The 230,686-nt window shown below is 59.6% G+C and carries 197 protein-coding genes, 11 pseudogenes and 1 riboswitch (1 of these 209 only partly in view); of the genes and pseudogenes, 102 read left to right on the forward strand and 106 right to left on the reverse strand.

Going from position 1 to position 230,686, the window contains the following annotated elements; all coding sequences use genetic code 11:
* The 7 genes from N018_RS01350 to glnA all read right to left on the reverse strand — a co-directional run.
* Positions 1-965: the 5' portion of an amidase gene (locus tag N018_RS01350; RefSeq protein ID WP_229631247.1), read on the reverse strand. The gene continues 334 nt to the left of window position 1, outside the view; the window shows 965 of its 1,299 coding nt (coding positions 1-965); the start codon lies at positions 963-965; the stop codon falls past the left edge of the window.
* A gap of 105 nt (positions 966-1,070) precedes the next feature.
* Entirely contained in the window at positions 1,071-2,507 is a 1,437-nt protein-coding gene (gene ntrC, locus N018_RS01355; protein WP_024643322.1) for a nitrogen regulation protein NR(I), read from the reverse strand.
* On the reverse strand, positions 2,504-3,589 hold the full coding sequence (gene glnL, locus N018_RS01360) for a nitrogen regulation protein NR(II) (RefSeq protein WP_024643323.1): 1,086 nt from the start codon (positions 3,587-3,589) through the stop codon (positions 2,504-2,506). Before glnL ends, ntrC begins: the two co-directional genes overlap by 4 nt.
* Positions 3,590-3,882: 293 nt before the next feature.
* Positions 3,883-4,500: a DUF4124 domain-containing protein gene (locus tag N018_RS01365; RefSeq protein WP_025388662.1), complete on the reverse strand. Its 618-nt coding sequence runs from the start codon at positions 4,498-4,500 to the stop codon at positions 3,883-3,885.
* Between the two features lie 2 nt (positions 4,501-4,502).
* Positions 4,503-5,045, reverse strand: a complete 543-nt coding sequence (locus N018_RS01370) for a DUF4124 domain-containing protein (protein ID WP_025388663.1) — start codon at positions 5,043-5,045, stop codon at positions 4,503-4,505.
* A 79-nt stretch (positions 5,046-5,124) separates the two neighbouring features.
* Positions 5,125-5,682 carry a chorismate mutase gene (locus N018_RS01375; RefSeq protein ID WP_024643326.1) on the reverse strand — a complete coding sequence of 186 codons (558 nt, stop codon included), beginning with the start codon at positions 5,680-5,682 and terminating at the stop codon, positions 5,125-5,127.
* Between the two features lie 180 nt (positions 5,683-5,862).
* A complete protein-coding gene (gene glnA, locus N018_RS01380; protein WP_024643327.1) occupies positions 5,863-7,269 on the reverse strand; it encodes a type I glutamate--ammonia ligase in 1,407 nt (468 codons plus the stop codon).
* Between the two features lie 336 nt (positions 7,270-7,605).
* On the opposite strand from glnA, the gene thiI reads away from it, so the two are divergent.
* Both thiI and typA read left to right on the forward strand, forming a co-directional pair.
* Complete coding sequence (gene thiI, locus N018_RS01385; RefSeq protein WP_024643328.1) at positions 7,606-9,060, forward strand: tRNA uracil 4-sulfurtransferase ThiI; 1,455 nt, start codon at positions 7,606-7,608, stop codon at positions 9,058-9,060.
* 142 nt (positions 9,061-9,202) lie between these two features.
* Positions 9,203-11,023 (forward strand): translational GTPase TypA, encoded by a 1,821-nt coding sequence (gene typA, locus N018_RS01390; protein ID WP_025388664.1) that lies wholly within the window; start codon positions 9,203-9,205, stop codon positions 11,021-11,023.
* A 101-nt stretch (positions 11,024-11,124) separates the two neighbouring features.
* Here the strand turns inward: typA and N018_RS01395 are convergent, their stop codons facing one another.
* From N018_RS01395 to N018_RS01405, 3 genes are all read right to left on the reverse strand, one after another.
* Complete coding sequence (locus N018_RS01395; protein ID WP_024646666.1) at positions 11,125-11,949, reverse strand: DeoR/GlpR family DNA-binding transcription regulator; 825 nt, start codon at positions 11,947-11,949, stop codon at positions 11,125-11,127.
* A 131-nt stretch (positions 11,950-12,080) separates the two neighbouring features.
* Positions 12,081-12,854 (reverse strand): L-iditol 2-dehydrogenase, encoded by a 774-nt coding sequence (locus tag N018_RS01400; protein WP_025388665.1) that lies wholly within the window; start codon positions 12,852-12,854, stop codon positions 12,081-12,083.
* Positions 12,855-12,893: 39 nt separating this feature from the next.
* The gene (locus tag N018_RS01405; protein ID WP_025388666.1) at positions 12,894-14,210 is read right to left on the reverse strand and encodes an ABC transporter substrate-binding protein; all 1,317 of its coding nucleotides are present in this window, start codon (positions 14,208-14,210) and stop codon (positions 12,894-12,896) included.
* A gap of 285 nt (positions 14,211-14,495) precedes the next feature.
* Between N018_RS01405 and N018_RS01410 the strand changes: the two genes are divergently transcribed.
* Positions 14,496-15,395 carry an AraC family transcriptional regulator gene (locus N018_RS01410; protein WP_025388667.1) on the forward strand — a complete coding sequence of 300 codons (900 nt, stop codon included), beginning with the start codon at positions 14,496-14,498 and terminating at the stop codon, positions 15,393-15,395.
* Position 15,396: 1 nt separating this feature from the next.
* Here the strand turns inward: N018_RS01410 and N018_RS01415 are convergent, their stop codons facing one another.
* Both N018_RS01415 and N018_RS01420 read right to left on the reverse strand, forming a co-directional pair.
* Entirely contained in the window at positions 15,397-16,653 is a 1,257-nt protein-coding gene (locus N018_RS01415; protein ID WP_024646670.1) for a cation:proton antiporter, read from the reverse strand.
* Positions 16,654-16,926: 273 nt separating this feature from the next.
* Positions 16,927-17,256 (reverse strand): DUF2790 domain-containing protein, encoded by a 330-nt coding sequence (locus tag N018_RS01420; RefSeq protein WP_024646671.1) that lies wholly within the window; start codon positions 17,254-17,256, stop codon positions 16,927-16,929.
* Positions 17,257-17,471: 215 nt separating this feature from the next.
* On the opposite strand from N018_RS01420, the gene N018_RS27710 reads away from it, so the two are divergent.
* Both N018_RS27710 and N018_RS01430 read left to right on the forward strand, forming a co-directional pair.
* Complete coding sequence (locus N018_RS27710; RefSeq protein ID WP_024646672.1) at positions 17,472-17,690, forward strand: hypothetical protein; 219 nt, start codon at positions 17,472-17,474, stop codon at positions 17,688-17,690.
* Between the two features lie 355 nt (positions 17,691-18,045).
* On the forward strand, positions 18,046-19,371 hold the full coding sequence (locus N018_RS01430) for an OprD family porin (protein ID WP_025388668.1): 1,326 nt from the start codon (positions 18,046-18,048) through the stop codon (positions 19,369-19,371).
* Between the two features lie 71 nt (positions 19,372-19,442).
* On the opposite strand, the gene N018_RS01435 is transcribed toward N018_RS01430, so the two are convergent.
* The 3 genes from N018_RS01435 to N018_RS01445 form a co-directional block, all read right to left on the reverse strand.
* Positions 19,443-22,580, reverse strand: coding sequence for a CusA/CzcA family heavy metal efflux RND transporter (locus N018_RS01435; protein ID WP_025388669.1), 3,138 nt, complete (start codon positions 22,578-22,580; stop codon positions 19,443-19,445).
* A 24-nt stretch (positions 22,581-22,604) separates the two neighbouring features.
* Positions 22,605-23,870: an efflux RND transporter periplasmic adaptor subunit gene (locus N018_RS01440; RefSeq protein ID WP_025388670.1), complete on the reverse strand. Its 1,266-nt coding sequence runs from the start codon at positions 23,868-23,870 to the stop codon at positions 22,605-22,607.
* 67 nt (positions 23,871-23,937) lie between these two features.
* Positions 23,938-25,164 (reverse strand): TolC family protein, encoded by a 1,227-nt coding sequence (locus tag N018_RS01445; protein ID WP_025388671.1) that lies wholly within the window; start codon positions 25,162-25,164, stop codon positions 23,938-23,940.
* Between the two features lie 252 nt (positions 25,165-25,416).
* Here N018_RS01445 and N018_RS01450 point away from each other — a divergent pair, with 252 nt between their 5' ends.
* The 3 genes from N018_RS01450 to N018_RS01460 all read left to right on the forward strand — a co-directional run bounded on the left by N018_RS01450 (position 25,417) and on the right by N018_RS01460 (position 27,995).
* Entirely contained in the window at positions 25,417-26,091 is a 675-nt protein-coding gene (locus N018_RS01450) for a heavy metal response regulator transcription factor (RefSeq protein ID WP_003382360.1), read from the forward strand.
* Positions 26,088-27,479: a heavy metal sensor histidine kinase gene (locus tag N018_RS01455; protein ID WP_025388672.1), complete on the forward strand. Its 1,392-nt coding sequence runs from the start codon at positions 26,088-26,090 to the stop codon at positions 27,477-27,479. Before N018_RS01450 ends, N018_RS01455 begins: the two co-directional genes overlap by 4 nt.
* Before the next feature lie 114 nt (positions 27,480-27,593).
* Positions 27,594-27,995, forward strand: a complete 402-nt coding sequence (locus tag N018_RS01460) for an MAPEG family protein (RefSeq protein ID WP_025388673.1) — start codon at positions 27,594-27,596, stop codon at positions 27,993-27,995.
* A 54-nt stretch (positions 27,996-28,049) separates the two neighbouring features.
* Here N018_RS01460 and N018_RS01465 read toward each other — a convergent pair whose 3' ends face one another.
* A complete protein-coding gene (locus N018_RS01465; RefSeq protein WP_024646681.1) occupies positions 28,050-28,460 on the reverse strand; it encodes a DUF1090 domain-containing protein in 411 nt (136 codons plus the stop codon).
* Positions 28,461-28,514: 54 nt separating this feature from the next.
* Positions 28,515-30,197, reverse strand: coding sequence for an NAD-dependent DNA ligase LigB (gene ligB / locus N018_RS01470; RefSeq protein WP_025388674.1), 1,683 nt, complete (start codon positions 30,195-30,197; stop codon positions 28,515-28,517).
* A 374-nt stretch (positions 30,198-30,571) separates the two neighbouring features.
* On the opposite strand from ligB, the gene N018_RS01475 reads away from it, so the two are divergent.
* Positions 30,572-31,183 carry a LysE family translocator gene (locus tag N018_RS01475; RefSeq protein ID WP_024646683.1) on the forward strand — a complete coding sequence of 204 codons (612 nt, stop codon included), beginning with the start codon at positions 30,572-30,574 and terminating at the stop codon, positions 31,181-31,183.
* An 83-nt stretch (positions 31,184-31,266) separates the two neighbouring features.
* Here N018_RS01475 and metK read toward each other — a convergent pair whose 3' ends face one another.
* Together metK and N018_RS01485 are read right to left on the reverse strand one after the other, a co-directional pair.
* Entirely contained in the window at positions 31,267-32,457 is a 1,191-nt protein-coding gene (metK, locus tag N018_RS01480) for a methionine adenosyltransferase (protein WP_002555698.1), read from the reverse strand.
* Positions 32,458-32,477: 20 nt separating this feature from the next.
* Positions 32,478-33,473 carry an ArsR/SmtB family transcription factor gene (locus N018_RS01485; RefSeq protein ID WP_024646684.1) on the reverse strand — a complete coding sequence of 332 codons (996 nt, stop codon included), beginning with the start codon at positions 33,471-33,473 and terminating at the stop codon, positions 32,478-32,480.
* A 259-nt stretch (positions 33,474-33,732) separates the two neighbouring features.
* Here N018_RS01485 and tkt point away from each other — a divergent pair, with 259 nt between their 5' ends.
* From tkt to fba, 7 genes and pseudogenes are all read left to right on the forward strand, one after another.
* Positions 33,733-35,730, forward strand: coding sequence for a transketolase (gene tkt, locus N018_RS01490; protein ID WP_024646685.1), 1,998 nt, complete (start codon positions 33,733-33,735; stop codon positions 35,728-35,730).
* Positions 35,731-35,879: 149 nt separating this feature from the next.
* Positions 35,880-36,922, forward strand: a pseudogene (gene epd / locus N018_RS01495) (erythrose-4-phosphate dehydrogenase).
* Positions 36,923-36,944: 22 nt separating this feature from the next.
* Complete coding sequence (locus N018_RS01500; RefSeq protein WP_024646687.1) at positions 36,945-38,108, forward strand: phosphoglycerate kinase; 1,164 nt, start codon at positions 36,945-36,947, stop codon at positions 38,106-38,108.
* A gap of 27 nt (positions 38,109-38,135) precedes the next feature.
* A complete protein-coding gene (locus N018_RS01505) occupies positions 38,136-38,369 on the forward strand; it encodes a hypothetical protein (protein WP_025388675.1) in 234 nt (77 codons plus the stop codon).
* 86 nt (positions 38,370-38,455) lie between these two features.
* Positions 38,456-38,653 carry a hypothetical protein gene (locus N018_RS01510; protein ID WP_024646689.1) on the forward strand — a complete coding sequence of 66 codons (198 nt, stop codon included), beginning with the start codon at positions 38,456-38,458 and terminating at the stop codon, positions 38,651-38,653.
* Between the two features lie 33 nt (positions 38,654-38,686).
* The gene (locus N018_RS01515) at positions 38,687-39,013 is read left to right on the forward strand and encodes an MliC family protein (protein ID WP_024646690.1); all 327 of its coding nucleotides are present in this window, start codon (positions 38,687-38,689) and stop codon (positions 39,011-39,013) included.
* 114 nt (positions 39,014-39,127) lie between these two features.
* Positions 39,128-40,192, forward strand: coding sequence for a class II fructose-bisphosphate aldolase (gene fba, locus N018_RS01520; RefSeq protein WP_025388676.1), 1,065 nt, complete (start codon positions 39,128-39,130; stop codon positions 40,190-40,192).
* Between the two features lie 165 nt (positions 40,193-40,357).
* On the opposite strand, the gene N018_RS01525 is transcribed toward fba, so the two are convergent.
* On the reverse strand, positions 40,358-40,777 hold the full coding sequence (locus N018_RS01525; protein WP_025388677.1) for a DUF3010 family protein: 420 nt from the start codon (positions 40,775-40,777) through the stop codon (positions 40,358-40,360).
* A gap of 55 nt (positions 40,778-40,832) precedes the next feature.
* Complete coding sequence (locus N018_RS01530) at positions 40,833-41,243, reverse strand: lysozyme inhibitor LprI family protein (protein WP_024646664.1); 411 nt, start codon at positions 41,241-41,243, stop codon at positions 40,833-40,835.
* 227 nt (positions 41,244-41,470) lie between these two features.
* Here N018_RS01530 and N018_RS01535 point away from each other — a divergent pair, with 227 nt between their 5' ends.
* The 6 genes from N018_RS01535 (at position 41,471) to etfB (ending at position 49,218) form a co-directional block, all read left to right on the forward strand.
* Positions 41,471-42,448, forward strand: coding sequence for a dipeptidase (locus N018_RS01535; RefSeq protein WP_025388678.1), 978 nt, complete (start codon positions 41,471-41,473; stop codon positions 42,446-42,448).
* 84 nt (positions 42,449-42,532) lie between these two features.
* Positions 42,533-43,063, forward strand: a complete 531-nt coding sequence (locus N018_RS01540; protein ID WP_025388679.1) for a DUF5943 domain-containing protein — start codon at positions 42,533-42,535, stop codon at positions 43,061-43,063.
* A gap of 15 nt (positions 43,064-43,078) precedes the next feature.
* Positions 43,079-45,139, forward strand: coding sequence for a dimethylglycine demethylation protein DgcA (dgcA, locus tag N018_RS01545; protein ID WP_024646661.1), 2,061 nt, complete (start codon positions 43,079-43,081; stop codon positions 45,137-45,139).
* Between the two features lie 110 nt (positions 45,140-45,249).
* Positions 45,250-47,211: a dimethylglycine demethylation protein DgcB gene (dgcB, locus tag N018_RS01550; RefSeq protein ID WP_025388680.1), complete on the forward strand. Its 1,962-nt coding sequence runs from the start codon at positions 45,250-45,252 to the stop codon at positions 47,209-47,211.
* Positions 47,211-48,431 (forward strand): electron transfer flavoprotein subunit alpha, encoded by a 1,221-nt coding sequence (etfA, locus tag N018_RS01555; protein WP_025388681.1) that lies wholly within the window; start codon positions 47,211-47,213, stop codon positions 48,429-48,431. The genes dgcB and etfA overlap by 1 nt, the downstream gene beginning before the upstream one ends.
* Positions 48,421-49,218, forward strand: a complete 798-nt coding sequence (gene etfB / locus N018_RS01560) for an electron transfer flavoprotein subunit beta (RefSeq protein WP_025388682.1) — start codon at positions 48,421-48,423, stop codon at positions 49,216-49,218. Before etfA ends, etfB begins: the two co-directional genes overlap by 11 nt.
* A gap of 681 nt (positions 49,219-49,899) precedes the next feature.
* Here etfB and gbcA read toward each other — a convergent pair.
* A complete protein-coding gene (gene gbcA / locus N018_RS01565) occupies positions 49,900-51,198 on the reverse strand; it encodes a glycine-betaine demethylase subunit GbcA (protein WP_024646657.1) in 1,299 nt (432 codons plus the stop codon).
* 309 nt (positions 51,199-51,507) lie between these two features.
* Between gbcA and gbcB the strand changes: the two are divergent.
* Positions 51,508-52,607: pseudogene (gene gbcB, locus N018_RS01570) on the forward strand (glycine-betaine demethylase subunit GbcB).
* A gap of 572 nt (positions 52,608-53,179) precedes the next feature.
* On the opposite strand, the gene N018_RS01580 reads toward gbcB, so the two are convergent.
* Positions 53,180-53,440, reverse strand: coding sequence for a hypothetical protein (locus N018_RS01580; protein ID WP_025388684.1), 261 nt, complete (start codon positions 53,438-53,440; stop codon positions 53,180-53,182).
* 122 nt (positions 53,441-53,562) lie between these two features.
* On the reverse strand, positions 53,563-53,748 hold the full coding sequence (locus tag N018_RS27890; protein ID WP_051476190.1) for a DUF6124 family protein: 186 nt from the start codon (positions 53,746-53,748) through the stop codon (positions 53,563-53,565).
* A gap of 170 nt (positions 53,749-53,918) precedes the next feature.
* Here N018_RS27890 and N018_RS01590 point away from each other — a divergent pair, with 170 nt between their 5' ends.
* Positions 53,919-54,755, forward strand: coding sequence for a 23S rRNA (adenine(2030)-N(6))-methyltransferase RlmJ (locus N018_RS01590; RefSeq protein ID WP_024646652.1), 837 nt, complete (start codon positions 53,919-53,921; stop codon positions 54,753-54,755).
* A gap of 203 nt (positions 54,756-54,958) precedes the next feature.
* On the opposite strand, the gene msrA is transcribed toward N018_RS01590, so the two are convergent.
* The 6 genes from msrA to N018_RS01620 all read right to left on the reverse strand — a co-directional run bounded on the left by msrA (position 54,959) and on the right by N018_RS01620 (position 64,040).
* The gene (gene msrA / locus N018_RS01595; protein WP_024646651.1) at positions 54,959-55,606 is read right to left on the reverse strand and encodes a peptide-methionine (S)-S-oxide reductase MsrA; all 648 of its coding nucleotides are present in this window, start codon (positions 55,604-55,606) and stop codon (positions 54,959-54,961) included.
* Between the two features lie 146 nt (positions 55,607-55,752).
* Positions 55,753-58,446, reverse strand: coding sequence for a sensor domain-containing phosphodiesterase (locus N018_RS01600; protein ID WP_025388686.1), 2,694 nt, complete (start codon positions 58,444-58,446; stop codon positions 55,753-55,755).
* Between the two features lie 250 nt (positions 58,447-58,696).
* Positions 58,697-60,109 carry a multidrug transporter subunit MdtD gene (mdtD, locus tag N018_RS01605; protein ID WP_024646649.1) on the reverse strand — a complete coding sequence of 471 codons (1,413 nt, stop codon included), beginning with the start codon at positions 60,107-60,109 and terminating at the stop codon, positions 58,697-58,699.
* 9 nt (positions 60,110-60,118) lie between these two features.
* Positions 60,119-61,444: a TldD/PmbA family protein gene (locus tag N018_RS01610; RefSeq protein ID WP_025388687.1), complete on the reverse strand. Its 1,326-nt coding sequence runs from the start codon at positions 61,442-61,444 to the stop codon at positions 60,119-60,121.
* Positions 61,444-62,886: a TldD/PmbA family protein gene (locus N018_RS01615; protein ID WP_025388688.1), complete on the reverse strand. Its 1,443-nt coding sequence runs from the start codon at positions 62,884-62,886 to the stop codon at positions 61,444-61,446. The genes N018_RS01610 and N018_RS01615 overlap by 1 nt, the downstream gene beginning before the upstream one ends.
* A 113-nt stretch (positions 62,887-62,999) precedes the next feature.
* Positions 63,000-64,040, reverse strand: a complete 1,041-nt coding sequence (locus tag N018_RS01620; RefSeq protein WP_024646646.1) for a threonine aldolase family protein — start codon at positions 64,038-64,040, stop codon at positions 63,000-63,002.
* A 99-nt stretch (positions 64,041-64,139) separates the two neighbouring features.
* On the opposite strand from N018_RS01620, the gene N018_RS01625 reads away from it, so the two are divergent.
* On the forward strand, positions 64,140-64,886 hold the full coding sequence (locus N018_RS01625) for a TraX family protein (RefSeq protein WP_025388689.1): 747 nt from the start codon (positions 64,140-64,142) through the stop codon (positions 64,884-64,886).
* Between the two features lie 133 nt (positions 64,887-65,019).
* Here the strand turns inward: N018_RS01625 and N018_RS01630 are convergent, their stop codons facing one another.
* Positions 65,020-66,216 (reverse strand): class I SAM-dependent rRNA methyltransferase, encoded by a 1,197-nt coding sequence (locus N018_RS01630; protein WP_024672712.1) that lies wholly within the window; start codon positions 66,214-66,216, stop codon positions 65,020-65,022.
* Between the two features lie 81 nt (positions 66,217-66,297).
* Complete coding sequence (locus tag N018_RS01635) at positions 66,298-66,837, reverse strand: type 1 glutamine amidotransferase domain-containing protein (RefSeq protein WP_025388690.1); 540 nt, start codon at positions 66,835-66,837, stop codon at positions 66,298-66,300.
* A gap of 239 nt (positions 66,838-67,076) precedes the next feature.
* Here N018_RS01635 and N018_RS01640 point away from each other — a divergent pair, with 239 nt between their 5' ends.
* The 3 genes from N018_RS01640 to N018_RS01650 all read left to right on the forward strand — a co-directional run bounded on the left by N018_RS01640 (position 67,077) and on the right by N018_RS01650 (position 69,180).
* Positions 67,077-67,889, forward strand: coding sequence for an HDOD domain-containing protein (locus N018_RS01640; RefSeq protein WP_195757179.1), 813 nt, complete (start codon positions 67,077-67,079; stop codon positions 67,887-67,889).
* A gap of 45 nt (positions 67,890-67,934) precedes the next feature.
* Complete coding sequence (gene mutM / locus N018_RS01645; RefSeq protein WP_024646641.1) at positions 67,935-68,747, forward strand: bifunctional DNA-formamidopyrimidine glycosylase/DNA-(apurinic or apyrimidinic site) lyase; 813 nt, start codon at positions 67,935-67,937, stop codon at positions 68,745-68,747.
* A gap of 94 nt (positions 68,748-68,841) precedes the next feature.
* Entirely contained in the window at positions 68,842-69,180 is a 339-nt protein-coding gene (locus N018_RS01650) for a hypothetical protein (protein ID WP_024646640.1), read from the forward strand.
* Positions 69,181-69,184: 4 nt separating this feature from the next.
* On the opposite strand, the gene N018_RS01655 is transcribed toward N018_RS01650, so the two are convergent.
* Together N018_RS01655 and coaD are read right to left on the reverse strand one after the other, a co-directional pair.
* Positions 69,185-69,436 carry a YfhL family 4Fe-4S dicluster ferredoxin gene (locus N018_RS01655; protein WP_002555640.1) on the reverse strand — a complete coding sequence of 84 codons (252 nt, stop codon included), beginning with the start codon at positions 69,434-69,436 and terminating at the stop codon, positions 69,185-69,187.
* 102 nt (positions 69,437-69,538) lie between these two features.
* Positions 69,539-70,018: a pantetheine-phosphate adenylyltransferase gene (gene coaD, locus N018_RS01660; protein WP_024646639.1), complete on the reverse strand. Its 480-nt coding sequence runs from the start codon at positions 70,016-70,018 to the stop codon at positions 69,539-69,541.
* Positions 70,019-70,308: 290 nt separating this feature from the next.
* Here coaD and N018_RS01665 point away from each other — a divergent pair, with 290 nt between their 5' ends.
* Complete coding sequence (locus tag N018_RS01665; RefSeq protein ID WP_025388691.1) at positions 70,309-70,971, forward strand: TetR/AcrR family transcriptional regulator; 663 nt, start codon at positions 70,309-70,311, stop codon at positions 70,969-70,971.
* Positions 70,972-71,026: 55 nt separating this feature from the next.
* The gene (locus N018_RS01670) at positions 71,027-71,884 is read left to right on the forward strand and encodes a sulfurtransferase (protein WP_025388692.1); all 858 of its coding nucleotides are present in this window, start codon (positions 71,027-71,029) and stop codon (positions 71,882-71,884) included.
* Between the two features lie 4 nt (positions 71,885-71,888).
* Here the strand turns inward: N018_RS01670 and N018_RS01675 are convergent, their stop codons facing one another.
* On the reverse strand, positions 71,889-72,935 hold the full coding sequence (locus N018_RS01675; protein ID WP_418903461.1) for a hydrolase: 1,047 nt from the start codon (positions 72,933-72,935) through the stop codon (positions 71,889-71,891).
* A gap of 144 nt (positions 72,936-73,079) precedes the next feature.
* Positions 73,080-73,325, reverse strand: a pseudogene (locus N018_RS25950) (HigA family addiction module antitoxin).
* 246 nt (positions 73,326-73,571) lie between these two features.
* Here N018_RS25950 and N018_RS01680 point away from each other — a divergent pair.
* Positions 73,572-74,624 carry an AAA family ATPase gene (locus N018_RS01680; RefSeq protein WP_025388694.1) on the forward strand — a complete coding sequence of 351 codons (1,053 nt, stop codon included), beginning with the start codon at positions 73,572-73,574 and terminating at the stop codon, positions 74,622-74,624.
* Positions 74,584-75,204, forward strand: a complete 621-nt coding sequence (locus N018_RS01685) for a hypothetical protein (protein ID WP_195757164.1) — start codon at positions 74,584-74,586, stop codon at positions 75,202-75,204. The genes N018_RS01680 and N018_RS01685 overlap by 41 nt, the downstream gene beginning before the upstream one ends.
* A 66-nt stretch (positions 75,205-75,270) precedes the next feature.
* On the opposite strand, the gene rsmD is transcribed toward N018_RS01685, so the two are convergent.
* From rsmD to N018_RS01700, 3 genes are read right to left on the reverse strand one after another with little or no spacing between them, the layout of a single operon-like run.
* Positions 75,271-75,855: a 16S rRNA (guanine(966)-N(2))-methyltransferase RsmD gene (gene rsmD, locus N018_RS01690; protein ID WP_024645170.1), complete on the reverse strand. Its 585-nt coding sequence runs from the start codon at positions 75,853-75,855 to the stop codon at positions 75,271-75,273.
* Positions 75,855-77,357 carry a M16 family metallopeptidase gene (locus N018_RS01695; RefSeq protein WP_025388696.1) on the reverse strand — a complete coding sequence of 501 codons (1,503 nt, stop codon included), beginning with the start codon at positions 77,355-77,357 and terminating at the stop codon, positions 75,855-75,857. Before N018_RS01695 ends, rsmD begins: the two co-directional genes overlap by 1 nt.
* Positions 77,354-78,706, reverse strand: a complete 1,353-nt coding sequence (locus N018_RS01700) for a M16 family metallopeptidase (protein WP_024645172.1) — start codon at positions 78,704-78,706, stop codon at positions 77,354-77,356. The genes N018_RS01695 and N018_RS01700 overlap by 4 nt, the downstream gene beginning before the upstream one ends.
* A gap of 256 nt (positions 78,707-78,962) precedes the next feature.
* On the opposite strand from N018_RS01700, the gene ftsY reads away from it, so the two are divergent.
* The 4 genes from ftsY to rpoH all read left to right on the forward strand — a co-directional run bounded on the left by ftsY (position 78,963) and on the right by rpoH (position 83,143).
* Positions 78,963-80,471 carry a signal recognition particle-docking protein FtsY gene (gene ftsY, locus N018_RS01705; protein WP_025388697.1) on the forward strand — a complete coding sequence of 503 codons (1,509 nt, stop codon included), beginning with the start codon at positions 78,963-78,965 and terminating at the stop codon, positions 80,469-80,471.
* Positions 80,468-81,139: a cell division ATP-binding protein FtsE gene (gene ftsE, locus N018_RS01710; protein ID WP_003379871.1), complete on the forward strand. Its 672-nt coding sequence runs from the start codon at positions 80,468-80,470 to the stop codon at positions 81,137-81,139. Before ftsY ends, ftsE begins: the two co-directional genes overlap by 4 nt.
* Entirely contained in the window at positions 81,136-82,170 is a 1,035-nt protein-coding gene (ftsX, locus tag N018_RS01715; RefSeq protein WP_024645174.1) for a permease-like cell division protein FtsX, read from the forward strand. The genes ftsE and ftsX overlap by 4 nt, the downstream gene beginning before the upstream one ends.
* A 118-nt stretch (positions 82,171-82,288) precedes the next feature.
* Entirely contained in the window at positions 82,289-83,143 is an 855-nt protein-coding gene (gene rpoH / locus N018_RS01720; protein WP_003402233.1) for an RNA polymerase sigma factor RpoH, read from the forward strand.
* A gap of 286 nt (positions 83,144-83,429) precedes the next feature.
* Here rpoH and mtgA read toward each other — a convergent pair whose 3' ends face one another.
* Positions 83,430-84,140, reverse strand: a complete 711-nt coding sequence (gene mtgA, locus N018_RS01725; RefSeq protein ID WP_024645175.1) for a monofunctional biosynthetic peptidoglycan transglycosylase — start codon at positions 84,138-84,140, stop codon at positions 83,430-83,432.
* A gap of 81 nt (positions 84,141-84,221) precedes the next feature.
* On the opposite strand from mtgA, the gene N018_RS01730 reads away from it, so the two are divergent.
* The 4 genes from N018_RS01730 to trmB all read left to right on the forward strand — a co-directional run bounded on the left by N018_RS01730 (position 84,222) and on the right by trmB (position 86,505).
* Positions 84,222-84,602: a DUF423 domain-containing protein gene (locus tag N018_RS01730; protein WP_024645176.1), complete on the forward strand. Its 381-nt coding sequence runs from the start codon at positions 84,222-84,224 to the stop codon at positions 84,600-84,602.
* 110 nt (positions 84,603-84,712) lie between these two features.
* Positions 84,713-84,913: a sulfur carrier protein ThiS gene (gene thiS, locus N018_RS01735; protein WP_024645177.1), complete on the forward strand. Its 201-nt coding sequence runs from the start codon at positions 84,713-84,715 to the stop codon at positions 84,911-84,913.
* Positions 84,914-84,965: 52 nt separating this feature from the next.
* Positions 84,966-85,760: a thiazole synthase gene (locus N018_RS01740; protein ID WP_024645178.1), complete on the forward strand. Its 795-nt coding sequence runs from the start codon at positions 84,966-84,968 to the stop codon at positions 85,758-85,760.
* 97 nt (positions 85,761-85,857) lie between these two features.
* The gene (gene trmB / locus N018_RS01745) at positions 85,858-86,505 is read left to right on the forward strand and encodes a tRNA (guanosine(46)-N7)-methyltransferase TrmB (RefSeq protein WP_229631596.1); all 648 of its coding nucleotides are present in this window, start codon (positions 85,858-85,860) and stop codon (positions 86,503-86,505) included.
* Positions 86,506-86,566: 61 nt separating this feature from the next.
* Here the strand turns inward: trmB and N018_RS01750 are convergent, their stop codons facing one another.
* Positions 86,567-87,625: a hypothetical protein gene (locus N018_RS01750; protein WP_024645180.1), complete on the reverse strand. Its 1,059-nt coding sequence runs from the start codon at positions 87,623-87,625 to the stop codon at positions 86,567-86,569.
* Between the two features lie 190 nt (positions 87,626-87,815).
* Entirely contained in the window at positions 87,816-88,328 is a 513-nt protein-coding gene (locus tag N018_RS01755) for a dihydrofolate reductase (RefSeq protein WP_024645181.1), read from the reverse strand.
* A 110-nt stretch (positions 88,329-88,438) separates the two neighbouring features.
* Between N018_RS01755 and N018_RS01760 the strand changes: the two genes are divergently transcribed.
* The 10 genes from N018_RS01760 to N018_RS01805 all read left to right on the forward strand — a co-directional run bounded on the left by N018_RS01760 (position 88,439) and on the right by N018_RS01805 (position 99,381).
* Positions 88,439-89,818, forward strand: a complete 1,380-nt coding sequence (locus N018_RS01760; protein WP_025388698.1) for a DUF2868 domain-containing protein — start codon at positions 88,439-88,441, stop codon at positions 89,816-89,818.
* Positions 89,811-91,199, forward strand: coding sequence for a GTPase/DUF3482 domain-containing protein (locus N018_RS01765; RefSeq protein ID WP_025388699.1), 1,389 nt, complete (start codon positions 89,811-89,813; stop codon positions 91,197-91,199). Before N018_RS01760 ends, N018_RS01765 begins: the two co-directional genes overlap by 8 nt.
* 310 nt (positions 91,200-91,509) lie before the next feature.
* The gene (gene betI / locus N018_RS01770; protein WP_024643500.1) at positions 91,510-92,103 is read left to right on the forward strand and encodes a transcriptional regulator BetI; all 594 of its coding nucleotides are present in this window, start codon (positions 91,510-91,512) and stop codon (positions 92,101-92,103) included.
* Positions 92,104-92,209: 106 nt separating this feature from the next.
* Positions 92,210-93,682 (forward strand): betaine-aldehyde dehydrogenase, encoded by a 1,473-nt coding sequence (gene betB / locus N018_RS01775; RefSeq protein WP_024643499.1) that lies wholly within the window; start codon positions 92,210-92,212, stop codon positions 93,680-93,682.
* 141 nt (positions 93,683-93,823) lie between these two features.
* Complete coding sequence (betA, locus tag N018_RS01780) at positions 93,824-95,530, forward strand: choline dehydrogenase (RefSeq protein ID WP_024643498.1); 1,707 nt, start codon at positions 93,824-93,826, stop codon at positions 95,528-95,530.
* 221 nt (positions 95,531-95,751) lie between these two features.
* On the forward strand, positions 95,752-96,270 hold the full coding sequence (locus tag N018_RS01785; RefSeq protein ID WP_024643497.1) for an RNA polymerase sigma factor: 519 nt from the start codon (positions 95,752-95,754) through the stop codon (positions 96,268-96,270).
* Positions 96,267-97,250: a FecR domain-containing protein gene (locus N018_RS01790; protein WP_024643496.1), complete on the forward strand. Its 984-nt coding sequence runs from the start codon at positions 96,267-96,269 to the stop codon at positions 97,248-97,250. Before N018_RS01785 ends, N018_RS01790 begins: the two co-directional genes overlap by 4 nt.
* Positions 97,251-97,369: 119 nt before the next feature.
* The gene (locus tag N018_RS01795) at positions 97,370-98,503 is read left to right on the forward strand and encodes a PepSY-associated TM helix domain-containing protein (RefSeq protein ID WP_025388700.1); all 1,134 of its coding nucleotides are present in this window, start codon (positions 97,370-97,372) and stop codon (positions 98,501-98,503) included.
* Positions 98,500-98,682: a hypothetical protein gene (locus tag N018_RS01800; protein ID WP_024643494.1), complete on the forward strand. Its 183-nt coding sequence runs from the start codon at positions 98,500-98,502 to the stop codon at positions 98,680-98,682. Before N018_RS01795 ends, N018_RS01800 begins: the two co-directional genes overlap by 4 nt.
* Positions 98,683-98,751: 69 nt before the next feature.
* A complete protein-coding gene (locus N018_RS01805) occupies positions 98,752-99,381 on the forward strand; it encodes a glutathione S-transferase family protein (RefSeq protein ID WP_025388701.1) in 630 nt (209 codons plus the stop codon).
* 188 nt (positions 99,382-99,569) lie between these two features.
* On the opposite strand, the gene N018_RS01810 is transcribed toward N018_RS01805, so the two are convergent.
* Positions 99,570-100,073: an ATP-dependent zinc protease family protein gene (locus N018_RS01810; RefSeq protein WP_025388702.1), complete on the reverse strand. Its 504-nt coding sequence runs from the start codon at positions 100,071-100,073 to the stop codon at positions 99,570-99,572.
* Positions 100,074-100,266: 193 nt separating this feature from the next.
* On the opposite strand from N018_RS01810, the gene N018_RS01815 reads away from it, so the two are divergent.
* Positions 100,267-101,160 carry an acyltransferase gene (locus tag N018_RS01815; RefSeq protein ID WP_025388703.1) on the forward strand — a complete coding sequence of 298 codons (894 nt, stop codon included), beginning with the start codon at positions 100,267-100,269 and terminating at the stop codon, positions 101,158-101,160.
* A 39-nt stretch (positions 101,161-101,199) separates the two neighbouring features.
* Here the strand turns inward: N018_RS01815 and N018_RS01820 are convergent, their stop codons facing one another.
* The 11 genes from N018_RS01820 to N018_RS01870 form a co-directional block, all read right to left on the reverse strand.
* Positions 101,200-101,760 (reverse strand): DUF2780 domain-containing protein, encoded by a 561-nt coding sequence (locus tag N018_RS01820; RefSeq protein ID WP_024644975.1) that lies wholly within the window; start codon positions 101,758-101,760, stop codon positions 101,200-101,202.
* A 284-nt stretch (positions 101,761-102,044) separates the two neighbouring features.
* Positions 102,045-103,244, reverse strand: coding sequence for a formaldehyde dehydrogenase, glutathione-independent (gene fdhA / locus N018_RS01825; RefSeq protein WP_024644976.1), 1,200 nt, complete (start codon positions 103,242-103,244; stop codon positions 102,045-102,047).
* Positions 103,245-103,327: 83 nt separating this feature from the next.
* The gene (gene purU, locus N018_RS01830) at positions 103,328-104,185 is read right to left on the reverse strand and encodes a formyltetrahydrofolate deformylase (RefSeq protein WP_024644977.1); all 858 of its coding nucleotides are present in this window, start codon (positions 104,183-104,185) and stop codon (positions 103,328-103,330) included.
* A 279-nt stretch (positions 104,186-104,464) separates the two neighbouring features.
* Positions 104,465-105,097 (reverse strand): sarcosine oxidase subunit gamma, encoded by a 633-nt coding sequence (locus N018_RS01835; RefSeq protein WP_025388704.1) that lies wholly within the window; start codon positions 105,095-105,097, stop codon positions 104,465-104,467.
* 36 nt (positions 105,098-105,133) lie between these two features.
* Positions 105,134-108,154, reverse strand: coding sequence for a sarcosine oxidase subunit alpha (locus N018_RS01840; protein ID WP_025388705.1), 3,021 nt, complete (start codon positions 108,152-108,154; stop codon positions 105,134-105,136).
* Positions 108,151-108,447: a sarcosine oxidase subunit delta gene (locus tag N018_RS01845; protein WP_024644980.1), complete on the reverse strand. Its 297-nt coding sequence runs from the start codon at positions 108,445-108,447 to the stop codon at positions 108,151-108,153. Before N018_RS01845 ends, N018_RS01840 begins: the two co-directional genes overlap by 4 nt.
* Before the next feature lie 15 nt (positions 108,448-108,462).
* The gene (locus N018_RS01850) at positions 108,463-109,713 is read right to left on the reverse strand and encodes a sarcosine oxidase subunit beta family protein (protein ID WP_025388706.1); all 1,251 of its coding nucleotides are present in this window, start codon (positions 109,711-109,713) and stop codon (positions 108,463-108,465) included.
* Between the two features lie 17 nt (positions 109,714-109,730).
* A complete protein-coding gene (gene glyA, locus N018_RS01855) occupies positions 109,731-110,984 on the reverse strand; it encodes a serine hydroxymethyltransferase (protein WP_024644982.1) in 1,254 nt (417 codons plus the stop codon).
* A 393-nt stretch (positions 110,985-111,377) separates the two neighbouring features.
* On the reverse strand, positions 111,378-112,073 hold the full coding sequence (locus N018_RS01860) for an SPOR domain-containing protein (RefSeq protein ID WP_024646254.1): 696 nt from the start codon (positions 112,071-112,073) through the stop codon (positions 111,378-111,380).
* A 1-nt stretch (position 112,074) separates the two neighbouring features.
* A complete protein-coding gene (gene argS, locus N018_RS01865; protein ID WP_025388707.1) occupies positions 112,075-113,811 on the reverse strand; it encodes an arginine--tRNA ligase in 1,737 nt (578 codons plus the stop codon).
* 97 nt (positions 113,812-113,908) lie between these two features.
* A complete protein-coding gene (locus N018_RS01870; protein WP_024646252.1) occupies positions 113,909-116,128 on the reverse strand; it encodes a primosomal protein N' in 2,220 nt (739 codons plus the stop codon).
* Between the two features lie 166 nt (positions 116,129-116,294).
* Here N018_RS01870 and rpmE point away from each other — a divergent pair, with 166 nt between their 5' ends.
* From rpmE to N018_RS01885, 3 genes are all read left to right on the forward strand, one after another.
* A complete protein-coding gene (gene rpmE, locus N018_RS01875) occupies positions 116,295-116,522 on the forward strand; it encodes a 50S ribosomal protein L31 (protein WP_007248065.1) in 228 nt (75 codons plus the stop codon).
* A gap of 18 nt (positions 116,523-116,540) precedes the next feature.
* Complete coding sequence (locus N018_RS01880; protein WP_025388708.1) at positions 116,541-117,344, forward strand: thermonuclease family protein; 804 nt, start codon at positions 116,541-116,543, stop codon at positions 117,342-117,344.
* A gap of 120 nt (positions 117,345-117,464) precedes the next feature.
* Positions 117,465-118,733, forward strand: coding sequence for a malic enzyme-like NAD(P)-binding protein (locus N018_RS01885; protein ID WP_025388709.1), 1,269 nt, complete (start codon positions 117,465-117,467; stop codon positions 118,731-118,733).
* A 219-nt stretch (positions 118,734-118,952) separates the two neighbouring features.
* On the opposite strand, the gene N018_RS01890 is transcribed toward N018_RS01885, so the two are convergent.
* Complete coding sequence (locus tag N018_RS01890; RefSeq protein ID WP_418903500.1) at positions 118,953-121,394, reverse strand: penicillin-binding protein 1A; 2,442 nt, start codon at positions 121,392-121,394, stop codon at positions 118,953-118,955.
* A 209-nt stretch (positions 121,395-121,603) separates the two neighbouring features.
* Here N018_RS01890 and N018_RS01895 point away from each other — a divergent pair, with 209 nt between their 5' ends.
* The 12 genes and pseudogenes from N018_RS01895 (at position 121,604) to hemE (ending at position 141,159) form a co-directional block, all read left to right on the forward strand.
* Positions 121,604-122,668: a pilus assembly protein PilM gene (locus N018_RS01895; protein WP_024646248.1), complete on the forward strand. Its 1,065-nt coding sequence runs from the start codon at positions 121,604-121,606 to the stop codon at positions 122,666-122,668.
* Complete coding sequence (locus N018_RS01900) at positions 122,668-123,243, forward strand: PilN domain-containing protein (protein ID WP_024646247.1); 576 nt, start codon at positions 122,668-122,670, stop codon at positions 123,241-123,243. Before N018_RS01895 ends, N018_RS01900 begins: the two co-directional genes overlap by 1 nt.
* Complete coding sequence (gene pilO, locus N018_RS01905; RefSeq protein WP_024646246.1) at positions 123,240-123,863, forward strand: type 4a pilus biogenesis protein PilO; 624 nt, start codon at positions 123,240-123,242, stop codon at positions 123,861-123,863. The genes N018_RS01900 and pilO overlap by 4 nt, the downstream gene beginning before the upstream one ends.
* Positions 123,860-124,387 (forward strand): type 4a pilus biogenesis lipoprotein PilP, encoded by a 528-nt coding sequence (pilP, locus tag N018_RS01910; RefSeq protein WP_024646245.1) that lies wholly within the window; start codon positions 123,860-123,862, stop codon positions 124,385-124,387. Before pilO ends, pilP begins: the two co-directional genes overlap by 4 nt.
* A 47-nt stretch (positions 124,388-124,434) precedes the next feature.
* Complete coding sequence (pilQ, locus tag N018_RS01915) at positions 124,435-126,492, forward strand: type IV pilus secretin PilQ (protein ID WP_024646244.1); 2,058 nt, start codon at positions 124,435-124,437, stop codon at positions 126,490-126,492.
* Between the two features lie 4 nt (positions 126,493-126,496).
* On the forward strand, positions 126,497-127,015 hold the full coding sequence (gene aroK / locus N018_RS01920) for a shikimate kinase AroK (RefSeq protein ID WP_007248056.1): 519 nt from the start codon (positions 126,497-126,499) through the stop codon (positions 127,013-127,015).
* Positions 127,016-127,131: 116 nt separating this feature from the next.
* A complete protein-coding gene (aroB, locus tag N018_RS01925) occupies positions 127,132-128,235 on the forward strand; it encodes a 3-dehydroquinate synthase (RefSeq protein ID WP_025388710.1) in 1,104 nt (367 codons plus the stop codon).
* A gap of 10 nt (positions 128,236-128,245) precedes the next feature.
* A pseudogene (locus N018_RS01930) lies at positions 128,246-129,870 on the forward strand (SPOR domain-containing protein).
* Positions 129,871-130,227: 357 nt separating this feature from the next.
* Positions 130,228-134,672: pseudogene (gltB, locus tag N018_RS01935) on the forward strand (glutamate synthase large subunit).
* 115 nt (positions 134,673-134,787) lie between these two features.
* Positions 134,788-136,206 carry an FAD-dependent oxidoreductase gene (locus tag N018_RS01940; RefSeq protein ID WP_024646239.1) on the forward strand — a complete coding sequence of 473 codons (1,419 nt, stop codon included), beginning with the start codon at positions 134,788-134,790 and terminating at the stop codon, positions 136,204-136,206.
* 507 nt (positions 136,207-136,713) lie between these two features.
* Positions 136,714-139,937, forward strand: a pseudogene (locus tag N018_RS01950) (dermonecrotic toxin domain-containing protein).
* Between the two features lie 157 nt (positions 139,938-140,094).
* Entirely contained in the window at positions 140,095-141,159 is a 1,065-nt protein-coding gene (hemE, locus tag N018_RS01955; protein WP_024646236.1) for a uroporphyrinogen decarboxylase, read from the forward strand.
* 60 nt (positions 141,160-141,219) lie between these two features.
* Here hemE and N018_RS01960 read toward each other — a convergent pair whose 3' ends face one another.
* From N018_RS01960 to N018_RS01980, 6 genes and pseudogenes are all read right to left on the reverse strand, one after another.
* The gene (locus N018_RS01960) at positions 141,220-142,695 is read right to left on the reverse strand and encodes an N-acyl-D-amino-acid deacylase family protein (protein ID WP_025388712.1); all 1,476 of its coding nucleotides are present in this window, start codon (positions 142,693-142,695) and stop codon (positions 141,220-141,222) included.
* A gap of 3 nt (positions 142,696-142,698) precedes the next feature.
* The gene (locus tag N018_RS01965) at positions 142,699-143,559 is read right to left on the reverse strand and encodes a MurR/RpiR family transcriptional regulator (protein WP_024646234.1); all 861 of its coding nucleotides are present in this window, start codon (positions 143,557-143,559) and stop codon (positions 142,699-142,701) included.
* Positions 143,560-144,909, reverse strand: coding sequence for a GntP family permease (locus N018_RS01970; protein WP_025388713.1), 1,350 nt, complete (start codon positions 144,907-144,909; stop codon positions 143,560-143,562).
* Positions 144,910-145,328: 419 nt separating this feature from the next.
* Positions 145,329-145,412: pseudogene (locus N018_RS27160) on the reverse strand (TIGR02646 family protein); the annotation flags it as partial.
* Positions 145,409-146,674, reverse strand: a complete 1,266-nt coding sequence (locus N018_RS01975; protein WP_038400894.1) for an AAA family ATPase — start codon at positions 146,672-146,674, stop codon at positions 145,409-145,411. The gene N018_RS01975 and the pseudogene N018_RS27160, both read right to left, overlap by 4 nt.
* Before the next feature lie 77 nt (positions 146,675-146,751).
* Positions 146,752-148,008 carry an MFS transporter gene (locus N018_RS01980; protein ID WP_025388715.1) on the reverse strand — a complete coding sequence of 419 codons (1,257 nt, stop codon included), beginning with the start codon at positions 148,006-148,008 and terminating at the stop codon, positions 146,752-146,754.
* Positions 148,009-148,124: 116 nt separating this feature from the next.
* On the opposite strand from N018_RS01980, the gene N018_RS01985 reads away from it, so the two are divergent.
* The gene (locus tag N018_RS01985; protein WP_024646229.1) at positions 148,125-149,015 is read left to right on the forward strand and encodes a LysR family transcriptional regulator; all 891 of its coding nucleotides are present in this window, start codon (positions 148,125-148,127) and stop codon (positions 149,013-149,015) included.
* Between the two features lie 240 nt (positions 149,016-149,255).
* Here the strand turns inward: N018_RS01985 and N018_RS01990 are convergent, their stop codons facing one another.
* The 19 genes and pseudogenes from N018_RS01990 to N018_RS02080 form a co-directional block, all read right to left on the reverse strand.
* Positions 149,256-150,482, reverse strand: coding sequence for a beta-ketoacyl-ACP synthase (locus N018_RS01990; RefSeq protein ID WP_025388716.1), 1,227 nt, complete (start codon positions 150,480-150,482; stop codon positions 149,256-149,258).
* A complete protein-coding gene (fabG, locus tag N018_RS01995) occupies positions 150,482-151,210 on the reverse strand; it encodes a 3-oxoacyl-ACP reductase FabG (protein WP_025388717.1) in 729 nt (242 codons plus the stop codon). Before fabG ends, N018_RS01990 begins: the two co-directional genes overlap by 1 nt.
* Positions 151,207-151,662 (reverse strand): ApeP family dehydratase, encoded by a 456-nt coding sequence (locus tag N018_RS02000; protein ID WP_025388718.1) that lies wholly within the window; start codon positions 151,660-151,662, stop codon positions 151,207-151,209. The genes fabG and N018_RS02000 overlap by 4 nt, the downstream gene beginning before the upstream one ends.
* Positions 151,659-152,854: pseudogene (locus tag N018_RS02005) on the reverse strand (beta-ketoacyl-[acyl-carrier-protein] synthase family protein). The gene N018_RS02000 and the pseudogene N018_RS02005 overlap by 4 nt, the downstream one beginning before the upstream one ends.
* Positions 152,851-153,333, reverse strand: coding sequence for a hypothetical protein (locus N018_RS02010; RefSeq protein WP_024646458.1), 483 nt, complete (start codon positions 153,331-153,333; stop codon positions 152,851-152,853). The pseudogene N018_RS02005 and the gene N018_RS02010 overlap by 4 nt, the downstream one beginning before the upstream one ends.
* Positions 153,330-154,064 carry a class I SAM-dependent methyltransferase gene (locus N018_RS02015; protein ID WP_025388719.1) on the reverse strand — a complete coding sequence of 245 codons (735 nt, stop codon included), beginning with the start codon at positions 154,062-154,064 and terminating at the stop codon, positions 153,330-153,332. The genes N018_RS02010 and N018_RS02015 overlap by 4 nt, the downstream gene beginning before the upstream one ends.
* Positions 154,061-155,308, reverse strand: coding sequence for an NAD(P)/FAD-dependent oxidoreductase (locus N018_RS02020; protein WP_025388720.1), 1,248 nt, complete (start codon positions 155,306-155,308; stop codon positions 154,061-154,063). The genes N018_RS02015 and N018_RS02020 overlap by 4 nt, the downstream gene beginning before the upstream one ends.
* A gap of 54 nt (positions 155,309-155,362) precedes the next feature.
* Positions 155,363-157,710: pseudogene (locus N018_RS02025) on the reverse strand (MMPL family transporter).
* On the reverse strand, positions 157,694-158,308 hold the full coding sequence (locus tag N018_RS02030; protein WP_025388721.1) for an outer membrane lipoprotein carrier protein LolA: 615 nt from the start codon (positions 158,306-158,308) through the stop codon (positions 157,694-157,696). Before N018_RS02030 ends, N018_RS02025 begins: the two are co-directional and overlap by 17 nt.
* Positions 158,305-158,742: an acyl-CoA thioesterase gene (locus tag N018_RS02035; RefSeq protein ID WP_024646463.1), complete on the reverse strand. Its 438-nt coding sequence runs from the start codon at positions 158,740-158,742 to the stop codon at positions 158,305-158,307. Before N018_RS02035 ends, N018_RS02030 begins: the two co-directional genes overlap by 4 nt.
* A complete protein-coding gene (locus N018_RS02040) occupies positions 158,732-160,279 on the reverse strand; it encodes an HAL/PAL/TAL family ammonia-lyase (protein WP_025388722.1) in 1,548 nt (515 codons plus the stop codon). Before N018_RS02040 ends, N018_RS02035 begins: the two co-directional genes overlap by 11 nt.
* Positions 160,260-161,207 carry an LpxL/LpxP family acyltransferase gene (locus tag N018_RS02045; protein ID WP_024646465.1) on the reverse strand — a complete coding sequence of 316 codons (948 nt, stop codon included), beginning with the start codon at positions 161,205-161,207 and terminating at the stop codon, positions 160,260-160,262. The genes N018_RS02040 and N018_RS02045 overlap by 20 nt, the downstream gene beginning before the upstream one ends.
* Positions 161,204-161,938, reverse strand: a complete 735-nt coding sequence (locus N018_RS02050) for a glycosyltransferase family 2 protein (protein ID WP_025388723.1) — start codon at positions 161,936-161,938, stop codon at positions 161,204-161,206. Before N018_RS02050 ends, N018_RS02045 begins: the two co-directional genes overlap by 4 nt.
* Positions 161,931-163,613 (reverse strand): acyl-CoA synthetase family protein, encoded by a 1,683-nt coding sequence (locus N018_RS02055; protein ID WP_025388724.1) that lies wholly within the window; start codon positions 163,611-163,613, stop codon positions 161,931-161,933. Before N018_RS02055 ends, N018_RS02050 begins: the two co-directional genes overlap by 8 nt.
* Before the next feature lie 10 nt (positions 163,614-163,623).
* The gene (locus N018_RS02060) at positions 163,624-164,169 is read right to left on the reverse strand and encodes a membrane protein (protein WP_024646468.1); all 546 of its coding nucleotides are present in this window, start codon (positions 164,167-164,169) and stop codon (positions 163,624-163,626) included.
* Entirely contained in the window at positions 164,166-164,420 is a 255-nt protein-coding gene (locus N018_RS02065) for an acyl carrier protein (RefSeq protein ID WP_024646469.1), read from the reverse strand. Before N018_RS02065 ends, N018_RS02060 begins: the two co-directional genes overlap by 4 nt.
* A gap of 9 nt (positions 164,421-164,429) precedes the next feature.
* Entirely contained in the window at positions 164,430-164,690 is a 261-nt protein-coding gene (locus N018_RS02070; RefSeq protein ID WP_025388725.1) for a phosphopantetheine-binding protein, read from the reverse strand.
* The gene (locus tag N018_RS02075) at positions 164,665-165,477 is read right to left on the reverse strand and encodes a lysophospholipid acyltransferase family protein (protein WP_024646471.1); all 813 of its coding nucleotides are present in this window, start codon (positions 165,475-165,477) and stop codon (positions 164,665-164,667) included. Before N018_RS02075 ends, N018_RS02070 begins: the two co-directional genes overlap by 26 nt.
* The gene (locus tag N018_RS02080; RefSeq protein ID WP_025388726.1) at positions 165,453-166,172 is read right to left on the reverse strand and encodes a beta-ketoacyl synthase chain length factor; all 720 of its coding nucleotides are present in this window, start codon (positions 166,170-166,172) and stop codon (positions 165,453-165,455) included. The genes N018_RS02075 and N018_RS02080 overlap by 25 nt, the downstream gene beginning before the upstream one ends.
* Positions 166,173-166,478: 306 nt before the next feature.
* Between N018_RS02080 and N018_RS02085 the strand changes: the two genes are divergently transcribed.
* Positions 166,479-167,258 carry a ParA family protein gene (locus N018_RS02085; RefSeq protein ID WP_024646473.1) on the forward strand — a complete coding sequence of 260 codons (780 nt, stop codon included), beginning with the start codon at positions 166,479-166,481 and terminating at the stop codon, positions 167,256-167,258.
* Between the two features lie 118 nt (positions 167,259-167,376).
* On the opposite strand, the gene N018_RS02090 is transcribed toward N018_RS02085, so the two are convergent.
* Positions 167,377-167,781: a PAAR domain-containing protein gene (locus N018_RS02090; protein WP_025388727.1), complete on the reverse strand. Its 405-nt coding sequence runs from the start codon at positions 167,779-167,781 to the stop codon at positions 167,377-167,379.
* A 264-nt stretch (positions 167,782-168,045) separates the two neighbouring features.
* Between N018_RS02090 and mdcA the strand changes: the two genes are divergently transcribed.
* The 9 genes from mdcA to madM all read left to right on the forward strand — a co-directional run bounded on the left by mdcA (position 168,046) and on the right by madM (position 175,355).
* Positions 168,046-169,722 (forward strand): malonate decarboxylase subunit alpha, encoded by a 1,677-nt coding sequence (mdcA, locus tag N018_RS02095; protein WP_024646475.1) that lies wholly within the window; start codon positions 168,046-168,048, stop codon positions 169,720-169,722.
* Positions 169,722-170,597 (forward strand): triphosphoribosyl-dephospho-CoA synthase, encoded by an 876-nt coding sequence (locus N018_RS02100; protein ID WP_024646476.1) that lies wholly within the window; start codon positions 169,722-169,724, stop codon positions 170,595-170,597. The genes mdcA and N018_RS02100 overlap by 1 nt, the downstream gene beginning before the upstream one ends.
* 1 nt (position 170,598) lies before the next feature.
* Positions 170,599-170,898, forward strand: coding sequence for a malonate decarboxylase subunit delta (locus tag N018_RS02105; RefSeq protein ID WP_025388728.1), 300 nt, complete (start codon positions 170,599-170,601; stop codon positions 170,896-170,898).
* Entirely contained in the window at positions 170,891-171,742 is an 852-nt protein-coding gene (locus N018_RS02110; RefSeq protein WP_025388729.1) for a biotin-independent malonate decarboxylase subunit beta, read from the forward strand. Before N018_RS02105 ends, N018_RS02110 begins: the two co-directional genes overlap by 8 nt.
* A complete protein-coding gene (gene mdcE, locus N018_RS02115; protein WP_025388730.1) occupies positions 171,739-172,539 on the forward strand; it encodes a biotin-independent malonate decarboxylase subunit gamma in 801 nt (266 codons plus the stop codon). Before N018_RS02110 ends, mdcE begins: the two co-directional genes overlap by 4 nt.
* Positions 172,533-173,171 (forward strand): malonate decarboxylase holo-ACP synthase, encoded by a 639-nt coding sequence (locus N018_RS02120; protein WP_025388731.1) that lies wholly within the window; start codon positions 172,533-172,535, stop codon positions 173,169-173,171. Before mdcE ends, N018_RS02120 begins: the two co-directional genes overlap by 7 nt.
* On the forward strand, positions 173,168-174,103 hold the full coding sequence (gene mdcH, locus N018_RS02125) for a malonate decarboxylase subunit epsilon (protein ID WP_025388732.1): 936 nt from the start codon (positions 173,168-173,170) through the stop codon (positions 174,101-174,103). Before N018_RS02120 ends, mdcH begins: the two co-directional genes overlap by 4 nt.
* 69 nt (positions 174,104-174,172) lie before the next feature.
* Complete coding sequence (gene madL, locus N018_RS02130; protein WP_025388733.1) at positions 174,173-174,589, forward strand: malonate transporter subunit MadL; 417 nt, start codon at positions 174,173-174,175, stop codon at positions 174,587-174,589.
* Between the two features lies 1 nt (position 174,590).
* Positions 174,591-175,355, forward strand: a complete 765-nt coding sequence (madM, locus tag N018_RS02135) for a malonate transporter subunit MadM (protein ID WP_024646483.1) — start codon at positions 174,591-174,593, stop codon at positions 175,353-175,355.
* 8 nt (positions 175,356-175,363) lie between these two features.
* Here madM and N018_RS02140 read toward each other — a convergent pair whose 3' ends face one another.
* Complete coding sequence (locus N018_RS02140; protein ID WP_024646484.1) at positions 175,364-176,290, reverse strand: LysR family transcriptional regulator; 927 nt, start codon at positions 176,288-176,290, stop codon at positions 175,364-175,366.
* Between the two features lie 122 nt (positions 176,291-176,412).
* Between N018_RS02140 and trhA the strand changes: the two genes are divergently transcribed.
* Positions 176,413-177,027 (forward strand): PAQR family membrane homeostasis protein TrhA, encoded by a 615-nt coding sequence (trhA, locus tag N018_RS02145; protein WP_025388734.1) that lies wholly within the window; start codon positions 176,413-176,415, stop codon positions 177,025-177,027.
* 223 nt (positions 177,028-177,250) lie between these two features.
* On the opposite strand, the gene N018_RS02150 is transcribed toward trhA, so the two are convergent.
* On the reverse strand, positions 177,251-177,970 hold the full coding sequence (locus N018_RS02150; protein WP_024646486.1) for a 16S rRNA (uracil(1498)-N(3))-methyltransferase: 720 nt from the start codon (positions 177,968-177,970) through the stop codon (positions 177,251-177,253).
* 167 nt (positions 177,971-178,137) lie between these two features.
* A complete protein-coding gene (locus tag N018_RS02155; RefSeq protein WP_025388735.1) occupies positions 178,138-179,544 on the reverse strand; it encodes an adenosylmethionine--8-amino-7-oxononanoate transaminase in 1,407 nt (468 codons plus the stop codon).
* A gap of 207 nt (positions 179,545-179,751) precedes the next feature.
* Between N018_RS02155 and N018_RS02160 the strand changes: the two genes are divergently transcribed.
* From N018_RS02160 to N018_RS02170, 3 genes are all read left to right on the forward strand, one after another.
* Positions 179,752-181,599 carry a flavin monoamine oxidase family protein gene (locus tag N018_RS02160; protein ID WP_025388736.1) on the forward strand — a complete coding sequence of 616 codons (1,848 nt, stop codon included), beginning with the start codon at positions 179,752-179,754 and terminating at the stop codon, positions 181,597-181,599.
* A 356-nt stretch (positions 181,600-181,955) separates the two neighbouring features.
* A complete protein-coding gene (locus N018_RS02165) occupies positions 181,956-182,504 on the forward strand; it encodes a cytochrome b (protein ID WP_024646489.1) in 549 nt (182 codons plus the stop codon).
* Positions 182,505-182,531: 27 nt separating this feature from the next.
* Positions 182,532-183,110: a YceI family protein gene (locus tag N018_RS02170; protein ID WP_002551707.1), complete on the forward strand. Its 579-nt coding sequence runs from the start codon at positions 182,532-182,534 to the stop codon at positions 183,108-183,110.
* Positions 183,111-183,451: 341 nt separating this feature from the next.
* Here the strand turns inward: N018_RS02170 and N018_RS02175 are convergent, their stop codons facing one another.
* The 3 genes from N018_RS02175 to ahcY all read right to left on the reverse strand — a co-directional run bounded on the left by N018_RS02175 (position 183,452) and on the right by ahcY (position 188,060).
* A complete protein-coding gene (locus tag N018_RS02175; RefSeq protein ID WP_025388737.1) occupies positions 183,452-185,344 on the reverse strand; it encodes a DEAD/DEAH box helicase in 1,893 nt (630 codons plus the stop codon).
* Between the two features lie 310 nt (positions 185,345-185,654).
* Positions 185,655-186,500, reverse strand: coding sequence for a methylenetetrahydrofolate reductase [NAD(P)H] (metF, locus tag N018_RS02180; RefSeq protein ID WP_024645809.1), 846 nt, complete (start codon positions 186,498-186,500; stop codon positions 185,655-185,657).
* 150 nt (positions 186,501-186,650) lie between these two features.
* A complete protein-coding gene (gene ahcY / locus N018_RS02185) occupies positions 186,651-188,060 on the reverse strand; it encodes an adenosylhomocysteinase (protein ID WP_024645808.1) in 1,410 nt (469 codons plus the stop codon).
* A gap of 23 nt (positions 188,061-188,083) precedes the next feature.
* A riboswitch (S-adenosyl-L-homocysteine riboswitch) is annotated at positions 188,084-188,193 on the reverse strand.
* A 348-nt stretch (positions 188,194-188,541) separates the two neighbouring features.
* Here ahcY and N018_RS02190 point away from each other — a divergent pair.
* Complete coding sequence (locus N018_RS02190; protein WP_002551711.1) at positions 188,542-188,937, forward strand: acyl-CoA thioesterase; 396 nt, start codon at positions 188,542-188,544, stop codon at positions 188,935-188,937.
* Between the two features lie 233 nt (positions 188,938-189,170).
* Here the strand turns inward: N018_RS02190 and otnI are convergent, their stop codons facing one another.
* From otnI to N018_RS02235, 9 genes are all read right to left on the reverse strand, one after another.
* Positions 189,171-189,956, reverse strand: a complete 786-nt coding sequence (gene otnI, locus N018_RS02195; protein WP_025388738.1) for a 2-oxo-tetronate isomerase — start codon at positions 189,954-189,956, stop codon at positions 189,171-189,173.
* A gap of 22 nt (positions 189,957-189,978) precedes the next feature.
* The gene (locus tag N018_RS02200) at positions 189,979-191,436 is read right to left on the reverse strand and encodes a GntT/GntP/DsdX family permease (protein ID WP_024645806.1); all 1,458 of its coding nucleotides are present in this window, start codon (positions 191,434-191,436) and stop codon (positions 189,979-189,981) included.
* A 135-nt stretch (positions 191,437-191,571) separates the two neighbouring features.
* Complete coding sequence (gene otnC / locus N018_RS02205; protein ID WP_024645805.1) at positions 191,572-192,210, reverse strand: 3-oxo-tetronate 4-phosphate decarboxylase; 639 nt, start codon at positions 192,208-192,210, stop codon at positions 191,572-191,574.
* Complete coding sequence (gene otnK, locus N018_RS02210) at positions 192,210-193,499, reverse strand: 3-oxo-tetronate kinase (RefSeq protein WP_025388739.1); 1,290 nt, start codon at positions 193,497-193,499, stop codon at positions 192,210-192,212. Before otnK ends, otnC begins: the two co-directional genes overlap by 1 nt.
* Before the next feature lie 10 nt (positions 193,500-193,509).
* Positions 193,510-194,415 carry an L-threonate dehydrogenase gene (gene ltnD / locus N018_RS02215; RefSeq protein ID WP_024645803.1) on the reverse strand — a complete coding sequence of 302 codons (906 nt, stop codon included), beginning with the start codon at positions 194,413-194,415 and terminating at the stop codon, positions 193,510-193,512.
* Positions 194,416-194,635: 220 nt separating this feature from the next.
* Positions 194,636-195,091, reverse strand: a complete 456-nt coding sequence (locus N018_RS02220; protein WP_024645802.1) for a YkgJ family cysteine cluster protein — start codon at positions 195,089-195,091, stop codon at positions 194,636-194,638.
* Between the two features lie 144 nt (positions 195,092-195,235).
* A complete protein-coding gene (choV, locus tag N018_RS02225; RefSeq protein ID WP_024675248.1) occupies positions 195,236-196,414 on the reverse strand; it encodes a choline ABC transporter ATP-binding protein in 1,179 nt (392 codons plus the stop codon).
* On the reverse strand, positions 196,411-197,256 hold the full coding sequence (gene choW, locus N018_RS02230) for a choline ABC transporter permease subunit (RefSeq protein ID WP_024645800.1): 846 nt from the start codon (positions 197,254-197,256) through the stop codon (positions 196,411-196,413). The genes choV and choW overlap by 4 nt, the downstream gene beginning before the upstream one ends.
* 67 nt (positions 197,257-197,323) lie before the next feature.
* Positions 197,324-198,271, reverse strand: coding sequence for a choline ABC transporter substrate-binding protein (locus N018_RS02235; protein ID WP_024645799.1), 948 nt, complete (start codon positions 198,269-198,271; stop codon positions 197,324-197,326).
* Positions 198,272-199,053: 782 nt separating this feature from the next.
* On the opposite strand from N018_RS02235, the gene N018_RS02240 reads away from it, so the two are divergent.
* Positions 199,054-200,157: a GlxA family transcriptional regulator gene (locus N018_RS02240; protein WP_024645798.1), complete on the forward strand. Its 1,104-nt coding sequence runs from the start codon at positions 199,054-199,056 to the stop codon at positions 200,155-200,157.
* 125 nt (positions 200,158-200,282) lie between these two features.
* A pseudogene (locus N018_RS25990) lies at positions 200,283-200,739 on the forward strand (REP-associated tyrosine transposase).
* Between the two features lie 85 nt (positions 200,740-200,824).
* Here the strand turns inward: N018_RS25990 and N018_RS28480 are convergent.
* Positions 200,825-201,697, reverse strand: coding sequence for a methyl-accepting chemotaxis protein (locus N018_RS28480; RefSeq protein WP_418903464.1), 873 nt, complete (start codon positions 201,695-201,697; stop codon positions 200,825-200,827).
* A pseudogene (locus N018_RS28485) lies at positions 201,680-202,450 on the reverse strand (MCP four helix bundle domain-containing protein); the annotation flags it as partial. The pseudogene N018_RS28485 and the gene N018_RS28480, both read right to left, overlap by 18 nt.
* Positions 202,451-202,877: 427 nt before the next feature.
* Between N018_RS28485 and N018_RS02260 the strand changes: the two are divergent.
* Both N018_RS02260 and N018_RS02265 read left to right on the forward strand, forming a co-directional pair.
* Complete coding sequence (locus N018_RS02260; protein WP_024645794.1) at positions 202,878-203,111, forward strand: hypothetical protein; 234 nt, start codon at positions 202,878-202,880, stop codon at positions 203,109-203,111.
* A complete protein-coding gene (locus N018_RS02265; RefSeq protein ID WP_024645793.1) occupies positions 203,108-203,410 on the forward strand; it encodes a cell division protein ZapA in 303 nt (100 codons plus the stop codon). Before N018_RS02260 ends, N018_RS02265 begins: the two co-directional genes overlap by 4 nt.
* A 14-nt stretch (positions 203,411-203,424) precedes the next feature.
* Here N018_RS02265 and N018_RS02270 read toward each other — a convergent pair whose 3' ends face one another.
* Both N018_RS02270 and N018_RS02275 read right to left on the reverse strand, forming a co-directional pair.
* Positions 203,425-204,138 carry a 3'-5' exonuclease gene (locus N018_RS02270; protein WP_025388742.1) on the reverse strand — a complete coding sequence of 238 codons (714 nt, stop codon included), beginning with the start codon at positions 204,136-204,138 and terminating at the stop codon, positions 203,425-203,427.
* Positions 204,135-206,069: a DUF294 nucleotidyltransferase-like domain-containing protein gene (locus N018_RS02275; protein WP_025388743.1), complete on the reverse strand. Its 1,935-nt coding sequence runs from the start codon at positions 206,067-206,069 to the stop codon at positions 204,135-204,137. The genes N018_RS02270 and N018_RS02275 overlap by 4 nt, the downstream gene beginning before the upstream one ends.
* Before the next feature lie 232 nt (positions 206,070-206,301).
* On the opposite strand from N018_RS02275, the gene N018_RS02280 reads away from it, so the two are divergent.
* The gene (locus N018_RS02280) at positions 206,302-206,748 is read left to right on the forward strand and encodes a response regulator (RefSeq protein WP_024645790.1); all 447 of its coding nucleotides are present in this window, start codon (positions 206,302-206,304) and stop codon (positions 206,746-206,748) included.
* A gap of 55 nt (positions 206,749-206,803) precedes the next feature.
* Here N018_RS02280 and N018_RS02285 read toward each other — a convergent pair whose 3' ends face one another.
* Positions 206,804-208,981 (reverse strand): malate synthase G, encoded by a 2,178-nt coding sequence (locus tag N018_RS02285; protein WP_025388744.1) that lies wholly within the window; start codon positions 208,979-208,981, stop codon positions 206,804-206,806.
* 320 nt (positions 208,982-209,301) lie between these two features.
* Here N018_RS02285 and N018_RS02290 point away from each other — a divergent pair, with 320 nt between their 5' ends.
* A complete protein-coding gene (locus tag N018_RS02290; RefSeq protein ID WP_025388745.1) occupies positions 209,302-209,820 on the forward strand; it encodes a glycine cleavage system protein R in 519 nt (172 codons plus the stop codon).
* 224 nt (positions 209,821-210,044) lie between these two features.
* Here N018_RS02290 and rarD read toward each other — a convergent pair whose 3' ends face one another.
* Together rarD and N018_RS02300 are read right to left on the reverse strand one after the other, a co-directional pair.
* Positions 210,045-210,932, reverse strand: a complete 888-nt coding sequence (rarD, locus tag N018_RS02295) for an EamA family transporter RarD (protein ID WP_025388746.1) — start codon at positions 210,930-210,932, stop codon at positions 210,045-210,047.
* A 215-nt stretch (positions 210,933-211,147) separates the two neighbouring features.
* The gene (locus tag N018_RS02300; protein ID WP_025388747.1) at positions 211,148-212,122 is read right to left on the reverse strand and encodes a serine/threonine protein kinase; all 975 of its coding nucleotides are present in this window, start codon (positions 212,120-212,122) and stop codon (positions 211,148-211,150) included.
* A 192-nt stretch (positions 212,123-212,314) separates the two neighbouring features.
* Here N018_RS02300 and N018_RS02305 point away from each other — a divergent pair, with 192 nt between their 5' ends.
* Genes N018_RS02305 through N018_RS02330 form a run of 6 tightly spaced genes read left to right on the forward strand, consistent with a single transcriptional unit; the run spans position 212,315 to position 217,866 of the window.
* Complete coding sequence (locus tag N018_RS02305; protein WP_025388748.1) at positions 212,315-213,334, forward strand: LacI family DNA-binding transcriptional regulator; 1,020 nt, start codon at positions 212,315-212,317, stop codon at positions 213,332-213,334.
* Positions 213,318-214,319: an ABC transporter substrate-binding protein gene (locus N018_RS02310; protein ID WP_025388749.1), complete on the forward strand. Its 1,002-nt coding sequence runs from the start codon at positions 213,318-213,320 to the stop codon at positions 214,317-214,319. The genes N018_RS02305 and N018_RS02310 overlap by 17 nt, the downstream gene beginning before the upstream one ends.
* Positions 214,319-215,188, forward strand: a complete 870-nt coding sequence (locus tag N018_RS02315; RefSeq protein ID WP_024645783.1) for an ABC transporter permease — start codon at positions 214,319-214,321, stop codon at positions 215,186-215,188. Before N018_RS02310 ends, N018_RS02315 begins: the two co-directional genes overlap by 1 nt.
* On the forward strand, positions 215,185-215,979 hold the full coding sequence (locus N018_RS02320; RefSeq protein WP_024645782.1) for an ABC transporter permease: 795 nt from the start codon (positions 215,185-215,187) through the stop codon (positions 215,977-215,979). Before N018_RS02315 ends, N018_RS02320 begins: the two co-directional genes overlap by 4 nt.
* Positions 215,976-217,007, forward strand: coding sequence for an ABC transporter ATP-binding protein (locus N018_RS02325; RefSeq protein WP_024645781.1), 1,032 nt, complete (start codon positions 215,976-215,978; stop codon positions 217,005-217,007). The genes N018_RS02320 and N018_RS02325 overlap by 4 nt, the downstream gene beginning before the upstream one ends.
* 25 nt (positions 217,008-217,032) lie before the next feature.
* Positions 217,033-217,866 (forward strand): phosphodiesterase, encoded by an 834-nt coding sequence (locus N018_RS02330; RefSeq protein ID WP_024645780.1) that lies wholly within the window; start codon positions 217,033-217,035, stop codon positions 217,864-217,866.
* 228 nt (positions 217,867-218,094) lie between these two features.
* Here N018_RS02330 and N018_RS02335 read toward each other — a convergent pair whose 3' ends face one another.
* From N018_RS02335 to N018_RS02345, 3 genes are all read right to left on the reverse strand, one after another.
* Positions 218,095-220,011: a PhoX family protein gene (locus N018_RS02335; protein ID WP_025388750.1), complete on the reverse strand. Its 1,917-nt coding sequence runs from the start codon at positions 220,009-220,011 to the stop codon at positions 218,095-218,097.
* A gap of 81 nt (positions 220,012-220,092) precedes the next feature.
* Positions 220,093-220,866: a TOBE domain-containing protein gene (locus N018_RS02340; protein ID WP_025388751.1), complete on the reverse strand. Its 774-nt coding sequence runs from the start codon at positions 220,864-220,866 to the stop codon at positions 220,093-220,095.
* A 111-nt stretch (positions 220,867-220,977) separates the two neighbouring features.
* The gene (locus tag N018_RS02345; protein ID WP_025388752.1) at positions 220,978-221,718 is read right to left on the reverse strand and encodes a ComF family protein; all 741 of its coding nucleotides are present in this window, start codon (positions 221,716-221,718) and stop codon (positions 220,978-220,980) included.
* Positions 221,719-221,808: 90 nt separating this feature from the next.
* On the opposite strand from N018_RS02345, the gene bioB reads away from it, so the two are divergent.
* The 8 genes from bioB (at position 221,809) to N018_RS02385 (ending at position 230,644) form a co-directional block, all read left to right on the forward strand.
* Positions 221,809-222,867, forward strand: a complete 1,059-nt coding sequence (gene bioB / locus N018_RS02350; RefSeq protein ID WP_024645776.1) for a biotin synthase BioB — start codon at positions 221,809-221,811, stop codon at positions 222,865-222,867.
* Between the two features lie 65 nt (positions 222,868-222,932).
* Positions 222,933-224,123 (forward strand): 8-amino-7-oxononanoate synthase, encoded by a 1,191-nt coding sequence (gene bioF, locus N018_RS02355; RefSeq protein WP_025388753.1) that lies wholly within the window; start codon positions 222,933-222,935, stop codon positions 224,121-224,123.
* Complete coding sequence (locus tag N018_RS02360) at positions 224,116-224,847, forward strand: alpha/beta fold hydrolase (RefSeq protein WP_025388754.1); 732 nt, start codon at positions 224,116-224,118, stop codon at positions 224,845-224,847. The genes bioF and N018_RS02360 overlap by 8 nt, the downstream gene beginning before the upstream one ends.
* Complete coding sequence (gene bioC, locus N018_RS02365; protein ID WP_025388755.1) at positions 224,840-225,649, forward strand: malonyl-ACP O-methyltransferase BioC; 810 nt, start codon at positions 224,840-224,842, stop codon at positions 225,647-225,649. The genes N018_RS02360 and bioC overlap by 8 nt, the downstream gene beginning before the upstream one ends.
* A 31-nt stretch (positions 225,650-225,680) precedes the next feature.
* Positions 225,681-226,361, forward strand: coding sequence for a dethiobiotin synthase (gene bioD, locus N018_RS02370; protein WP_025388756.1), 681 nt, complete (start codon positions 225,681-225,683; stop codon positions 226,359-226,361).
* 153 nt (positions 226,362-226,514) lie between these two features.
* Complete coding sequence (locus tag N018_RS02375; protein ID WP_024645771.1) at positions 226,515-226,811, forward strand: hypothetical protein; 297 nt, start codon at positions 226,515-226,517, stop codon at positions 226,809-226,811.
* A 326-nt stretch (positions 226,812-227,137) separates the two neighbouring features.
* Complete coding sequence (locus tag N018_RS02380) at positions 227,138-228,943, forward strand: phenylacyl-CoA dehydrogenase (protein ID WP_024645770.1); 1,806 nt, start codon at positions 227,138-227,140, stop codon at positions 228,941-228,943.
* 402 nt (positions 228,944-229,345) lie between these two features.
* Positions 229,346-230,644 carry a GGDEF domain-containing protein gene (locus tag N018_RS02385; RefSeq protein ID WP_025388757.1) on the forward strand — a complete coding sequence of 433 codons (1,299 nt, stop codon included), beginning with the start codon at positions 229,346-229,348 and terminating at the stop codon, positions 230,642-230,644.
* Positions 230,645-230,686: the final 42 nt, after the last annotated feature.

Genomic DNA, 230,686 nt, shown 5'->3' on the forward strand with positions numbered 1-230,686 from the left:
GAAGACATCCAGTCCGTCTGCGGAATGCCTATGGTCAGCCCTTCCAGAGGAAGAGAGCCGGGGGTCGGGGTAATGGATAGCTGCTCGCCTATCGACGGAGCCGACAGGCTTTGCGGATCGTTTTCTCCATCAGGGCCGGCAATTATCGACAGTATCAGCGATGCATCGCGAATCGAACGGGCCATGGGGCCGACCACGTCCCAGCCGGTTCGCAGTGGCATCACACCCGCGCCAGATACCAGCCCCAGCGACGGCTTTATTACGCTGGCGCCATTGGCTGCCGCCGGGATGATAATCGAGCCCGCAGTTTCTTCGCCCAGCGCTGCGGCGCACAGACGCGCAACTGGGGCGACCCCTGAGCCCTGACTAGACCCACCCGGCGTGCGCGTCGGGTCCCACGCATTCCCGGCAAACTGGCCGACGGTATGGGTCGAGAGTTCGGAGCAGATGGTATGGCCGATAATCAGTGCGCCCTGGGCCCTCAGCCGGGCGACGCATGTCGCATCACGTAATGCCAGGTTGCCGGAAAAGGCCTGAGTGCCGTTTTTGCTTTCAAGGCCCTGGATGGCGAAAGAGTCTTTTATGCCGAAGGGAATTCCGCACAACGGAGGGGCCGGGCCGCGTTCATCGTCCTGGCTGGTCAGCCATCTATCGGCAAGTCTTGCCTGCTCCAAGAGCGCCGAAAAATGTTCAAGACGCACGAAAGCATTGTACTTGCCGTTATCGCCATAGATTTCTTCCGGGCCGTTGAGCTGGGTGATGCGGCTCCAGTACTCGACGAACACCTGTTCGGCGGTCAGTCCTTGCGGATTGTCTTCGCGCAGCAGTGCGGCGAGTTCGACGATATCGTAGTCAACAATCCGCTCGCGTCTTTCAATGCTGGCACTACACGGTAGTGCTGCAAGCAAACGTAAATTATTGGCATGCTGTCGGGCTTCAGATTTATCGAGTAATGCACTTTCCACACTGATTAGCTCCTTATGCCCCTTGAGTGGGGTCAGAAGAAGCTAATCATTAATGGACGTGGCGAGTAACTGTCAGAAATGCCAGTGTTCGGTCTTGAGGACGACTCAGCCTTCGTCGGCCTCGTCGTCATCCCCGCCGTCGATCTTCATGCCCAGTTCCTTGATCTTGCGGGTCAGGGTATTGCGTCCCCAGCCCAGCAGTACCGCGGCGTCGCGGCGGCGGCCGGCGGTGTGCTTGAGGGCGGTTTCGATCATGATCCGCTCGAAGGTCGGCACCGCGCTGTCCAGCAAGCTGGACTGACCGCGAGACAACGCCTGGTCGGCCCACTGACGCAGCGCCTGTTCCCAGTTGGTGACCGGGGCGGCGTCCTGCGGCAGGCTGAGCAGTTCCGGCGGCAGATCGCTGATGTGCACTTCACGACCCGAGGCCATGACCGTGATCCAGCGGCAGGTGTTCTCAAGTTGACGAACGTTACCCGGCCACGGCAGGTGCTTGAGGTATTCCTCGGTCTCGGCCTTGAGCAGTTTGGGCTCGACAGACAGCTCCTGTGCCGCGCGGCTCAGGAAGTGCTTGGCCAGCGTCGGAATGTCTTCGCGACGGTCCGACATGCGCGGAATGTGGATACGGATCACGTTCAGGCGGTGGAACAAGTCCTCACGGAACTTGCCGGCCTGCACGAGGATTTCCAGGTTCTGGTGCGTTGCAGCAATGATCCGCACGTCGACCTTGACCGGCGTATGACCGCCAACCCGATAGAACTCGCCGTCCGCCAGAACCCTCAGCAGCCGGGTTTGCGTGTCGGCCGGCATGTCGCCGATTTCATCGAGGAACAGCGTGCCGCCGTCTGCCTGCTCGAAGCGGCCGCGACGCAGGTTGGCCGCGCCGGTGAAAGCGCCTTTCTCGTGGCCGAACAACTCCGATTCCATCAGGTCCTTGGGAATCGCCGCCATGTTCAGGGCGATGAACGGCGAAGCCGAACGCGGGCTGTGACGGTGCAGGGCGTGAGCAACCAGCTCTTTACCAGTCCCCGATTCGCCGTTGATCAGCACGGTGATGTTGGAATGACTCAGCCGCCCGATGGCCCGAAACACTTCCTGCATCGCTGGCGCTTCGCCGATGATTTCAGGGGTGCGGGTCAGGGTCGGCGGGACGTCCAGGCCTTGCTGTTCCTGAGCGTGCTGGTTGGCGCGCTTGACCAGCGAGACGGCTTCGTCGACGTCGAACGGCTTGGGCAGGTACTCGAAAGCGCCCCCCTGATACGAGGCAACCGCGCTGTCCAGGTCCGAATGCGCCGTCATGATGATCACTGGCAAGCGCGGGTGTTGCTCGCGAATCCGCGCCAGCAGGTCCAGGCCACTGGCACCGGGCATGCGAATGTCTGAGATGATCACGTCCGGTTGCTGACGGGCCAGACGGCTCATCACCCCGTCGGCGCTGTCGAAGCTTTGCGTGGTCATGCCTTCCTGTTGCAAGGCTTTTTCCAGTACCCAGCGGATAGAACGATCGTCGTCTACGATCCAGACAGTTTCACTACGGCTCATGTCGAAGCTGCTCCTTGTTCCAGCGGCAGGAAGATCGAGAACGTGGTGTGGCCGGGATGGCTGTCACACTCGATCAGGCCCTGGTGCTGGCTGATGATGTTCTGGGTAATGGCAAGACCGAGCCCTGTACCATCCGGGCGGCCACTGACCATCGGGTAGAAAATGGTTTCCTGAAGCTCGGCCGGGATACCCGGACCGTTGTCGATGATTTCGATCTTGCTGACCAGCCGATGGCGCACATGGCCAATGGTGAACTGGCGCATGGCGCGGGTTCGCAGGGTGATTCGGCCCAGGCGCAACTCGTTCTGGCCGCTGATGGCCTGCATTGCGTTGCGCACGATATTGAGGACGGCCTGAATCATCTGCTCGCGGTCGATCAATACATCGGGAATGCTTGGGTCATAGTCGCGCACCAGCGTGATGCAACCCTGGCTTTCGGCTTCGACCAGGCTGCACACCCGTTCGAGCACTTCATGCACATTGGTCATCGCCAGCGAAGGCAGCTTGTTGGAGCCCAGCATGCGGTCGACCAGATTACGCAGGCGGTCGGCCTCTTCGATGATGACGTTGGTGTAGTCCTTGAGGCTTTCTTCAGGCAGTTCGCGGGCGAGCAGTTGTGCTGCCCCGCGAATCCCGCCGAGCGGATTCTTTATTTCATGGGCCAGGCCGCGCACCAGCATTTTGGTGGTTTCCTGCTTGGACAGTTGCGCTTCTTCTTTGGTGATGCGCAGCAGACGGTCACGCGGGTGTACTTCGAGCAGCAGCAGGGTTTCGCCTTTGCTGAGGATCGGCGTTACGGCGTAGTCGACTGTCAGGGTCTGGCCGGCGAGCGCGGTAAGCATTGCTTCGCGCTTGGTAAACGGGTGTGCCTGTTCTACTGCTTGACGCAGTGAACTCAGTGCTTCAGCCGACTCGGTGAACAGCTCGCTGATGAACTGCCCATGGCTGCGCTGCCCGCTGATCGCCAGCAGCATTTCAGCCGCCGGGTTCATGTACTCAAGTCGCAGGTCGGAGTTGAGCAGAATGGTGGCAGTGGTCAGGTTATCCAGTAACAGTCTGTGCAGCGCGTCGCTGATAGTCATGAATCGTGTTGACCTCTTTTGGCACATTGCAGTCGCGCAATGCGGGTGCTGGGTGGTCTTCGCCAGCAGGAGCAAAATCACCGGTAAGGTGCTTGATAGGTGCTGTATCAGTGAAGTTGCAAAAACCAAACCAAGGCTCCGAAAAGAAGCGCTTTATCTGCGAATTCGGGGCATTTTTTGAAAGAGTGCCCGCATACGGCGCTATCCGGTCTGCATTTCTGAACCAGTTTGGGCTGTATTGTTGCGCAGTCAGGCTGATGGCGCACCAAAAAGGTGCTTGGTTAGGGCGGGAATCAGAAGAACGGCAGAATGCTGCTTTTGGGCTCTGGTTTGTCCTTGAGCGGACATTCCGGACGAACGCCGTATTGCTCGTCCTTGCAGGGATTGGTCATGCGCTTCTGCGCCAGGGAAACGCGCTGCACGTGAAGCGGCTGATTTGGGGTCTTTTCCAGCACCCGGCCGAGCTCATCGAAAATTTCCACCGACAGCTGATGGGTGCCGCGATCAATATTGCTCACCGGAAACACCGGGCTGCGTCCAGGCTGGCCGACAGCAACGCCGTCCAGTAGCAACCGGTAGCTGTGGCCCGGCTGCAGAACCGGCTCACTGGTCACGGTGACGATGAATTCGCCACTCGGGTTGTTCAGCGTCGCGTCGGGCTCGGGGACCAGAATTCTCAAAAGCTGGTAGTGAAACATCGGCGCCGGAGGTGCTGGCCTGGGGCTGGCTTTCAGGGTTCGGGTGGGCGGCGTGCCGGTCATGTTGTTGCTGGGCGGGATGTCAACGCGCTTGGCGTTCTTGTGCGGTTGATCGGTAAACACCCTATTGCCCTGCGCGTCGATGTAGGTATAGACGTCGGCCAGCGCAGGCAGCGCCGCCAGCAGCAACAAACAGATGAGCAGGCTGCGCATTTTCATGGCTTGCCGAGATGAACGCGTTGCACGTTCAGGGTAATCGTCTCGCTCTGCTGAATGATCCGCTCGCCATCCTTCACCACCACGGCGAAGCTGTGTTCGCCACGGTCGATATTGACCACCTGAAAACGCGGCAGGTTGGACGGCTGGCCGTACAGATTGCCGTCCAGCAGCAGTTGCAGGCGATGGTTCTCCTGCAGGCGCGGCTGGATCTTCACGCCAATGATGAATGTGCCGTTGTTTGCGCGTAAGGCCTCATCGGTCGGCAGGTCTTGCAGCGCCAGTACCTCGTAGGCGGTTTGTGGCTGAGTCTGGGCAGGCGCAGATGCGGGGGGCGATTGCGGGGCGCTGTTCGCTGCCGGTCTTGAGGGGCTCTGGGTTTCAATGCTGTTCAGCGGCGGCAACTCGACCACTTCGGTCCTGGTGCCATTGGGTGGCTGATTGCTGAACGCGGTATTGCCGTTCGCGTCGGTGTACTTATAGATCTGCGCCATGGCAGGCAGGCTGATCAACAGCAGCAGGCAAATCAGGCTTTGACGCATGAGGCTCTCGACAGCAAAGGGCATGAATGGCGCTCAGCATAGAACACATCGCCCTATGCTGCGCTATCAGCCTGCTGTGTCAGCGTTTTGCCGCACACAGATCAGCGGTGGCCAGCACCAGCGCCTGGTCATGAATCGGGTTGCTCTGATAACGCTTGAGCGCCGCGTCCAGCTGGATCTTGCAGTCTTCTGTCTCGCGCAGCGGCTGGAAGTCGGCGTAGGCCTGCAACAATTGGGTTTGCAGGCGGTCGAGTTTCGGGCGGATATCATCCGCCAGGCTCAGTCTGGCCGTATCAGGCGCCTTGCCTGCTGCGTGCCACTGGGCGAGCAGGGCATTCTGTACCTGCTTGTTGGCTTCGATCTGCGCGCGGAACAGCCGTTCAACGTCTTCGGGGTTCAGTTTGAACTCGGCAGCGCGGGCCTGGGCGGCGCTGATGACTTGCTGTTCACGGGGCGGGTCTTCAACGGCTTTGCCGCTGTCCCATTTGCTCAGTGCGACCTGATCGGCGATGGTCAGGCGCTCGCTGATCGCTTGCAGCAACGGCTCGATAACAGACGGCTTTTGCGCGGCGGCGAACGCGAAGCCTGAGGACATGAATGTCAGAGTTAGCAGGGAAGTGGCCAGAAGCAGGCGCATGGCGGTTCCATCTCGGATCAGTTGGGAGACGCAGATTTAACTCCAGGTAACTGATCAGAGCCAGACCTGTGGAGTGAAGAAAACTTTACGTGGTGTTATGCGAGAGGGTTTATTGCGCAGAAACGAAGAGACCTCCCGAAGGAGGTCTCTTGTTACGCCATCAATGCTGGCGCGGCTGGATCAGCAGCTGTAGTACAGCTCATATTCCAGTGGGTGTACGAAGGTGCGAACGCGGATTTCTTCTTCGCTTTTCAGCGCGATGTAGGCATCGATGAAGTCGTCGCTGAATACGCCGCCTTTGGTCAGGAACGCACGGCCCTTGTCCAGTTCTTCCAGGGCTTCTTTCAGGCTGCCGCAAACTTGTGGGATCTCTTTGGCCTCTTCAGGCGGCAGGTCGTACAGGTTTTTGTCAGCTGCGTCGCCAGGATGGATCTTGTTCTGGATACCGTCCAGGCCAGCCATCAACAGGGCTGCGAAGGCCAGGTACGGGTTGGCTGATGGATCCGGGAAGCGTGCTTCGATACGACGGCCGCGTGGGCTGTTGACGTAAGGAATACGGATCGATGCGGAGCGGTTACGTGCCGAGTAGGCCAGCATGACCGGTGCTTCGAAACCTGGAACCAGACGCTTGTACGAGTTGGTCGACGGGTTGGTGAAACCGTTCAGTGCCTTGCCGTGCTTGATGATGCCGCCGATGAAGTACAGCGCGAGGTCGGACAGACCGGCATAGCCTTCACCTGCGAAGGTGTTCTTGCCATCTTTGGCGATGGACATGTGCACGTGCATACCCGAACCGTTGTCACCGTACAGTGGCTTCGGCATGAAAGTAGCGGTACGGCCGTAAGCGTCGGCAACGTTGTGTACGCAGTACTTCAGGGTTTGAACTTCGTCAGCCTTTTTAACCAGCGTGTTGAATTTCACGCCGATTTCGTTCTGGCCAGCGGTCGCCACTTCGTGGTGGTGAACTTCAACGGTCTGGCCCATTTCTTCCAGAGCGTTGCACATGGCAGTACGGATTTCGTGGTCGTGGTCAAACGGCGGAACCGGGAAGTAACCGCCTTTGACACCTGGGCGGTGGCCTTTGTTGCCGCCTTCGACGTCCTGGTCAGACATCCACGAACCTTGTTCAGAGTAGATCTTGAACATGGAACCGGAGATATCGGATTTGAATTTCACTTCGTCGAAGATGAAGAATTCTGGCTCCGGGCCTGCGAATACAGTGTCACCAATACCGGTGGACTTCAGGTATTCCTCAGCGCGACGAGCGATGGCACGTGGGTCGCGATCATAACCTTGCATGGTCGAAGGTTCGATGATGTCGCACACCAGGATCAGGGTAGGCTCTTCGGTGAACGGATCCAGGACAGCGGTTTCATCGTCCGGCAGCAGGATCATGTCGGAGGCTTCGATGCCTTTCCAGCCTGAAATGGAGGAGCCGTCGAACATCTTGCCGACTTCGAAGAAGTCGTCTTCCAGCGCATCGCGAGCTGGCATGGTCACGTGGTGCTGCGTACCTTTTGTGTCCGTGAAGCGCAGATCAATCCACTTAACGTCATGATCTTTGATGAGTTGAACCGACTTCGACATGGTGTCCTCCGGGTGGCTAGAGACCTACTTGGTGGAGTGTGGGTCCCTTGAATTTTGGTGATGCCGGCTCGAATATTCTGCCAAGGCAACCTGCCTCACAAGGGAGCAATTTGCATGCCAGTGCCCTGTGTTGGGTTTTTTGCTTCAAATGAACGCTTTCAGGGATAGAAAACGCTTTAGTCGGGAAAAACACGCACCGTTATGGCGCTGCATTTTGGTGCGTCGACTCTTTTTGGTGCGCTGTTTATGGGCTGTACGATAACTGGTTAAACCTTGAGCAATTTCCGCTATAATCCGCGCCCCCCTTTTTTGGTCGGCACCTCACGCTCCGTTTCCATGAAACTAATCGTTAAAGTTTTCCCAGAAATCACCATTAAAAGCCCGCCGGTTCGCAAGAAATTCATCCGGCAGCTTGGCAAGAACATTCGTACCGTGCTCCGGGAACTGGACGCGGACATTGTCGTGGGTGGCGTATGGGACAACCTTGAGGTCGAAACCCGCCAGACCGACCCCAAAGTGCTGCAGAGCATCAGGGATCGGCTGAGCTGCATGCCGGGCATCGCCAACTTTCTGCAAGTGGCCGAGTACCCGCTGGGTGATCTGGACGACATCGTTGCCAAGTGCAAACTGCACTATGCCGACCTGCTGCCGGGCACGATGTTTTCGGTGCGCTGCAAGCGTGCCGGTCGTCACGATTTCAGCTCCATGGACGTCGAGAAATACGTCGGCAGCAAGCTGCGCATGCAATGTGGCGCCGCCGGAATCGAGCTGAAAAAGCCCGATTTGGTCGTGCGCATGGAAATTCGCGACCAACGGTTGTTTGTCGTGCATGACCAGCACAAAGGCATGGGCGGCTACCCGCTGGGCGCGCTGGAGCAGACCCTGGTATTGATGTCCGGCGGTTTCGATTCGACCGTTGCGGCCTACCAGATCATGCGCCGCGGCTTGATGGCGCACTTCTGCTTCTTCAATCTGGGCGGACGTGCCCATGAGCTGGGCGTGATGGAAGTCGCGCACTTCATCTGGAAGAAGTACGGCAGTTCGCAGCGCGTGCTGTTCGTCAGCGTGCCTTTCGAGGAAGTTCTCGGAGAAATTCTGCAGAAAGTCGATAACAGTCATATGGGTGTAGTTTTGAAGCGTATGATGTTACGCGCTGCATCCGCGGTGGCTGATCGTCTCGAAATCGATGTGCTGGTCACTGGCGAAGCGATTTCACAGGTTGCCAGCCAGACGCTGCCGAACCTGTCACTGATCGACGCGGCCACCGACAAGCTGGTCTTGCGCCCGCTTGTAGCAAGTCACAAGCAGGACATCGTGGACCTGGCGACTGAAATCGGCACCGCTGATTTTGCCCGGCACATGCCTGAGTATTGCGGGGTGATTTCGGTCAACCCCAAGACCAACGCCAAGCGTAACCGCGTTGAGTACGAAGAAAAGCAGTTCGACATGGCGATTCTCGAGCAAGCGCTCGAGCGCGCCAAGCTGGTTTCGATCGATCGGGTAATCGACGATCTGAGCCGCCATGTCGACATTGAAGAAGTCAGCCAGGCGCTGGCCGGCCAGGTCATCATCGACATCCGTCACCCGGATGCCCAGGAAGACCAGCCGTTGCAAGTGCCCGGCGTGGAGATACAGACGTTGCCGTTCTACGCATTGAATAGCCGCTTCAAGGCACTGGATGACACGCGCCAGTACCTGCTGTATTGCGACAAAGGCGTCATGAGTCGCCTGCATGCTCACCATTTGCTCAGTGAGGGGCATGCCAATGTGCGCGTTTATCGACCGAGCTAAGTGCCCGGGGCTGTTTGCCTGTGGCTTGCGTCACCGGCCCCCCGACACCAGTCGTCATGCCGTAACGGCTTTTGCCGACTCGAAATAGTAATCGCTGTCCTTAAACAGTCAGCAGACCGAATCCTCTGATCGAGATACACAAGTGATCGAAAATCTACGTAACATCGCCATCATTGCTCACGTTGACCATGGTAAGACCACCCTGGTAGACAAACTCCTGCGTCAATCCGGCACTCTGGAGCGCGGCGAGCTCAACGATGAGCGCGTGATGGACTCCAACGACCAGGAAAAAGAGCGCGGTATTACCATTCTCGCGAAGAACACCGCGATCAACTGGAATGGCTACCACATCAACATCGTGGACACCCCGGGCCACGCCGACTTCGGTGGTGAAGTAGAGCGCGTGATGTCGATGGTCGACTCCGTACTGCTGCTGGTCGATGCCCAGGACGGCCCTATGCCGCAAACCCGTTTTGTGACCAAGAAGGCTTTCGAAGCCGGCCTGCGTCCAATCGTGGTCATCAACAAGGTTGACCGTCCAGGCGCACGTCCGGACTGGGTTCTGGACCAGATCTTCGACCTGTTCGACAACCTCGGTGCTACCGAAGAACAGCTGGACTTCAAAGTCGTCTACGCCTCGGCCCTGAACGGCATTGCCGGTCTGGAACACACCGACATGGCTGAAGACATGACTCCGCTGTATCAGTCCATCGTCGATAACGTTCCGGCCCCTAAAGTAGACCGTGACGGTCCGTTCCAGATGCAAATCTCGGCACTGGACTACAACAGCTTCCTGGGCATCATCGGTGTTGGCCGTATCGCTCGCGGCAAGGTCAAGCCAAACACCCAGGTTGTGGCTATCGATGCCAACGGCAAGCGCCGTAACGGTCGTATCCTGAAACTGATGGGTCACCACGGTCTGCACCGTATCGACGTCGAAGAAGCAGCTGCCGGCGACATCGTCTGCATCAGCGGCTTCGAAGAGCTGTTCATCTCCGACACACTGTGCGATCCACAGAACGTTGAAGCGATGAAGCCGCTGACCGTTGACGAACCTACTGTTTCCATGACTTTCCAGGTAAACGATTCGCCTTTCTGCGGTAAAGAAGGCAAGTTCGTCACCAGCCGTAACATCAAGGAACGTCTGGACAAGGAACTGCTGTACAACGTTGCCCTGCGCGTTGAAGAAGGCGACACCGCCGACAAGTTCAAGGTCTCCGGCCGTGGTGAGCTGCACCTCTCGGTACTGATCGAAACCATGCGTCGCGAAGGCTTCGAAATGGGTGTCGGCCGTCCTGAAGTGATCATCCGCATGGTTGACGGCGTCAAGCACGAACCGTTCGAAAACGTCACCATCGACCTGCCGGAAGAATCCCAGGGTGCGATCATGGAGCAGATCGGTATCCGTAAGGGCGACCTGACCAACATGGTTCCGGATGGCAAGGGCCGTGTGCGCCTTGAGTACAACATCCCGGCACGTGGCCTGATCGGTTTCCGTAACGAGTTCCTGACCCTGACTTCCGGCGCAGGCATCCTGACCAGCATCTTCGACCGTTACGACGTGATGAAGTCTGGCGACATGTCCGGCCGTCAGAACGGCGTTCTGGTTTCGGTTGCTACCGGCAAGGCGCTGACCTACTCCCTGGAAACACTGCAAGCCCGTGGCAAGCTGTTCCTGGGTCATGGCGAAGACGTGTACGAAGGTCAGATCGTCGGTATCAACAGCCGCGACAACGACCTGGGTGTAAACCCTACCAAAGGCAAGAAGCTCGACAACATGCGTGCTTCCGGTAAAGACGAAACCATCGCTCTGGTTCCGCCTATCCGTTTCACTCTGGAACAAGCGCTGGAATTCGTACAAGAAGACGAACTCTGCGAAGTGACTCCAAAGTCGATCCGCCTGCGTAAGAAAATCCTTGGCGAAAGCGAGCGTACTCGCGCTGCCAAGAAGTCGGGCAACTGAGTAATCAGTTAGTCGGCTAGACATAAAAAACCCGGTCGCGAGACCGGGTTTTTTTATGCCTGCCATTTGTGGCCTCTGGGATCAGCCAGCTCGGCAGCGCGTTACTTCGAACGGCCGCCTACAGGTGCCAGCAGCAACTCGATACGCTGCTTGCGGATACCGTCCGCAGCGGCTTCAGCCAGCGCTGCGTCGGTGATGATGGTGTCGAACTGCTCAAGCCCGGCCACCTTGTACATGCCGAAGGTGCCGTATTTGGAGCTGGTGGCGATCAGTACGGTTTGCGAAGCGGACTGCATCGCCGCCTGCTTGACCTCGACCTTCAATGCCGAGGGCGTGGTGGTGCCGCGTTGCAGGTCCCATGAACTGGTCGACATGAACGCCACGTCGGTTGCCAGCTGACGCAACGTTGCGGCGGCGAGCCCACCGACACTGGAGCGGTTCGGGTGATCGAGCAGGCCACCGGTGTGAATCACATCCACGTGCGCAGCGTCGGCCAGCGCATTGACCACGCCGAAATCATTGGTCACGACGGTCATGCCTGACAACGCAACGATATGCGGCACGATCTCCAGCGTGCTGGTGCCCGCGTCCAGATAGATCGTCATGTCCGGATGCAGCAAACCCGCTGCCAGCCGCGCCATGCCCTGCTTGTGCGGCAGCTCGACGACGGCTTTCGATTGATGGCTGGGTTCGCTGTGTACCTGACTGGCAATACGCGCGCCGCCGGTCACCGAGTAGGCCCGGCCTTCCTGTTCCAGCACGGCGATGTCGCGGCGGATGGTCATGTGCGAGCAGTCGAACATCTCCATCAACTGATGAACGCTGAGTACCTGATGCTTGCGCAACTGGCGCAGCATCAGCTCCCGGCGTTGATCGGGAATCATAGGTGTACCGCCGGCGATGGCGATCTCCTCTTCAGTGGACATGCGTGCTCCTGTGCATCAATGAGCCGCCTCAGGAAGCAGACGGTCCGCGCATCTTAGCCAATCGCTTCGGCAATGGAAGCGTCGACCTGGCTTTTTTGCGCGGTGCGGCTCATCTGTGCAACGGTTGCCGGTCAGCTCATCCAGTTTCCGCCATCGACGTTATAGGTCTGCGCCACCACGTATTGGCTGTCGCTGGAGGCGAGAAAAATCGCCATACCAGTCAGGTCATCTGCCGTGCCCATACGCCCATAGGGCACCTGCTCGCCCACCAGCCTTTTCTTCTCGCCCAGCGGCCGGTTTTCATAACGGGCGAACATTGCATCGACGCCATCCCAGTGCTCGCCATCCACCACGCCCGGGGCGATGGCATTGACATTGATGCCGTGCCTGATGAGGTCCAGACCGGCCGATTGCGTCAGGCTGATCACCGCGGCCTTGGTCGCGCAGTACACCGCGACCAGCGCTTCGCCACGGCGTCCCGCCTGGCTGGCCATGTTGATAATCTTGCCGCCGTGGCCTTGGGCAATCATCTGCTTTGCAGCTGCCTGCAAGGTAAACAAAGTGCCCGCAACGTTGATTGAGAACAGCCGCTCGTAGCTGTCACGCGTGATATCGACAATCGGCGCCAGATCGAACAGCGCAGCGTTATTGATGAGGATATCCAGCTTGCCGCTGTGCGCGACGACGGCTGCGATGGCCTGATCGATGGAAGCCTGATCCGTTACGTCCATGCTGACCGCATAAGCGTTCGGCCCCAACTCAGCTGCTGTGGTCTGCGCGCGCTGCAGATTGATGTCGGCAATGGCCACACTGGCCCCTTCGCGAATGTAGGCCTGCGCGAAAGAGCGCCCAATGCCCCGCGCCGATCCGGTGATCAGCGCGCTTTTACCGTCGAGTCGTTTCATGGGTTTATCGTCCGTCCAATTCATTTGAGGGCTGCCGGTTTACTTCGGATAACCGGCGCGTTTCATCTCGCGTTCGGTGACGGCCTGTGCGGCGCTGAGTGCCTGCTCAGTGGTGGTCTGACCGGTCAAGGCAGCAGAGAACAACTTGCCGACCGAGGTGCCGATGGCCTGAAACTCGGGAATGGTCACGTACTGGATGCCGACGTAAGGCACCGGCTTGACCGAGGGTTGCGCAGGGTCGGCGTGTTGCATCATCTGCAACGTGACCCTGGCGAACGGCGCTGCCTTCAGGTAAGCCTCACTGTAGGTGGACGTACGCGTGCCGGGCGGTACGTTGGAGATGCCGTCGGTCTTGGCGACCAGTTCGATATATTCTTTGGACGTGGCCCAGGTGATGAAGGCCTTGGCTGCGTCTTTGTGCTTCGACGTGGCCGGTATTGCCAGCGACCAGGCATACAGCCATGACGAGCCCTTGTCGGTCACTTCAACCGGCGCAGGCGCAAAGCCGACGCTGTCGACCACCTTGCTCTGCTCTTTGTCGGTGGTGAAGGAGCCAGCCACACTGGCGTCTACCCAGAGCGCGCACTTGCCGCTGTTGAATAGCGCGAGGGTTTCGTTGAAACCGTTGCTCGACACACCCGGTGGGCCGTAGTTTTTGAGGGTGTTGACGTAGAAATTCGCGGCGTTGCTCCATTCCGGGCTGTTCAGCTCGGGTTTCCACTGCTCATCGAACCAGCGCGCGCCAAAGGCGTTGGCCATGGTGCTCAGCAGCGCAACGTTCTCACCCCAACCGGCCTTGCCACGCAGGCACATGCCGTAAATACCCTTGTCAGGCTGGTGCAGCTTTGCCGCAAACTCGCCCAACTGCGTCCAGGTGGGATGCTCGGGCATGCTTAACCCCGACTGTTTGAACAGATCGGTGCGGTAATACGTGATCGTGCTTTCGCCATAAAAGGGCAGGGCGTACAGCGTGTTGTTGACTGACAAACCCTGACGCACCGAAGGAAAGATGTCTTCCAGATCATATTCCGGCGCCAGGCCGGTGATCGGTTCCAGCCACTTTTTGGCCCCCCACAGCGGCGTTTCATAAGTGCCGATGGTCAATACGTCGAACTGGCCACCCTGCGTGGCGATGTCGGTGGTCAGGCGTTGGCGCAGGACGTTTTCTTCGAGCACCACCCAGTTGAGCTTGATCTCGGGATGCTGCTGCTCAAAGAGTTTCGACAGACGCTGCATGCGGATCATGTCGCCGTTGTTCACCGTGGCAATGGTCACGGTTTCGGCGGCCTGAGCGGCCAGACTGAGGAAGGCGAACGAAACACCTGCGGACAGGAAAAGCGCTTTTTGAATGTTCATCGTAGTGCTCTCCACTCCGCGCCTTGCGGGCGGGAGCTATTGTTTTTGTTGTTGACCACGGCCGCGCTGAACAGCCTGCTGGACGTCCCGATTACAGCAGCCTGTGCAGCGCTGAACAAACGCAGCAGAAACACCTGACTGATACTTTTTTAACCGAGGGCCGCCCGATGGTCTGAAAGCAAAAAAGTATCAGTGCCGATTTGAGCGTGAGCTAGCGTTGGCCGGTCGGGAGGGCGTATGTTCAAGCGTCCATAGCGTATTCATAACGATAAAAAGGGGCATCCAGTGCCTGACAGTCGAGCGGCCTTGTTCGAGCAGCGTCCCGCCGAGCTTGAAGTCATCCTCCCACAGCCAGACCATTGCTTTCGCTGGTATGAGCACGACTATCCTTACGCGTTGGCGCGCTGGAACCACCATCCGGAATTCGAAATCCATCTGATCCGCCAAGGCAGCGGCAAACTGGTTGCCGGCGATTACATCGGTGAGTTCGGCGCCGGTCATGTGGCGCTGATCGGTCCGGACCTGCCCCACGACTGGATCGGCGATCTCGCCCCCGGGGAACACTTGGCCGGGCGGGATGTGGTGTTGCAGTTCGATGGTGCAGCGCTGCTGGCGCTACGCGGTACGTTGCCGGAAATGGGTGACTTGCAGCGCCTGTTCGAGCAGGCGCGTCGCGGGCTGGAGTTCACCGGGGCGACGGCTGTACAAGCTGCGCGCCTGCTGGAGGAGATCGGCCTCGCACAAGGGCTGGAGCGGCTGATTCTGTTCCTGCAACTGGTCAACACGCTGATGAAAGCTCCTGCGCAGGAGGTTCGCCTGCTGGCCAGCGCCTGGTATGCACCGACCCTGGATGCGCGCAGCTCGGAACGGATCAATAAGGCGTTCGATTATCTGCTCAAGGAATTGACCAGCGATATCCGGTTGTCGGTGATTGCCCGGCAACTGGACATGAGTGATCCCGGTTTCTCGCGCTTCTTCAAACGCACCACCGGCCACTGTTTCATCGATCTGATGCGCAAATTGCGGGTCCAGCGGGCTTGCCGGTTACTGCTGCACAGCGAGATGTCGGTGTCGGACATCTGTTTCGAAGTCGGCTACGCCAACCTGTCCAATTTCAACCGGCACTTTCGCGTGGAAATGCAGCAGACGCCCAGTGAGTACCGGCGCGCCGCTGCAACAACGTGAATCAGTGCGCGTCGTCTTTTGCTTGCGGGGCGCGGGTGACTGCCTGTACCAGCTTACCGATGGTCAGGCCCTGCAAGAGGATCGACAACAACACCACGATATAAGTGATGCTCAGCAGCAGGTCGCGTTCCGGCCCGGTGGGCAGGGCCAGCGCCAGCGCTACCGAAACGCCGCCGCGCAAGCCGCCCCAGGTCAGGATGCGAATTGTACCGTGCGGCACTTTACGCCAGCGCCGCAGCAGCAGAATGGCCGGGGCCACGGTGACAAAGCGCGACAGCAGGATCGCCACAGCCAGCAGACTGGCGGCAATCAAGTGCTGCCACGAGAACGGTAGCAGCAACAGCTCCATGCCGATCAGCGCGAACAGCAGCGCGTTGAGCATGTCATCCAGCAACTCCCAGAAACCGTCCATGTAGCGACGGGTCATGTCGTTCATGGCCAGATTGCGCCCCAGATTGCCGATGATCAGTCCGGCCACGACCATCGCGATGGGGCCGGAGACGTGCAGCTCGGAGGCCATGGCCGAACCGCCGATCACCAGCGCCAGTGTCAGCATGACTTCGATCTGATACTGCTCGATGCTCTTGATCATCAGGTACACGGCGTAACCGATGAGGCCGCCGAACAGCACCCCGCCGAGCGCTTCGTGGGCAAACAGCAACGCTGTTTCGCCGACCGTGGGCGTCTCGCCCAGTTGCGCAATGCCCAGCAACACGGTGAACACCACCACCGCCGTGCCGTCATTGAACAGCGACTCGCCGACGATGGTGGTCTTGAGCGGTTTGGACGCATTGGCGGTCCGCAGGACACCGAGCACCGCAATCGGGTCAGTAGGTGAAATCAGCGCGCCGAACAGCAGGCAGTACAGCGGGCTGACATGCCAGCCGAACAGGGCAAAGATCCAGTAGGCCAGCGCACCGATAACGGTGGTGGCAATCAGCACACCGAAGGTCGCCAACAGGCCGATGGGCCAGCGATAGTTCTTCAGGTCACCGAGGTTGACGTGCAACGCCCCTGCGAACAGCAGAAAGGACAGCATCCAGTTCATCAACAGGTCGCCGAAGTCGATCTGGCCGATCAATTGCTGGACGCGATCTTCCAGACCGGGATAGCCCAGAAAGCTCAGGCCTTGCAGCAGCAACGAGAACATCAGCGCTGTCACCATCACACCGATGGTGGGAGGCAGACCGATAAAACGATAATTCACATAGGTCAGCAGCGCAGTGAGGCAGATAAAACCAGCAGCGAGTTCAAGCATCGGTCATTCCAAATCCGTAGTTGCAGTTCTCGATCACCGTAACCGAGCCTGTATTGGATGGACCGGACGGGCGTCCAGACACATGGCGACAAGACACAGTAGGGTCTGCGTTGACCACGCAAAGCCGGTGAGGTTGCAAGGAAGGCGGGAATAAGCGGTCAGGCGGGCTGTAAACAGGTATCAAGCGGGAGAGAGACGCAAAAAATCAGCCCGGAGGATGGTCCGGGCTGATGGGGGATGTAACGCTGGGTGGCCTCCCTGGCAGGTTCAGAATCATTGGCTGTTTCTGCATCCGCCCAAGACCTGATACTGCACGGTGTTCAGCTTGCCCTTGGAATCTTCGTAGGTCATCAGTTTCGGCATCACGCTACAGGTCTGCAGATCCGGGGATTTGCGAATGACCTTGGCAACGTCCAGCTTCATTCCGTACGTGTACTCCTTGATCTCCGGCATCGGCTTGTTATGGATGGCGGCATACTTCTGCACGCTGGTCTGGTGCTCTTTTATCACGGTGGTGGCTTTGACTTCATCTGTCGTGTAAGCGAAAGCACTCAGGGGTGAAAGAATGGCCAGGGCAAGTAACATCGATTTGGCAGTACGCATTTTCTGTTGTCTCCGTTTGAATGTGACTTAACCCTAACAAGCAGACGCTAACCAGAAAGTGGCTGAAACATTACAAATCGGTAATCTTCAAGATGTCAGCTTTCTAACAGTATTGTCATTGTCTGCTCACCTTCCTGTTAGTTGTCCGGGCGTAAGCTTGTTTCATCCCTGACAAGCACCGCGCTTTTCAGGAACCACTTTCAACCCAGGAGGTAATGATGATGAAGCTGATCAAGTCGATGGTTTTCGCAGTAGCTGCCCTGTCCGGTACTGCAGCCTTTGCCGATGACGGCAACGAGTATGCAAGCACGGCTGCTGACAAGATGCGCCTGGCACAAGAGATCCGCTTCAAGGAGCAGAACAGCAACCCGGCCGAGCGGTACGTCAACTCAGACGACAAGAAGGCTGAGCAGCCCACCAAGTCTGAAGGCTGATGCCCTTGATGCTCGACCCGCTGCCCCCCCATTCGCCCTTTGGCAGCTCCCAGCTCCTTTGGTCCGGGCGAATCTTTAAGCGTCCTTCGGGGCGCTTTTTTTATTCCCGCGTCCACACATATCGCTCCCACGCTCCAGCTCCGCTATTAAATGTCTGGTCGCACTTGGTCAAAGCGTGTTTTGTTTTATTGAACTAACACACGCTGCAGTGCGTTTCCTTTCCTATTTGTAATTTTGCCGTCACCTTGGCGTTATCTTCGCCGCTTCAAGATTGTGCCCCACTGGCAGCGCTCGGTTTAATAAAAACAGCCAGGTCGACACGCTTATAACAATCTGCCGATTAAACGGAGCGCACATGACTCAACTCAGAACCCTCTCACTTGCCCTGTGTTCGTCACTCGCAGGTGTAACGTCGATTGCGGCACTCGCCGAAGAACAGAAAGAAGGCTTCATTGAAGGCAGTACGCTGACCGTACTCAACCGCAACTTCTACATGAACCGTGATCATCGCAACGGCGAGTCCAGCCCTACCGGCAACGGCTACTCCGAAGCCTGGGCGCAGGGCATCATCGGGCGCTTCCAGTCAGGCTTCACCCAAGGCACATTCGGCGTAGGGGTCGATGCCTTTGCCATGATCGGCATCAAGCTCGACACGGGGGGTGGACGCAACGGCGGGCGCAGCGCATTCGATGTGCTGCCGGTCGATGGGCAAGGCAATGCTCGCGATGAGTACAGCAAAGTCGGCGGCTCGCTGAAGGCCAGGGCCTTCGACACCGTCGTCAACGTGGGCGATGTTTTCCCGTCGACGCCGGTGGTTGCATTCGGTGATTCGCGCCTGCTGCCGGAAAGCTTTCGTGGCGTCACGGCGATCAACAACAGCATCAGTGGTCTGACCCTGCAAGGCGGTCGCTTGCACTCCATGAGCCAGCCGGTCTCCAGCAACATGCGCGACGGTTTCGTGACCTTCTACGGCGGCGCGGTCGACTCTCCCTGGGTTGCCTACTTCGGCGGTGATTACCAGGCCACCGACGCACTGAGCCTTGGCCTCTACACCAGCCGCCTGAAAGACGTCTGGGATCAGAAATACGCCTCGGCCTCCTACGTGCTGCCGCTCTCCGATGACCTGTCGCTGACCAGCAGCCTGAACTACTACAACGCTACCGACGAAGGCAAAAAGCTGCTCGGCGAATTCGACAACGACATCTGGAGTGCGAAAGTCGCCCTGCAATACGGCGCACACACCCTGTCTCTGTCGCACCAGCGTAATGAAGGCGATGACGATTTCGACTACCTCAGGCAGTCGGATTCCATCTACCTCGCCAACTCCATCCAGTACAGCGACTTCAACTCACCCAAAGAGCGTTCGTGGATGCTCACTTACAACCTCGACATGTCCACCTTCGGCGTCCCTGGCCTGTCGTTCATGACCCGCTACGGCAAAGGCACCGACGCTGACTACTCCAACGCCAACAGCACCTACATGCGCCGCGACGCACAAGGCAACCCGCTGACCGATCAGAAACGCTGGGAGCGCGATATCGAAGCCAAATACATCGTGCAGACCGGCTCACTGAAAGACCTGTCGCTGCGCGTGCGTCAGGCGACGACCCGGGCGACGGCGTTTGAATCGGACCTGGATGAAGTGCGGGTGATTGTGGAGTATCCGTTGAGCGTGCTTTGACCTGACTTAGAGTGTTTTCGACATAAGCAGAAAGCGCCCCTCGGGGCGCTTTTTTTGTACGGGTAGCGTGTTTACTCCTCTTCCTCATCCCGCCGATGCGCCCACTGATACAGCGCTGGCAACACCAGCAATGTCAGTGCCGTCGAAGACAGAATGCCGCCGATCACTACCGTCGCCAGTGGCCGCTGCACTTCGGCACCAGTCCCGGTAGCGAGGGCCATGGGGATGAAGCCCAGCGATGCGACCAGTGCGGTCATCAGCACCGGGCGCAGGCGGGTGAGGGCGCCTTCGTTGATGGCGTCGTGCAACGAGCGGCCTTCTTCGCGCAGGCTGCGGATGAAGGCGATCATCACCAGGCCGTTCAGCACCGCCACACCCGACAGGGCGATGAAGCCTACGCCTGCGGAGATCGACAGGGGAATGTCGCGCAGCCACAGGGCCATGACGCCGCCGGTTAACGCGAACGGGATGCCGGTGAAGACCAGCAGGCCGTCTTTGAGGTTGTTGAACATCATGAACAGCAGCGCGAGGACCAGCAGCAAGGCCACCGGCACGACGATCTGCAAGCGTTTCGCAGCGGATTGCAATTGTTCGAACTGCCCGCCCCAACTGGTCCAATAGCCCGCCGGGATCTGCACGCCGCTTTCGATGGTGGTGCCTGCTTCTTCGACAAACGAGCCAAGGTCGCGACCGCGCACATTGGCGCTGACGATCACCACGCGCTTGCCGTTCTCGCGACTGATCTGGTTCGGGCCCAGCACCAGATCAAGGCTGGCAACCTGCGACAGCGAGATGAAGCTGATCTGCTGGTTGTTCGCGCTCGCAGGCACCGGAATGAGCAGGCTGGAAAGCCCGTTCACGTCAGTGCGCAGTTGCTCGGACAGGCGCACCACCATGTCGAAACGGCGGTCCCCTTCATACAGCGTGCCCGCCTGACGACCGCCCAGCGCAATGGCGATGGCGTCCTGCACATCGGCGACGTTGAGGCCGTAACGCGCTGCCTTGTCACGATCAATGTTGATGGTCAGCACCGGCAGGCCGGTGGTCTGTTCGACCTTCACTTCTGATGCGCCCGGCACCTTTTGAAGCGTGGCGGCGATCTTTGCTGCAGTCTGATTCAGGATGTTCATGTCGTCGCCGAAGACCTTCACCGCCACGTCGCTGCGCACCCCCGAAACCAGTTCGTTGAAGCGCAACTGGATCGGCTGGGACAGTTCGTAGTTGCTGCCCGGCACCGTAGCGGCGGCCTTTTGCAGGTCGGCGATCAGGGTTTCGCGGGACTTGTCCGGTTCAGGCCATTCGCTTTGCGGCTTGAGCATCACGTAGCTGTCGGAGATGTTGGGCGGCATCGGGTCAGCGGCGATTTCGGCGGTGCCGGTACGGGCGAACACACGCTGCACTTCCGGCACTTTTTCGATGATGGCTTTTTCCAGACGCTGTTGCATGTCCACCGACTGGGTCAGGCTGGTGCCCGGCACCCGCAGCGCCTGCAAGGCAAAGTCGCCTTCGCTCAGGCTCGGAATGAACTCGCTGCCCATGCGGCTGGCGGTGAACCCGGACAACACGATTACAGCGAACGCCATGCTGAAGGCGATGGCACGATGCCCCAGCACCCAACTCAGTATCGGTGCGTAGCGCTGGCGGGCGGTGCGCATCACCAAGCCTTCTTCTTCCTTGACCTTGCCGGTGACGAACATGGCGATGGCGGCGGGTACAAAGGTCACCGAAAGGATCATCGCGCCGAGCAGAGCGATCACCACGGTGAAAGCCATCGGGTGGAACATTTTGCCTTCCACGCCGGTGAGGGCGAAGATCGGCAGGTACACGACCATGATGATCAACTGACCGAAAATCAGCGGACGACGTGCTTCTCTGGCAGCGGCGAATACCTCGTGGAAACGCTCTGAGCGAGTCAGAATGCGGCCGTGTTTTTTCTGGGCATGCGCCAGCCTGCGAATGGCGTTTTCGACGATCACCACGGCACCGTCGACGATGATGCCGAAGTCCAGCGCGCCCAGGCTCATCAGGTTGGCGCTAACCTTGTTTGTGAACATGCCGGTGAAGGTGAACAGCATGGCCAGTGGAATCACCATGGCGGTGATCAGCGCCGCGCGGATATTGCCGAGGAACAGAAACAGAATCACGATGACCAGAATCGCGCCTTCGATCAGGTTCTTCTTGACCGTCGCGATGGCTTTTTCGACCAGCGTGGTGCGGTCGTAAACCGTTACCGCTTCGACACCTTCGGGTAGCGTGCGATTGATGTCGGCGAGTTTCGCTGCTACGGCTTGCGAGACGGTGCGGCTGTTCTCGCCGATCAGCATGAACACGGTGCCGAGCACCACTTCACGGCCATTTTCGGTGGCTGCGCCGGAACGCATTTCCTTGCCGATGCCGACCTCAGCCACGCTGCTGATCCTGATCGGTGTGCCCTGCACATTGGCGATGACGATGTTGGCGATGTCGTCCACCGTGCCGAGCTGGCCCGGTGCGCGGATCAGCAGTTGCTCGCCACCGCGTTCGATGTAACCCGCGCCGACGTTGGCGTTGTTGCGCTCCAGCGCTGCCACCAGATCGTTCAGCGTAAGCTTGTAGGCGGCCAGTTTTTTCGGATCGGGGGCGATCTGATATTGCTTGGCGAAACCACCGATGGTGTTGATCTCGGCCACGCCCGGCACGTTGCGCAACTGCGGCTTGATGATCCAGTCCTGAATCACCCGCAGGTCAGTCGGCGTGTACGGCGTGCCGTCCTCTTTCAGCGCGCCCTCGCGGGCTTCGACCGTCCACAGAAAAATCTCGCCGAGGCCGGTGGAAATCGGCCCCATCATCGCGTCGACGCCTTCGGGCAATTGGTCCTTGGCGATCTGCAGGCGCTCGTTTACCAGTTGGCGGGCGAAGAACAGGTCAGTGCCGTCTTCGAAAATTACCGTGACCTGGGACAGGCCCGAGCGTGACAGCGAGCGCGTTTGTTGCAGACCGGGCAGGCCCGCCATGTTGGTTTCGATGGCGAAGGTAATCCGCTGCTCGGTCTCCAGCGGCGAGAAGCCGGGCGCAGATGTATTGATCTGCACCTGTACGTTGGTAATGTCGGGTACCGCATCGATGGGCAGTTTCTGATAGCTGGCGATGCCCAGCCCTGCCATGAGCAGCACAGCAAGCATCACGACGATGCGCTGTTCAATCGCGAATTGAATCAACCGTTCAAACATGGAGGTGTACTCGTGTGACGCAGATCAATGGGCGTGCTCGGCGGAGCCTTTGCCCAGCTCCGACTTGAGGATGAAGCTGCCAGCGGTGGCCACTTGCGTACCGGCGGCCAGGCCTTTGACGATTTCCACATGACCGCCGTCGCGGCGGCCAAGCGTGACGGGCGTCAGCTGAAAACCTTCTTCGTTGCGCACGAAGACCGACGGCTTGTCTTCAATCGACTGGACTGCGGACTCGGGCAGGCTGACCGCTACACCGGTCTGTTCGGCGGCGACCTCCACCGATACGAACAGGCCTGGACGCCACGCGCCCTGAGGGTTGGCGAGCGTCACGCGCACAGCGGCGGCACGGGTCTGCTCGCCCAGCAGGCTGCCGACATAACCGATCCTGCCTTCGACGCTCGCGTTCAGATCAGGCGCACTGACCGTCACCGGACGCCCGACGACCACCTTGTCCAGGTCCCTTGGCGATACGCCAAACGTGGCCCAGACACGGGACAGATCCGACAGGGTGAACGCGTTGCTCGCTTCGTTGACCAGCTCGCCGATGCCCAGGTGTTTTTCCACAACCATGGCGTCGAAGGGTGCGATCAGTTCGTAGCGATTGCCTGCGGAATGGCTGAGACTGGCACCGATGGCGCTGATCTTCTGCCGGGCGTTGGCGAGGTTGATGTCGGCTTCCTGAAAATCCTGGCGCGCTTGCAGGTAGTCCTGCTCGGCAGAAATCTTGTCTTCCCACAGCTTCTTCTCGCGTTGCAGGGTCAGGCGTGCCAGTTCCTGACGGCGCTGGGCGGCGCTCAGTTCGCTGCGTTGATCAGAGATCTGCTGGCTGGCAATCACCGCCAGCACCTGGCCTTTTTTCACCGCCTGACCCAGATCGACCTTGACCGATTCGACCACGCCGCTGACCCGAGGCACGACATGCGCGGTGCGGTCCTCGTCGAAGCGTATTTCACCGGGGAAGGTCACGGTCGTGCTCATCTGCCGAGGCTCGGCGGTTGCCAGCTCGATGCCTGCCGCCTTGATCTGCTCGGCAGTCAGCTCGATGTGTCCCTCTTCTTCTTCATGGGCAGGCTCTGCGGCTGCGGCTCCGGGTTTTTTCGGCTCACCGTCATGGCTGTCTTCGCCATGAGCCTCTTTCGGCTCATGGGCGTGCTCTTGGTCGGAGTGCTCACCGTCCGATGAGCCGGTTTCAGCGGCGAAGGGCCGCATCTGCTGGTTCACTGTCAGACTGCCCAGACCAATGATGACCACCACCGCCAGCGCGATGGCAATGCTTCGTTTGTTATTCATGAAAGCTCCCGGCGATCAGGTACGTGCAGCACCTCTCGATACGCTCGATATAGGCGGAAAAAGACAGTCAGGGGTTGAAGCTGAACCGGTTGAGATCACCGTGGATTCGTTCGATGGCGACTCTCGCTTCGGTCGCTGTCGCCAGTGATTCCAGGTATTGGCTGCGGGCGGAAATCAGCGTTCGTTGTGCATCCAGAACTTCGAGGAAGCCGAACTTGCCCATTTCGAAACCACGGGTCGCCGTATCGACGGCACTTTGCGCGGCGGGCAGAATGACGTTATTGAACGACTCGACTTCCTGCGCAGCGGTGCTCCACTGATCAAGGGCGGACTGCGTCTGGGTGCGCAGTTTCAGCTCGACGGCATTGCGCAGGTCGCGGGACTGGTCTGCCCGCCGTGAGGCGGCGAGCACGTTGCCCTGATTTCGGTCAAACAACGGGAGCGGCATCGACAGGCCCACCACGTTGACGCGTTCGCGCTCTTCGCGGCTGTACTGGCTGCCGACGCTGACGGTCAGGTCCGGAATGCGCTTGGCGCGCTCCGAGCCCAATGCGGCTTCGCGCTGTTCGATCTGGGTCTGGGCGAGGCGCAGCTCGGCGGATTGGTTGAGGGCAGTCAGCATCTTCGCGGTCGACGGTGATTTGCCGGGAGACAGATCGGAGTAATCCAGGCGTTCGAAAGACGCTCTCGGCGAGCCGGTGGCGCGCGCCAGTTCACGGTTGCTGTTGATTTTCAGGGTTTCGGCGCGGCGCACCAGCAAGTCGGTTTCTGCCAGTTGCACCTGCGCGCGGGTGGCCTCGACTGGTGAGACCTTGCCTGCGCGCACACGCCCTTCGGCGACTTTCAGGCCGCGCTCGGCAAGCGCCCTGGATTGGCGGGCCAGCTCCAGACCGGCCTGCGCACGCGCTGCGGCATAAAATGCCTGAACCACGTCGGCGCGCAATTCATTGCCGCGCCGTTCAAGCTCCAGTCGAGCCGCGTCCTGCCCCTTGCCGGCCGCTTCGATACGCGCTCCGCGTTTGCCACCCAGCTCTAGCGCCTGGCTGAGCATTACCGTGGTGGTGCTGGTATTGCGTCGTGTGTCCTCGACTTCCCACGACACTACCGGGTTGGGGATCAGCCCCGCCTGCTGGCGATCCCCTTCGGCAACGCCGATCTCCCATTGCGCTGCGGCAAGCTCCGGATTGTGGGCAAAGGCGGCTTCCAGTGCCTGGGGCAGGCTGATGCCTTGGGCCGTTGCGACGCCCGGGACAACAAACGGCAGCAACAAAAAACACAGTGCGCCGACTCTCATGCCAGACACCCTGCAAATTCATCTGTACGCCGAATGCGTACGTTGTTCTCCAGTCCCATGAAATCACCCCATCAAAGCAAAAATACAAACAGGCACCGAGGCGCTGAAGTTGGCTGGGGTGACTTTATGCAATGGGAGTTATCACAGGGATTGCCGGGAAATTACGATTCTGTTATCCAGCGAGATAAGCGTTTCTTTTCAGTACACTGCACGGCATCGTCATCCTCCGCTCATCAAACAGGAAGCCAGGTTATGCGAATCCTTGTCGTAGAGGACGAGCCGAAAACGGCCGAGTACATGCATCAAGGTCTGACCGAAAGTGGCTATGTCGTCGATATCGCCGCCACCGGGCTTGATGGTCTTTACCTCGCGCAGCATCAGGCTTACGACGTGGTGATTCTGGATGTGAACCTGCCGGAGATGGATGGCTGGGAAGTGTTGAGCCGTCTCAGAAAAACCGTCAACACGCGCATCATGATGGTCACGGCGCGGGGGCGGCTTGAGGAAAAAGTCAAAGGTCTGGAAATGGGCGCTGATGACTATCTGGTCAAGCCGTTCGAGTTTCCGGAACTGCTGGCCAGGGTCCGCACCCTGATGCGTCGCAGTGAGCAGACCACCACTGCCAAGGTGTTGCAGGTCGGCGACCTGGAACTCGATCAAGGCCGACACCGGGCATTTCGCGGTAAGCAGCGCATCGACCTGACCACCAAGGAGTTCGCGCTTCTGCACCTGTTGATGCGCCACAGTGGTGAGGTCATGTCGCGTACCCAGATCATTTCGCTGGTCTGGGACATGAATTTCGACTGCGACACCAACGTGGTGGAAGTGTCGATCCGTCGCCTTCGAGCGAAGATCGATGACCCGTTCGAGACCAAGCTGATTCACACTCTGCGTGGCGTAGGTTATGTACTGGAAGTGCGTGAATGACGCCGACACGCCTTTCGACGCGTCTCGGGTTGACGGTCGTTGCTCTGATTGCGTGTCTGGTGCTGGTGATGGAAATGCTCGCCTACGCGGTCATTTCCCGGCAGCTTGATAGACGCGCCGAAGACAGCCTGAACGAGAAGTTTGCGCAGGTCGAACACAGCTTGAGTGAGGGTTTTCTCGCGGTAGAGGACATCGTTCAATACCCACACACTCTGCGTGACCAAATTGTCGGCCACGATAGCTACACGCTGACGGTGCTCGATTCGGGCAATCCACGGCAACAATTGATGATGGTCGGCAACGAGGAAGGGCGGAATCTGCCGATCCCTGAAGCAGATCGCATACCCCAGGGTTTTCAGGAGTTGCAGTCGATACACGGCCACAAGATTCTTATCGGATACCGGGAAATACGCCTCAAGACAGGACAGGACATTCTGGTCAGGCTGTCGATGGACCGCGAAAGCGACAGCACGCTGCTGCACGCTTATTTGAAATCGACCTTCCTGGTACTGCCGGTGATTCTGCTGCTGGTCGGCTTTGGCGTCTGGTGGGTGGTGCGTCGTGGCCTAAGGCCGTTGAGGGCATTCCGCAAAGTGACTGCGCTGATCTCGGCTCGAGATCTCTCTCACCGCATGAAAGTGAATGGCCTGCCTGACGAATTGCGCGATCTCGCGCATGCGGTGAATTTCATGCTGCACCGCCTGGATGGCGACGTTCAGCAACTGGCGCAATTTTCCGACGACCTGGCGCATGAGTTGCGCTCGCCCATGAACAACCTGATGGGCAAAGCACAGGTCACGCTCTCCAGGCCGCGTCCGCCGGAAGAGTACAAGCAGGCACTGGAGTCCTGCACCGAAGAGCTGGAGCGCATGTCGCGCATGATCAGCCAGATGCTGTTTCTGGCCAGCGTCAGCCAGCCCGCTGCGCCGTTGCCGGCTGACATTGTCGATCTGCGGGAAGAGGCAGAAAAAGTCGCCGAGCTGTTTTCAGCTTCGGCCGAGGATCGCGACATCACGCTACAGGTCAATGGCACTGCGAAAGTATCGGGCGACAAGCTGATGATCCAGCGAGCGATTTCAAATCTGCTGTCCAACGCTATTCGCCACGGCCTGTCCGGCAGTCTCATTACCATCACCCTTGCCACGCAGGGTGATGAAGTATCGCTGGCAGTGCGCAATGCGGGTGACGGTATCGACGCCGAGCACCTGCCGCGACTGTTCGACCGTTTCTACCGGGTCCACGTCAGCCGCGCTCGGCAGCAGGGTGGTACGGGGCTGGGGCTGGCGATTGTGCGTTCCATCATGAGCCTGCATGAAGGGCAGGTGACGGTTCAGAGTGCGCCCGGACATTTCACAACGTTTAGCCTGATCTTTCCTAAACTGGCGTAATGCGTCAGGTTGGTGATCGTTCTTCAAGAACCTTTCGCTGACCTCCGGCTCATAGCTTGTGAGCGGGTAATGCCCGGATGCTTCCGATGAAGCTGAACCTATAAGGATGGATGTATGACAGTTGCTTTCTGGTGCGTGCTGGTCGCGATATTGCTGCCGATTTTCTGTGCTGGCATCGCCAAGTTCGGCAGTGGCAAATTTGGCAGCGGACACAACCATGACCCGCGTGCCTTTCTCGACAAGCTTGAAGGTTTTCCACGACGTGCCCACGCGGCACAGCTCAACAGCTTTGAAGTGACGCCCGCGTTTGCGGCGGCGGTGATCATTGCGCACATTGCCGGCAATGCGCAGTTGGTGACCATCGATGTACTTGCAGTGCTGTTTATCACCAGCCGCCTGCTGTACATCATTTTCTATCTGGCCGACATGGCCGCACTGCGCTCAGTGGTTTGGCTGGTCGGCATGGGGCTGATCATTGCGCTGTTCGGCGTCTCGGCCTTTCCGGCTGCTGCCTGATAGCGACTTGTGACGCTGCCTTGTTATGGGCAGCGTCGCAACCTCCGATACCTATCAATCGTCCGGCTGGACTTTCTCGAGTTCAGTCTGCGCGTCCTGTAACTCCTTGCGCGACTCGGCAAGCTTGTCTTTGCGCTTGTTGATCCGCTCCGGATCACCCTTGTCCATGGCTTTGTTCAGATCGGTCTGACGACGACTGACCTCGCGCTTGGCGTCCAGCACCTTTTGCTCGCGCTGCTTAAGCAAGGAAGTCTCTGTGCAATTGGCGTTGACCTCGGCAAGGGCCTTTTCCAGGCCGGTCTGCTCGGCCTTGTTGCCTTCGGTCTTGGCGTCCTGAATCTTGCTGCTGATCTGCTGGCTTTTGATCAGGCACTCGGAAGGCGGTGGTGCCTGCTCGGAGGCCAGTAAGGTGGTCGCCAGCAGAGTGCAACCGGTGAAAAGGATCAATGGTGATAAAAACCGCATATGAACTCCGCTTGAAGATGACAATACCCGGACAGAAAAATGAACGTCCGCTACTTAGAAACCTGAAATACCGTGTGTCTGCAATTGCTGGCTTATCGCCTGCACTTGAGGGTCTCGAAAAAAAGCGCTGAGTTTCGCTGCCCGTCCCGGACCTATGCCCGGCTCCGCCTGCCATTGTTCGGCAGTTCGTGCCGCGAGTTCGTGCCAGCTATCAGGCAGTTTCGCGTCACCTGAGGGCGGCAGGCCGATGGCCTTGAGCCACGTCTGAAACGGCCGTTCGCGGGCGGTTTGCAGGCTCGTCAGCAGTTTAGCGCTGCTGCGTTCGGCGAAGCCGGGGATGTTAGCAAGCCCAGCGTGATTCAGGGTCATCCAATCGACTAAGCCTTCGATCTGGCCGTTTTCAATCAGCTTGTCCCAAGTGCCTGGACCGACTCCGGGCAACGCGAGACCTTTCTTGCCACTGAGCCAGACCAGCCGGGCACGAAACTGGCTTTCACAGCCTGGCGTGGCTTGCCAGCAACTCAATTCATGAAAATCACTGGCGTGCGGAACGCTCATTTCCGCTCGCTCGGTTGCGCGAGAAACCACGCTGTCGAGTCGTGGAATCGTCAGCCCGGCCAGGCTCACTGCCACTTGATCGCCGGGTCGGATGTCCAGCGCCTGCCAGCGTTGCAGCGAGCCTGTGCTGATACGGGTGACGGTCCGGTCGTCGAGGCGCACCGGTATCAGCTCCAGCACCGGGGTGATTCTGCCGCTGCGTCCTATATTGAAGTTGACCTTGCGCACCTCGGCCAGTGCTTGGGCGTAAGGGTGTTTCCACGCAGCGATCCAGTAAGGCGCACTGGCTTGCCAGCGCTGTGCGGGTGGCCGCTGACCCTGGCGCATGATCACGCCGTCTGTGGCGAACGGCAGGGGATTGCGATACCAGTGTTCACGCCATTTCGCGGCCTGAGCGTGGTTTTCCAGCCGGTGTGTGTAAGCCATGCTGTCTTCAAAACCCATGCTTTGCAGGCTTTCGAGCCGCTGAGTCATATCCGCTGGCCCGTTTGGCCAGTCCCAGACGAACAGGGCGATGGCGTCGGCCTGTTGCGAGCTGATCGTCTGTCGCGCCAACAGGCCTGCCACCTTGCTGCGAGCGTTGACGCTGCCGGCCGTCGCCTGAATATGATCGTCGAGCCGCCAATAAAGCTCGCCTTGCAGGACCACGGATTCGGCTCGGGGGATCTGCTGAGGGACCGCCTTGATCAGTCGGGCTTGGGAGGTCCAGTCCTGACCTTTTATCCCGTCGCCCCGACTGATTGCCTGCACCAGTTGGCCCTGTTCGTAAACCAGCGTCACCGCTACGCCATCGACCTTGGGTTGAACCCACAGGTCGGTCCTGCCCTTGAGCCAGGCCTTGACGCTGCCTTCGTCCGCCAGCTTGTTAACGCCGGTGTGCGGGACAGGATGTGCCATTGGGCCGGCTGAGGTTTTCAGCGGGTTGGCTTCAGGTGTAGGCACTGCAAAACATGCACGCCATACGGTCAGCTTGTGTCGCGCCTGATCGTAAAGCTCGTCAGGAATTTGCGAGATGCCGCGTCGGTGATAGCTGTCGTCCCACTCGGCAACCTGCTTTTGCAGTGCCGTTATTTCGTTGTTTGCCTTGGCGGCAGACCAGTCAGGGCACTGGCCGGCATGGACGAGGCCAGGGAGAAGAAAGACCAGAACGCACGTCATCAGGCGGAGGGTGGGCAACATCGAAGCATCCTTGCTTTAGGGATAGGCCCATGAGGGTAGTAGCCGATCCGCTTTGCAGACGAGAGGCTTGGTTACGGGGTTTTTCCATTGCACTGCGCCGCACGCTCAAGATCGGACGCGCAGCGTCCAGAACGGCATTCCCACCCTGGAGCGTGCGGAACGAGCCTGTGTCCTCTCGTGCCAATGCGCCGCGCTGGCATGCCTTTCTTGACGCCCCGCGTCACAAATCTGCGCCTCGCTGCGCGCTTATGCCAATGCCGGGCCTTAATCGTCCCTCAGCACAGTCAGGTCAAATATCATCATGCAACTGTGTCTTGATCCTTCACTGAATGAAGTCAGACTAAACAGCCGACCAAACCAAGGAATGGGTGCCCATGGACGTCTCTACTCTTGCTGTATTCATCCCCGCTTGTTTCGCGCTGAACATGGCGCCCGGGCCGAATAACCTGCTGTCGATCAGCAACGCCACGCGCTATGGTTTTGCCAGGTCCTGCCTGGGAGGCATGGGCCGCCTGCTGGCATTCGTCATCATGATTACGTTGGCGGCGGCAGGGCTCACGGCGGTGCTGCACACCTCTGAATGGCTCTTTCATGTGATCAAGCTCATCGGCGTGGCCTACCTGTTTTATCTCGCGGTGCAGCTGTGGCGTGCCAGCCCACATGCACCTGATAAAGCGGCAGTGAGCTCTGGCAGTCTGGCGCGTCAGGAGTTTCTGGTGGCTATTGGCAATCCGAAAGCGATCTTGCTGTTTACGGCTTTCCTGCCGCAATTTGTTGATCGCGAAGGTGATGTGTCGGGTCAGTTCGCGGTTTTGGGCGGTCTGTTTCTGGTACTGGAGTGCGTAGCGATTGCGTTGTACGCCGCGATGGGTATCCATGCTCGCCGTCTGCTGGCCAAGCCCAGTGGCAAGCGGTTGTTCAACAGGCTATGCGCAGGGCTGTTGGCGGGCGCTGCCTCTGTATTGCTGGTGTCGCGGCGGGCTTAGAGCGTAGCTGCTGAAGAGCTGTCCATGCAGACGAAAAAAAGCCCCGAACGACCAGGTCGTCCGGGGCTTTTTCGGGGCGGGTTTTACAGGCCGGCAGCTGCGCGCAGGGCGTCGGCGCGGTCGGTTTTTTCCCAGGTGAAGGCGGTGAAGGTGTCATCGCCAACGGTCATTTCGACCGGGGTACGACCGAAGTGACCATAGGCTGCAGTGGCCTGGTACATCGGGTGCAGCAGGTCGAGCATGGTGGTGATTGCGTAGGGACGCAGGTCGAAGTTGTCGCGGACCAGCTTGATGATCTTGTCATCTGACAGCTTGCCGGTGCCGAAAGTGTTCAACGAGATCGAGGTCGGCTGAGCGACGCCGATGGCGTAGGACACCTGGATTTCGCAACGTTCGGCCAGGCCAGCAGCCACGATGTTCTTGGCGACGTAACGGCCAGCGTAAGCTGCCGAACGGTCAACCTTCGATGGGTCCTTGCCGGAGAACGCGCCACCACCGTGACGGGCCATGCCGCCGTAGGTGTCGACGATGATCTTGCGGCCGGTCAGACCGCAGTCGCCTACCGGGCCACCGATGATGAAGTTGCCGGTCGGGTTGATGTGGAACTGGGTATCTTTGTGCAGCAAGTGCGCAGGGATGACGTGCTTGACGATCAGCTCCATCACGCCTTCGCGCAGGTCTTTGTAAGACACGTCCGGGTTGTGCTGGGTCGACAGCACGATGGCGTCGACGCCGACCACTTTGCCATTTTCGTAACGGCAGGTGACCTGGGATTTGGCGTCCGGGCGCAACCACGGCAGCAGGCCGGATTTGCGGGCTTCGGCCTGACGCTGTACCAGCTGGTGCGAGAAGGTGATCGGCGCAGGCATCAGCACGTCGGTTTCGTTGCTGGCATAGCCGAACATCAGGCCCTGGTCGCCAGCGCCCTGATCTTCGGGCTTGCTGCGGTCAACGCCTTGGGCGATGTCCACCGACTGCTTGCCGATGATGTTCATCACGCCGCAGGTCGCGCCGTCGAAGCCGACGTCGGAGCTGTTGTAGCCGATGTCGAGGATGACGTTACGCACGATGTCTTCCAGATCGACCCAGGCCGATGTCGACACTTCGCCAGCGATGATTGCCACGCCGGTCTTGACCAGTGTTTCGCACGCTACACGGGCGTATTTGTCTTCAGCGATGATAGCGTCCAGAACCGCGTCGGAAATCTGGTCGGCGATCTTGTCCGGATGCCCTTCGGACACGGACTCGGAGGTGAAAAGTGAGTATTCGCTCATCTCTACGGGTTTCCTTCATTTTACCGATGGTGAGTGTCGCCAGCCGGTCGCTGAAAATGGCGAACCTGGATCTGGAAACCATTACGTAAGCCTACATAGAGGCTTTCCCCGGGAACTAGCCCCGCAGCGATGGCCCAACGGGCCAGGTCTTCCTGCTCGAAACCTAACCAGAGATCGCCACAGGCCTCCCTGGCCCAACTCTGGTCATGACTACACAATTCTGTTACCAGCAAGCTACCGCCGGGTTTTACGTGCTCGGCCAGTTGCCTGAGCGCTTCGGCCGGTGCCGCAAAATGATGCAGCACCATGTTGAGGACGACGCAATCGGCGCTGACTTTACTGTCGTTCAGTGCATCGGCCAGCCTTAGCTCAACGTTAGCCAGTGCCTTGCGTTCGCAGACGCCGCGCGCCAGTTCCAGCATAGCCGGGCTGTTGTCCATGGCGACGACCTGCCGGAAACGCCTTGCCAGTTCTGGCAGGAAGCCGCCGTCGCCGGGGCCTACTTCCAGAGCCGTGGCCTGCGCGCCGAAGCTCAGTTTGTCGAGCAGGGTCAGCAGGCTCTCGCTGTATTGCGCCAGACCGGCGATCAGGTCCTGCTGAGCGCGAAACTTTTCTGCAGTACGGGCAAAGAAATCCTGGCTGGCCATTGCCCGCTGCCGATGCACCAGGCCGATGCGGCCCTGAACATCGTCCGGCAAGGCCAGCGTATCGACCTCATCCAGCAACGCCGCGTGTAGCCTGCCGCCCGGCAAGGCGGTGTGGGGCAGGGCGCGGCGGTAGAAAATCGCGTTGCCTTCACGGCGAGTCGCCACCAGGTCGGCCTGTGCCAGAACCTTCAGGTGATGGCTCATGCCCGACTGACCAATGGCGAAAATCTGCGCCAGTTCAAGCACGCCGAACGAATCGTTGGTCAGTGCGCGCAATACATTCAGCCGTAGAGGATCGCCGCCGGCCTTGCACAATGCAGAAAGGTCGTCGCATGCGTCATGGCGAATTGCAGGCACGCGCAGGTTCATAAGCTCCGCAGTCTAGAGAGCGATCCATGAGGCTGCAAGGGCAATATCAAAAAGTTTTGATATTGCCCTTGGGCAGCTGCCGATCAGGCGCTGTGAACTTGTCGCGCTGCCGTGTGTTCCAGTCTTCACAGGCTAAATAATGTCCGTAACGCAGGAAAAGAGCCTAAGGTCGACATCTGTCATTGCCCCCGGCCGGTCCGTGAGGGAAAATGACTGTCTTTTTTCCGCCCCTAATTTTTTCAACCCCAGGAGATCAGCGATGCCAAGCCGTCGTGAGCGTGCCAATGCTATTCGTGCCCTAAGCATGGATGCCGTGCAAAAAGCCAACAGCGGCCATCCGGGTGCCCCGATGGGCATGGCGGATATCGCCGAGGTTCTGTGGCGTGATTATCTGAAACACAGCCCGAAAAACCCTTCGTTTGCCGACCGTGACCGTTTCATCATGTCCAACGGCCATGGCTCGATGCTGGTTTATTCGCTGCTGCACCTGACCGGTTACGACCTGTCCATCGACGATCTGAAAAACTTCCGACAATTGCACAGCCGCACGCCAGGTCACCCTGAATTCGGTTACACCCCGGGCGTCGAGACCACAACCGGCCCGTTGGGTCAGGGTTTTGCCAACGCTGTCGGTTTTGCCGCTGCCGAGAAGACGCTCGCAGCACAGTTCAACCGTCCAGGCCATACCATCGTTGACCACAACACCTACGTGTTCATGGGCGATGGTTGCATGATGGAAGGTATTTCCCACGAAGTTGCCTCACTGGCCGGTACGCTGCAACTCGGCAAGCTGATCGCGTTCTACGACGACAACGGTATTTCCATCGATGGCGAAGTCGAAGGCTGGTTCACCGACGACACACCGAAGCGTTTCGAGGCCTACGGCTGGCTGGTCATCCGCAATGTCGACGGCCATGACGCCGAAGAGATCAAGATTGCCATCGACACTGCCCGCAAAAGCGCTCAGCCAACACTGATCTGCTGCAAGACCACCATCGGTTTCGGTTCGCCGAACAAGCAGGGCAAGGAAGAGTCCCACGGCGCGCCGCTGGGTGCTGACGAAATCGCCCTGACCCGTGCTGCGCTGAAGTGGAACTACGGCCCCTTCGAAATTCCGGCTGATATCTACGCCGAATGGGATGCCAAGGAAAAAGGCCTGGCGGTAGAAGCCGAGTGGGACCAGCGTTTTGCCGCCTACTCCGCCGCATTCCCAGAGCTGGCCAACGACTTCATCCGTCGCATGAGCGGAGAGTTGCCTGCCGACTTTGCCGAGAAATCCGCAGCGTACGTGGCTGAAGTCAACGCCAAGGGCGAAACCATTGCCAGCCGCAAGGCCAGCCAGAATGCGCTGAGCGCACTTGGCCCATTGTTGCCTGAAATCCTCGGCGGTTCGGCCGACCTGGCAGGTTCCAACCTGACCATCTGGAAAGGCTGCAAGAGCATCACTGGCGAAGATCCTAACGGCAACTACCTGCATTACGGCGTTCGCGAGTTCGGCATGGCCGCCATGATGAATGGTATTGCCTTGCACGGCGGCTTCGTGCCTTACGGCGCAACCTTCCTGATCTTCATGGAATACGCCCGCAACGCCGTGCGCATGGCGTCGCTGATGAAGAAGCGTGTGATCTACGTGTTCACTCACGACTCCATCGGTCTGGGCGAAGACGGCCCGACTCACCAGCCCATCGAGCAGTTGACCAGCCTGCGTACCACGCCGAATCTGGACACCTGGCGTCCGGCCGATGCCGTTGAATCGGCAGTGGCCTGGAAGCACGCCATCGAGCGTAACGACGGTCCGTCGGCATTGATCTTCTCGCGTCAGAACCTGACTCACCAGGCGCGTGACGAGGCCCAGTTGGCCAACATCGCGCGTGGTGGCTATGTGCTGCGCGACTGCGCTGGCGAACCTGAACTGATTCTGATCGCGACCGGCTCGGAAGTGGGTCTGGCCGTTGAGGCATACGACAAACTGACCGCCCAGGGCCGCAAGGCTCGCGTTGTTTCCATGCCGTGCACCAGCATCTTTGAAACTCAGGATGCGCTGTACAAGCAGGAAGTCCTGCCACTGCAGGTCAGTGCGCGTATCGCTATCGAAGCCGCGCACGCGGACTACTGGTACAAATACGTCGGTCTCGAAGGCCGCGTGATCGGCATGACCACCTTCGGCGAGTCGGCCCCTGCGCCAGCGCTGTTCGAAGAGTTCGGCTTCACGCTGGAAAACGTCCTGAGCATTGCTGAAGAGCTGCTGGAAGACTGATCTGTTGGAGCGGACTTGTCCGCGAATGACTCAACCCGGTGAATCATTACGCCGGGTTGAGGCCGTCGCGAGCAATGCGGATCGCCGCCCCGGTCGCTCCCACCTATTAGGGCTCTACGCAACCTGATCCATCCCCTGGCGAAAACTCCATGTCTCAGCCCCGCCCTTATAAAGTTGCTCTGAACGGCTACGGCCGTATCGGTCGTTGTGTCGTTCGCGCGCTGTGCGAGCGGGGGCGAAGGCCGGGTTTGAAGTGGTTGCCATCAACGATCTGGCCGATATGGCCAGCCTCGAATACCTCACGCGCTTTGATTCGACACATGGCCGGTTCCCCGGCGAAGTGCGGGTCGAAGGGCAATACCTGCATATCAATGATCACCGGATCAAGGTCCTGCGCAGCCCGACGCCGGAAGGCATTGACTGGGCCGGGCTGGAAGTCGATCTGGTGCTTGAGTGCTCGGGTGTCTACAACACCCGCGAAGACGGGCAGCGTTTTCTGGATGCCGGTGCGCCCCGTGTCTTGTTTTCCCAGCCTATGGCCAGCGAGCGGGATGTCGACGCCACTGTAGTGTTCGGCATCAATCAGCAAAGGCTGACCGGACGTGAATTGCTGGTGTCGGCCGCGTCCTGTACCACCAACTGCAGCGTTCCGCTCCTGCGTTTGCTGGATCAGGCCATTGGTCTGGAATACATCACCATCACCACCATTCACTCGGCGATGAATGATCAGCCGGTGATCGACGCCTATCACCACGAGGATTTGCGTCGTACCCGCTCGGCTTTCCAGTCGATCATTCCGGTGTCCACCGGTCTGGCGCGAGGAATCGAGCGGCTGCTTCCGGAACTTGCCGGTCGAATTCAGGCCAAAGCTGTTCGTGTACCAACTGTCAATGTGTCTTGTCTGGACATTACGCTACAGATGTCGCGAGACACCGATGCAGTGGAGATCAACCGCATCCTGCGTGAGGCCGCCACCCGTGGCCCGCTCAAGGGGCTGCTGGCCTACACTGAATTGCCGCATGCCAGTTGCGATTTCAACCATGACCCGCATTCGGCCATTGTCGATGCGAGTCAGACCCGCGTTTCCGGACCCCGGCTGGTCAATTTGCTGGCCTGGTTCGATAACGAGTGGGGTTTTGCAAACCGAATGCTCGACGTCGCTGATCACTTTCTGCGCGTCGCTGACCAATAACAGTAAAAAAACAGGAATGCTCATGACCGTGTTGAAGATGACCGACCTCGATCTGCAAGGCAAACGTGTACTGATCCGCGAAGACCTCAACGTCCCGGTCAAGGACGGTGTTGTCAGCAGTGACGCGCGTATCCTTGCTTCGCTGCCGACCATCAGACTGGCGCTGGAAAAAGGCGCGGCCGTCATGATCTGCTCGCACTTGGGTCGCCCGACCGAAGGTGAGTTTTCTGCCGAGAACAGCTTGAAGCCGGTTGCCGAGTACCTGAGCAAAGCGCTGGGCCGCGAGGTTCCGCTGGTCGCTGACTATCTGGACGGTGTCGACGTGAAGGCAGGCGATGTCGTCCTGTTCGAGAACGTTCGCTTCAACAAAGGCGAGAAAAAGAACGCCGACGAACTGGCGCAGAAGTATGCGGCACTGTGCGACGTATTCGTAATGGACGCTTTTGGAACCGCTCACCGCGCAGAGGGCTCGACCCACGGCGTGGCGAAGTTCGCCAAAGTCGCAGCTGCGGGCCCGTTGCTGGCTGCCGAGCTGGAGGCGCTGGGCAAGGCCCTGGGTGCTCCGGCCCAGCCAATGACCGCTATCGTTGCCGGTTCCAAGGTGTCCACCAAGCTGGACGTACTCAACAGCCTGAGCGGCATCTGCAATCAGTTGATCGTCGGCGGCGGCATCGCCAATACCTTTCTGGCCGCAGCCGGTCACAAGGTCGGCAAGTCCCTGTATGAACCTGATCTGCTCGACACCGCTCGCGCCATTGCTGCGAAAGTCAGCGTGCCGTTGCCGACCGACGTGGTAGTTGCCAAGGCGTTTTCCGAGAGCGCCACCGCCACTGTCAAATTGATCGCCGATGTAGCCGATGACGACATGATTCTGGACATCGGTCCGCAAACTGCTGCGCATTTCGCCGAATTGTTGAAATCTTCCGGGACTATCCTGTGGAACGGTCCGGTCGGCGTGTTTGAATTCGATCAGTTTGGCGAGGGCACCAAAACGCTGGCCAAGGCCATCGCCGAAAGCAGTGCATTCTCCATCGCTGGCGGCGGCGATACGCTGGCAGCGATCGACAAGTACGGCGTAGCAAAACAGATTTCCTACATCTCCACCGGCGGCGGTGCGTTCCTCGAATTCGTGGAAGGCAAGGTTCTGCCTGCGGTTGAAGTGCTCGAACAACGTGCCAAGGCCTGAATAAAGGCGTTGGACAAGGAGTAGGCAATGGTCAGGGCGTTACCGTGGGTGCTCATCGCAGGTTTACTGGCCGGTTGCGCGAGCAAGCCCGAGGCTGAAGAAGTGGAGGGCGACGCGCCGAACCAGCCGCTCCAGTTGAGCTGCTATCAGGCGGGCTGGCAGGCCGAGACGGTGCCGGTGATCTACAAGCGTGGTGGTCAGGAAGTGTGGGATCGGTACGAGTTCATGCCGAGCAAGGTAGGTGGTGTGGGTTGCCTGTAGTTCAGGTTTGAAACCAGTCTGGCAACATTGACGGGCTTCAGCGGTCTTTATTGAGTGGATATTTTTTCCGAGGAAGGAGTTTCGTCATGAAGATCGCTGCCCTGGCTCTGCTGAGCTGTATTGCACTGGCTGGCTGTACCGGTTCTGGCTCGCACGCCAGAACGTGTCAAGTATTCAGCCCGGCCCCGGTGAATGTGCCAACGACCGAAAATACTCAACGGGTCGAGGCGCACGTCACGGGTGAACCGGCCGACGACAGTAAACAGGAACAGAACTGCCCCTGATACACCGGTTTGGCAGGGCAGGCAGGAGAAATGATGAAAGGCTTGTTGGCCCTTGTGGCTTTGGCGGCGCTTGGCGGTTGTTCGAGCATGAGCAGTCCGCAGCAGAACGACCCTTGGAATCGCTGGGTCTGCGACAGCAACGCCGAGGTTCACTGGCGTTACATTGACTCGGCCCAAAAGGAAGTTGATGTGCGTCTGAATCAGAGCGATCAGGTGTTCAGGCTCAAGGCTGAACCCGGCGCTGCCAGTGGCACGCTGTACAGTAACAATGTGTTGGCGTTCGTCAACAAGGGTAGCGAAGGCCTGATCTACTGGGATGCTACCAACGATCTGATTGGTCGAGGCTGCAAGGCCCGATAAACCGGACCCATGGCACACACGCTTGGCCCTTGCGGCCAATGCTTATAACTTGAATAGCGGCCGCCACTACGGCAGGCTGCACGATCAACGACCCTACCGGGAGAGAGACAGACAATGGCACTTATCAGCATGCGCCAGATGTTGGACCACGCAGCCGAATTCGGCTATGGCGTTCCAGCTTTCAACGTAAACAACCTGGAACAGATGCGCGCCATTATGGAAGCGGCCGACAAGACCGACTCCCCGGTGATCGTTCAGGCTTCGGCTGGTGCCCGCAAATACGCCGGTGCTCCGTTCCTGCGTCACCTGATCCTCGCGGCCATCGAAGAGTTCCCGCACATCCCGGTGGTCATGCACCAGGATCACGGCACCAGCCCTGACATCTGCCAGCGCTCGATCCAGCTGGGCTTCAGCTCGGTCATGATGGACGGCTCGCTGCGTGAAGACGGCAAGTCCCCGGCCGATTATGACTACAACGTCGACGTCACCCGTCGTGTGGTGTCCTTCGCTCACGCCTGCGGCGTTTCTGTGGAAGGCGAGCTGGGCGTGCTGGGTTCGCTGGAAACCGGTATGGCCGGTGAAGAAGACGGCGTTGGCGCGGAAGGCGTTTTGGATCACAGCCAGATGCTGACCGACCCTGAAGAAGCCGCTGACTTCGTCAAGCGCACTCAGGTCGATGCCCTGGCCATCGCCATCGGCACCAGCCACGGCGCTTACAAGTTCACCAAGCCGCCTACCGGCGACATTCTGGCGATCGAGCGAATCAAAGAGATTCACAAGCGTATCCCGAACACTCACCTAGTGATGCACGGCTCTTCGTCGGTTCCTCAGGAATGGTTGAAGATCATTAACGAGTTCGGCGGCGACATCAAAGAAACCTACGGCGTGCCGGTCGAAGAAATCGTTGAAGGCATCAAGCACGGCGTGCGCAAGGTCAACATCGACACCGACCTGCGCCTGGCGTCTACCGGTGCCATCCGCGAGTTCATGGCCAAACACCCGAGCGAGTTTGACCCGCGCAAATACCTGGCCAAGACCGTCGTGGCCATGCGTGATGTGTGTATCGCCCGTTACGAAGCCTTCGGCACCGCTGGCAACGCCTCGAAGATCAAACCGATCTCCCTGGACGCCATGTTCGAACGCTACGCGCGTGGCGAGCTGGATGCCAAGGTCAACTGAGTTGACTGAGCACTGAGAAAACCCGCAGAAATGCGGGTTTTTTTATGTCGGTTTAAAAGTAGCTGTGCTGCGAATGGATGTGACGCGGAGCGTCACGAACTGCATTCCTACGCGGAGCGTAGGGACGATCATCGTAGCCGTGCGCTGGGTCCGGTTTTAATGCGCTCAAACGCTCTTCATCAACCCGGCACACGCTGCCTTGTAGGCTTCGTGTTGGTACTTGTTCAGCGTGCCTGGCAGGGCGAAGTTGTGTTTCTTGTTCTGCGCATTGACGGTCTGCGGCGAGATCAGGAGTACTTCGCAATCTGACATCAACTGGAAGATGGTTTCGATCTTGAACGTGGTGGGGCCGCCAGCGAATTCGCCTTTTTTGCTGCGTTTCTTGATGACCACATGGCTGATGCCGTTTTCACGCACGAAACCGGCAAGTTGCGTGGCGAAGGCTTTGACGTTGACGGCCTCGTCATCGTCCTCCAGCGCCAGTTTCTTCGTGGCGAGCGGCAGGTGCTCGATGTCGCCGTTACGTCGAGTGGCGAGAGCGAAGATGGCTTCACTGCCTTTGATTTCTACACCGCAAATAATCATGAGAAAACCTGATGAGCTCGTTCATATAAAGAAGCAGGTTATCCCATCGTAGACGTTATTCCTGTGCAATCGACTCCAGGTACTCGGATCGCTCGTCACTCATGCGCGCAATGCAGTCGTTTTCGCTGATGGTGAAGGCCTTGCTGCCTGCTGCAGAAGGGAACACTTCTACTGCGCAATCGGCGTCACGCAGCTTCTCCCACGCTTGCTGGGCGGTTTTGAGTTTGCTAGTAAAATCGTTGAACTGCGTCTTGTTGGCAACGAACTGGGATTGAACGCGCTTGAGCAGGTTGTCGAAATTTTCCTTGAGCAATTGTTCAGCGGTCGTCCGGCTGTAAACCGAGCACTCCAGCGTCTGCTTGTCGTCATCGACACCGTCGCACGGCGTGGCGTCCGGGTTCTGTGCAGCCTGTACGCTTGTCACAGCCGTTGCCATCAGGGCCAGGGTCAGCAAAAACGTTTTCATCGAGTCGCTCCGATCCATTGATACGGCTGATTCTGTCTCAAGCGCGAGACAATGAACAGGTTTACGACACCGCCCGGCGAAGTGCTGTCGCCCTTTGTCGCATCTTGACGCTTTCGGCAAACCCCCTGTCGTTTTTGCACCCGGCTCGCCGGACCCTCCGGCATATGCTGACCTCATTAGCGCCGACAGCCGATTCGGTGCGCCGCAATCAAAAAGGGGACAGCCTGATGAGCCCAGCCGAACTGCACGCCGACAGCATCGTTATTGACGGGCTGATCATCGCCAAGTGGAACCGCGAGCTGTTTGAAGACATGCGCAAGGGCGGCCTGACAATGGCCAATTGCACCGTGTCGGTGTGGGAAGGCTTCCAGGCCACTATCAACAGCATCTGCACCAGCCAGAAGCTGATGCGCGAAAACAGCGATCTGGTTATGCCTGTGCATACCACCGCCGACATCCGCAAGGCCAAGGAGCTGGGCAAGACCGGCATCCTGTTCGGCTTCCAGAATGCGCATGCCTACGAAGACCAGATTGGCTATGTCGAGATCTTCAAGAAGCTCGGCGTTGGCATCGTTCAACTGTGCTACAACACCCAAAATCTGGTCGGCACCGGCTGCTACGAGCGCGACGGCGGGCTGTCGGGTTTCGGTCGTGAAATCGTCACCGAAATGAACCGCGTCGGCGTCATGTGCGACCTGTCCCACGTCGGCTCGAAAACTTCTGAAGAAGTCATTCTCGAATCGAAGAAACCGGTCTGCTACTCCCATTGCCTGCCGTCCGGCCTCAAAGAGCATCCACGCAACAAGTCCGACGCTGAACTGAAGTTCATTGCCGACCACGGCGGCTTTGTCGGCGTGACCATGTTCGCGCCGTTTCTGGCCAAGGGCATCGAGTCGACCATCGACGATTACGCCGAAGCCATCGAATACGTAATGAACATCGTGGGCGAGGACGCCATCGGTATCGGCACCGATTTCACTCAGGGCCACGGTCAGGACTTTTTCGAATACCTGACCCACGATAAAGGCTATGCCCGCCGCCTGACCAGCTTCGGCAAGATCATCAACCCGCTGGGCATTCGTACCGTCGGCGAGTTTCCCAATCTGACTGAAACCCTGCTCAAGCGCGGCCATTCCGAGCGAGTAGTGCGCAAGATCATGGGCGAGAACTGGGTCAACGTGCTGACCGACGTCTGGGGCGAGTAACCCGCCAAGCCATACCTAATCGAATTGAACCCCCACGGCCCTGGTGGCGGTGGGTGTAACCCGAATTATCTGGAGTTTGATCCCATGGCTAAAATCGCCCCGCAACTGCCCATCGAAGTCGACAGCGAAACCGGCGTCTGGACCTCCGATGCGTTGCCGATGCTGTACGTGCCACGGCACTTTTTCGTCAACAACCACATGGGCATCGAAGAGGTACTGGGCGCCGATGCCTACGCCGACATTCTCTACAAGGCGGGTTACAAATCCGCCTGGCACTGGTGTGAAAAAGAAGCCGAGTGCCATGGTCTGGAAGGCGTTGCGGTATTCGAGCACTACATGAAGCGCCTGTCGCAACGCGGCTGGGGGCTGTTCAGCATTCAGGACATCGACATCGAGAAAGGCACCGCCAGCGTGAAGCTTGAGCACTCCTGCTTCGTGTACGTCTACGGCAAGGTCGGGCGCAAGGTCGATTACATGTTCACCGGCTGGTTCGCCGGAGCGATGGACCAGATTCTCGCTGCCAGCGGCAGCTCGATTCGTACCGTTGCCGAGCAGGTTTACGGGGGTTCTGAAGAAGGCCACGACGACGGACTGTTTATCGTCAAGCCGCTGTAAATCGAGGATCGGGTTATGGCTTTTGAAGCGATGTTCCAGCCGATCCAGATCGGCAAACTGACGATCCGCAATCGCGTGCTGAGTACCGCGCACGCCGAGGTCTACGCCACTGACGGCGGTATGACCACTGACCGTTATGTGAAGTACTACGAAGAGAAGGCCAAGGGCGGTATCGGTCTGGCCATCTGCGGCGGCTCTTCAAGCGTCGCCATTGACAGCCCGCAAGGCTGGTGGAAGTCGGTCAACCTGGCGACTGACAGGATCATCCCGCACTTCCAGAATCTCGCCGATGCCATGCACAAGCACGGCGCCAAGATCATGATCCAGATTACCCACATGGGCCGTCGTTCACGCTGGGATGGCGATCACTGGCCGACCCTGCTGTCGCCGTCGGGCATTCGTGAGCCGGTGCACCGCGCAACCTGCAAAACCATCGAGCCGGAAGAGATCTGGCGCGTGATCGGCAACTACGCCAGTGCAGCCGCTCGCGCCAAAGCCGGCGGGCTGGACGGCGTCGAGCTGTCGGCCGTGCATCAACACATGATCGACCAGTTCTGGAGCCCGCGGGTCAACAAACGCACCGATGAGTGGGGCGGCAGCTTCGAGAATCGCATGCGCTTCGGCCTCGAAGTCATCAAGGCGGTACGCAAGGAAGTTGGCCCTGATTTCTGCGTCGGTCTGCGTATCTGCGGCGACGAGTTTCACCCCGATGGCCTGAGCCACGAGGACATGAAGCAGATCGCCAAATATTACGACGACACCGGCATGATCGACTTCCTCGGCGTGGTGGGTTCGGGTTGCGACACCCACAACACCCTGGCCAACGTCATCCCGAACATGAGTTATCCACCGGAGCCGTTCCTGCACCTGGCGGCCGGCATCAAGGCAGTGGTCAAGGCGCCGGTGCTGCACGCGCAGAACATCAAGGACCCGAATCAGGCGACGCGGATTCTCGAAGGCGGCTACGTCGACATGGTCGGCATGACCCGCGCGCACATCGCTGATCCGCACCTGATCGCGAAGATCAAGATGGGGCAGATCGACCAGATCAAACAGTGCGTCGGCGCCAACTACTGCATCGACCGTCAATATCAGGGGCTGGATGTGCTGTGCATCCAGAACGCCGCCACGTCCCGCGAATACATGGGCGTGCCGCACATTATCGAAAAATCTGCCGGGCCGAAGCGCAAGGTCGTGGTGGTCGGTGCCGGGCCTGCCGGTATGGAAGCAGCGCGGGTCTCTGCCGAGCGCGGCCACGATGTGACGCTGTTCGAAAAGAAGGACTTTATTGGCGGGCAGATCACTACCGCTTCGAAGGCGCCACAGCGCGACCAGATTGCCGGCATCACGCGCTGGTTCCAGCTGGAACTGGCGCGTCTGAAGGTCGACCTGCGGCTCGGAACTGCTGCCGATGCCGCGACCATTCTCGACTTGCGCCCGGATATCGTGGTGCTGGCCGTGGGCGGTCATCCGTTTCTGGAGCAGAACGAGCACTGGGGCGCAGCAGAAGGGCTGGTGGTCAGCAGTTGGGACGTGCTGGACGGCAAGGTTGCGCCGGGCAAGAACGTGCTGGTCTACGACACCATCTGCGAGTTCACCGGCATGTCGGTGGCTGACTTTCTGGCCGATAAGGGCTGCCAGGTCGAAATCGTTACCGATGACATCAAACCGGGTGTCGCGATTGGCGGCACCTCGTTCCCGACCTACTACCGCAGCATGTACCCCAAGGAAGTGATCATGACCGGCGACATGATGCTGGAAAAGGTCTACCGCGAGGGCGACAAGCTGGTGGCTGTACTGGAGAACGAATACACCGGGGCCAAGGAAGAGCGAGTCGTCGATCAGGTGGTGGTGGAAAACGGTGTGCGTCCAGACGAAGCGATTTATTACGCGCTCAAGGAAGGCTCGCGCAACAAGGGCCAGATCGATATCGACGCGCTGTTCGCCATTCAGCCGCAGCCTTCATTGAGCCAGCCGGGTGATGGTTACCTGCTGTTTCGTATCGGCGACTGCGTGGCACAACGCAACACTCATGCAGCGATCTACGACGGCTTGCGGTTGTGCAAGGATTTCTGACGGCAGCTACAAGTTTTTAGCTTCAAGCGGCAAGTAAAAAGCGTTCGCTCAGAGCTTTTTCTTGCCGCTTGATGCTCGAAGCTTGCAGCTCGCGTCTTGAGGGCAACGTGATGCTAGACACTCTTCTTCCCATCCTGCTGTTCAGCGCGTTGGCCCTTGCGGCACTGGGTGCTTTGCGGCGGGTGAGCATGTGGCGCGCTGGTCGGCCTTCCAAGGTCGATTTGCTCGGTGGGCTGTTGGCCATGCCCAAGCGCTATATGGTCGATCTGCACCACGTAGTAGCCCGTGACAAATACATCGCCAACACCCACGTGGCGACGGCAGGCGGCGCGGTGGCGTCTATCGTGCTGGCGATTCTGGTACATGGGTTTGGCGTGCATAACCGCGTGCTGGGCTACGCGCTGCTGTTGATGACTGCTGTGATGTTCGTCGGCGCGGTGTTTGTCTATCGGCGTCGCCTCAATCCGCCTGCGCGCCTGTCAAAAGGCCCGTGGATGCGGCTGCCGAAAAGCCTGATGGCGTTTTCCGCGAGCTTCTTTCTGGTCACGCTGCCGGTGGCAGGGATTCTCCCCGAGCACTTTGGTGGCTGGGTGCTGGTCGTCATTCTCGGGTTGGGCGTGTTGTGGGGCGTGAGCGAGCTGTTTTTCGGCATGACGTGGGGCGGGCCGATGAAGCACGCTTTTGCCGGTGCCCTGCATCTGGCCTGGCACCGGCGTGCCGAGCGTTTTGGTGGCGGACGTTCCACCGGCCTGAAACCGCTTGATCTGAACGATCGGACTGCACCGCTGGGTGTCGAGAAACCTGAAGACTTCACCTGGAACCAGCTTCTGGGTTTCGACGCCTGCGTACAGTGCGGCAAATGTGAAGCCGCGTGCCCCGCCTTTGCTGCAGGCCAGCCACTGAATCCCAAGAAGCTGATTCAGGACATGGTCGTCGGTCTGGCGGGCGGCACCGATGCGAAGTTCGCCGGCAGTCCTTACCCGTCGCTGGATGGGAAAGGAAAGCCACTGGGCGAACATGGCGGCAATCCGCATCAGCCCATCGTCAACGGTCTGGTGGACGCCGAAACGCTGTGGTCTTGCACCACCTGCCGGGCCTGTGTCGAAGAGTGCCCGATGATGATCGAGCACGTTGACGCCATCGTCGACATGCGCCGTTACCTGACTCTGGAGAAAGGCGCAACGCCGAACAAAGGCGCGGAAGTGCTGGATAACCTGATCGCCACCGACAACCCCGGCGGTTTTGCACCGGGCGGGCGGATGAACTGGGCGGCCGATCTGAACCTGGATCTGCTCAGCGTCAGGAAAAGCGTTGATGTGCTGTTCTGGGTCGGCGATGGCGCATTCGACATGCGCAATCAACGCACCCTGCGCGCCTTCGTCAAAGTCCTCAAAGCGGCCAGGGTCGATTTCGCCGTGCTGGGGCTGGAAGAACGAGACAGTGGCGATGTAGCGCGGCGTCTGGGTGATGAGGCGACGTTTCAGATGCTTGCCCGACGCAATATCCAGACCCTGACCAACTACCGTTTCAACCGTATCGTCACCTGCGACCCGCACAGTTTCCATGTGCTGAAGAACGAATACGGTGCGTTTGGTGGCAACTATCAGGTGCAGCACCACAGCACATTCATGGCGGAACTGGTCAAGCGCGGCGCCTTGAACCTGGGGCAGCACAAAGGCGCCAGCGTGACCTATCACGACCCGTGTTACCTGGGCCGTTACAACGGCGAATACGAGGCACCGCGTGAAGTGCTGCGTGCGCTGGGGATCGAGGTCCGGGAAATGCAGCGCTCGGGCTTCCGTTCCCGCTGCTGCGGTGGCGGTGGTGGCGCACCGATCACCGACATTCCCGGCAAACAGCGGATTCCCGACATGCGCATGGACGACATCCGCGAAACCGCAGCCGAAGTGGTGGCAGTGGGTTGTCCACAATGCACAGCGATGCTCGAAGGTGTGGTCGAACCGCGGCCGCTGATCAAGGACATTGCCGAACTGGTGGCCGACGCGCTGGTGGAAGAAGTTATCCCCAGCCCATCCGCTTCCGCCAAACGCGAACCTGCGGAGGTGCACTGATGAGCGACGTTATCCGCCGCGATCCGCGTGCCGAATGGATCGCCCGTAATCGGTTACATCCGCTGCATGCGGCCATGCAGCCTGCGCAGAGCAGCTGGATGGGACCGAACGGTCTGATACGCAAGAACGTGCATGGCCTCGGTTTTATCGGCCCCAACGGCATCAAGCGTATTGATCGCAGTGGCGCGCAGCAGGGCGGTACGACCAGGCGCTCGGCGGCGTCCGAGGTTCAGCTGCCGCTGCATGTGGTTGCCGCGCCAGCGTTTTACATCAATGTCGTGCCCGACATGGTCGGCGGGCGACTTAGCAGCCATGACCGCGATCTGTTGGGCCTGGCGCGGCAATTGGCGGGTAGCGAAGGGGCAGTGCTTGCCGTGGTTTTCGGCGAGCATAAGGAGACTGCCTTCGCCACGGCGGGCGTGGACCGTATCTTGCTGCTCGACGGTACTGAATTCAGCGGTTACTCGCCTGAACAGCGCGTGCAGGGACTTCGTGCTGTGGATAACCAGCTCAGCCCTCGTCACTGGCTGCTACCGGACAGCCGTACGGGCGGTGGCGAGTTGGGAAGGCGCTTCGCGGCCAGCCTCGGCGAGCGTCCTGCGACGCGAGTCTGGCAGGTCAAGGATGAACAGTGCATAAGCCGAGCAGGTGCAGGCCTTGAGGATCTGGCTCGCCCATTGGCGCGTTTGATTCTGGCCGCTGTCGAGTGCGCTGAACCCGTCAGTGAAACCCGTCATGCAGTATTGCCTGTCGAGTTATCCACAGATGTGGCGCGCAGCCTGTCACGCATTGAGGACCTTGGCGCGGTTGCTGTCGATCCTGCCGTTATCCCTATGGCTGAAGCAGAATTCATTTTGTCGGGTGGCAATGGTGTCAAGGACTGGGACCTCTTCCACCGCGCCGCCTCAGCTCTCGGCGCAACCGAAGGCGCGTCTCGGGTGGCGGTGGACGATGGTTTCATGGGGCGTGAGCGGCAGGTGGGTGCCAGTGGCACCTGGGTCACTGCTCGGGTCTACATGGCAGTCGGTATCTCCGGGGCTATTCAGCACCTGCAAGGTATCGGTGCCTGCGACAAGGTCATTGCAATCAATCTGGATGCGGGCTGCGACATGATCAAACGCGCAGATTTATCCGTGATTGGCGAAAGCTCGGACATTCTCAGGGCGCTCATTACTGCGGTTGAAGCCCGGTTGGGTGGGGAGAGACGGGATGCAGCCTGACTCATCTGTTGATAAGTATGCGGTGCAGATCATCAGCCTGGTGTCCATTGGCGCGCACCCGACTTCAGGGCGTGCGCGCCGTGCCGAGCAGGATGCCCGTGCAGTGGAGTTGGGCTTGCAACTGGCTGGGGATAACTTGCAGGTGCTGCATGCTGGCGACGCTCGCGAGGCTGCGTTGCGCGCTTATCTGGGAATGGGCTTGAGCGAGCTGCACATTCTGGAGCAGCCACCAGGTGCCGATGTACTGGCGGCCTTGGGCGAGCACATTCGCGATTCGTCAGCGCAGATTGTACTGACCGGCAGCCAGGCTGAAACCGGCGAGGGCTCGGGCATGTTGCCGTTCCTGCTGGCCGAGACGCTTGGTTGGCCATTGGTGACCGGCCTGGCTGAAGTCGAGTCGCTGGAAAATGGCACTGCACTGGTGTTACAGGCGCTGCCTCGTGGCCAAAGGCGACGTCTCAAGGTTCGTCTGCCGTTTCTGGCCACTGTGGATAACGCTGCGCCGACAGCCCGACAGAGTGCATTCGGGCCTGCGCAACGCGGAGCGCTGACTGTCGATGAAGTTGAAGTGGTGGTCGATGATGTGTTGACAGTTTCTTCACTGCAACCCGCCAAACCTCGGCCCAAGCGCCTGAAAGTCATCAAGGCGAAGAGCGGCGCAGACCGCATGAAAGCAGCCACTGCCAAGGCCAGCGGCGGTGGCGGGCAGGTGCTCAAAGGGTTGAGTGCGGATGAGGCTGCTGCAGCGATATTGAAATTGCTGGTTGAGGAAGGCGTGGTCAGGTGATGTATTTTCTGGCTGACGCAGACTCATGAACGCGGTGCCATTGTTCGGCATGTAGTTACACACAATCCCTGTGCGTGTGCCTGTGGATAATGTGTTCGCGGATGGCTGAAGCGTACGTGAAACGTGGCTTGCAGAGGGTTGTTCGAAAATTGATCAACATAACCTTCGGTTTTCATTGAGAATTTTTCAGTGGATAACGGGCACGCTCACGGTTCTCGGTGACTGATTTGCTCACAATCTCTGTTGGCGCTTTTGTGGATAAGTTGTTCGTGATCGCCTAAAAGCCTTTGAAAACGGGGGCTTCAAGGTTTTGTATGAAAAGTGATCAATTGCGACACGCCGCGCACGAATGGTGTGCATATCCCATTTTGAAACCGTATTTTTGAAGTTTTCCACAGCAAGGTGCGCGACTTGGCAAAGTTGTACCCAAAGTCTGTTGGCGCTTCTGTGGATAAGATGTTTGCGATCTGCTGTAAGCGTTATGGTGTAAGGGTTCCAGGGTTTTGGTTAAAAAACATACAGTATTCAGGCAAGCGTATGAAAGGACTGTATTTTTTCAACAGAGGCACGGTAGTGCAGAGCGTATCGATTGCCAGATGACTGGCAGTCTCGCAAGCCAGCCCTCTCCCGAGAGGATTAAGCTGGCCGCGCGCTGAAGGGTTTGCCCGGAGAGGAACCCTCTTACTCGTGATTCACCGCCACGCCTTTCAGATACGGCGCAGGCTCTGCACCAAGGTTCTCCAGCATGCGCGCGCTGTACCAGTCGATGAAGTTGACCACGCCGAACTCATAGGTCTTCGAGTAAGGGCCTGGCTGGTAAGCGGTGGAGTTGATGCCGCGCTGGTTCTCTTCGGCCAGACGGCGGTCCTGGTCGTTGGTAGCGTCCCAGACCTGGCGCATACGTTCCACGTCATAGTCCACGCCCTCCACTGCGTCCTTGTGCACAATCCACTTGGTGCTGACCATGGTTTCCTGGGCGCTGATCGGCCACACGGTAAACACGATGATGTGATCGCCCATGCAGTGGTTCCAGGAGTGCGGCAGATGCAGGATGCGCATCGAGCCCAGTTCCGGGTTCTGGATGCGGCCCATCAGTTTCTTGCAGCCGACCTTGCCATCCATGGTCATCGAGACCGTACCTTTGAGCAGCGGCATGCGCACGATGCGGTTACGCAGGCCGAAGCTGGCATGGGCGTAAGGGATTTTCTCGGCGTCCCAGGCGGCGGCGGACGCAGCCACATGGTCCTTGAAGGCCTGATCGGCTCGCGGGTCGGTGACGTCGTCCCATTCGAGCAGGCTTTTGAGCAGCTCCGGGTGCGAGCCGCTGCAGTGGTAGCACTCGCGGTTGTTCTCCAACACCAGCTTCCAGTTGGCTTTTTCCATCAAGGTGGTCTGCACCGCCACCTTGGTGTTTTCCATATCGTAGGGCTCCATGTAGTGGCGGAGCGTCGACAGGAACTCGTCAATGGCCGGAGGGTTCTCCGCCAGACTGATGAAGATGTAGCCGCCCGCGGTCTTGACGTGTACCGGCTTGAGACCGAACTGCTTCATGTCGAAGTCTTCGCCCATTTCGGTACCGGCATACAGCAGGCGGCCGTCCAGTTCGTAGGTCCACTGGTGGTAGTGACAAACCAGCTTGGCGACCTTGCCTTTCTCTGCGGTGCACAGGCGTGAGCCGCGGTGGCGACACACGTTATGAAACGCATTGACCGCCCCGTCCGGGCCGCGCACTACGAGGATCGGGTTCTTGCCGATCTGCAGCGTCAGGTAGTTGCCCTTGGTCGGGATTTCGCAGGTCATCCCTGCAATCAGCCATTCTTTATGAAAGATTTCCTGCATGTCGATTTCAAACAGCCGTTCATCACTGTAGAAGGGCTGCGGCAGCGAATAAGTGCGCTCGCGGCTCTGCAGCATTTCTGCAGTGGCCTTGCGTGCAGGTTCCAGCGGATCGCCCAGGCTCAAGGTTGCGGTGACGTCCATCGTTAAAATCCCTCATGACCGCATCATGGGCGGCCTGCGAATGTGGCTGATACGGTTGTTGTCGCGTTGCACGCAAGACGATAGATCAGTCGTTCATGCTCGATTCCTTTGATGCCGAGTGTGGAGCCGAGCGCAGGGCGAACCTTGTCTATGGGCGACATGGCCGAATCCGTTCCCGACGCGAAAGGCCTTGTTCCCCGGGGCTGGTCGCGGTAAGTACGTGAATGTCGTTGATAGGTAAATGGTCGCCTCGCGTGTTACGCAGAATCCGCAACATGAGAGGCCGACAGTCGGCCGTGGAGATCGAGTATGTCCCAAAGTTTCCTGAGCCCGGTCACAACCCAGACATGGGCCAATGGGCGCCACCTGGTACGTGTCGTCAAAGTCATCCAGGAAACCTGGGATGTACGCACGTTCTGCTTCATGGCCGATCAGCCGATCATGTTCTTTTTCAAGCCAGGCCAGTTCGTCACCCTGGAGCTTGAGATCGACGGCCTGCCGATCATGCGTTCGTACACCATTTCCAGTTCGCCCTCGGTGCCTTACAGTTTTTCGATCACGGTCAAGCGCGTGCCGGGCGGCCGGGTTTCCAATTACCTGCATGACACCCTGACCGAAGGACAGGAGTTGGCGGTGCACGGGCCGGTCGGGCTGTTCAACGCGATTGATTTCCCGAACCCGAAAATTCTCTACCTCAGTGGCGGTGTGGGCATCACGCCGGTGATGTCGATGGCGCGCTGGTTCTACGACACCAACGCGAATGTCGACATGGTATTCGTGCACAGCGCCCGCTCGCCCAAGGACATCATCTACCACCGCGAGCTGGAGCACATGGCGTCGCGGATCGACAACTTCAACCTGCACCTGGTCTGTGAAAAACACGGGCTGGGTGAGCCGTGGGCGGGTTATCGCGGCTACCTGAACCAGAAGATGCTTGAACTGATGGCCCCGGACTTCATGGAGCGTGAGGTGTTCTGCTGCGGGCCGACGCCGTACATGACAGCGGTCAAGCGTCTGTTGCTGGAAAACGGCTTCAACATGGCGCAGTACCATGAAGAGTCATTCGGTGCGACACCTGCCGAAGCTCGCGCCGACGCCGTCGAACAGGCTGAAATCGCCGCCGATGCACCGGATGTCGATGCCGCCGACCTGCATCAGGTGGAGTTTACTGACACCGGCAAGAGCATCCGCGTGGCCCGAACGAAACCGTTCACGCCGCCGCCGCCAAACTCGGCCTGATGATCCCCAAAGCCTGCGGCATGGGCATCTGCGGAACGTGCAAGGTCATGAAGCTGAGTGGCGAAGTGGAAATGGAACACAACGGCGGAATCACCGACGAAGACGTGGCGGAGGGCTATATCCTGTCCTGCTGCAGCGTGCCGAGGGGCGATGTGCGGATTGAGTATTGAGGCGTAGGGCTCGTTCTTAACGAACTCGAAAGTTGTTGTCAGAAGACAGAAAGTTGAAACGAGAGGCTTTCTGGTACCCGTTTCTGGTTGGTGCGGGTCTTATAACGGCAGGTAGTGCCATCCTCAAGCTGTTGGCACCAAGCTGATCGCTCTGACCCTATATAGGTGAGCCCTTGAGTTTTACAGGGGAACGGTTCAAATTGTTTGCATGGTATTTGCAAAAGGTCTGCGCCCCATTTGCAGAGGACAAATTATGGATACCTTGACTCCGAAAGTAGATTCATCCGTCAGTGCTGAAATAGCTGATCTGGACGCACGCATGAGCGCTAAGGAATCGTTCGCTTCTCGCATAGGCCTTTTGCCGTTCGTGACTGTGGCTGCGGCGGCGCTTGTCGCATTGATCGCTATGCAGGTTGTCACTCGCCTGTCGTCCTGATTCAGTCATCCTGGCGTTTCGACAAGCAGGTCATGGTGCTCCGAGTGAAATTATCCGATCTTTCGATTCTGCTCTTCGCGGTCAGCGCAGAGCCTCCGAAGCTTCAGCCCCCCTTCAAGACGTAAGCGCGATGTGGTCAGGTCTGACTCTGCCGGTAAGCAGCCAGCGCTGGCAGCAGTTGCTGGTCGATGGCCTGGCGGACCGCCGGGAGGAGGGTGGCGCTGCCGGTGAGGAGCTTTTCCACCATGCGGCGCAAGGCTGTAGCGCGTTCTGCGTTAAGACCGCAAACAGCGTGTGCGCATGCCTGTTCGGCTGTTGAGCCTCCGGGGGGTTCGAATCCCAAGGCTCTGAGCTGGCCGAGCAGATCTTCCTGGTCAATCAAATCAGCGTGCATCATGACGTCTGTTCCTGTGATCGGTCTTTTTTCCGATTCTGGTGGGACAGCTGACTGCGGGCAACCCCGCATGTCGCGCATGGCTGGATTGGCTACGCGTACGTCGTTTTCAGTTCACTGCGCGCTCATTCGGTCCCGGATTTGTCTATCGCCCAGTCGAGTATCACTTTTGCCATCTCCATCAGGTGCATGATCGAGAGCGTCATGTCTCGTTGCGTGCCGGTCATGCTGTCGCTGAATTCAGCGGCGCTGGTCATGGCGCAACGCAGCAGTTCGCTGGCGTGCATGATTGCGTCTTCACTAATCCTCATCGCTGAATATGCGGCAACCGGCGCAGAGTAGAGATCGAAATCGGCAGACACAATAGGCCGGGGTTTCTCGGAAATTTCCTTCAAACGAAAGAGACGAGTCCTGCAAGTTCGTTACAAATTCTTGTTCACTGCTCAGGTTTGCTAAACTGCGCGGCTTGCCAGGAGCTGCCATGAATTACCGCCACGCCTACCATGCCGGCAACCACGCCGATGTGTTCAAACACCTGACGCTGACTCGCTTGATCGCCCTCATGGCGCGCAAGGAACAGCCGTTTGCCTATCTCGACACCCATGCCGGTCTCGGGCTGTATGATCTCAAAGGTGACCAGGCCACTCGCACGGGCGAATGGCTGGAAGGCATCGGCCGTCTGTGGAATACCGAAGACCTGCCTGCGCTGGCTGCCGATTACCTGCAAGTGCTGCACGACATGAACCCCGATGGCGAACTGCGCTATTACCCCGGTTCGCCTGAACTGGCCCGCCGCCTGACCCGCGAGCGCGAGCGTGTGTTGCTCAACGAGAAGCACCCGGAAGACGGGCGCCTGCTCAAGGAGAACATGAAGGGTGATCGTCGCGTGGCGGTCCATTTGGGGGAAGGCTGGCATGTGCCACGCGCCTTGCTGCCAGTCGCTGAAAAGCGCGCCGTCATGCTCATTGATCCGCCCTTCGAGCAGCTCGACGAAATGAAACGTTGTGCGGTTGCGTTGAAGGAAACCATCGGGCGCATGCGTCAGACAGTGGCTGCGATCTGGTACCCGATCAAGGACCCACGTCTGCTTAGACGTTTCTATCAGGACCTGGCAGAAACCGGAGCCCCCAAACTGTTACGCGTCGAACTGTACGTCCACCCGCTCGACACCCCAGCTAGCCTCAACGGCTCAGGCCTCGCCATCGCCAATCCGCCGTGGGGCCTGGAAGAAGAGCTGCGCGAGCTGATGCCGTATCTGGCCGAAAAACTGGGCCAGACTCAGGGCGGCTGGAAAATGGACTGGTTGATTGCCGAGTAAGCGTGCATGCCCCCTGGCCGTGTTGCGCGGCCCAGGGCGGACGCAGAGCGTCCAGACTGCATTCCCACACGGGAACTCAGCGTTATACATAAGCCCGCTTTTGATTCTGCCCGTAGGCCGTAGGAGCGCAACGGCGACGCTTCGCTCCTACGGCCTGCGGGCAGAAGCCTGAAAAACCCTGTTTTCGGGCCGCCAGGCGCGAATCAGGCTGGCAGACAAACCCCGGTGCCGCCCAAGCCACAATAGCCCTGCGGGTTCTTGGCCAGGTATTGCTGGTGATAGGCCTCAGCGAAGTAGACCGTCGGGGCTTCTTCTATTTCAGTCGTGATCGCATTCAAACCGGCCTTGCTCAATTCAGCCTGATACGCCTCGGCACTGGCCTTGGCGGCTGCGAGCTGTTCAGGTTGGGTGCAGTAGATTACCGAGCGGTATTGAGTGCCGATGTCATTGCCCTGACGCATGCCCTGAGTCGGGTTGTGCGCTTCCCAGAACACTTTGAGCAGTGCTTCGTAGCTGATCTTCTCAGGCTCGTAAACGACCAGCACCACTTCAGTGTGCCCGGTCAGGCCGGAGCAGACTTCCTCGTAGGTCGGGTTCGGGGTAAACCCGCCCGCGTAACCGGTGACGGTGCTCACGACACCTTCCTGTTGCCACAGGCGACGTTCTGCGCCCCAGAAGCAACCCATGCCGAAGATGGCGAATTCGACGTTATTCGAGAACGGGCCCAGCAGTGGGTTACCGTTGACGAAGTGAGTTTCCGGCAGCGCCATAGGTGTTTCACGACCCGGCAATGCTTGTTCGGCGGTAGGCAGTACATTTTTGTTCACTAGAATTTCCGAGCGCAGAGTCATGAACCGTATCCTCTCAATTAGAGACAGGCAGCAGGGCCAGGACGGATGAATAGAGTTACATAGGTCCCGTTACACGTGGAAACAAGTGCTGCCGTGTAAAAACAGACCAACAGTGTGCCCGAGTGAGCAGGGTGCAGGGAAGGTGGTCAGGCGGATGGCCGACGAGGGTACCGTTGCAGTTTTTCGATCAGCTCTTCACCGGGGATCGGCTTGTCGAACAGATACCCCTGACCCACATCGCACCGATGACGGCGCAGAAATGCCAGTTGGGCGGAGGTCTCGATACCTTCGGCAACCACTTTGAGCTTTAGATTGTGGGCCATGGCGATAACCGCAGAGGTGATTTCCATGTCGTCTTCATCATCCGGAATATCGCGGATGAAGCTGCGATCTATCTTGATCACATCGATGGGGAATTTCTTCAGATAACTGAACGACGAGTAACCGGTGCCGAAGTCATCCATGGCCAGCGATAGGCCAAGTTTTTTCAGCGAGTCGAGTTGCTGGCGAGTGTCTTCGGTAGCTTCCAGCAGCAAGCCTTCGGTCAGCTCCAGCTCCAGCAGCGAGGGGTCAAGCGCTTCCTCTTTGAGGATCGAGGCAATCGAAGACACCAGCTCCGGGTCGGAGAACTGCTTGGGCGACACGTTGATCGCCACCTGCAAATGGCCGAAGCCTGCAGCCGTCAGGTCCTTGCTCATGCGGCAGGACTGGCGGGCGACCCATTTGCCGATAGGGATGATCAACCCGGTTTCTTCCGCCACGCTGATGAACTGATCCGGTCGGATCATGCCTTTCTCGGGATGATTCCAGCGCAGCAGCGCTTCCATACCCAACAGACGCCCGGTCAGCAGGCACAGTTTTGGCTGATAGAACACTTCCAGCTCGTTCTGGGTCAGGGCGCGCCGCAGGTTGTTTTCGACGAACAGCTTGTAGCTGGCTTCGGCATTCAGCGCCTCAGTGAACACTTGCACCTGATGCTTGCCGTTGGCTTTGGCCTTGTGCAGCGCCAGTCCGGCGTTTTTCATCAGGGTTTGCGGATCGCGACCGTGCAGCGGAGCGCAGGCCAGCCCTACCGATCCGGTGACGCTGATCAACTGGTTGTCGACGAACATCGGCTTGTCCAGCGTGGCCAGCACCTGGCTGGCAGTCGCCTGTCCTGCTTCCTGGCCTGTGTTGTCCAGCAGGACGGCAAATTCGTTACTGGCAAAGCGCGCGAGCACGTCAGTGGGGCTCAGCGTGTTGCGCAGACGCCGCGCCAGGCTGATCAGCAGCTTGTCACCGGTCTGGTGCCCAAGGCTGTCGTTGATGCGCTTGAAGTTGTCGATGTCGACCAGTAACAGGCTCATCGGCGTGTCGGTGTCGCGGGCGAAGCGTTCGTCCAGATTGCGGATGAACGCCGGACGATTGCCCAGATTGGTCAGGTTGTCGGTGTAGGCCAGGCGCTCGATGCGCTGCTGGGCCAGCTTGCTCTGGGTGATGTCCTCGTAAATACCGATGTAGTGCGTCAGTTCACGTGTATCGCTGTAGACCTTGGAAATCGACAGCTGGCCCCAGTACGGTTCGAGGTTCTTGCGACGGCTTTTGAATTCGCCCTGCCAGCTGTTGCTGTTGGTCAGGCTGGAATTGGCTTCCAGCAGCAACTGATTGAGGTTTTCCAGCGCCGGCAATTCCGAGAGTTTGCGCCCGGATACCTCATCGGAACTGTATTGAGTGATGGCCGTAAAGCTGGGGTTGACGTATTCGACCACGCCGTCGCAGTTGACCAGCAGAAATGCGTTGGCGCTCTGCTCGACCGCACGCTGAAACAAATGCAGCGCGTTGGTTGCGGCACGACGGTTATGGTTGTTGATCACCTGGGCGAACTGATCGGCCAGCTCGCCGGCGAAGGCTATCTCGTCGGACTGCCATTCGCGTGTCGAGCCGGACTGCTCCAGGCAAAGCACGCCCACCACCTGGCCGTCGATGCGAATGCTGGCGTCCAGCACTGCGCGGGTTTCCATGGGGGTCAGGCTTTCGGCCATTTCCTGGGTGCGCGGGTCAGTCTGGATATTGCTGGCATCAATCGCTCTGCTGGTGTGCAGGGCCTGGAGATACGAAGGATAAGGGCTGATGTCGATCGGCGTGCGAGCCCGATAATCACCACTTTCCCGGTCATAGCCAGTGATCGGCTCCAGGCGCTTGTCGTTCAGGTTCCAGATACTTACATGGTCGACATCGTAGATATCGCAGGCGCTTCGGGTGATCAGCTCCGCCGCCTCCAGCAGGGTGTTGGCGGTGGTATAGCGGTGGCGGGTCAGGCGCAGGATCAGGTCCTGCTGGGCGCGCACACGCTCAAGATGCGCGAACTGGTCTCGTTGTGCTCGCTGATTGAGCTCCAGGGCGATCTGCAATCGGGAGTTGCGGGTTTCCAGATCGGCGTCGACGGGCTGCTCGCTCTCCGCGACCAGCTCGTCGACGATCATGAAGTAGCCGCGTAACAAATGACGATTGTGCTGCTTGTAGGCCTCGCCTATTTCCAGCAGCCCAAGCGGACCTTTGGGCGTATGCAAGGTATAGCGGATCAAGTAATTCGGAGAAGAGGACAGTTGCAGTTGAACGTCGTCATGCAGCTGATAGCGTGCTTCAGGTTCCATGAGACTGGCATAAGGGGATCCAATCAAGGCACAAAGGTCGACGGCAGGCATACCAAGCTGCTTTTCGCAATTTGGATCGAGAAACAATAGCGCCCAATTGGCTTCATTCAGCCTCTCGAAACGCAGCATTCCCAAGCGCGACGGCACTGGCAATTGCGTCACTACCTCGGCTGCGGTTCTACCGGCAGCATCGGTTTGGCTTTTCATGAACAAACTCGCTTCCGGATACTAGTCGCGACGGGCGTGAAACCCCCTTTTCGCGTATTGCAAGGTTGCATCATGGCGCCCGTGCTTACAAGAGACCACGATGGCTTAGTGCTATAAAAGTGTCGGCCGGTTGCCTTACTTCTTCAATGTATCTGGTCGGATACTTAAAGCGCAGTGTTTTCAGGGGAAAAAGCGTTTTTCAAACGATGACGATTGAAACCTCCTCGTGGCTGACTAGCCGCATCCTGGCTCAGGATTGGGTCGTTTTGGCCTCTTTTGCAGGCAACTGCAGGAAGATGCCCGCTGCAAACATCGCAAGCACACCCACGCTCAGGAACGTCAGCTGGAAGGCCCCCAGCACGCTACTGACTTCGCCTGTGGCTACTTCTTCGCTGAAACCGCCCAGCAAAGCGGCAGCGCTTGCCACTCCAAGACTCAGAGACAGTTGAGCGACCACTGACAGCAGGCTGTTGCCACTGGCGGCGCTGGCGTCATCGAGATCGATCAGGGTGACGGTATTCATTGCAGTGAACTGCAACGAGTTCACCGCGCCTAGCAGCCCCAGTTGCACCAGCAAGACCCAGTAAGGTGTTTGCATATCAACCAGTGCGAGGCTTGCCAGCAGAATGCCCAGCAGCAGCGTATTGCCGGTGAGAATCAGACGATACCCCAAGTGTTCGATCAGCCAGCGCGCCACGGTCTTGGCGAACATGCCGGCTGCCGCCAGCGGCAACATGCTCATACCGGCCTGAGACGGTGAATAACCCAGCGCAACTTGCAGCAACAAGGGCACCAGAAACGGCAGTGCACCGCTGCCCAGACGGGCGAACAGGTTGCCCATGATGCCGACCGCAAACGTGCGTGTGCGAAACAGCGACGGGGCGAACAGCGGTGACTCGATATGACCGGCGCGCAGCCAGTAGGCTGCCAGACAACCCATCCCGGCAAACAACAGCAGCACCACACGCATGTGCGGCAGGTGCAGTTCACCCAGGCCCTCCAGCGCAATAGTGATCAGCACCATCGCTGCGCCAAAAAGAATGAAGCCGACACCGTCAAAGCGCGTCCGGCCGCCGCCGGGAAGATCGGGGATGTAGTGTTTGACGGCGTAGCAGCCAAGAATCCCGACCGGGATATTGATCAGAAAGATCCAGTGCCAGCTCAGGTACTCGACCATCCAGCCGCCCAGCGTAGGCCCCAGCAAAGGGCCAAGCAGGCCGGGCACGGTGATGAAACCCATGATCCGCACCAGTTCCGAGCGCGGATAGGCGCGCAACACAATCAGCCGCCCGATGGGCAACATCAGTGCGCCGCCCAGCCCCTGAATTACCCTGGCCGCCACCAGCACGTTGAGTGACCAGGACAGCGCGCACAGCAGCGAACCGAAGCTGAACAGCAGGATGGCGCTGAAGAAAATGCGCTTGATTCCGAAACGGTCGGCAATCCAGCCCGACGCCGGAATCAGCAGCGCGATGGTCAGCATGTAGGCAATGACCACCGACTGCATGCGCAGCGGGTCTTCTGCCAGCGAACGGGCCATGGACGGCAGGGCCGTGTTGAGGATCGTGCCGTCCAGGCTTTGCATGAAGAAAGCGATGGCGATGACCCAGGGCATCCACCGCAGGGTCTTTTCGTCCATGATCGGCGCTGCTGAGTTCGACATAAGCTCCTGCTATAGCGTGAAGGTGATACGACTGAGCAGCGCACCGGGCAACTGCGTAGATCCGGTCTGGCGCTGACTGTAGGTGCTTGATTGCAGGATCAGTTCCCGCTCGCGGGTCAGGTCTTCCAGCGCACTGCCGAGCAGACTGTAGGCGCTGTCATCGAAGCGCATGGTGCTGACCGGCGCGACGATCTGGCCATCTTCGACCCAGAAAGTTGCAAAGCGTGTCATGCCGGTCAGACGCGCGGCGGCGCGGTCCGAGAAGTTCAAGTACCACAGGTTGCTGATGTAAAGGCCGGTGCCGAGCTTTTCAAGGATCTGATCCAGCTCCAGCGAACCTCCTGCCATGTTCAGCGCGCTGGGCCCTTCGCCGTAGTCCGCGCCATTGGCGGGCAGGTCATATTCGGCTGCGCTGCTGGAATCCACAAGGCGTTCGCGTGCTTGTCCGTTGGCGATCAGGGCCAGATCCTTGCGCGGGTAACCTTCGCGCGAGAACGCAGGCGAGAGCGAGCCTGTGACGTGCTCGTCAATACTGACGCCTGGGTTGAAACGGGTGTCGCCGTCATACAGCCGTTGCAGCGGGCTGCGCTTGCTGGCCAGCGCCTGAGCGGAGAACCCGCCCCAGGTGAGCATGCCGATCACTTCGTCCACTGCCGCCGGCGCCAGGTAGGCACGGTATTGCCCCGGTTCCAAAACGTGCAGCGGGCGTCCGAGAAACTCCAGTTGCTCGCGTGCCTGCTCGAAACGGCGTAAAAATGCCTCGCTGTTCCAGTCGTGACCGGCGTAGTTGGCTTTCACCGCCTGGCCGTTTTCATGAAACAGGCTCCAGTCGAAATTGAAGCTGTTGGCCTGATGCCAGCCCAGCGCACCCCACGAACTGGCAAAGCCTCGATATAACGGGCCAGCCGCGTAAAAGCCGACCAGATCCAGCCCTTGAGACAGCGCGCTGACCTGCTCGACAACCTGCGCACTGTCCGGCAATGGCAGGTCTTGCACGTTGCTGCTGTGCCAGGCCTGCGTGTTGGGCAGCAGATACGGGTCTTTCGACAGCGACGGCAGCGTTTCGCGCAACTGCTGCAAGGCATCGGTCAAACGCCGGTTGTCGGTTTCGGTATCACCGGACAGGGTCACTTCCAGGTTGGCATGACGACCGTCGTCAATCAGCTTGAAGGTCACGACCACCTGTTGCACGCAACCGGCCTGACGAACCTGGCCATGGTTGAAACGGATGAAATCCGACGCCTCGGCATCGTAAGCCAGTGTGAAGTGTTCGGTCGGGCTGATCGCCGCCTTGAGCAAGGCGACCAGCGCCTCGAATTGCTGTTGGTGCGGCATCAGGCGTCCCCTCCAAATACATCGACATTGGCAAACACACACGCCGGAGAAGCATGGCCGACCCGTATCACCTGGTTCGGCTCGCCCTTGCCGCAGTTGGGTGTGCCCAGCACTTTGAGCGTGCTCGCATCGCCAACGGCGCTGAGATTCTTCCAGAACTGTGCGGAAATCGCCCGATAGTTGGGGTTCTTCACCACGCCCTTGAGCTCGCCGTTTTCAATCAACTGACCCCATTCGCAGCCGAACTGGAACTTGTTACGCGCATCGTCAATAGACCATGAGCGATTGTTCGACATCAGAATACCGTGCTCAATGTTACCAATAAGGTTGTCCATCGACTGATCGCCCGGCTCGATATTCAGATTGGCCATGCGGTCAATGGGCGCGCGGTTCCAGCTACAGGCTCGGCTGTTGGCAACGCCCTCCAGACCGCTGCGGTACTGCGATAGCGCGCCGCCGAGGGGGCGTTGCAACAGGCCTTCGCGAATCAGGAACTGCTTGCTCGCAGACGTGCCATCGTCGTCATGCGCATAGCTGGCCAGTTGCTCGGGAATCTCAGGGTCGAACGTCACGTTCAGCAGGCTGGAGCCGTATTGCAGGGTGCCGAAGTCGGAGGTCTTGACGAAGCTGGTGCCTGCGTAATTGCGCTCGTCGCCAAGAATCCGGTCGAGTTCCAGCGGATGGCCGATCGATTCGTGAATTTGCAAGACCATCTGGTCCGGCATCAACAGCAGATCGCGCAGTCCAGACGGGGTGTTCGGCGCGAGGATCAACTGCAAGGCCTGATCGGCCACGCTGGCGGCAGCGCCGATTAGCCCGCAATGGCTCAGTACTTCGATGCCGCCCTGTTGGCCGAAATTATCGCCACCCAGGTTACGCGTCTGGCTGTCGCGGCCGTCATAGGCGGTCACGCTCATGCCGGGGAAAACAAAACGCTGCGCCTGACGAAGCTCGGCACCCGCGCTGTTGAAATAGATCTGCTCGACGGTTTCCAGCCCCAGCGAGGCTTGCCAGCTGACCAGACGTTCGTCTTTCGGGACGGCATTCGACTCGTTCATCAGCAGGCCGATGCAGTCGCTCAGCGGCGGGAAGGCCTGATCGAGGTTCGGCGACAGGTAGTCGGCCTTGGCCGTGGACACGGCTTGGGTGCTCAGGTCGAGCAAGGCATGCGGTGCCAGACGCCGCGCCAGCGCTTCGGCCTGCTGTAGGGCAGCCTGCAAACCCTGCCGGGAAATGTCGTTGGTGGCTGCGTACGCTTCGACGCCGTTCAGGCGCACGGTCAACATCGCGCCTTCGTCGCTGCTCAGTGATGGCGGCTCGGCGACATTCTTGCGCACGCACAGCCGTTGGCCGGTGCGATGCACGTAACGTACGGAAAAGAATTGCGCTTCACTGTGCAGAGCGTCGAAGTGCTGCTTGAGCCTGGCGGAGAAATCGAACATGCGGACAAGCTCCTTCTTGAGGGCGGTCGGGCGACCTTTTGCGCCGAGTGCCGTTGAGAAGGAGATTAACCGTTAGCTCGACAAGCTGCACGCGCAAGCTTGCGTTAGACGCCTCAGCCCTGCATTACCAGCCGGATGTCCGCCGCCAGCTCCCGCACGCGATCCTCTTCGGTGTCCCACGAGCACATGAAGCGTGCGCCGCCGTTGCCGATGAAGGTGTAGAAGCGCCAGCCTCTGGCCGTCAATGCGGCAATGGCCGGTTCCGATAATTGCAGAAACACCCCGTTGGCCTGCACCGGGAACATCAGTTCAACGCCCGGAATGCCCTTGACCAGCTCAGCCAGCAGCTGCGCGCAGCGGTTAGCGTGGCGTGCGTGCTTGAGCCACGCGTCATTTTCCAGCAGCCCGACCCATGGCGCGGACAGGAAGCGCATTTTCGACGCCAGTTGCCCGGCCTGCTTGCAGCGGTAATCGAAATCCACGGCCAGATCATGGTCGAAAAACAGAATCGCTTCGCCCACCGCCATGCCGTTTTTGGTGCCGCCGAAGCACAGCACATCAACGCCGGACTTCCAGGTCAGCTCGGCGGGCGAAGCCTCCAGAAACGCACAGGCGTTGGAGAACCGGGCTCCGTCCATGTGCAGATGCAGGCCTAGTTCCTTGCAGGTGGCGCTGATCGCCTTGAGTTCTTCCGGCTGATAGACACCGCCTACTTCGGTGGCTTGGGTCAGGGTCACGACACGCGGCTTGGGGTAATGAATGTCCTGACGTTTGAGCGCCACTTCGCGAATCGATTCGGGCGTCAGCTTGCCGCCGGGGCTGCGGGCGGTCAGCAGTTTCGAGCCATTGGAGAAAAATTCCGGCGCGCCGCACTCATCGGTTTCGACGTGGGCAGTTTCCGAACAGATGACACTGTGGTAACTCTGGCACAGCGAAGACAGCGCGAGCGAATTGGCCGCCGTACCATTGAAAGCGAAGAATACTTCGCAATCGGTTTCGAACAACCGACGGAAATCATCTGAAGCGCGCGCAGTCCATTGATCGTCCCCATAGGCCCGTTGATGACCTTTGTTCGCCTGCTCCATTGCTGCCCAGGCTTCAGGGCAGATACCGGAATAGTTGTCACTGGCGAACTGTTGGCTTTGGTCTGTCATGGCCGATTCCTTATGGGCGATTATGGTGCGCACTGTAGCGACAATATAAGGTTCGGTCATGTGTTGGCTGCATGACGCAATTCCCCGTTCAGGAGTGATATGGATCTTTCCAACCCGCCTTTTCTGCCGGGACGCAACAAGACGCTGGACCTGCTCAAATGGCTGGCGATGCTGAGCATGGTGCTCGACCACCTGCGTTACGTCGGCTGGTCAGTCAATTTTCTCTACGTGCCTGGGCGTTTTGCTTTTCCCTGGTTCTGCCTGGCGATTGCGGTGAATCTCTCGCGGCGCAGTGCCGCCTTGGTAGCGCCGCGTGTGCAATGGCGTTACCTAAGCTGGTTGCTGGCGTTCGCCGGGCTGGCTGAGATTCCCTATCGGCTGTTCATGGCCGACGCGACGGTGCTCAATGTGATGCCGACATTGCTGTTGGGGCTGGTGATTGCTCAGAGCTGGCAGCAGCGCAACCCGACAACCCGGGTCATGGCTATTGTTGCGCTGTTGCTTACCGCGATTTTTCAGAAATACCTGATGTTCGGTTTTGCCGGTGTGCTGCTGCCGTTGGTCTTCATGCTGGTGCTGCAAAAACGGCTTTGGTATGCAGTGTTCCCGGCAGCGTTCTGTCTGGCAGGCAATGCCTGGCCGCAGATGTTTGCTGGCGCGGCCTGGGGCGACCCTATTTCCATTGGTTCAATAGTCGCGTGCGTGTTGGCGCCCGTGCTGGGCATTGCGTTGCTGCGCAGCAAACCGGGATTTGCAGTGATTCCGATGCGGCGCTGGGCCTATGCGATCTATCCGCTGCATTTTCTGCTGTTGCTGGGGCTGCGCGCGGTGTTGGGGAGGGTTTGAGCATACGACCTCTGCGCCAGTGCCGCATGTCGCCAGGCCTCTTGCGACGCAGAGTGTCACGAAATGCATTACCCGCAGGGCGTGGGAACGAGAGGTGTCTGGGCGTGTTGCTCTCGTCCCGGCCCTTCTGGTATCAGCTGTTCGGCAGTAACCGGCAGGTGATGCTCTTGATGTAGCGCGTTTCGGCGATGGCGGGGTGTACGGGGTGGTCCGGGCCCTGGCTGCCGCGTTCCAGCAGCTGGATATTGCGGTCCAGGTGACGGGCGCTGGTCAGCAGGATGTTCTGCAGGTCGTCTTCCGGCAGGTGCATCGAGCACGAGGCGCTGACCAGAATGCCGTCTTTGGACAGCAGGCGCATGGCCTGTTCGTTCAGGCGGCGATAGGCGCCTTCACCGTTTTTCATGTCTTTCTTGCGCTTGATGAACGCAGGCGGGTCGGCAACGATCACGTCGAAACGCTCTTCACCGGCTTTCAGCTCTTTCAAGGCTTCGAACACGTCACCTTCGATGCAGGTCATTTTTTCCGCAAAACCGTTCAGCGCTGCGTTGCGCTCCACGCCATCCAGGGCGAAAGACGAGGCGTCGACGCAGGTAACATCGGCTGCACCAAACGCCGCGGCCTGAATGCCCCAGCCACCGATGTAGCTATACAGGTCCAGTACGCGCTTGCCTTTGACGTAAGGCGCCAGGCGCGCGCGGTTCATGCGGTGGTCATAGAACCAGCCAGTCTTCTGCCCGGCCATGACCGGCGCTTCGAACTTCACGCCGTTCTCTTCCAGCGCAACCCACTCCGGCACCAGGCCGAACACGGTTTCAACGTAACGATTCAGACCTTCAGCGTCGCGCGCTGCCGAGTCATTCTTGAACAGGATGCCGCTCGGCTTGATGACCTGAACCAGCGCCGCGATGATGTCTTCCTTGTGGTTTTCCATGGTGGCTGAAGCTAGCTGGACGACCAGAATGTCGCCGAAACGATCGACTACCAGACCCGGCAGCAGGTCGGAGTCGCCGAACACCAAACGATAGAAAGGCTTGTCGAACAGACGCTCGCGCAACGACAGCGCAACGTTGATGCGGTGAACGAGCAGCGACTTGTCGAGAGGCAGCTTGATGTCACGCGACAGCAGGCGTGCGCAGATCAGGTTGTTGGGGCTCATGGCGACGATGCCCAGCGGTTTGCCGCCAGCGGCTTCCAGCAGTGCCTGATCACCGGCCGCAAAACCGCTCAGCGGTGTGGCGGCTACGTCGATCTCGTTGCTGTAGACCCACAGATGACCGGCGCGCAGGCGGCGGTCGGCGTTGGCTTTGAGGCGCAAGCTAGGCAGGGACATGACGTCGCTCCTGAAAAAAGAGCGGGATTATAGCGCGTCATCCCGGTTGTGCACCGGGATGACGACGATTAACGCGATGTATTATGCGGACAACGCTTCAATCAGCTTGCTGTTGAAGGCCGGGATGTCATCGGGCTGACGGCTGCTGATCAGCGTGCCATCGGTCACCACCTCCTGATCGACCCATTTGGCGCCTGCATTGACCAGGTCGTCTTTCAGGGTGTTGAAGCTGGTCAGCGTCTTGCCCTTGACCAGGCCGGCAGAAATCAGCAGCCAGCCGCCATGACAGATGACGGCCAGTGGTTTGCCGGACGCGTCGATGTCCTTGACGATCTTCTGCGCATCAGTGTCCACGCGGATGGTGTCGGAATTCTGCACGCCGCCCGGCAATACCACGCCGTGATAGTCGCTGGCATTGGCCGCCTTGAACGTCCGGTCGACCTTGAAGTCGTCAGCCGGCTTGTCGTGATTCCAGCCTTTGACCTGGCCTTCCTCTGCAGAAAGAATTTCCACGGTGGCACCTGCCTGCTCCAGAGCCTGTTTCGGAGCGGTCAGTTCGACCTGCTCGAAACCGTCGGTTACAAGAATTGCGATGCGCTTGCCAGTCAGTGCTTTGGACATGGGATCCTCCAGTGTCAGGCTTGATGGGTGGCGCACTGCAGGCCTTTTTGAGGCCGCTGTCTACGCCACGTACATAGGGTCCGAAGCTGTACATAAGCCAAAGTTCCGAGAAAATCTTAGTCCGCGGTGATGGACCGTTCACGTCCAAGAGCGGAGAATCCACTCATTACTGCGAGTGAATAACTATGTCCGAAGAGCTTACTTCCGAGCAGATACAGATAGCGTTGCAGGGCATCAGCGTGCCTCCCCAGCCGCAGATCATGGTTGATCTGCAGATGGAGCAGTACATGCCTGATCCGGATCTGGGCGCCATTGCGCGCTTGATTGCACAGGACCCGGGGTTGTCCGGGGCGCTGCTGAAGATCGTCAACTCGGCGCATTACGGCCTGTCCAGCAAGATCGCCTCCATCGATAAGGCCGTGAACCTGCTGGGCAGCCGTACCGTCATCAATCTGATCAACGCGCAGTCGATCAGGGGCGAGATGACTGACGAGGCCATTGTGACCTTGAACCGCTTCTGGGACACGGCGCAGGATGTGGCGATGACCAGTCTGACGCTGGCCAAGCGCATCGGCTCGCAAACTGTGGATGAATCCTACGCCCTGGGTCTGTTTCACGACTGCGGCATCCCGCTGATGCTCAAGCGTTTTCCCGATTACATGACGGTGCTGGAGGAGGCCTATGCCAATGCCGGACCTGACTGCCGGGTGGTTGACACTGAAAACCGTGCGTTCGACACCAACCATTCGGTGGTGGGTTATTACACCGCCAAATCCTGGCGTCTGCCGGAGCACGTCACCAACGCCATCGCCAATCATCACAACGCATTGGCGATCTTCCAGGACGACACAAGCCGCGATCCCACGCTCAAGAATCTGCTGGCCCCGCTGAAAATGGCTGAACATATCTGTCAGTCCTATCGTGTGCTGGGCAGTCAGGATGTCGATCACGAGTGGGAAAGTGTCGGGCCGCTGGTGCTGGATTACGTCGCGCTTTCCGAATACGACTTTGAATATTTGAGGGAAAGCATTCGCGAACTGGGCGCGCGCTGATCCTGCGCGCTCCTGGGCTTTCCTCTCTGCACGACCGAGTTATACATGCCTGAATTACCAGAAGTCGAAACCACCCGCCGGGGCATTGCGCCGCATCTCGAAGGTCAGCGCGTCAGCCGCGTGATCGTGCGCGATGGCCGCCTGCGCTGGCCGATCCCTGAAGACCTTGATGTGCGCCTTTCAGGGCAGCGCATCGTGCAGGTTGAGCGTCGTGCCAAGTACTTGTTGATTCAGGCCGAAGTCGGCACCCTCATCAGTCATCTGGGGATGTCCGGCAACCTGCGCATGGTTGAAGTCGGCATGCCTGCACTCAAGCATGAGCATGTCGACATCGAGCTGGAATCAGGTCTGGCGCTGCGTTACACCGATCCGCGTCGTTTTGGCGCGATGCTCTGGAGTCATGATCCGCATAACCATGAACTGCTGATCCGTCTCGGACCGGAGCCTCTCACCGATCTGTTCGACGGCGAGCGGCTTTACGAGCGCTCGCGCGGCAAGTCGATTGCCGTCAAGCCGTTCATCATGGATAACGCCGTCGTTGTGGGGGTGGGGAATATCTACGCCACCGAAGCGTTGTTCGCGGCGGGTATCGATCCGCGCCGTGAGGCCAAAGCGATTTCCAGAGCGCGGTATTTGAAACTGGCGATAGAGATCAAGCGCATTCTGGCCTACGCCATCGAGCGCGGCGGCACGACGCTGCGGGATTTCATCGGCGGCGACGGCAAGCCGGGGTATTTTCAACAGGAGTTGTTCGCCTATGGGCGTGGCGGCCAACCGTGCAAGGTTTGCGGGGCGACGTTACGCGAGATCAAGCTGGGCCAGCGTGCCAGCGTCTATTGCCCGAAGTGCCAGCGCTGAAATAGCGGGACCGTACACCTTGGGCCACTTGCGTAACCTCCATCCCTGTTTATAGTGATGGCACCTCAATTCGCTACGCCTGAAGGACCAAGCCATGAGCCTGTTTCGTATTTTCGCTGCCACGCTGGCGCTGTTCATAGGCTTGCAGGCGATGCCCGCCATTGCGGGCGATGTCACCGAAGGCAGCGGTGATCCGGTCTATGCCATCCAGAATCCACCGGCCTACGCCATGATCGGCGACCTGCTGATTGCGCGGCCGTTGTTGATCGCGGCGACCATTATCGGCACTGGGCTATTTGTGATTGCTTCGCCTTTTGCAGCGGCAGGCGGCAATCTAGGGGCCACGGGCAAGGCACTGGTGGTCGATCCGGGCAAGGCAGCATTTGTGCGCTGTCTGGGTTGCACTGGCGATGGATACGGTAAGCAGCAGTAAAGGATCAGACCTTGCTGGTGATGATCCGGTACTTGTCCATCAGTTGCTCTTTGCTTTCGACGTGATTTTCGTCCAGCGGGATGCAGTCGACCGGGCAAACCTGCTGGCATTGCGGCTCGTCGTAATGGCCCACGCATTCGGTACACAGGTTCGGGTTGATCACGTAGATCTCTTCGCCTTGTGAAATCGCCTCGTTCGGGCACTCGGGTTCGCAGACGTCGCAGTTGATGCAATCGTCAGTGATGATAAGGGACATGAATTGCTCCTGCCGCGGCCGACGCCGGGGCACATGAAAACCAATGCGGCGAATTGTGCCGCATTAGGCCTCAGGATGCACCTTGACTTGCAGTGCCAGTGATCAGCGTTTGAAGCGCTCGGTCAGCGCATCGGCAACGGCGGGATGGACAAACTTGGTGATATCTCCGCCCAACGCTGCGATTTCACGCACTAACGTCGAGGAAATGAACGAGTAGCGCTCTGACGGCGTAAGAAATAGACTTTCGACGTCCGGTGCCAATTGCCGGTTCATGTTGGCCAGCTGAAACTCGTATTCGAAGTCCGACACTGCACGAAGGCCGCGCAAGAAGACGTTGGCGTTCTGCTCCTTGGCAAAATGTGCGAGCAGCGTGGAGAAACCGACGACTTCCACGTTGGGCAAGTGCCTGGTGACCTCTCGGGCCAGCTCGACGCGTTGTTCCAGCGGGAACAACGGGTTTTTCTTCGGGCTGGCGGCAACCGCAATGACCACTTGGTCGAACAGGCGCGAGGCACGTTCGACCAGATCTCCATGGCCCTTGGTAATAGGGTCGAAGGTGCCTGGGTACAACACTCGGTTCATCGCGTCGTCCTGGTCGGAGTCCGTTGTGGGACTCGGATGGTATCGCAGCCTTCCCGACGGGCCAAGCTGCCCGGTATGCACTGAAGGTCTTATTGCGCCGATTATCGGCCATGTTTCGCGCCAAATGCCCTGATTATGGGGGTATCTGAGATTTTGATATTAATCCGCGCCGCCCCTGATCAATTTGCAGGGGCGGCGCTATGTCGATTTGCTACTGCTGGCCTATCCCGTTGCACAAACGCTTGCGCTAATATCGCCACCATCTCCTCAGAAGAGAGGCCCGGCCCAGCATGGCACCCCGTACCAAAACCCGTGAGCGAATCGTGCAAACCAGCCTGGAGCTGTTCAATCAGCAGGGTGAGCGTAGCGTGACCACTAATCATATCGCGGCACACATGCAAATCTCGCCAGGGAACCTCTATTACCACTTCGCCAACAAGCAGGTGATCATTGCCGAGCTGTTCCGCGAATACGAGGGATTGATAGGCAGCTTTCTGACCCTGCCCGCCGATCGTCCGCCCACCATAGAAGACAAGCGCGATTATTTTCTGGCGATCATTGATGCCATGTGGCGCTACCGTTTTCTGCATCGTGATCTTGAGCATCTGCTGACATCGGATGCCGAACTGGCAGCGCGCTATCGACGCTTTTCGTATCGCTGTCTGATGCAGGCGATGACCATCTACCGCGGTTTCATCAATGCGGGCATCTTGAAAATGGATGAGGCGCAGATCGAGTGGACCAGCCTCAACACCTGGATCGTTCTGACGTCATGGGTGCGTTTTCTGTGTACGAATCGGGAGAATTCCACACACGTGAACGAAGAAGCCATTCGACGCGGGGTCTATCAGGTGCTTATGCTCGAATCCAGCTGCGTCGCGCCTGAGGCCCGCGAGGCGTTCGACGCCTTGTGCGCAACGTTTCACGCGCCGCTGTCGAAGATTCTGGAATGAATTGATGGGTCGCTGAGCGGCCTGATTATGAGGTTTTCTGTCTCGGGAGTGTGTCATGTCTATCGCGCAACTGATCAGCCCGCAGCAACTGGCCGATCGCCAGAAAAGCCCGGGGCTGGTGATTCTGGATTGCCGTTTTGCACTGGAAGACTCTGATTACGGTCAGCGCAGTTACGCTCAGGGGCATATCGAAGGGGCGTCCTTTGCCGATCTGAAGCGCGACCTTAGCGGGCCAGCTATCAAGGGCAAGACCGGGCGCCATCCGTTGCCAGACCCCGACGCCTTGCTGCAGTGCTTTCAAGCGTGGGGTATCAACGCTGACAGCGATATCGTGCTCTATGACGACGGCCCCGCAATGTTCGCTGCGCGTGCCTGGTGGTTACTGGCCTGGATGGGCAAGCGCGAGGGAGTGTATCTGCTCGACGGTGGCTTGAAGGCCTGGCACGCGGCCGGACTGCCGCTGAGCCTTGACGCGCCGAGCCATACACCCGGTCATTTCAGCGCTGAGCCGGACATGTCCCTGTTGCTGAGCGCAACTCGGTTGCAGGGGCGTCTCGGACGTCCGGAAATGACCCTGATCGACGCCCGCGCCGAAGCCCGTTTTCGCGGTGACGTAGAACCCCTGGACCCTGTTGCCGGGCATATCCCCGGCGCGCAGTGTGCGCCTTGCAGTGACAATCTCGGACCCGACGGGCTGTTTCTGCCGCCTGAACGGCTCAGGCAGCGGTTTGCCGAAAAATTGCAAGGTCGGCCGCCGGAGAGTCTGGTGGCCTATTGCGGATCGGGCGTAACAGCCTGCCTCAACCTGTTTGCCCTGTGCCTGGCCGGGTATCCGCTCGGGACCCTGTATGCGGGTTCGTGGAGTGAGTGGATCACCGACCCGTCACGAGAAGTTGCGACCGGCAGCGATTGACCTGTCAGTTGCTGTTGCGGGCGTCACGCTCGTGGGCAGCGCTTAGCCATAGCGGAATGCGCCGTTCGAGGTAGTAGGCTGGATTACGCAGCGAGCCCTCGACGAAGCCGACATGCCCGCCTTTGGCGTGCAATTCGAATTCCGTGCAGGGCGACAGCTCGCTTGGTTCGGGCAGGCTGTGGGGGAAGACGAACGGGTCGTCAGTGGACTGAATAATCAGCGTGGGCGTCTCGATCTGCCCCAGATAGTAACGACTGGACGCTCTGCGGTAATAATCCGTGGCATCGGCGAAGCCGTGCAGTGGCGCGGTGACCCGGCCGTCGAAGTCCCAGAACGTGCGCATGTTCTCCAGCGAGCCAAGGGCCGCGAGTTCGGCGAGCCCCTCGGTCAGCCCCTCATGCTGAAAACGCTGCTGTTTGTCGCGGACGTAGGTGAGCATTGCGCGCATGAAGTGTCGCTGATAGACCCTGGAAAAGCCCTGGCCAATGCGGTTTGCGCATTCATCGAGCCGAAACGGCACTGACACAGCAACGGCACCCAGCAGATCGCTGTTCTTGCCCGCTTCACCCAGGTATTTGAGCAGTACATTGCCGCCCAGTGAATACCCGGCGGCGTAAAGCGGGGCCAGCGGACGCTTGGCTTTCAAGTGAGCAATCACTTCAGCCAAATCCTCGCTCGCCCCTGAGTGGTAACTGCGTGACAGCAGGTTCGGTTCGCCCGAGCAGCCCCTCCAGTTCAATGCAACGCTGGCCCAGCCCCGTGCTGCCATCGCCTTTTGCAGCCCCGCGACGTACGGCGAGTTTGACGATCCAGTCAGGCCATGCAACACCAGCACCAGCGGCGCATCGGTCGTGTCAGGACCATGCCAGTCCATGTCCAGAAAGTCTCCGTCCTTCAGCCACAACCGCTCGCGAGTACGCGCCAGCAGCGTTGGCTTGCGCAATAGCGGCCCCCACAGGGTTTGCAGATGCGGGTTGCTCATCCCGATAGCTGGCGTGAACGGGTTTGCATGGGACAGGAAGGAGAGGTGTGTAGGCACGTTCTTGCTCAACGATCAATTCAAGGGCTGATGCCATACGGTGCCATTAAGTGGGCCGGGATGTAAGTGGGGCGAATGCGAGTGTTATGACAATCCATTTGGGCTGTCTCGGCATTAGTTTGGGGTGGCCCTGACATATGGATCAATCGGCGGCTGCTAGTGATGTTCGGCTTGCCACAGGTCATAGTCCGCCTGAATACCCAGCTACAGACGCGCGCTGCTGATAGCTGCCCGCCAACGCCTGACTGCCGGATCGGGGCTCACAGGTGCATGTCCATGCAGAATTCTCGATAGCGTTTCTCTTGCAAAACCCAAGTGGCTGGCGAACTCGGTGCCGGTGGTCTGCAAACCCGGAATCACCTCTTCAAACAGGAGCCCGTCCGGATGGGGAGGGTTGAACATTTCCGTGGGGCGGACTCTAGTGCAGTGCTGCGGACGAGGTGGAACGTAAGAGAGTCTGGCAATGTGGCTTTGATGGAAGTGTCTGGCCAAGAGGTGCGGTGTAGGACGAATCTCTAATATTTGCGCGACATGACTCTTTGACAAATAAGGCCATAAAGCAGGCGATTACAGCGCATAGAGTGCTACACATCAGGCCGGTCAAGCGATACTGTTCGCTTTCTGAATTTACGCATAAGGAAACCTCTGATGCTCAAGACACTGAGCGTTAAAAATCTCACGGTTTTCCGAGAGCTGAACCTCATTTGTAGCCCCGGCCTCAATGTCATCGTCGGGGAGAACGGAATGGGTAAAACCCATTTACTTAAAATTGCTTATGCGCTGATTGCTACAAGCGCTGAGGCAGCGAAAAAAGCGAGCTTGGCTGAGCCCACCAAGACTTACCTGCAGAAAGCCTATGCTGAGAAACTCACAGGCGTATTCAGGCCTGAGTCGGTTGGCAGGCTTGCACGTCGCAAGCAAGGCCGTGACAGATGCGAAGTTTCATTGGCCTTTGACGACATAGCTCTGGACACAGCTGTCAGTTTTGCGACCAGTGCCAAAACAGACGTTCAGATAGAAAAGCTCCCGGAAAAGTGGGACAAGCAGAGCCCGCTTTATCTGCCGACTCGTGAACTGTTGACGATATATCCTGGTTTTGTCTCTGTTTATGAAGGGCATTATCTTGAATTTGAGGAGACGTGGCGTGATACATGCCTGCATCTCGGTTCGCCCACCCTAAAAGGGCCTCGGGAAAAATGGGCAGCTCAGATATTGCAGCCAATTGAGCAAGCCTTGGGTGGCAAAGTGGTTCTGGACAACAGCGGTCGCTTTTACCTGAATATGCCAGGCAAGGGCTCCATGGAGATGCCTCTGGTCGCTGAAGGGCTGAGGAAGCTGGCAATGCTTGCCCGTCTGATTGCCACAGGCTCTGTTCTCGACAAGGGGTATCTTTTCTGGGACGAGCCGGAAGCGAATCTCAATCCTCGTCTGATCCGCCTGGTTGCCAACGTCATACATGAACTGGCAAGTCAGGGCGTGCAGATATTCATTGCGACCCATAGCTTCTTTTTACTCAAAGAGCTCGATCTGCTCTCGAGACAAAAACCTTTTCCACTCCAGTACTGGGGGCTTAAAAGAGAGGAGGGTGTCGAGGGCGTCTCGGTCGAGCAAGTGGATGCTTTAGACGGTCTTTCAAAATTGGTCATGCTGGATGAGGAACTTGCTCAGTACGATCGTGAGTTGCACATTGCCAATGGTTGATGTTGTTGAGGGAAAACTGACTTTCTCATTTGGTGATGACTGGAAGGTCATCAAGTTCGATGAGACTGTCTGGTATAGCGAGCGCATGAAGCGAAGTCTTAAAGGTATGGATATTCTGGCCACCCGGGAAAATCGCCATTGGTGGATAGAAATCAAGGACTGCCTTGGTTATGAGCCAGACAACCTGCCGAGAATGTCAGGTGCGATTCCCGCCTCTGTCACCCTGACCAAAGGGTGGCTTGATACGCAGTCGTTTGCCAGAGAAGTAAACGTGCAGCGTCGGAAGCTGTTTATTATTGACGAGGTGATGCAGAAGTTTCGAGATACTTTGGTTTCTGTTGTGGTGGCACACAGGGAAAATGATGGCGAGTTATCTGCTTTTACGCCACCGGCCAAAGAGGGTCATAGTTTGGTGATAGTGCTGCTTTTAGCGTGGTCGTCGAGAGACTATGGTCGTTTGGCGGCTCGTCTGAAGCTCAAGCTGGATATGGCTTTAAAGCCATACGGATTGATAGGCTTTGTAGTGAGTGAGGTCAGCAGGGTCCCAGGGCTCGAATTAACGGTAAATAGAAGCGTTTGACAGGCTGTCTGGTCTCCGGCGCAGCCAATGTTCACGGACGTATCATTAGACGTCCGTGAACGTTTATTACCCCCGCTGCCACAACGCGTAGTAAACCTGCCCCGCCTTCTTCTCGCGATGCAGGCGCCAGCTGCCGGGCAGGCCGAGGGTCGACGGTGGTGTCTCGCTCTCGGTATAGACCCAGGCGTTGTCGGCCAGCCAGCCACGGGTTTCCAGCAGGTTGCAGGCGGATGCCAGCAAGCCCTGATGGAAGGGCGGGTCGAGGAAGACCAGGTCGAAAGGCGTTGCCACGGATGTTTCCAGGTGGCGCAGGGCGTCGGTCTGGGAAACCTGGCCACTGGTGCAGTTCAGGGCGTTGAGGTTCTGGCGCAGGCTGGCGATGGCAGCGGCGTTGCTGTCCAGCGCCAGGCCCATGCTGGCACCCCGCGACAGGGCCTCGAAAAACAGCGCGCCGCTGCCGGTGAAGACGTCCAGTACCCTGGCGCCGGCAATGTAAGGCGCGAGCCAGTTGAACAGGGTTTCGCGCACGCGATCCGGCGTCGGGCGCAGGCCGGGGGCGTCCGGGAACGTCAGGCGGCGGCTGCCCCATTCTCCCCCGATGATGCGAAGCTGACCCAGGCCGTTATGGCCCTTCGGACGTGGATTGGCCATCAGTGTTCCGGGACCCCTACAGGTTGGCGGGTGGGTGTGTCGGTCGGTGCAGGCAATGGCTTCTGCTCGACAGTCGGGCCGACCGTGACGATGACCATCTTGTCGGCACTCAAATGCTTGCTCATCGCCGCCTTGACCTGTTCGACCGTCACGCTCTGGGCGGCGGCCATGTAGTCTTCCAGGTACGTCAGCGGCAGGTCGTAGAAGCCGATGGCACCCAACTGGCCGACGATTGCCGAGTTACTGGCGGCGGTGAGCGGGAAGCTGCCAGTCAGTTCGCGCTTCACGTCATCGAGCTCTTTCTGAGTCGGACCGTTGGCAAGAAAGTCGCGGACGATGTCCTGCACCAGTTTGAGCGTGTTTTCACTCATCTCGGCACGGGTTTGCAGGCCGATCATGAATGGGCCTGCCACCTGCATGGCGGTAAAGCCGGACGATACGCCATAGGTCAGGCCGCGTTTTTCACGCACCTCGGTCATCAGTCGGCTGCCAAAACCGCCACCGCCGAGTACCGAGTTACCAACGGTCAGTGCAGCGTAATCCGGGTCGTTACGGTCGATGCCCAGTTGCGCAAGCATCAGGTGGGTCTGATTAGAAGCAAACTCGATGTGCGTCGGACCGGCCTTGGGTTCGACCGGAACGGGGACCTTGGCCAGCGCCGGGCCTTTTGGCAGCGAGGCGGAAACCTGGGCTGCAATGGCTTGCGCCTCGTCACGGGACAGGTCGCCGACCAGGGCGATCACCGCATTGCCAGCTGCATAACCCTTGGCGTGGAAGGCCTTGAGCTGAGCAAGCGTAATGGCATTGATGCTCTTGACATCACCTTCGCTCGGGTGAGCATAGGGATGATCACCGTACAGGCGCTTGAACAGCTCATTGGTGCCGATAGCGGCCGGGCTCTGCTTCTGGCTTTCGAGGCTGTCGATCAACTGGTTCTTGATGCGCGTCAGCGAGTCGGCAGGGAAGGTGGGCTTGCCCACCACCTCGCCGAACAGCTTCAAGGCCGGATCACGCTTGTCGACCGCGCTAAGGCTGCGCAGCGAGGCAACGGCCATGTCGCGGTAGGAACCGTTGCCGAAGTCCGCGCCCAGGCCTTCGAAACCCTGAGCAATGGCGCTGACATCCTTGCCTTTCACGCCTTCATTGAGCATGGCGTTGGTGAGCAGGGCGATACCCGGTGATTTCTGGTCCTGGCTGCTGCCAGCGGCAAAGATCAGGCGCATGTCGAACATCGGCAGCTCGCGCGACTCGACGAACAGGACCTTGGCGCCTTCGGCGGTCTTCCAGGTCTGGATGTTCAGCGCGCGGCGGGCCGGTGCCTTGCCGTCCAGTTCCTTGAGGGTTTGCAGGTTACTGCCCAGTGCCGGTGTGGTTTGAGCGGCCTGGGTTGGCTCGGTAACAGCGGCGTTATCGGCCAGCACCGGCTGGGCGACAAAGGCACCGAGTGAACCGGCCAGGATCAGGCCGAGCAGCGCATGACGTGAAGCGTTGCGCTTGATCATTTGGCTTTCTCCTCAGGCAAAACGTGCGCAACGCTGAGGCGCTCACGGGTGAAATAGGTATTGGCAGCTTTCTGAATGTCCTGCGGCGTCACGCTTTGCAGCGCCTCAAGTTCGTTGTCCATCAGCTTCCAGGACAGGCCGACGGTTTCCAGCTCGCCGATCATGGTCGCCTGGCTGGTGATCGAATCACGCTCGTACACCACTCCGGCGATGACTTGAGCCCTTACACGCTCTAGCTCTTCTGCGGACGGTGCCTTGGTTTTCAGGTCATTAAGCAGGCGCCAGATTCCGGCTTCGACATCGGCCAGTGTCTTCTTCTTTTGTGTGTTCGGCGTGGCGCTGATCATGAACAGGCTGTCACCGCGGGCAAAGGCGTCGTAGCGCGAGGAGGCGCCAGAGACCAGCTCTTCGCCACGTTCCAGTCGTGCCGGAATGCGCGCGCTGTAGCCACCGTCGAGCAGGGCAGCGATCAGGCGCAGGGCGTTGGCCGAACGTGGATCTTCAGCAGTGGCGACGCTTGGCACGTTGAAGCCGTAAATCAGGCTCGGTAACTGGGTTTTGACGTGCAGGGTAATCTTGCGCTCGCCGGGTTCGGCCAGCTCAAGCGGTTTTTTCGAAGGCGGCACGTCGCGACGCGGGATCGGCCCGAAGAAGCGCTCTGCCAGCGCCTTGACCTCATCCGGCTGCACGTCACCGACCACCACCAGTGTGGCGTTGTTCGGGGTGTACCAGGATTCGTACCAGTGGCGCAGTTCTTCGACTTTCATGCGTTCCAGGTCTGCCATCCAGCCAATGGTTGGCGTGTGATAGCCGCTGGCCGGGTAGGCCATCGCCTTGAAGCGTTCGAACGCCTTGCCCATCGGCTTGTCATCGGTGCGCAGGCGGCGTTCTTCCTTGATGACTTCGATCTCGCGACTGAATTCGTCAGGCGGCAGTTTCAGCGTCGCCATGCGATCGGCTTCCAGCTCCAGCGCCACGCTCAGGCGGTCACGGGCCAGCACCTGATAGTAGGCGGTGTAGTCATCGCTGGTGAAGGCGTTTTCTTCGGCGCCCAGATCGCGCAGAATCAGCGAGGATTCTCCCGGCCCGGTCTTGCTGCTGCCTTTGAACATCATGTGTTCAAGCGCGTGGGACAGACCGGTCTGGCCCGGCGTCTCGTAGCTGGAGCCGACCTTGTACCAGATCTGGGAAACCACCACGGGAGCGCGGTGATCTTCACGGACAACGACCTTCAGGCCATTGTCGAGGGTAAATTCGTGGGTCGGTTGCGGGTCAGCAGCCAATGCAGTCAAAGGCAGACAAACTGTGCTGAGCAGCAGGCCTGCGGCGCGGCGGGCTAGAGCATTCATTCGTAGTTCGAACCTGTAGGACGGCCCGCGTGAACTTAGCGTCGGCGGGCGCGGGGGTGTTAGGATACTGATCCGTTTGCTTCAGAGACAGCCTTCACTGGCCGATTGCGAGTGAAACCTGTCTGAAACGCAGGTAAAGGTAGCTGCACAAGCGACCGTTGAGTGAACAAGAAGTCCTAAACGCAGTCTGTTTTGCATGTCAGAATTTTTCCGGGTCGCCCTCTGGCGTCCCGCAACCTTGAGATAGCCGTCCTCCATGTTTGGTTCCAACGACGACAAGAAGACCCCAGCTGCGGCTGGAGAGAAGAAAGGCCTGTTCGGATGGCTGCGCAAGAAGCCGCAGGAAGCCGAGCCAACGCCACCCGAATCGACCCCGACGCAGCCTGACCCGATTGTCGAAACGACGCCGCAGGTTGAATCTCCTGTTGCCTCGCAGTCAGTGCCGGAGGCCATGGCCGAATCTGCCGCTCCTGCGCCGCAAACTCAGGTCGAGCCGGGTGCGCCGTCGCCGCAGCCATGGCTGACCTTGCCGGTAGCGGAAGAGCCGGTAGCGCTGAGTGATGACCGTGCGCCGCATGTCACACCGGTAATCCCGGAGCAGAGCCATTTTTACAAAAGCCCTGAGCCGCAAGTAGCTGAACCGGTCGAGGCCGAGCCAGTCATTGCCGAGCCTGTAGCCGACATTACGCCGATCAGCGTTGCCACACCGGAAGCCGCTCAGCCAGAACTCGCCCAGCCAGCAGCATTGGCAGCTTTGGTCGTGCCGCCTGTTCAGGAAACCACTCCTGTTCCCGCGCCCGTTCCTGCTCCGGTACAAGAGCCTGAAAGCGCCAAGGTCGGCTTCTTTGCCCGCCTCAAGCAAGGGCTGTCGAAAACCAGCGCCAGTATTGGCGAAGGCATGGCCAGTCTGTTTCTGGGCAAGAAAGCTATCGATGATGACCTGCTGGAAGAAATCGAAACCCGTCTGTTGACGGCAGATGTCGGTGTCGAGGCTACTTCGGTCATTATTCAGAGCCTGACCCAGAAAGTCGCCCGTAAGCAGTTGACCGACGCTCAGGCGTTGTACACCTCGTTGCAGGGTGAACTGGCCGCGATGCTCAAGCCTGTCGAGCAGCCATTGGTGATCAAGGCTGAACAGAAGCCGTTCGTGATTCTGGTGGTGGGCGTCAACGGCGCGGGCAAGACCACGACCATCGGCAAGCTGGCCAAGAAGCTGCAGCTGGAAGGCAAGAAAGTCATGCTGGCTGCTGGCGATACGTTCCGCGCCGCCGCTGTCGAGCAATTGCAGGTGTGGGGCGAGCGTAACCATATTCCGGTGATTGCCCAGCACACTGGCGCCGACTCGGCTTCGGTCATCTTCGATGCCGTTCAGGCTGCCAAGGCGCGTGGCATTGACGTATTGATCGCTGACACGGCCGGTCGTCTGCACACCAAGGACAACCTGATGGAGGAATTGAAGAAGGTGCGCCGCGTTATCGGCAAACTGGACGCCGATGCTCCTCATGAAGTGCTGCTGGTGCTTGATGCAGGCACTGGTCAAAACGCGATCAATCAGGCCAAGCAATTCAACCAGACCGTTACATTGACCGGGCTGGCACTCACCAAGCTGGATGGCACGGCCAAGGGCGGTGTGATTTTCGCTCTGGCCAAGCAGTTCGGGCTGCCTATTCGTTATATCGGTGTAGGAGAAGGGATCGACGATCTGCGGACCTTCGAAGCCGAACCCTTTGTTCAGGCTCTGTTTGCGGAGCGGGAGCGTCCATGATTCGATTCGAGCAGGTCGGTAAGCGCTATCCGAATGGACACGTCGGGTTGCATGAACTGAGCTTTCGAGTACGTCGCGGCGAGTTTCTGTTTGTCACCGGTCACTCCGGTGCTGGCAAAAGCACGCTGCTGCGCCTGTTGCTGGCCATGGAGCGCCCGACAACCGGCAAGCTGATGCTGGCAGGCCAGGATCTCGGGCAGATCAGCAATGCGCAGATCCCGTTCCTGCGCCGCCAGATCGGCGTAGTGTTCCAGAATCACCAATTGCTGTTCGACCGCACGGTGTTCAACAACATTGCGTTGCCGTTGCAGATCCTTGGCCTGTCCAAGCCCGAGATTGCCAAGCGCGTCGATTCGGCACTTGAGCGCGTGGCGCTGTCGGACAAGTCCGATCTGTACCCCGGCGACCTGTCTACAGGTCAGCAGCAGCGTGTCGGCATTGCCCGCGCCATCGTTCATCGTCCAGCACTGCTGCTGGCCGATGAACCGACCGGTAACCTCGATCCACGCCTGGCCGCGGAAATCATGGGCGTTTTTGAAGACATCAACCGACTGGGGACCAGCGTGCTGATCGCCAGTCACGACCTGGCGTTGATTGCCCGCATGCGCCATCGCATGCTGACCCTGCAACGCGGACGCCTGATCGGTGACGGGGAGGCTGGGGTATGAGTGCTACACGTAGCCCCAAGGTGTCGGAACGCGTCGCGCCCAAGGCGGCTGACCCGTTGCCGCCGAAAAAGAACAAACAGCGTCACGACCACGATGATGACGGCCCGGACTTCAGCATGTTGCTGTCGGCCTGGCTGGAAAGCCATCGCTCCAGTCTGGTAGACAGCCTGCGTCGTCTGGGCAAACAGCCTATCGGCAGTTTCTTTACCTGTCTGGTCATGGCGATTGCCCTGAGCCTGCCAATGGGCCTGTCATTACTGCTGAGCAATGTCGAGCGTCTTGGCGGTTCATGGCAGCGTGCTGCGCAGATATCCATCTACCTCAACCTGGATGCCAGCTCTGCTGACGGCACGCGAATGCGTGACGAGATCAAAGCGATGCCCGGCGTGGCCGATGCCGAGTACATCAGCAGCGATCAGGCACTGAAAGAGTTCCAGCAGCAGTCCGGTCTGGGCGAGGCGCTCAAGGAACTGCCGGAAAACCCGCTCCCGGGCGTGGTGCTGGTAACACCGGATGAAGTTGACAAGCCTGCGCTGGAGGCCTTGCGTACCCGGCTTGCTGGGCTGCCGAAGGTACAGCAGGCGCAACTGGACCTGCTCTGGGTTGAAAGGCTGGCAGCGATCCTTAAACTGGGCGATCGATTCGTCTTCGGCTTGACGGTTCTGCTGGTATCGGCTTTGCTGTTGGTGATTGGTAACACGATACGTCTGCACATCGAAAACCGCCGCACCGAAATCGAAGTCATCAAGCTGGTAGGCGGTACAGACAGCTACGTGCGCAGGCCCTTTCTTTATATGGGCGCGCTGTATGGTTTCGGGGCAGGGATCCTGTCATGGGGCGTACTGGCGTATGGTCTGGACTGGCTGAATGGTGCGGTTGTCGGGCTGGCAGGTCTGTATGGCAGCGACTTCTCGCTGGCAGGTGTACCGATGGCCGATGGTTTTTCGCTCTTGCTTGGAGCGGTTCTGTTAGGGTATATCGGTGCCTGGATTGCGGTCGCCCGTCACCTGCGTGAGCTGGCGCCCCGATAGAGCATCAATATTGTTTCACCAGATTGGCTTCTGAAAATCAAGGAACTTGGTTAGCGGTTCCGGGTCAATCTGGCTAGTGCTGAACTGCACATCACATGTGCGCTGGAGGTTTTTTCGTATGACCACTTCTTTGCAACCTGCTTATGCTTTAGTCCCGGGTGCGAACCTTGAGGCCTATGTGCAGACGGTCAACAGCATTCCCTTGCTGACGCCCGAGCGGGAGCGTGAACTGGCTGAGAGTCTCTACTATGAGCAGGATCTGGACGCGGCCCGACAAATGGTCCTCGCCCACCTGCGCTTTGTTGTGCACATCGCTCGCAGTTATTCGGGTTACGGTCTGGCTCAGGCTGACCTGATCCAGGAAGGCAACGTCGGCCTTATGAAGGCCGTGAAGCGCTTCAATCCGGAAATGGGCGTGCGTCTGGTTTCCTTTGCAGTGCACTGGATCAAGGCCGAGATTCACGAGTTCATCCTGCGCAACTGGCGCATCGTCAAGGTCGCCACCACCAAGGCGCAGCGCAAGCTGTTCTTCAACCTGCGCAGCCAGAAGAAGCGTCTTGCCTGGCTGAACAACGATGAAGTACATCGCGTGGCTGAAAGCCTGGGCGTAGAACCGCGTGAAGTTCGCGAAATGGAAAGCCGTTTGACGGGCCATGACATGGCCTTCGACCCGGCAGCCGAAGCGGATGACGACAGCGCGTTCCAGTCGCCAGCCAATTATCTGGAAGACCACCGGTACGACCCGGCGCGTCAACTGGAAGATTCTGACTGGACTGACAACTCCACCGCCAATCTGCATCAGGCGCTGGACGTACTGGATGAGCGCAGCCGCGACATCCTCTACCAGCGCTGGCTGGCAGAAGAAAAAGCCACGCTGCACGACCTGGCGCAGAAGTACAACGTCTCCGCCGAGCGTATTCGCCAGCTGGAAAAAAGCGCGATGAACAAGCTCAAGACGTCGATAGCTGCGTAAGGCTACCCGGCAACGAAAAACGCCCCGAGATGATCGGGGCGTTTTTGTTTGCGGGTATGGCTATCAGCTATCGTGCGACGCTCTGCGTCGGCATGCCGTTCTGGACGCTCCGCGTCCTCTTTGTGATGCAGCGCGTCACGAACTGCGTAAGTAATGAGTGCAGGAGCGAACTTGTTCGCGAAAGAGCTCTAGCAGTCGCAGAAGATTTGGCGTTCAAAACGATGCCTTCGCGAACAAGTTCGCTCCTGCAAAAGCCCCTCGTTCACATTGAAACGGAGCGCAAACATCACCACCGACGACTGCTGTTCAATCCCTGCAGATAATCATTGCCACCCAATTGACGCATCTGCTGGCGAATCCAGCCAGCGCGGCGCGAGACGTAGCTGCTGGGGTGGCTGGCGCTCCATTGGCGGGGGTTGGGCAGGACGGCGGCGAGGTAGCTGGCTTGTTGGACCGACAGGGCGCTGGCGTTGGTGCGGAAGTGATGCTGCGCGGCAGCCTGCGCGCCGAAAACGCCTTCATCCCATTCGACGCTGTTCAGGTACACCTCAAGGATGCGTTCCTTGGACCACAGCAGTTCGATGAGCATCGTGAACCAGGCTTCAAGCCCTTTACGCAAGTAGCTGCGGCCCGACCACAAAAACAGGTTTTTCGACACCTGCTGGCTCAGGGTGCTGGCGCCACGGATCGAGCCGCCTTGCTCGTTATGCAGAATCGCCGCCTGAATCGCATCGACATCAAACCCCCAGTGCTCGGCAAATTTCTGATCTTCGCCGGCAATCACCGCAATTTTCAGGTTGTCAGAGATCTTGTCCCACGGTTCCCAGTCGCGTTGCAGGTCGATGGGCTCGCCGTCAAACCACGATTCGACCTTGCGTTCGACCATCAACGCCGAGCCCGGTGGCGGTACCCAGCGCAGGACCAGAACCACAAGAACGCTGCCCGCGGCGAACCACAGCAGGGCTTTGACGATGCGACGAAGAATAATTTGCAGCATAAGAGATGGCTTGGCCGAACCCGTTGAGCGGGCCATTATACAGACCGTGCGCCTTTCGACGATTTTTCCCTGGAGTTCCTGATGCTGCGTAGCTTTTTGATGTTGGCCGCCTTCTTCGGTTTTACCGGCGTGGCATTGGGTGCGTTTGCGGCTCACGGCCTGAAAGAACGCCTGAGCGCCGAGTATCTGGCTGTTTTTCATACCGGTGTGCTTTATCAACTGGTCCACGCGCTGGCCTTGCTCGGTGTGGCAATACTGGCAACGCAGGTCCCCGGACGTCTTGTCACCTGGGCCGGGTTCTCGTTCGCCATCGGCATTCTGCTGTTCTCCGGCAGCCTGTACGCGCTGACGCTGACGGGTATCAGCAAGCTGGGCATCATCACGCCGTTCGGTGGTCTGGCGTTTCTGTTTGGCTGGTCGATGCTGGGGCTGGCGGCCTGGAGGCTGGGTTCTGCTGATTGATGGCCGCTTGAGCGACACGTCGCGCTTGAGACGAATGGCGTGGCTTTGCCTTGGTCATACCGGCTGATCGGGCTAGAATGCTGGCCCCCTAAAATGATGGCTGCTCTCGCATGCACATTCAGTTGAACGGTGAACCCTTTGAATTGCCCGATGGCGAGACCGTCGCGGCGTTATTGACCCGCCTGGACCTTGCCGGACGCCGGGTTGCGGTGGAGCTGAACCTGGATATCGTGCCGCGCAGCCAGCATGCAGCAACGGCTCTGCGCGAAGGCGATCAGGTCGAAGTGGTGCATGCCATCGGTGGCGGCTAGTTCGCACTCGCACTGCCCCCAACCCCAATCTGCACGTCAAAGAGGATTCCCGATGAGCAATGTTCGCAGCGACAAGCCTTTCGTCCTGGCCGGCCGGACTTTCGAGTCACGCCTGCTGGTGGGCACCGGCAAGTACATCGACATGGAGCAGACCCGTCTGGCCATCGAAGCCTCCGGTGCTGAAATCGTCACCGTTGCCGTGCGCCGCACCAACCTGGGCCAGAACCCGGGCGAGCCGAATCTGCTCGACGTGCTGCCGCCGGACCGTTACACCATTTTGCCGAACACCGCTGGCTGCTTCGATGCGGTCGAGGCCGTGCGCACCTGCCGCCTGTCTCGTGAACTGCTCGACGGGCGCAATCTGGTCAAGCTGGAAGTGCTGGCGGATCAGAAAACCCTGTTCCCGAATGTCATCGAAACCCTCAAGGCCGCCGAGATACTGGTCAAGGACGGTTTCGACGTCATGGTCTACACCAGCGATGACCCGATCATCGCCCGCCAACTGGCTGGAATCGGCTGCATCGCGATCATGCCGCTGGCCGGTCTGATTGGCAGCGGTCTGGGCATCTGCAATCCGTACAACCTGCAGATCATTCTGGAAGAAACAAAAGTACCGGTGCTGGTCGATGCCGGGGTCGGCACTGCGTCCGACGCCACCATTGCGATGGAGCTGGGTTGTGAGGCGGTACTGATGAACTCGGCCATCGCCCATGCTCAACAACCGGTCATGATGGCTGAAGCCATGAAGCACGCTGTAATTGCCGGTCGTCTGGCGTACCTCGCCGGGCGCATGCCACGAAAACTCTATGCCAGCGCATCTTCGCCGCTGGATGGCCTGATCAAGTAAGAGCCCGTTGATGACTGATTCGCACGTTCCGCACCCAGAGTCGCCTGCTACCGAAGAAGGCGAAGAGCGCCCGCACCGCCGCATCAAGAGTTTCGTGATGCGTGCCGGTCGCATGACCGAAGGCCAGCAGCGTGGTCTGGATCAGGGCCGCCCGCTGTTCGGCCTGGAGTTGACTGACGCGCCGGTGGACTTCGATCAGGTGTTCGGCCGCTCTGCGCCACGCACACTGGAAATCGGTTTCGGTATGGGCCACTCGCTGCTGGAAATGGCAGCGGCTGCCCCCGAACAGGATTTCATCGGCGTTGAAGTGCATTACCCGGGCGTGGGCGCGCTGCTCAATGGTGTGCTGACCCAAGGGCTGACCAACGTGCGCGTCTACGATTGCGACGCCATCGAAGTGCTGAACCGCTGCATTGCCGATAACAGCCTTGATCGACTGATGCTGTTCTTCCCGGACCCGTGGCACAAGAGCCGTCACCACAAGCGCCGTATCGTGCAGCCCGAGTTCGCCGCACTGGTGCGCAGCAAGCTGAAGGTTGGCGGGGTGTTCCATATGGCCACCGATTGGGGCCCTTACGCGGAATACATGCTGGAAGTGATGAGCGTGGCGCCTGGCTATCGCAATCAGGCCGAAGACAACCAGTACGTGCCGCGGCCTGCGGAACGGCCGATCACCAAGTTCGAACGCCGTGGTGAAAAACTCGGCCACGGTGTCTGGGACCTGAAGTTCGAGAAAGTCGATTGAATGTGCTGATCGTGCCCACTCATTTGGGCACGATCCTGCAACACGAAGCATATCCCGCCGCTTACTGAATCTCGTCCGGCTTTACGATCACCCAGTTCTTGTCTGCGGTCACCGGCAACTTCTCTTTGGCCTGGGCTTCGGCGTTGGTCTTGATCATGCCGTTGAGCTGAGTCATGTACTTGTCCTTGCGGTTGATCCACAAGTGCACGCCGCCCTTGCTGACATCCACGCTGTGAAACAGCATGTAGCCGTCGCTGGTCGGGGTGTCGCCGCCAACCAGTACCGGTTTTTTCCACTGATCGATGTAGGTCAGAATCGCGGCCTGCTTGCCGGCCATCCAGGTTGCCGGTGTCCACAGGTAAGGCGTCAACTCCAGGCCCATGTTGCTTTTCGGATCATACTTGCCAGCGGTGATCTGCTTGCGTGCGGTGGTCAGTTCGCCTGTCTTGCGGTCCTTGAGCAGCGTGGTCACGCCGATCACGTTCTGTGGTTTGACGTTGTAGCCATACTTCGGATCGGCAGCGACCATGCGCACCAGTTCTTCGGACGCGGCGGTCATCACATAGACCTCGATGCCGTTTTCCATCAGCTTGTTGTACAGCTCGGTCTGCCCGGTGAACACGCGTGGCGGCTCGACGTTGAGTTGCTTGACGGTGTCGCCGTCGTAATAGGTCGCCGGGATCGGTTTTTTCAGAGCCATCAGCTCATCGACGTAGCCTTTCAGTTCCTGAAGCGTGAAGCCGGAAAACACTTGCGCAACCCACGGGTAGCAGACCATGTCGTCTATTTCGCAAAGACGATAGTAGTAGCTGAACAGGCTTTCCTTGTGCTCGGCGGTGTCTTTGAAGGGGATCAGCTTCAGCGAGGGATCGAGTTTTTCGCGGGTAATCAGCCCTTTGTTTTCCATGTACGGCAGCAGCGATTCTTCGAGATCGAAGCGGTAGCTGGTGTTGTCCATGTCGAAGACCGCGTAATTGCCCTTGTTGGCATTTGCCGCAATCATCGCATTGAGCGCTTTGGCGGCAGGCTCGGGCCAATGCTTCAGTTCGGTGGCCGCGATGGCCTGGCTGGCAAGCCCCAGGCAGACGGCGGCAGCCAGCAGTTTTGGCACGAGTTTCATAGGCAATTTCCCCTTGTCGAAAAAACGAAGGGGCAGACCGTAACAAATTATTGTGAAGGCAAAAGTACGTCAGCGACCCGAAAAAGGCCAAAAGACGTCGTTTGCCCCTTTATTTGCGAAGTCGAAACCAAAAACGACACTTTTGTTGCAGTTTTTCCTCAGCGGCCGCAGTTGCGCCGAAAAACGCTGATCAGACGCGTTCCCAGACTTCGAAGTTGTAAGCAGGCTTGTCATCGACGGCGGCGTTTTCGGTGTTCGATACCAATGCCCACTGCGTCGTATCGAATTCCGGAAACCACGCATCACCCTCAGGGCTCAGTGCCACGCGCGTCAGGTACAGACGATCCGCCTGCGCCAGGCCTTGGGCATACAGTTGCGCGCCGCCGATCAGCATCACTTCATCGACGCCCTGTTCCTTTGCCCATTGTTCGGCGCGTACCACGGCGGCCTCCAATGAAGAGAAGACTTCCGCGCCTTCCAGTTGCAGGTCCGTCTGACGGCTGACCACCAGGTTCAGGCGGCCGGGCAGGGGGCGGCCCAGCGAGTCCCAGGTCTTGCGACCCATGATGATCGGCTTGCCGAGCGTTGTGGCCTTGAAATATTTGAAATCCCCCGGCAAATGCCAGGGCATGGAATTGTCGACGCCGATCACTCGGTTTTCACCGAGGGCGGCAATCAGGCTGAGCGGGAGATGAGTTTTCATGAGTGTGAGGATATCAGAGGTCCCGGGGCGGGCGAATGAACTGATACGCGCCGTGCTCAGTCCGATGACAGCGGTTATGCTCACCGCAGCATTCAATCAAGAGACGCCGTGTGACTGCACTGACCCCACTCGATACCCTCTGGCTGACCGAAGCCGTGCGTCTGCGTGAACAGCAGGCTGGCGCGCTGGATGACCAGGAAGCCAACCGCCGTGCCCGCGCCGCCGGAGGTGACCTGACTGCCCGCATCACGCACCGCGCCCTTGGGCTGGCGGAACGCGACGGCATGCTTGCGGCGCTGCATCGCTGGAAGCAGGGTGCGCGTCTGGCATTGATGGCGATGGCCGTGCTGGCCGTCATCAGCGGGGCAGGGCTGGCCTTCGCCGCGATGGGGGACGGACAGACACCGGTCAACGTGTTCTGGGCGCTGGGCAGCCTGCTGGGGCTGAACCTGGTGATGTTGGCGAGCTGGGCGCTGGGCTTGATCGCTGCCGGGCGCAGTAATAGCGGGCTTGGCCGTGTGTGGCTGTGGCTGAGCGAAAAGCTCGCCCGCGACGCTCAGGCAGCGCAACTCGCGCCGGCGCTGGTTCTGCTGTTGCAACGCAAACGCCTGAATCGCTGGGTGCTGGCGCTGGTCGTCCACAGTCTGTGGCTGCTGGCGTTGCTCAGTGCGCTGGTAGTGCTGCTGATGCTGATGGCGACCCGGCGCTACGGCTTTGTCTGGGAAACCACGATCCTGAGCAGCGACACCTTTGTCAGCCTGACTCAGACCCTCAGTACCCTTCCGGCGTGGCTGGGCTTCAGCGTGCCGGACGAAACCATGATCCGCGCGAGCGGCAATGGCGCGCTGAGTATCGAGAATGCGCGGCAGGCTTGGGCGGCCTGGCTGGTGAGTGTGTTGCTGGTGTACGGCATCCTGCCGCGTCTGGTGCTGGCGGTGTTCTGCCTGTGGCGCTGGAAGCGCGGGCGGGCCGCGCTGGTGCTTGATCTTGAGTTGCCTGAATACCTTGAATTGCGTGAACGACTGATGCCCAGCAGCGAGCGTCTGGGCGTCAACGATGCCGAGCCTGCGGCGCTGCATCAGGTGCAGTCAGGCCTGGGGGCTGTTGAAAGCAACGGCGCCTTGTTGGTGGCGATCGAGCTGGATGATCAGCAGGTCTGGCCTCCGCAGTTGCCTTCGGGTGTCGCCAATGCCGGTGTTCTCGACAGCCGCGAGTCGCGCCAGAAGCTGCTCGAACAACTGACTCACTATCCGCCTGCACGCATGCTGATCGCCTGCGACCCGCGTCGCTCGCCGGACCGTGGCAGCCTGGCGTTGATCGCAGAACTGGCACGCTGCGCCGGAGCCACCCGCATCTGGCTGCTGCCTGCGCCTGCCGGGCAGACGCTCGACCCGGAGCGTCTGGATGACTGGCACGTCGCGCTGGATCAGTTACAACTTCCACGTACCGACAGCACGCCCTTGAACTGGCTGGAGACAGGTCATGAATGAAGTAGACGGCGTTCGTGCGATCAAGCTCGCCGTGGTCGGTCACACCAACGTCGGCAAGACCTCGTTGCTGCGCACATTGACCGGTGACGTGAGCTTTGGCGAGGTCTCCCATCGCCCCAGCACTACACGTCATGTAGAGGGCGCACGCCTTTCTGTGGATGGGCAGGCGCTGGTCGAGCTGTATGACACGCCCGGTCTGGAAGACGCCATTGCGCTGCTCGATTATCTGGATCGCCTGGATCGCCCTGGCGAACGGCTGGACGGTCCGGCGCGTTTGGCGCGTTTTCTGGAGGGCAGTGAAGCACGACAGCGTTTCGAACAGGAAGCCAAGGTCCTGCGCCAGCTACTCGACTCGGATGCGGGGCTGTATGTAATCGATGCGCGTGAACCGGTGTTGGCCAAGTACCGCGATGAGTTGGCAGTGCTGGCCAGTTGCGGCAAGCCATTGTTGCCCGTGCTGAATTTCGTCAGTACGCGTCAGCATCGTGAGCCCGAGTGGCGAGAAGCGCTTTCGCGTCTGGGCCTGCATGCGCTGGTGCGTTTCGACAGCGTGGCACCTCCCGAAGACGGGGGCCGGCGTCTGTATGAAAGTCTGGCATTGCTCTTGGAAAGCGCGCGGCCTCGGCTGGAGCGCTTGATTGAAGATCAGGAGCAACAACGTCGGGCCAGAAAGCACAGCGCGGCGCGCCTGATAGCCGAGCTGTTGATTGACTGTGCGGCCTGTCGGCGCAGCGTCGAGACCGCTCCGGAGCAGGAACAGCAGGCGGTGGAAGCGCTGCGCAAGGCTGTTCGCCAGCGTGAGCAGCAATGCGTCGAGGCGCTGCTCAAGCTGCATTCCTTTCGCAAGGACGATGTGTCTACCAGCGACTTGCCGTTGATGGATGGCCGTTGGGGCGATGATCTGTTCAATCCGGAAACCCTCAAGTTGATGGGCGTGCGCGTTGGTGGCGGTGTGGCCGCTGGCGCGGCGGCCGGGGCAGGGGTCGACCTGATGGTCGGTGGCGTAACGCTTGGCGCGGCGGCGCTGGTCGGGGCGATTGCGGGCGGTGCTCTGTTGACGGCGCGCAGTTACGGCGGACGGTTGCTGGGCAAGCTCATGGGGCGCAGGGAACTGACTGTGGACGATGCCGTGCTGCGCCTGCTCGCCCTGCGGCAGGGGCACTTGCTGCTGGCGCTGGGCGTCAGAGGTCACGCCGCCATCCACAGCATGGAATTGACCACGCCACAGGACAAGACCTGGCGCAAAGGCAAAATCCCCGAGCCCCTCTCCCGTGCCCGTGCCCACCCCCAGTGGTCGACGCTCAACCTGCATCCCAAGCCGAATCAGGGCGAGAGGCAGGAAGCAATCGATGAACTGGCAGATGTGGTGTTGCAGGACTGAGCCCTTGCAGCACTGAAGAGCGGACGCAGAGCGCCCAGAACTGCATACCGACGCAGAGCGTCGGCACGATAGTTACAGAACCATCGTTGTTCCGCTCGCGTGGGAACGTCTTGCGTGACGCTCCGCGTCACCAAATCTGCGCCGTACCGCACCCCAATCAGCCCCTCTATCAAGCGCTTTTCAACGTGCCGTTTGCCGCTGAAAACTCGCCGCTGATTTTTTATTGATTGATCGTTCAATAAAAAATCTTTAGACTGGTCCGGTCATTTCGATACAACGATCACTGCAGACAACCGGGAGATTCACGCCAATGCCCAAGGTCGGTATGCAACCCATCCGCCGCCAACAGCTGATCCAGGCCACGCTTACTGCGGTCGATCAGGTCGGCATGGGCGATGCCAGCATTGCCTTGATTGCCCGACTGGCAGGCGTCTCCAACGGCATCATCAGTCACTACTTTCAGGACAAGAACGGCCTGATTGCCGCGACGATGCGACACCTGATGAACGCCCTGATCCAGAACGTCCGCGAGCGCCGACAGGCGCTGACCGATGACAGCCCCAGGGCGCACCTGCAAGTGATCATCGAGGGCAACTTCGACGCCAGCCAGGTCAGCGGCCCGGCCATGAAAACCTGGCTGGCCTTCTGGGCGACCAGCATGCACCACCCGGCTCTGCACAGATTGCAGCGCATCAACGATCACCGTTTGTATTCGAACCTGTGCTGCCAGTTCCGTCGCGTTTTGCCACTGGAACAGGCACGCAACGCCGCCCGCGGGCTGGCAGCCCTGATCGACGGGTTGTGGCTGCGAGGCGCGCTTTCAGGCGATGCATTCGACACCGAGCAAGCGCAACGGATCGCTTACGAATACATGGACTTTCAACTGGCGAAATCGGTGAGCTAAGCGCTTTCGAAGCCCGCTCTCCGAACGACTGCATCAGCCTGTTGCCGACTCCATCCGGCACACTGAAATCAGTCATCGCCTCCCCCACTGAATTTGCGAGGACTTTATGGCCCGTTTTGAATTGCAGAAACTTTACATCGACGGCGGCTACGTTGACGCCAGCAACCCCGAGACGTTCGACGCCATCAACCCGGCGAACGGCGAAGTGCTTGCGCAGATCCAGCGTGCCGGCAAGGACGATGTCGAGCGTGCGGTAGTTGCGGCTGAAAAAGGCCAGAAAATCTGGGCCGCCATGACGGCTATAGAGCGTTCGCGAATCCTGCGCCGTGCCGTCGACATCCTGCGTGAGCGCAACGATGAGCTGGCCGCGCTGGAAACCCTGGACACCGGCAAGGCCATCTCTGAAACCCGCTACGTAGATATCGTGACCGGCGCCGACGTGCTGGAGTACTACGCAGGCCTGGTGCCCGCCATCGAAGGCGAACAGATCCCGCTGCGTGATTCCTCCTTCGTCTACACCCGCCGTGAGCCGCTGGGTGTGGTGGCTGGCATTGGCGCGTGGAACTACCCGATCCAGATCGCACTATGGAAATCCGCTCCAGCACTGGCGGCGGGCAACGCGATGATCTTCAAGCCAAGCGAAGTCACCTCGCTGACCACCTTGAAGCTGGCGGAAATCTACACCGAAGCGGGCGTGCCGAACGGCGTGTTCAACGTGTTGACCGGCAGCGGTCGTGAAGTCGGCACCTGGATCACCGAGCACCCGCGCATCGAGAAAGTCTCCTTCACGGGCGGCACTGACACCGGCAAGAAAGTCATGGCCAGTGCCTCGAGCTCGTCGCTCAAGGAAGTGACCATGGAACTGGGCGGCAAGTCGCCGTTGATCGTGTTCGACGATGCCGACCTGGATCGTGCCGCTGACATCGCGATGATGGCCAACTTCTACAGCTCGGGTCAGGTCTGCACCAACGGTACTCGCGTGTTTGTCCCGAACGCGCTGAAAGCCGAGTTCGAAGCGAAAATCCTGGAGCGTGTGAAGCGTATTCGTGCTGGTAACCCGGAAGACGAGAACATCAACTTCGGTCCGCTGGTCAGCTTCGAACACATGGAAAGCGTGCTGGGCTATATCGCCAAGGGCAAAGAGCAGGGCGCACGTCTGTTGTGCGGCGGCGATCGTCTGACCGGTGGTGTATTCGACAAGGGTGCCTATGTCGCGCCAACGGTGTTCACCGACTGCACCGACGAGATGACCATCGTGCGCGAGGAGATCTTTGGCCCGGTGATGAGCATCCTCGGTTATGACACAGAAGATGAAGTAGTGCGTCGCGCCAATGACACCGATTTCGGTCTGGCTGCTGGCATCGTGACCCGCGACCTGAACCGCGCCCACCGCGTGATTCATTTGCTGGAAGCCGGTATCTGCTGGATCAATGCCTGGGGCGAGTCGGCGGCACAAATGCCGGTCGGCGGCTACAAGCAGTCGGGTGTCGGTCGTGAGAACGGCATCAGCTCGCTGGCCCAGTACACGCGCATCAAATCTGTACAAATCGAACTGGGCGACTACGCCTCGGTTTTCTAAGCGCGATTCAAGTGGCACGTGGCACGCCTCAAGCAGACGCAATCCAGAGATGCTTGCCACACCCCATTTTCCACAAGTATCGCCTTGCTGCTTCTGCTTGCAGCCAAGGCTTGAGACTTGCAACTCTATGAGGGAGCCTCTATGACGACTCAATCCGAATACGACTACATCATCATTGGTGCCGGCTCTGCCGGCAACACCCTGGCAGCCCGTCTCACCGAAGACGCAGGCGTCACTGTTCTACTGCTCGAAGCCGGTGGTCCGGACTACCGTCTTGATTTCCGCACCCAGATGCCAGCCGCACTGGCGTTCCCGCTGCAAGGCCGTCGTTACAACTGGGCTTACGAGACCGAGCCAGAGCCGCACATGGACAACCGCCGTATGGAATGCGGTCGTGGCAAAGGCCTTGGCGGTTCGTCGCTGATCAACGGCATGTGCTACATCCGCGGCAACGCGATGGACTACGATGGCTGGGCCAAAGAGCCGGGTCTGGAAGACTGGAGCTACCTCGACTGCCTGCCGTACTTCCGCAAGGCCGAAACCCGTGATATCGGCCCGAACGATTACCACGGTGGCGAAGGTCCGGTCAGTGTGACCACGCCCAAGGCGGGTAACAACCCGCTGTTCCACGCGATGGTCGAGGCAGGTGTGCAGGCCGGTTTCCCGCGCACTGACGACCTCAACGGTTATCAGCAGGAAGGCTTTGGTCCGATGGACCGCACAGTGACCCCCAAAGGTCGTCGTGCCAGCACCGCACGTGGTTATCTGGACGAAGCGAAAAAGCGCTCGACCCTGAGCATTGTTACCCACGCCTTGACCGACCGTATCCTGTTCGAAGGCAAGCGTGCCGTCGGCGTGGCGTATCTGGTCGGCGACAGCGACACGCGTATTGAAGCGCGTGCCCGCAAGGAAGTGCTGCTGTGTGGCGGCGCCATCGCTTCGCCACAGATCCTGCAACGCTCCGGAGTCGGCCCTGCCGAACTGCTGAACAAACTCGACATTCCGGTGGTGCATGACCTGCCAGGCGTTGGCCAGAACCTTCAGGATCACCTGGAGATGTACCTGCAATATGCCTGCACCCAGCCCGTGTCGCTCTACCCGTCGCTGAAATGGTGGAACCAGCCTGCCATCGGTGCAGAGTGGATGTTTCTCGGCACCGGCATCGGCGCCAGCAACCAGTTCGAGGCGGGTGGTTTCATTCGCTCCAGCGAAGCGTTCGAATGGCCGAACATTCAGTATCACTTCCTGCCGGTCGCAATTAACTACAACGGCACCAAAGGTGTTCAGGAACACGGTTTCCAGGCGCACGTAGGTTCCATGCGCTCGCCAAGCCGTGGTCGCGTACACGTCAAGTCCAAGGACCCACGCGAGTACCCGAGCATCCTGTTCAACTACATGGCTTCGGAGCAGGACTGGCAGGAATTTCGCGACGGCATCCGCCTGACTCGCGAGATCATGCAGCAACCGGCGCTTGATCCGTACCGTGGCCGTGAAATCAGCCCCGGCATTGACGTGCAGTCCGATGAGGCGCTGGACCAGTTCGTGCGTGAGCATGCCGAAACGGCTTATCACCCGTCCTGCTCGTGCAAGATGGGCACTGACGAGATGGCGGTGGTCGATGGTCAGGGCCGCGTACATGGCATGCAGAATCTGCGTGTGGTCGATGCCTCGATCATGCCGATCATCACCACCGGCAACCTGAACGCACCGACGATCATGATCGCCGAGAAAATCGCCGACAAGATCCGCGGCCGCCAGCCGCTGCCACGCAGCACTGCCGACTACTTCGTTGCAGGCGACAAACCCGCACGCGGCAAGCCGCTGCGCGCGATCAGCCACCAGGCTTGATCTGATGACTGGCGTCCTCCCCGGACGCCAGTCGTTCCGCACGCTTCAGTGTGAATGCATTTCTCGAGGCTCTGCGTCGCAATGGACGCGGAGCATTGGCACGAGAGTCAGCACGATCCGAATCCTCCTTCTCCCGACAGACGCCAATTGCCACTACCCCTCCGCTCTGCCACAATCGCGAATGATTCTCTTTAGTTAGATCTTTCTCATCGAGGCCGTGCGTGTCATCAGTCCCAAGCGCTCATAGCGAAATCGTTGGTGCGTTGTATCGCGATCATCGCGGATGGCTGCTGGCCTGGCTTCGGCGCAATGTCGCTTGTCCACAACGTGCGCAAGACCTGAGTCAGGACACCTTCGTGCGCCTGCTGGGCCGGGATGAGTTGCATCCGCCTCGGGAGCCGCGCGCGTTTCTGGCGACCATCGCCAAGGGCCTGATGTTCGACTATTTCCGTCGTGCTGCGCTTGAGCAGGCTTATCTCGGGGAGTTGATGCAACTGCCGGAGGCCGAGCAGCCTTCGCCGGAACAACAGTTGCTGATTCTCGAAGACCTGAAAACCATCGACCGTCTGCTCGACACGTTGTCGAGCAAGGCACGCGCCGCATTTCTGTATAGCCGTCTCGACGGTTTGAGCCATGGCGAGATTGCCGAACTGCTTGGCGTCTCTGTGTCGCGGATCAGGCAATACCTGGCTCAGGCGTTGCGTCAGTGCTATGTGGCGCTCTACGGCGAGCCGACATGAGCACCAGACCTGTATCCGCCCGCGTGCTCGATGCTGCCATCCAGTGGCAACTGGATATGGATGGCACCCCTGGCAACAGTGCCGAACTCGCTCAATGGCTGGCTGCTGACGAAGAACATGCCAGAGCATGGCGTCAATTGGGCATGGTCAATCAACGATTCGCTCTGCCGGCAGGTCCGGCGCGCAAGGCGTTGCAGCAATCGCCTGGCACACTGCGTCAGAGCTTACGCAAGCTGGGCGGCGGTCTGGCGGTGATGTTTGTTGCGTTCGGTCTGGCACTGTTCATGGGTGATCGTTACCTGCCGGTGAATTACTGGCTTGCCGATCAACGTACGGCCACTGGCGAGCAACGCGAAGTACGCCTGGCGGATAACACCCTGATTCGTCTCAACACCCACAGCGCCATCGACGTGCGCTTCGACGCGCAGCAACGCCGGGTCATTTTGCAGGAGGGTGAAATGCTGGTGCAGACCGGTAACCACGATGATCCGCGTCCGTTCATCGTGGAGACGCCGGACGGCAGCATGCGCGCACTGGGTACGCGGTTTCTGGTCAGGCGTGAATCGGCCGGGACGTTGTTGAGCGTCTTGCAGTCGGCCGTGGCTGCCCACCCTCGCGACACGGCCGATGAACAGGTGCTGCGTGAGGGGCAGCAGATCCTGTTGACTCGCAACGGGCTGGGCCCGCTGCTCAGCATGCCTTCCGGCACCGATGCCTGGACTCGAGGCATGCTGGTGGTGGATAACGCCCGCCTGGCCGATCTGCTCGCCGAGCTGGGACGCTACCGTGCCGGCCATCTGGGTGTTGACCCGCAAGTCGCTGATTTGCGCATTACCGGCAGCTTTCCGCTGGCTGATACCGACCTGGCGCTCAAGGCGCTGCTGCCAACCCTGCCCGTGCAGATCGAGCAGCACACAAAATGGTGGGTCAGCGTGCAGGCCAGGGACGCCCAGGTTGACGCCACTCCGGCAAAACTCTGAAACACACCACTTCACGCTGCCAACGAATTGCCCCCTGACACTTTTCCGGTTTCATGCGGCTTGGTTTTACACGTCATTCAAGGGCACGCTCGGCGGTCCTCTTCGCCTGTGGATAATTCATGAAAAGCCAAACCGTGCGTCGCTGGTCCATCGTCCATACCTGGAGCAGCCTGATATGCACCCTGTTCCTGTTGATGCTGGCCATAACCGGCCTGCCGCTGATTTTTCATCATGAAATCGATCATCTGCTGGGCGACGCACCGCATTACCGGGAGATGCCTGCCGACACACCGCGACTGGACCTTGAGCAACTGGCGCGGGCTGCAGAAGCGCATCGCCCCGGCGAGGTGATGCAGTATTTTGGCTGGGATGACGAAGACCCCAACGGGGTGATGGCGATTACGGCTGCGACGGCAGGTACCGAGCCTAACTCATCCCACACCTTCGCCCTTGATTCGCGTACCGGCGAAGCCCTGGAAATGCCGTCGGCCAATGGCGGCTTCATGATGGTCATGCTGCGTCTGCATGTGGACATGTACGCCGAACTGCCCGGCAAACTGTTGCTGGCCTTCATGGGACTGCTGTTTGTAGTGGCCATCGTTTCCGGAACCGTGCTGTATTCACCCTTCATGCGCAAACTGGAGTTCGGGCAGGTAAGGGCCAACAAATCCCGACGCACGCGTTGGCTTGACCTGCACAACCTGATTGGCGTGGTGACGTTGACCTGGGCGCTGGTAGTCGGTGTAACGGGCGTGATCAGCGCTTGCGCCGACCTGTTGATTGCCTCATGGCGTAACGACGCGCTGGCAACCATGATTGCGCCGTACAAAGACGCGCCGCCCCTGACCCAGCGCGCTCCGGCGACACGCTTGCTGGAAATCGCCGAGTCGGCAGCGCCCGGCATGCAGGCCGACTTCATCGCCTTTCCCGGTACGCGCTTCTCCAGCGAGCATCATTACGCGGTGTTCCTCAAGGGCAACACCCATTTGACGGCACACCTCGCCACCCCCGTGCTGATCGACGCGCAGACCCTGCAAGTGACCGCCGTAGTCGAACGTCCCTGGTACATGGACGCTCTGGGCATGTCGCAACCTCTGCATTTCGGCGATTACGGCGGCATGCCGATGAAGGTGTTATGGGCGGTGCTGGATGTGCTGACCATCATCGTGCTCGGCAGCGGGGTTTACCTGTGGTGGGTCAGACGCCGCACCGCACGCTTGCCGAGCGCTGTTCAAGCCCGGGTGGCGCAATGAGTTCAAGGCCGTCACGGTTCTGGAAGACCTTTGCGATACCTGGCGTGCTGGCGTTGCTCATCGCTGTGGGCCTGTTCGCTGCGCTGCTGGGGGACGGCTGGTGGGACACGCTGGCCTGGTTGGGTATGGGGTGCGCCGCCGGGCTGAGTATCCGGGGGTTGCTGGTACGACGGGGCTGATTGAAACGTCGATTGCAGACCTGTCACACGCTGACTAGTCTAGGGCCCTGTCTCATTCGAGGAACACCCATGTCTGCGCCCACGATGACGTTGTACTTCAACGCAGCTTCGCCCTTTGCTCGTAAAGTGGTAGTAATGCTTCATGAAACCGCGCAGCTAGACCGCGTGGAGTTGCAGGCCACGGTGCTGACCCCGGTCAGTCCGTCTGCGGAGCTCAATGAGGACAACCCCGCAGGCAAGCTCCCTGCGTTGCGTCTGGCTGATGGCAATGTCATTCATGACAGCCGGGTCATCCTTGATTATCTGGACCATCAGCATGTGGGCCTGCCGCTTATCCCCCGCGAAGGCCCGGCACGCTGGAGACGTCTCACGCTAGCCTCTCTGGCCGATGCAGTGCTCGACGCTGCGGTGCTGATTCGTTACGAAACCGCCTTGCGCCCGCAGGAAAAACACTGGGACCAGTGGCTGGACAATCAGCAGCAGAAGATCGAACGCTCGCTCGGTTATTTCGAAAGCGACGCGATCACTGAACTCAGTTCGTCGTTCGATGTGGCATCGATCAGCGTGGCAGCTGCGCTTGGCTATCTGGATTTTCGCCAGCCGGAGCTGAACTGGCGCAACAGCTACCCACGGCTGGCCAACTGGTATCTGGAAGTCAGCCAGCGCCCGTCGATGCAAGCGACCCAGCCGCCGGTTTGAGTCAATCTGTGTCGCACTGCACACTCAAGCAAGATCGGACGCAGAGCGTCCAGAACAGCATGCGACGCGGAGCGTCGCACGATGGTCTTGCATGCGCTTATCGTTCCGCACGCTCCAGCGTGGGAGATCGGACGCAGAGCGTGCAGACCTGCATTACCCAGCGTTGGGCACTGAGACGATAAAAAAACTCAGCAATCGGGCTCGTCGGCGGTGTAACGACGGGCCGGATTGACCGCAGCATCGAACTCACGCAAAGCCTTGGCGCCAATCAGCAGCGGGAAGTTGAAGTGGCTGCGATCCACCAGGTTGACCTCGACCGTGCGCTTCTTGTTGCCCAGGCACAGCTCCAGGTCAACGACAGGACGCTTGGCAGGGTTGATGCCGTCGTCGTCCTCGTCATCACCTTCTGCACGGCCCTTGATCTTGCTGATCCGCGACACCTTGTGCTCATACACCTTGTTGTCCGCGCCCTTGGTGGCTAGGCGGAACCGTACCCAGTCATCGCCATCACGCTGGAACAGCTCGATGTCCTTGGCCGATAACGAAGCGGTCAGGGCGCCGGTGTCCATTTTGGCCTTGAAGGTCTGGTCCACGTCGAGAACCTTGATATTCTCGTAGCGACCATACAACGTCGGTTCAGCAGCCATGACTGGCAGGGCCAGCAACGACAATAGCGCCAGGATCGGTTTCACGTGAGAGGTTCCTCGCAATGGTCAGCGCCTGATTGGCGTCCGGTTTTAGACAGCGAACCTACAGGAGGTTCGGCAGCAAGCATGTCACGCCAGCATAAATGCCGAGACGTGAAACATTTGTAAGCACCTGTGTAATTGGCGTAAAACGCGAGGGTCTTTATCATTGCCGCCCCTGAACTATCAAGAGTCTGCTATGCGCCGTTTGCTCACCGGCTGTCTCGTTACCCTCCTGCTACTGGTCAACACGCTGGTACTGATCGTGCCCTTGCTGATTGTCGCGCTGCTCAAGCTGCTGTTTCAGGGCCATATGCGCGATCACTGCTCACACGGGGTGATGTGGATAGCCGAGACCTGGGCCGAGATCGACAAAGCCATCTTCGCGACGTTCATTCCCGTGCAATGGGACATTCGCGGTGATGAAGGACTTCGCGCTGATACGTCTTATCTGGTCATCAGCAATCATCAGTCATGGGTCGACATTCCCGCGCTGATTCAGGCGCTCAACCGGCGCACACCCTTTTTCAAGTTTTTCCTGAAAAAGGAGCTGATCTGGGTGCCGCTGTTAGGGCTCGCGTGGTGGGGGCTGGACTACCCGTTCATGAAGCGCTACAGCAAGGCTTTTCTGGCCAAACACCCGGAACTCAAGGGTAAGGACCTGGAAATCACCAAAGCCGCCTGCGAGTTGTTCAAGCGCCAGCCAGTGACCGTTGTGAACTACCTGGAAGGCACGCGCTTCACCCCGGCCAAACATGCGGCGCAGGCATCGCCTTACGCCAACCTGCTCAAACCCAAGGCGGGCGGCGTGGCCTTTGTGCTGGCGGCGATGGGCGAACAGCTCGATGCCATTCTGGATGTCACGGTGGTATATCCCGGCTCAGGCATTCCCGGTTTCTGGGACATGCTGTGCGGTCGGGTCTCCAAAGTGATCGTCGATATCAAGACCCGTGAGCTGGATCCCGCACTGTGGCAGGGCGATTACGAGAACGACCCGGTGTTTCGCGAGAAAGTGCAGGGTTGGGTCAATCAGCTTTGGGTCGAGAAAGATGCGCGTATTGCGGCGTTGCGACTGGAGCTGGCGGGGCACTGACAGTTCTGACAGGCCCTTGCCCCCTTCATCAGGTCAGGTTCAGCTACGCGCTCCCCATAGCCCACTCAAACTCTGCAACGCAGAACCACTGGCACCTTGTTGCCCGAGGTATTGCAGAATCAGCGGAGCAAACTGGCTGACCATCGTGCTGTCCATGCCCAATGCCTTGAAGGCGTTATTTACGTCGCCCATGTTCTGCACGTTGCCCAGTGCGCTGTTGAGCATCGAGCTATTGCCCGATTTGCCCAGCAGACTGCCTAGCCCGTTGGCGCCACCCAGGCTGTCCAGCGCAGACGTCCCGGACATTTGCTCCAGCCCCGGTACGGATTTGGCCAACTGCGAATAATCGGTGCTGGTCAGTTTGTTCTTCGCCAGTCCAAGCAATGCGCCTGTCCCGCCAACCGCCTGTTCAGGGGTGACATTGAGCTGCGTGCCGAGGGTATTGAGCAGACCAGCCACTTCGGGTGCCGCCGTGGCTTTCTGATTGCCATTCGTGGCATTGGAGACGGCATTCGCTGCGTCATTCAGATTGAAGGCAAACGCTGGGCTTGCCGCCAGCGCCATCAACGTTACCAAAGCCATATTGCGTGCAGTTTTCATTGCGTCACCCTTATCAAACCTGAACCACCTATTAGTGGGCGGTAAAGCTGACGATTTGACTGGAGGAACCGAGGCTTGTTCCCGGCGTGCATGACTGGGTGCAGGTTATTTCAGCGCCAGACATTTTTGCCTGGCAGTTCTGCTAGCTGTAAGGCCGGACGGCTGGAAGGTGCAGGATCAAGCTGATGGTCAATTCCAGAGAATGCCCCCATGACTTCCGCCGCCCCGGCTGTTCTTTGCATCTATCGCCAGGATCCTGTGGATCGGCTGCCCGCTTGTTAAACCTACACGCCACTAAACAACCTATGCGGATCAATCACAAACTTCTTCGGCACGCCCGCATCAAACTCGCCATAACCACGCGGAGCATCGTCCAGACTGATCACCTCGACACCGACCACGTCTGCGATCTTGATGCGGTCCCACATGATGGCCTGCATCAATTGGCGGTTGTATTTCATGACCGGGGTCTGGCCGGTGTGGAAACTGTGGGATTTGGCCCAGCCAAGGCCGAGGCGGATGCTCAGGCTGCCCATTTTTGCAGCGGCGTCCACGGCACCCGGGTCTTCGGTGACGTACAGGCCGGGAATGCCGATCTTGCCTGCTACTCGCACCACTCCCATCAATGAGTTGAGCACGGTGGCGGGGGCTTCGGCCTGAGCGCCAGCATGGCCATGACCGCGAGCCTCAAAGCCTACAGCGTCAATGGCGCAATCGACTTCCGGCTCCCCGAGCAGGGCCGCGATCTGTTCATGCAGCGGCGTGTCCTGGGACAGGTCGGCAATCTCGAAGCCTTGGGCCTTGGCGTGGATAAGGCGTGTCGGGTTGACGTCGCCGACTATCACTACCGCCGCACCCAGCAAGCGGGCCGAAGCGGCAGCGGCTAAACCTACCGGGCCAGCGCCTGCCACGTAAACGGTGCTGCCGGGCCCAACGCCTGCGGTTACTGCGCCGTGGTAGCCGGTGGGCAGGATGTCGGACAGGCAGGTCAGGTCGCGAATCTTCTCCATCGCAGCATCGCGGTCCGGCAACTTGAGCAGGTTGAAGTCTGCATAGGGCACCAGCACGTACTCTGCCTGGCCGCCGACCCAGTCACCCATGTCGACATAACCATAAGCGCCACCGGGGCGCGCAGGGTTGACGGTCAGGCAGACGCCGGTGTTTTGCTCCTTGCAACTGCGGCAGCGACCGCACGCCACGTTGAACGGCACAGAAACCAGATCACCGACTTTCAGATGTTCCACGTCACGACCGGCTTCCAGCACCTCGCCGGTGATTTCATGACCTAGTACCAGTCCGGTCTGCGCCGTGGTGCGACCGCGCACCATGTGCTGGTCCGAGCCGCAGATGTTGGTGGAAACCACGCGCAGGATCACGCCGTGTTCAATGCGCTTGCCGCGTGGGTCTTCCATTTTCGGGAAAGGGATTGATTGCACTTCGACCTTGCCAGCGCCGAGATAAACTACACCGCGATTACCAGACATACATGTCGCCTCGCTTTTATTGTTTTGGAGCAGAGAAGAACAGTTGCAAGCGGCAAGAAATACTCATCGCTTGCAGCATGCGCCTATAAAACCACCGTCCTGTTGGCGTTGAGGAACACCCGCCGTTCGATGTGATAGCCCACCGCGCGGGCCAGTGTCAGCCCTTCGATGTCTCGACCCTTGGCAATCAGGTCTTCGGGGTAGTGACTGTGATCGACCACCTCCACGCCTTGGGCAATGATCGGGCCTTCGTCCAGATCGTTGTTGATGTAATGCGCCGTCGCGCCGACCAGTTTCACGCCCTTGTTGTAGGCTTGATGGTACGGTTTGGCACCCTTGAAACCGGGCAGCAACGAGTGATGAATATTGATCGCCTTGCCATCAAGCTTGCGGCACAGGTCCGGTGACAGGACCTGCATATAGCGAGCGAGAATCACCAGTTCTGCGCCGGACTCCTGGATGACCTGCCAGACTTTGGCTTCCTGCGCGGGCTTATCATTGGGGTCCAGTGGGAAATGGTAGTACGGAATTCCGTGCCAGCCAGCCAGTGGCTCAAGATCAGGGTGATTGGACACCACGGCGACGACGTCCATGGACAGTTGATTGATGCGCTGACGATAGAGCAGGTCGTTCAGGCAGTGATCGGCTTTTGAAACCATGATCACTACTTTTGGCCGGTAGTTGGGTGCTGTCAGCTCGAAGATCATGCCGAATGCTGCGCCCCGTTCGCCTAATCCTGCCTTGAATGCCTGCTCGTCGAAAGCCTCGGGCTGACGAAACTCCACGCGAATGAAAAAACGCCCCGACAGTCGATCATCAAAAGAGTGGTGCTCTGTCACGTAGCAGCCCTGCTCGAACAGAAAGCGGGTCACCGCGTCTACCGTGCCCAGCACGCTGGGGCAGTCGGCGGTCAAAATCCATGTGTCGGGCGCGCGGCTCATAGGTTAATGATTCCTGTACGGTGCCCCTGAGCGGGGCACTTGTTGTGGTAAACACGTCTGCTTTTGATTCTGGCCGAAGGCCGTAGAAGCAAAAGGGTTGGCAGGTTCCCCCGAAAATGCATCGTCTGGACTACCGTCTTCGCGAACAAGCGAAGCGTCGCCCGGTTCGCTCCGCCCGGTTCGCTCCTGCAAAAGCTCCGCGCACGATAGTTATCTCAAGACTTGTGTATCACCATGAGCGCGAGAATTGATGTGGTTTAACTGTGTTTCTCGGGCTCTTCACGCCTGAATGCTCAGTCCGTATTCGGCACTCGCATCCTGCAACCACAGCCACCAATAGTCCGAGAAGCTGCGGCGGACCAGTAGCTCCCAGGTCTCTTCGCCGGTTCGGCGGATGACCAGTTGCGATTTGGCGAACACCGTGCCGATCGCTTTGCCCACCGGGAAGTTGTCCGGATGTACGTCGTAGCTGGTGGATTTCATCAACACCTGGCGCACCTTCGGCCCACTCAGCTCCAGAATCGACTGGCCTCCGCTGACATTGACAATGGCGATGTGCAGCCCGGTCAGTTCAGCACGCAATTTCTGCTCCGCCGCAAATTCTTCGCCACTCGGCACGATCAGCAGCCACTCATCCGGGCCGAGCCATTGCAGAGAGCTTTCGCCATTGATGACCAGCATCAGTGCTGCTGGCAGCTCCATGCCCAGCGCTTTGTGTACGCCAGTGGCGAAGGCTGGATCATGGGCATTGCCACGAAGAGTGAGATGGCCGAGCAGCTTCTTCTCGCGCAGGAACACGCCTGGGCTGGCGCGGCCTTTGCCTATCAGGCTGTCGAGACTGGCGTGGAACAGCGGCGACTCGGCTTTGACGTCGGTGGTCGGGCGCTGCTGGTAAACGTTGGCTGTGCTCATGAGTCACCTGCTTTGAATTCTGTTTGGCGCTGATGTTTACTCAACATTCTGCCGCTCGCCCTTCGGATCGAAGAACACCGAAGACACGATCTCGACTTCGATCACGCTGCCATCGGCCAGAGGCGCAAACACCCGCTCACCGATACGGTTCAGGCCGCCTTTGACCACGCCCATGGCGAACGAATAACCCAGCGAGTTGTGCGCGTAACTGGAGGTCACGTGGCCAACCATGTTCATCGGAATCGTCTGCTTGGTGTCGAACACCAGCTGCGCACCTTCCGGCAGCCACTTGTTCGGGTCGACCGGTTTGAGGCCGACCAGTTGCTTGCGCTGTTCCCGCACGCAGTCTTCTCGATTCATGCCGCGCCAGCCGATCCAGGAAAATGGTTTGGTACGGCCGACACACCACCCCATGTTCAGGTCGTCCGGGGTCATCGAGCCATCGGTGTCCTGACCGACGATGATGAAACCCTTCTCTGCGCGCAGCACGTGCATGGTCTCGGTGCCGTAAGGCGTCAGGTTGTACTGTTTGCCTGCCTCGGCGATCCTTTCCAGAACGCCCATGGCGTAGTCGGCCTGAATGTTGACCTCGTAGGACAGCTCGCCGGTAAACGAGATACGGAACACCCGTGCCGGTACACCGGCGACCAGACCTTCTTTCCAGGTCATGAACGGAAAGGCTTCACGGCCCAGATCAATGTCGGTGACTTCGCTTAGCAGCTTTCGGCTGTTGGGGCCGGACAGCGTGAGGGTCGCCCAGTGATCGGTCACAGAGGTGAAGTAAACCTTGAGGTCTGGCCATTCAGTCTGCTGATAGATTTCCAGCCATTGCAGAACCCGTGCAGCGCCGCCTGTGGTGGTGGTCATCAGGAAGTGGTTATCGGCGAGGCAGGCGGTCACGCCGTCATCGAAGACCATGCCGTCTTCCTTGCACATCAGCCCGTAACGCGCCTTGCCCACGTCCAGTTTGGTCCAGGCGTTGGTGTAGATGCGGTTGAGAAATTCGCGCGCGTCCGGGCCCTGAATGTCGATCTTGCCCAGCGTCGAGGCGTCCAGCAGGCCGACGCTGTCACGCACCGCCTTGCATTCGCGAGCAACGGCTGCCGGAAGATCTTCACCGTTCTTCGGGAAGTACCAGGGACGTTTCCACTGACCGACGTCTTCAAACTCGGCACCGTTTTTGACGTGCCAGGCGTGCAGAGCGGTGAAACGCACCGGTTCGAAGATGTGTTTGCAGTGGCGTCCGGCAATCGCACCGAAGGTCACCGGCGTGTAGTTGGGGCGGAACATGGTGGTGCCCATTTCCGGAATCGACACGTTCAACGAGCGGGCGGCGATGGCCAGACCGTTGACGTTGCCCAGCTTGCCCTGATCGGTACCGAAACCCAGCGCGGTGTAACGTTTGACGTGCTCGACCGACTCGAAACCCTCGCGTGTCGCCAGTTCGATGGCGGCGGCGGTGACGTCGTTCTGGAAGTCAACGAACTGCTTGGGAGCTCGTGCGGTACCTTTTTCGTGCGGCACCTGGAACAGCGCCAACGTCGGTTCTTCGGTACGGCTGAGTGCTTTGGGCATGACGCCTTCGACAATCCCGAAGCCCGCTTCGCTGGCCGCGCGCGCGCCGCCTTCAAAACCATCGGCCAAGCTGTCGGCAAGGCTGTAGACGCCGTTCACGCCACCCACGCAAATGCGTTTCTGCGGTGCTTCACCTGGCACGAAACCGAGGATGTCCTCTCGCCAGACCGGCTTGCCACCCAGGTGCGAGGCCAGATGCACAATCGGGCTGTAGCCGCCGGAGCTGGCAACCAGATCGCACTCAAGCCATTCGCCAGGGCTGGTAACGGCGTGCGCCTTGATGTCGATGGCAGCGACTCGCGCAGCGGTCACGTGTTTGCTGCCACGGGCTTCGATAACTGCGCTGCCGGTCAGAATGCGAATGCCTTTGGCACGTGCTTCTTCAACCAGTGGGCCGCGCGGGTTGTGCCGCGCGTCGGCAATCGCAACGACGTGCAGACTGGCATCGAGCCAATCCAGCGCGACGCGGTAGGCATGGTCGTTATTGGTCGACAGCACCAGTTTCTTGCCCGGCGCGACCCCGTAACGACGGACATACGTCGAGACCGCACTGGCCAGCATGTTACCCGGCACGTCATTGTTGCCGTAGACCAGCGGGCGCTCGTGCGTACCGGCGGCCAGCACCACACGTTTGGCGCGCACCCGGTGCATGCGTTGGCGGACCATGCCGATAGGGGCACGATCACCGAGGTGATCGGTCAGCCGCTCATGAATGGTCAGGAAATTGTGATCGTGATAGCCGTTGACCGTTGCGCGTGGCAGCAACGTCACGTTGCGCAGGCTTTTCAGCTCGGCAACTACCGTCGAGACCCACTCGGTGGCCGGTTTGCCATCCAGGCTTTCACGGCTGTCGAGCAGGCTGCCACCGAACTCTTCCTGCTCGTCGGCAACAATCACCCGTGCGCCGCTGCGGCCCGCTGCCAGCGCAGCAGCCAGACCGGCAGGGCCTGCGCCGACGATCAGCACGTCACAGTGCTGGTTCATCGCGTCGTAGCTGTCCGGATCGTTCTCGGTGGGCGAGCGGCCCAGGCCCGCCGCCTTGCGGATGTACTTTTCGTAAGTCATCCAGAACGATTGCGGGTACATGAAGGTTTTGTAGTAGAAACCGGGGGGCATCAGCTTGCCGCCGACCTTGCCGAGGATACCCATCACGTCGGTATTCACGCTGGGCCAACCGTTGGTGCTGGTCGCAACCAGACCTGAATAAAGCGCTTGCTGGGTGGCACGCACGTTGGGGATCTGCGTGGCTTCGGTGGCGCCGATCTGCAACACGGCATTCGGCTCTTCCGAGCCTGCCGCGAAGATGCCGCGTGGCCTGGAGTACTTGAAGCTGCGGCCAATGATATCGACGCCGTTGGCTAGCAGCGCGGACGCTAGCGAGTCGCCTTCGAAGCCTTGATAAGTCTGGCCGTTGAAGGTGAAGTTCAGCACCTTGCTGCGGTTGATGCGGCCGCCGTTGGGCAGGCGATGGGTCTGGCTCATGCCTTGTCTCCCTGATCCGTGAACTGTGGCGTGGTACCAATCGGATAGGTTTCCAGAATCTCGTAAGTCACGGTGTTACGCGTCATGTTGAAGTACTGGCGGCAACCGGCGGCGTGAATCCACAGTTCGTGATGCAGGCCACGCGGGTTGTCACGGAAGAACATGTAATCGCCCCATTGCTCATCGGTGCAGGCACCGGGGTCCAGCGGGCGCGGGATGTGCGCCTGGCCGGACGGATGAAATTCCTCTTCGGAGCGCAGTTCGCCACAGTGAGGACAGAAGATATACAGCATGGTCGGTTTCTCCTGTTAGTGGGCTACGGCTGCAGCGCCGTGTTCGTCAATGAGCGCGCCGTTGTGGAAGCGGTCGATGGAGAACGGCTTGGCCAGTGGGTGCATTTCGCCTTTCGCCAGGCTGGCGGCAAATACGTTGCCCGAACCCGGTGTGGCTTTGAAGCCGCCCGTGCCCCAGCCGCAATTGAAGAACATGTTAGGGACCGGCGTTTTGGAGATGATCGGGCAGGCGTCCGGCGTAGTGTCAACGATGCCGCCCCATTGGCGGTTCATGCGCACGCGGGACAGGACCGGAAACATCTCGACGATGGCCTGAACGGTGTGTTCGATCACCGGGTACGAGCCGCGCTGGCCGTAGCCGACCCAACTGTCGATACCGGCACCGATCACCAGGTCGCCCTTGTCGGACTGGCTGATGTAGCCGTGCACAGCGTTGGACATGATGACGCTGTCGATAATCGGCTTGATCGGCTCGGACACCAGCGCTTGCAGCGGATGTGATTCGATCGGCAGACGAAAGCCTGCCAGTTTGGCCATGTGCCCGGAATTACCGGCCGTGACTACGCCAACCCGTTTGGCGCCGATGAAACCCTTGTTGGTTTCGACGCCGATGCACACGCCGTTTTCCTTGCGAAAACCGATCACTTCGGTTTGCTGAATCAGGTCAACGCCCAACGCATCGGCCGCACGCGCAAAACCCCAGGCCACTGCGTCGTGACGGGCCACGCCGCCACGGCGTTGAACGGTTGCGCCGATGATCGGATAGCGGGTGTTTTTTGAACAATCCAGATACGGGATTTCTTCAGCGACCTGCTTGCCGTTGAGCAATTCGCCGTCTACACCGTTGAGGCGGTTGGCGCTGACGCGGCGTTCCGAGTCACGCATGTCCTGCAAGGTATGGCACAGGTTGTAGACACCGCGCTGGGAGAACATGACGTTGTAGTTCAGGTCCTGGGACAGGCCTTCCCACAGTTTCATTGCGTGCTCATAAAGATGCGCCGACTCGTCCCACAGGTAGTTGGAGCGCACGATGGTGGTGTTGCGAGCCGTGTTGCCACCGCCCAGCCAGCCTTTCTCGACCCCCGCCACATTCGTGATGCCGTGTTCTTTGGCCAGATAATAAGCCGTCGCCAGACCGTGTCCGCCGCCACCGACGATGACTACGTCGTAGACTTTTTTCGGCGTTGGCGTGCGCCACATGCGCTGCCAGTTTTCGTGATGGGTGAGGGAATGCTTGAGAAGGCCGAAGCCTGAGTAATGCTGCATGTAAGGCTACTCCTGACTCAGCGATAAACCGGAAAATCGGCGCACAGGGCTGCAACCTGACTCGCGACATTGGCCTCGACGTCGGCATCACCGAGGTTGTCGAGAATGTCGCAGATCCAGCCTGCCAGCTCGACGCACTGGGTTACCTTGAAACCTCGGGTGGTGACGGCCGGCGTACCGATGCGCAGGCCTGAGGTCACGAAGGGAGACTGCGGATCGTTGGGTACCGAGTTCTTATTGACGGTGATGTGCGCACGGCCCAGCGCGGCGTCGGCATCCTTGCCGGTCAGGCCCTGACTGATCAGGCTGACCAGAAACAGGTGGTTGTCGGTGCCGCCGGAGACCACGTCGAAGCCCCGATCTATAAAGACCTGTGCCATTGCTTGCGCGTTATCAATGACCTGCTGTTGATAAGCCTTGAAGCCGGGCTCCATCGCTTCCTTGAAGCACACGGCCTTGGCGGCTATGACGTGCATCAACGGGCCGCCCTGGCCGCCGGGAAAGACGGCCGAGTTGAATTTCTTTTCCAGTTCTTCGTTGGCCCTGGCCAAAATCAGGCCGCCGCGTGGGCCGCGCAGGGTCTTGTGTGTGGTGGTTGTGACCACATCGGCGTAGGGCAGCGGGTTGGGGTACAAACCGGCAGCGACCAGACCGGCGACATGGGCCATGTCGACGAACAGGTAGGCGCCGACTTTGTCGGCGATTGCGCGGAAACGAGGGAAATCCAGCGTCTTCGAATAGGCAGAGAAACCGGCAATGATCATTTTTGGCTGGCATTCGACGGCGATGCGCTCGACTTCGTCGTAATCGATCAGCCCCGTGGTGGTGTCGATGCCGTACTGCACGGCGTTATAAAGCTTGCCGGAAAAGCTGACCTTGGCACCGTGAGTCAGGTGGCCGCCATGCGCCAGGCTCATGCCCAGCACGGTGTCGCCAGCCTGCAGCAGCGCCAGATAGACCGCAGCGTTGGCCTGGCTGCCGGAGTGCGGCTGGACGTTGGCGTAATCGGCACCGAACAGCTGTTTGGCGCGCTCGATGGCCAGTTGCTCGACCTTGTCGACATGCTCGCAACCACCATAGTAACGCTTGCCGGGATAGCCCTCGGCGTACTTGTTGGTCAGGCCGCTGCCCTGGGCCTGCATCACCCGCTTGCTGGTGTAGTTTTCCGAGGCGATCAGCTCGATATGGTCTTCCTGACGCAGCTCCTCGGCGTTGATCGCCGACATCAGTGCATCGTCATAACCCTGAATCTGGTCTTGCTTGCTGAACATCGCGGATCTCCCGGCGGCGGCGCTGCGCCTGACTTTTTGGTCGGGCTGAACAGAGCCCTCTGAGAGCGATGGTAGGGCCGGACCAAAGACGCCAAATGCCTATGGACGCCACACAAAGGTGCGTTTACGACATGACCTGGCGCGCAGAGATAAATAGATGAAGAGGGGAGGGAAATACACAAACCACGACGCCTTGCGTCGTAGCGGACGCGGAGCGTCCTGAACGGCATACCAACGCGGAGCATTGGTACGATAGTTATAAGGTTCTCGTTCCTCACGCTCCAGCGTAGGAATGCATTTCACGACGCTCTGCGTCGCAAGGGAAGCAGAGCATCCGGAATGGCATGCCAATGCGGGGCATTGGCATGCGCATCGATGTGAATCCAGCTCCCGCTAGCGGCTCTGGCGTTGTTGCAGCAACAAGTTGCTGAAGCCGCCGCCTGCCAGTTGCTTCTGGGCAGTGGTCAGCTGTTCGCGGTTGCTGAACGGGCCGACCAGGACGCGATACCAGGTTTCATCCTTCACGGTGCCGGATTCGACGGTCGATGTCTGACCCAGGAGGATGATCTGTGCGCGGACCTTCTCGGCGTCGGCCTGTTTGCGGAACGAGCCCGCTTGCAGATAGAACGTCGTGACCGCCGCTGGCTTGGTCGTGGCAACAGACGGAGCCGGTGGCGGTGTCAGACCGCTAAGCGCTGCCTGAGCGCGCGCCGTGTCGATCTTGGCGGCCTGCTCGGGCGAAACCGGGGCCGTCGGCGCGACAGGCGGCGGAGTCTTTTCCGGGACCGCTTCGTTCGGCACGATGACTTCCGATTCCGGCAGCAGCGTGTAGAAGTCGTACTTGGGCTTGACCGGCGCGGTCGGGCTTGGTGGTGTCTTGTTCGCCTCGGCTATTTTCGCCGCCTTGGCGTCCGCCTTGACCCGCTTGACGTCTTCGCCACCCGGTTCGAGCTTCATCAGAAAGACCACGAATGCGCCTACGCTCAGACCAATTGCCAGCCACAACCACCCTGGAATCGGTTTCTTCGCGGGTGCCTGATAACGGCTGGCGCCCCGCTTGGGTGCCGGTTTCTTCTTCGCAACTGCCAACTTACATACGCTCCAGAGTTTCCAGACCCAACAGGTCGAGGCCTTGCTTGAGGGTGCGGCCGGTCAGGGCAGCCAGACGCAGACGGCTCTGTTGCTGATCGGGATTTTCCGCACCAAGAATCGGGCAGTTTTCATAAAAGCTGGAAAACAGGCCCGCAAGGTCATACAGGTAAGCACAAAGTACGTGCGGTGTGCCTTTTTCTGCGACGTTATTCAATGTTTCAGTGAACTGCGCCAGACGCGCAGCCAGTTCCTGCTCCTGCGGTGCTGCAAGGACGATGTGGCCCTTGCTGGCGTCGAAAGGCGTCCCCAGCTTGCGGAACACACCGGCTACACGGGTGTAGGCGTACAACAGATAAGGCGCGGTATTGCCTTCGAAGCTCAGCATCTGATCGAAGTTGAAACTGTAATCGCTGGCGCGGTGCTTGCACAGGTCGGCGTATTTCACCGCACTGATCCCCACGGCCTTGGCAATGCTGCGCAACTCGGCCTCGGCGACGTCCGGGTTCTTCTCCTTGACCAGCGTATAGGCACGTTCTTCGGCCTCATTGAGCAGGTCGATGAGCTTGACCGTACCGCCGTCACGCGTTTTGAACGGGCGGCCATCTGCGCCGTTCATGGTGCCGAAGCCCATGTGTTCCAGTTGCATGCCATCGTGGACAAATCCCGCACGGCGCGCCACTTCGAATACTTGCTGGAAATGCAGGGCCTGACGCTGGTCGACGAAATACAGCACACGGTCGGCCTTGAGCACTTTGCTGCGATAGCGGATGGCGGCGAGGTCGGTGGTGGCGTACAGATAACCACCACCGGCCTTCTGCACGATGACCGGCAGTGGCGTGTCATCGGCGGTGCGGAATTCTTCGAGGAACACGCACTGTGCGCCGTTGCTCTCGACCAGCAGGCCGGTCGCTTTCAGATCATTGACCACGTTGGCCAGATCATCGTTGTAGGCGCTTTCGCCCATGACATCGGCCGGGGTCAGTTTGACGTTCAGGCGCTCGTAGGTTTCCTGGCAGTGGGACAGCGAGATATCCTTGAAACGCGTCCACAGCGTCAGGCATTCAGCGTCACCAGCCTGCAACTTGACCACCAGCCCGCGCGCGCGCTCGGCGAACTCTTCGGACTCGTCAAAGCGCTGCTTGGCGGCGCGATAGAAATCTTCCAGGTCAGACAGCTCGTCGCTGGTTGCCGGTTTTTCCTGCAGGTAGGCCAGCAGCATGCCGAACTGGGTGCCCCAGTCGCCGACGTGATTCTGGCGAATGACCGTGTCGCCGAGGAACTCCAGAACGTTTGCCACGCCGTCGCCAATGATGGTCGAGCGCAGGTGGCCGACGTGCATTTCCTTGGCCAGATTAGGGGCCGACAGATCGACTACCACGCGCTGTGTGGCGCCTGCCTTGCGAACCGCCAATTGCGGATCGGCCAACGCGGCGTCAAGGCGCGAAGCCAGCGCGGCGGTGTTCTGGAAGAAGTTCAGAAAGCCCGGACCGGCAATTTCGACCTTGCTCACCTGATCGTCGGCAGGTAGCGCAGCGATCAGCTTTTCAGCCAGATCACGCGGTTTCATCCCGGCAGGCTTGGCGAGCATCATCGCAATGTTGCTGGCGAAGTCGCCGTGCGTTTTGTCACGGGCATTTTCCACCTGAATCGCCGGCGTCAGCCCTTCTGGCAAGACGCCCTCGGTGACGAGACGGGTCAGGGCTTGTTGAATCAGCTGGCGAATGGTGTCTTTCATGATGCTCTCTTCGACCGCAAGCGCGGTGGCGCCTGGATGCGCGGGTGGAAAAACTCCGCATTATCCGTTGCCGGAGCCTGCTTGCCAACGGCGTGACCTAATAAAGATCCACCGGGTCGACATCCAGCGACCATCGAACCTGTCGGCCGCTGGGCATTTGCTCCAGCGCCAGCAGCCAGGTGCTGAGCAATTTGTGCAGCGGCGCACGCGCGCTGGACTGCACCAGTAACTGCGCGCGATAGCGCCCGGCGCGGCGCTCCATGGGCGCTGGAACCGGGCCCAGCAGCTCTATGCCACCCAGGCTCATCTGCGCCAGAAGCTGTTCGGCCTCGCTGCACGCCTGATCAAGGAAGGCTTCAGCCTGACCAGGCTTGTGGGCTTCGGCGCGCAGCAGTGCCAGGTGCGAAAACGGCGGCAAACCGGCCGAGCGGCGCTCGCTCAAGGCCTGCTCGGCGAACGCGAAATACCCCTGTTCGGTGAGCTGAATCAACAGCGGATGGTCGGCCAGATGGGTCTGGATGATGACTTTGCCCGGCTCTTCTGCCCGCCCTGCGCGCCCGGCGACCTGCACGATCAACTGTGCCATGCGCTCGCTGGCCCGGAAGTCGCCGGAAAACAGGCCGCCGTCGGCGTCGAGAATCGACACCAGCGTCACCCTTGGAAAGTGATGGCCCTTGGCGAGCATCTGGGTGCCGACCAGAATGCACGGCTGACCGCGCTGGATGGTTGCGAACAGTTGGTTCATGGCGTCCTTGCGCGAGGTGCTGTCGCGATCGACGCGCAGTACCGGGAAGTCCGGGAACATGATTCCCAGCCGCTCTTCGGCGCGCTCGGTGCCCGCGCCGACGGGGCGTAAATCCACTTTTCCGCACGACGGGCACTGGCGCGGTACGCGTTCAACATAGCCGCAGTGGTGGCAACGCAGTTCGCCGGAACGCTGGTGCACCGTCATGCGCGCGTCGCAGCGCTGGCAGCCGGACATCCAGCCGCAATCGTGGCACAACAACGTCGGTGCAAAGCCGCGGCGGTTGAGAAACACCAGCACCTGCTGGCCCGCTGCAAGCGTCTGACCGATGGCCTGTTGCATCGGCCCGGAAATCCCGCTGTCGAGCGGTCTGCTTTTGACATCCAGACGCATGAAGCGTGGCTGTTGCGCGCCGCCTGCGCGCTGGTTCAGGCGCAGCAGACCGTAGCGTCCGGTGTAGGCGTTGTGCAGACTTTCCAGAGACGGCGTGGCCGAGCCGAGCACGATTGGGATGTTTTCCTGACGGGCCCTCACCAATGCCAGGTCGCGGGCGTGGTAACGCAGACCTTCCTGCTGTTTATAGGAGCCGTCGTGTTCTTCGTCGATGATGATCAGACCGGGGTTCTTCATCGGCGTGAACAGTGCCGAGCGCGTACCGATAATAATGTCGGCCTCGCCATCTCGGGCGGCCAGCCAGGCGTCCAGTCGTTCACGGTCGTTTACTGCGGAATGCACCAAGGCAATGCGGGCATTGAAGCGTTGTTCGAAGCGCGCCAGGGTTTGCGGCCCGAGGTTGATTTCCGGAATCAGCACCAGCGCCTGTTTGCCGGCCTCCAGCGTTTCGCGGATCAGTTGCAAGTAGACCTCGGTCTTGCCGCTGCCTGTTACGCCGGCCAGCAAAAACGCGTGAAAACTGTCGAACCCGGCACGAATTGCCTCGTAGGCGGCCCGTTGCTCGGTATTGAGTGGCAGTTCCGGTTGCGCCAGCCAATGCTCATGGCGAGCACTGGGGGCATGGCTGCGAACCTCCACATACACCAGCTCTTTGGCCAGCAGCAGGTTGAGGCTGTCTTTATTAAGCATCAGCTTACTGAGCAACTGATGCGCCACGCCGTGTGGATGCTGGGCGAGGGTGGTCAGGGCTTCACGCTGTTTGGGGGCGCGGGCGATACGCGGGTCGTCGACGCTGGCATTCTCGGTCACGTGCCAGAAGCGTTCCTGGCGGCTCTCGGCCAGTTCGCCCTGACGCAGCAGCACCGGCAAGGCCCAGCTCAGCGTGTCACCCAGGCTGTGCTGATAATACTGCGACGTCCACAGGCACAGCTTGAACAGCGCGGGCGGCAGCGGCGCTTCGCTGTCGAGCAGGGCGATGGCGGGTTTGAGCTTTTCGGCAGGCACTTCGCTGTGATCGACCACCTCCACCAGAATGCCGACCATCTCCCGGCGCCCGAATGGCACCCGCAGGCGCATGCCGGGCTGCAAGGCGCTGCGCAACACACCGGCAGGGGCGCGGTAGTCGAACAGGCGGCGAAGCGGCGAGGGCAGGGCAAGGCGCAGGATGGCGTCGGGCACGCGGTATTTCCCTGTGATGAAGAGTGGCGAAGGCGCGATCTTAGCAGACGGCCGGTGTGAAGGTTCGCTTGCATCGGTGCAATTGTCTGGTACTATCCGCAGCCTATTTCCGTGCGGTATTCAACAATTGTGTTGGGTGGCGGCGCGTTAGACCGAGGAAGTACCGATGAAAGCTGATATCCATCCAGTTTACGAAGCCATTGACGCGACCTGCAGCTGCGGCAATGTCATCAAAACCCGTTCCACTCTGACCGGCCCTTTGAGCCTGGACGTGTGCAACGAGTGCCACCCGTTCTACACCGGCAAGCAGAAGATGCTTGACGTTGGCGGCCGTGTCGACAAGTTCAAATCCCGTTTCGGTGCGTTCGGCGCAACCAAAGCGAAGCAAGACTGAAGCTGAGCTGGCTGCCCCTTGGGCATTTCCAGGCTGCTTGAAAAGACGCCCCTTGTGGGCGTCTTTTTTATGTCCGCAATTTGGCTGTCCGGCGCACAGGCATTCTGCCCCGCGCCAGCCTCCTTGCCTGTTGTGCAGGTACAGCGGGTTGTCGACGGCGACACGCTGCGTTTGTCCGATGGCCGTAGTGTGCGGATGATCGGGCTGAACACACCTGAAACCGGCAAAAAGGGCCAGTCTGCCGAGCCTTTCGCTGAAGCTGCCAAGCGCAGGCTGCAAGCACTGGTGGACGCCAGCGGCGGTCAGGTCAGTCTGCGCGTGGGTCAGCAGGGCAAGGACCATTACGGCCGCACGCTGGCCAACCTCTACGGGCGTGACGGTGCCAACCTCGAAGCGCAATTGCTCAGCGAAGGTCTGGGCTATCTGGTAGCGGTCGCGCCCAACGTCGCGCTGGTCGATTGTCAGCAAAGTGCAGAACTCCAGGCGCGTCAGGCCAGGCTGGGTCTATGGCGCAGCTCACCTGTGCAAGCGTCAGACACCCTCGATAAAAGCGGCTTTGCCTTGGTGTCTGGTCAGGTCAAGAGCGTGCAGCGCAACCGCGGCGGCGTCTGGATCGAGTTGAAGGGCTCTCTTGTGCTACGCATTGCGCCTGACAAGATGTCCGGCTTTGACATGGCGATGCTCGAACGCCTCAAGGGCCGGAAAATCGAAGCGCGCGGCTGGGTGGTGGATCGCTCCCGGCGCGGTGGCCTGAAGCCCGGGCAGCCACGCTGGCTGCTGCCGTTGACGCACCCTGCGATGCTGGGCCTGTCCGCTATATAAGCGTAAAGTCTAACCCCGCGCCTCTTGACAGCAGTGACTGGTCAGTCTTGTTAGGACCAGGCATCTTGCGTATCCTCGGCGGTCCGTCTGTCCCACAGTAAAAAAAGCGGAATCCAATACATGTCAGATCTGAAAACTGCCGCGCTCGAATATCATGCCAATCCTCGTCCGGGGAAGCTGAGCGTCGAACTCACCAAGCCGACCGCAACCGCTCGTGACCTGGCTCTGGCCTACAGCCCTGGCGTTGCTGAACCCGTGCGTGAAATCGCCCGTGACCCTGAGCTGGCTTACAAGTACACCGGCAAAGGCAATCTGGTAGCAGTTATTTCCGATGGCACCGCGATTCTCGGCCTCGGCGATCTGGGTCCATTGGCTTCCAAGCCAGTCATGGAAGGTAAAGGGGTTCTGTTCAAGCGTTTCGCCGGTATCGACGTTTTCGATATCGAAGTCGACTCCGAGAGCCCGCAGGCCTTCATCGACACCGTCAAGCGTATCTCCATCACCTTCGGTGGCATCAACCTGGAAGACATCAAGGCACCTGAGTGCTTTGAAATCGAGAAAGCGCTGATCGAACAGTGCGACATCCCGGTTTTCCACGATGACCAGCACGGCACCGCTATCGTGACCGCAGCCGGTATGATAAACGCGCTGGAAATCGTCGGCAAAACCCTCGATACCGCGAAGATCGTCTGCCTGGGCGCTGGCGCTGCTGCCATCTCGTGCATGAAGCTGCTGGTGAGCATGGGCGCGAAGATCGAAAATATCTTTATGGTCGACCGTACCGGTGTGATCCACTCCGGCCGTACCGATCTGAACCAGTACAAGGCAGTTTTTGCGCACGCGACCGAAAAGCGCTCGCTGACCGACGCGCTGGACGGTGCCGATGTGTTCGTTGGCCTTTCCGGTCCGAAGCTGCTGAGCGCCGAAAACCTCAAGCTGATGGCCAAGGACCCGATCGTGTTTGCCTGCTCGAACCCTGATCCGGAAATTTCCCCGGAACTGGCTCACGCTACCCGCAGCGACGTGATCATGGCGACTGGTCGTTCGGACTACCCGAACCAGGTCAACAATGTGCTGGGCTTCCCGTTCATCTTCCGTGGAGCTCTGGACGTTCGCGCCAAGCGCATCAACGAAGAAATGAAAATCGCTGCGGCAAACGCCCTGCGTGAACTGGCCAAGCTGCCGGTGCCTCAGGAAGTCTGCGACGCCTACGGCGGCATCAAACTGGAATTCGGTCGTGAGTACATCATCCCGAAGCCAATGGACACCCGCCTGCTGGGCCTGATCGCCGACGCGGTCGCCAAGGCTGCCATTGAAAGTGGCGTTGCCACCCTGCCGTATCCGAAGCATTACCCGCTGACCAGCGTGGACGACGTGTTCAACGGCTGATCACGCAGCAATAAAAAACCCCTGCAGCGATGCAGGGGTTTTTTTATGTCCGGGGTTTGGCTGGTCGCCGCACACCTCTCGCTCTGGCTCCGTCAATCAAGACCTGACGCAGAGCGTCCAGAACTACGTACCGATGCGGAGCGTCGGCACGATAGGTTCAGTCACCACTGGCCTCTTCGCGAGCAAGCGAAGCGTCGCCCGGCGTCACGCATCTGTGTATCAGAACAGATCGATAGGCGCAGACTCGTCTGCTGGCAGTGGGCTGCCAGGGGCGCTGCTGCCGCCCAGTTCGTTGACGCTAGGTGGCGTGTCTTCGCTCTTGAATAGCTCAAAGAACGCATTCGGCGTGCTCGGCGTTGCCGCGCGACCGCTCAATGGGTCAACCCGCAGGCTGAGGATGCCATCCGGTTCTGCCTGCTGGTGCGGCGGCTTGTCCTTGAGCGCAGCGCTCATGTAGTCCATCCAGATCGGCAACGAAACCGTACCGCCAAACTCATGACGCCCAAGGCTCTCGGGTTGGTCGAAACCGCTCCATACCGTTGTGACGTAGTCCGCGTTGTAGCCGGAGAACCACGCATCCTTGGAGTCGTTGGTCGTACCGGTCTTGCCTGCAATGTCCGGGCGATTCATGGACAGCGCGCGACGCCCCGTGCCGCGCTTGATCACGTCCTGCAGCATGCTGTTCAGAATGTACGTCGTGCGGCCATCCACGATGCGCTCTGCAAAGGCAGGCGCTTGCGGTTCAGCGGGCGTGCCCGGTGCAGTGGTGGCCACGCTCGGGGTGTCGTGTACGGCAAAGGTCGACGTATTCGGCGCAGTTTTGACGTCGTTGGCCGGAACGCTTGGCGGGTTGGCGACGAACAGCGTCTGGCCGTCACGGTTCTCGATGGTCTGGATCAGATAAGGACTGACCTTATAGCCGCCGTTGGCAAAGGTCGCCCAACCGGTCGCGATTTCCATCGGGGTCAGTGTTGCCGTACCCAGGGCCAGCGACAGGTTGCGCGGCAGGTCCTGTTTCGAGAAGCCGAAGCGGGTGATGTAATCGATGGTGCTGTCGATGCCCAGTGCCTGAAGCAGACGGATGGACACCAGGTTACGCGACTTGTACAGCGCTTCTCGCAGGCGGATCGGGCCGAGGAACGTGTTGGTGTCGTTTTTCGGACGCCATACCTTGTCCAGATATTCGTCGACGAACACGATAGGGGCGTCGTTCACCAGGCTTGAAGCGGTGTAGCCGTTGTCGAGTGCGGCACTGTAGATGAACGGCTTGAAGCTTGAACCCGGCTGACGCTTGGCCTGCATGGCCCGGTTGTAGTTGCTCTGCTCGAACGCGAATCCGCCCACCAGTGCCCGAATGGCGCCATTCTGCGGGTCAAGCGAAACCAGTGCGCTTTGCGCGACGGGAATTTGACTGAATTTCAGCGAGCCATCGTCCTGACGCAGCAAGCGAACCAGATCACCGACCTTTGCAACGTCGCCCGGCTGCTTGGGATTGGCGCCCAGGCTGTTGGTATTCAGGTAAGGACGCGCCCATTTCATGGTGGCCCAGTCGACGTTTTCTTCCTTCTCGCCGTTACGGGTCAACACGCGCAACCCGGTCTTGTCGACCTGGATCACGATGGCAGGCTCAAGGCCGTTGATCGTACGCTGCTTGGTGAGTTCCTGTACCCAGTTGGCGCGGGTCATGCCAGCAAAACGGCTTTCCGGCCCGCGATAGCCATGACGCTGGTCGTAGTCGATCAGGCCCTGCTGGATAGCCTTGTTGGCGTGCTCCTGCAAGTCGCTCGGCACCGTGGTAGTGACGCGGAAGCCCTCTGTATAGGCCTCGCTGCCATAACGGCCGACCATTTCCGCACGCGCCATTTCAGCGATGTACGGTGCATTCACTTCCGGCGTAGGGACGTGGTAGCTGGCGTTGAGTGGCTCGTTCAGTGCAGCCTGGTAGGCCGTCTGATCGATCTTGCCCAGGCGGTACATGCGTCCGAGGATCCAGTCACGACGTTCCTTGGCGCGGGTCGGGTTGGCCAACGGGTTGAAGCGTGAAGGTGCCTTGGGCAGACCGGCAATCATGGCCATTTGCGCAAGGCTTACATCGCGAATCGATTTGCCATAGTAGACTTGCGCCGCTGCCTCGATACCGTAGGCCCGGTTACCCAGATAAATCTTGTTTACGTACAGCTCGAGAATCTCGTCCTTGGTGAGTTGGCGCTCGATTTGCAAGGCAAGAAGGATCTCGGTGGTTTTGCGTGAAAAGCTTCTTTCGCTGGTCAGGAAAAAGTTCTTCGCGACCTGCATGGTGATGGTACTGCCGCCCGATTGAATGTGGCCGCTCTTGACCAGTTGCGAGGCGGCGCGCATCAGGCTGCCTGGATCGACACCGTAGTGATTGGCGAAATTGTCATCTTCGGCTGATAGCAGTGCATTGATGAAGTTGGGCGGGATTTCGGCAAAGCGAATCGGCGTGCGGCGCATTTCGCCAAATTCGGCAATCAGCTTGCCGTCGCTGCTGAACACGCGCAGGGGAATTTGCAGTTGGATGCTTCGCAGCGCCTCAACGGATGGCAGGGTCGGACTCAAGTAGAGAAACGCGCCGCTCAGGCCGAGTAACAGCGAGCAGAAGACCGCGACGAGGGACCACCACAAAAACTTCAGCAGGCGTATCAAGGCTTTTGGATTTCCAGGAAAAATAATGGGTTAAGCGCAGGCATTTACAAATGAACATGCCTTGAAGCTTTGTTAAACGAAAAAAACGCTGTGCATTATAAGCATTTTTCGTCCCCAAGCGTGATTTGCGCTACTGTCAGGAATGTTGGCAGTGGCGTTGACCCGAAATAACTCCGTAAGTGGCGGTAACTCATAGGAATCACGTTGTGTTCGGACTCTTCAACAAGAAGGCCAATACCCTTCTAGGGATCGATATTAGCTCCACCTCGGTAAAACTCCTTGAATTGAGTCGTTCCGGCACCCGTTACAAGGTCGAGTCCTACGCAGTCGAGCCGTTACCGGCCAACGCTGTCGTCGAAAAGAATATTGCCGAACTCGAAGGGGTTGGCCAGGCGTTGTCTCGCGTGCTGGTAAAGGCCAAGACCAGCGTCAAGATTGTGGCGGTGGCAGTGGCCGGTTCTGCGGTGATCACCAAAACCATCGAGATGGACGCCGGTCTTTCCGACGACGATATGGAAAACCAGCTCAAGCTCGAAGCTGATCAGTACATTCCCTATCCACTTGAAGAAGTCGCCATCGATTTTGAAGTGCAGGGCTACTCGGTTCGCAACCCCGAGCGTGTCGAGGTCCTGCTGGCGGCTTGCCGCAAGGAAAACGTCGAAGTACGCGAAGCTGCACTGGCGCTGGCCGGGCTGACGGCGCGCGTCGTGGACGTTGAGGCCTATGCACTGGAGCGCTCATTTGGCCTGCTGGCTGCGCAACTGGGTAACGGTCACGACGAACTGACCGTTGCGGTGGTCGATATCGGCGCCACCATGACTACCCTGAGCGTGCTGCACCATGGCCGGATCATCTATACCCGCGAGCAACTGTTCGGCGGTCGCCAACTGACTGACGAGATCCAGCGTCGCTATGGCTTGTCCATGGAAGAGGCCGGGCTCGCCAAGAAACAGGGCGGGCTGCCTGACGATTATGTCAGCGAAGTGCTCGAGCCTTTCAAGGATGCGCTGGTGCAACAGGTCTCACGCTCGTTGCAGTTCTTTTTTGCGGCCGGGCAATACAACTCGGTGGATCACATCATGCTGGCAGGCGGTACGGCTTCTATTTCCGGACTGGAGCATCTGATCCAGCGACGCATCGGCACGCCGACCATGGTCGCCAACCCGTTTGCCGACATGGCCTTGAGCGCCAAGGTCAATGCAGGAGCACTGGCCAGTGATGCACCGGCCCTGATGATCGCGTGCGGTCTGGCGTTGAGGAGCTTCGACTGATGGCACGGATCAACTTATTACCGTGGCGTGAAGAGCTTCGCGAAGAACGTAAAAAACGTTTTCTGACGGCATTGGTCGGCGTGCTGGTGGTGTCGGTCAGCATCCTGTTTCTGATCGATCGCTACGTCAGCAACGCCATTGAGCATCAGATGGCGCGTAATGCGTTTCTGCAGACGCAGATCGCCCAGCTGGATATCCGCATCAAAGAGATCAGCGACCTCAAGGCGCGCCGCAAGCAATTACTGGAGCGCATGAAAATCATCCAGGACCTGCAAGGCAACCGTCCGGTCACGGGACGGGTGTTCGATCAATTGGCGCGCACCCTGCCGGATGGCGTTTATTACTCGCAGGTCAAAATGACCAACAAGCTGATTGCCATCAACGGTGCTGCTGAATCCAACAACCGGGTTTCGGACCTGATGCGCAACCTTGAAGCCTCGGACTGGCTGGAAGCGCCAAGCCTGACCGAGGTCAAGGCCACCACTGCCGGTGCTGTGGATCAGGCCAACGTGTTTCAGTTGACCGTGCGTCAGACCCAGCCTCCGGTTGTCGCTGCCGAAGGAGCCAAGCCATGAACATGTCCGAATGGATGGACGGGCTTCGCAAGATCGATGTGAGCGAGCTGGATCTGAACAACCTCGGCTCCTGGCCAGCGGCGGTCAAGGCGATTGCCGGGCTGCTGGTGGCGATACTGATCTTTGCGCTGGGCTACTTTTTCTTCATTCAGGATCTGGAGACCCAGCTCGACAGTGCGCAGGCCGGCGAAATGACCCTCAGGGAGCAGTATTCCAACAAGGCATTCCAGGCCGCCAACCTGGAGCCTTACAAGAAGCAGATGGAAGAGATGGAAAACACCTTTGGTGCGCTGCTGCGGCAACTGCCCAGCGACACCGAAGTGCCTGGGCTGCTTGAGGACATTACCCGCACTGGCCTTGGAAGCGGCCTTGAGTTCGAAGAGATCAAGCTGTTGCCCGAGGCGGTCCAGCAGTTCTATATCGAGCTGCCGATACAGATCACGGTGGTCGGCGGCTATCACGATCTAGCGACTTTTGTCAGTGGTGTCGCCAGCCTGCCGCGCATCGTCACGTTGCATGATTTCGAGATCAAGCCGGTCGATCCCAAGGTCCCGACCAAGTTGCGCATGAGCATTCTGGCCAAGACCTACCGCTACAACGATGAAGGGCTGAAGAAATGAGGGCGGCGCGATTGTTGTGCGTCAGTATGGTTCTGGCCGGGCTGGCAGGTTGTGGCAACGACAATGATTTCGCCGACCTGACTGCGTTCATGGATCAGGCCAAGGCCCGTCCGAGTGGCACGATCGAGCCCCTGCCGAAATTTCGGCCGTATGAAGCATTTACCTATAATGCCGCGGCCCTGCGAAGCCCGTTTCAGCCGCCGGTCAAGATTGACCTGCTGAATCGGCAGAAGGGCACGCGGCTGGTGGCTCCGGATGAAAACCGGGTCAGGCAGTTCCTTGAAGGGTTCAACATCGAGTCGTTCGAAATGGTCGGCACGATTGGCAATGGTTCGGGTACGTTCGCCCTGTTGCGCGGGGCAGGGGGCGTTCATCGCGTCAAGGTGGGAGATTACCTGGGCCGCAATAACGGACGGGTTGTGTCGGTCGGCGATGCGCAGGTCGATGTCATCGAAATTGTTCCTGACGGTGAGGGGGCCTGGCTGGAAAGGCCGCGCACCATCCAGCTCAAGGAACGCTCATGAAGTGGGCAAGGCCAAGTATGCACAGTAGCGCTCAACGGAAATTGATCATGACCCGGATTCTCTCGATTATCGGCGCGTCGTTATGCATCGCGATGCTGTCTCCGGTTGTCCAGGCTGCCACCCTCAAAACCCTGGATGTCGCCGCGTTGCCGGGTGACCGTATCGAACTCAAGCTGTCGTTCGACGCACCGGTGCCAGTCCCGCGTGGCTACACCACTGCGCAACCTGCGCGTATCGCGCTGGACCTGCCGGGTGTCACCAGCCAACTGGCGACCAAGAGTCGTGAACTGGGCACTGGCAACGCGCGCAGCGTTGTCGTGGTGCAGGCTCAGGATCGTACGCGGGTGATCATCAACCTGACGACGCTGTCGCCTTATAGCTCGCGGGTCGACGGTAACAATCTGTTCGTGGTCATTGGTCAGGGCGCAACTGCGGCGCAGGCTTCCCAGCCAAGCACCGCGCTGGGCGCATCCCGAGTGGCAGTGCCACCGCCCACGCCTGCTTCCGCCAGACCCTTTGTACCTGCCGGTGCCAAGGCCATCAGGAATATCGACTTTCAGCGCGGCGAGTTGGGCGAAGGCAACGTGGTCATCGACCTGAGCAACGCCAACATTGCGCCTGACATTCAGGAGCAGGGCGGCAAAATTCGCGTGGACTTCGCCAAGACAATGCTGCCCGAGCCGTTGCGCGTCCGGCTCGACGTCAAGGACTTCGCAACGCCGGTGCAGTTCGTCAGTGCTTCGGCCGCAGGCGACAAAGCGAGCATTCTGATCGAGCCTTCGGGCGCATTCGACTATTCGGCGTTTCAGACCGAAAACAAGCTGACCATCAGTGTGCGTCCGCTGACCCACGAAGACATGGACCGGCGTGCTGCCGACAAACCGGTGTACACCGGCGAAAAGCTTTCGCTGAATTTCCAGGACATTGATGTCCGCTCTGTGCTGCAACTGATCGCCGACTTCACCAACCTCAACCTGGTCGCCAGTGACACGGTTCAGGGCGGCATCACCTTGCGCCTGCAAAATGTGCCCTGGGATCAGGCGCTGGATCTGGTGCTGAAAACCAAGGGGCTGGACAAGCGCAAGATAGGCAGCGTCCTGCTGGTCGCTCCGGCCGATGAAATTGCCGCCCGCGAACGTCAGGAACTGGAATCGCTCAAGCAGATTGCCGAGCTGGCGCCGTTGCGTCGCGAGCTGTTGCAGGTCAACTACGCCAAGGCTGCTGACATCGCCAAGCTGTTCCAGTCGGTGACCAGTGCCGAGTCCAAGACTGACGAGCGTGGCTCCATCACGGTCGATGACCGGACCAACAACATCATTGCCTACCAGACCCAGGACCGTCTCGACGAGCTGCGGCGCATCGTTTCGCAGCTGGATATTCCAGTACGTCAGGTGATGATCGAAGCGCGCATCGTTGAGGCCAACGTCGATTACGACAAAGAGCTGGGGGTGCGCTGGGGTGGCGCGAGCAATACCAGCGGTGACAGCAACTGGTCGACGGGCCGCAACAACTCAACGTTTGTCGATATGGGGGCTGCCAACGCCACCTCTGGAATCGGCCTTGGCTTCCTGACCAACAATACGATGCTTGACCTTGAGCTGACTGCGATGGAAAAGACCGGCAACGGTGAAATCGTCTCCCAGCCCAAGGTGGTCACGTCCGACAAGGAGACCGCCAAGATCCTCAAGGGCACCGAGGTTCCGTATCAGGAATCCAGCTCCAGCGGCGCCACCACGGTCAGCTTCAAGGAAGCGTCCCTGTCGCTTGAAGTCACCCCGCAGATCACGCCCGACAACCGCATCATCATGGAGGTCAAGGTCACCAAGGATGAGCCCGACTACGTGAATGCGGTGCTGGGTGTGCCGCCGATAAAGAAAAACGAAGTCAACGCCAAAGTGCTGATTTCCGACGGTGAAACCATCGTGATTGGTGGTGTGTTCTCGAATACGCAAAGTAAAAGTGTGGATAAAGTGCCATTTCTTGGCGATGTACCGTATCTTGGCCGGCTTTTCAGGCGCGATGTGGTATCCGAGTCCAAATCCGAGCTGTTGGTATTTTTGACTCCGCGTATCATGAACAACCAGGCGATTTCTGTGAGTCGTTGATTTTGTGCGAAATTTAATACTTGTGGGGCCGATGGGTGCTGGCAAGAGCACCATCGGCCGCTTGCTTGCCAAAGAGCTGCGACTGCCGTTCAAGGATTCCGACAAGGAAATCGAGCTGCGTACAGGCGCCAACATCCCCTGGATCTTCGACAAGGAAGGCGAGCCGGGTTTTCGTGATCGCGAGCAAGCCATGATTGCCGAGCTGTGCGAGGCCGATGGCGTGGTTCTGGCTACCGGTGGCGGCGCTGTGATGCGCAGCGAAAACCGTCAGGCGCTAAGAGCCGGTGGGCGTGTGGTGTACCTGCATGCCTCTATCGAACAGCAGGTTGGGCGCACCGCGCGTGACCGCAATCGTCCTTTGCTGCGGACCGCCGATCCGGCGCGGGTATTGAGCGAACTGCTGGCCATTCGCGATCCGCTGTACCGCGAAATAGCCGATCTGGTGATCGAAACCGATGAGCGGCCACCCCGAATGGTCGTTCTCGAGATACTTGCACGTCTGGCAGAGCTTCCTCCCCGTTAAAGCGCAGACGAAAATGCGCTATCCTCGTCGACCATAAAAACAGCGACGGTGCATGGCTTGGCGCCATGACCTGCTGAAGCGCACTACAGTGCAACCGGTAATCAATGTGGGGACACATGCAGACACTTAAGGTCGAGCTGGATGAGCGTAGCTACCCGATCCATATAGGCGAAGGCCTGCTGGATCAGCCTGAACTCCTGACCCCGCACATCGTCGGGCGCCAGGTGGCTATCGTTTCCAACACGACAGTGGCGCCGCTGTATCTGGAGCGTCTGACCCGGACCCTGGCCGGTTACAACGTTTTGCCGATTGTCTTGCCGGATGGCGAGGCGTTCAAGAACTGGGAAACCCTGCAAACCATTTTCGATGGCCTGCTCACTGCTCGTCATGACCGGCGCACCACGGTCATCGCCCTGGGCGGCGGGGTGATCGGCGACATGGCAGGTTTTGCTGCCGCGTGTTATCAGCGTGGCGTGAACTTCATTCAGATCCCTACCACGCTGTTGTCTCAGGTGGACTCGTCGGTGGGCGGCAAGACCGGCATCAATCATCCACTGGGCAAGAATATGGTCGGTGCCTTCTATCAGCCGAGCGTCGTGCTGATCGATACCACCTCGCTCAACACCCTGCCCGAGCGTGAACTGTCCGCGGGGCTGGCAGAAGTCATCAAGTACGGCCTGATCTGCGACGAGCCGTTCCTGACCTGGCTCGAAGAGCACGTCGACGCCCTGCGCAGTCTTGATCAGGCCGCCTTGACGGTCGCCATCGAGCGCTCTTGCGCGGCCAAGGCTTTGGTAGTCGGTGCCGATGAGCGTGAATCCGGTATTCGTGCCACATTGAACCTGGGTCACACATTCGGCCACGCCATCGAGACGCATATGGGCTATGGTGTCTGGCTGCATGGCGAGGCGGTGGCGGCCGGTACGGTCATGGCGCTGGAAATGTCCTCGCGCCTGGGCTGGATCAGCACGCAGGAACGGGATCGCGGCATTCGGCTGTTTCAGCGCGCCGGGTTGCCCGTCGTACCTCCGCAGGACATGACGGAAGACAACTTCCTCGAACACATGGCGATCGACAAGAAGGTCATCGACGGTCGCATGCGTCTGGTGCTGTTGCGCCAGATAGGCGAAGCGGTTATCACGGACGATTATCCAAAAGAAGTATTACAGGCCACTCTGGTTGCGGACTATCGCGCCCTGGTGGATCAGCTTAGAGGTTAACGGAAACCCCATGACTAGTTTGCATGCCGACGAGGCCTTCCTCGGCCATTATCAGTTGAGTCATGACCCCTTTGCGGCGCGGGTACCTGGCTTCAAATTCTTCCCTGCCCAGCGCAAGCCGGTATTGGGGCAGTTGCACCATCTGGCGCGTTACAGCCAGTTGCTGCTGGCCGTTACCGGGCCGCAGGGCAGCGGCAAGACCTTGCTGCGCCAGGCGCTGGTCGCCAGCACCAACAAGCAATCGGTGCAGAGCGTAGTGATTTCCGCGCGCGGCGCCAGCGATGCCGCAGGCGTACTGCAACAGGTTGCCCAGGCGCTCAGTGTCGCCCAGGCCGAGATGCAGTCGATCCTGTCGCAGGTCGTGCAGCTCGGGCTCACGGGCCAGGAAGTGTACGTACTGGTCGACGATGCGGAACAACTGGGCGATTCGGCGCTCGAAGCGTTGCTGGGTCTTGCTGCGGGCACCCCTGAAGGGCGTCCGCATGTGTTCCTGTTTGGCGAGCCATCGCTGCTCGATCGTCTCGACCAGCTGTGTGCCGAATTGCAGGGCGCTACCGAAGGTGAACGCTTTCACGTCATCGAGCTGCAACCCTATACGGAAGAGGAAACCCGAGAGTATCTGGCTCAGCGTCTGGAGGGTGCAGGGCAGGGAATCGCGTTGTTTACTGCCGACCAGATCACCGATATTCATGAACAGTCCGATGGCTGGCCTGGGGCGATCAACCAGGTGGCCCGCGATTCAATGATCGAGGCGATGATCGCGAGTCGTTCCGCGGTCAAGCGTCCAAGTGTGGGGTTCAACATGCCGAAAAAACACGTATTGGCCTTGGGTGCCGTCGTCATAGTGGCCGTGGCAGCAGCAGTGCTGATCCCGGGTCGCGGCGACAAGACTGCCACGACCGCCAATGCTCCTGCTTCCGCTCAGGCGCAATTGCCGCTGGGTGAAGGCAAGCCGACTGCCCAGCAATCGAACAACGGTGGCCCGGCCATCGAGTTCGCGGGCAATTCCCAGCCTATGCCGTTGCCGATGAATGGCAACTCGCAGCCGGTGATGCGCGGTCCGCTGGCTGAAGCCGCCGGTTCCAGCGATAGCGACGAAGACGCTGTGCCGAGCGGTTCGCCTGCCCAGCCGCCGACCGTGACCACCACTGCGCCGCCAGCCGGCGTTCCAGCAGGCCAGGCCGCAGCTCAGACGCCTCGTTCGTCGATTCAGGCGCCAACCCCTGCACCCGCTCCGGCCGCCAGACCAGCCCCGGCGCCGGCTCAGGTCGCGACAGCCAAGCCAGCTCCGGCCCGGCTGCCAAACCTGCTGAAAAACCAGCAGCGGCGGCCGCCAAACCGGCTGCCGGTGGCAGCTGGTACGCCAGTCAGGCGCCAAGCCATTACGTCGTGCAGATCCTGGGCACCAGCTCCGAAGCGACTGCGCAGGCCTACATCGCAGAGCAAGGCGGCGAGTACCGTTATTTCAAGAAAACCCTGCAGGGCAAGCCGCTGTACGTGATCACGTATGGCAACTTTCCTGACCGTGCGGCCGCCCTGGCAGCCATCAAGGTATTGCCAGCGAAGGTTCAGGCTGGTAAACCTTGGCCTCGTACTGTCGCCAGCGTCCAACAAGAGCTCGGCGCCAGTCGCTGAAGTCGCAGCGGCCCTATCCGGGCCGCTCACCCGGCAAACCTGACTTAAACCCGCCTGGACGCGCCTTATTGAGGCGTGCCATGCGGCGTCCGCGTTACAAGCGCCTTACAGTCTCCGTCACGTCAGTCAGATTAATGACGAAATGTTTTGACTAGCACAGCGGCGCGCCTTAAAACTTTCATAAATGCGACATTGATTATCAACCAGTCGTCGTTAAATTTGTGAGCCTCAGTGTCGCTGTGTACAATGACCTCCGTTTTGCCTGTCCAAAGCCGGCGTACGTTCGGCGTGTCAGGTAATTGGTTGAATTAAAAGGAAATTTGCCTCAAATAGAGGCAGCCTGGTGAGAAAGTGTCTATGAAAGCAGGTCTGTACCAACCAGATGAATTCAAGGATAACTGCGGCTTCGGCCTGATCGCTCATATGCAGGGCGAGCCCAGTCATCACCTGTTGCAGACGGCCGTCCAGGCCCTGACCTGCATGACCCACCGTGGCGGTATCAATGCCGACGGCAAGACCGGTGACGGTTGCGGCCTGTTGATTCAGAAGCCCGATGGTTTTCTGCGAGCGGTGGCCAAGGAGCACTTCGGTGCCGATCTGCCCCGCCAATACGCTGTGGGCATGGTGTTCCTCAATCAGGACGAAGCAAAAGCCGAAGCTGCACGCGACAACATGAACCGCGAGATCCTCGCCGAGGGCCTCGAGCTTGTGGGCTGGCGTCAGGTGCCCATCGATACCAGCGTGCTGGGACAACTGGCGTTGGAGCGTCTGCCGAAAATCGAGCAGGTGTACATCGGCGGTGAAGGCCTGAGCGATCAGGAATTCGCCATCAAGCTGTTCAGTGCCCGTCGCCGTTCATCGGTGGCCAACGCTGCGGATACCGATCACTACATCTGCAGCTTTTCGCACAAGACCATCATTTATAAAGGCCTGATGATGCCGGCCGATCTCACGGCCTTCTTCCCGGACCTGAGCGACGAGCGTCTGCAAACCGCCATTTGCGTGTTTCACCAGCGCTTCTCGACCAACACCCTGCCGAAATGGCCGTTGGCCCAGCCGTTCCGCTTTCTTGCCCACAACGGCGAGATCAACACCATCACTGGCAACCGCAACTGGGCCCAGGCGCGCCGCACCAAATTCAGCAACGACCTGATGGATCTGGATGAACTCGGCCCGCTGGTCAACCGTGTGGGTTCCGATTCGTCGAGCATGGACAACATGCTGGAGCTGATGGTCACTGGCGGCATCGACCTGTTCCGTGGCGTGCGCATGATCATTCCGCCTGCGTGGCAGAACGTCGAGACCATGGACCCGGATCTGCGGGCTTTCTATGAATACAACTCCATGCATATGGAACCGTGGGACGGCCCGGCTGGCATCGTGATGACCGAAGGTCGTCATGCAGTCTGCCTGCTCGACCGCAACGGCCTGCGCCCGGCGCGCTGGGTCACGACCAAGAACGGCTACATCACCCTGGCGTCGGAAATCGGCGTGTGGGATTACAAGCCGGAAGACGTCATCGCCAAGGGCCGTGTCGGTCCGGGGCAGATCTTTGCCGTGGACACTGAAACCGGTCAGATCCTCGACACCGATGCCATCGACAACCGCCTCAAGTCGCGTCATCCGTACAAGCAATGGTTGCGCAAGAATGCCTTGCGCATTCAGGCCACCATGGAAGACAACGACCACGGTTCGGCTTTCTATGACAGCGAGCAGCTCAAGCAGTACATGAAGATGTATCAGGTCACGTTCGAAGAGCGTGACCAGGTGCTGCGTCCGCTCGGCGAGCAGGGTCAGGAAGCCGTTGGTTCGATGGGTGACGACACGCCAATGGCCGTGCTGTCGCGCCGCGTGCGCTCGCCTTACGATTACTTCCGCCAGCAGTTCGCACAGGTCACCAACCCGCCGATCGACCCGCTGCGTGAAGCCATCGTCATGTCGCTGGAGATCTGCCTCGGTGCCGAGCGCAACATTTTCCAGGAATCGCCAGAGCACGCTTCGCGCGTGATCCTCAGCTCGCCGGTCATTTCTCCGGCCAAATGGCGCTCGCTGATGAGCCTGGAGCGTCCGGGTTTCGAACGCTATATCATCGACCTGAACTACGACGAAAGCCTCGGTCTCGAAGCCGCTGTGCGTAACGTCGCCGATCAGGCCGAAGAAGCCGTGCGTTCCGGGCATACCCTGATTGTGCTGAGTGACCGCCACATCGCACCGGGCAAACTGCCGGTTCACGCTTCACTGGCGGTCGGTGCCGTTCATCACCGTCTGACCGAACAGGGTCTGCGTTGCGACAGCAACATTCTGGTCGAAACCGCGACGGCGCGTGATCCGCACCACTTTGCCGTGCTGATCGGCTTCGGTGCCTCGGCGGTGTATCCGTTCCTGGCCTACGAAGTGCTGGGTGACCTGATCCGTACCGGCGAAGTGCTTGGCGATCTGTACGAAGTCTTCAAGAACTACCGCAAAGGCATCACCAAGGGCCTGCTCAAGATTCTGTCGAAGATGGGCATTTCGACGGTTGCGTCCTATCGCGGTGCGCAGCTGTTCGAGGCCATCGGCCTGTCCGAAGAAGTCTGCAACACCAGTTTCCGCGGCGTACCGAGCCGTCTGAAAGGCGCACGCTTCGTCGATCTCGAAGCCGAACAGAAGGCGCTGGCCGCCGAAGCCTGGAGCCCGCGCAAGCCGATCCAGCAGGGCGGCTTGCTCAAATTCGTCTACGGTGGCGAATACCACGCCTACAACCCGGACGTGGTCAGCACCCTGCAGGCCGCTGTGCAGCAGGGCGACTACAGCAAGTTCAAGGAATACACCGCGCTGGTTGATCAGCGTCCGGTGTCGATGATTCGTGACCTGCTGCAGGTCAAGACCCTTGATCAGCCGCTGAACATCGACGAAATCGAGCCATTGAGTGAAATCCTCAAGCGCTTCGATTCGGCCGGTATCTCGCTGGGTGCTTTGTCACCTGAGGCGCACGAAGCGCTGGCCGAGGCAATGAACCGCCTGGGCGCGCGCTCCAACTCCGGTGAAGGCGGTGAAGACCCCGCGCGCTACGGCACCATCCGCAGCTCGAAGATCAAGCAGATCGCCACGGGTCGCTTTGGCGTAACGCCGGAGTACCTGGTTAACGCCGATGTGCTGCAGATCAAGGTCGCGCAGGGTGCCAAACCGGGTGAAGGCGGGCAACTGCCAGGCGGCAAGGTCAACGGTCTGATCGCCAAGCTGCGCTATGCCGTACCGGGCGTGACGCTGATTTCGCCGCCGCCGCATCACGACATCTATTCCATCGAAGATTTGTCGCAGCTGATTTTTGACCTGAAACAGGTCAACCCGGCGGCGCTGGTCTCGGTCAAGCTGGTGGCAGAGGCGGGTGTAGGCACCATCGCCGCGGGTGTGGCCAAGGCCTATGCCGACCTGATCACCATTTCCGGCTACGACGGCGGCACCGGCGCATCGCCGCTGACCTCGATCAAGTACGCTGGCGCGCCGTGGGAACTGGGTCTGGCTGAAACTCACCAGACCCTGCGCGGCAACGACCTGCGCGGCAAGGTCCGGGTGCAGACCGACGGTGGTCTGAAAACCGGTCTGGACGTCATCAAGGCTGCGATTCTCGGCGCTGAAAGCTTCGGCTTCGGTACCGCGCCGATGATCGCGCTGGGCTGCAAATACCTGCGTATCTGCCACCTGAACAACTGCGCCACCGGCGTGGCGACGCAGAACGAAAAGCTGCGCAAGGACCACTACATCGGCACCGTCGACATGGTGATCAACTTCTTCACCTACGTGGCGGAAGAAACCCGTGAGTGGCTGGCAAAACTGGGTGTTCGTTCGCTGGAAGAACTGATCGGGCGTACTGATCTGCTGGACATCCTGCCGGGCGAAACCGAGAAGCAACGGCATCTGGACCTGACCCCACTACTGGGCAGTGACCATATTCCGGCCGACAAACCGCAGTTCAGTCTGGTAGACCGCAACCCGCCATTCGACAAGGGCCTGCTGGCCGAGAAGATGGTGGAGCTGGCCAAACCGGCTATCGAATCCCTCAGCGGCGGCGAGTATGAGTTGGACATCTGCAACTGCGACCGCTCCATCGGCGCACGGATCTCCGGCGAAATCGCCAGGCTGCATGGCAATCAGGGCATGAACAAGGCACCTGTCACGTTCCGCTTCAAAGGCACTGCCGGTCAGAGCTTCGGGGTGTGGAATGCCGGCGGTCTGAACATGTATCTGGAAGGCGACGCCAACGACTACGTCGGCAAGGGCATGACCGCTGGCAAGCTGGTGATCGTGCCGCCCAAAGGCAGCCCGTTCAAGACCAACGAAAGCGCGATCATCGGTAACACCTGCCTGTACGGTGCAACCGGCGGCAAGCTGTTCGCAGCGGGCACCGCAGGCGAGCGTTTTGCAGTACGTAACTCGGGTGCCCATGCGGTTGTGGAAGGCACTGGCGATCATTGCTGCGAATACATGACCGGCGGTTTCGTCTGCGTGCTTGGCAAGACCGGTTACAACTTCGGTTCCGGGATGACCGGCGGCTTCGCCTATGTGCTTGACCAGGACAACACCTTCGTTGACCTCGTCAACCATGAATTGGTCGAGATCCAGCGCATCAGCGGCGAATCGATGGAGGCCTACCGCACTCACCTGCAAAGCGTCCTCAACGAGTACGTGGCGGAAACCGACAGTGAATGGGTCGCAACCTCGCGGAAAACCTGGACGACTACTTGCGTCGTTTCTGGCTGGTCAAGCCGAAGGCGGCCAACCTGAAATCGCTGCTGTCCAGTACCCGGGCGAATCCGCAGTAAAAGCAGCTGGCGGCTAGCTTCAAGCCGCCAGTTTGCCACCCTGTGAATTGAACTGAATTGATTTCTTGCAGCTTGAAGCGTGTCGCTTGAAGCTGCCGCAAAGAGGCTCCAGAGAATGGCTGAACGTCTCAGTAACGACTTCCAGTTCATCGATGTCGGGCGTAAAGATCCGAAGAAGAAACTGCTGCGTCAACGCAAGAAAGAGTTCGTGGAAATCTACGAACCGTTCAAACCCCAGCAGTCCGCCGATCAGGCGCACCGTTGTCTGGGGTGCGGCAACCCGTATTGCGAATGGAAGTGCCCGGTGCACAACTTCATTCCCAACTGGCTCAAGCTGGTGGCCGAAGGCAACATTCTGGCGGCTGCGGAATTGTCTCACCAGACCAACACCCTGCCGGAAGTCTGCGGTCGAGTTTGCCCGCAGGATCGCCTGTGTGAAGGTGCCTGCACGCTGAACGACGGTTTTGGCGCGGTCACCATCGGCTCGGTCGAGAAGTACATCACCGACACTGCGTTCGCCATGGGCTGGCGTCCGGACATGTCCAGAGTCGTGCCGACCGGCAAGCGCGTTGCGATCATCGGTGCAGGTCCTGCGGGCCTGGGCTGTGCCGACGTGCTCGTACGGGGCGGCGTGACCCCGGTGGTGTTCGACAAGAACCCGGAAATCGGCGGTCTGCTGACCTTCGGCATCCCGGAGTTCAAACTGGAAAAAACCGTGTTGAGCCATCGGCGTGAAGTGTTCACCGGCATGGGTATCGAGTTTCGGCTCAATACCGAAGTCGGCAAGGACGTCACCATTGATCAACTGCTGGAAGAATACGATGCTGTGTTCATGGGCATGGGCACCTATACGTACATGAAGGGTGGTTTTGCCGGTGAAGACCTGCCAGGCGTACACGATGCGCTCGACTTCCTGATTGCCAACGTCAACCGCAACCTGGGCTTCGAAAAAGCCCCGGAAGACTTCGTCGACATGAAAGGCAAGCGCGTTGTCGTGCTGGGCGGCGGCGATACAGCGATGGACTGCAACCGTACCTCGATTCGTCAGGGTGCCAAATCGGTGACCTGCGCTTATCGTCGCGATGAAGAAAACATGCCGGGCTCGCGCAAGGAAGTGAAGAACGCCAAGGAAGAAGGCGTTCGCTTCCTCTACAACCGCCAGCCCATCGCCATCGTCGGTGAAGGCAAGGTCGAAGGTGTGAAAGTGGTCGAGACCCGTCTCGGCGAACCCGACGCCCGTGGCCGTCGCAGCCCTGAACCTATTCCTGGCTCCGAGGAAATCATCCCGGCAGACGCTGTGGTCATCGCCTTCGGTTTCCGCCCAAGCCCTGCGCCATGGTTCGAGCAGTTCACCGTCAGCACTGACAGCCAGGGCCGCGTCATCGCTCCGGAACAGGCGCAGTACAAGCACCAGACCAGCAACCCGAAAATCTTCGCCGGTGGCGATATGGTTCGCGGGTCTGATCTGGTGGTGACTGCTATCTTCGAAGGCCGCAATGCGGCTGAAGGGATCATGGATTACCTCGGCGTCTGACCCTTTGTTGCTGGGTGTGACCTTTGCTGAGGCGCACCCTGACAACACGTGTCGACCCTTCACATGCCCGCTGTCAGTATCTCTGACATACCCCTTGCCATTTCCTCCATAGACTCAGTGTAACTCGCTCAGGACGAGCATTTACTGCCAGGGAAGGGAGCGATGAGCCTTCAGTTTCGCCTGTTTTTTGCACTAGTGAGTGTGCCATAGGCGCTTGCAGCCCCTCCGCCAAACGTCTTTTTCGATTGGCCTGTAGTGGGGTCGATCATCGAAAACGAGGCAGTTTGTTTCGAGTCCAGCGTGGAGTTTCGAAAACGCTTGAATGCAGGCGGCCTGATCTCTGTCGAGCGGGTCAAGGAGCTGCTGCTCTAGAGATAGCCGCCCTGCCGGGAACGGCGGCTCAAGGTTCATCCCTGCTCCTGCAAAAACATTACGCCCTCGGGCGTTAATCGGGAGGTCATCGTCGGATCGACCTCCCGCCAATCATGTCGCTATAAGGAAATAGCCATGTTGAAAGCATTACGAGCAGGCAAACTTGCTCAATCCCATGATGAACTGTACTCCGGTACACCTGAGTTCACGCCCAGCACTATTGCAATACGCGAGCATCGGGCTCGTGAACGGGCGGACCGTCTCATTGACCAATTCGTTGAGCGCTTCCCGGAAAAGGATTATTTCCCTGAAGGTGGCGACAGTGCTTTGTTTGCCTTGCTGGTTCAGCTACCGCAATGGCCGACTGATCTGATTATCAGGGTTCAGAACGAAAACGCTGGAATACTTGCGCTGTATTTGAAAGGCAGCGACGAGAGCGCTGCCCGGCACACGATCGTGTTGACGCAAAGCGGTGACGACGCCTACATCGCCCCTCTTGGTGTTTCCATCTCCAGCGAAGAGTCACTGTTGCATCTGATTTTTAACCAGCTACCTGCCGGTTCCAGTCTCGGTATGGGTGGCAACTTCCCGGGCAGCGGTAGCTTGGCCGGTCGAATCGTGACTCTGCGTGAGCAGGTCGCAGGACTTGCACGAACGCAACGGCCGTTGTTCTTCGATGCCTTGCTGGCCGATGACTTCACCTTCAAAAATCAGTCGCCAATCAGGCTGCCCAATCCGTTCCTGCCATTTTGGACGGGCGGCCAGGCTGAACTTCCCCCGGTTCTGGGCATGCTGCACGCGCTGAGTCCCGAAGTGCCTCTCGGCCGCCTGGAAGAACTGCTCGAGCAGGTGCAACTGTCAGAAGAGCATGAGGCAGACTTTCTGGAAAACGGCGTTTTGCCGGATTCGTTTGTCGAAGCAATGATCATTTCCTTGAATGAGTGGAGCCGTAGCCTGGCTATTGATGGCTTGTCACGGACCCGCGTCTTCAATGCATACACAGATGATCTTGCGCGCAAGCTTGCCGGTGAACTGCTGACTGCTGAATTGCAGCGAGGGCTGGTGATCTTCGAGGCCAACAAGGAGGACTATGTGCCGAACGATCCGGACGACACCGGTATCGTGTTACTGCATGACGGCTACGGCAATTACCGCGCTCGAGATACGAGCAATGGCGAGATCACTGAATTCAAGGAGGGCACGGACAGTTTCTATCTGGCGATCAGTTCGCAATTGAAGGATGACGAACGCGCGCTGCTGGGTATGCAGTTCGAGCAGGATGTAACAGGTTTTCGCAGCTGCCTGACCCAGCGTGGGATTGATAAAAATCACGGCTGGTTCGACCCCCAGCAACCCACTGAAATCAACACCGAGTTATTGCCCGAGTGGTTTGCCAATGCACCCGACGCCGATAAGTACGGTTGGAAAGCGGCGGTGCAGGGCTACAGCCGGGCATTGCTCGAAGCGCAGACGCCTGAGCTGCTTGATCCGGCCTTGCACGGTCAGCCTGAGCGATTGCGAAAATATGCACGCGAGAAACTGCAAGAGCGAATCATGCTTGATCACGGGGTCATCGTGAATCCTGACCAAATCAGCGTTCATACCTACAGCGTCGAGATTGATCCGGGCTTCGTAGTGGATATCGATTACGGTTACGTCGCCCCGACAGGGGGGATGCACATTACGAGACCCGGTCACGCAGCCTGACGAATTTATCTCTGGAAAACCTCACGTTTACCGACCTCAATTTCCTCCTCGCAAGCCAGGCATTCGACAGTCAGGGGCAGTTGGTCAGCTTTCTAAATGCCGGTTATCTGTTCGCAATGATTCGTGACTTGAACATCGGCGAGAGCTATTCGAGTTTCCTGAGGACTGTCCTGTCGACCGGCGCCTCCGGGCGATGGCATCGAGAGCACTATGCGCACGTTATGCAGGCCCAGATGCGTCTGGATGCGATCGAAGCGAAAATGGCGGGTGACTTTTTGGGCGACGGCGGCCTTCCCGAGGATCTGGCCGACAGAGGCTACAAGTGGGTTACGGCGGCACTTGACCAACCGGTGGCAAGTGAAGATCGTCAGGTTGTAGAGGGGCATCGTATTCAGGTCAATCAGTTGCTCATTAATGACATTCCATTGGGCGGGATTCTGGTGTTCGGGGTGGAGTCGCGTTTCAGTGTGGCCACGTTAGTGTTTTTTACTCCGCAAGCACCTGACGGCATTTGCTTTCGGGAACTCAGCAACACGGAGGACCTAAGGACTCAGATACTGCTTGAGCCTGCTTTGCTGGATTATCTGATCAGCAGAGCTCATTTGGAATCCCGGGCAGCTATCAGGCATGTGTTGACGGCGGGTCGGAATACTCTGTCTATAGAATTACTGCCCTGCGCCGGCAATTTTCTCGAGGCTGTTTACGACTTTGAAGTCGAGCGCGTCATTTCTGCTGTCGATGAACAGACTGTAAGCACTTGGGAAGCCAACTGGGAGAGTGCCTGGGAAATCGCCAAGACCGTTGGCGACATCGCCCTTACGTTCGCGCCGTTCAGGATCAGACTGCCGATTGCTGCAATCCGCAGCTTCTACGCCATCTGGCAAGGCGTGGGAAAGGCCGCTGGCGACGAGCAGAGCGCCTCGCTGTATTTCGTTCAGGCTGCTTTGCTGCTGGCGGATGGGCTCATGCTGCCTAAAGGCAAGCAAGTCAAATCCTCTGCAGCGACAACCGTTGGCCGCTCCGGGATTAACCCGAAAACGGCTGTTTCGAAAACACCGCAAGGGTTGAGTTTGCGTGACGACGGTTTTTACAATGGCGTATATGAGAAGGTCCAGAAGGGCACGCCCATTCGCTTCTATGCGTTGCAACAGGGTAAAACCCATGCAGTCCGGTATGACGCCGATTTTGCTACCTGGCGACTGATTGATGCCCGGCGGCCTGATGCGTACTACCAAATGCCAATCCGCTTCGACCAGAAGGACGGCTGGGTGCAGTCTCCTGTGGGATTGCGCGGCGGCAAGAAAAACTCGAAGTCCAAGCAACCCGGTAACGATTCGGGGAGTGATACGAGTTCGCCGGCCAAGAGCAGTGGAAAAAAACTGTTCGAGCTGGACATGAGCGGATTCTTCACAAGCAGCGCTTTCAAGAAAGCCCAGAAAAACATTCAGGATGATCTGACGTCTGCCGTCAATAAAGCCGTTCAAAGGTATCAGCTGGAAGGCAAGGGCAGCCTGCACTCATCGAAAAGCGGGCTTTACTCGCTGGACCTTCCCGGTGTCGGCAGGAGCACCGGGCGTGGCGCCTGGCGTTTGATGTTCGAACCGCCTAAAGCCGGTATCTTGAAAGCCCACAGTATTATTGATCCTCATTGACAAGGCCTCAGACGGGGCCTTTTCGGAGTCATGCTGATCTGCCTTCAGCGGCGCATTAGCGTGACAAATCGCCCCGATAGACAAAAGGCACGGCTCTCGCCGTGCCTTTTGCGTCGCGCTCTGAGAAAATGCGCGCACTTTTATTGCGGATGCCGACATGACTGCCCTGAAGAACGACCGTTTCCTTCGCGCTTTGCTCAAGCAACCCGTAGACGTCACACCGGTATGGATGATGCGTCAGGCTGGTCGTTACCTGCCTGAATACCGCGCCAGCCGCGCCAGTGCCGGGGACTTCATGAGCCTGTGCAAGAACCCGCAGTTCGCTTGTGAGGTCACGCTGCAGCCGCTCGATCGCTATCCGTTGGATGCGGCGATCCTGTTTTCCGACATCCTGACCATTCCCGATGCGATGGGCCTGGGCCTGTACTTCGAGACTGGCGAAGGCCCGCGTTTCAAGAAAACCGTCAGCACACTGGCCGATATTGAAGCGCTGCCAATCCCGGATGCCCAGCAAGACCTGGGCTACGTGATGGATGCAGTCAGCACCATTCGTCGTGAACTCAACGGCCGGGTGCCGCTGATCGGTTTCGCGGGCAGCCCGTGGACGCTGGCGACCTACATGGTCGAAGGCGGCTCCTCCAAGGACTTCCGCAAGTCCAAGGCCATGCTCTACGACAACCCGCAGGCCATGCACCTGCTGCTCGACAAGCTGGCCCAGTCGGTGACCTCGTACCTGAACGGCCAGATTCTGGCCGGTGCCCAGGCTGTACAGATTTTCGACAGTTGGGGCGGCAGCCTGTCTTCAGCGGCTTATCAGGAGTTCTCGCTGGCCTACATGCGCAAGATCGTCAGCGGCCTGATTCGCGAACAGGACGGCCGCAAGGTTCCGGTTATCGTCTTCACCAAAGGGGGCGGATTGTGGCTGGAAAGCATCGCTGACATCGGTGCTGACACACTGGGCCTCGACTGGACCTGTGATATCGGTGAAGCGCGTCAGCGTGTCGGCAACAAGGTTTCGCTGCAAGGCAACATGGACCCGACCGTGCTCTATGCCCGTCCGGAAGCCATCCGTAAGGAAGTCGCGCGCATCCTCGCCAGCTACGGCAGCGGCACTGGCCATGTCTTCAACCTCGGCCACGGCATCACCCCTGAAGTCGATCCGGCCAATGCCGGTGCCTTCATCGAAGCGGTGCATGAGTTGTCGGCGCAGTATCATCAGTAACTGTTGAGATAACGATGCGTCGATAGCTCAAGACGCATCTATCCTTGTCAGCGCCGACGGCTACGTCGGCGTTTTGCCATCTGTAAAACCGTTCCTCAATGAACCGCTGCGCGGCAGGAATCTGCCCTGGCGCTCGCCTTGTGGCTTGCCTTCGGCATAGCTCAAGTGGCCGTTCACCCAGACACCGTCAATGCCTTCCGCCGCTCGTTGGGGGGCTTTGAAATCCGCGACGTCACGCACTGTTTGCGGGTTAAACAGCACCAGATCCGCCCAATAGCCCTCGCGGATCAGGCCGCGTTCATGCAAGGCGAAGCGCGCTGCCGAAAGCCCGGTCATTTTGTGTACGGCGGTATGCAGCGCAAACAGGCCTTTGTCCCGACTGAAGTGGCCGAGTACCCGGGGGAACGCTCCCCACAAGCGCGGATGGGGAAACGGGTCTTCCGGAAGGCCATCGGAGCCGATCATCGACAGTGGGTGCGACATGATCCGCTCGACGTCGCCCTCATCCATGCCGTAATACACCGCGCCTGCGGGTTGCAACTTGCGTGCAGCGTCCTGCAATGACAACCCCCAGTCGGCAGCAATGTCCTGTAGATCACGACCGCCCTTATCCGGGTGCGGCGTCGACCAGGTGATGGTAATGCGGAAAGCGTCGGTGACCTGTTTCAGGTCCAGCGTCGAAGAGCTGGCCGCATAGGGATAGCAGTCGCAGCCTACCGGATGGTCCTGCGCGGCTTTTTCCAGCGCCGCCAGCAGTTGCGGGCTGCGGCCCCAGTTACCTGCGCCCGCGCATTTCATGTGCGAAATCACCACCGGCGAGCGCGCATGACGGCCGATGTCGAATGCCTCTGCCATGGCCTCCAGCACGGGCTCGAACTCGCTGCGCAAGTGGGTGGTGTAGATTGCGCCAAACGCGGTGAGCTCTTCGGCCAATTGCTTGACCTCGCTGGTTTCGGCCGAGAACGCCGAGGCGTACGCCAAGCCAGTCGACAACCCCAGCGCCCCGGCTTCGAGGCTGTCGCGCAACTGTTCTCGCATCGCGTCGATTTCTTCCGGGCTGGCGCTACGCAACAGGTCATCCATGTGGTTGCTGCGCAATGCCGTGTGACCGATCAGGGCTGCCACGTTGACGGCAGGTCGGGCTTTATCCACGGCTGCGCGGTAGTCGGCGAAACGTGGATAGACAAACGCCGCCGCGTCGCCCAGCAGGTTCATCGGGTCGGGCGGGTTGCCGCTCAACGAGACCGGTGACGCGCTGATCCCGCAGTTGCCGACAATAACCGTGGTGACGCCCTGGCTGATCTTGGGCAGCATCTCGGGTTTGCGAATGACCACCGTGTCGTCATGGGTGTGTACGTCGATAAATCCGGGGGCCAGCACGCGACCCGCAGCATCCATCTCTTCCCGCGCACGGGCATCGGTCAGGCTGCCGATGCGCAGGATGCGTCCGTCGCTGATCGCCACGTCGGCGCGCACCCCTGGCGTATCACTGCCATCAATGACCAGTGCGTCGCGAATGATCAGGTCATACAGCATGGTTCAGTCTCCCAGTGGCAGGCCGTCTTCGCCGCCACGGTATTCATCCAGCGCGAGCTTGATCCGGCGCAGCCGTTCCTGATTGTCTTCAGGGTTCAACAACGCCAGTTCAGTGGCCAGCACATCAATAGTCAGCAGCATGCCGTAACGTGCTGCCGTGGGTTTGTAGATGAAATTGGTTTCAGCAATTTGCAGCGGCAACACCACCTCGGCCAGTTGCGCCAGCGGTGAGTCGGGCAAGGTTATAGCCAGCACGCGCGCGCCATAGCTGCGCGCCAGGGTTACCGCGTCGAGCAGTTCTGGTGTACGGCCACTGAGCGAGCAGACAATCAAGCTGTGTCGCGGGCCAAGCGTGGCGGTAATCATGCGCATCATCACCGGGTCGCGGCAGGCGGCCACCGGAAAGCCCAGGCGCACCAGCCGGGTTTGCAGTTCCTCGCTGCACAGGCTGGAGCAACCGCCCATGCCGAACGCGTGAATCATGCTCGCATCGGCGACACATGCCACGGCTGCCGCAAAGCGCGACGCATCAAACCCGGCAAGGTGTTGACGCAACGTTGCTTCGATGTCGCCGACAATCCGGGTGAAAAAGGCCGACTGTTCCGGAGCCTGTTCTGGCTTCAGAAAGCGGCTGCCGACCGCGCTGGCCTGCGCCAGTTGCAGCCGCAAGTCGCGCAAATCCCGGCAACCGATGCTGCGTGCGAAGCGCGACAACGTCGCGCTGCTGACCTCGGCACGGCTGGCCAGCTCATCCAGACTGGCACTTGCAGCAAAGGCAATATCGCTGAGCAACAGCCTGGCGATTCGGCCTTCTCCCGCGCTGAGTGACTCCTGACGGGCACGTATCTGGTACAGAATGTCCACTCACAGTACCTGTGCCAAGCCCAGCGTCAAGGCAAAGGCGACGATGGAAATCAGCGTCTCAAGTACCGTCCAGGTCTTGAACGTTTGCGCTACGGTCATGTTGAAGTATTCCTTGATAAGCCAGAAACCGCCGTCGTTGACGTGGGAAAAGATCACTGAGCCTGCGCCCGTTGCCAGCACCAGTAACTCAGGGTGCGGATAGCCCAGTCCCATCGCGACCGGTGCGACGACGCCTGATGCGGTGGTCATCGCCACCGTCGCCGAGCCCGTCGCAACGCGCATCAATGCCGCGAACAGCCAGCCCATCAGCAACGGCGACAAATGAAAGTCCTGCGCCAGACCAACGATCTGGTTGGTCACGCCGCTGTCGATCAGGATGCGATTCAAACCGCCACCGGCACCGACCAGCAAGGTGATGCTGGCGGTCGGCGCGAGGCATTCATTGGTGAATTTCAGGATCGAGTCGCGATTGAAGCCCTGTGCTATGCCCAGCGTCCAGAAGCTCAGCAGCGTGGCCAGCAGCAGGGCGATCACCGAGTTGCCGATGAACAAAAGAAAGCTATTGAAGGAACTGCCTGGCGTGCTGATCAGGTTGGCCCAGCCGCCCAGTAACATCAGCACCACCGGCAACAGAATGGTTGCCATGGCCCAGCCGAAGCTGGGCAGTTTTTGCCGTGGTTCGCGGTCGAGGAACTGCTTTGCCATCGGGTTTTCGGAGGGCAGATGGATGCGCGGCACAATGAACTTTGCATACACCGGGCCGGCAATGATGGCCGTGGGTATGCCGATCAGAATGGCGTAGAACAGGGTTTGCCCGACCGAGGCCTGATACGCCTGAACAGCCAGCATCGCCGCAGGGTGCGGCGGCACCAGCGCGTGCACGACCGACAGACCGGCGACCATCGGCAAGCCGACCATCAGAATCGACACTCCGACACGGCGCGCTACGGTAAAGGCGATCGGCACCAGCAGGACGAAGCCCACCTCGAAAAACAGCGGCAAGCCCACCAGAAACGCAATGCATACCATGGCCCAGTGCGCATTGCGTTCACCGAAGCGGTCAATCAGGGTGCGCGCCACCTGCTCGGCACCGCCGGACTCGGCCATCATCTTGCCGAGCATGGTGCCCAGTGCAACGACCAGCGCGATGTGCCCCAGTGTTTTGCCAACCCCTGCCTCATACGAGGCAACCACGCCAGTGGCTGGCATTCCGGCAACCAGCGCCAGACCGACCGAAACAAGCGTGATGACGATAAACGGATTGAGACGATAGCGTGCGATCAGCACGATCAAAGCAATGATTGCGACAGCGGCGTAGACCAACAGCGACATACCGGGTGACGGCGACATAGCGACGGTTCCTTGCAGAGTAGAGGGGCGAGGACGCAACACCAACGGCTGAAGCCGTCAGCCTGGAGGCGACCCGTGAGTACTCGGCAGGGATGACGCAAGAAAAGGGAGCGGCAAGGTTTCAGGGCGATCACAGGTATTCATTGTTTTTATCTCTGTTTTCGTGATGAAAATAAATTACACGAAAATTAAATATAAACAAATATATGAAAATAATTTTCTTCGTGGCATGCCGATGAACAACAGGAAAGTGCCCGTGCGCCGCCCCGTCCTGCATTTTTACGAGTGGACCTTTTACGACGCCAGCAATTGCTCCGCATAGCGGGCAACGACGTGGCCAAAGGCGATTGGATTGGCTGCTCCCGAGCGCAGTCTTTCTATGAGGTACGTCAGCTCGGCAGTACTGGCGCTGCTTATGAGTAGGTGGGCGTCCAGTCTTCGTTTGCGCTGTCTTTCCATTCGGTGAATGACGCAGGCTCAGTTCCCTTGATTACGCGTCTCATCGGCCAATGAGCTCCTTGCGCTTGAGCAGTGCTTCCGCGCCTGCGAACTCGGGCAGATCGGGCGCTTTCTTCTTCAAAGCGTCTAATTGCAGCCTGGCCTTTTCAAGCTCGTTGTTTTCCAGTGTGCTGAATAGCTCGTCGAGCAACGCTTCAATTTCGGGCTCGCGCTGCGACACGCCCATGACCTCTTCCAGGATGCTGCTGGAGTCCAGGCCGTAGGTTGCTCTTGGGTGAGAGCTGCCGTGGTTATTCAGCAGGATGACTTCGCCGGGTTGCAGGCTGCCAATGATCTGGGGCGAATGGCTGGCCGCAATGAACTGTACCTTTGGGAATGCTTTTTTCAGCGCTGGCGCAATAGTGCGTTGCCAGCCAGGGTGTAGATGGATGTCCAGTTCATCGATCACGATGATGCCGTTTGTCTGCGTCAGTACGTCTTTTCCCATATGAGGGTTGAGCAGGCAGATACGACGAGCGATATCTGCAAATAGTGCGACCATTCCGCGTTGCCCGTCGCTCAGGTCGTTGAACGGGATTTGTTGGTCATTCATATCGACTACCAACGCACGTAACTCCATGTCGTACTCTATTCCCTTGGCGTCAGGAAGTGCACATTGGATGGCTGAGTTTATCCAGGTCAGTTCGTCGTTGAAAACGTTGGAAGAACCTGCTCGGGATAGCCTTTGAAAACGCTCCAGCGTTTTGCCAATGAACCAGGTCTCAAAGTTTTTCAAGTTGGAAGCGGCATCGAACAAAGAGGTGTACGCATCCAGCCTTGATGGTTTGCTCTGTGCAGCAAGCTCAGCGGTTACATTCATCGTCAGCCAGCGTCGATTGGCTTGATAGACGGCGAATACAGGCAAATCCACATGAGTAGTGCCATCGATGCTGATCAGATTTTCTGAGAATACGAGACTGTTTAGTGCACTGAAATTTGTCTTAAGACTGTTGCGTTCTAGCGATACTTGCCATTTCTGACGCTCAAACGCACCACCTTGGGCAGTCAATACAAGAGGATAGCTGCGCTCAAAACGAATCCTGTCTTCGAACTTTACTAACTCGAACCGAACATCGGACTCAGCTATCGATGGTTGATGGATGCCTATGCTCCCAAGTAAATTCCCGAAGCATCCCGCCGCCCCAAGCAACAACGACGTCTTCCCGCTCCCATTGACCCCCACCACCAGATTGAACCCCGGCTGGAAGTCGAAATGAGCATCTTCGTAACAACGAAAATTCTGCAGGTGGAGATGGTCGAGGCGCATGTCGGGTTCCTTTACCAGAACTGGCGGATGCGCCAGTGTACCTTGGCTTACCTCATCCGCCAGTGCCTGATATGTGACTAGACCTTGGTCCTCAGCGGCTGCAATCTCGCCAACCTCAACGCCACCCCCAAGGCAATGAGTAGCAGCACGCCGATAAACAGCCCGATGCCGTTCCAACCCGCGTAGTGCCAGAACACGCCGCCGCCGGTTCCGGCCACGCTGGAGCCTGCGTAATAGCAGAACAGGTAAAGTGACGCGGCCTGACCTCTGGCTGTTGTGGCCCTGCGGCCTACCCAGCTGCTGGCCACCGAGTGAGCGCCGAAGAAGCCGAAGGTGAAGATCAGTACGCCGAGGATAACCAGCGGCAGCGGCGTGAAAAGCGTCAGGATCAAGCCTGCCAGCATCATGACTATCACGGCCCACAGCACTTGCCTGCGGCCCAGTCTATCGGCCAGTGAACCGATCTTTGCCGAGCTGTAGATGCCGGACAGATACACCACCGAAAATACGCCGACCACCGCCTGGCTCAGGTTGTACGGCTCGCTCAGCAAGCGATACGCGATGTAGTTGAACAGTGTGACGAAGGCGCCCATCAGCAGGAAACCGACCAGAAACAGCAGCGGCAGCCCGGCATCCCGAAACTGCACGACAAAGCCATTCAGCAGGCTGCGAGGATGCAGCGAGCGGGGACGGAAGTTGCGTGATTCCGGCAGGATTTTCCAAAACACCACGGCTGCGATCAAAGCCAGCCCGCCGACCACCAGCATCGCCGCGTGCCAGCTTACATAGTCGATCAGAACCCCGACGATCAATCGGCCGCTCATGCCGCCGACCGCACTGCCGCCGATATACAGCCCCATCGCCAGGCCCAAATGCGTGGGGTGTATTTCCTCGCTCAGATACGTCATCGCCACCGCCGCCAGCCCACTCAATGACAGGCCGACCAGTGCCCGGGTGATGAGCACGCCTTCCCAACTGGGCATCAAGGCGCTGGCGATGGTGAACAGCGATGCACAGAACAGTGCCATGACCATCACCGACTTGCGGCCGAGCCGGTCTGATATCGGCCCGGTGATCAGCAGGCCGATGGCGAGCATTGCTGTGGCGACCGACAGGATCAGGCTGCTCTGGGCTGCCGAGAGCGAGAACTCGCTGGACAATGTCGGCATCATCGGCTGTACGCAATACAGCAGGGTGAAGGTCGAGAACCCGCCAGCGAAGAGTGCCAGTGCCGTGCGTTTGAACAGCGGCGTGTTCTTTTCGATGTAGCTGTCGCCAGACGGCTGGGTGGGCGTATTCAGGGTGGTGGTGTGCGGGGCGACGGCAGGATTCAAGGGAGACCTCGGGGCACGATTGGGCAGGCAATGGAAAAATCATATAGCCCGCCAATCATTCCATCCAATATATTGTTCGACCTGTTTGATAGGTAAAACGACTTAATGGAGGCCGCATGGAATTGCGCCATCTGCGTTACTTCATTGCGGTTGCCGAAGAGCTGCATTTCGGCCGTGCAGCGCAGACGCTGGGGATTTCACAGCCGCCGCTCAGCCAGCAGATCCAGACGCTGGAGCAGGAACTGGGAACGCGCCTGTTCGACCGCACTAATCGGCGGGTTGAACTGAGCGAATCGGGGCGGCTGTTCCTGGATGAGGCACGGTTGGTGCTGGCGCAGGTCGACAAAGCCACTGATGTCGCCCGGCGTGCGCAACTGGGGGAAATCGGCGAGCTGAAAATTGGCTTCACCTCGTCGGCGCCCTTCACATCCAGTATCCCGCAGGCGATCTTTGCGTTTCGCCAGGCCTACCCTGACGTCCACCTGACCCTGAGCGAAATCACCAGCCAGGAAGTGGCCGCAGGTCTTGAGGACAAAACCATACAGGTCGGCATCATGCGCCCGCTGGCGTTGCCCGACTCATTGGTGGTGTTCGAGTTGCTGAACGAGCCGCTGGTGGCAATCATGCGCGCTGACCATCCGCTGGCGGCGGGCAGCGAGGACGGGATCTACCTGTCGGCACTGGCCAACGAGCCGTTCGTGTTCTTTCCGCGTACCTATGGCAGCGGCATCTACGCGCAGGTCCTGAGCCTTGCACGCGCCGCAGGTTTCAGCCCGTTGATCACCCAGGAAGCGGGCGAAGTCATGACCATCATCGGTCTGGTCGCGGCTGGGTTGGGTGTCACGGTTCTGCCTGCGTCCTACCGGCGCATGCGTATCGACAGCGTGGTCTACCGCAACGTCCTCGACCCCGGCGCGACCAGCGCCGTGTGGCTGGTGCAGCGCAAGGATGAACAGTCACCCATGGCCAAGGCGTTTACCGAGCTGTTAACGCGCAACGTCGGGTGAGGATCGGACTCAGAGCGTCCAGAACGGCATTTCTACGCGGAGCGTGAGGAACAAGAGGCGATCGAGAGAACGCCTCTCGTGCCAATGCTCTGCGTGGGCATGCCTTGGGTGACGCTCTGCGTCACAAATCTGCGCCGCGCCTCTTGTTCATATCAGACGCAGAGCGTCCAGAACTGCATGCCGACGCTGGGCACCGCACGAATTGAGATTCTCGTTCCTCATGCCCTGGTGTGCGAGGTCTCAACCCCAGCGCTTGAAGATTAATGAGGTGTTCACCCCGCCAAAGGCGAAATTGTTGTTCATCACGTATTCGTTACTTATCTGCCGGGGTTCGCCGACGATGTAGTCCAGTTCGCCACACTCCGGGTCAATGTCGGTCAGGTTCAGCGTGTGGATGTACCGGTCACTGTTGAGCATTTCGATGCTGAACCATGATTCCAGTGCGCCGCAGGCACCCAGTGTGTGGCCGAGGAAGCTTTTCTGCGAGCTGAGCGGCATGCGTGGTCCGAACAGGCTGCTGGTGGCCAGGGTTTCGGCGATGTCGCCTTGTTCGGTGGCGGTGCCGTGGCCGTTGACGTAGCCGATGGCTTCGGGCGGTAAACCGGCATCTTCCAGGGCCAGCTCCATGGCGCGGCGCATGGTGGCTTGCTCCGGGCGAGTGCTGTGTGCACCGTCGGCGTTGCTGCCGAAGCCGACGATTTCGGCATGGATCGTCGCGCCACGTGCCTGGGCGTGTTCAAGCTCTTCAAGCACCATCATGCCGCCACCTTCGCCGATCACCAGACCGTCGCGCCCGCTGTCGTAGGGGCGCGGTGTGGTGTGCGGTGCATCGTTTTTCAGGCTGGTGGCGTACAGCGCGTCAAACACCATCGCTTCGGTCGGGCACAGTTCTTCCGCTCCGCCCGCCAGCATCAGCGGCAGACGCCCGAACTTGATCGCCTCGTAGGCATAGCCGATGCCCTGGCTGCCGCTGGTGCAGGCGCTGGAGGTCGGGATCAGCCGTCCGGTCAGACCGAAAAAGATGCTGATATTGGCCGCTGTCGTGTGCGGCATCATGCGTACATACGAGTTGGCGTTCAGGTTCAGCGCCACCGAGTTGATCAGCATGTTGCCGAACGCCTTGATCTCGTCGGTGCTGCCGGTGGACGAGCCACAGGCGGTGCCCATCCGGCCGTCGCGGATGATCGGATCATTCAGCAGTCCGGCGTCGATCAGCGCCTGCTCCGAGGCGGCCACCGCCAGCCGTGATACGCGACCCATGCTGCGCAATTGTTTGCGCGTCCAGTGCGCAGGCACGGCGAAGTCATCGATAGGTCCGGCCAGCCGAGTGTTCAGTTCAATGAAGCGTTCCCACTCGTCCATCCGCCGGATACCGCTGCGGTTTGCGGTGAAGCTCGCATTGATGGTGGGCCAGTCGCTGCCCACCGAGGTTATGCCGGACATGCCGGTGACCACCACGCGCTTCATCAACACAGTCCCCCGTTGACGGCCAGCACCTGGCGAGTGATGTAACTGGCTTCCGCCGACATCAGGAAATTCACCGCGCCAGCCACTTCTTCCGGGGTGCCCATGCGCTGTGCCGGAATCATTTTCATCAGTTCATCCACGGGAACGTTTTCGTCCAGCATCGCGGTATCGATCAACCCCGGTGCGACGCAATTGACTGTGATCTTGCGTTTGCCCAACTCGATGGCCAGCGCCTTGGCGGCACCGATCAGGCCTGCCTTAGAGGCGCTGTAATTGACTTGACCGCGATTGCCGATCAAGCCCGACACCGAGGTGATGCAGACGATGCGGCCCGCCGCACGACGGCGAATCATCGGCATGGTCAGCGGGTGCAGGACGTTATAGAAACCGTCCAGATTGGTGCGCAGCACCTGATCCCAGTCGTCATCGCTGAGCGCTGGAAAGGCGCCGTCGCGGGTCAGGCCCGCATTGAGCACCACGCCGTAATACGCGCCGTGGGTTTCCACGTCTTCTTCGAGAATCGCTTTGCAGGCCGCACGGTCCGAAACATCGAATTGCAGCACCCGCGCCTGACGGCCCAGCGCGATGATCTCGGCCTGCACGACTTCGGCTTCACTGCGCCCGGTGCGGCAATGCAGGATCAGGTCGTATCCGGCGTGCGCCAGACGCAAGGCAATGGCGCGGCCGATGCCACGGCTGGAGCCGGTGACCAGTATCGATTCAGTCATGCCGGGGCTCCTTCAGCCAGATAGTCAGCAGTGTTGGGTGGGCAATATACATTGAGGCGGGCAAACGCTGTGATGTCCTGGCCAGTGATCGTGCATTCGAACACGCCCATGCCGCTGTCGTCCTGCAGGGAACGCACCGCGTGGATATGCAGTTCGCTGCCCAGCGGAAAGCGGTCTACGTTGCAGTCGAACTTGCGGCTGCCCAGCAGAAACCCCAGCTTGACCGCTTCGCCCTTGCTGCGCGCCTGGCAGCCCGCGTAAGCCGCTACGCTTTGTGCCATCAGCTCCACGCCGAGCCAGGCGGGCAGGCTGCCGTCCGGTTGGTTGAACAGGCCGTCGGCGCGTACGGTCAGGCGGGTCTGAATCTGCTCTTCGTCAAACGCCAGTACCTGATCGATGAGGATCATGTCGCCAGCATGGGGGATGAGTTCGGCGAGCGACCACTCGGTCATGGGGCATCTCCGATAATCAGGCTGATGTTATTGCCGCCGAAGGCAAAGGAATTGCTCATCATGTAGCGAGCGCCGGCAGGTGTCATGCGTGTCCCCGGTGCTGTCCAGCGCAGCTCAGGCAAGAGCGGATCGGCCTCGCCATCCCACACGTGCGGGGGCAGGGCTTGTTCGCTGTTGTGCGGTGCCAGGCTCAGCCAGCAGAACGCGACTTCAAGCGCCCCTGCTGCCCCCAGCGTGTGTCCGCTGAGCGGTTTGGTCGACGAGCAGGGTACGCCGTCCGGAAACACCGCCTGCACCGCCAGGCTTTCCATCGCATCATTAAGCGGCGTGGCCGTGCCGTGCAGGTTCAGGTAACTGATCTGAGCCGCCTCCAGACGCGCATTGTGCAGCGCTTGCAACATGGCATCCCGAGCGCCGCGCCCGCTGGGTTCCGGGGCGGAAATGTGATGAGCGTCACAGTTGGCGCCCGCGCCCAGCAGCGCAATCGAGTGCGTGCCGCTGGCTTCGCGGGTCATGAGAAACAACGCCGCCGCTTCGCCGATATTGATCCCGTCACGGTTGCTGGAGAACGGGTTGCAGAGCTGTGAGGACATAGCTTCAAGCGACAGAAAGCCGTTCAACGTCAGCTTGCACAGGCTGTCCACGCCGCCACACAGCACGGCGTCGCACAGGCTCATGTCCAGCGCCCGCCGGGCACTGAGCAAGGCCCGCGCGCTGGAGGTGCAGGCCGTTGAAATGACGTAGGCCGGCCGGTCAATTGCAGCCAGTTGGCGAGGAAATTGGCGGGTGCGCCGAGTTCTTGCTGTTGATAGTTGTAATGCTCGGGAAACGCCTTGTCACGCAGCCAGATGGCCATGCTGCTGCTGGCTTCATCGATGCCGGAGGTGCTGGTGCCGATGATCACACCAATGCGCGAAGCGCCGTAGCGCTCGATGGCCAGACGAATGTCGTCTTCGATCTGCAAGGCAGCGGCCAGCAGCAACTGGTTATTGCGACTGTGCTGCGCACTCATGGCGGGCGGCATGGCGGGCAATGTTGCCTTGACCGCGCCGACCGGCAGCGCGCGGTCGGGCACCCAACCGCTTTCGACGACCATCCCCGAGCTGTCACCGGCAAATAGCCTGCACGACACCTCTCCGCGGCTCGCGCCCAGCGAACAGATTACGCCCAGCGCATTGAGGTAAGCGGTCATGGTGCTGCCTCGCCGTTCAACGGCGTCACCCGGTAGCTCAGCCCGTCCTTGAGGCGAAGGGTGAACGCGTTGGCCGATTGATATTCCACCAGCCAGCGATCATCCAGACGGCGTTGCATGCCCTGGCGAAACGCAGTGGGGTAACGATCACGCATTTCCAGGTCCGGCGTCATGGCAAACATCAGCGCGGCAAACAGCTCGCGTGCTTCCGGGTTGGGCGGCAGCAGGCCGTCGGCTTGCCATTGCCCGTTGATCAGCAACTGACGTGCTTGAGGAATGCCCAGCGGGTCCATCATCGACCAGCGCAGCCCGGCGTTTTCGCGCTGGATGATCAGCATCCAGTCCTGACGCTGATCGGCCTGGCGGCGGTCGATGTGCAGTTGCATCGGCAATTGCATCGTTGGTGCGGTGCTCGGCAGCGGTGCCTGGGCAGCACAGCCGCCGAGCAGTAGAACGGCTATTAACAACAGGCGAATCATGACGCATCACCTTGCAGCGGTTTGCGGGCCACGACATTGACCAGCGTTTCTTCGCGCTGGCCGAACGTCCTGGGCTTTTGCAGTTTCAAGGCTTCGAGCAGACCGAAATCCCTCGCGCGGCTCCACCACAAATAAGGGTATGAGACATTGCGGGCATCGAACTCGAAACCCTGTTCACGGATCATCTGCAGATACTGCGCGGCGCTTTTCTGCACCTGCATCGGGTGACGGAACAGCCAGCGAATCACCCACGTGTCGATATACGCTTCGGTGGACTCGGCGAACAGCAGATAGCCGCCCGGTTTGAGCACCCGGTAAAACTCGGCCAGTGCTTTTTCCTGCTCGACCAGATGATGAAAGGTCTGGTGACAAAACAGCAGGTCGACACTGGCGTCCGGCAATTGCAGGGCGGCGCAATCGCTGCCGATCAGTTCGGCCTCGATACCTCTGGCAGTTGCTTCCTGACGGCTCATGCGCAGGCTGTGCGGGTCTGCATCGACCCCCAGCAGCTTCGATGGCGCAAACACCTTGCTCAAGTGCTGGAACGACTTGCCCTGCCCGCAACCGGCGTCAAGCAACACCGGCGCGCCAGGTGGCGGGGCGCTGAACAGGCTGCGCAGGTCATCGATCGCGACACGCAACACCCGGTGTTGCCAGGTGTGGCTGCGCAGAAACCATAGGCCGAAACGGGTTTCCTCGACATAGCTGTCACTCAGGAACGGCCGATTCATGAGCCACCGTCCGCACAGATTTCCGACAGCGTGCGCAGGCGTCGCTTGGGCTCGCTGACGAACGGATTGCGTTCATCCCAGGCGTACCCAGCCAGAATCGAGCTGATCATGCGGCGGATATCCGGCGCGCTGCCGGGGTAGAAAATGACGTTCTGGAACGAGCTGTCGTACCAGCCTTCGACATAGGCGCGAAAGGTATCGACGCCGCGTTTCAGAGGGATGGCGAACTCGGTTTCCCAGTCCACGCTTTCGCCCTGCAACTGTCGATTCAGCACGCCAGCGGCCATGCTCGCCGAGCGCATGGCAATGGTCACGCCCGAAGAAAACACCGGGTCGAGGAACTCCGCCGCATTGCCCAGCAGCGCAAAGCCTTTGCCGTGCAAGGTTTTGACGTTTGCCGAATAGCCGCCGATGGTCCTTGCAGGTGTATCCCAGACTGCATTTTTCAGTACCGTGGCCAGTTGTGGTGTTTCATCGATAAAGGCACGCAGGCAGGCGTCCAGATCGGCAGGCTTGTCCTTGAAGCGCTCGGCCGAGGCCACCACGCCCACCGAGCAGCGACCCGCGCTGAACGGTATCGACCAGAACCAGACATCGCTGTATTGCGGATGGATGCTGACGAGAATTTTCTGACGGTCGAAGGGCGGGCTTTCGATGTGATCTTCGACATGGGTGAACACCGCCTGACGCACTGGAAAGCCCGACGGCGCTTCCAGGTCCAGCAGGCGCGGCAACACGCGACCGTAGCCGCTGGCATCGAGCACGAAGGTTGCCTGCACGCTGTATTCGCTGCCGTCTTCACGCTTTACGCGCAACACCGGCTGCGGGCCGTCGAAATCAGCGCTGATGATTTCCTGCTGATAGCGGATGTCCACACCTTGCAGTTCGGCCTGATCAGCCAGCAACTTGTCGAACTCGCTGCGCTGCACCTGAAAGGTCGTCGGCTTGCCGTGACTGAACGTGTCGCCGAAATCGAAATCGCTGTACTGCTCGCCACGCGCAAACGCCGCGCCGTTCTTGCGCTGGAAGCCGGCAGCCTCCACGGCATCCAGCATCCCGGCCTCTTCAACGAAGTCCAGGCAGTGGCACAGCAGGCTTTCGCCAATCGAGAAGCGCGGAAACAGCAGGCGCTCTATGATCAGCACATCGTGGCCCTGACGTTTCAGGAGGGCGGCAGCAATTGAACCGGCCGGACCGGCACCGATAACGACGACCTGACGAATTTCCCTATCAATGATGGGCACAGGTGTTCCTTTCCGGTTTGACGGTGGCAGGGAGTAACGAAAAAGGGGCATGGCTCATGATCGGGGCTCTTGTGCATCGGCCGGCGCATGAGCCACCTGACGCGGGCTGGCCCACGGCGCCAGAAGAAAGCTGAACGCCAGCCCCAGACTGACCGATAGACCGAAATTGCTGATCGCCGGCGTGTTGGAAAGCGCCAGCAACCCGAACGACAGCCAGGTGGTGACGGCCGCCAGTAGTGTGCCCAGCAGGCTGACCGCAGCGCCGCCGATCTGCTCGCGCATCAGGATGGCGTAATCGACGCTGATCGCCGTGACCAGCAGCAGCCCGAACAGGCTGAACAGGGTCAGCGGCTGACCCAGCCACCCGAGGCTGGCAAGGCTGCACAATGCGGCCAGCAAAGGCAGGATGACGATGCGCAAAGCACCGTTGAAACCGAACGGGACGATCAGCAGCAGGACGATCAATACGCACGAGGCCAGTTTCAGTTCTGCGGCACTGACCTGCGTGTGGGCAAATACATCATTGAGTTCGCCCAGGCGGTCTACCAGTTGTACGCCTTCCAGCCCGGTGGCCTGTACGCGCAACAACGCCATGCTGTTCAGGCCGCGCAGGCTGATAATGCTCGCTACGCCCTCATCGTTGGCGCCCAGCCAGAGCGTCCGCCAGGGTTCACTCAGCGGGCCCTGAAGCGCCAGTTCGATATCCTGTGTCGGCAGTGCCTGCAATTGAGCAAGTTCGGCTTTCAAGGCGCTGGCCGGAACGCCGAGCTGCACCAACGGTGTCCAGTATTGCGGGAGTTTGCCCAGTGCGCTGCGGGTTGCCTGCTGCTCGGCAGGTGAATCGAGCAACTGGTTGATTGCCATGTAGCCTTGCAGCTTGTCCATGCTGATCAACTGATCAAGACGCTGAGTCAGTGCCGACTGGCGATCCAGCAACTGCTGCTGATCCTTGCCGCGCACCAGAAAAAACTGGCTGGTGGGCTGGTAACCGGTAATCCGTGCGATGGCCTGTGCTTCGTCGGTCAGCGACTGAGGCGCCGCGACCCATTGGCGGATATCGTTTTTGGTAGTCAGATGCCAGAGCCCGCCGCCGCAGAAGGCCAACAACAGCACCAGTAGAATCGGCGTACTGATGTGCTGTAACAATGCTGCGCGGCAATCGAGTAGCAGTTGCGCCAGTTTCAGTGGCCACTGCGCCGGGCGGATCTCTACTCTGGCGAGCAGCGCAGGCAGCAGACACACCGCAGTCAGATAAGCGCCAATCAGCCCGGCCGCCGAGAACACTGCGATTTGTGTCAGCGCGGGAAGGGCGTCCAGGCCAGCGCCAGGTAACCGATGCAACTGGTGATCAGGCTCAGGCTCAACCCCGGCAGCGTCAGGCTCAACGCGGGCCAGCTGCGCCAGGGTTTCAGGCTCCAGCTCTTGGACAGGTAATGCAGCGGGTAATCCACCGCTACGCCGATCAAGCTGGAACCCAGCACCAGCGTCATGACGTGCATGCTGCCGAACAGCGCCACGCAGGCCACCGCACCAAACAGCATGCCGACCACCACCGGGATGAAGGCCAGCAACACGCTCCAGCGCCGGAAGGCCAGCAACAGCAGCAACAGGATGCCCACCGTCGCACCGCCGCCGACCCAGGTGATTTCCCGGCTGGCCTGCTTCTGACCGTCTGCGGCATACAACAGGCCGCTGGCTGCCAGCAATTGACCGCCCGCCTGACCTGCCTGCACACGAGCGTTCGCCAGCAAGTCCGCAACCTGACCTGGCAGGTGCATGTCGAAGGCATCGGTGCGGGTTCGCGAGCGCAGCAGTACCCAGCTTTTGCCCTCGGCAGTGGCGATCAGTGCGCCACTGGCCAGGTCGGGTTCAACAGCACCCTGCCTGGGCAGTCCGTTCTGAATGCGTCCGGTCAGGCCCAGCCAGTCCTCCTGACTCGGCACCAGGCTGAAACCGGCGAAAGGATCAAACAGGGTTTGCACGCGCTGCTCGATGAAGGTCTTCGGGTCGTCGATCAGCAGGGTCCGGTCCGCTGTCGGCAGCATGGCGATCCGCCCTCGCAGCAACTGGGTACGCAGCGCGGGAAGGTCGGCTTGCAGCGTCCACTGGACCTTTTCGAACAGACCGCTCGCTTGCCACTGTTGCGCAAGTTTACGGGCCAGCTCGACGGCTTGCTGGCGGTCGGCATGGCCTACCAGTACCAGCATTTCGCGGTTGAGAGGCTCCTGGATACGTTTTTCTGCGCTCGTTACCAGCGCATCGTTGTCAGTGCCCGGTACCAGCTCCATGAGGTTGGCCGACAGCGGCGAGCGGTCGTGCCATTGCCAGACGGCCAGCGCGAGGACGCCCGCCAGAATCAGCAGGAACAGCCGCGGCAGCAGCCGCTCAGTTGCTGAAGTCATTACGCTGCGCATCGGTAAGGGTTGTGGCGCTGCTGCTGTCGATCATGTTCAGGACCGTGCTGTCGCCTTGGGTTTCCAGCAGTTCGATGCGCTGCACCAGTTCGCCGCCATTGATATTGATCTGTTTGAACACTTGTTGCAGCAACAGCGAGCGTGGGGTGAGGGTGAGTTGCCACGCGCTTGCATCGCCCTTGAGCTGCAAGTCGAAATCACGTTGCAGACCGCTGCTGTCACCTTGCAGAACAGCGAGGAACAGACGGTTCTGCTCGGCCCCGGCATTCTTGTTCGGGACCGGTTTCCAGGCGCTGACCGTGCCAGCGGTTTCACGGCGGGCAATACCGTCGGCGTTGATGCGGTAATCCTGTTTCAACGGTGTTTCCAGCAACCACAGCAGGCCGAGCTCTTTGGCGAGCACGAAGCGGCCTTTGCTGACTAACGGCTGCGGCAGCGAGCGCAGGTGCTTTTCCTGAATGAAACGACCCTGCACCACCGCAGGTCTGGCGAGCTGGTCACTCAGTTGTTGCAGATCGAACGCCTGCGCCAGCGAAGACAGGCACAGCAAACCCAGCAGAACCAGGGTACGAAAAGGACGGCTCATGACAAGGTGCTCTTTATGGCATGTTCTACGGCATCGACAAAAACCCTGGGCGAGGCCAGTTGCATTTCGCGGCTGTCACGGTCGACAGCCACCTGCACCGTGCTGGCGCGGGTCAGTCGTTCGCCGGTGTCGGCATCGGTGATCAGATAATTGATTTTCAAGCGGTTCTCCCACTCCACCAGACTGGCGCGCACGTTGAGCTTCTGGCCGAACACGGCGCTGCGCACATAGCGCAATTGCAGGTCGATCACCGGCCAACCATAACCGGATTCGAGCATGTGCATGTAGTTATGACCAATATGATCGAGCAGTGCACAGCGCGCCACTTCAAGGTATTTCACGTAATGCCCGTGCCAGACAATGTTCATCATGTCGACGTCGAAAAACGGCACTACGATTTCTGTATCGAGGTGCAGGAAGCCTTTACTGCGCATGCAACCTCCAGCGGCGGTTGGCGATGTGTTTCAGGCACAGGCGCAGTTCGCCTTCCAGTGCCCGGTCTTCGATGACAGGGGCAAAGTCTTCCGCCAATTCGACGTGCATGGCCGCCAGTGCCGGTGGCAGCGGCGGCGCATCGGCAGCCCTGCTGCGCAGCCAGATGCCTTGGTTGGCGGCGATCAGCGTGGCAGCAGCGACCTGCTCGGTCAGCTCCAGCACACGAATGGCGTCACGTGCGGCAATGGTGCCCATGCTTACCTTGTCCTGATTGTGGCATTCGGTCGAGCGCGAGAAGACGCTGGCCGGCATGGTGTTTTTCAGCGCTTCGGCGGTCCAGGCACTGGTGCCGATCTGCACCGCCTTGAAGCCATGATTGAGCATCGCCCGCTCGGCGCTGGCGCCTGACAGGTTGCTCGGCAGGCCGTGGTTGTAACGCTCGTCCACCAGCAGCGCCAGTTGCCGGTCGAGCAAGTCCGCAACGTTGGCCACCAGGGTTTTCAGGCTGTCCATCGCAAAGGCGATATGCCCGCCATAGAAATGCCCGCCATGCAGCACGCGCTCGGCTTCGGCATCGATGATCGGGTTGTCGTTGGCGCTGTTCAGTTCAATCTCGATGAATGAGCGCAACCAGTTCAGGCTGTCGGCCAGCACGCCCAGCACATGCGGTGCGCAGCGCAGCGAGTAACGGTCTTGCAGGCGATGCAGCGGGGCGGTCGGTGCGTCGATGGCCAGATCCTGACGCAGCCACGCCGCGACCTGCATCTGGCCCGGATGCGGCTTGGCAGCGAACAGGCGTTCGTCGAAATGCTCCGGGTTACCTTGCAGCGCCACCACATTCATTGCGGTGATGCGGGTGGCCAGTTGCAACAAGTAATCGGCGCGGGCAAATGCCAGGCAGGCAATGCCGGTCATGACGGCGGTGCCGTTCATCAGCGCGAGCGCTTCCTTGGGGCGCAGCACCAGCGGTGCCCAGCCGAGTTCCCGATGCACGTCGCTGGCCGGGTGGCGTTCACCACGGAACAGCACTTCACGCTCGCCGGACAGGGCCGCGGCCACATAAGACAGAGGCGTCAGATCACCGCTGGCACCCACTGAGCCTTCTTCCGGGATCAGCGGCAATATGTCCTGGTCGATGAACGCCTGCAAACGCTCAAGCAGTTCGACCCTGACTCCGGAAACGCCCTGACACAGCGACTGCAAACGTGCTGCCAGCACAGCCCGGGTGGTTTGAGCATCCAGCAGTCTGCCCAGTCCGCAGCCATGAAAGGTGTACAGATGACGCGGCAGCGCCTCGACATGCTCCAGCGGCACGGCTACCACGCAAGAGTCGCCATAACCGGTGGTAACACCGTAGATCACGCCTTCCTTGTTCAGCAACGAATCAAGAAACTGTGCGCCCCTGGCAATGCGCGCGCGAAATCCTTCATCACCTTGCAGTACGCCGGTTACCTGACGATTGGCCAGTGCCGACACGTCCTCGATACACAGGGCGCGCTCGCCGAAAACGATCGGGTCAGGAGCTTGATTGATCATCGGACTTCCAGAATGGGTAGAAATTGAACCACTGCTGCGGTGCTTCCAGGCAATAATGCCCCAGCCGGTCGGCATAGCGCGTAGTCCAGTGGGCAATGACCTGAGCACGGTCGCTGCGGCGCCATTCGATGGCCTCGGCGAACGGTTCGAGAATCACCCGATAGCCCTGCGCGCCCTTGAGGCAGAAAAACAGATTGACCGGGCACTTGAGCAGACCGGCCAGCAGCCACGGGCCCTGCGGAAAGGCGGCGGGATGCCCGAGAAAGTCGACACGCACGTTGCGCCCGCCGTGCAGTGCGACGCGGTCACCGGCGATGGCCAGCCACTCGCCTTCGTCCAGACGCTGGCTCAGTTGCAGCATGATCGCCGGGTCCAGCTCGCTGACCTGAATCAGCCGCAGGTTGGTCGCCCCAGCCTCGCCCAGCAGGCGATTGAAGCGTTCGGCGTGCTTGGTGTGCACCAGCACGTTCATGGTGATCTTCTCGCCGAGTTCGGCCAGCGCCCGGCACACCTCAAGGTTGCCCAGGTGTGCGCCCACCAGCATTTGCCCGCGCTCGCCGCGCAGGTTCTGGCGGATCTGGCCGGTGTCGATGATCTTGATCTGATCGAGGCCCAGCTTGCCGTTCCACACGTCGAGCTTGTCGAGCAACGCTTCGGCAAAGGCCATGAACTGGCCGAACACCCGCCGCTGGCTCGGGCGCAGTTCAGGCCTTGCGCTCCAGTCCGACAGGCGCTGCTGGTATTGCCAGATGCTGCGCCGGGCACGTCGGCCGAACACAAAGAAATACAGGACGATGCCATACAGCACCGGGCTGAGCAGGCGACGACCCAGAACGCGCATGCCCCAGGCGGTGAGCTTCATGAGCATGAAGCTGCCGCGCTCTTCGTGACTGGCCCAGTGCTCCCTGGGCGATTTTTTCAGGCTCATGACCGCCACCTGCGCCACAGAATCATTGGCGCGCGGATCAGCATGCCGAAGAACAGTTTGGCGTGCATTTTCGAGATCAGGGCGTTGTCGTGAAACAGGCGGAAATGCGACAGCCCGTCTTGCGGATAGTGAACGCGGGTCGGCAACCAGTGCATCGCCTGACCGCGCCACGACAGGCGCACGAGGATTTCCGAATCGAAGTCCATGCGCTTGCCTATCTGCACAGCGTTGATCAGCGTCAGCACCGGAGCCAGCGGATACAGCCGAAAGCCACACATGGAATCGCGAATCTGCAACGACAGCGTGTTGATCCACACCCAGACGTGGGTGAGGTAGCGCGCGTACAGGCGGCCTTTCGGCACGCTGTCGTCGAACTGTGGATAGCCGCAGATCAGCGCATCCGGGTGCAGGCGTGACTGCTCCAGAAACAGCGGAATATTGCTCAGGTCATGCTGGCCGTCTGCATCGACTTGCAACGCATGGCTGAAACCCAGACGTGCCGCTTCCCTGAACCCGGCCATGACCGCGCCGCCCTTGCCCTGATTGACGGGCAGGCTCAGCAAGTAGATTTCATCGCCCAAGGCGAGCTGTTGCAACACGGCGGCGCAGGCGGGGCTGCTGGCGTCGTCCACCAGCACACAGGGCAAACCGGCTTCGCGAACGGCCTTGACCACATGGGGCACGGCCAGCTCATGGTCGAACACCGGAATGATCACACAAGGCTTATGCATGCTCGACCCCGAGCACAATGCGGCCGCTGGAGCAGGGCGCGTTCCCGGCATTGTGAAACGCGAAATGCAGCTTTGAACGGGCGGCATCGAAGCGCAGGGTCAATGTCAGGTGATCGCCGGGGCGCACCAGTTGCTGAAACTTGAGCACTTCCATACCGGCAAAGATGGGCGGTAGATCCAGCAGGCGCTGACCCAGACTGATCGCCCAGTCGACCTGCACCACGCCCGGCAAGATCGGCGCCGTGGGGAAGTGGCCGCTGAAAAACGCCAGGTCGGGCGGGACGATCAATTGCAGATGCAGTTCGCCATCGACGGTCTTTTGCTCCACGACTTCCGGCTGTTTCGGGCGTGGTGCCATGAGCAGCGCCTCGACCTCTGCCTGAGGCAGCTTGCCCTGGGCCGTCAGCGGCATCTGCCGCAACAAACGCCAGCGGCGAGGCAGGGCGATGGTTTCGCAATGTGGACGCAGGTGTTGCCGCAAGGCCTCGGTCAGCGCGCGACGGCCTTGATTACGTAGCGCCAGCAAGCCGCTCTCGCTCAGTACCAGCAATGCGCCGAGGGACGCACGGTTGTTTTGAAAGACCCCCAGGCGTGCTTCGCTGACCCATTCATGAGTCGTAAGAGCCTGCTCGATCAGTGGCAGCGAAACGCGTTTTTCTTCGAGTTTGACGATGCGGTCCAGCCTGCCCAGTAGTTCAAACCGGCCGTCCTCGCCTATCAGCACGGCATCGGCTGTCTGCTCGACATGGCCGGGCGGCAGGTAGGGGGAACGGATGCGCAGTGCGCCGTCGTTGTCCTGGCTCAATTCGACGCCATCAAAGGCTTGCCAGCGTTGCCCGCCCTGCCGCCAGGCGATGCCTCCGGTTTCCGAGCTGCCGAGAATTTCTGTAGGCCACTGACCCAGGCGTTGTTCCAGGCTTTGCCCTGCGTCGGCTGGCAATGCGCCGCCGGAAGAAAATACCCGGCGCACGGCGCTCAGGCGTGTCCAGTCGAGGTTGTCGCCCATGCGTTTGAGCAGCGCCGGGCTGGCTACCCAGGCAAATGATGGGTATTCGCCGCTGGCGCGTTGCAGGTCTTCGGCGAACGGCAATTGGCGGCGAACGAATGGACGCGCAGCGCACAGCGGCCATAGCAAGCGGAACAGCAAACCATAGATGTGTTGCGTCGCCACGCTGCCGATCATGCACGCGGCGCCCAGTTCTGCGCCCCACAGCTGTTCCAGCCCGCAGACTTCATTGGCCAGTTGCCGCAGGCGCTTTTCAATCAGCTTGGGCTCGCCGCTGGAACCGGAGGTACACAGGCTCAGTCGACACTGGTCCAGGTCAAGCGTTGCTGGAGCGAGCGGCGTGGCGTGCAGATCGCTTAAATGTGCGTCGCCTGCCAGGTCAGTCAGCCACAGATCGACCTGATTCGCCCAGCGCTCACGGGTCTGGCCTTGCAGGTCGGCGGGCAGTAATACATGCACACCGGCGCGCCAGGCACCGAACAGCGCGATGCCGAGTTCGGCAGCGTCTTCAAGATGGACCGCGATGCGCGTGATGCCGCGCGCCTGCAACCCCGCCGCAACGCTCAGCGCCTGAGCGCAAAACTGTGCGTGGTCAAGTTCGGGCGCTTGGGTCAGCAGTCGGCCCGGCAGGGCATCGAGCAGCAGGTGTTGCAGATTCAGCCAGTTCATGCGATCCATTTCATTTGCCCCCCGCAGAGGGCGGGCGGACGATCCATTCGATTGCAAACAGCAGGCCCATCACCCCGTAGGAGATCAGCCCGGTGTAAAGCGTCCACCATGACAGCGGTGCCCACAACGTCAGCATCGCTGCCGTGAGGCCATTGAGCAGAAAGAACAGGCACCAGATCTGTGTCACCCTGCGAGTGTAGCGAATACCGGATTCAGGCAGGTCCGGGCGGTTTATCCGCGCCATCCTTTCCACGATCGGTGGGCCATAGATCAGGCTGGAGCCAAACAGGCAGAGCATGAATACGCTGACCAACACCGGATACCAGCGCAGCATCACATGGCTGTCGAGCAGCCCGAGCATGACGCAGAACAGCAGCGCCACGATGGCCATCGCCAGGCTGCCGGGCTTGCGCTCGCCCGTCAGCGCCCGCGCCAGCCACAGGCTGCCGAGCAACAGGGCGAACTGCCACGGCGCGAAGTGTTCGGTTCCCCAGTAGACGGCGAACGGGTACAGCACACCGGCCAGCAACAGGATCAGGCCAATCAGCCGTTTCATTCGGCTGCGTTGACCAGTCGGTAGACGGCCTCGACCACATCATTCACGGTTCTGACCGACTTGAACGCCTCAGCGGCGATCTTCTTGCCGGTCTGGCGTTTGATGTGGTCGATCAGGTCCACCGCATCTATGCTATCGATTTCCAGATCCTGATAGAGATTGGCTTCCAGCGTGACCCTTTCGGGCTCGAGTTCGAACAGTTCCACCATTGCGGTGCGCAGGATTTCGAAGATGTCTTCACGGGTTTGCATGTTCAATACTCAGGCCGATTGTCTGGCGCTGACGAAGGCCACAAGGCTGTCGACGCTGGCGAAATGGTTACGGGTGTCCTTCGCATCGGCATCGATCCTGATGCCGTAGCGTTTCTGGATGACCAGGCCCAGTTCGAGCGCATCCACCGAATCCAGCCCCAGGCCTTCGCCAAACAGCGTCATGTCGTTGCCGATGTCTTCGGGCGTGATGTCTTCGAGGCTCAGGGCATCGATGATCAACAATTTAATGTCCTGGTGCAGATCGCTCATCTGAGGCGAGCTCCTTGGTGAAATAGGCATGCAGGTAATCGTTGAGCTTGCGGGACGCTATGGGCGGCGGGCCCAGCGTACTGAAGGCATTGGGGTCTATATCGGCACCGACGCACAAACTGAAGTGCACGCGGCGCTGCGGAATGCGATACCAGGGCTCAGCCTTGGTCAGGGTGGTCGGGTGGACCTTGATGGTTACCGGCGTGATCATGCTCGCGCCACGCAGTGCAATGGCGGCTGCGCCCCGGTGAAAGACCGGCGGCTGGCCGGGCTGGGTGCGCGTGCCTTCCGGGAAGATGATCAGTGTCTGGCCGGTTTGCAGACGCTCCACGGCGGCGTCGAGCATGTCCATGCTGCCGTCGTTGCTGATATAGCCGGTGGAACGCACCGGGCCGCGCGTGAACGGGTTCTCCCACAGGCTGCGCTTGACGACGCAGTTGGCGTCACGCACCAGCCCGATCAGGAATACCACGTCGATCAGCGACGGGTGATTGGCAATGATCATCTGGCCGGGGCGGCCGAGTCTTTCGGCCCCCTGAACGTCATAGGTCAACACGCCCATGCGCGCCATGATGCGAATGAAGCGCCAGAACAGTCGGCTGATGGTGCGCCGGGCGCGGCGCTGGTGGCTGGCTGGGCTGCCCGGCAGGCAGCTCAATACCGGGAAAACAAACAATCGCAGACAAAGGCCGCTCACCCCGAACAGGGCAAAACTGATGCCGGTTGCAAACAGACGCCAGTAATAGGCGTCCCGGCCCTTTTTCAGTGATTGCGTTGCCAGTTCCATAACCGGTTATTCCAGGGGTGCAGGCAGGCGGATTGATGGGTGTGCAAGGCTTGCAGCAGATTCAATGCGTGGGGCCATTGAGTTCGCCGGGTGCCTTGTGTGTCGCTGTGCAAAGACAGTTCCCACTCGTTGCCGGGCGTCAACAGCAAGCCAACGGCATAGGGAAAAGGCACGTCATCAATCCATTGGGCATAAGCTTGCGGTGGCTGCTCTTCCGTCACCACCAGCAGCACGGCTTCGGCTCCTTCAGCCAGCAGCGCCGCTGCTTCGAATGCTCCATATTCCAGGCCGTCGCCTGCGGCCGCCAGGGCCGTCATTTCACTGGTCTCACCGCGCATGATCGACCACAGACCGATCACTGCGTTATGCACTGACAAGCTGAACTGGGTCGGTGAAAGCGGTTCATCGGCGGCCAGATCACGCAAAATTTCAAATGTTCTCGGGGTTTCGCCGTGGCGCGAGACAAACACCAGTGGCACCCGGTCGTAACCCTCGGTCAATGGCCAGCCAACGGCAAATGCCATCCGTGCCATACGCCCCAGGCGTCGGCGTTGCATTGCAGGAAGAAACGATACGTCTGGCGCTTCATCACTGGTCTCCAGCAACGTCGGATTGTGACTCCACTGCTGCCAGTCATCCGCGCTCGCCAGGCCCGGAGCCCAGGCATGCCATCGTGCAATGTTGAAGGTGATCAAGGTTTCTCTTCCCGCCCCTGCGGGCATGTTTCTCGCTATATCGATATCAGGTCGATATCAGCCTGGGTGCGGTAATTTGACCGAGTGCGCGCATTATCCTGATGGGGCTCATGACTGGCAAATTTGTTACATGAAAGTCCTTATAAGGTCGATATTGCCGCGCTTTGACCTGCTTTGTGTATGACAACCAGACACCTGCCGTTTTGCGTTAAGCTCTCGGCTGTAATATGTAGTGCCTAAAATCGATCTTCTTAGGGTCGTTATCGGCCACTCTTGCTGTTTCTTCATCTTCAAGGAGTCCAAAGCATGCGTCGCGTGATATTCAATCAGAAAGGTGGTGTCGGCAAATCCAGCATCGCCTGCAATCTGGCTGCAGTCAGCGCTCACGAAGGCTATCGGACACTGTTGATTGACCTCGATGCCCAGGCCAACTCGACTCAGTACCTCACGGGTCTGACCGGCAACGACATTCCGATGGGGATCGCCGAGTTCTTCAAGAACACGCTGGCGGCGGCACCGTTCGCCAAAAAGAACCACGTCGATATCTATGAAACGCCGTTCGACAACCTGCACGTAGTGACTGCGACTGCCGAACTGGCCGACCTGCAGCCCAAGCTTGAGGCCAAACACAAGATCAACAAGCTTCGCAAACTGCTGGACGAGTTGAGCGAGGATTACGAGCGGATTTACCTGGATACGCCTCCTGCGCTTAATTTCTACGCTGTTTCGGCGCTGATTGCGTCTGATCGCGTATTGATCCCATTCGACTGCGACAGCTTCTCGCGCCAGGCCCTGTACGGCCTGATGCGTGAAATCGAAGATCTGAAGGAAGATCACAACGAGGCTCTCCTGGTCGAAGGCATCATCGTCAATCAGTTCCAGCCAAGAGCCAGCCTGCCGCAGCAGATGCTCGACGAACTGATCGCCGAAGGCCTGCCGGTGCTGCCGGTCTATCTCAATGCCTCGGTGAAAATGCGCGAATCGCATCAAGCCAACCTCCCCCTGATCCACCTCGACCCGCGGCATAAGCTGACGCAGCAGTTCGTGGAACTCCATCACCTGCTGGAAACCAATGCTCATCCGTGATGGGCATACCTGCACGGAGCGTCGGCGCTAGAGTTGAAACGCAAGTCATGTGTGAGCCAGCTCACTCCCACACAGCATGTGTATGCTGAATACGGAGCATGGGCACGAGATTCGCAACTCAACACGGCTGCGAAAGAAGTCTGAGCACCTCGGGCGTATAGCTGCCGTCTCTCAGTGAGCGGGCCAGATGTTCGGCATGAAGCCGCGCTGTGGATGCCAGTTCTTCAGGGATTCTAACAGCGGCGTCCATATCCGCCTGGACATGTTCCTGGGACGCGGTCAGGCGGTTGCTGCCGGGTTTGCAGCCGCACTCTACTTCATGACCCTGCGTGGCGACCGCCACGAGGTCATCGACATACGTCGGGTTGCCCTGGGCGATGAAGCCGATGCTTGTGCACGCCGGACACCACACCAGATCGCCCATGCGCGCCACGCGGCGCATGTCGATGACCTCGCTGGCTGATGCGCTCAGCACAAACCCGCCTGTGGTGGTTGGATCGCCTTCCCTGACAATTAACGGCATGGCAGTAGTCCCTCTCGGTTCTGGAAAGCCTGGATTCTAGGTGCAAACTTGTCGTCAGAGATCAATGAAAACCACTTAAAGACAGGTCCTACGCAACTATCGGCAGGGCGTTTCGCAAGTGTTTCGCAAGCCCGCAATCGTCATACCTGAATGATCATTTCGCCCATCATTACTCCAGCCGTAACGATCCGCCTCGCTGCTTGATTGATGCCCGACACCTGTCGCCCCTAAGGTGCTCCACGACAGCAAAATCGTGGAGCGATCATGACAACAACAACTTCCCCCGACGCGCGCTGGACACGTCGTCGTACCGAGAAGCAACGGCGTCTGGAGCAGGTGCGGGCGTTGGCCGACGGCGTCGTGTTGCCGACCGATAAAATCGTCGCCGCACTGGAGGCTTTGTTGGTTTCCGGGGATCGGGTGGTGCTTGAGGGCAATAACCAGAAGCAGGCGGACTTCCTCTCCCGCGCGCTGGCCAAGGTCGATCCGGGCAAGGTGCATGACTTGCACATGATTATGCCCAGCGTCGGCCGCGCCGAGCATCTGGACCTCTTCGAGCAGGGCATCGCGCGCAAGCTGGATTTCTCCTTTGCCGGCACGCAAAGCCTGCGCATCAGCCAGTTGCTGGAAGATGGCCTGCTGGAAATCGGTGCGATTCACACCTACATCGAACTGTATTCGCGCCTGGTGGTGGACCTGATCCCCAACGTGGTGCTGGCGGCAGGCTTCATGGCCGACCGGGCCGGGAACATCTACACCGGGCCCAGCACCGAAGACACCCCGGCACTGATCGAACCTGCTGCCTTCAGCGATGGCATCGTCATTGTTCAGGTCAATCAACTGGTGGATGACGTTAGTGAGCTGCCTCGGGTCGATATTCCCGCTTCGTGGGTGGACTTCGTGGTGGTCGCCGACAAGCCGTTCTACATAGAACCCCTGTTCACCCGCGACCCGCGTCACATCAAGCCGGTGCATGTGCTGATGGCGATGATGGCGATTCGCGGAATCTATGAAAAACACAACGTGCAGTCGTTGAACCATGGCATCGGTTTCAACACCGCCGCCATCGAGCTGATCCTGCCGACCTACGGCGAGTCGCTGGGGCTGAAAGGCAAGATCTGCCGCAACTGGACGCTTAACCCGCACCCGACCCTGATCCCGGCCATCGAAAGTGGCTGGGTCGAGAGCGTGCATTGTTTCGGCACCGAACTGGGTATGGAAAATTACATTGCTGCCCGCCCGGACGTGTTCTTCACCGGGCGCGACGGCTCGCTGCGTTCCAACCGGCAACTGTGCCAGCTGGCCGGCCAGTACGCGGTGGACCTGTTCATCGGCGCGACGCTTCAGGTCGATGGCGACGGGCATTCCTCCACCGTCACCCGGGGGCGTCTGGCAGGCTTCGGCGGCGCGCCGAACATGGGCCATGACCCGCGTGGTCGGCGTCACGCAACCCCGGCCTGGCTGGACATGCGTCAGCAGCAGGATGACGGCCCGGCTGCCTATCTTGAGCGCGGCAAGAAACTGGTGGTGCAGATGGTCGAGACCTTTCAGGAAGGTGGCAAACCCACCTTCGTCGAAACGCTGGACGCGGTCGAGGTGGCGAAGAAAAGCGGTATGCCGCTGGCGCCGATCATGATCTACGGCGACGACGTCACTCATTTGTTGACCGAAGAAGGCATCGCCTACCTCTACAAGGCGCGCAGTCTGGAAGAGCGTCAGGCAATGATTGCCGCCGTGGCGGGTGTGACCGTCATCGGCTTGCGCCACAACCCGAAAGACACGGCGCGCATGCGTCGTGAAGGCTTGATCGCGCTGCCGGAAGACCTCGGCATCCGCCGCACCGACGCCAGCCGCGAGCTGCTGGCCGCCAAGAGTATCGCCGAGCTGGTCGAATGGTCCGGTGGTCTCTATAACCCACCTGCCAAATTCAGGAGCTGGTGATGAGCGCACTGCAACGGACACCGCAATCTGCCTCGCTGGCCGAACAACTGGCAGATCTGGCCATCGACGCATTGATCGACGAAGCCGACCTGTCACCCAAACCTGCGCTGGTGGATCGGCGTGGCAACGGCGCGCATACCGACCTGCACCTGGGGTTGATGCACGCTTCAGCGCTGTCGCTCTGGCCGACGTTCAAACTGATGGCCGATGCCGCTGTGGAGTTCAAGGCGGTGGGCCAGCCGTTGCGTGAGACGCTGGGGCGTCTGGGCCGCGAAGGCGAAGTTGCCATGCTGCGCACCACAGATGGGGTAAATACGCATCGTGGTGCGATCTGGGCATTGGGCCTGTTGGTGACGTCGGCGGCGCTGGACCCGCAAGACTGCACAGCGCAAACGATCTGCCAGCGAGCGGCCAGTCTGGCGCAGATCCAGGATCGGCAGGTCATCACGCAACACAGTCACGGCAATGAAGTGGTTCGCCGCTATGGTGTCATGGGTGCCAGAGAGCAGGCGCAGCAGGGTTTTCCTGCTGTCACTCAGTTTGCGCTGCCGCAATTGCAGCGCAGTCGTGCGGCGGGCTGTGGCGAACAGAACGCCCGGCTTGATGCACTGCTGGCAATCATGACCTGCCTGACCGACACCTGTGTGTTGCATCGTTCTGGCCTCGAAGGGCTGAACGCCATGCAGCAGGGCGCGCAACGCGTGCTGGACGCGGGAGGCAGTGCCAGCCTGGCCGGTCGTCGTGCGCTGAATGAATTGGATCAGCAACTGCTGGCCCTCAATGCCTCGCCCGGCGGCGCGGCTGACTTGCTCGCCGCCTGCCTGTTTATCGATGGCCTGGAGCCTGCGCTCGGCCTTGTTTCAAGGAGTGCCTGAAATGGAAACCCTGTCTTTTGAGTTCCCCGCCGGACAGCCGCCGAAAGGCCGGGCGTTGGTGGGTGTGGTCGGCTCCGGTGATCTGGAAGTGCTGCTGGAGCCGGGTCAGCCGGGCACTCTGTCGATTCAGGTGGTGACCTCGGTCAACGGCGCTGCGCTGCGCTGGAAGCACCTGTTCGAGCGCATGTTCGACGGTCAGACGCCGCCCGCGCTGAGCATCGACATTCATGACTTCGGCGCAACCCCCGGCGTGGTGCGGTTGCGTCTGGAGCAGGGCTTCGAGGAGATCGGCCATGACTGATAACGCACGCTTGCTGAGTCAGCACAGCTTCATCGAACTCGGTGCCCGCCAGCGTGCCCGCGCCTTGCTGGATGCGGGTAGTTTCAGGGAATTGCTCGGCCCGTTTGATCGTGTCATGTCGCCTTGGCTGGCCATGCAAGGCGTAGTGCCGCAGGCCGATGATGGCGTGGTGGTCGCCAAAGGTACGGTCGATGGCCGGCCGGTGGTGATCGCCGCCATTGAAGGCTCATTTCAGGGTGGCAGCATGGGCGAAGTCGGCGGTGCGAAAATGGCAGGAGCGCTGGAGCTTGCGGCCGAGGACAACCGCAACGGCATTCCTACTGCCGCCATCGTGTTGCTGGAAACCGGTGGCGTGCGTTTGCAGGAGGCCAATCTCGGGCTGGCGGCGATTGCCGAGATACATGCCGCGATGGTCGATCTGCGCCAGTACCAGCCAGTGATTGGCGTGGTGGCAGGCAGCGTCGGCTGTTTTGGCGGAATGTCGATTGCCGCAGGCTTGTGCAGTTATCTGCTGGTTACCCAGGAAGCCCGTCTCGGTCTGAACGGTCCGCAGGTGATCGAGCAGGAAGCCGGCATTGAAGAGTACGACTCCCGCGACCGACCTTTTATCTGGAGCCTGACCGGCGGTGAGCAGCGTTTCGCCAGCGCCCTGGTGGACGGCTTTGCCGCAGACGATGTGGCCGATATCCGTCAGCAGGTCAGTGACTGGCTCAAGCAGGGCGTGCCTGAAACGCATCGCAGCAGTCAGTACGAACTGTTCCTGCAACGCCTGACCCGCTTGGACACTGAGCTGCAAATCGATCCGCAAGGTGTGCGCACCCTTTATCAAGGAGCCCGGTCATGAGTCATTCACTGCGGGGTTTGAACTGGTTCAACGCCTTGAGCGCAGGTGCCAGAGAAGTCACGGACCAGCCTGCCTCGATCAAGGTGGCCGACGGTCTGCTGGGCGACCAGCCGGTACGCTTTCTGGCAGTGATTGCCGATACCGACAACCGCTTCCCTCGGGCGCGTCAGGGTGAAGTCGGCCTGCTGGAAGGCTGGGGCCTGGCCAAGGCAGTGGACGAGGCTGTCGAGCAGGATCGCGACCGCGCCGAAAAGCGCGCCCTGATTGCCATCGTCGACGTACCGAGCCAGGCCTATGGGCGTCGCGAAGAAGCGCTCGGTATTCACCAGGCATTGGCCGGTGCGGTGGACAGTTATGCGCGGGCCCGTCTGGCGGGGCATCCGGTAATCGGCCTTTTGGTCGGCAAAGCGATGTCCGGCGCATTCCTGGCCCACGGCTATCAAGCCAATCGACTGATCGCACTGCGTGATCCCGGCGTTATGGTGCACGCCATGGGCAAGGCCTCGGCCGCCCGCGTGACCCTGCGCAGTGTCGAAGAACTGGAAAAGCTTGCCGCCAGCATCCCGCCGATGGCCTACGACATCGACAGCTACGCCAGCCTGGGTCTGCTTTGGGAAACCCTGTCGGTCAGCCAGATCGAGCAACCTGCGGCAGATGACCTGGATCAGGTGCGCAGCGTGCTGAGCCGTGCGATCAAGGACGTGCAGGCCAGTGGCGTCGACCTGAGCAGTCGTCTGGGAGCGAGCAACCGTGCGGCTTCGGCGAAAGTGCGTCAGTTGATGCGGGCGCAGTGGTGATTAATAACGCCCTTGCGGTGCTGCCCCACGATTTGTTGTGGGGCATGCCGCTGTCTGCCTTGCCGGACGATGCGCCCAAGTGGGCGGTCGAAGTGTTACTCGCCGGGCAGCCGGTCGTCGTGCGGCGTCAACTGATGCCAGCCGGTCAGGTGGCGGTAGGCTTGCGTGGCCGGGGGCGCGAACAGCGCTACGGAGCGGGTATGTTGCTGGCGGATGTCTATCGCTGGGTTACCCCCGAACAAGTGCTTGATTGTCCTCCCGACAGCAGTCACGACTGGCCAGCGCTGCGCGCCTTGCGTCAGGTCCGTCCTGTGATGGACGCACTGGAGCTGGTCTGGGGTGTCGGTGGCAGTGCCGGATTTGAATTGGCCAGCGGCTGCCCGGCATTGCATCAGGACAGCGATCTGGACCTGATTCTGCGTACGCCCCAGCCGTTCAGCCGGCGCTGTGCAGCCGAGCTGGTCGAAGCGCTGGAAACATCGGTCTGCCGGGTGGATGTCCAGCTACAGCTTGATCAGGGCGCAGTCGCGCTGAGTGAATGGGCGCGGCCAGCCGGTCGCGTGTTGCTCAAGACCGCCAGCGGGGCGCGACTGGTGACAGACCCGTGGCATCTGGTCGAGGCGTGCGCATGAGCAGCCTGTGGGCGTTTCCCGGTCAAGGCGCGCAGCAGGCAGGCATGCTGCATCAGTTGCCCGAGGACCCGGTGGTTCGCGATTGTCTGCAGGAAGCTGCCGATGCGCTGGGTGAAGAGGTCTCGGCGCTGGACACTGCTCAGGCGTTGCAATCGACCCGCGCTGTTCAGCTGTGCCTGCTGATCGCCGGTGTCGCCTGCGCCCGCATGTTGCAGGCGCGTGGCTGCGTGCCGGATTACGTCGCAGGGCTGTCAATCGGCGCGTATCCGGCAGCGGTCATCTGTGGCGCGCTGGCCTTCGACGATGCGCTGCGGCTAGTCGCGCTGCGTGGCGAACTGATGCAGCGCGCTTACCCCGAGGGCTATGGAATGACCGCTGTCATCGGGCTGGATCAGGCTCGGGTCGAGGTGATGATCGGGCAAACAAATAGCCCGAAAACCCCGGTTTTTCTCGCCAATATCAACGCCGACAATCAGATGGTTATCGCAGGCAGCGCCGAGGCGATGCAGCAGGTTGGTCAACTGGCCAGAGCGGCCGGTGCCGCAGCGGTAAAGCGACTTGCGGTCAGCGTGCCGTCGCATTGCTCTTTGCTGGAAGCGCCCGCACAACAGCTGGCCGAGGCTTTTTCACGCATTCAATTGAAAACACCGACAGTGCGCTACCTCAGCGGCAGCACGGCACGCCCGCTGTTGAGTACCGAAAAGCTGCGTGACGATCTGGCTTTCAATATGTGTCGGGTTATCGACTGGCGCAGCACGGTGGAAACCGCCTACGAGCGTGGCGTGCGCCTGCACATCGAGCTGCCGCCCGGGTCGGTACTGACCGGGCTGGCGCGCAAGGTTTTCCAGCAAGGCACCGCGCTGGCGTTTCAGGCGGCGCGTCTGGACAGTCTGGTCGCGCTGTCGCGAGAGGAGGGCTGCCGCACCCGATAGAGCCGCCGTGCAGATGCTACGAAGGACAAAAACAACAACTTCAGCAATGCGAACAGAGGAATAACAACAATGATTATCTACGGTGTTGCACTACTGGCTATCTGCACGCTTGCGGGCGTGATTCTCGGCGACATGCTCGGCGTACTGCTGGGCGTCAAATCCAACGTGGGCGGGGTCGGGATCGCCATGATCCTGTTGATCTGCGCGCGCCTGTGGATGGAAAAACACGGCGGCATGAGCAAGGGCTGCGAAATGGGCGTCGGTTTCTGGGGTGCGCTGTACATCCCGGTGGTGGTCGCAATGGCCGCGCAACAAAACGTCGTCACCGCGCTGAAAGGCGGCCCGGTGGCGGTATTAGCCGCGCTGGGTTCGGTGGTGCTGTGTGCCTGCACCATCGCGCTGATCAGTCGCACCAACCGGGGCGAGCCGTTGCCCGAGGAAGAGCCGCTGCTGACGCCTGAAATCACCCCGGCTGGAGGTCGCTGATATGTGGGATCTCATCGAGAAAGGACTTGAACACAACGGCCTTATTACCGCATTCGCCTTTGTCGGCATCATCATGTGGGTATCGGTGGTGCTTTCAAAGCGCCTGACCTTCGGCAGGGTGCATGGCTCGGCGATCGCCATTGTCATCGGCCTGATTCTGGCCTGGGTCGGCGGTACCTTGACGGGTGGCCAGAAGGGGCTCGCCGACATCACGCTGTTCTCCGGCATCGGTCTGATGGGCGGGGCGATGTTGCGTGATTTCGCCATCGTGGCGACGGCCTTCGAGGTGCAGGCCACTGAAGCACGCAAGGCCGGGCTGATCGGGGTGATTGCCTTGCTGCTGGGCACGATTCTGCCGTTCATCGTCGGTGCGAGCATTGCCTGGATGTTTGGCTATCGCGATGCCATCAGCATGACCACCATTGGCGCGGGTGCAGTGACCTATATCGTGGGTCCTGTTACCGGCGCTGCCCTGGGGGCAAGCTCGGACGTCATGGCGCTGTCGATTGCCACCGGCCTGATCAAGGCGATTCTGGTGATGGTCGGCACGCCCATGGCGGCGCGCTGGATGGGGCTGGATAATCCGCGCTCGGCGATGGTCTTCGGTGGCCTGGCGGGTACGGTCAGTGGTGTGACTGCAGGGTTGGCGGCGACAGATCGGCGTCTGGTGCCTTATGGTGCCCTGACCGCCACGTTCCATACCGGGCTCGGCTGTTTGCTCGGGCCGTCAGTGTTGTATTTCATCGTTCGCGCTATCGTCGGCTAGCGGGCTGATCAGGTCGCCTGCTCCAGCAGGCGATTGGCGTACATCCGGCATTCGGCCAATAGCGCCAGCAGGTTGGGATCGCGCTCTTTGGATTTGAGAAAAACCATGCCGATGTGTTGCTGCATCCGGTAGCGGCTCTGCAACGGAATCAGTCGCACACGGTTTTCATAGACCGCAGCTATTCTGCCCGGCAGCAACGCATAGCCGACGCCGGAACTGACCATGCTCAACAGGGTGAAAATGTCATTCACCTGCATCGCTACCTTGGGCTCGAACCCAGCCTGACGAAAAACCCGGATACCGTCACGATGTGTAGCGAAGCCTTGGGTCAGCGTGATGAACGTCGCTTCGCGCAGGTCGCTCAGGTCGACTTCGTTGCGTTCGGCGAACGGCGAGTCGGTAGGGACGGCAAGAAAGATATCATCGGAAAACAGCGCGAGATGCTCGCAGTCCTGGTCATTGGTGCTCTCGTCCAGCGCGACCAGCATGGCGTCTACTTCCATGTTCTTGAGCTTGTAGAGCAGGTCGATGTTCGAGCCCAGAATCAGGTCGATATTCAGTTCGCTGCGGCGGATCTTCAAGCCCATGATCAGCTGCGGCACGGTCTTGACCGTCAGCGAGTACAGCGCCCCAAGCCGAAAGCGCGCTGCCGAGAAGCCCGCCGCCTGACGAGTCAGTTCCACGGTGGCGAGCACATCCTGCACCAGTTTCTGCGCGCGCTCTTCAAGCACATAAGCGCTTTCCAAAGGTGTCAGGTTGCGGCCCTCGTGTTTGAACAGCGGGCAGCGCAGGGCGCTTTCCAGCGAATGAATGGCGCGGTGGACGCTGACGTTACTGGTCTGCAACTCCTCCGCAGCACGGGCCAGATTGCCGGTGCGCATGAACGCCAGGAATATTTCCAGTTTCTTCAGCGTGAGTTCGTCATCGATTTGCATGGTGTGGCGCTTGTTGTTGGTGTGGGCTGATTGTGCCCTGTAATGACAGATACGTTGCTCTTTGTTTCAATAACCGGGAGCCTCTGTCATCGGTATTTTCTCTAGGTGAGGGCAACAAGCAGATGTACTACGGAGAAAAATTCAACGCGTGGTCACACTTGATCGGTGCCGTGCTGGCGACTGTTGGCGCGATCTGGCTGCTCGTACTGGCCAGTCTGCAGGGTGATGCCTGGAAGGTAGTCAGCATTGCGATCTACGGCGCCTGCCTGATCACGCTGTACAGCGTGTCGACCATTTACCACAGCGTTCAGGGCCGCACGAAGTCGATCATGCAGAAGGTTGATCATTTTTCGATCTACCTGATGATTGCCGGCAGTTACACACCGTTCTGTCTGGTGACCTTGCGCGGCGCGTGGGGCTGGACGCTGTTCGGCATTGTCTGGGGGCTGGCGCTGATCGGCATCCTGCAAGAGATAAAACCGCGTTCCGAAGCGCGAATCCTGTCCATCGTGATTTATGCAGTGATGGGCTGGATCGTCCTGGTGGCCGTCAAACCGCTGATCGCCGCGCTCGGCACCGCAGGTTTCATCTGGCTGGCAGGCGGCGGTGTGCTGTACACGGTCGGCATCCTGTTCTTTGCCTACGACCACAAACGCCACTTTCACGGCATCTGGCACCTGTTCGTGATCGGCGGCAGTTTGATGCACTTTGTGGCGATCTGTTTTTATGTGCTTTGAGGGTGCGCGCTGAAGCCAGGTTCTCGTTGACCCGATTATCGTGACCACTCCAGCGTGGTAATGCCTTTCTGGACGCTCCGCGTCCGCTCTTGAGCCTTCAGTGCGGCGCAGACGGGTGACGCGGAGCGTCACGAAATGCATGCCAACGCAGAGCATTGGCACGATAAACAGGTAGATTTGTGTATAACCGTGAGCGCTGGAGCGTGGGGACGATTATCAGCAGTCAGAAATCGCCCCACAGCTGCTGTGCCACGCTGAGTGCGACCACCGGGGCGGTTTCGGTGCGCAGGACGCGTGGGCCTAAGCGGGCTGCGTGGAAGCCGGCGTCTTTTGCCTGATCGACTTCCGCGTCATTCAAACCGCCTTCAGGGCCGATCAGGAAGGCCAGGGTTTCGGGTTTTGCATGGCGGGTCAGCGGTTCGGCCACCGGGTGCAGGACCAGTTTCAGGTCGGCTTCGGTGAGCTTGATCCAGTCCGCCAGCGGCATCGGCGGGTGAATCACCGGTACCACCGAACGACCGCACTGTTCGCAGGCGCTGATCGCGATCTGTTGCCAATGCGCCTGACGCTTCTCGGCGCGCTCGTCCTTGAGACGCACTTCGCAGCGTTCGCTGACAATCGGCGTAATTTCGCTTACGCCCAGTTCAGTGGCTTTCTGAATCGCCCAGTCCATCCGCTCGCCACGCGACAGGCCCTGACCCAGATGTATGCGCAAGCCCGATTCAACCTGCCCGGCGAAGCTCTCGGTCAGTTGCACACGTACGCGTTTCTTGCCGACTTCCAGCAAGGTGCCGCGAAACTCGTTGCCCGAGCCATCGAACAGTTGCAGTGCATCGCCTTCGGTCATGCGCAACACGCGGCTGATGTAATGCGCCTGCGCTTCAGGCAGTTCGTGCTCGCCCAGGCTCAGCGGCGTTTCAGTAAAAAAGCGGGACAGTCTCATGGTGTGTCTCGGTTCCGGTGTTCGTTCTGTGATGACGCTTTCGCGGACAAGCGAAGCGTCGCCCGGTTCGCTCCCACATGTGCAGTGTCTTTGCGGACAACGCCGCTCTAATGCAGGAGCGGACTTGTCCGCAAAGGTGTCAGTCGCGAAGCCGCAAATTCCAGCCTTTAACCCGGATCCCTGAAATCCGGATGAAAGTTCTCGCGAACGGCAACACTGATGCTGCTGCGTGTCGCGATATCAATACCTTCGGTGGCCACTTCTGCGAGGAAGTCGATCTGCTCCGGTGTAATCACGTAAGGCGGCAGGAAATACACAACGCTGCCCAGCGGCCGCAGCAGCGCGCCGCGCTCCAGTGCGTGCTGGAAGACTTTCATGCCACGGCGCTCCTGCCACGGGTAAGCGGTCTTGGTAGCCTTGTCCTGAACCATTTCGATAGCGATGGCCATACCGGTCTGGCGCACTTCGGCAACGTGCGGGTGATCCGCCAGATGCGCAGTAGCGGTCGCCATACGTTGTGCCAGCGCCTTGTTGTTTTCGATGACGTTGTCCTGCTCGAAGATATCCAGCGTCGCCAGCGCCGCAGCGCAGGCCAGCGGGTTGCCGGTGTAACTGTGCGAGTGCAGAAAGGCGCGCAGGGTCGGGTAGTCGTCGTAGAAAGCGTCGTACACGTCGTCTGTCGTCACGCACGCAGCCAACGGCAGGTAACCGCCAGTAAGCGCCTTGGACAGGCACAGGAAATCCGGGCGAATCCCCGCTTGTTCGCAGGCAAACATGGTCCCGGTACGGCCGAAGCCCACGGCGATTTCATCGTGGATGAGGTGTACGCCGTAGCGGTCGCAGGCCTCGCGCAGCAGCTTGAGGTAGATCGGGTGATACATGCGCATGCCGCCTGCGCCCTGAATCAGCGGCTCTACGATCACTGCTGCGACAGTGGCGTGATGCTCGGCCAGGGTTTGCTCCATGGCTGCGAACATGTTGCGCGAATGCTCTTCCCAGCTCATGCCCTCAGGGCGGTGATAGCAGTCGGGGCTTGGCACCTTGATGGTGTCCAGCAGCAGCGCCTTGTAAGTCTCAGTGAACAGCGGCACGTCACCGACCGACATCGCGGCCATGGTTTCGCCGTGGTAACTGTTGGTCAGGGTTACAAAGCGTTTCTTGTCCGGCTGGCCGCGATTGAGCCAGTAATGAAAACTCATTTTCAGAGCAACTTCGATGCACGATGAGCCGTTATCGGCGTAGAAACAACGTGTCAGGCCCTCGGGCGTGAGCTTGACCAGTCGCTCGGACAACTCGATGACCGGCTGATGGCTGAAGCCGGCAAGAATCACGTGTTCCAGCTGGTCGACCTGATCCTTGATGCGCTGGTTGATGCGCGGGTTGGCATGCCCGAAAACGTTGACCCACCAGGAGCTGACAGCGTCCAGATAACGCTTGCCTTCAAAGTCTTCGAGCCATACGCCTTCGCCGCGTTTGATCGGTATCAGTGGCAGATTTTCGTGGTCTTTCATCTGCGTGCAGGGGTGCCACAGGACCTTGAGGTCACGTTGCATCCACTGGTCATTGAGGCCCATTTTCAATCTCCGGGTAGCGACTCGCCTGATGCGAGGACGAACAATCGCGCAAGCCTATGCAATGCCCGGCCATGGAACAACCTTTGATGCATTTTTAACGGTCGATGGACATTGCTGGCGGCTATTTGATGGCTCGCGTATCCTGCGCAGCGAGTCGTTTTTTCGGGCTGACTGCCCAATCTTTCCTACTTTTTCGGAGTTCGCCGAATGCTTTCTGGGTGGCTGCGCGCGTGTGCGCTGATAGTTGCAGGGCTGGTTAGCGTTTCGACGCTCGCCGATGAAAAACAACGCACCGCGATTGTCGTTGGTGGTGGTCTGGCGGGTTTGACCGCTGCCTATGAACTGCAGGCCAAGGGCTGGCAGGTGACTCTGCTCGAAGCCAAGCCGGCTCTGGGTGGTCGCTCCGGTCTGGCAACCAGCGAATGGATCGGCAACACCAAGGCCCAGCCAGTGTTGAATCGCTACCTGGACACCTTCAAGCTGACTACCGTGCCCGCGCCGGAATTCGTGCGTACGCCCGGCTACCTGATCGACGGCGTGTACTTCACCCAGGCCGACCTGGCTGTCAAACAGCCTGCGACCGCCGAAGCGATGAAGCGTTACAACGACACGCTGGACAACCTGGCGCGCTCGGTGGATGACCCGGAAAACCCGGCGTCCAATAGCACGCTGTTCGCTCTGGACCAGATCAACGTCGCCAACTGGCTCGACCGCCTGAACCTGCCCGCCACGGCCCGTCAGTTGATCAACCAGCAGATTCGTACGCGCTACGACGAGCCTTCGCGCCTGTCGCTGCTGTATCTGGCACAGCAATCGCGGGTTTACCGTTCGGTGGATGAGCGCGATTTGCGCGCCTCACGCCTGCCCGGTGGCAGCGCGGTATTGACTCAGGCGTTCGTCAAACAACTGAAGACCGTCAAGACCAACGCGCCGGTGTCGGCAGTGGTTCAGGAAAAAGACAAGGTCACCGTCAAGGCTGGCGCGACCAGCTACACCGCCGATTACGTGGTAATGGCTGTGCCGTTGCGCGCACTGAGCAAGATTCAGATGACACCTGCGCTGGATGCTCAGCACATGGGTGCGATCAAGAGTATCAATTACGGCTGGCGCGACCAGATCATGCTCAAGTTCAAGACTCCGGTCTGGGACAGCAAGGCGCGTATGTCGGGTGAAGTGTTCAGTAACACCGGTCTGGGCATGCTCTGGATCGAGCCTGCACTCAAGGGCGGCGCCAATGTGGTGATCAACCTGTCTGGCGACAATGCCCGCATCATGCAGGCGTTCGGCGACAAGCAGATGGTCGATCAGGTGTTGATCCGTCTGAACGCGTTCTACCCTGAAGCGCGTGGCGCCTTCTCCGGCTATGAAATCCGTCGTTACAGCGTCGATCCATCGACCGCTGGCTCGTATCTGGCGTATGGCCCGGGCCAGATCAGCAAGTACTGGCGCTTGTGGGAAAGGCCGATTCTGCGTGTAGCCTTTGCCGGTGAGCATACCGACACCTTGTACCCCGGCACGTTGGAAGGTGCGTTGCGCAGCGGCCAGCGGGCTGCCAGCCAGGTACAGGATCTGGCGGCGGGCAAGTCGTTCGAACCGGTCAAGGTTGCGCCGCCGAAAGCGCCGGCACCGGCTACGCAGCGGTCAGAAGGCAACTTCTTCAGCAATCTGTTTGGGGGTGGTTCTTCTGACAAACCGGCTGAACCTGCCAAACCGCAGGCTGAAAAGCCGGGCTTCTTCTCGCGCCTGTTTGGCGGTTCAGAAGCACCAGCACCAGTTCCTGCTCCGGTAGAGAAAGCGCCGGAGCCTGCTCCAGCGCCAGTACCTGTTGTAGCTCCGGCGCCAGTGGTTGCCCCGGTGGTTCAGCCGGCCAAACCGCCGGTGAAAGCAGAGCCGGTGAAAAAAGCGCAGTCCAAGGAAGACGCAAAGAAAGCGGCAGCGAAAAAAGAAGCGGCTAAAAAAGCGGCAGCAAAAAAGGAAGCAGCGAAAAAAGCGGCGAGCAAACCTGCTCCCGCCAAAACGCCTGCTGAAACAGCACCCGCCGACGTCAACAACTGACCGGGCACTGGCTGACCCAAAAGGAGCGCGGTTCATGCCGCGCTCCTTTTTTATGCACGCCGGCTTCGTTCTATACACAAGAACCGGGTTTGCGTAGAGGGATTTTGCCGTTCATCGGTATCGAACGGCCGATGGTCCTTACAAAGTGTTACTGATCGCGAATTATCGAGATGCTGTTGCGGCAAGGGCAGTCTGCACGGCTGAAAGGCGGTTCAGACACTGATAAAACCAGCCTCGCCGAAGCGCAAAATGTTGTCACGACAGATCGTATTGTTCGATAGGTCAGAGCAAAATTTTGCGCTTTCATTCGATAGATAAAGCGCTAGTCTGGTAATACTTCTGACAAGGTACTGGTAATGCAGCTACGTAACTCATCCTCTCGCTACGGTCTGGTCAGCATGGTGCTGCACTGGGGCGTGGCCGCTGTTGTGTTTGGCATGTTCGCCTTGGGGCTGTGGATGGTAGGGCTGGATTACTACGATACCTGGCGCAAGGCCGGTCCTGATCTGCACAAGAGCATTGGCATTACCTTGTTCGCGATCATGCTGATCCGCGTGGTCTGGCGTTTGCTCAGCCCGCCACCGCCGCCGTTAAGCAGCTACAGTAAGTTGACGCGTATCGGCGCAACGTTCGGTCACCTGTTTTTGTACGTTGCGCTATTTGCCGTGATGTTTGCCGGCTATCTCATATCCACTGCCGATGGCGTGGGTATTCCGATATTTGGCCTGTTCGAGGTGCCTGCGCTGGTTTCAGGTTTGCCTGATCAGGCCGAAACGGCCGGCTGGATTCATTTGTATCTGGCGTGGGTCATCGTGGTTTTCGCGGTGCTCCATGGCCTCGCTGCACTGAAACACCATTTCATCGATCACGATGTGACCCTCAAGCGCATGCTGGGTCGTAATTGATTGTTCAACCAAAACGGGAATAAAAGCATGTTGAAGAAGTCTCTCGCCGCTCTGGCTCTGGGTACCGCACTGTTGTCTGCCGGTCAGGCCATGGCTGCCGACTACGTAATCGACAAGGAAGGTCAACACGCATTCGTTGACTTCAAGATCAGCCACCTGGGCTACAGCTTCATTCACGGTACGTTCAAGGACTGGGACGGCACGTTCAGTTTTGACGCTGCCAAGCCAGAAGCCAGCAAGATCAATGTCGAGCTGAAAACCGCCAGCCTGTTCACTAACCATGCCGAGCGCGACAAGCACATCTCCAGCAAGGATTTCCTGGACGTTGCCAAGTACCCGGAAGCCAAGTTCGTTTCCACCGCTGTCAAATCGACCGGCGAGAAAACGGCTGACGTCACTGGCGACCTGACCCTGCACGGCGTCACCAAGCCAATCGTGATCAAGGCAACTTTCAACGGCGAAGGCAAGGATCCGTGGGGCGGCTACCGTGCCGGCTTCAACGGCACTTCGACGCTGAACCTGAACGACTTCGGTATCAAAGGCCCTGGCCCAACGTCGCAGACGCTGGACCTGGACATCAGCTTCGAAGGTGTACAGAAGAAGTAATTGCACGCTTGATCGACAGAACGCCGACCCTTGGGTCGGCGTTTTTGTTGGCGTGGCCCAGGATCGGACGCGGAGCGTCCAGGGCTGCGCTACCACGCGGAGCCTGGGAGCGATCAACTCTGCGGTCAGAACGCTTGAGGTGACTATCGTGCCAATGCTCCGCGTTGGTATGCATTTCGTGACGCTCTGCGTCACAGATCTTGGCCGCGCTGCCTGCTCAAGACCGGACGCGGAGCGTCCAGGGTTGCTCTACCACGCGGAGCGTGGGAGCGATCATTCCTCGAGGCCCGAAAACAAAAACGCCCCGAACAGGTCGGGGCGTTTTGTGTGTTGCGTGGCTATCAGCTGTCGCGGTTGCGGGTCAGCAGGGCCGGCTTTTCACCGCGTGGGCGTGCTGGCAACTGATCCAGTTGCTCGGCAGACGGGAAGCGGTCGATCTTTGATTCCTTGTGCACGATCTTCGGCTGAGGCTGGCCGTCACGCGGGGCGCGCGCGGCTGGCTCCTGGCCTTCACGCGGCAAGGGTTGCTCTTCACGGGCCGGACGACGGCCACGTGGCTGGCTGTCGCGCGAGCGCGGTGCCGAAGTGCCCGAGCCGTTACGCTTTGGAGCGCCAGTCCCTGAACCGGTGCGTGGAGCACCACCGGCAGGGCGACCCTGACTGGCTGGACGGGCAGCGCCGCCAGCGGCCGGTGCGGCTGCGCCAGGCGCGGCAGCGGGGCGACGACCACGGTTCTGGCCTTTACCCTGATAAGGGCTGACGTAGTCAGCGCGATTGCCGAAGTTGTCTACTTCGTCATCACGAAATTCGTCAGGGGCGCGATCCGAAGCCGGGCGCGGTGTGGCAGGTTGCGATGCACGCTGTTCGCTGCGAGGCGTGCCCTCACGAGGTTTTTTTTCGCGTGGCTGCCTGGCAGGGCGTTCGCCAGTGGCGGCTGCAGCGGCAGGTTTCTCCTTGCCTTTATCCTTGCCCTTGTCGCGACGACCACCGTTGTTCTTGTCGCCATCGCCACGAGCAGGGCGTGCACCACGCGGGTTGCGAACATCCGGACGCTCACGCACTTCCGGCTTCTCAGCCTCGACTGCGGTGATGTCGAAGCCCATCAGATCGCCATCCGGGATCTTCTGTTTGGTCATGCGCTCGATGCTTTTGAGCAGCTTCTCTTCGTCCGGCGCGACCAGCGAAATGGCTTCGCCGGAACGACCTGCACGGCCGGTACGACCGATACGGTGGACGTAATCTTCGTCAACGTTAGGCAGCTCGAAGTTGACCACGTGCGGCAACTGATCGATATCCAGCCCGCGAGCCGCGATATCGGTGGCAACCATGATGCGAACATCACCGGCCTTGAAATCAGCCAATGCCTTGGTACGTGCGTTCTGGCTCTTGTTGCCGTGGATCGCAACGGCCGCAAGACCGTGCTTGTCCAGGTACTCGGCCAGACGGTTGGCGCCATGCTTGGTGCGCGTGAAGATCAGCACCTGTTCCCAGGCACCGACGGTAATCAAATGCGCCAGCAGTGAGCGTTTGTGGTTGGCCGGAAGGCGGAAAACCCGTTGCTCGATACGCTCGACCGTGGTGTTCGGCGGCGTGACTTCGATGCGCTCCGGGTTATGCAGCAGCTTGCCAGCCAATGCGGTGATGTCGTTGGAGAAGGTTGCCGAGAACAGCAGGTTCTGGCGCTTGGCAGGCAAGCGGGCGAGGACCTTCTTGACGTCATGCACAAAGCCCATGTCGAGCATCCGGTCTGCTTCATCAAGCACCAGGATTTCGACGTGGGACAGGTCGACGCTGCCTTGACCGGCGAGGTCGAGCAGGCGGCCAGGGCAGGCCACCAGTACGTCCACACCACGGGCCATGGCCTGAACCTGCGGGTTCGTGCCAACGCCACCGAAGATGCAGGCGCTGACGAACTTCAGGTCGCGGGCGTAGAGCTTGAAGCTCTCGTGTACCTGCGCAGCGAGTTCGCGAGTCGGGGTCAGGACCAGTACGCGCGGTTGGCGCGGGCCGTGACGCTGGGATTTGTCCGGAACACCATTGGGAAACAGCCGCTCCAGAATAGGGAGGGCGAAGCCGCCGGTTTTACCAGTACCTGTCTGTGCCGCAACCATAAGGTCACGACCTTGCAACACGGCGGGAATGGCCCGCTGTTGCACTGGAGTAGGCTGGGTATAGCCCGCTGCCTCGATGGCGCGGACTAAAGCCTCGGAGAGACCGAGGGAAGCAAAGGACATGAGTAATCCTGTTCTGTTGGAGCTTAAGCTCAAGGGATGTCTTGCCTGGCGCGAATGGCGTGTAAAGACAACGCGATCCCGTCCGGTCCTGCCGGGTCTTCAGTGCATCTCGTGACGTCTGCGCTTGATGAAAATTGCGCTGAGGGCGTGAACGAGTGACGATTGCAAGACCGAGCGTCCGGGCGTAAGCCTGGCGGGAAGGCTGGAGTATAACAGAGCGAGCGCAATACGCTGCTTTCCTGCTGCCCAACGGTGTACCAAGCCGCGATTGCCTGGGAATTACTCCCCGGATCGCGGCGTGACAGCGGTATCAGCGTGGCAATTTAAGGTTGTTCCACACCGCCAGGCTCGGATCGGCCTGGTTCAGCGTGTAGAAGTGCAGGCCCGGTGCGCCGCCTTCAAGCAGGCTTTCGCACATCTGCGTGATCACTTCTTCGCCAAACGCCTGAATGCTTTGCACATCATCGCCGTAGGCTTCCAGCTGCTTGCGGATCCAGCGCGGAATTTCCGCACCGCAGGCATCGGAGAAGCGCGCCAGCTTGCTGTAATTGGTGATCGGCATGATGCCCGGCACGATCGGGATGCTCACGCCCATCTTCTCGACGCGCTCGACAAAGTTGAAATAACTGTCGGCGTTGAAGAAGTACTGAGTGATTGCACTGTCGGCACCGGCGTTGGCCTTGTTGACGAAGTGCTTGAGATCGTCCTCGAAATTGCGCGCTTGAGGGTGCATTTCCGGGTAGGCGGCGACTTCGATATGGAAGTGGCTGCCGGTTTCTTCACGAATGAACTTCACCAGGTCATTGGCGTGACGCAGCTCACCGCTGGCCATGCCCATGCCCGAAGGCAGGTCGCCGCGCAGGGCCACGATGCGTTTGATGCCCGCATCCTTGTACTGGGCCAGCAGGCTGCGCAAATCGTCCTTGCTGTCGCCAACGCACGACAGATGCGGCGCGGCGGGTACTTTCACTTCGTTCTCCAGCTCCAGCACGGTATTTAGCGTGCGGTCTCGGGTAGAACCACCTGCACCGTAGGTGCAGGAGAAAAAATCGGGGTTGTACGTAGCCAGCTGACGAGCAACGGTCAGCAGCTTTTCATGTCCAGCGTCGGTCTTGGTAGGGAAGAACTCGAAGCTGAAGCGGCGTTCTTGAGACATGGAGCCGATCTCATCGTAGGAGCGAACTTGTTCGCGAAAAGGTCGGAACGACCTTCAGATACTGAGCATCACCGGCGTAGAGAGTGCTGCCGGTGATGGCAGATTACGCTCGATCCGCCTCTGCATAAGAAGCGGTCCGAACCTGCTCAATCAGTAGCGATAAGCGTCAGGCTTGAACGGACCTTCGACGGTCACGCCGATGTAATCGGCCTGGGTCTTGGTCAGTTTGGTCACGACGCCGCCGAAACCGCGGACCATTTCCAGGGCCACTTCTTCGTCGAGTTTCTTCGGCAGTACTTCAACGGTCAGACGCTCGGCTTTTTTGGCCGGTGCCAGGTCAGCGTACTTCTGATCGAAGAGGAAGATCTGTGCCAGAACCTGGTTGGCGAACGAGCCATCCATGATGCGGCTTGGGTGGCCCGTGGCGTTGCCCAGGTTTACCAGACGGCCTTCGGCCAGCAGAATCAGGTAGTCGTCGTTCTGTGCGTCGAACGAGCCGGCGCCGGTACGATGGATCTTGTGAACCTGTGGCTTCACTTCTTCCCATGCCCAGTTCTTGCGCATGAAAGCGGTGTCGATTTCGTTGTCGAAGTGGCCGATGTTGCACACGACCGCACGCTTTTTCAGTGCTTTGAGCATGTTGGAATCGCACACGTTGACGTTACCGGTGGTGGTCACGATCAGGTCGATCTTGCCCAGCAGCGCTTTGTCGATGCTCGCTTCGGTGCCGTCGTTTTCGCCGTCGATGAACGGGGAAACCAGTTCGAAACCGTCCATGCACGCTTGCATGGCACAGATCGGATCGACTTCGGTCACTTTGACGATCATGCCTTCCTGACGCAGGGACTGGGCCGAACCCTTGCCCACGTCACCGTAGCCAATCACCAGCGCCTGCTTGCCGGACAGCAAGTGGTCGGTGCCGCGCTTGATGGCGTCGTTCAGGCTGTGACGGCAGCCGTACTTGTTGTCGTTCTTGCTCTTGGTCACCGAGTCGTTGACGTTGATGGCCGGGATTTTCAGCTCGCCCTTGGCCAGCATGTCCAGCAGGCGGTGAACGCCCGTGGTGGTTTCTTCGGTGACGCCGTGGATCTTGTCCAGCATCGCCGGGTATTTCTTGTGGATGATCTCGGTCAGGTCGCCGCCGTCGTCGAGGATCATGTTGGCGTCCCAAGGCTGGCCATCCTTGAGGATGGTCTGCTCGATGCACCACTCGTATTCTTCTTCGGTTTCGCCTTTCCAGGCGTACACAGCAATACCGGCAGCGGCGATGGCAGCAGCGGCCTGGTCCTGAGTCGAAAAGATGTTGCACGACGACCAGCGTACTTCGGCACCCAGGGCAACCAGGGTTTCGATCAGCACGGCAGTCTGAATGGTCATGTGGATGCAGCCGAGAATTTTCGCGCCTTTGAGCGGCTGCTCAGCGGCGTATTTGCGGCGCAGGCCCATCAGGGCAGGCATTTCGGATTCGGCGATAATGGTTTCGCGGCGACCCCAGGCAGCCAGGGAAATGTCGGCGACCTTGAAGTCATTAAAACCTGCGGGCGTGATTACAGCACTCATTGAGAGTCTCCATTCCATAAATATGCGAATGGGCGCCGTTGTGCGTTTAAGGCTTGCCGGCTGTGATCAGCCCTGCAAACAACGCCCCATCCGAGCCTGACAGGGAAAACCTGCTGCAGCGCCCCTCGGACAGGTGGCGGGAACGGTACCAAGCGTTGATGACCGTTTTGAAACGTTTTGCAGTATAGCTGCGCTCGCGATTCTTCCCAAGGCTTTCTGTCGGATCACCGTTCGGCGGACTTTCGACCGCTATATTCCTCTATCGCAACTCATTGATCCCGGCCTGGCAACAGACCTGATGTCCGGTTCGGACATGTTGATCCTCCGGTTCGAACAGCAGGAAAGCCCGACCGACCGTGGTGGCTCGCTGGATGACATTATTGCTGCTTACAACTGCGATGCAACTGCGCAATGACATGGGCAGGGGCCGCTGGCTCTGCCATCATGCAGTTCTCTACAGGCCAGACGCTCAGGAGTGAACATGAATTTCCACACCCGCAAGTGGGTAAAGCCCGAAGACCTGAACCCTAACGGCACGTTGTTCGGCGGTAGCCTGCTGCGCTGGATTGATGAAGAAGCCGCGATCTACGCCATCGTCCAGTTGGGTAATCAGCGGGTGGTGACCAAGTACATTTCCGAGATCAACTTCGTCAGCGCTTCGCGCCAGGGCGACATCATCGAACTGGGTATTACCGCCACCGAGTTCGGTCGTACCTCGATTACCCTGAAATGCCAGGTGCGCAACAAGATCACCCGCAAAAGCATCCTCACGGTCGAGAAGATCGTCTTCGTCAACCTCGACGAAGACGGCCAACCTGCGCCACACGGCCGGACTGAAATTCGCTATATCAAGGATCAGTTCGACGTCGAGGACTGATCTCACCCTGGATAGGTGTTCTTTCGGACGCCTATCGTTCCTCACTCCAATGGACTGCCTTTCGTGACGCTCGCGTCACACATCTGCGCCGCACCGCACGCTTAAGATCGGACGCAGAGCGTCCAGAAAGGCATGCCGACGCGGAGCGTCGCACGATAGTCGAGATTATCGTTCCACCACTCCGCGTGGGAATGCCGTTCATGACGCTCCGCGTCTTCTTTAGCGCCTCGTAATCAGCCCTTTGCCTGTAACTGGCGTAGCCATTCCAAACCTTCGCTGGTGTCGCCTTTCGGACGGTATTCGCAGCCGATCCAGCCGCTATAACCCAGCTCGTCGATGACGTTGAACAGATGCTCGTAGTTCAGTTCACCGAGGTTCGGCTCGTGACGGTCCGGTACGCCTGCGATCTGGATATGGCCGATGCCTGCAAAGTCACGACGCAGTTTGGTGGTCAGGTCACCTTCGACGATCTGGCAGTGGTAGCAGTCGAACTGCACTTTCAGGTTGTCAGCGCCCACCAGCTTGCAGATGTCCTGCGCTTGATCCTGGCGATTGAGGAAAAAGCCCGGCATGTCTCGGGTGTTGATCGGCTCGATCAGGATCGTGACGCCTGCGCCCTTGGCCTGTTGCGCCGCGAACGCAAGATTTTCCAGATAGACCGCCTGATGACGCTCACGCAGGTTCTCGTCAGGCAGCAGCCCGGCCATTACATGAACGCGGTCGTTGCCCAGCACCTGCGCGTATTCCAGCGCACGTTCAACGCCGCTGCGAAATTCCGCTTCGCGGCCCGGCAGCGTGGCGATGCCGCGCTCGCAGGCATCCCAGTCACCCGGCGGGGCGTTGAACAGCGCCTGCACCAGACCGTTGTCGGTCAGGCGCTGTTTGAGTTCCTGCGGCGTGTAGGCATAGGGAAACAGATACTCGACCGCGCCGAAACCATCGGCGGCGGCTGCGGCAAAGCGCTCAAGAAAATCATGCTGTGGATACAGCATGCTGAGGTTGGCGGCAAAACGAGGCATGTTAACTCCAGTCTTCAAAGGGTCAGACGAATGGCCAAAGCAGCAGGGTGATCACGAAGCCCAGTGTGCCGAGCAGCGTGACCAGCACGGTCCAGGTGCGCAAGCCGTCGGCGACGTTGAGGCCCGCCAGCTTGGTGAACATCCAGTAACCGGCATCGTTGATGTGCGACATGGCCAGACCGCCACCGCCCATTGCCAGGCACAGCAGGGCCAGATGGTTGGCGCTCAGGTCCAGCGTGGCGATCAGTGGGCTGAGAATACCGGCCGTGGTCACCAGCGCCACGGTGGTAGAACCTTGAACGGCACGCAGCAACAGCGTCAGCAGGAAGCCCAGCGCCAGCACCGGCAGACCAGTGTTGCGCAGCGCCTCGGAGACCACGGCACCGATTCCGGTATCGACCAGCACCTTGCCGAATACGCCACCGGCGCCCGCAATCAGGATCACCATCGCTACACCCGGCAAGGCCGAGCCGATAACGTCGGACACCTGAGAACGGCTCCAGCCACGGCGCGACCCCAGCAACCAGGCGCACAGCAGCGTGTCGATCAACAGCGCAACCAGCGGCGCACCGATTACGGTCAGCACTGCACGCAGCGTAGAGGTGGCGGGCAGCAGGGTGGTTGCCAGGGTGCCCAGCAGGATTAACACAATCGGCAATAGAATCAGGGCGATGATCAGCCCGAAACCCGGTGCAGGCGCAGGCGGCAGTTTGCTCGCCAGGCTGCTGGCGCTTTCTTCGGCGCCCAGGGTTCTGGTTTCGGTCGCTTCACGCACGCCTGAATAGTCATTGCGCGCCCAGGCTTCGAGGTCTTCGTTGGTGACGTGCGAGCCGTAGACTTCGGCGCGAATGTCGTCGGTCATCGGGTAGGTTTTACGCGTCATGCGGCCTGCGACGAAGTAACCGATTGCGCAGAGCACCGCCACGATTGGAATACCCAGCATCAGTACACGCCCCAGGTCTGCGCCCAACTGGCTGGCAGCGGCGACTGCGCCGGGGTGCGGCGGCAGGAACGCATGCACCGCCAGCAGAGCTGCACACATCGGCAGTGCAAAAATCAGCAGCGGCTTGCGTGCCGCCCGTGCCACACCGTAAGCCAAGGGCATGAGGATGATCACGCCTACCTCGAAGAACACCGGAATGCCGACCATGAAGCCCGCAACCGTCAGGGCCAGCGGCGTGCGCTTGTTGCCGAAGCGGTTGATCAGGGTTTTGGCCAGCGCTTCGGCACCGCCCGACAGCTCGATGATGCGTCCGATCATCGCGCCCAGCGCAATAATGATTGCGATATGGCCAAGCGTCTTGCCCATGCCGCCTTCGATAGTGGCAACCAGATCGGCTGGCTTAACACCGGCGACCAACGCCACGATGATACTGACCAGCATCAACGCAACGAATGGCTGAAATTTGTACTTGAGCACCAGGAACAGCAGCAGGGCGATGCCCGCACCTGCCACGACCATCAACATGAGTGGTGTCATGCCTGCACACTCCAGCCTGTGGTGGTAGGGAAGAACAACGAAACAGCGGTGTGGAGGTAAGTCATGCTCTCGATTCCTGTTGTTATTGTTTTTCGGCCGTGAAGCGCAGCGCGCCTCACGATCAATGTGTGCTCGTTACCACTTGGCACCGAACACCTGACGCAACTCTTCAAGCGCCGCCGGGTTAAGCGGTTCGGGTCTGGGCTCGGTCATCAGCCACAGGCGAGCAGTTTCTTCCAGCTCTTCCAAGGCATAGCAGGCCTTGGCGACCGAGCTTTCCCAGACCACCGGGCCGAGCCGTTCGAGCATCACGCCGCGCACGCTATTGGCGAGTTGTGCCACACGCTCGGCAACTTTCGGCGAGCCGGGACGCTCGTAAGCGATTAGCGGGATGTGCCCGACCTTCATGACTTGATACGGCGTCAGTGGCGGCAGAATGTCGTCTTCACGCCAGACGCCCGCCAGGGTCAGTGCGACCAGATGCGTCGAGTGGGTGTGCACCACGCCGCCGACCTGCGGGTTGCGGTCGTAGACTTCGCGGTGCAGCGCCAGGGTCTTGGAAGGCTTGCTGCCCGACACCCACTCACCGGCAAGATTGACCTTGGCAATATCGGCCGGGTCCATGCGGCCCAGGCAGGCATCGGTCGGGGTGATCAGCCAGCCGTCGTCGAGTCGTGCGCTGATGTTGCCCGCGCTGCCGACCGTGTAGCCACGACCGTACAACAGCCTGCCGACATCGCAGATTTCCTGACGCAAAGCGTTTTCATCGATCATCAGGCTGCCCCCGCCAATTGCTTGAGGGCCTTGGCGAAGAAGTCGCGTGCGCCGAAATTGCCGGATTTCAGCGCCAGTGCCAGCGGTTGAGCGCCACTGCTGACGGTGGCCGGAACGCCCGGATCAATCTGTGCGCCAATCTGTAGCAATTGCACGCCCAGTGCTTGAACCACTGCGCCGGAGGTTTCGCCTCCCGCCACTACGAAGCGCCGCACGCCAGCGTCCAGCAGGCCTTTGGCGATCTCGCCCAGCGCGGCTTCGACCATTGCACCGGAGCGTTCGACGCCCAATTCTTTCTGCACGGCTTTGACTTCATCCGGGGTGCTGGTGGCATAGATCAACACGGTTTGCCCGGAGTCTCTGGCAAACGCCAGTGCCTGTTCAACCACCGGTTTGCCTGCGGCCAGATCCAGCGGATTGATGCGCAAGGCAGGACGGTTGTCTTCCAGCCAGGCCGCAACCTGACCGTTGGTGGCGACCGAGGCGCTGCCAGCCAGTACCACTTCACCACCACTGATGGCTATTTGTTTAGCCGCGTCAATGTCGCGCAGCTTGCCCGCCTTGCGGAAGTTGCCAGGCAGGCCCAGTGCCAACCCTGAACCACCGGTCAGCAGCGGCAGGTCGGCGCAGGCTTCGCCCAGCGTGTACAGGTCGGCGTCCGACAGGGCGTCAGCAATCGCCATGCTCACGCCCTCGGCACGCAGTTCGGCAATTTTGCTGCGCACGCTGTCGACGCCTTTGGCGACCGTGTCGTAACGCAACAGGCCGACCTTGGCGGAGGTTTGCGCTTGCAGCACACGCACCAGGTTGGCATCGGTCATAGGCGTGAGCGGGTGGTTCTGCATGCCCGATTCGCTGAGCAACTGGTCCTGCACAAACAGGTGACCACGGAAGATGGTGCGACCGTTTTCCGGGAAGGCCGGGCAGGCGAGAGTGAAATCGCTGCCCAATTGCGCCAGTAACGCCTCGCTGACCTGACCGATGTTACCGGCGGCAGTCGAATCGAAGGTCGAGCAGTATTTGAAAAAGATTTGCTCGCAGCCGCGTTCGCGCAGCCACTCCAGCGCAGCCAGGGATTCAGCCACCGCTTCAGCGCTGGGCGTAGTACGCGATTTCAGTGCGATGACAATTGCATCGGCGTCCAGATCCGCCGCCATCTCGGCGCCGGGAATGCCGATGCTCTGCACCGTACGCATGCCGCCACGCACCAGCATATTGGCCAGGTCGGTCGCGCCGGTGAAATCGTCAGCAATACAGCCCAGCAGCGGGCGAGCGTTGTTCAGGCTCATCATTCGCTCCTCAGGCTTTTTCTGGCTTGGCTTTCGGCAATTCAATGCCCGGGAAAATCTTGATCACCGCCGAGTCATCCTCACGGCCGAAACCGGCACTGGAGGCCTGCATGAACATTTGGTGCGCCGTGGCCGACAGCGGCAACGGGAATTTGCTGCTGCGGGCGGTATCCAGTACCAGGCCGAGGTCCTTGACGAAGATATCCACAGCCGACAGCGGTGTGTAATCGGCGTTGAGGATGTGCGGCACGCGGTTTTCGAACATCCACGAGTTGCCGGCGCTGTTGGTGATCACTTCGTACAGCGCGTCGGCATCCACGCCTTCACGCAGGCCGAGCGCCATGGCCTCGGCACTGGCAGCGATGTGGACGCCAGCCAGCAACTGATTGATGATTTTGACTTTCGAGCCCAACCCGTGGACGTCGCCCAGGCGGTAGACCTTGCCGGCCATGCCATTGAGGATGGCTTCAGCCTTGGCGTAGGAATCGGCGGGGCCGGAGGTCATCATGGTCATCTGGCCGGAGGCGGCTTTGGCGGCGCCGCCGGAGATCGGTGCGTCGAGGTACAGCAGGTGTTGCGCGGCCAGCCGCTCGCCGAGCTCCACCGCGAAGGTTGGCGCGACGGTGGCGCAACCAATCACCAGGCTGCCCGGGCGCAAGGCTGCAACTGCGCCGTTCTCACCAAACAGAACGGTCTCGGTCTGCTCGGCATTGACCACGACGGTAATGATCACATCGCAGGCTGCCGCCATGCTGGCGGGAGATTCGCAGGCAACACCACCTTCCTGGGCGAATGCTTCAGTCACGCTGCTGCGCACATCGCAGGCATGCACATTGAAACCGCTGCGCAGCAACGAGCGGGCAATGCCCAGGCCCATCGCACCCAGGCCGATAACGCCAACATTTTTGCTGTTCATGCCGTAATCCTCAAAGTCTGTGTCGATGTCCGTGATGCCGACATTCGAACGTTATTGTTCTGATCTGTGAATCCGATAGTGAATCAATAGGTAAATAATGTGAAGTATTTTTATTTCTAACAAAAATTAACACTCAGGCGGATCTCTTGTAACCATTTTCCATCGCCCACAAAAAAGCCCCTTGTCGGGGCTTGATTGAAATCGTTCGATTGCGACGCGGTCAGAATTTAGGCACTGGCGCGCTGGTGGCGTTTTTCAGTGAACCGCTTTCCTGGCGAACTACGTCTTTGGGCTTGTAGGCGCAGTAACCCGGGCGCGGGCCGATCTTCGGATGGTTGCGGCAGGTGTCCGGGCGTTTATCGTAGATCGTACACAGACGGCTTTTGCGGTCCAGATACAGGCAGTCGTTGTTACTCATGCGCTGCAGGGTGAAGATTTCCGACTTCTGGTTGTAGCGCTCGACGATGCCTTCTTTTTGCAAACGCTTGGCGATGTTCTTCGCCGGATCACCCCGTTCGAACTCATCGACGATGCCGATGCGGATCAGGTCCTTGATCTTCACTTCGACCGGTAACGTGCAGCAACTGGACACGCAGCCCCCGCACATGTGGCTGGAGTACTTGGCCCAGGTATCGATACGATCGAGTTCTGCGGCGGCGATCAAGGTGGATTTCATTTTACTTCCGGGTTTCAGGTGCAACAGGGCGCGCGATCATAAAGGGGCAAGGGGTGAGCGGCAAGCTACAAGCTACAGGCGGCAAGCTAAAAGCAAACGGCTCCTGGCTTGTAGCTCGCAGCTTGCAGCTCGTCGCTGCCTCACCTACCCATGATTTTTACCCAGCAGTGCGTGGTATAGCTCGGTATCGCCGAGAATGCCGACCACCTGATTGCCGTCCTGCAAGACCAGTTTATTGCCTGTCTGGTAGCGGATCTGCAAGGCGTCGCGCATGCCTATGTTGGAATGCACCAGCGTCGGGCGGCGATCCAGACTGTTCACGTCCTGGCCAGGGGTCCAGTTTTGCAGGTCAAGCGGGCCGGCGCCCTGGCGTGCGCCCTTGATCACATTGCCTTCTGCCAGATCAAGCCACGAGTCGCCACTCGGGTCCAGACACACCGAGCCATTGACCCTTGTGCAGTCATCGACGGTGCGCATCAGGCTGCGACCACACAGCACATTCAACGGGTTGGTGTGCGCAACGAAGGTCCGCACGTACTCATCAGCCGGGTTGAGGACGATCTGTTCCGGCACGCTGTACTGCACGATGCGGCCGTCTTTCATGATGGCAATGCGGCTGCCGAGTTTCAGCGCCTCATCCAGATCGTGGCTGACGAACACGATGGTCTTGCTCAGCTTGCTTTGCAGGGCGAGCAGCTCATCCTGCAATCCCTGGCGGATCAACGGGTCGAGCGCCGAGAACGGTTCGTCCATCAGCAGAATGTCGGCGTCCATCGCCAATGCTCGGGCCAGTCCCACGCGCTGCTGCATACCACCGGAAAGTTCGTCCGGCTTCTTGTTGCGCCACTGGGTCAGGCCGACCAGCTCCAGCTTTTCATCCACCAGCTTGCGCCGTTCCTTTTCAGGGCGACCCTGCATTTCCAGGCCGAAACTGATGTTCTCGCGCACCGTCAACCAGGGCATCAGGGCGAACTTCTGGAACACCATCGCGATGCGCTTGGTGCGCATCATCTTCAGTTCGGCGGCGCTGCAATTGGCGATATTGATCTGCGAGCCTTCGTGCTCGACGAACAGCGAACCACGGCTCACGGTATTAAGACCGTTGATACAGCGCAAAAGGCTGGATTTGCCTGAGCCCGAGAGGCCCATCAATACGCAGATTTCGCCCTTTTCGATATCGAGACTGGCGTTTTCGACGCCGACGATCTGTCCGGTTTTCTTGAGGATCTGGTCACGCGTAAGGCCTTCATCCAGAAGCTTGAGGGCCTCACGCGGGTCCTTGGAGAAGATGACGTCTACCTTGTCGAATTTGATGATGCTCATGCGTCGGACCCTTTCTTGGCTTCGGGTTGTTTGCAGATGCGGTCGAGCATGATTGCCAGCAATACGATTGCCAGACCTGCTTCGAAACCGAGCGCGATGTCGGCGGTGTTCAGCGCATTGACCACCGGTTTACCCAAGCCATCAGCACCTACCAGTGCCGCGATTACCACCATCGATAACGACAACATGATGCACTGGGTAATGCCGGCCGCGATGCTCGGCATGGCGTACGGCAGTTCGATGCGGGTCAGCAGCTGTCGCTGTGACGAACCAAAGGCCTTGCCGGCGTCCAGCAGTTCCTGAGGCACATCGCGAATGCCCAGATACGTCAGGCGTATCGGTGCGGCGATGGCGAAGACCACGGTCGAGATCAGGCCCGGCACCACGCCAAGGCCGAACAGCGTGAGCGTCGGGATCAGATAAACGAAGGTGGGAACGGTCTGCATCAGGTCGAGCAACGGGCGGATGATCGTGTAGAACAGCGGTTTGTGCGCGGCAATGATGCCCAGCGGCACGCCGATGACGACACAGACCAGGGTGGCAAATAGCACTTGCGCCAGGGTTTCCATGGTTTCCTGCCAGTAATGCAGGTTCAGGATCAGCAGGAATGAAAGAATGACGAAAACCGTCAGGCCCCACTTGCGCTGGATAAAGTGCGCGAGCGCGCCAATGAGGCCGATCAATACAAACGGATTGAACCAGGTCAGCGCGAAGGTGAATCCGTGGATCATCATTTCCAGTGTCGAGGCAATCGCGTCGAAGTAGTCGGCGCCGTTGGCCGTCAACCAGTCGACAAACGCGGCGATGTACTCGCCCAGAGGGATTTTTTGATCAATCAGCATGGTATCGGATATCCGCTTGCGGAAGGTGGAGAGGGCAACAGGCGGGGCAGGCCCGCCTGCTGTCGGCTTACTGGGTCAGCTTGGCCTTGGCTGCCTCCAGACCAGGTTTGCCATCAACCGTTGTCACGCCTGCGAGCCAGGTGTCGAGCACCTGCGGGTTCTTCTTGATCCACGCTTTGGCGGCGGCATCAGGCTTGATCTTGTCGTCCAGTACATTGCCCATCAGGGTGCTTTCCATGTCCAGTGTGAAGGACAGGTTCTTGAGCAACTGGCCTACGTTGCTGCATTCCTGACTGTAGCCTTTGCGCGTGTTGGTGTAGATCGTCGCCTGGCCATAGTTCGGGCCGAAGAAGTCATCACCGCCAGTCAGATATTTCATCTTGAAGCGGGTGTTCATCGGGTGCGGTTCCCAACCGAGGAACACGACGTCGTTCTTGCGCTTCACGGCGCGGTCGACCTGCGACAGCATCGCGGCTTCGCTGGATTCCACTACCTTGAAGCCTGCATCTTTCAGGCCGAAAGCATTCTTGTCGATCATGCTCTGGATCAGACGGTTGCCGTCGTTGCCAGGCTCGATGCCGTAGATCTTTCCGCCCAGCTCTTTCTTGAATTTGGGGATGTCGGCGAAGTCATGCAGACCCTTGTCGTAGAGCGCTTGCGGAACGGCCAGGGTGTATTTGGCGTTTTCCAGGTTGGCGCGCACGGTCTCGACCGTTCCGGCTTCGCGATAAGGCTTGATGTCGTTTTCCATGGTCGGCATCCAGTTGCCGAGGAAAACGTCCATGTTCTTGCCGTCTGCCAGCGACTTGTAGGTCACGGGTACGGAAATCATGGTGGTCTTGGTCTTGTAGCCCAGCGATTCAAGTACCGCGCTGGTCACCGCGGTGGTGACAGTAATGTCAGTCCAGCCTACGTCGGAGAAGTTGACCGTATGACAGGCCTCTGGCTCGGCTGCCTGGGCAAGCACCGGCATACAGAGCGTGGCGGCCAAGAGCAACGATTTGGAACCTTTCATGGGTGGACTCCTGTGAATTTTTTTCTGGTCGTCAGCAGGTGAACGCTGACGCGGCTTATGGGATGGCAGGGCCTTTCGCGAAGCTCCATCACTACGCCGGGCGATCGAGTCGGAACCGATCATCTAACAGGGATAGACAAACGCCTACTGGGGGCGTCGTATCCAGTGCAGGCGGCGTCGCATCCAGTGTGCGCAAGGTCGCTTACAGATTGATTGCATCGTACAAGCGCCCGGTTGCAGCGTCGGAACAGCTGAAAAACGGCCAGTACGTTACGCAGTCGCTGCGTGTGTCGGCAGCGTTGGTTGGCAGGTCGGAGCCTGCGCGAACGCGGACCTTTGGAGGGAGGTATGCCCGACAAGTTCATTTTTCGGAGAGTATTCGCTGGCGAGGAGCCATGCCGGGCATCCATTTTTGGGCACTGCGCGGTTTTCGCACACACAGCTTTGCGGCTGCCACCTTTTAGCGCGAAAACTGTTCACAACCGATTTTTTTCCGAGCGTGCATTGAGTAGCACTCAGCGTGCGGTCGGGCCTTGGGCGTTTCCCTGAAGTGCTACCGAATTGCTCATCTGCTGCGGCAGGCAGTGGACCGTGGCGTCGCAAACAGGCACTCGGGTCGCTGCCGGATAGACGCATCGCGACGTCGTTTTCAGGTGTTATTGAATGGCTGATCAAATTCCGGCATGGGATTTGCGACGTCATCACAAAGCCCTGCAAAGGAAGGGGCTATAACAAGAGCCCGGTCTCGGGCCCACCTTTGCCACATGTGAGGAGATAGTGTGATGACATCGTTCAATGCAGGGGCTCAACCCCAGAACCGCGCGCCACAATCCATCGGCTTTCTGCTGCTGGATAACTTCACCCTGATCTCACTCGCATCGGCGATAGAACCTCTTCGCATGGCCAATCAGTTGTCGGGACGCGAGCTGTATCGCTGGACCACATTGAGCGTGGACGGCGGTCAGGTCTGGGCCAGTGATGGCCTGCAGATCACCCCGGACGCAGCCATGCAGAAAGCCCCGGCGCTGGACATCGTGATTGTCTGCGGTGGCGTCGGCATCCAACGCGCGGTTACCCGTGAACACGTCAGCTGGTTGCAAAGCCAGGCGCGGCAATCCCGTCGTCTCGGCGCTGTATGTACCGGCAGCTGGGCGCTGGCGTGTGCCGGATTGCTGGATGGTTTCGATTGCAGCGTGCACTGGGAGTGTCTGGCTGCAATGCAGGAAGCCTTCCCTCGTGTGTCGATGAGCACTCGCCTGTTCACACTGGACCGCAACCGCTTCACCAGCTCCGGCGGCACCGCGCCGCTGGACATGATGCTGCATCTGATCAGTCGCGATCATGGCCGTGAGCTGTCGGCGGCGATTTCCGAAATGTTCGTCTATGAGCGTATTCGTAACGAGCAGGACCATCAGCGCGTGCCGCTCAAGCATATGCTCGGCACCAATCAGCCGAAGCTTCAGGAAATTGTCGCGCTGATGGAGGCCAACCTCGAAGAGCCGATCGACCTCGACGAACTGGCAGTGTACGTCGCTGTGTCGCGCAGGCAGCTGGAGCGCCTGTTCCAGAAATACCTGCACTGTTCGCCGTCACGCTACTACCTGAAACTGCGCCTGATTCGCGCCCGTCAGTTGCTCAAGCAAACGCCGATGTCGATCATCGAGGTTGCGTCGGTCTGCGGCTTTGTGTCGACGCCGCACTTCTCCAAGTGTTACCGCGAATACTTTGGCATCCCGCCACGCGACGAGCGCGTAGGCTCCAACACCGCACAACAGGTCGCCATGCTGCCCATCCCGCAAGCACTGGTGCTGGCCCCGTTGTCCGGCCCGCTGTCGGCGTTGAGTCAGGCGCGCAATGAGTCGACGTTTGCGAGTGTGCGGCTTTAACAGAAATCCGGTATGCACACGCTGACGAGAAAGGATTTCTCATACGCTGCAAAACACTCGCTTTGCTCATCATCTCCCTCCAGGCACTAAGGTTCAGCAGTGAACCGGTTCTGGAGGGCGATGGAGTGCCTGATCACGCAACAAAACGCTACCTGCGTAAAGGCAGATTCTCTGCGGCTGGTCAGATGTATAGGGTGACTTCGGTGACCAAATGCCGTTTGCCAGTGTTCGCTGACACGCAATTGGGCCGCTTCTTGTACTGGAAATGAAACGCTGCGAAGAACAGGGGCTGGTCAAGTCTCTGGCGTGGGTAATCATGCCTGACCACCTTCACTGGCGGCTTGAACTCAGGGCCGGTGACCTGTCCAGGGTGATGACGCAGGTTAAGGCCCGAAGCTCGATTGAAATTGGAAAAGTGAGCGTTCATCCACACGCCTTGTGGCAATCCGGCTACCACGACAGAGCAGTCCGCGACGAAAAAGACATCGCGCCATTGGCTCGCTATATCGTGGCCAATCCTTTGCGCGCTGGCCTGATGACAAAGGTGGGGGATTACCCATTAGGGATGCGCTATGGGGTTGATTCATCAGAGCCTTCGCGAACGTGTTCGCGAAGGCGGCGTTTCAGGCAGAAGAGCTTCTGGAAACAGAACGCCTCCGATGGGACATCAAAGCGCGAAGCGCGCCACCATGCTGTTGAGGTCCACTGCCAGGCGGGACAGTTCGCCGCTTGCTGCGCTTGTCTGGTTGGCGCCGGTGGTGGATTGCGCTGACAGGTCGCGGATGTTGACCAGGTTGCGGTCGACTTCCCGTGCCACCTGCGCCTGTTCTTCGGCTGCGCTGGCGATGACCATGTTGCGTTCGTTGATCTCTTCGACCGCGATGTTGATGGTGTTCAGTGCCATGCCTGCGCCCTTGGCGATGCTCAGGGTCGATTCGGCGCGTTCGGTGCTGTTGCGCATCGAACCGACTGCCTGCTCCGTGCCGCCCTGAATGCTGCTGATCATGCGCTCGATTTCACTGGTCGATTGCTGGGTACGATGCGCCAGGGCGCGGACCTCATCGGCGACTACCGCGAAACCACGGCCCGCTTCACCGGCGCGTGCCGCTTCGATGGCGGCGTTGAGCGCCAGCAGGTTGGTCTGGTCTGCCAGACCGCGAATCACATCCAGCACCTTGCCGATGTCGCGGGATTCAGTGGCCAGATTGATGATCAGATCGGAGGTTTCTTTTACGTCGCCGCTCATCCGCTCGATAGCGCTGACCGTTTCCTGAACCAGATCACGACCGTCGGCAGCCGAGGTCGCCGCATTGCGTGATGCCTCCGAGGTGCTGATGGCGTTACGCGCCACTTCTTCCACAGCGCTGGTCATCTCGTTGACTGCCGTGGCGGCCTGCTCGATTTCATCGTTCTGCTGCAACAGTCCGCGGGCGCTTTCGTCGGTAACCGCATTCAGTTCTTCAGCGGCCGAGGCCAGTTGGGTGGCGGAGCCGGAGATGCCCTGGAGGGTGTCGCGCAGTTTGTCCTGCATGGTTTTCATGGCCAGCAGCAGACGACCGGCTTCATCGGTGCCGTCGATCCGGATTGGCTGGGTCAGGTTGCCTTGCGCTATGGTTTCTGCAGCGTTGAGGGCAGTGGCGATGGGGGTGGTGATGCTCTTGATCAGCATCCAGGCAAACACGAGGGTCAGCAGCGTAGCGGCAATCAGTAGCCCGATCACCATATTGAATGCTGAATCGTACTCGCTGGAGGCGTCCTGTTTGACCTGGTTCAACTGAGCGGAATTGATCTCCACCAGTTTGCCGAGCACGACGTTCATCTGGTCGGAGTTGCTGACCATTTCGTTATTGAGCAAGTCCTGAAGTTCGCTGATTCTGTTTGCCAGGGTGAGGCTCTTCATGCGTTCTTCAAGCTGGCGGTATTGCCCCAGCAATTGAACGTATTGATCGTAAAGGGCGCGCTCGTTGACGTCGGCGATCAGCTTTTCATACGTCGCCTGGGCATCAGTGATCTGCTTGTTGCGCATGGCCAGCAGGTCGATGGTTTTCTGCTGGGTGGCCGGATCACGGTTGACCAGCAATCGGTAAGACAGTACGCGTAGACGAATACTGACCTCCGCAAAACGGTCGAGGCTCTTGATGCTTGGCACATTGTTATTGGCCAGTACTTCGGTCGCACCGCGGATCTTGCTCATCTGCGACAGGGCGAAAACACCGAGAATCAGCATGAGTGAGCCAATCAAGGCAAACCCCAGGAATGCTCGGGGTGCGATGTTCATATTTCGAAGTGACATACAAGCTTCCAGGGTGAGGTGCGCGTTCCATGCAGCGTGGCGAAGAAGGGAGGTGAAAAAGTAGTTAATGGCTGCCTATCGGTCATGCGACTAAAGTCTTGAGCGAACAGGCACGTGAAGAATGGCGCTGGCGGCTGACGGTTTCGCACCGGGTTGCCTGTTGAACGCGCAAACCCTTGAAAACATTGAGGGCGGCCGCCAGAGTAGTATGGCACTTTGCCCAAAGAGTGTGCGGATTTGTCGCAGCCGGCAATGGTCTGACGAACAGCAGGAACCGGAATCCGAATACGCAGTCACAAGCCCCCTATGCGTGTGCGTTATTGACGTGTTCATGCCGTGACAGGTCATTATTCAAGGCCCGACGCTGGCATGCGCAGTGACTTTTCTTTATCGTGTGCGCCCGTTGAAATTTGCTCGAGAAATCAAAATGTTGGAAGCCTCCCTTAGCCAATTGGAACAACTTGTCGGTGATCTGGTGCAGCAGAACCAGGCGCTTCAAGAGACAAATGCACAGCTCGGTGCCGAGCTGGCAAAAGCCAAGGACGAGAACGAGAACTTGCAACTGAGTCTGATGGAGCAGGAAGAAAAACAGGGCAGCACCGCCGCCCGTATCCAGGCGCTGGTTGATCGCGCGACCAGCGCAAGTGCTGTCAGCGCATGAACGTCGACGGCAGCGGGGTAACCGTTCTTTCGATTCTGGGCAATGAGTACTCGGTCAAGGCGCCGGCCGGTGAAGACCTGACGCTCATGAAGGCGGCCGCGATGCTCAATGCGTCGCTGGCCGACACCAAACGTAAATACCCGACCTTGATCGGCGACCGTTTGCTGGTTCTGGCCGCCCTGAACCTCTGTTCGCAGCAGATCGAGCTTGAGCAATTGCACAAGGTCGAGCTGAAGCGTTATCGCGAGAAGGTCGACGCGACGGTCGATGTGATCACCAAGACCATCTCCCAGGGTTGATCTGGAGGCTGCTTTCAGAACGAATGTGTCTGCTTGCGTCTGCGCCATTGCCCTAGCCTCTCCTCCAGCAACAGTGGGCTGTCGATTTGCTGCCGGCGTGCATGGCTAAATAGGATCAGCGTCAGTTCTGCGGTTACCAGGGCATCGGCGCTGGCGTTATGGCGTTCTTCGGCGTGCAGGCCGAAATATCGGGTCCAGTCGTCGAGCCCGGCATGCCGCAGGTTGGCCTGCTCGAAAAGCATCGGGGCGATTTCGGCGGCGTCGAAAAACGGGTGCTGCAGGCGATAGTTCAGGCTTTCCTTCAGCGCCCGCGACAGCATGTGCTGATCGAAAGGCGCATGAAAACCCAGAATCGGGCTATCGCCGACAAACTCCATGAAGTCCAGCAACGCCTGGGCTGGCTCGCTGCCCGCCGCAATCGTGCTGGGCGCCAGACCATGGATCAACACCGCCGGGCTGACCTTATGGTCGACACGCAGCAAGGTGCGTTCGAACTGCTGGCCCAGATCGATGGCTCCGTCTTCGATCACCACCGCACCGATGGACAAGACCTGGTCACGGTTCATGTTCAAACCGCTGGTTTCCAGATCCAGTACCACCCAGCGTTGTTGGCGCAACGTTTTATCACTTGGCCGCGCGTAGCCAGGTAGCCGTTTGAGCCGCTCCAGTTGATCTGCTTGCAGTGGCACTTGTTTGCGACGCGGCTTCAGCCATTCGAACAGATTCATAGTTGATAACGCAGGGTCAGGCTGGTTTGCAGTCGCTGCGCCTGGCGGAACGACTCGCGCAGGATGCGGCGGTCCAGATGATTGAGCGTATCCGGGTCGATACGATTGGAGTAGGCGAGATTCTGGCGGCTTTGCAACTGATGCTGCTGCATACGGGTTTGCTGGATGAAGTGATAAGCCTCTTCATACGCAGCACCATCCAGCGGGTCGATGACTTCACGCTCAACCAGTTGTTGCAGGCGTTCCTGGGTGTTGTTGGCCGCGATTCCGTTGGCCAGCGCCAGCAGACGTGCGCCGTTGACAAAAGGCGTGAGGCCTTCTGTCTTGAGGTCCAGCGTGTCTTTCTCGCTGCCTTTCCGGGCCAGTACGAAATCCTTGAAGCGGCCTACCGGAGGACGCTGTCGCAGCGCGTTTTCAGCCATCATGCGTTGGAACAGTCGGTTATCCGCCACCTGATCAAGCATGCCACGGCGCAATTGCTCGCAGCCGCTTTCATCACCCCAGACCACACGCAGGTCGAAATAGATGCTGGATGCCAGCAGGTTCTCCGGTGTCGCCTCGCGGACAAAGGCTGCGAAGCGCCTCGCCCATTCCGTACGCGACAGGCACAGCTCTGGATTGCTGGCCATGATATTGCCCTTGCACAGCGTGAAGCCGCACAGCGCAAGACTCTGGTTGATGCGCTCGGCAATCGGCAGCAGCCGCGTGCGAATCTGCTCCGTCTGTGCCGCATCACTGGCTTCGAAAAGAATGCCATTGTCCTGATCGGTGTGCAGTGTCTGTTCACGTCGGCCTTCGCTGCCGAAACACAGCCAGCTGAACGGCACGCCGGGGTCGCCCTTTTCTTCAAGCGTAAGCTCAATGACCCGGCATACCGTGTGATCGTTGAGCAAAGTAATGATCTGCGTAATCTGCGTCGAAGAGGCACCATGGGCGAGCATGCGATCGACCAGTTGGATAATATCGCCGCGCAGGCTGCTCAGCGCTTCAATGCGCGCCGCAGTGCGAATGGTCCGCGCAAGGTGCACCAGATCGACTCGCTGCAATGAAAACAGATCCCGCTCCGACACTACGCCGCACAGTCGCCCGTCCCTGACCAGGCACACATGAGCGATATGCCGCCCGGTCATGGCGATGGCGGCGTCAAATGCGCTCGCGTCGGGGCTCAGATGAAAGGGGGCCAGGCTCATGGTGAGCCTGACGGGCGCGCTGAAGTCGGCATCGACATCGGCGACTGCCTCGCGCAGGTCGCGCAAGGTAAAGATACCCAGTGGCGACTGCTGCTCGTCGACAATCACAATGCTGCCCACCTGCTGCTCATGCATCAGCTTGACGGCTTCACGCATCGGCGTCTCAGGGCTGCACATCACGGGATGCCGCATGGCCAGTTCGCCCAGACGCGTGTTCAGGGAGTACTGCGTGCCGAGGGTTTCAGCGGCGCGCTGCCGAACCTGGTGATTGACCTGATCCAGTAGGCTGCTGACCCCGCGCAGGGCGAAGTCGCGAAACGTGGTGGACAGCGCGAACAGCTTGATGAAAGCCTGCTTGTTCAACTGCAGGCAGAAAGTGTCCTCGGCCGCGCGATGCTCGGTTCGGGTTGCCCGTTCGCCCAGTAATGCCGCCAGTGGAAAGCACTCGCCCGTGGTAATTTCGAACGTCGTCTCGGTGCCGCTCTTTGCAGAATGTGGACGTTCGCCTGCAACTCTGCCTTGTTTGACGACGTAAAAATGTTCTACTGGCCCATCGCCGGGCTTGATGATGCTCTCATCGGCAGCGTAGAACCTGAGCTGACACTGCTCGACCAGATAGGCGAGATGAGCATTTTCCATCTGATTGAAGGGCGGGAATTTTTGCAGGAACTGCATGGTGCCGTGTATGTTCTGCAACACGGCCGTTTTGCCTGCCTGGGTAAAAGCATCTGCTTTGCTCATGGCCTGTACCGCATTCTTGTTATTGGTGACCATGGTCGACCGCTTGCGGCACAGTGCCCATTGGACGTAAGTCTTACGCCTGAGCCGAGCGACACGACCAACGCTGTTGCGCAACGACTGATTTGACGAGTGCAAGGGATTGCGAGCTGCAACCGGCCGGGAAGCCGACGAAATACATCGCGGATTGAGCAACGTCTGCTGTCGGATGAGTTCAGGGAATGATGAGACTGCAATGATTGACCACGACATTCTGAGCGACGACGAACGCAACGCCCTCAATGAGGTGATGCTGACGCCCGAGCGCAATACACCGCAACGGGTACTGATCGTTGATGACGACAGTGACGCTCGCGAGCTGCTGGCTGAAATTCTGAGTCTCAACGACATCAGCTGCATGACTGCGCCCGCCGGTGACATCGCTCTGGAAATGCTCCAGACCCGTCAATCCATCGGCCTGTTGATCACCGACCTGCGCATGGCACCGTTCGACGGGTTGTACCTGATTCGCAAGGTCCGCGAATCGGAACGCGCCGAACTGCCCATCATCATTGTGTCCGGCGACGCCAACGTGCGCGACGCCATTGATGCCATGCACCTGAACGTGGTGGATTTCCTGCTCAAGCCTCTTAACACCAAGCAGCTGGTGAAGCTGGTGAAGCGCGAGTTGGGGATGAGTTGACGCATCGGATGCATGCCTTGAACGGGCATGCACCTGATACAGGCTCCAATAAGATTTACACCCCGTGTCTGGCCTTGAACTCACGACGGCGACGATGCAATACCGGCTCGGTATAACCATTGGGCTGTCGCGTGCCTTCGATCACCAGTTCGACCGCCGCCTGAAAGGCGATGTTGCTGTCGAAGTCCGGCGCCAGGGGGCGATACAGCGGGTCGTTGGCGTTCTGACGATCCACCACCGGCGCCATGCGCTTGAGGCTTTCCAGCACCTGGGCTTCAGTGACCACGCCATGGCGCAGCCAGTTGGCCATGTGCTGGCTGGAGATACGCAGCGTTGCGCGGTCTTCCATCAGGCCGATGTCATTGATGTCCGGCACTTTCGAGCACCCGACGCCCTGATCGATCCAGCGCACCACGTAGCCAAGAATGCCTTGAGCGTTGTTGTCCAGTTCATTCTGGATTTCTTCCGGCGTCCAGTCGGTGTTCGGGGCAAGCGGGATGGTCAGGATGTCGTCCACCGAAGCCGGTTCGCGCTGGGCCAGTTCGGCCTGACGGGCGAACACATCGACCTTGTGATAGTGCAAGGCGTGCAGCGCAGCCGCGGTGGGTGAGGGCACCCAGGCAGTATTTGCGCCGGCCAGCGGATGAGCTATTTTCTGCTCCAGCATGGCGGCCATCAGGTCCGGCATGGCCCACATGCCCTTGCCGATCTGCGCGCGGCCTTGCAGGCCACATTTCAGGCCGATATCAACGTTGGAGTTCTCGTAGGCCGAGATCCATTTTTCGGCTTTCATTTGCGCCTTGCGCACCACCGGGCCGGCTTCCATCGACGTGTGAATTTCGTCGCCGGTACGGTCCAGGAAACCGGTGTTGATGAACACCACGCGCTCGCTGGCTGCCTGAATGCAGGCCTTGAGGTTGACCGTGGTGCGGCGTTCCTCGTCCATGATCCCGACTTTCAGCGTGTTGCGCGGCAAGCCCAGTACCTGCTCGATACGCCCGAACAGTTCATTGGTGAACGCGACTTCCAGCGGCCCGTGCATCTTCGGTTTGACGATGTACATCGAACCACTGCGGCTGTTGCTGCGCGAGTTATTGCCATTGAGGTTGTGGATCGCGGCAAGGCTGGTCAGCAGGCCGTCGAGAATACCTTCCGGCACCTCGTTGCCGTGCTTGTCGAGGATTGCGTCGATGGTCATCAGGTGGCCGACGTTGCGGATGAACAGCAGCGAACGGCCGTGCAGCGTGACTTCGTGACCCTCGGGTGTGGTGTAGACCCGGTCCGGGTTCATGGTGCGGGTGAAGGTTTCGCCGCCTTTGGACACCGATTCAGCCAGGTCGCCCTTCATCAGGCCCAGCCAGTTGCGGTAGACCACCACCTTGTCGTCGGCATCAACGGCTGCGATGGAGTCTTCGCAGTCCATGATGGTGGTCAGCGCCGCTTCCATGAGGATGTCTTTAACGCCCGCCGGATCGGTTTGGCCGACCGGGCTTGAAGCGTCGATCTGCAATTCGAAATGCAGCCCGTTGTGCTTGAACAGCACCGCGAACGGCGCCGAGGTGTCGCCCTGAAAACCCACCAGTTGCGCATCGTCGCGCAGGCCAGTGTTGCTGCCGCCCTTGAGGCTGATGACCAGCTTGCCGTCGATCAGCTTGTAGGCCGTGGAGTCAACATGCGAGCCGGCGGCCAGCGGTGCGGCCTGATCGAGGAACGCGCGGGCGAAGGCAATGACTTTGCCGCCGCGCACTTTATTGTAGCCCTTGCCCTTTTCCGCGCCGCCTTCTTCGCTGATCGCATCGGTGCCATAAAGAGCGTCATACAGCGAACCCCAGCGAGCGTTCGACGCATTCAGCGCGAAGCGGGCGTTCATCACCGGCACGACCAGTTGCGGACCCGCCATCGTGGCTATTTCTTCGTCGACATTTTGCGTGGTGATCTGGAAATCCGCCGCTTCTGGCAGCAAATAACCGATCTCCTCAAAGAATACTTTGTAGGCTGAGGCGTCGTGAGTCTGTCCGGCACGCGACTGATGCCAGGCGTCGATCTGCGCCTGCAATTCATCACGCTGGGTGAGCAGTGCCTTGTTCTTTGGCGCGAGGTCGTGAATCAGTTGGTCCGCACCGGCCCAGAACGCGGCAGCATCGACGCCGGTTCCAGGGATGGCTTCGTTCTGCACGAAGTCGAACAGGACTCTGGCGACTTGCAGGTCACCGACTTGAACGTACTCAGTCATTGCACTTGCCTCACTCTGCTCAGCAGGGTCGAGCACACTCGGGGAGCGCTCTGTTATTGGTTTTCGGTGTCATGTAGTGCGTGGCGATGAATACTACATGAGCCCGTATCGTGTGAAAACGTCGCTTAATATGTCATTAAACGACTGAAATTGAGTATCGAGTCACGTAACGTTTCATGGCGCGCTCGAAAGCGCTCAGGATTGTTCCATAGAGCGTGGCAAATCGTACACGATTGCTGTGTATGAGGGGGTGCACAAGCAGGCCTATACTCAGGCTATTGCCAATTTTCAAATCGTCAGCACAGAGAGAGGAATTGACCGTGGATCATCTCGTCGTAACGCTGGTGGCTCCCGACAAACCGGGTCAGGTCGAACGTATCGCGCAGTGCATCGCCGAGCATGGCGGCAACTGGCTGGAAAGCCGCATGTCACGCATGGCCGGACAGTTCGCGGGGATTCTCAAGGTCGGCGTCGAGCCGCAGCAGTATGACGACCTGATCAAGGCGCTGAACGACCTGTCGGCCCACGGCATCCGCATGCTGCTGGCCGAAAGCGTGGTCGAGACCAGCGGCACCACGCGCCCGATCAGCATGCAACTGATCGGCAATGACCGCCCCGGCATCGTGCGCGACATCACCCGTCTGCTGGCCGGCAAGGGCGTCAACGTCGAGCACCTGATCACCGACGTAGCCCCTGCGCCCATGAGCAGCGAGTTGCTGTTCCACGCCGATGCGGTGCTGGGCGTCCCGGTGGGCTTATCGCTGGATGAGTTGCAGGCAGAGCTTGAAACACTGGCTGATGATCTGATGGTTGAACTGGTGCTGCGCAGCGAGGAGTAAAATCTCCTGTCAGGTTATCCAAGTTAACCGTGCACCTGCCTGTGGATAACCTGGGGGAAGAGCCTTGCGCGCCATACACGCCGTGGCTTGGCGAAGATTGATCAAAAATTCAACAGTTTCAAGGGCTTGTGCACAGATAAGGTAAGTCTGCCTGTGGATAACCCTTGGAGAACACTGTGCAGGCCACGTTCTACGTGGCCTGCACAGTGTTGTGTTTTTTTTGATCAGCGACGACCGCGGGATTTCAGCCAGATATCCACACTGTAGATCGCCAGCCCAGCCCAGATAAAAGCGAAGGTGATAATTGTGCTGGTGGTCAGGTGCTCGCCGTACAGCGCCACTGCCAGCAACAGGACGAGCGTGGGGGCGATGTATTGCAGGAAGCCCAGCGTGGTGAACGGCAAGTGGCGCGCGGCGGCGTTGAAGCATACCAGCGGGACCAGCGTGACCGGGCCGGCGGCGGCGAGCCAGATGGCTTGCGTGGTGGTCCAGAATTCCGGTTGCATGCTGACTGCCATCGGGTTGAACGCCAGCCAGATCAGCGCCAGCGGCACCAGCATCCAGGTTTCGACGACCAGGCCGGGCAGGGCGGCGACCGGGGCTTTTTTGCGGATCAGGCCGTAGAACGCGAAAGTCAGCGCCAGCGCCAGTGACACCCACGGCAGGCTGCCGACGTGCCAGACCTGCTGCGCGACGCCCGTTGCAGCCAGAGCGACCGCGACCCATTGCAGACGTCTCAGCCGTTCGCCGAGCAGCAACATGCCAAGCAGCACGTTGACCAGCGGGTTGATGTAGTAGCCGAGACTGGCCTCAAGCATGCGCCCGTTGTTTACGGCCCAGACATAGACGATCCAGTTGGCGGCAATCAGGGTGCCGCTCAGCGCGAGCACGGCCAGCCGCTGCGGGTTGTTGCGCAGGTCGCGCCACCAGCCTGGGTGCTTCCAGAACATCAGCACGATCGAGCCGAAGAGCGCTGACCACAGTGCACGATGGATGATGATCTCGATGGCTGGAACGGCGGCAATGGCTTTGAAATAAAGGGGGAACAAGCCCCAGATCGTGTAAGCACTCAGGCCTAGAATGTATCCACGGCGTGGATTGGCAGCTTGCATGGAGCGTCCCTTTTAATGCAGAAATTTCCGATTTTATTGCGGGGTGATGCGGTGGATGGTTTTGATCGAGTGCTCGATGTTACACACAGGTTCGACTGATTCACGGCATCTGTGCCGCGCCGCCTGCTCAAGATCGGACGCAGAGCGTCCAGAACTGCATGCCGACGCGGAGCGTCGTACGATAGTCGAGGTTATCGTTCCGCACGCTCATCCGATCAAAACAGCTTCAGCGGTTCTTCATTCAGTGCTGCCATCTGCTCGCGCAGGGCCAGGATGTGATCGCCCCAGTAACGCTCGGTGCCGAACCACGGGAAGCTGTGTGGAAACGCAGGGTCATCCCAGCGACGGGCCAGCCAGGCGCTGTAGTGCATCAGCCGCAGCGCACGCAATGGCTCTATAAGGGCCAGTTCGCGTGGATTGAAATCATGAAATTCGTTGTAGCCGTCCATCAACTCGGATAACTGACCAAGACGTTCCTGACGGTCCCCTGCAAGCATCATCCAGATGTCCTGCACGGCTGGGCCGAGGCGGCAATCGTCCAGGTCGACGATGTGAAACATTTCATCGCGGCACATCATGTTGCCGGGGTGACAGTCGCCGTGCATGCGGATATTGCTGTGCGGCGTCGCCGCGTAAACATCTTCGACGCGTTTGAGCAGGTCACGGGCTACTGACTCGTAGGCTGGCAACAGGCTGCGCGGTATGCAGTCGTTTTCCAGCAGGTAGTTGACCGAGTCATTGCCAAAATTCTTCACGCCCAGTGCTTCGCGGTGTGCGAACGGCTTAGTCGAGCCGACCGCATGAATACGGCCCAGCAACTGACCCAGACGATACAACTGATCCAGATTACCTGGTTCCGGCGCACGTCCGCCTCGGCGCGGGAACAGCGTGAAGCGAAAACCGGCGTGCTCGAACAGGGTTTCGCTGTTGTGCACCATGGGTGCGACAACCGGTACTTCGACGTCGACCAGTTCGAAGGTGAAGCTGTGTTCTTCGAGAATGGCCTCGTTGGTCCAGCGCTGTGGACGGTAGAACTTGGCGATCAGCGGCTGGCCGTCTTCGATACCCACCTGATACACGCGGTTTTCGTAACTGTTGAGCGCCAGGATGCGTGCGTCGCTGAGAAAACCGATGCTTTCGACGGCATCCAGCACCAGATCGGGAGTAAGTGTTGCAAACGGGTGAGCCATGACTACTCCTGCGCGCAGCAGGTTGCCGCGTCGGACCGCTGATGGTAACGCAGACCGGTCCCGGTTCGCCAAACCCATCCGATTAAAGTGCTCAAGGGATGGATTGTCATGAAACGGTCATCACTCGTTAGCGATTCAGCCATGTTGGACGCCTAGAGTCGCGTCAATGAGATCGATCTCAAGCGAGCGACAATGACTGATTTGAAACAGGTTGCCAGCCTGGCCGGGGTTTCCCGGGCCACCGCTGCACGCGCCTTCGCCAGCCCTGATGTGGTACGCGCCGAGACCCGCGACCGGGTGTTCGCTGCGGCCCGTGCGCTGGGTTTTCGCCCTAACCGTCTGGGCCGACAGTTGCGTCTGCAAACCACCAACCTGATTGGCGTAGTGGTGCCCAACCTGCTCAATCCGGTGTTTGCCGAACAGTTTCAGGCCATGGAACGAGCCGCGCGGGCGCGGGGCTACAACTTGCTGTTGGCGACCACCGACTACAGCGCCGAACGTGAAAGCGCCGTGGTTGAAGAGCTGCTGCGCCAGCGGGTAGACGGGCTGGTGCTGACCGTGACCGACGCCGAACACAACCGTGTGCTGCAAAGCCTGATCAGTGAGGACACGCCATTTGTGCTGGCCTACCACCAGACCAGCAATGCCGATTACAGCGCCGTGTCAGTGGATAACCGCGCAGGCATGGCGCTGGCGACACAGTACTTGATCGACGCCGGCCACCAGCGTATCGCCATGGTAGCGGGGCCGGTCATGCAGTCCGACCGCGCCCGCCTGCGTTATGACGGCTATTGCGACGCCATGGCCGAGCGTGGGCTTGCAGCTCGGCCGGTGATTGAGATGCCTGCCCATACCCGCGCCGATTTCGCCGCGCTTGAACCCTTGTTATGCGGCCCGGATGCGCCCAGCGCACTGGTCTGCTCCAACGATTTGCTGGCCATCAGCCTGATTTCCGAATTGCGCCGCAATGGCTGGGGCGTTCCCGAACGTCTGTCGGTCATCGGCTTCGATGGCATCGAACTCGGCACCCAGATGCACCCGACGCTGTGCAGCGTGGTTCAGCCCATTGCCGAACTGGCGCGCATCGTCATCGACCAATTACTGGCAGGGATTGCCGGAGCCGTACCGGTTTCTCATTGTCTGCCGTGCCACATCCGGCCCGGCGAAAGCACCCAGCCCTACCAGGAGATGCTTCATGCTCAGCCTCAGTAAAACCCTCGCGGCACTGTTGTTATGCGGTGCGGCCAGCCTCGCCCAGGCCGCCGAAACCGCCATTTGCTACAACTGTCCTCCTGAGTGGGCCGATTGGGGTACTCAGCTCAAGGCGATTGCCGACAGTACCGGTGTCCAGGTGCCGCTGGACAACAAGAACTCCGGGCAGGCGCTGGCACAGATTGTCGCCGAACAGGCCGCTCCGGTTGCCGACGTGGTGTATTACGGTGTGACGTTCGGTTTGCAGGCGCAGAAAGCGGGCGTGGTCGACACCTACAAGCCCAAGCACTGGGACGATATTCCGGCCGGCCTGAAAGACCCGCAAGGGCACTGGTTTGCCATTCACTCCGGCACCCTCGGCATCATGGTCAACGTCGACGCACTCGGCGGTCTGCCGGTGCCGCAAAGCTGGGCAGACCTGCTCAAGCCTGAGTACAAAGGCATGGTCGGCTACCTCGATCCTTCCAGTGCATTCGTCGGCTACGTTTCTGCCGTGGCGATCAACCAGGCCATGGGTGGGACGCTGGACAACTTCGGCCCGGCCATCGACTACTTCCAGAAACTGGCGAAGAACTCGCCCATCGTGCCCAAGCAGACTGCGTATGCCCGCGTGCTGTCCGGCGAGCTGCCGATTCTGGTCGACTATGACTTCAACGCCTACCGCGCTCGCTACAAGGACAAAGCCAACGTCGCGTTCGTGATCCCGAAGGAAGGCACCATCGGTGTTCCTTACGTGATGAGCATGGTGGCCAAGGCCCCGCATCGCGCCAACGCCGAGAAGGTGCTGGATTTCGTCTTGTCCGATGAAGGTCAGGCGCTGTGGGCCAAGGCCTATCTGCGTCCGGTGCGCTCGAAGATGCCGGCCGAAGTCGCCGCACAGTTCCTGCCGGACAGCGATTACGCCCGTGCCGGTGTGGTCGATTACCAGCACATGGCTGCCGTGCAGGAAGCCTTCGCCGCCCGTTATCTGCGTGAGGTGAAGTAATGTCAGCCTCGCCGGAACAAGCGCGGGCTCTGCGCAAGGGCGGATTTTTCAGGCTGCGGTTGCGCCCGACTGCTGCGGTGGCGCTGGCTCCGGCGATGGCGGTATTGCTGGCCTTCTGGCTGCTGCCGCTGACCCACCTGATCGTGCTCGGTGCGAGAAGTACGGACGGCAACGACAGCGGTTACTGGCAGGTATTGAGCAGTGCTCAGTATCTGGGCAGTCTGGTGCAGACTTGTGTGCTGGCGCTGGTGGTAACACTCGCAGCGTTGCTGGTCGGTGGCATCAGTGGCGTGTTTCTGGCCCGCAACCACTTTTTCGGACGCTCTGCGCTGGTCGCCTTGCTGACCTTTCCGTTGGCGTTCCCCGGTGTGGTGGTCGGCTTTCTGGTGATCCTGCTGGCCGGCCGCCAAGGGATTTTCGCCGCGCTCGGTCTGCAGCTGGCCGGTGAGCGCTGGGTGTTTGCCTACTCGCTCACCGGACTGTTCATTGGCTACCTGTACTTTTCGATACCACGGGTGATCCTCACCGTGATGGCGGCCTGCGAGAGTCTGGACCGTAGCCTTGAAGAGGCCGCTCATTCACTGGGTGCCGGTCATTGGCGCGTGGTGTGTGATGTGATCATTCCGGGCCTGACTCCGGCACTGGTGTCCTGCGGTGCGATCTGCTTCGCCACCTCGATGGGCGCATTCGGCACGGCATTCACGCTGGGCACACGTCTGAACGTCACCCCTGTGGCGATCTACAACGTGTTCACCAATTACGCCAACTTCACCGTGGCTGCCGCACTGTCGGTGATCCTCGGCCTGGTGACCTGGGCGGTGCTGTTGCTGGCCCGCCGAATGGTCGGAAAATCGGGAGTTGCCCTGTGAAACGCTCTCCATTGTTCGCGGCACAACTGGCGTTCACGCTGTTGGTCTGCGCGTTCATGCTGGTGCCGGTGGTGTTGTCGCTGCTGGCCGGTCTGACCCGCAATTATTTTCTGGGCCTGTCGAGTGGCTTGACCTTCGACTGGCTGATACAAGTCTGGCAGGCCTATTCGCCGACGGTCTGGCTGTCGCTGCAACTGGCTGTAGCCTGTGCGATCTGCGTCTGCGTGGTCGGTGTTCCGGCGGCGTATGCGCTGGTGCGCATGAACAATCGCTTCAGTCGGGCCTTTGAAGAACTGATGGTGCTGCCGGTCGCCATGCCCGGTCTGGCCAGCGCGTTGGCGTTGCTACTGACCTACGGCCAGTTCGGCAGCTTTCGCAGCAGCTGGTTGTTCATTCTGGTGGGTCATGTGCTGTTCACGTTGCCGTTTCTGGTGCGACCGGTGATGGCGGTGATGCAGCGTCAGCAATTGCCGGTGCTCGAAGAGGCCGCCGCCAGTCTGGGCGCCGGGCCGATCAAGCGTTTCTTCAGCGTGGTGGTGCCCAATTGCCGGGCCGGGATTCTGGCCGGTGTGCTGATGGTCGTGACCCTGTCGCTGGGTGAATTCAACCTGACCTGGATGCTGCACACACCGATGACCAAGACCCTGCCGGTCGGCCTGGCCGACAGCTACGCCTCGGCCCGGCTCGAAGTCGCCAGCGCCTACACCCTTCTTTTTCTGTTGCTGATTGTGCCGCTGCTGATTGCGTTGCAGGCCATCAGTGCGCATCTTGCCCGTGGAGAGAGCCGATGAGCGGAACCACCATTCGCCTGAAAGGCTGCCGCAAGGCATTTGCCGACGGCACTGTTGCTGTACAGGATCTGCACCTGACCATCGAGCCCGGCGAAACGCTGGCGATTCTCGGCCCGTCGGGTTGCGGCAAAACCACCACCCTGCGGCTGATTGCCGGGCTTGAGCGTCCGGACGTGGGGCAGGTGTTGTTTGATGATCAGGACGTCACGCGTTTGCCTATCGAAAAGCGCGATGTCGGCATGGTGTTTCAGAATTACGCACTGTTCCCGAACCTCGATGTGGCCGGCAACATTGTCTACGGCCTGAAGATTCGTGGCCTGTCGGCTGCCGAGCGCACCAAGCGTTGCGACGAGTTACTGGAACTGGTCGGTCTGACCGGTCACGGTAATCGCCGCGTCAACGAACTGTCCGGCGGCCAGCGGCAACGGGTCGCACTGGCTCGCGCACTGGCGCCGCGTCCTCGGGTGCTGTTGCTCGACGAGCCGTTGGCCGCACTGGATGCACAGCTGCGCGAGCGCTTGCGCAGCGAGCTGGATCAACTGCTGCGTGGGCTCGGCATCACTTCGGTGTTCGTCACCCACGATCAGGGCGAAGCGATGGCCCTGGGCGACCGGATTCTGGTTATGGAAAAAGGCTGCGTATCGCAATTGGCAACGCCGCGAGAAATCTATCAGCAGCCGGCCAATGCTTTTGTTGCCGGTTTTGTCGGCAATCTGAATGCGTTCAGCGTGGTCGCGCGCACGTCGTCGGGTCTCAAGGTGAGCGGCGGCGAATTGCCGTGGAGCGGTGCCGACATGCCGAGCACCGTCTATTGCCGTCCCGAGCACCTGCGTTTGATGCCAGGCAGCGGACATCTTCAGGGGCGTCTGGTCGGGCAGTTCTTTCAGGGCGCGCAAAGTCGCTTGCTGGTGGATGTCGGCGGTCCGCAGCCATTGCTGGTGGACAGCACCGACAACGTGATTTATGCCGCCAACTCAGCTATTGCCCTGAGCGTCGAACCGCAAGTGCTGTTCACCCTGCATTCGTGAAACCGTTTTTCAGCGAGAGATTATTTTGAATCGTCCGTTTCTTATTGCCCAGATCAGCGACCTGCACCTCAAAGCCGACGGGCGCCTGACCTATGGCGTGGTCGATACGCTTGGCGCGCTGCGTCGTGCTGTCGCTCACATCAATGCCAGCAAACAGCGCCCCGACATCGTAGTGATCAGCGGTGACCTGGTGGACTTCGGTCGTGAGGATGAATACGCGGTGCTCAAGCCTGAGCTGGAGCGTTTGCAGATGCCTTACTATCTGGTGCCCGGCAATCACGATGACCGCGAGCACTTGCTGGCAGCGTTTGCCGATCAGGTGTACCTGCCGCTGTCGGCCAATGCGCCGCTGGACTGGGTGGTGGAGAAATACCCGGTCCGTTTGATCGGCCTGGACACGACCATTCCCGGCGAACATGGCGGGCAGCTGGATTACTGTCAGTTGGACTGGTTACATGCTCAACTGTCGCGTCGCCCTTACGTGCCGACCGTGATCATCCTGCACCATCCGCCATTCATTACCGGCATCGGCCACATGGACCGTGCACCCTTCGGCAATGCGTCAGCGCTGGAACGTGTGATTGCTCAGCACCCGCAAGTGGAGCGGCTGCTGTGTGGGCATTTGCATCGACCGATGCAGCGGCGTTTTGGTGGCAGCGTGGCGAGCATCTGCCCCGGCACCTCACACCAGATCGTCCTCGACCTCGACGAAGCCGCCCCGGCGCATTTCAACCTGGAACCGGCAGGCTATGTGCTGCACCGCTGGCATTCCGAGCAGGGTCTGGTGAGCCATAACGCCGTGTTCGGCGACTATGAAGGGCCGTACCCGTTTTATGATGAGGCTGGGTTGATCGATTGATGGTTTATCGCTCCCACGCTCTGCGTGGTAGCACTGTTCCGGACGCTCTGCGTCCTCTTCTGAAGGTGACGCAGAGCGTCACGAACTGCATGCCCACGCGGAGCGCGGGCACGATCAGACGCCAATGAGCATTCCTATCGCTCCCACGCTCTGCGTGGTAGTGCTGTTCCGGACGCTCCGCACCTTCTTCTGAAGGTGACGCAGAGCGTCACGATCAGAGCTACTCGATCAGGCGCCGATGACACCGCCATCTTCACGGGTGATCACCATCACCGAGGAGCGTGGCTTGCCGTTGGGCAGGTGCTCGGGGAAGGTGGAGCCGCCGTTTTCGCCGGGGTGCTGGATGCCGATGAACATCGTCTTGTAGTCAGGCGCAAAGCTGATACCGGTGATTTCGCAACCGACCGGGCCGACCAGGAAACGACGAATCTCGCCGCTGGCAGGGTCTGCGCAGAGCATCTGATTGTTGCCCATCCCGGCGAAGTCGCCTTTGTTGCTGGAGTCGCCATCGGTCTGAATCCACAGGCGACCGGCCTGATCGAAACTCAGGCCGTCCGGGCTGTTGAACATGTTCTGTGGGTTGATGTTGCTCGACCCGGCCTGCGGCGTGCCCGCATGCACGGTCGGGTTGCCCGCGACCACAAACAGGTCCCAGTCGAACGCCATCGCCGAAGGATTACTGCCTTCTTCACTCCAGCGCAGGATCTGCCCGTACTGATTCTTGGCACGCGGATTCGGTCCGCCAACCGGCTGACCCTCATCGCCGCGCTTGATGTTGTTGGTCAGGGTGCAATACACCTGGCCGTCCTTGGGGCTGACCACGATCCATTCCGGGCGGTCCATGCGTGTGGCCTTGACGACACTGGCCGCCAGACGCGCATGAATCAACACTTCTGCCTGATTATTGAAACCGGCTGCGGCATCGAGGCCATTCTTGCCGTGAGTCAGTTCGACCCATTGGCCTTTGCCTTTTGGATGATCCGGATTGCTGTCGCCCGAGTCGAATTGCGCGACATACAAGGTGCCATGGTCCAGCAGATTGCGATTGGCTTTCGGGTTCTGGTTATCGATCTTGTCGCGGCTGATGAACTTGTAGATGAACTCGCCACGCTCGTCGTCGCCCATGTACACCACGGCGCGCCCGCCCTTGGTTTGCGTGAACGCAGCGTTCTCATGCTTGAAGCGTCCGAGTGCCGTGCGCTTGACCGGCGTCGATTCGGGATCGAACGGATCGATCTCGACCACCCAGCCGTGACGGTTCACTTCGTTAGGATTTTTCGCAACGTCGAAGCGCGGGTCGTGCGGGTGCCAGTTGATCTCTTTGCTCGCGGCCACAACGCCATAGCGCTTCATGCCAGCATCAAACTTCTGCTCCGGGTTGCTGCTGCCGAAACAATCAGTGAAGTTCTCTTCACAGGTCAGGTAAGTGCCCCACGGCGTCTGGCCGCTTGAGCAATTCTGGAACGTCCCCAGCGCGTGGGTGCCGCTCTCGTCGGCGTCGGTCTTGAGCCAGTCGTGACCGGCTGCCGGGCCACTCAGGTTGATCGGCGTGTTGCCGTGCACGCGACGGTTATAGCGCGAGTCCTGAACGAACTGCCATTTGCCGTCTTTCTGTTGAACTTCGATCACTGACACGCCTTCTGCGGCCAGTGCCTTTTGCACCTCTTCGGCGGACTGTGGCTCCTTGCCGTGATCGAAGAGGTAGCGGTAGTTGGTGTACTCGTTGTTGATCGCCATCAACGCGCGGTCTTTGTGACCCGGCATCGGGAACAGACACATGCCGTCGTTGTTGTCGCCGAACTGCACTTCCTGAGCCTTGGCGGTGCCTTTGCCGCTCGGGTCGAACGCCGGGCCGCCCACTTGCAATGGCTGGCCCCAGCTGATCAGCACGGAGGATAGGTAGCCTTTCGGCAGGCTGATGCTGTCGGCGGTTGCCATCGGGATGCTGTCGAAACCCAACAGGGCCCCGGACGCTGCGCTGACGCTGTTGGCCAGCACCGAGCGGCTCAACAGGTTGCCGCCAAGGAACATCGCTGCGCCGCACAAAGCGCCCGCGCTGATGAAACCACGACGCGTCAGCCCGGCCCTGTCTGCGCCGACCAGGTTTTCCAGATCGGTGGTTTGATTTTCTTCTAATAGTTTCATCATCACGGCTCCCTCGAATATGGCAGCCACCTTAGTGCGCGCATATGACGGAATTGTGTCGCGGTCATGACTTCCCGGCGCTTACGACGGTATCCCGAGCAGCACGAACGAAGCCGCGAATCTCGCCTGCACCGTGACGCCGGTTTGCAACTGCTGTGCATGCAGACGCTGAGGCGTCGCCAGGGCGCACAGCGTCTGGCCGCTTGGGAGGGTGATGCGTACTTCGCTGGGGCCGTCTTCGGCGTCGATCACGCTGTCGATCTGGCCAATAAGGCAATTGTTGCCATTTGTTTCCTGGGGGTCTTTAGCACTTTGCGCGTGCAGCTCCAGCCAGCCCGCCTTGATCAGTGCAACGGCGTCGGTGCCGATTTCCAGCCCTAAATGCAGCGTGCTGTCATGGGTCACCTGCGCGTCGATAAACACCGCCTCGGCCAGTTGCAGGCGCACCTGATCGTGATGCCCCTGACGAGTGATACCGACAATGCGCCCCAGCAACTGGTTGCGCGCGCTGGTGCGCAAGGTAAGGCGATTGAGCAGGTCCAGATCGCTGCTGTCTTCGGCGGCTTCGAGTATCTGCGCCTGCAATGTCTGCACGCGCTGATAGAGCCGCAGCACTCGCTCGCCTTCGGCCGACAGTTTCGCACCGCCCCCGCCACGCCCACCGACGCTGCGCTCCACCAGCGGCTTTTGCGCCAGATTGTTCAGCTCATCGATAGCGTCCCATGCGGCCTTGTAACTCAACCCTGCGCTCTTCGCGGCACGGGTGATCGAGCCCTGCTCGGCAATGTGCTGCAACAGTGCAATGCGCTGCGGGCGACGGACCATGTGTTGCGTGAGTAAGGGAGGCAGGGACATGGTGATCCGGGATGGTTGAGTGGGAGAGGTCAGTATGATCGCTCACGCGGCTTGCGTCGAAAACCGGACGCGGAGCGTGGGAGCGATGAGGATCTTGAGCGCGGATTCCGGTCAATCGCCCGGCTTGGGCGTACGCGCCAGACAGTACACGTCTACCCGACACGCACCGGCGCTGTTCAATAAACGCGCGATGACGTCTGTCGTCGAACCGGTGGTCAGTACGTCGTCGATCAGTGCCAGGTGTTTGCCCCGCACCCAGTCCGGATCAATCAGGCTGAATGCACCGCGCAGGTTGCGTTTGCGGGCTTTGGCGTCGAGGCCCTGTTGCGCCGTGGTCTCGCGGCTGCGCAGCACATGCTGTTCATCGACAGGCAGTTGCAGTTGTTTGCCCAGCCATCCGGCAAGCATCGCAGCCTGGTTGTAACCGCGCTGGCGCAAGCGTTTGTTGGCCAGTGGTACGGGCAAGAGATAGTCGGGACGGGGCTGGCCTTCATCAAAGCGATGCTGGAGGAAGTGCCCGCACAGTTCGGCGAGCAGTCGGCCCATGGGCCATTTGCCGTGGTGTTTGAAGCGGGTAATCAGGCCGTCGACCGGGAAAGCGTACAGCCATGGGGCGATCACCTGAGCGAAACCGGGTGATCGTTTAGCGCATTGCACGCACTCAAGGCCCGCGACAGGCATCGGCATCGGCAGCGCGCAGCGTTCGCATTGGTCGCCAAGCCACGGCAACTCGGCTTCGCACGGCATACAGATGGGCGTGGGCGTCTCGCTGCGTTCATCGCATAACAAACAGAATTGTTTGTTTTTTAACCAGATGTAAACCTCGTGGTCGTAGTTGGGTTGACAGCGCATGGCTCTTCCTTAAATATGCCCGACATCCGTGTAGCGCCTGTGGTCTTTCCCGCCCTCGCGCATTGCCCAGAAACACCAAGGAGCCGCCCGATGAGCGCCAGCACCACCGCCACTTTGCGTCACGACTGGACTTTAGCCGAGGTCAGGGCGCTGTTCGTACAGCCATTCAATGACCTGCTGTTTCAGGCGCAAACGGTGCATCGCGCTCACTTCGACGCCAACCGCGTTCAGGTCTCCACGCTGTTGTCGATCAAGACGGGCGCCTGCCCGGAAGACTGCAAGTACTGCCCGCAGTCCGGTCACTACAACACCGGTCTTGAAAAAGAAAAGCTGCTGGAAGTGCAGAAGGTCCTTGAAGAGGCGGCACGCGCCAAGGCCATCGGTTCAACCCGCTTCTGCATGGGCGCGGCCTGGAAGCACCCGTCTGCCAAGGACATGCCTTACGTACTGGAGATGGTCAAAGGCGTGAAAGCCATGGGTCTGGAAACCTGCATGACGCTGGGTCGTCTCGATCAGGAGCAGACCGAAGCGCTGGCCACTGCCGGGCTGGATTACTACAACCATAACCTGGACACCTCGCCGGAGTTCTACGGCAGCATCATCACCACCCGCACCTACGGCGAGCGCCTGCAGACCCTCGCTTACGTGCGCGATTCCGGGATGAAGATCTGCTCCGGCGGCATTCTGGGCATGGGCGAGTCGCTTGACGACCGCGCCGGTTTGTTAATCCAGCTGGCAAACCTGCCAGAGCACCCAGAGTCGGTACCGATCAACATGCTGGTCAAGGTGGCCGGTACGCCGCTGGAAAACGCCGAAGATGTCGACCCGTTCGACTTCATCCGCATGCTGGCTGTAGCGCGGATCATGATGCCCGAATCCCATGTGCGTCTGTCCGCCGGGCGCGAAGCGATGAATGAGCAGATGCAGGCTCTGGCGTTCTTCGCCGGAGCCAACTCGATTTTCTACGGCGACAAGCTGCTGACCACCGCCAACCCGCAAGCCGACAAGGACATGCTGTTGTTCTCGCGTCTGGGCATCAAGCCGGAAGCAGGCGAAGGCCACGCCGACGAAGTGCACCAGGCCGCCATCGAGCAGGCGCTGGTCGAGCAGCAAAGCAGCGCGATGTTCTACGACGCCGCTTCTGCCTGATCCCCTTGAGCGGGCCGGTAGTCAGCGGCCCGCTTTGAATCGCTCTCTCCCGCACCGGGGCCCGCATGTCTTTCGATCTCCGCACGCGCCTTGATGCCCGTCGCGCCGAACACCTTTATCGCCAGCGCCCGCTGCTGCAAAGCCCGCAAGGCCCGCAAGTCATTGTCGATGGTCAGCCGTTGCTGGCGTTCTGCAACAACGACTACCTGGGCCTGGCCAGTCACCCCGAAGTGATCGCCGCCTGGCAGGCGGGTGCCGAGCGCTGGGGCGTGGGTGGCGGGGCGTCGCATCTGGTGATCGGTCATAGCGCGCCTCATCATGAACTGGAAGAAGCGCTTGCTGATCTGACCGGACGCCCGCGAGCGCTGTTGTTCTCCAACGGCTACATGGCCAACCTTGGCGCTGTAACGGCGCTGGTCGGGCAGGGCGATACGGTGCTGGAAGACCGTCTCAATCATGCGTCGTTGCTGGACGCCGGTCTGCTCAGCGGTGCACGGTTCTCCCGCTATCTGCACAACGACGTCAACAGCCTGGCCTCGCGTCTGGAAAAGTCCGTTGGCGATACGCTGGTGGTGACTGATGGGGTGTTCAGCATGGACGGTGATATCGCCGACCTGCCTGCGCTTGCTCTGGCGGCCAGGGCCAAGGGCGCTTGGCTGATGGTTGACGATGCGCACGGCTTCGGACCGCTGGGTGCAAACGGTGCGGGGATCGTCGAGCATTTCGGCCTGAGCATGGATGACGTGCCGGTGCTGGTCGGCACCCTGGGTAAATCGTTCGGCACCTACGGGGCATTTGTGGCCGGCAGTGAAGAACTGATTGAAACCTTGATCCAGTTCGCTCGCCCTTACATTTACACCACCAGCCAGCCGCCTGCGCTGGCCTGCGCAACCCTGAAAAGTCTGCAGTTGTTGCGCACCGAGCATTGGCGTCGCGAGCATTTGATGCGTCTGATCCAGCAGTTTCGTCGTGGCGCCGAGCAGATCGGTTTGCAGCTGATGGACAGCTTCACGCCGATCCAGCCGATCATGATCGGCGATGCGGGGCGAGCGCTGCGCCTGTCGCAATTGTTGCGCGAGCGCGGCTTGCTGGTGACCGCCATACGTCCGCCCACCGTGCCAGCGGGCAGTGCTCGTTTGCGTGTCACGTTGTCGGCGGCGCACAGCGAGGCGCACGTGCGGCTATTATTGAATGCGCTGGAGCAGTGTTACCCGTTGCTGGATGTTAATGAATCCACGGAGCCCGTTCATGCGTGATCGACTGATTTTGCTGCCGGGTTGGGGGCTTGGCGTCTCGCCGCTGCAACCGCTTGCGGATGCCTTGCGTGGGCTGGACGAGCATTTGCGGGTCGAGATCGAGCCATTGCCAGAGATCGACAACTGCGACCTGCCGGACTGGCTCGACGAACTGGACGCTAATCTTCCTGACGACGCCTGGCTGGGCGGCTGGTCGCTCGGTGGCATGCTCGCCGCCGAGCTGGCCGCGAGGCGTGGTGAAGGCTGCTGCGGATTGCTGACTCTGGCGAGCAACGCCTGTTTCGTCACTCAAGGCGCATGGCTGCATGCAATGCCTGTTGAGGATTTCGATGCGTTTCTGGCGGGGTGTGCTATCGACCCGGATGCGACGCTCAAGCGTTTCAGTCTGTTATGCACCAACGGCGCAGAAGACCCGCGCGGTCTGGCGCGGTTGCTCAAGGCTGGTGCGCCGCACACGTCGCCAACCGCTCTGGTCGACGGGCTGAAAGTACTCCGGCAGCTCGATACCCGCAGTGCGCTGCAAACCTTTCGCGGCCCGCAACTGCATCTGTTCGCCGGCCTGGATGCCTTCGTTCCGGCCGAGGCCGCGGGCGATCTGCTGGCCTTGCTGCCGGATATCGAAGTGGGGCTCATCGAGCAGGCCAGTCACGCGTTTCTTCTGGAAAACCCCCACGGCGTCGCGGCTGCAATCCATGCTTTTCTGCACGAGTCGGGTGATGACTGATCTTTCCAATCCCAAACCGCCTTCCATACTGCCTGACAAGCGTCAGGTCGCGGCGTCGTTTTCCCGAGCGGCAGGCAGCTATGACAGCGTTGCTGAATTGCAGCGTAGCGTCGGTCACCAATTGCTGGCTCGCCTTCCCGCCGGATTCAATCCTTCGCGCTGGCTGGACCTGGGCTGTGGCACCGGTTATTTCAGCCGCGCGCTGGCGCAGACGTTCGCTAACAGCCAAGGCATCGCGCTTGATATCGCCGAAGGCATGTTGCGCCACGCGCAGCCACTCGGCGGGGCGCAGCACTTCGTTGCCGGGGATGCCGAGCATCTGCCACTGCGCGAGCAGAGCTGCGAACTTATTTTCTCCAGCCTCGCCGTGCAGTGGTGCGCTGATTTTGCAGCGGTGCTGAGCGAAGCGCGTCGCGTATTGCAACCGGGCGGCGTGTTTGCCTTCGCCAGTTTGTGCGTGGGGACGCTGTACGAACTGCGCGACAGTTGGCAGGCCGTTGATGGACGCGTGCATGTAAACCGTTTTCGTCATGAAGAAGACTACCGCCAGCTGTGTGCCGCGAGCGGACTGCGAGTGTGCAGTCTCGACGTTCGCCCGCAAGTGCTGCATTACCCGGACGTGCGCAGCCTGACCCACGAGCTGAAAGCGCTCGGCGCGCACAATCTCAATCCGGGACGCCCTAACGGTCTGACCGGTCGCCAGCGGATTCTCGGCATGGTCCAGGCTTATGAGCGCTTCCGTCAGGAGGCCGGGCTGCCTGCCACGTATCAAGTGGTGTACGCGGTTCTTGAAAAAGCCTGATGGCTTCACGTTATAAGGAAAAAATGCCGAGATGAGCGCAGCCTATTTCATCACCGGAACCGATACCGACGCTGGCAAGACCACCGTGGCAGCCGGGCTGCTGCATGCTGCCCGCCTGGCAGGCCTGAGTACGGCGGCCGGTAAGCCGGTCGCGTCCGGTTGCGTCATGACTGCACAGGGGCTGCGCAATGCTGACGCACTGGCATTGCAGGCCGAGTGCTCGGTCGAGCTGGATTACGACGAGGTCAATCCGCTGGCGCTGGAGCCTGCAATTGCGCCGCATCTGGCGGCGCGTGAGGCCGGTGTCGCGTTGACAGTCGAGTCGTTGCTGCACCCAATGCGCCATATTCTGGATAAACAGGCTGATTTCACCCTGATCGAAGGCGCTGGTGGCTGGCGTGTGCCATTGGCCGGGCAGGGTAATCTGTCCGATCTGGCCATCGCCTTGAAACTGCCGGTGATTCTGGTGGTGGGTGTACGCCTGGGCTGTATCAATCATGCTGTACTGACCGCCGAAGCCATCGCCCGTGATGGCCTGCACCTGGCGGGCTGGGTGGCGAATGTGATTGACGGCGAAACGTCGCGGCTTGAGGAGAACCTGGCCACGTTGGTCGAGCGTTTGCCCGCGCCGTGTCTCGGGCAGGTGCCCCGACTGAGCAACGCCAGCGCCGAAAACGTGGCGCAATATCTTGATATTGCCGGGCTCTGCTGACAGCGATGCTAAGTGGCTGACACACAAGTGGCTTTCGGCTTTTCACCAATTTACTCGCGTTACGGCCTAGTGCCATTAGTCTGTTTGTTGAGTATTTCTGTGCATTAGCTGGTTCAATGGCACGTGTTCGTTTTTTGAACTGAGGATCGGCTTATGCAAATCACCATGAACAACACCCTCTATCCAGGTCTGAGCGCCATGCAGGTCGGGCAGAGCCGTGTCGATCAGGCGGCTACCCAGATCGCCAGCTCTAACATCGAGGTTTCCGGTAGAAGCCAGTCTTCGGACTTCCAGCTTGAGAATCTACGCTCGGTCGACCGCAGTCAGCGCTCTGATCTACCGTCGAACATTGTCGAGCTCGAAGCCGGCAAGGGCCAGTTTGAAGCCGGTCTTGCTGCGCAGAAAGCCAGTGATGAAATGCTCGGCACGCTGATCGACACCTACGCCTGATTTCTGCTCCGCCTCCCCGCCGTGCCATTCGCGCACGGCGTCGCCTCATGAATTTCTCCGCATCATTGTCCTGTATCGCCCCTGCGCCTGGCTGTGACCTTTACTAAACTTCTGCTTACGCTTGCCCTCAGCTATGTGCCTGCGCGGTCTGTGGAAAGATCGTGGACGAATGGTGCGTGGTTCTCTATTGACAAGGTTTGGGCGTAAACGTATGTTTCAAACACCTGTTTGACCGTAAGGCATACGAGAGTGTCTGGTGCTTGAGGGTATGTCCCCAGCGACCGCCCGGTCATTCGTTCCAGGATTCATCAGCAGAGGTTATCGCTATGCCTGATTACAAGGCCCCCTTGCGTGATATTCGTTTTGTTCGTGATGAACTGCTCGACTATGAAGCGCATTATCAAAGTCTGCCCGCCTGCCACGATGCCACTCCAGACATGGTCGATGCCATTCTTGAAGAGGGCGCCAAGTTCTGCGAACAGGTTTTGGCTCCGCTGAACCGGGTGGGCGATACCGAGGGCTGTACCTGGAGCGAGTCGGGCGTGAAGACGCCGACTGGTTTCAAACAGGCATACAAACAGTTTGTCGAAGGCGGCTGGCCGAGCCTGGCGCATGACCTCGCACACGGCGGTCAGGGCCTGCCCGAGTCGCTGGGCCTGGCGGTCAGCGAAATGGTCGGTGAGGCCAACTGGTCGTGGGGCATGTACCCGGGCCTGTCGCACGGCGCGATGAACACGATTTCCGAGCACGGCACGCCCGAGCAGCAGGATGCGTACCTGACCAAGCTGGTGTCCGGCGAATGGACCGGCACCATGTGCCTGACCGAGTCACACTGCGGTACTGACCTTGGCATGCTGCGCACCAGGGCTGAGCCTCAAGCCGACGGCACCTATAAGGTGACCGGCACCAAGATCTTCATTTCCGCTGGCGAACACGACATGGCCGATAACATCGTCCACATCGTGCTGGCCCGCCTGCCGGACGCACCGGCGGGTACCAAAGGCATTTCGTTGTTTATCGTGCCCAAGTTCCTCTCGGCTGCCGATGGCAGCGTGGGTGATCGCAACGCGGTGCACTGTGGTTCGATCGAGCACAAGATGGGCATCCACGGTAACGCCACTTGTGTGATGAACTTCGACGGCGCTACCGGTTACCTGATCGGCCCGCCGAACAAGGGCCTGAACTGCATGTTCACGTTCATGAACACCGCGCGTCTGGGCACTGCGCTGCAAGGTCTGGCGCATGCCGAAATCGCTTTCCAGGGCGGCCTGAAATACGCCCGTGACCGTCTGCAGATGCGCTCGCTGACCGGGCCGAAAGCGCCGGAAAAGGCCGCTGATCCGATCATCGTTCACCCTGATGTCCGTCGCATGCTGCTGACCATGAAGGCTTTCGCCGAGGGCACGCGTGCCATGGTGTACTTCACGGCCAAGCAGGTCGACATCGTCAAATACAGCGAAGACCCTGAACAGAAAAAAGCGGCCGATGCGCTGCTGGCGTTCATGACGCCGATTGCCAAGGCCTTCATGACCGAAGTCGGCTTCGAGGCCGCCAACCACGGCGTACAGGTTTACGGTGGCCATGGTTTCATCGCCGAATGGGGCATGGAGCAGAACGTTCGCGACAGCCGTATTTCGATGCTGTACGAAGGCACCACCGGTATTCAGGCACTCGACCTGCTGGGCCGCAAAGTGCTGATGACTCAAGGCGAAGCGCTCAAGGGCTTCACCAAGATCGTCCACAAGTTCTGCCAGGGCAACGAAGGCAACGAAGCCGTTCAGGAATTCGTGACGCCATTGGCTGCGCTGAACAAGGAGTGGGGCGAACTGACCCTGAAAGTGGGCATGGCTGCCATGAAGGACCGCGAAGAAGTGGGCGCTGCTTCGGTGGATTACATCATGTATTCCGGTTACGCCTGCCTGGCCTACTTCTGGGCTGACATGGCACGCCTGTCCGCCGAGAAGCTGGCAGCCGGTACATCGGACGAAGCGTTCTACCGTGCCAAGATCCAGACCGCACGCTTCTACTTCCAGCGCATCCTGCCGCGCACCCGTACTCACGTTGCCGCCATTCTGTCGGGCGCTGCCAACCTGATGGACATGAAAGAAGAAGACTTCGGCCTGGCTTACTAAGCTCCGCGTCAGTCACGAAAACCGCCTGATCGCTGATCAGGCGGTTTTTTTATGGCTGGTATCTTCAAAATCGGACGTGATGCATGCTTGCGTGGCGCTGAGCGTCACAAGCCCCACACCATCTGCTCAAGACCGGACGCAGAGCGTCGCACGATAGTTGCGGTTATCGTTCCGCCACTCCGGCGTGGCAATGCAGTCATGGACGCTCCGCGTCCAGCGCATTGGCGCGAGCGTCAATAACACTTGGCGCGGCGCGTGAAGTCTATAGCTACCTATGCAATAAACATTTCCAGTCTCCTGCCGTTAAAGAAAGTAGCTCGTCTATTGATCCTGCTGAATGCATTGTTCGCTGGATGAAGGCACAATGATATCGGTTCGTTCCAGGGCAGGAGATAAACCCTTTTGTTGCGTCCATCCGCTGCACGCCTGAGTCATTTTCTGCCCTCTCTGATGTTGTTGGTGGCAGGGCTTGCGGCTGCGTATGTAAAGGACTTGAACGTCTTCTTCACCTCGCTGTTCAATGTGCTGCCAACACTGGTATTGCTATTGGGCGGTGCCTACTGCCTCGTCTACCGGCGACAACGCGAGCTGTTTCTGATGCTCACCGTGTACATCGCCTATTACCTGCTGGATACCCAGACTGACTATTACCGCGACAACGGCAAGGTCCGGGAAGACGCGGCGGTGATTTTCCATCTGGTCTGTCTGTTACTGCCGGTATTGTTCGGTCTGTACGCCGCATGGGAAGAACGCACTCATCTGTTTCAGGACATGGTCGCCCGGCTGGCGGTGCTGGTGGCACTGGGCGGCGTGGCGCTGGGCCTTGAGCAGAGTTATCCGGTCGAGCTGCAAAGCTGGCTGGCGGAGATTCGCTGGCCGGCCTTGCATGGCAACTGGATGAGCCTGATCCAGTTGTCCTACCTGATGTTTCTCCTGTCGTTCGGCGTGCTGATCTGGCAGTACCTGGAAAAGCCACGCCCCCTGCATGCCGCGCAGGTTGTCGGGCTGCTGGGGTTGTTCTGGGCGCTGCCCAAGACCTTCATCCTGCCGTTCACGCTGAATATTCTGTGCAGCCAGGTGATGTTGATGATCGCCGCGGCTGTCGCTCATGAGGCGTATCAGATGGCCTTCCGCGATGAACTGACCGGGCTGCCCGGCCGCCGGGCGCTCAACGAAAGAATGCAGCGTCTGGGCCGCAATTATGTGCTGGCCATGAGCGACGTCGACCACTTCAAGAAATTCAACGACACCTATGGCCACGACGTAGGCGATCAGGTCTTGCGGCTGGTCGCCAGCAAGCTGTCGAAAATCACTAACGGCGGCGGCAAGGCTTATCGCTACGGGGGGGAAGAGTTCGCCATCGTATTTGCCGCCAAAACGCTCGATGAGTGCCTGCCGCATCTGGAGGCGATTCGTGAAACCATCGCCAATTACCAGATCCAGTTGCGCAACAAGGACCATCGCCCCCAGGACGATCAGCAAGGACGCCAGCGGCGGGGCGGGCCACATGCAGGCAGCGTGTCGGTGACTATCAGTATCGGTGTTGCCGAGCGCCAGCCGGAACATCGCAGCGCGGAAGAAGTGCTCAAATGCGCCGATCAGGCGCTGTATGCCGCGAAGGGTGCAGGCCGTAACTGCGTCGTCGCCTTTGACCAGTTGAACCGGCGCGGTGCCGTGCGCACAACCGAAACATCGACCTGATCAAATCGTTCTATTCGCGTGACCTGTTGTGACTATTCAGTC

Origin of the sequence: Pseudomonas syringae CC1557, from assembly GCF_000452705.1 — a bacterium.
GTDB classification, from domain to species: Bacteria; Pseudomonadota; Gammaproteobacteria; order Pseudomonadales; family Pseudomonadaceae; genus Aquipseudomonas; species Aquipseudomonas syringae_F.

Coding starts and splice junctions, on each gene's coding strand:
- ntrC (WP_024643322.1), bottom strand. CDS start 2,507: ATGAGCCGTAGTGAAACTGTCTGGATCGTAGACGACGATCGTTCTATC.
- glnL (WP_024643323.1), bottom strand. CDS start 3,589: ATGACTATCAGCGACGCGCTGCACAGACTGTTACTGGATAACCTGACC.
- N018_RS01365 (WP_025388662.1), bottom strand. CDS start 4,500: ATGCGCAGCCTGCTCATCTGTTTGTTGCTGCTGGCGGCGCTGCCTGCG.
- N018_RS01370 (WP_025388663.1), bottom strand. CDS start 5,045: ATGCGTCAAAGCCTGATTTGCCTGCTGCTGTTGATCAGCCTGCCTGCC.
- N018_RS01375 (WP_024643326.1), bottom strand. CDS start 5,682: ATGCGCCTGCTTCTGGCCACTTCCCTGCTAACTCTGACATTCATGTCC.
- glnA (WP_024643327.1), bottom strand. CDS start 7,269: ATGTCGAAGTCGGTTCAACTCATCAAAGATCATGACGTTAAGTGGATT.
- thiI (WP_024643328.1), top strand. CDS start 7,606: ATGAAACTAATCGTTAAAGTTTTCCCAGAAATCACCATTAAAAGCCCG.
- N018_RS01395 (WP_024646666.1), bottom strand. CDS start 11,949: ATGTCCACTGAAGAGGAGATCGCCATCGCCGGCGGTACACCTATGATT.
- N018_RS01400 (WP_025388665.1), bottom strand. CDS start 12,854: ATGAAACGACTCGACGGTAAAAGCGCGCTGATCACCGGATCGGCGCGG.
- N018_RS01405 (WP_025388666.1), bottom strand. CDS start 14,210: ATGAACATTCAAAAAGCGCTTTTCCTGTCCGCAGGTGTTTCGTTCGCC.
- N018_RS01415 (WP_024646670.1), bottom strand. CDS start 16,653: ATGCTTGAACTCGCTGCTGGTTTTATCTGCCTCACTGCGCTGCTGACC.
- N018_RS01420 (WP_024646671.1), bottom strand. CDS start 17,256: ATGCGTACTGCCAAATCGATGTTACTTGCCCTGGCCATTCTTTCACCC.
- N018_RS27710 (WP_024646672.1), top strand. CDS start 17,472: ATGATGATGAAGCTGATCAAGTCGATGGTTTTCGCAGTAGCTGCCCTG.
- N018_RS01430 (WP_025388668.1), top strand. CDS start 18,046: ATGACTCAACTCAGAACCCTCTCACTTGCCCTGTGTTCGTCACTCGCA.
- N018_RS01435 (WP_025388669.1), bottom strand. CDS start 22,580: ATGTTTGAACGGTTGATTCAATTCGCGATTGAACAGCGCATCGTCGTG.
- N018_RS01440 (WP_025388670.1), bottom strand. CDS start 23,870: ATGAATAACAAACGAAGCATTGCCATCGCGCTGGCGGTGGTGGTCATC.
- N018_RS01445 (WP_025388671.1), bottom strand. CDS start 25,164: ATGAGAGTCGGCGCACTGTGTTTTTTGTTGCTGCCGTTTGTTGTCCCG.
- N018_RS01450 (WP_003382360.1), top strand. CDS start 25,417: ATGCGAATCCTTGTCGTAGAGGACGAGCCGAAAACGGCCGAGTACATG.
- N018_RS01455 (WP_025388672.1), top strand. CDS start 26,088: ATGACGCCGACACGCCTTTCGACGCGTCTCGGGTTGACGGTCGTTGCT.
- N018_RS01460 (WP_025388673.1), top strand. CDS start 27,594: ATGACAGTTGCTTTCTGGTGCGTGCTGGTCGCGATATTGCTGCCGATT.
- N018_RS01465 (WP_024646681.1), bottom strand. CDS start 28,460: ATGCGGTTTTTATCACCATTGATCCTTTTCACCGGTTGCACTCTGCTG.
- ligB (WP_025388674.1), bottom strand. CDS start 30,197: ATGTTGCCCACCCTCCGCCTGATGACGTGCGTTCTGGTCTTTCTTCTC.
- N018_RS01475 (WP_024646683.1), top strand. CDS start 30,572: ATGGACGTCTCTACTCTTGCTGTATTCATCCCCGCTTGTTTCGCGCTG.
- metK (WP_002555698.1), bottom strand. CDS start 32,457: ATGAGCGAATACTCACTTTTCACCTCCGAGTCCGTGTCCGAAGGGCAT.
- N018_RS01485 (WP_024646684.1), bottom strand. CDS start 33,473: ATGAACCTGCGCGTGCCTGCAATTCGCCATGACGCATGCGACGACCTT.
- tkt (WP_024646685.1), top strand. CDS start 33,733: ATGCCAAGCCGTCGTGAGCGTGCCAATGCTATTCGTGCCCTAAGCATG.
- N018_RS01500 (WP_024646687.1), top strand. CDS start 36,945: ATGACCGTGTTGAAGATGACCGACCTCGATCTGCAAGGCAAACGTGTA.
- N018_RS01505 (WP_025388675.1), top strand. CDS start 38,136: ATGGTCAGGGCGTTACCGTGGGTGCTCATCGCAGGTTTACTGGCCGGT.
- N018_RS01510 (WP_024646689.1), top strand. CDS start 38,456: ATGAAGATCGCTGCCCTGGCTCTGCTGAGCTGTATTGCACTGGCTGGC.
- N018_RS01515 (WP_024646690.1), top strand. CDS start 38,687: ATGAAAGGCTTGTTGGCCCTTGTGGCTTTGGCGGCGCTTGGCGGTTGT.
- fba (WP_025388676.1), top strand. CDS start 39,128: ATGGCACTTATCAGCATGCGCCAGATGTTGGACCACGCAGCCGAATTC.
- N018_RS01525 (WP_025388677.1), bottom strand. CDS start 40,777: ATGATTATTTGCGGTGTAGAAATCAAAGGCAGTGAAGCCATCTTCGCT.
- N018_RS01530 (WP_024646664.1), bottom strand. CDS start 41,243: ATGAAAACGTTTTTGCTGACCCTGGCCCTGATGGCAACGGCTGTGACA.
- N018_RS01535 (WP_025388678.1), top strand. CDS start 41,471: ATGAGCCCAGCCGAACTGCACGCCGACAGCATCGTTATTGACGGGCTG.
- N018_RS01540 (WP_025388679.1), top strand. CDS start 42,533: ATGGCTAAAATCGCCCCGCAACTGCCCATCGAAGTCGACAGCGAAACC.
- dgcA (WP_024646661.1), top strand. CDS start 43,079: ATGGCTTTTGAAGCGATGTTCCAGCCGATCCAGATCGGCAAACTGACG.
- dgcB (WP_025388680.1), top strand. CDS start 45,250: ATGCTAGACACTCTTCTTCCCATCCTGCTGTTCAGCGCGTTGGCCCTT.
- etfA (WP_025388681.1), top strand. CDS start 47,211: ATGAGCGACGTTATCCGCCGCGATCCGCGTGCCGAATGGATCGCCCGT.
- etfB (WP_025388682.1), top strand. CDS start 48,421: ATGCAGCCTGACTCATCTGTTGATAAGTATGCGGTGCAGATCATCAGC.
- gbcA (WP_024646657.1), bottom strand. CDS start 51,198: ATGGACGTCACCGCAACCTTGAGCCTGGGCGATCCGCTGGAACCTGCA.
- N018_RS01580 (WP_025388684.1), bottom strand. CDS start 53,440: ATGATGCACGCTGATTTGATTGACCAGGAAGATCTGCTCGGCCAGCTC.
- N018_RS27890 (WP_051476190.1), bottom strand. CDS start 53,748: ATGAGGATTAGTGAAGACGCAATCATGCACGCCAGCGAACTGCTGCGT.
- N018_RS01590 (WP_024646652.1), top strand. CDS start 53,919: ATGAATTACCGCCACGCCTACCATGCCGGCAACCACGCCGATGTGTTC.
- msrA (WP_024646651.1), bottom strand. CDS start 55,606: ATGACTCTGCGCTCGGAAATTCTAGTGAACAAAAATGTACTGCCTACC.
- N018_RS01600 (WP_025388686.1), bottom strand. CDS start 58,446: ATGAAAAGCCAAACCGATGCTGCCGGTAGAACCGCAGCCGAGGTAGTG.
- mdtD (WP_024646649.1), bottom strand. CDS start 60,109: ATGTCGAACTCAGCAGCGCCGATCATGGACGAAAAGACCCTGCGGTGG.
- N018_RS01610 (WP_025388687.1), bottom strand. CDS start 61,444: ATGCCGCACCAACAGCAATTCGAGGCGCTGGTCGCCTTGCTCAAGGCG.
- N018_RS01615 (WP_025388688.1), bottom strand. CDS start 62,886: ATGTTCGATTTCTCCGCCAGGCTCAAGCAGCACTTCGACGCTCTGCAC.
- N018_RS01620 (WP_024646646.1), bottom strand. CDS start 64,040: ATGACAGACCAAAGCCAACAGTTCGCCAGTGACAACTATTCCGGTATC.
- N018_RS01625 (WP_025388689.1), top strand. CDS start 64,140: ATGGATCTTTCCAACCCGCCTTTTCTGCCGGGACGCAACAAGACGCTG.
- N018_RS01630 (WP_024672712.1), bottom strand. CDS start 66,216: ATGTCCCTGCCTAGCTTGCGCCTCAAAGCCAACGCCGACCGCCGCCTG.
- N018_RS01635 (WP_025388690.1), bottom strand. CDS start 66,837: ATGTCCAAAGCACTGACTGGCAAGCGCATCGCAATTCTTGTAACCGAC.
- mutM (WP_024646641.1), top strand. CDS start 67,935: ATGCCTGAATTACCAGAAGTCGAAACCACCCGCCGGGGCATTGCGCCG.
- N018_RS01650 (WP_024646640.1), top strand. CDS start 68,842: ATGAGCCTGTTTCGTATTTTCGCTGCCACGCTGGCGCTGTTCATAGGC.
- N018_RS01655 (WP_002555640.1), bottom strand. CDS start 69,436: ATGTCCCTTATCATCACTGACGATTGCATCAACTGCGACGTCTGCGAA.
- coaD (WP_024646639.1), bottom strand. CDS start 70,018: ATGAACCGAGTGTTGTACCCAGGCACCTTCGACCCTATTACCAAGGGC.
- N018_RS01665 (WP_025388691.1), top strand. CDS start 70,309: ATGGCACCCCGTACCAAAACCCGTGAGCGAATCGTGCAAACCAGCCTG.
- N018_RS01670 (WP_025388692.1), top strand. CDS start 71,027: ATGTCTATCGCGCAACTGATCAGCCCGCAGCAACTGGCCGATCGCCAG.
- N018_RS01680 (WP_025388694.1), top strand. CDS start 73,572: ATGCTCAAGACACTGAGCGTTAAAAATCTCACGGTTTTCCGAGAGCTG.
- rsmD (WP_024645170.1), bottom strand. CDS start 75,855: ATGGCCAATCCACGTCCGAAGGGCCATAACGGCCTGGGTCAGCTTCGC.
- N018_RS01695 (WP_025388696.1), bottom strand. CDS start 77,357: ATGATCAAGCGCAACGCTTCACGTCATGCGCTGCTCGGCCTGATCCTG.
- N018_RS01700 (WP_024645172.1), bottom strand. CDS start 78,706: ATGAATGCTCTAGCCCGCCGCGCCGCAGGCCTGCTGCTCAGCACAGTT.
- ftsY (WP_025388697.1), top strand. CDS start 78,963: ATGTTTGGTTCCAACGACGACAAGAAGACCCCAGCTGCGGCTGGAGAG.
- ftsE (WP_003379871.1), top strand. CDS start 80,468: ATGATTCGATTCGAGCAGGTCGGTAAGCGCTATCCGAATGGACACGTC.
- ftsX (WP_024645174.1), top strand. CDS start 81,136: ATGAGTGCTACACGTAGCCCCAAGGTGTCGGAACGCGTCGCGCCCAAG.
- rpoH (WP_003402233.1), top strand. CDS start 82,289: ATGACCACTTCTTTGCAACCTGCTTATGCTTTAGTCCCGGGTGCGAAC.
- mtgA (WP_024645175.1), bottom strand. CDS start 84,140: ATGCTGCAAATTATTCTTCGTCGCATCGTCAAAGCCCTGCTGTGGTTC.
- N018_RS01730 (WP_024645176.1), top strand. CDS start 84,222: ATGCTGCGTAGCTTTTTGATGTTGGCCGCCTTCTTCGGTTTTACCGGC.
- thiS (WP_024645177.1), top strand. CDS start 84,713: ATGCACATTCAGTTGAACGGTGAACCCTTTGAATTGCCCGATGGCGAG.
- N018_RS01740 (WP_024645178.1), top strand. CDS start 84,966: ATGAGCAATGTTCGCAGCGACAAGCCTTTCGTCCTGGCCGGCCGGACT.
- trmB (WP_229631596.1), top strand. CDS start 85,858: ATGCGTGCCGGTCGCATGACCGAAGGCCAGCAGCGTGGTCTGGATCAG.
- N018_RS01750 (WP_024645180.1), bottom strand. CDS start 87,625: ATGAAACTCGTGCCAAAACTGCTGGCTGCCGCCGTCTGCCTGGGGCTT.
- N018_RS01755 (WP_024645181.1), bottom strand. CDS start 88,328: ATGAAAACTCATCTCCCGCTCAGCCTGATTGCCGCCCTCGGTGAAAAC.
- N018_RS01765 (WP_025388699.1), top strand. CDS start 89,811: ATGAATGAAGTAGACGGCGTTCGTGCGATCAAGCTCGCCGTGGTCGGT.
- betI (WP_024643500.1), top strand. CDS start 91,510: ATGCCCAAGGTCGGTATGCAACCCATCCGCCGCCAACAGCTGATCCAG.
- betB (WP_024643499.1), top strand. CDS start 92,210: ATGGCCCGTTTTGAATTGCAGAAACTTTACATCGACGGCGGCTACGTT.
- betA (WP_024643498.1), top strand. CDS start 93,824: ATGACGACTCAATCCGAATACGACTACATCATCATTGGTGCCGGCTCT.
- N018_RS01790 (WP_024643496.1), top strand. CDS start 96,267: ATGAGCACCAGACCTGTATCCGCCCGCGTGCTCGATGCTGCCATCCAG.
- N018_RS01795 (WP_025388700.1), top strand. CDS start 97,370: ATGAAAAGCCAAACCGTGCGTCGCTGGTCCATCGTCCATACCTGGAGC.
- N018_RS01800 (WP_024643494.1), top strand. CDS start 98,500: ATGAGTTCAAGGCCGTCACGGTTCTGGAAGACCTTTGCGATACCTGGC.
- N018_RS01805 (WP_025388701.1), top strand. CDS start 98,752: ATGTCTGCGCCCACGATGACGTTGTACTTCAACGCAGCTTCGCCCTTT.
- N018_RS01815 (WP_025388703.1), top strand. CDS start 100,267: ATGCGCCGTTTGCTCACCGGCTGTCTCGTTACCCTCCTGCTACTGGTC.
- N018_RS01820 (WP_024644975.1), bottom strand. CDS start 101,760: ATGAAAACTGCACGCAATATGGCTTTGGTAACGTTGATGGCGCTGGCG.
- fdhA (WP_024644976.1), bottom strand. CDS start 103,244: ATGTCTGGTAATCGCGGTGTAGTTTATCTCGGCGCTGGCAAGGTCGAA.
- purU (WP_024644977.1), bottom strand. CDS start 104,185: ATGAGCCGCGCGCCCGACACATGGATTTTGACCGCCGACTGCCCCAGC.
- N018_RS01835 (WP_025388704.1), bottom strand. CDS start 105,097: ATGAGCACAGCCAACGTTTACCAGCAGCGCCCGACCACCGACGTCAAA.
- N018_RS01840 (WP_025388705.1), bottom strand. CDS start 108,154: ATGAGCCAGACCCATCGCCTGCCCAACGGCGGCCGCATCAACCGCAGC.
- N018_RS01845 (WP_024644980.1), bottom strand. CDS start 108,447: ATGCTGTATATCTTCTGTCCTCACTGTGGCGAACTGCGCTCCGAAGAG.
- N018_RS01850 (WP_025388706.1), bottom strand. CDS start 109,713: ATGCAGCATTACTCAGGCTTCGGCCTTCTCAAGCATTCCCTCACCCAT.
- glyA (WP_024644982.1), bottom strand. CDS start 110,984: ATGTTCAGCAAGCAAGACCAGATTCAGGGTTATGACGATGCACTGATG.
- argS (WP_025388707.1), bottom strand. CDS start 113,811: ATGAAAGACACCATTCGCCAGCTGATTCAACAAGCCCTGACCCGTCTC.
- rpmE (WP_007248065.1), top strand. CDS start 116,295: ATGAAAGCTGATATCCATCCAGTTTACGAAGCCATTGACGCGACCTGC.
- N018_RS01885 (WP_025388709.1), top strand. CDS start 117,465: ATGTCAGATCTGAAAACTGCCGCGCTCGAATATCATGCCAATCCTCGT.
- N018_RS01900 (WP_024646247.1), top strand. CDS start 122,668: ATGGCACGGATCAACTTATTACCGTGGCGTGAAGAGCTTCGCGAAGAA.
- pilO (WP_024646246.1), top strand. CDS start 123,240: ATGAACATGTCCGAATGGATGGACGGGCTTCGCAAGATCGATGTGAGC.
- pilP (WP_024646245.1), top strand. CDS start 123,860: ATGAGGGCGGCGCGATTGTTGTGCGTCAGTATGGTTCTGGCCGGGCTG.
- pilQ (WP_024646244.1), top strand. CDS start 124,435: ATGACCCGGATTCTCTCGATTATCGGCGCGTCGTTATGCATCGCGATG.
- aroB (WP_025388710.1), top strand. CDS start 127,132: ATGCAGACACTTAAGGTCGAGCTGGATGAGCGTAGCTACCCGATCCAT.
- N018_RS01940 (WP_024646239.1), top strand. CDS start 134,788: ATGGCTGAACGTCTCAGTAACGACTTCCAGTTCATCGATGTCGGGCGT.
- hemE (WP_024646236.1), top strand. CDS start 140,095: ATGACTGCCCTGAAGAACGACCGTTTCCTTCGCGCTTTGCTCAAGCAA.
- N018_RS01960 (WP_025388712.1), bottom strand. CDS start 142,695: ATGCTGTATGACCTGATCATTCGCGACGCACTGGTCATTGATGGCAGT.
- N018_RS01970 (WP_025388713.1), bottom strand. CDS start 144,909: ATGTCGCCGTCACCCGGTATGTCGCTGTTGGTCTACGCCGCTGTCGCA.
- N018_RS01975 (WP_038400894.1), bottom strand. CDS start 146,674: ATGCGCCTCGACCATCTCCACCTGCAGAATTTTCGTTGTTACGAAGAT.
- N018_RS01985 (WP_024646229.1), top strand. CDS start 148,125: ATGGAATTGCGCCATCTGCGTTACTTCATTGCGGTTGCCGAAGAGCTG.
- N018_RS01990 (WP_025388716.1), bottom strand. CDS start 150,482: ATGAAGCGCGTGGTGGTCACCGGCATGTCCGGCATAACCTCGGTGGGC.
- fabG (WP_025388717.1), bottom strand. CDS start 151,210: ATGACTGAATCGATACTGGTCACCGGCTCCAGCCGTGGCATCGGCCGC.
- N018_RS02000 (WP_025388718.1), bottom strand. CDS start 151,662: ATGACCGAGTGGTCGCTCGCCGAACTCATCCCCCATGCTGGCGACATG.
- N018_RS02010 (WP_024646458.1), bottom strand. CDS start 153,333: ATGATTCGCCTGTTGTTAATAGCCGTTCTACTGCTCGGCGGCTGTGCT.
- N018_RS02015 (WP_025388719.1), bottom strand. CDS start 154,064: ATGAATCGGCCGTTCCTGAGTGACAGCTATGTCGAGGAAACCCGTTTC.
- N018_RS02030 (WP_025388721.1), bottom strand. CDS start 158,308: ATGAGCCGTCCTTTTCGTACCCTGGTTCTGCTGGGTTTGCTGTGCCTG.
- N018_RS02035 (WP_024646463.1), bottom strand. CDS start 158,742: ATGCGCAGTAAAGGCTTCCTGCACCTCGATACAGAAATCGTAGTGCCG.
- N018_RS02040 (WP_025388722.1), bottom strand. CDS start 160,279: ATGATCAATCAAGCTCCTGACCCGATCGTTTTCGGCGAGCGCGCCCTG.
- N018_RS02045 (WP_024646465.1), bottom strand. CDS start 161,207: ATGAGCCTGAAAAAATCGCCCAGGGAGCACTGGGCCAGTCACGAAGAG.
- N018_RS02050 (WP_025388723.1), bottom strand. CDS start 161,938: ATGCATAAGCCTTGTGTGATCATTCCGGTGTTCGACCATGAGCTGGCC.
- N018_RS02055 (WP_025388724.1), bottom strand. CDS start 163,613: ATGAACTGGCTGAATCTGCAACACCTGCTGCTCGATGCCCTGCCGGGC.
- N018_RS02060 (WP_024646468.1), bottom strand. CDS start 164,169: ATGAAACGGCTGATTGGCCTGATCCTGTTGCTGGCCGGTGTGCTGTAC.
- N018_RS02065 (WP_024646469.1), bottom strand. CDS start 164,420: ATGCAAACCCGTGAAGACATCTTCGAAATCCTGCGCACCGCAATGGTG.
- N018_RS02070 (WP_025388725.1), bottom strand. CDS start 164,690: ATGAGCGATCTGCACCAGGACATTAAATTGTTGATCATCGATGCCCTG.
- N018_RS02075 (WP_024646471.1), bottom strand. CDS start 165,477: ATGGAACTGGCAACGCAATCACTGAAAAAGGGCCGGGACGCCTATTAC.
- N018_RS02085 (WP_024646473.1), top strand. CDS start 166,479: ATGCGTCGCGTGATATTCAATCAGAAAGGTGGTGTCGGCAAATCCAGC.
- N018_RS02090 (WP_025388727.1), bottom strand. CDS start 167,781: ATGCCGTTAATTGTCAGGGAAGGCGATCCAACCACCACAGGCGGGTTT.
- mdcA (WP_024646475.1), top strand. CDS start 168,046: ATGACAACAACAACTTCCCCCGACGCGCGCTGGACACGTCGTCGTACC.
- N018_RS02100 (WP_024646476.1), top strand. CDS start 169,722: ATGAGCGCACTGCAACGGACACCGCAATCTGCCTCGCTGGCCGAACAA.
- N018_RS02105 (WP_025388728.1), top strand. CDS start 170,599: ATGGAAACCCTGTCTTTTGAGTTCCCCGCCGGACAGCCGCCGAAAGGC.
- N018_RS02110 (WP_025388729.1), top strand. CDS start 170,891: ATGACTGATAACGCACGCTTGCTGAGTCAGCACAGCTTCATCGAACTC.
- mdcE (WP_025388730.1), top strand. CDS start 171,739: ATGAGTCATTCACTGCGGGGTTTGAACTGGTTCAACGCCTTGAGCGCA.
- mdcH (WP_025388732.1), top strand. CDS start 173,168: ATGAGCAGCCTGTGGGCGTTTCCCGGTCAAGGCGCGCAGCAGGCAGGC.
- madL (WP_025388733.1), top strand. CDS start 174,173: ATGATTATCTACGGTGTTGCACTACTGGCTATCTGCACGCTTGCGGGC.
- madM (WP_024646483.1), top strand. CDS start 174,591: ATGTGGGATCTCATCGAGAAAGGACTTGAACACAACGGCCTTATTACC.
- N018_RS02140 (WP_024646484.1), bottom strand. CDS start 176,290: ATGCAAATCGATGACGAACTCACGCTGAAGAAACTGGAAATATTCCTG.
- trhA (WP_025388734.1), top strand. CDS start 176,413: ATGTACTACGGAGAAAAATTCAACGCGTGGTCACACTTGATCGGTGCC.
- N018_RS02150 (WP_024646486.1), bottom strand. CDS start 177,970: ATGAGACTGTCCCGCTTTTTTACTGAAACGCCGCTGAGCCTGGGCGAG.
- N018_RS02155 (WP_025388735.1), bottom strand. CDS start 179,544: ATGGGCCTCAATGACCAGTGGATGCAACGTGACCTCAAGGTCCTGTGG.
- N018_RS02160 (WP_025388736.1), top strand. CDS start 179,752: ATGCTTTCTGGGTGGCTGCGCGCGTGTGCGCTGATAGTTGCAGGGCTG.
- N018_RS02165 (WP_024646489.1), top strand. CDS start 181,956: ATGCAGCTACGTAACTCATCCTCTCGCTACGGTCTGGTCAGCATGGTG.
- N018_RS02170 (WP_002551707.1), top strand. CDS start 182,532: ATGTTGAAGAAGTCTCTCGCCGCTCTGGCTCTGGGTACCGCACTGTTG.
- N018_RS02175 (WP_025388737.1), bottom strand. CDS start 185,344: ATGTCCTTTGCTTCCCTCGGTCTCTCCGAGGCTTTAGTCCGCGCCATC.
- metF (WP_024645809.1), bottom strand. CDS start 186,500: ATGTCTCAAGAACGCCGCTTCAGCTTCGAGTTCTTCCCTACCAAGACC.
- ahcY (WP_024645808.1), bottom strand. CDS start 188,060: ATGAGTGCTGTAATCACGCCCGCAGGTTTTAATGACTTCAAGGTCGCC.
- N018_RS02190 (WP_002551711.1), top strand. CDS start 188,542: ATGAATTTCCACACCCGCAAGTGGGTAAAGCCCGAAGACCTGAACCCT.
- otnI (WP_025388738.1), bottom strand. CDS start 189,956: ATGCCTCGTTTTGCCGCCAACCTCAGCATGCTGTATCCACAGCATGAT.
- N018_RS02200 (WP_024645806.1), bottom strand. CDS start 191,436: ATGACACCACTCATGTTGATGGTCGTGGCAGGTGCGGGCATCGCCCTG.
- otnC (WP_024645805.1), bottom strand. CDS start 192,210: ATGATCGATGAAAACGCTTTGCGTCAGGAAATCTGCGATGTCGGCAGG.
- otnK (WP_025388739.1), bottom strand. CDS start 193,499: ATGAGCCTGAACAACGCTCGCCCGCTGCTGGGCTGTATTGCTGACGAT.
- ltnD (WP_024645803.1), bottom strand. CDS start 194,415: ATGAACAGCAAAAATGTTGGCGTTATCGGCCTGGGTGCGATGGGCCTG.
- N018_RS02220 (WP_024645802.1), bottom strand. CDS start 195,091: ATGAAATCCACCTTGATCGCCGCCGCAGAACTCGATCGTATCGATACC.
- choV (WP_024675248.1), bottom strand. CDS start 196,414: ATGAGCATCATCAAATTCGACAAGGTAGACGTCATCTTCTCCAAGGAC.
- choW (WP_024645800.1), bottom strand. CDS start 197,256: ATGCTGATTGATCAAAAAATCCCTCTGGGCGAGTACATCGCCGCGTTT.
- N018_RS02235 (WP_024645799.1), bottom strand. CDS start 198,271: ATGAAAGGTTCCAAATCGTTGCTCTTGGCCGCCACGCTCTGTATGCCG.
- N018_RS02240 (WP_024645798.1), top strand. CDS start 199,054: ATGACATCGTTCAATGCAGGGGCTCAACCCCAGAACCGCGCGCCACAA.
- N018_RS28480 (WP_418903464.1), bottom strand. CDS start 201,697: ATGAAAACCATGCAGGACAAACTGCGCGACACCCTCCAGGGCATCTCC.
- N018_RS02260 (WP_024645794.1), top strand. CDS start 202,878: ATGTTGGAAGCCTCCCTTAGCCAATTGGAACAACTTGTCGGTGATCTG.
- N018_RS02265 (WP_024645793.1), top strand. CDS start 203,108: ATGAACGTCGACGGCAGCGGGGTAACCGTTCTTTCGATTCTGGGCAAT.
- N018_RS02270 (WP_025388742.1), bottom strand. CDS start 204,138: ATGAATCTGTTCGAATGGCTGAAGCCGCGTCGCAAACAAGTGCCACTG.
- N018_RS02275 (WP_025388743.1), bottom strand. CDS start 206,069: ATGAGCAAAGCAGATGCTTTTACCCAGGCAGGCAAAACGGCCGTGTTG.
- N018_RS02280 (WP_024645790.1), top strand. CDS start 206,302: ATGATTGACCACGACATTCTGAGCGACGACGAACGCAACGCCCTCAAT.
- N018_RS02285 (WP_025388744.1), bottom strand. CDS start 208,981: ATGACTGAGTACGTTCAAGTCGGTGACCTGCAAGTCGCCAGAGTCCTG.
- rarD (WP_025388746.1), bottom strand. CDS start 210,932: ATGCAAGCTGCCAATCCACGCCGTGGATACATTCTAGGCCTGAGTGCT.
- N018_RS02300 (WP_025388747.1), bottom strand. CDS start 212,122: ATGGCTCACCCGTTTGCAACACTTACTCCCGATCTGGTGCTGGATGCC.
- N018_RS02305 (WP_025388748.1), top strand. CDS start 212,315: ATGACTGATTTGAAACAGGTTGCCAGCCTGGCCGGGGTTTCCCGGGCC.
- N018_RS02310 (WP_025388749.1), top strand. CDS start 213,318: ATGCTCAGCCTCAGTAAAACCCTCGCGGCACTGTTGTTATGCGGTGCG.
- N018_RS02315 (WP_024645783.1), top strand. CDS start 214,319: ATGTCAGCCTCGCCGGAACAAGCGCGGGCTCTGCGCAAGGGCGGATTT.
- N018_RS02325 (WP_024645781.1), top strand. CDS start 215,976: ATGAGCGGAACCACCATTCGCCTGAAAGGCTGCCGCAAGGCATTTGCC.
- N018_RS02335 (WP_025388750.1), bottom strand. CDS start 220,011: ATGAAACTATTAGAAGAAAATCAAACCACCGATCTGGAAAACCTGGTC.
- N018_RS02340 (WP_025388751.1), bottom strand. CDS start 220,866: ATGTCCCTGCCTCCCTTACTCACGCAACACATGGTCCGTCGCCCGCAG.
- N018_RS02345 (WP_025388752.1), bottom strand. CDS start 221,718: ATGCGCTGTCAACCCAACTACGACCACGAGGTTTACATCTGGTTAAAA.
- bioB (WP_024645776.1), top strand. CDS start 221,809: ATGAGCGCCAGCACCACCGCCACTTTGCGTCACGACTGGACTTTAGCC.
- bioF (WP_025388753.1), top strand. CDS start 222,933: ATGTCTTTCGATCTCCGCACGCGCCTTGATGCCCGTCGCGCCGAACAC.
- N018_RS02360 (WP_025388754.1), top strand. CDS start 224,116: ATGCGTGATCGACTGATTTTGCTGCCGGGTTGGGGGCTTGGCGTCTCG.
- bioC (WP_025388755.1), top strand. CDS start 224,840: ATGACTGATCTTTCCAATCCCAAACCGCCTTCCATACTGCCTGACAAG.
- bioD (WP_025388756.1), top strand. CDS start 225,681: ATGAGCGCAGCCTATTTCATCACCGGAACCGATACCGACGCTGGCAAG.
- N018_RS02375 (WP_024645771.1), top strand. CDS start 226,515: ATGCAAATCACCATGAACAACACCCTCTATCCAGGTCTGAGCGCCATG.
- N018_RS02380 (WP_024645770.1), top strand. CDS start 227,138: ATGCCTGATTACAAGGCCCCCTTGCGTGATATTCGTTTTGTTCGTGAT.